The organism is Xenorhabdus ehlersii, from assembly GCF_003610465.1.
GTDB lineage: Bacteria > Pseudomonadota > Gammaproteobacteria > Enterobacterales > Enterobacteriaceae > Xenorhabdus > Xenorhabdus ehlersii.
Window position 1 is genome coordinate 976,803 of record NZ_RAQI01000001.1, and the last position, 230,686, is coordinate 1,207,488.

General features: G+C 43.8%; 193 protein-coding genes, 3 tRNA genes, 7 rRNA genes and 9 pseudogenes (1 of these 212 running past the window's edge). 109 read left to right on the forward strand and 103 right to left on the reverse strand.

Annotation, left to right across the window (positions count from 1 at the left end):
• Window positions 1–86: 86 nt before the first annotated feature.
• Together BDE27_RS04685 and tyrA are read left to right on the forward strand one after the other, a co-directional pair.
• On the forward strand, window positions 87–1,181 hold the full coding sequence (locus BDE27_RS04685) for a 3-deoxy-7-phosphoheptulonate synthase (protein ID WP_099131066.1): 1,095 nt from the start codon (window positions 87–89) through the stop codon (window positions 1,179–1,181).
• Window positions 1,182–1,186: 5 nt separating this feature from the next.
• Window positions 1,187–2,308: a bifunctional chorismate mutase/prephenate dehydrogenase gene (tyrA, locus tag BDE27_RS04690; protein WP_099131067.1), complete on the forward strand. Its 1,122-nt coding sequence runs from the start codon at window positions 1,187–1,189 to the stop codon at window positions 2,306–2,308.
• A 47-nt stretch (window positions 2,309–2,355) separates the two neighbouring features.
• Here tyrA and pheA read toward each other — a convergent pair whose 3' ends face one another.
• From pheA to bamD, 3 genes are all read right to left on the reverse strand, one after another.
• The gene (pheA, locus tag BDE27_RS04695; protein WP_099131068.1) at window positions 2,356–3,510 is read right to left on the reverse strand and encodes a bifunctional chorismate mutase/prephenate dehydratase; all 1,155 of its coding nucleotides are present in this window, start codon (window positions 3,508–3,510) and stop codon (window positions 2,356–2,358) included.
• A 314-nt stretch (window positions 3,511–3,824) separates the two neighbouring features.
• Window positions 3,825–4,157, reverse strand: a complete 333-nt coding sequence (gene raiA, locus BDE27_RS04700) for a ribosome-associated translation inhibitor RaiA (RefSeq protein WP_099131069.1) — start codon at window positions 4,155–4,157, stop codon at window positions 3,825–3,827.
• A 452-nt stretch (window positions 4,158–4,609) separates the two neighbouring features.
• A complete protein-coding gene (gene bamD / locus BDE27_RS04705) occupies window positions 4,610–5,332 on the reverse strand; it encodes an outer membrane protein assembly factor BamD (protein WP_187651095.1) in 723 nt (240 codons plus the stop codon).
• Between the two features lie 147 nt (window positions 5,333–5,479).
• On the opposite strand from bamD, the gene rluD reads away from it, so the two are divergent.
• From rluD to BDE27_RS04735, 6 genes are all read left to right on the forward strand, one after another.
• Window positions 5,480–6,457, forward strand: a complete 978-nt coding sequence (gene rluD, locus BDE27_RS04710; protein WP_099131071.1) for a 23S rRNA pseudouridine(1911/1915/1917) synthase RluD — start codon at window positions 5,480–5,482, stop codon at window positions 6,455–6,457.
• 4 nt (window positions 6,458–6,461) lie between these two features.
• Window positions 6,462–7,193, forward strand: coding sequence for a purine nucleoside phosphorylase YfiH (gene yfiH / locus BDE27_RS04715; RefSeq protein ID WP_099131072.1), 732 nt, complete (start codon window positions 6,462–6,464; stop codon window positions 7,191–7,193).
• A 129-nt stretch (window positions 7,194–7,322) separates the two neighbouring features.
• Window positions 7,323–9,896 (forward strand): ATP-dependent chaperone ClpB, encoded by a 2,574-nt coding sequence (gene clpB, locus BDE27_RS04720; RefSeq protein ID WP_099131073.1) that lies wholly within the window; start codon window positions 7,323–7,325, stop codon window positions 9,894–9,896.
• 448 nt (window positions 9,897–10,344) lie between these two features.
• Window positions 10,345–11,887, forward strand: a 16S ribosomal RNA gene (locus tag BDE27_RS04725).
• Window positions 11,888–11,969: 82 nt separating this feature from the next.
• Window positions 11,970–12,045 (forward strand) — tRNA-Glu (locus BDE27_RS04730).
• 189 nt (window positions 12,046–12,234) lie between these two features.
• A 23S ribosomal RNA gene (locus tag BDE27_RS04735) occupies window positions 12,235–15,119 on the forward strand.
• 154 nt (window positions 15,120–15,273) lie between these two features.
• On the opposite strand, the gene BDE27_RS04740 is transcribed toward BDE27_RS04735, so the two are convergent.
• From BDE27_RS04740 to btuB, 5 genes are all read right to left on the reverse strand, one after another.
• A 23S ribosomal RNA gene (locus tag BDE27_RS04740) occupies window positions 15,274–18,183 on the reverse strand.
• A gap of 189 nt (window positions 18,184–18,372) precedes the next feature.
• Window positions 18,373–18,448 (reverse strand) — tRNA-Glu (locus BDE27_RS04745).
• Window positions 18,449–18,530: 82 nt separating this feature from the next.
• Window positions 18,531–20,073: ribosomal RNA gene (locus BDE27_RS04750) — 16S ribosomal RNA — on the reverse strand.
• 369 nt (window positions 20,074–20,442) lie between these two features.
• Window positions 20,443–21,306: a glutamate racemase gene (murI, locus tag BDE27_RS04755; RefSeq protein WP_099131869.1), complete on the reverse strand. Its 864-nt coding sequence runs from the start codon at window positions 21,304–21,306 to the stop codon at window positions 20,443–20,445.
• Window positions 21,251–23,089 (reverse strand): TonB-dependent vitamin B12 receptor BtuB, encoded by a 1,839-nt coding sequence (btuB, locus tag BDE27_RS04760; RefSeq protein ID WP_099131870.1) that lies wholly within the window; start codon window positions 23,087–23,089, stop codon window positions 21,251–21,253. Before btuB ends, murI begins: the two co-directional genes overlap by 56 nt.
• 197 nt (window positions 23,090–23,286) lie before the next feature.
• Here btuB and trmA point away from each other — a divergent pair, with 197 nt between their 5' ends.
• Complete coding sequence (gene trmA, locus BDE27_RS04765; RefSeq protein WP_099131871.1) at window positions 23,287–24,387, forward strand: tRNA (uridine(54)-C5)-methyltransferase TrmA; 1,101 nt, start codon at window positions 23,287–23,289, stop codon at window positions 24,385–24,387.
• Window positions 24,388–24,461: 74 nt separating this feature from the next.
• On the opposite strand, the gene BDE27_RS04770 is transcribed toward trmA, so the two are convergent.
• On the reverse strand, window positions 24,462–24,839 hold the full coding sequence (locus BDE27_RS04770) for a YijD family membrane protein (protein WP_099131872.1): 378 nt from the start codon (window positions 24,837–24,839) through the stop codon (window positions 24,462–24,464).
• A 21-nt stretch (window positions 24,840–24,860) separates the two neighbouring features.
• Window positions 24,861–25,523 carry an HTH-type transcriptional repressor FabR gene (gene fabR, locus BDE27_RS04775; protein ID WP_099131873.1) on the reverse strand — a complete coding sequence of 221 codons (663 nt, stop codon included), beginning with the start codon at window positions 25,521–25,523 and terminating at the stop codon, window positions 24,861–24,863.
• A 205-nt stretch (window positions 25,524–25,728) separates the two neighbouring features.
• Here fabR and sthA point away from each other — a divergent pair, with 205 nt between their 5' ends.
• Window positions 25,729–27,126, forward strand: coding sequence for a Si-specific NAD(P)(+) transhydrogenase (gene sthA / locus BDE27_RS04780; RefSeq protein ID WP_099131874.1), 1,398 nt, complete (start codon window positions 25,729–25,731; stop codon window positions 27,124–27,126).
• Here the strand turns inward: sthA and oxyR are convergent.
• From oxyR to argC, 5 genes are all read right to left on the reverse strand, one after another.
• Window positions 27,118–28,035, reverse strand: a complete 918-nt coding sequence (gene oxyR / locus BDE27_RS04785; protein WP_099131875.1) for a DNA-binding transcriptional regulator OxyR — start codon at window positions 28,033–28,035, stop codon at window positions 27,118–27,120. The genes sthA and oxyR overlap by 9 nt on opposite strands.
• Before the next feature lie 99 nt (window positions 28,036–28,134).
• On the reverse strand, window positions 28,135–29,508 hold the full coding sequence (argH, locus tag BDE27_RS04790; RefSeq protein WP_099131876.1) for an argininosuccinate lyase: 1,374 nt from the start codon (window positions 29,506–29,508) through the stop codon (window positions 28,135–28,137).
• A 58-nt stretch (window positions 29,509–29,566) separates the two neighbouring features.
• Window positions 29,567–30,778, reverse strand: coding sequence for an argininosuccinate synthase (locus tag BDE27_RS04795; protein ID WP_099131877.1), 1,212 nt, complete (start codon window positions 30,776–30,778; stop codon window positions 29,567–29,569).
• Window positions 30,779–30,833: 55 nt separating this feature from the next.
• Window positions 30,834–31,607: an acetylglutamate kinase gene (gene argB, locus BDE27_RS04800; RefSeq protein WP_099131878.1), complete on the reverse strand. Its 774-nt coding sequence runs from the start codon at window positions 31,605–31,607 to the stop codon at window positions 30,834–30,836.
• Between the two features lie 42 nt (window positions 31,608–31,649).
• Window positions 31,650–32,654 carry an N-acetyl-gamma-glutamyl-phosphate reductase gene (gene argC / locus BDE27_RS04805; protein WP_099131879.1) on the reverse strand — a complete coding sequence of 335 codons (1,005 nt, stop codon included), beginning with the start codon at window positions 32,652–32,654 and terminating at the stop codon, window positions 31,650–31,652.
• A gap of 116 nt (window positions 32,655–32,770) precedes the next feature.
• On the opposite strand from argC, the gene argE reads away from it, so the two are divergent.
• Complete coding sequence (gene argE / locus BDE27_RS04810; RefSeq protein ID WP_099131880.1) at window positions 32,771–33,928, forward strand: acetylornithine deacetylase; 1,158 nt, start codon at window positions 32,771–32,773, stop codon at window positions 33,926–33,928.
• 315 nt (window positions 33,929–34,243) lie between these two features.
• Window positions 34,244–35,131: a methylenetetrahydrofolate reductase gene (gene metF, locus BDE27_RS04815; RefSeq protein ID WP_099131881.1), complete on the forward strand. Its 888-nt coding sequence runs from the start codon at window positions 34,244–34,246 to the stop codon at window positions 35,129–35,131.
• Window positions 35,132–35,203: 72 nt separating this feature from the next.
• Here the strand turns inward: metF and ppc are convergent, their stop codons facing one another.
• The 3 genes from ppc to metB all read right to left on the reverse strand — a co-directional run bounded on the left by ppc (window position 35,204) and on the right by metB (window position 41,736).
• The gene (gene ppc / locus BDE27_RS04820) at window positions 35,204–37,840 is read right to left on the reverse strand and encodes a phosphoenolpyruvate carboxylase (RefSeq protein ID WP_120211312.1); all 2,637 of its coding nucleotides are present in this window, start codon (window positions 37,838–37,840) and stop codon (window positions 35,204–35,206) included.
• A 297-nt stretch (window positions 37,841–38,137) separates the two neighbouring features.
• Entirely contained in the window at window positions 38,138–40,573 is a 2,436-nt protein-coding gene (locus tag BDE27_RS04825; RefSeq protein WP_099131883.1) for a bifunctional aspartate kinase/homoserine dehydrogenase II, read from the reverse strand.
• A 2-nt stretch (window positions 40,574–40,575) separates the two neighbouring features.
• Window positions 40,576–41,736, reverse strand: a complete 1,161-nt coding sequence (gene metB / locus BDE27_RS04830; protein WP_099131884.1) for a cystathionine gamma-synthase — start codon at window positions 41,734–41,736, stop codon at window positions 40,576–40,578.
• Between the two features lie 292 nt (window positions 41,737–42,028).
• Between metB and metJ the strand changes: the two genes are divergently transcribed.
• Complete coding sequence (gene metJ / locus BDE27_RS04835) at window positions 42,029–42,346, forward strand: met regulon transcriptional regulator MetJ (RefSeq protein ID WP_074019093.1); 318 nt, start codon at window positions 42,029–42,031, stop codon at window positions 42,344–42,346.
• 82 nt (window positions 42,347–42,428) lie between these two features.
• On the opposite strand, the gene rpmE is transcribed toward metJ, so the two are convergent.
• Window positions 42,429–42,644 carry a 50S ribosomal protein L31 gene (gene rpmE / locus BDE27_RS04840; RefSeq protein WP_099131885.1) on the reverse strand — a complete coding sequence of 72 codons (216 nt, stop codon included), beginning with the start codon at window positions 42,642–42,644 and terminating at the stop codon, window positions 42,429–42,431.
• A gap of 219 nt (window positions 42,645–42,863) precedes the next feature.
• Here rpmE and priA point away from each other — a divergent pair, with 219 nt between their 5' ends.
• From priA to rraA, 7 genes are all read left to right on the forward strand, one after another.
• Window positions 42,864–45,062 (forward strand): primosomal protein N', encoded by a 2,199-nt coding sequence (gene priA, locus BDE27_RS04845; protein ID WP_099131886.1) that lies wholly within the window; start codon window positions 42,864–42,866, stop codon window positions 45,060–45,062.
• Between the two features lie 221 nt (window positions 45,063–45,283).
• A complete protein-coding gene (gene cytR / locus BDE27_RS04850; RefSeq protein ID WP_099131887.1) occupies window positions 45,284–46,309 on the forward strand; it encodes a DNA-binding transcriptional regulator CytR in 1,026 nt (341 codons plus the stop codon).
• A 72-nt stretch (window positions 46,310–46,381) separates the two neighbouring features.
• A complete protein-coding gene (gene ftsN, locus BDE27_RS04855; RefSeq protein ID WP_099131888.1) occupies window positions 46,382–47,203 on the forward strand; it encodes a cell division protein FtsN in 822 nt (273 codons plus the stop codon).
• Window positions 47,204–47,340: 137 nt separating this feature from the next.
• Window positions 47,341–47,871, forward strand: coding sequence for an ATP-dependent protease subunit HslV (gene hslV, locus BDE27_RS04860; protein WP_074019088.1), 531 nt, complete (start codon window positions 47,341–47,343; stop codon window positions 47,869–47,871).
• Between the two features lie 11 nt (window positions 47,872–47,882).
• Complete coding sequence (hslU, locus tag BDE27_RS04865; RefSeq protein WP_099131889.1) at window positions 47,883–49,214, forward strand: HslU--HslV peptidase ATPase subunit; 1,332 nt, start codon at window positions 47,883–47,885, stop codon at window positions 49,212–49,214.
• 135 nt (window positions 49,215–49,349) lie between these two features.
• Window positions 49,350–50,267: a 1,4-dihydroxy-2-naphthoate polyprenyltransferase gene (locus BDE27_RS04870; RefSeq protein ID WP_099131890.1), complete on the forward strand. Its 918-nt coding sequence runs from the start codon at window positions 49,350–49,352 to the stop codon at window positions 50,265–50,267.
• A 108-nt stretch (window positions 50,268–50,375) separates the two neighbouring features.
• Window positions 50,376–50,873 (forward strand): ribonuclease E activity regulator RraA, encoded by a 498-nt coding sequence (rraA, locus tag BDE27_RS04875; protein ID WP_099131919.1) that lies wholly within the window; start codon window positions 50,376–50,378, stop codon window positions 50,871–50,873.
• Window positions 50,874–50,929: 56 nt separating this feature from the next.
• Here the strand turns inward: rraA and zapB are convergent, their stop codons facing one another.
• Window positions 50,930–51,172, reverse strand: a complete 243-nt coding sequence (zapB, locus tag BDE27_RS04880; protein ID WP_099131891.1) for a cell division protein ZapB — start codon at window positions 51,170–51,172, stop codon at window positions 50,930–50,932.
• A 316-nt stretch (window positions 51,173–51,488) separates the two neighbouring features.
• Here zapB and BDE27_RS04885 point away from each other — a divergent pair, with 316 nt between their 5' ends.
• Both BDE27_RS04885 and glpK read left to right on the forward strand, forming a co-directional pair.
• Entirely contained in the window at window positions 51,489–52,286 is a 798-nt protein-coding gene (locus tag BDE27_RS04885) for an MIP/aquaporin family protein (protein ID WP_099131892.1), read from the forward strand.
• A gap of 24 nt (window positions 52,287–52,310) precedes the next feature.
• The gene (glpK, locus tag BDE27_RS04890; protein ID WP_099131893.1) at window positions 52,311–53,834 is read left to right on the forward strand and encodes a glycerol kinase GlpK; all 1,524 of its coding nucleotides are present in this window, start codon (window positions 52,311–52,313) and stop codon (window positions 53,832–53,834) included.
• A gap of 89 nt (window positions 53,835–53,923) precedes the next feature.
• Here glpK and emrD read toward each other — a convergent pair whose 3' ends face one another.
• Window positions 53,924–55,111 carry a multidrug efflux MFS transporter EmrD gene (gene emrD / locus BDE27_RS04895; RefSeq protein WP_099131894.1) on the reverse strand — a complete coding sequence of 396 codons (1,188 nt, stop codon included), beginning with the start codon at window positions 55,109–55,111 and terminating at the stop codon, window positions 53,924–53,926.
• 349 nt (window positions 55,112–55,460) lie between these two features.
• Here emrD and fpr point away from each other — a divergent pair, with 349 nt between their 5' ends.
• Window positions 55,461–56,207, forward strand: a complete 747-nt coding sequence (gene fpr / locus BDE27_RS04900; protein WP_099131895.1) for a ferredoxin--NADP(+) reductase — start codon at window positions 55,461–55,463, stop codon at window positions 56,205–56,207.
• Here fpr and BDE27_RS04905 read toward each other — a convergent pair whose 3' ends face one another.
• Complete coding sequence (locus BDE27_RS04905; protein WP_099131920.1) at window positions 56,208–56,642, reverse strand: DUF805 domain-containing protein; 435 nt, start codon at window positions 56,640–56,642, stop codon at window positions 56,208–56,210.
• A 58-nt stretch (window positions 56,643–56,700) separates the two neighbouring features.
• On the opposite strand from BDE27_RS04905, the gene BDE27_RS04910 reads away from it, so the two are divergent.
• Together BDE27_RS04910 and tpiA are read left to right on the forward strand one after the other, a co-directional pair.
• Complete coding sequence (locus tag BDE27_RS04910) at window positions 56,701–57,321, forward strand: DUF1454 family protein (RefSeq protein ID WP_099131896.1); 621 nt, start codon at window positions 56,701–56,703, stop codon at window positions 57,319–57,321.
• A gap of 144 nt (window positions 57,322–57,465) precedes the next feature.
• Window positions 57,466–58,233 (forward strand): triose-phosphate isomerase, encoded by a 768-nt coding sequence (tpiA, locus tag BDE27_RS04915; RefSeq protein WP_099131897.1) that lies wholly within the window; start codon window positions 57,466–57,468, stop codon window positions 58,231–58,233.
• Window positions 58,234–58,304: 71 nt separating this feature from the next.
• Here tpiA and BDE27_RS04920 read toward each other — a convergent pair whose 3' ends face one another.
• The 4 genes and pseudogenes from BDE27_RS04920 to BDE27_RS04935 all read right to left on the reverse strand — a co-directional run.
• A complete protein-coding gene (locus BDE27_RS04920; RefSeq protein ID WP_370588207.1) occupies window positions 58,305–59,315 on the reverse strand; it encodes a sulfate ABC transporter substrate-binding protein in 1,011 nt (336 codons plus the stop codon).
• Window positions 59,316–59,527: 212 nt separating this feature from the next.
• Window positions 59,528–60,505, reverse strand: a complete 978-nt coding sequence (gene pfkA / locus BDE27_RS04925; RefSeq protein WP_099131899.1) for a 6-phosphofructokinase — start codon at window positions 60,503–60,505, stop codon at window positions 59,528–59,530.
• Between the two features lie 157 nt (window positions 60,506–60,662).
• A complete protein-coding gene (gene fieF / locus BDE27_RS04930; protein ID WP_099131900.1) occupies window positions 60,663–61,562 on the reverse strand; it encodes a CDF family cation-efflux transporter FieF in 900 nt (299 codons plus the stop codon).
• 31 nt (window positions 61,563–61,593) lie between these two features.
• Window positions 61,594–62,106: pseudogene (locus BDE27_RS04935) on the reverse strand (phosphatidate cytidylyltransferase); the annotation flags it as partial.
• 352 nt (window positions 62,107–62,458) lie between these two features.
• On the opposite strand from BDE27_RS04935, the gene rfaL reads away from it, so the two are divergent.
• Complete coding sequence (gene rfaL, locus BDE27_RS04940; RefSeq protein ID WP_169922791.1) at window positions 62,459–63,697, forward strand: O-antigen ligase RfaL; 1,239 nt, start codon at window positions 62,459–62,461, stop codon at window positions 63,695–63,697.
• Between the two features lie 55 nt (window positions 63,698–63,752).
• On the opposite strand, the gene BDE27_RS04945 is transcribed toward rfaL, so the two are convergent.
• From BDE27_RS04945 to BDE27_RS04960, 5 genes and pseudogenes are all read right to left on the reverse strand, one after another.
• On the reverse strand, window positions 63,753–64,892 hold the full coding sequence (locus tag BDE27_RS04945; protein WP_099131902.1) for a glycosyltransferase: 1,140 nt from the start codon (window positions 64,890–64,892) through the stop codon (window positions 63,753–63,755).
• A gap of 146 nt (window positions 64,893–65,038) precedes the next feature.
• Complete coding sequence (locus BDE27_RS04950) at window positions 65,039–65,338, reverse strand: helix-turn-helix domain-containing protein (RefSeq protein ID WP_099131903.1); 300 nt, start codon at window positions 65,336–65,338, stop codon at window positions 65,039–65,041.
• Between the two features lie 2 nt (window positions 65,339–65,340).
• Window positions 65,341–65,677, reverse strand: a pseudogene (locus tag BDE27_RS04955) (type II toxin-antitoxin system RelE/ParE family toxin).
• Window positions 65,678–65,857: 180 nt separating this feature from the next.
• Window positions 65,858–65,998 carry a hypothetical protein gene (locus tag BDE27_RS19375; RefSeq protein WP_167450546.1) on the reverse strand — a complete coding sequence of 47 codons (141 nt, stop codon included), beginning with the start codon at window positions 65,996–65,998 and terminating at the stop codon, window positions 65,858–65,860.
• Window positions 65,999–66,178: 180 nt separating this feature from the next.
• Window positions 66,179–66,679, reverse strand: a complete 501-nt coding sequence (locus BDE27_RS04960) for a Spy/CpxP family protein refolding chaperone (RefSeq protein ID WP_099131904.1) — start codon at window positions 66,677–66,679, stop codon at window positions 66,179–66,181.
• 152 nt (window positions 66,680–66,831) lie between these two features.
• Between BDE27_RS04960 and cpxR the strand changes: the two genes are divergently transcribed.
• From cpxR to rfbC, 6 genes are all read left to right on the forward strand, one after another.
• Window positions 66,832–67,524 (forward strand): envelope stress response regulator transcription factor CpxR, encoded by a 693-nt coding sequence (cpxR, locus tag BDE27_RS04965; RefSeq protein ID WP_099131905.1) that lies wholly within the window; start codon window positions 66,832–66,834, stop codon window positions 67,522–67,524.
• Window positions 67,521–68,897, forward strand: a complete 1,377-nt coding sequence (gene cpxA, locus BDE27_RS04970) for an envelope stress sensor histidine kinase CpxA (RefSeq protein WP_099131906.1) — start codon at window positions 67,521–67,523, stop codon at window positions 68,895–68,897. Before cpxR ends, cpxA begins: the two co-directional genes overlap by 4 nt.
• Before the next feature lie 307 nt (window positions 68,898–69,204).
• A complete protein-coding gene (gene rfbB / locus BDE27_RS04975; protein WP_099131907.1) occupies window positions 69,205–70,290 on the forward strand; it encodes a dTDP-glucose 4,6-dehydratase in 1,086 nt (361 codons plus the stop codon).
• Window positions 70,290–71,189 (forward strand): dTDP-4-dehydrorhamnose reductase, encoded by a 900-nt coding sequence (gene rfbD / locus BDE27_RS04980; protein WP_099131908.1) that lies wholly within the window; start codon window positions 70,290–70,292, stop codon window positions 71,187–71,189. The genes rfbB and rfbD overlap by 1 nt, the downstream gene beginning before the upstream one ends.
• A 51-nt stretch (window positions 71,190–71,240) precedes the next feature.
• Window positions 71,241–72,119 (forward strand): glucose-1-phosphate thymidylyltransferase RfbA, encoded by an 879-nt coding sequence (gene rfbA, locus BDE27_RS04985; protein ID WP_099131909.1) that lies wholly within the window; start codon window positions 71,241–71,243, stop codon window positions 72,117–72,119.
• Between the two features lies 1 nt (window position 72,120).
• On the forward strand, window positions 72,121–72,648 hold the full coding sequence (rfbC, locus tag BDE27_RS04990) for a dTDP-4-dehydrorhamnose 3,5-epimerase (protein ID WP_099131910.1): 528 nt from the start codon (window positions 72,121–72,123) through the stop codon (window positions 72,646–72,648).
• A 16-nt stretch (window positions 72,649–72,664) separates the two neighbouring features.
• Here the strand turns inward: rfbC and BDE27_RS04995 are convergent, their stop codons facing one another.
• Complete coding sequence (locus tag BDE27_RS04995; protein WP_120211313.1) at window positions 72,665–73,549, reverse strand: IS982 family transposase; 885 nt, start codon at window positions 73,547–73,549, stop codon at window positions 72,665–72,667.
• Between the two features lie 247 nt (window positions 73,550–73,796).
• Between BDE27_RS04995 and BDE27_RS05000 the strand changes: the two genes are divergently transcribed.
• From BDE27_RS05000 to BDE27_RS05045, 10 genes and pseudogenes are all read left to right on the forward strand, one after another.
• Window positions 73,797–74,510 (forward strand): CatB-related O-acetyltransferase, encoded by a 714-nt coding sequence (locus BDE27_RS05000; protein ID WP_167450547.1) that lies wholly within the window; start codon window positions 73,797–73,799, stop codon window positions 74,508–74,510.
• 1 nt (window position 74,511) lies between these two features.
• Window positions 74,512–75,996, forward strand: coding sequence for a lipopolysaccharide biosynthesis protein (locus BDE27_RS05005; protein ID WP_099134044.1), 1,485 nt, complete (start codon window positions 74,512–74,514; stop codon window positions 75,994–75,996).
• A 77-nt stretch (window positions 75,997–76,073) separates the two neighbouring features.
• Window positions 76,074–76,715, forward strand: a complete 642-nt coding sequence (locus BDE27_RS05010; protein ID WP_208638557.1) for a CatB-related O-acetyltransferase — start codon at window positions 76,074–76,076, stop codon at window positions 76,713–76,715.
• An 89-nt stretch (window positions 76,716–76,804) separates the two neighbouring features.
• Window positions 76,805–77,875, forward strand: coding sequence for a glycosyltransferase WbsX family protein (locus BDE27_RS05015; protein WP_099134045.1), 1,071 nt, complete (start codon window positions 76,805–76,807; stop codon window positions 77,873–77,875).
• A gap of 73 nt (window positions 77,876–77,948) precedes the next feature.
• Window positions 77,949–78,980: an EpsG family protein gene (locus BDE27_RS20365; protein ID WP_099134046.1), complete on the forward strand. Its 1,032-nt coding sequence runs from the start codon at window positions 77,949–77,951 to the stop codon at window positions 78,978–78,980.
• A gap of 72 nt (window positions 78,981–79,052) precedes the next feature.
• Window positions 79,053–80,090: a glycosyltransferase gene (locus tag BDE27_RS05025; RefSeq protein WP_099134047.1), complete on the forward strand. Its 1,038-nt coding sequence runs from the start codon at window positions 79,053–79,055 to the stop codon at window positions 80,088–80,090.
• A gap of 21 nt (window positions 80,091–80,111) precedes the next feature.
• Complete coding sequence (locus BDE27_RS05030; RefSeq protein ID WP_099134048.1) at window positions 80,112–80,933, forward strand: glycosyltransferase family 2 protein; 822 nt, start codon at window positions 80,112–80,114, stop codon at window positions 80,931–80,933.
• Window positions 80,923–81,813: a glycosyltransferase gene (locus tag BDE27_RS05035; protein ID WP_099134049.1), complete on the forward strand. Its 891-nt coding sequence runs from the start codon at window positions 80,923–80,925 to the stop codon at window positions 81,811–81,813. The genes BDE27_RS05030 and BDE27_RS05035 overlap by 11 nt, the downstream gene beginning before the upstream one ends.
• A 183-nt stretch (window positions 81,814–81,996) precedes the next feature.
• Window positions 81,997–82,898: pseudogene (locus BDE27_RS20370) on the forward strand (IS982 family transposase).
• A gap of 135 nt (window positions 82,899–83,033) precedes the next feature.
• Window positions 83,034–83,692: pseudogene (locus tag BDE27_RS05045) on the forward strand (helix-turn-helix domain-containing protein); the annotation flags it as partial.
• 14 nt (window positions 83,693–83,706) lie between these two features.
• Here the strand turns inward: BDE27_RS05045 and BDE27_RS05050 are convergent.
• On the reverse strand, window positions 83,707–85,029 hold the full coding sequence (locus tag BDE27_RS05050; protein WP_120211314.1) for an IS4 family transposase: 1,323 nt from the start codon (window positions 85,027–85,029) through the stop codon (window positions 83,707–83,709).
• 72 nt (window positions 85,030–85,101) lie between these two features.
• On the opposite strand from BDE27_RS05050, the pseudogene BDE27_RS05055 reads away from it, so the two are divergent.
• Window positions 85,102–85,497 (forward strand): annotated as a pseudogene (locus tag BDE27_RS05055) (integrase core domain-containing protein); the annotation flags it as partial.
• A gap of 340 nt (window positions 85,498–85,837) precedes the next feature.
• Here the strand turns inward: BDE27_RS05055 and BDE27_RS05060 are convergent.
• A pseudogene (locus tag BDE27_RS05060) lies at window positions 85,838–86,479 on the reverse strand (IS110 family RNA-guided transposase); the annotation flags it as partial.
• Between the two features lie 201 nt (window positions 86,480–86,680).
• Here BDE27_RS05060 and trmL point away from each other — a divergent pair.
• The gene (gene trmL, locus BDE27_RS05065; protein ID WP_099132972.1) at window positions 86,681–87,184 is read left to right on the forward strand and encodes a tRNA (uridine(34)/cytosine(34)/5-carboxymethylaminomethyluridine(34)-2'-O)-methyltransferase TrmL; all 504 of its coding nucleotides are present in this window, start codon (window positions 86,681–86,683) and stop codon (window positions 87,182–87,184) included.
• Between the two features lie 75 nt (window positions 87,185–87,259).
• Here trmL and cysE read toward each other — a convergent pair whose 3' ends face one another.
• The 4 genes from cysE to BDE27_RS05085 form a co-directional block, all read right to left on the reverse strand.
• Window positions 87,260–88,081 carry a serine O-acetyltransferase gene (gene cysE, locus BDE27_RS05070; RefSeq protein WP_074024722.1) on the reverse strand — a complete coding sequence of 274 codons (822 nt, stop codon included), beginning with the start codon at window positions 88,079–88,081 and terminating at the stop codon, window positions 87,260–87,262.
• A gap of 18 nt (window positions 88,082–88,099) precedes the next feature.
• Window positions 88,100–89,119 carry an NAD(P)H-dependent glycerol-3-phosphate dehydrogenase gene (gene gpsA, locus BDE27_RS05075; RefSeq protein WP_099132971.1) on the reverse strand — a complete coding sequence of 340 codons (1,020 nt, stop codon included), beginning with the start codon at window positions 89,117–89,119 and terminating at the stop codon, window positions 88,100–88,102.
• Window positions 89,119–89,589 (reverse strand): protein-export chaperone SecB, encoded by a 471-nt coding sequence (secB, locus tag BDE27_RS05080; RefSeq protein ID WP_099132970.1) that lies wholly within the window; start codon window positions 89,587–89,589, stop codon window positions 89,119–89,121. The genes gpsA and secB overlap by 1 nt, the downstream gene beginning before the upstream one ends.
• A gap of 75 nt (window positions 89,590–89,664) precedes the next feature.
• Window positions 89,665–90,102 (reverse strand): rhodanese-like domain-containing protein, encoded by a 438-nt coding sequence (locus BDE27_RS05085; RefSeq protein WP_099117376.1) that lies wholly within the window; start codon window positions 90,100–90,102, stop codon window positions 89,665–89,667.
• A gap of 329 nt (window positions 90,103–90,431) precedes the next feature.
• Here BDE27_RS05085 and envC point away from each other — a divergent pair, with 329 nt between their 5' ends.
• Together envC and BDE27_RS05095 are read left to right on the forward strand one after the other, a co-directional pair.
• On the forward strand, window positions 90,432–91,745 hold the full coding sequence (envC, locus tag BDE27_RS05090) for a murein hydrolase activator EnvC (protein WP_099132969.1): 1,314 nt from the start codon (window positions 90,432–90,434) through the stop codon (window positions 91,743–91,745).
• 15 nt (window positions 91,746–91,760) lie between these two features.
• Window positions 91,761–92,813, forward strand: a complete 1,053-nt coding sequence (locus BDE27_RS05095; RefSeq protein WP_099132968.1) for a divergent polysaccharide deacetylase family protein — start codon at window positions 91,761–91,763, stop codon at window positions 92,811–92,813.
• On the opposite strand, the gene tdh is transcribed toward BDE27_RS05095, so the two are convergent.
• A complete protein-coding gene (tdh, locus tag BDE27_RS05100) occupies window positions 92,810–93,835 on the reverse strand; it encodes an L-threonine 3-dehydrogenase (RefSeq protein ID WP_099132967.1) in 1,026 nt (341 codons plus the stop codon). The genes BDE27_RS05095 and tdh overlap by 4 nt on opposite strands.
• A 9-nt stretch (window positions 93,836–93,844) precedes the next feature.
• Entirely contained in the window at window positions 93,845–95,041 is a 1,197-nt protein-coding gene (gene kbl, locus BDE27_RS05105) for a glycine C-acetyltransferase (protein WP_099132966.1), read from the reverse strand.
• Between the two features lie 278 nt (window positions 95,042–95,319).
• Here kbl and rfaD point away from each other — a divergent pair, with 278 nt between their 5' ends.
• The 3 genes from rfaD to rfaC are packed head-to-tail and all read left to right on the forward strand — an operon-like array spanning window position 95,320 to window position 98,297.
• Entirely contained in the window at window positions 95,320–96,258 is a 939-nt protein-coding gene (gene rfaD, locus BDE27_RS05110) for an ADP-glyceromanno-heptose 6-epimerase (protein WP_099132965.1), read from the forward strand.
• A 9-nt stretch (window positions 96,259–96,267) separates the two neighbouring features.
• Window positions 96,268–97,320: an ADP-heptose--LPS heptosyltransferase RfaF gene (gene rfaF / locus BDE27_RS05115; protein WP_099132964.1), complete on the forward strand. Its 1,053-nt coding sequence runs from the start codon at window positions 96,268–96,270 to the stop codon at window positions 97,318–97,320.
• The gene (gene rfaC / locus BDE27_RS05120) at window positions 97,320–98,297 is read left to right on the forward strand and encodes a lipopolysaccharide heptosyltransferase RfaC (RefSeq protein ID WP_099132963.1); all 978 of its coding nucleotides are present in this window, start codon (window positions 97,320–97,322) and stop codon (window positions 98,295–98,297) included. The genes rfaF and rfaC overlap by 1 nt, the downstream gene beginning before the upstream one ends.
• Here the strand turns inward: rfaC and BDE27_RS05125 are convergent.
• The 3 genes from BDE27_RS05125 to BDE27_RS05135 form a co-directional block, all read right to left on the reverse strand.
• Complete coding sequence (locus BDE27_RS05125) at window positions 98,277–99,164, reverse strand: GNAT family N-acetyltransferase (RefSeq protein WP_099132962.1); 888 nt, start codon at window positions 99,162–99,164, stop codon at window positions 98,277–98,279. The two genes, rfaC and BDE27_RS05125, sit on opposite strands and share 21 nt — an antisense overlap.
• A 273-nt stretch (window positions 99,165–99,437) precedes the next feature.
• Window positions 99,438–100,565, reverse strand: coding sequence for a glycosyltransferase family 9 protein (locus BDE27_RS05130; protein WP_099132961.1), 1,128 nt, complete (start codon window positions 100,563–100,565; stop codon window positions 99,438–99,440).
• Between the two features lie 291 nt (window positions 100,566–100,856).
• Entirely contained in the window at window positions 100,857–101,816 is a 960-nt protein-coding gene (locus BDE27_RS05135) for a polysaccharide deacetylase family protein (RefSeq protein ID WP_099132960.1), read from the reverse strand.
• Window positions 101,817–102,036: 220 nt separating this feature from the next.
• Between BDE27_RS05135 and rfaQ the strand changes: the two are divergent.
• From rfaQ to coaD, 6 genes and pseudogenes are all read left to right on the forward strand, one after another.
• Window positions 102,037–103,105 (forward strand): annotated as a pseudogene (gene rfaQ / locus BDE27_RS05140) (putative lipopolysaccharide heptosyltransferase III).
• The gene (locus tag BDE27_RS05145) at window positions 103,105–104,232 is read left to right on the forward strand and encodes a glycosyltransferase family 4 protein (RefSeq protein ID WP_099132958.1); all 1,128 of its coding nucleotides are present in this window, start codon (window positions 103,105–103,107) and stop codon (window positions 104,230–104,232) included. The pseudogene rfaQ and the gene BDE27_RS05145 overlap by 1 nt, the downstream one beginning before the upstream one ends.
• Window positions 104,232–105,335 carry a glycosyltransferase gene (locus BDE27_RS05150; RefSeq protein WP_099132957.1) on the forward strand — a complete coding sequence of 368 codons (1,104 nt, stop codon included), beginning with the start codon at window positions 104,232–104,234 and terminating at the stop codon, window positions 105,333–105,335. Before BDE27_RS05145 ends, BDE27_RS05150 begins: the two co-directional genes overlap by 1 nt.
• A gap of 104 nt (window positions 105,336–105,439) precedes the next feature.
• Window positions 105,440–106,717: a lipid IV(A) 3-deoxy-D-manno-octulosonic acid transferase gene (waaA, locus tag BDE27_RS05155; RefSeq protein ID WP_099132956.1), complete on the forward strand. Its 1,278-nt coding sequence runs from the start codon at window positions 105,440–105,442 to the stop codon at window positions 106,715–106,717.
• Window positions 106,717–107,526, forward strand: a complete 810-nt coding sequence (locus tag BDE27_RS05160) for a glycosyltransferase family 2 protein (RefSeq protein ID WP_099132955.1) — start codon at window positions 106,717–106,719, stop codon at window positions 107,524–107,526. The genes waaA and BDE27_RS05160 overlap by 1 nt, the downstream gene beginning before the upstream one ends.
• Entirely contained in the window at window positions 107,492–107,974 is a 483-nt protein-coding gene (gene coaD / locus BDE27_RS05165; protein WP_099132954.1) for a pantetheine-phosphate adenylyltransferase, read from the forward strand. The genes BDE27_RS05160 and coaD overlap by 35 nt, the downstream gene beginning before the upstream one ends.
• A 39-nt stretch (window positions 107,975–108,013) precedes the next feature.
• Here coaD and mutM read toward each other — a convergent pair whose 3' ends face one another.
• The 8 genes from mutM to radC form a co-directional block, all read right to left on the reverse strand.
• Complete coding sequence (gene mutM / locus BDE27_RS05170; RefSeq protein WP_099132953.1) at window positions 108,014–108,823, reverse strand: bifunctional DNA-formamidopyrimidine glycosylase/DNA-(apurinic or apyrimidinic site) lyase; 810 nt, start codon at window positions 108,821–108,823, stop codon at window positions 108,014–108,016.
• A 123-nt stretch (window positions 108,824–108,946) separates the two neighbouring features.
• Window positions 108,947–110,125, reverse strand: a complete 1,179-nt coding sequence (locus BDE27_RS05175; RefSeq protein WP_099132952.1) for a glycosyltransferase family 4 protein — start codon at window positions 110,123–110,125, stop codon at window positions 108,947–108,949.
• Window positions 110,106–111,227: a glycosyltransferase family 4 protein gene (locus tag BDE27_RS05180; RefSeq protein WP_099132951.1), complete on the reverse strand. Its 1,122-nt coding sequence runs from the start codon at window positions 111,225–111,227 to the stop codon at window positions 110,106–110,108. The genes BDE27_RS05175 and BDE27_RS05180 overlap by 20 nt, the downstream gene beginning before the upstream one ends.
• Before the next feature lie 16 nt (window positions 111,228–111,243).
• Complete coding sequence (locus tag BDE27_RS05185) at window positions 111,244–112,233, reverse strand: glycosyltransferase family 9 protein (RefSeq protein ID WP_099132950.1); 990 nt, start codon at window positions 112,231–112,233, stop codon at window positions 111,244–111,246.
• A gap of 191 nt (window positions 112,234–112,424) precedes the next feature.
• Entirely contained in the window at window positions 112,425–113,543 is a 1,119-nt protein-coding gene (locus tag BDE27_RS05190) for a glycosyltransferase family 4 protein (RefSeq protein WP_099132949.1), read from the reverse strand.
• A 161-nt stretch (window positions 113,544–113,704) separates the two neighbouring features.
• Window positions 113,705–113,872, reverse strand: coding sequence for a 50S ribosomal protein L33 (rpmG, locus tag BDE27_RS05195; protein WP_010847629.1), 168 nt, complete (start codon window positions 113,870–113,872; stop codon window positions 113,705–113,707).
• Window positions 113,873–113,883: 11 nt separating this feature from the next.
• Window positions 113,884–114,120, reverse strand: a complete 237-nt coding sequence (rpmB, locus tag BDE27_RS05200; protein ID WP_038239873.1) for a 50S ribosomal protein L28 — start codon at window positions 114,118–114,120, stop codon at window positions 113,884–113,886.
• Between the two features lie 276 nt (window positions 114,121–114,396).
• A complete protein-coding gene (gene radC / locus BDE27_RS05210; protein WP_099132948.1) occupies window positions 114,397–115,089 on the reverse strand; it encodes a RadC family protein in 693 nt (230 codons plus the stop codon).
• Window positions 115,090–115,344: 255 nt separating this feature from the next.
• On the opposite strand from radC, the gene coaBC reads away from it, so the two are divergent.
• From coaBC to slmA, 3 genes are all read left to right on the forward strand, one after another.
• Window positions 115,345–116,604, forward strand: a complete 1,260-nt coding sequence (gene coaBC / locus BDE27_RS05215) for a bifunctional phosphopantothenoylcysteine decarboxylase/phosphopantothenate--cysteine ligase CoaBC (protein ID WP_099132947.1) — start codon at window positions 115,345–115,347, stop codon at window positions 116,602–116,604.
• Window positions 116,582–117,040, forward strand: a complete 459-nt coding sequence (dut, locus tag BDE27_RS05220) for a dUTP diphosphatase (RefSeq protein WP_099132946.1) — start codon at window positions 116,582–116,584, stop codon at window positions 117,038–117,040. The genes coaBC and dut overlap by 23 nt, the downstream gene beginning before the upstream one ends.
• A gap of 160 nt (window positions 117,041–117,200) precedes the next feature.
• Entirely contained in the window at window positions 117,201–117,800 is a 600-nt protein-coding gene (gene slmA, locus BDE27_RS05225; RefSeq protein WP_099132945.1) for a nucleoid occlusion factor SlmA, read from the forward strand.
• A gap of 243 nt (window positions 117,801–118,043) precedes the next feature.
• On the opposite strand, the gene pyrE is transcribed toward slmA, so the two are convergent.
• Both pyrE and rph read right to left on the reverse strand, forming a co-directional pair.
• A complete protein-coding gene (gene pyrE, locus BDE27_RS05230; protein ID WP_099132944.1) occupies window positions 118,044–118,685 on the reverse strand; it encodes an orotate phosphoribosyltransferase in 642 nt (213 codons plus the stop codon).
• Window positions 118,686–118,786: 101 nt separating this feature from the next.
• Window positions 118,787–119,530, reverse strand: a complete 744-nt coding sequence (gene rph, locus BDE27_RS05235) for a ribonuclease PH (protein ID WP_099132943.1) — start codon at window positions 119,528–119,530, stop codon at window positions 118,787–118,789.
• 124 nt (window positions 119,531–119,654) lie between these two features.
• Here rph and BDE27_RS05240 point away from each other — a divergent pair, with 124 nt between their 5' ends.
• From BDE27_RS05240 to BDE27_RS05315, 15 genes and pseudogenes are all read left to right on the forward strand, one after another.
• A complete protein-coding gene (locus BDE27_RS05240) occupies window positions 119,655–120,518 on the forward strand; it encodes a YicC/YloC family endoribonuclease (protein WP_099132942.1) in 864 nt (287 codons plus the stop codon).
• A 188-nt stretch (window positions 120,519–120,706) separates the two neighbouring features.
• Window positions 120,707–121,972 (forward strand): tyrosine-type recombinase/integrase, encoded by a 1,266-nt coding sequence (locus tag BDE27_RS05245; protein ID WP_099132941.1) that lies wholly within the window; start codon window positions 120,707–120,709, stop codon window positions 121,970–121,972.
• A gap of 93 nt (window positions 121,973–122,065) precedes the next feature.
• Complete coding sequence (locus tag BDE27_RS05250; RefSeq protein ID WP_099132940.1) at window positions 122,066–123,088, forward strand: hypothetical protein; 1,023 nt, start codon at window positions 122,066–122,068, stop codon at window positions 123,086–123,088.
• Between the two features lie 112 nt (window positions 123,089–123,200).
• Window positions 123,201–123,443 (forward strand): helix-turn-helix transcriptional regulator, encoded by a 243-nt coding sequence (locus BDE27_RS05255; RefSeq protein ID WP_099132939.1) that lies wholly within the window; start codon window positions 123,201–123,203, stop codon window positions 123,441–123,443.
• A complete protein-coding gene (locus tag BDE27_RS05260; protein WP_099132938.1) occupies window positions 123,443–123,847 on the forward strand; it encodes a hypothetical protein in 405 nt (134 codons plus the stop codon). Before BDE27_RS05255 ends, BDE27_RS05260 begins: the two co-directional genes overlap by 1 nt.
• Window positions 123,848–123,860: 13 nt before the next feature.
• A pseudogene (locus BDE27_RS05265) lies at window positions 123,861–124,441 on the forward strand (BRO-N domain-containing protein).
• Window positions 124,442–124,532: 91 nt separating this feature from the next.
• A complete protein-coding gene (locus tag BDE27_RS05270) occupies window positions 124,533–125,339 on the forward strand; it encodes an antA/AntB antirepressor family protein (protein ID WP_099132936.1) in 807 nt (268 codons plus the stop codon).
• The gene (locus BDE27_RS19840; RefSeq protein ID WP_244208692.1) at window positions 125,336–126,487 is read left to right on the forward strand and encodes a host cell division inhibitor Icd-like protein; all 1,152 of its coding nucleotides are present in this window, start codon (window positions 125,336–125,338) and stop codon (window positions 126,485–126,487) included. Before BDE27_RS05270 ends, BDE27_RS19840 begins: the two co-directional genes overlap by 4 nt.
• Complete coding sequence (locus BDE27_RS19845) at window positions 126,484–126,888, forward strand: hypothetical protein (RefSeq protein WP_244208693.1); 405 nt, start codon at window positions 126,484–126,486, stop codon at window positions 126,886–126,888. The genes BDE27_RS19840 and BDE27_RS19845 overlap by 4 nt, the downstream gene beginning before the upstream one ends.
• A complete protein-coding gene (locus tag BDE27_RS05290) occupies window positions 126,885–127,430 on the forward strand; it encodes a hypothetical protein (RefSeq protein WP_099132935.1) in 546 nt (181 codons plus the stop codon). Before BDE27_RS19845 ends, BDE27_RS05290 begins: the two co-directional genes overlap by 4 nt.
• Before the next feature lie 9 nt (window positions 127,431–127,439).
• Complete coding sequence (locus tag BDE27_RS05295; protein ID WP_244208694.1) at window positions 127,440–127,790, forward strand: hypothetical protein; 351 nt, start codon at window positions 127,440–127,442, stop codon at window positions 127,788–127,790.
• On the forward strand, window positions 127,787–130,075 hold the full coding sequence (locus tag BDE27_RS05300) for a DUF5906 domain-containing protein (protein WP_099132934.1): 2,289 nt from the start codon (window positions 127,787–127,789) through the stop codon (window positions 130,073–130,075). Before BDE27_RS05295 ends, BDE27_RS05300 begins: the two co-directional genes overlap by 4 nt.
• Window positions 130,076–130,180: 105 nt before the next feature.
• Window positions 130,181–130,402, forward strand: a complete 222-nt coding sequence (locus tag BDE27_RS05305) for a hypothetical protein (protein ID WP_099132933.1) — start codon at window positions 130,181–130,183, stop codon at window positions 130,400–130,402.
• Between the two features lie 244 nt (window positions 130,403–130,646).
• On the forward strand, window positions 130,647–131,429 hold the full coding sequence (locus tag BDE27_RS05310) for a hypothetical protein (protein ID WP_099132932.1): 783 nt from the start codon (window positions 130,647–130,649) through the stop codon (window positions 131,427–131,429).
• A 77-nt stretch (window positions 131,430–131,506) separates the two neighbouring features.
• Window positions 131,507–131,698 carry a toxin-antitoxin system protein gene (locus BDE27_RS05315; RefSeq protein ID WP_099132931.1) on the forward strand — a complete coding sequence of 64 codons (192 nt, stop codon included), beginning with the start codon at window positions 131,507–131,509 and terminating at the stop codon, window positions 131,696–131,698.
• A gap of 180 nt (window positions 131,699–131,878) precedes the next feature.
• Here BDE27_RS05315 and BDE27_RS05320 read toward each other — a convergent pair whose 3' ends face one another.
• Window positions 131,879–132,298, reverse strand: coding sequence for a hypothetical protein (locus tag BDE27_RS05320; protein WP_099132930.1), 420 nt, complete (start codon window positions 132,296–132,298; stop codon window positions 131,879–131,881).
• Window positions 132,299–132,760: 462 nt separating this feature from the next.
• Between BDE27_RS05320 and BDE27_RS05325 the strand changes: the two genes are divergently transcribed.
• Together BDE27_RS05325 and BDE27_RS20375 are read left to right on the forward strand one after the other, a co-directional pair.
• Window positions 132,761–132,949, forward strand: a complete 189-nt coding sequence (locus BDE27_RS05325; protein WP_099132929.1) for a hypothetical protein — start codon at window positions 132,761–132,763, stop codon at window positions 132,947–132,949.
• Between the two features lie 584 nt (window positions 132,950–133,533).
• Window positions 133,534–133,602: a DUF1240 domain-containing protein gene (locus tag BDE27_RS20375; RefSeq protein WP_422645821.1), complete on the forward strand. Its 69-nt coding sequence runs from the start codon at window positions 133,534–133,536 to the stop codon at window positions 133,600–133,602.
• A 189-nt stretch (window positions 133,603–133,791) separates the two neighbouring features.
• On the opposite strand, the gene BDE27_RS19385 is transcribed toward BDE27_RS20375, so the two are convergent.
• Window positions 133,792–134,643 (reverse strand): TPM domain-containing protein, encoded by an 852-nt coding sequence (locus BDE27_RS19385; protein WP_167450548.1) that lies wholly within the window; start codon window positions 134,641–134,643, stop codon window positions 133,792–133,794.
• Between the two features lie 299 nt (window positions 134,644–134,942).
• A complete protein-coding gene (locus BDE27_RS05340; protein ID WP_099132927.1) occupies window positions 134,943–136,355 on the reverse strand; it encodes an MFS transporter in 1,413 nt (470 codons plus the stop codon).
• 94 nt (window positions 136,356–136,449) lie between these two features.
• Here BDE27_RS05340 and BDE27_RS05345 point away from each other — a divergent pair, with 94 nt between their 5' ends.
• Window positions 136,450–137,145, forward strand: a complete 696-nt coding sequence (locus BDE27_RS05345) for a helix-turn-helix transcriptional regulator (RefSeq protein ID WP_099132926.1) — start codon at window positions 136,450–136,452, stop codon at window positions 137,143–137,145.
• A gap of 83 nt (window positions 137,146–137,228) precedes the next feature.
• Here the strand turns inward: BDE27_RS05345 and BDE27_RS05350 are convergent, their stop codons facing one another.
• Both BDE27_RS05350 and fdhE read right to left on the reverse strand, forming a co-directional pair.
• Window positions 137,229–138,878 carry an LTA synthase family protein gene (locus tag BDE27_RS05350; RefSeq protein WP_099132925.1) on the reverse strand — a complete coding sequence of 550 codons (1,650 nt, stop codon included), beginning with the start codon at window positions 138,876–138,878 and terminating at the stop codon, window positions 137,229–137,231.
• 115 nt (window positions 138,879–138,993) lie between these two features.
• Window positions 138,994–139,563: pseudogene (gene fdhE, locus BDE27_RS05355) on the reverse strand (formate dehydrogenase accessory protein FdhE); the annotation flags it as partial.
• Between the two features lie 299 nt (window positions 139,564–139,862).
• On the opposite strand from fdhE, the gene BDE27_RS05360 reads away from it, so the two are divergent.
• From BDE27_RS05360 to BDE27_RS05390, 7 genes are all read left to right on the forward strand, one after another.
• Entirely contained in the window at window positions 139,863–141,935 is a 2,073-nt protein-coding gene (locus BDE27_RS05360) for a plasmid pRiA4b ORF-3 family protein (RefSeq protein ID WP_099132923.1), read from the forward strand.
• Window positions 141,936–142,113: 178 nt separating this feature from the next.
• Window positions 142,114–142,959 (forward strand): formate dehydrogenase accessory sulfurtransferase FdhD, encoded by an 846-nt coding sequence (fdhD, locus tag BDE27_RS05365; RefSeq protein ID WP_099132922.1) that lies wholly within the window; start codon window positions 142,114–142,116, stop codon window positions 142,957–142,959.
• A 243-nt stretch (window positions 142,960–143,202) separates the two neighbouring features.
• A complete protein-coding gene (locus BDE27_RS05370; RefSeq protein ID WP_099132921.1) occupies window positions 143,203–143,919 on the forward strand; it encodes a Slam-dependent surface lipoprotein in 717 nt (238 codons plus the stop codon).
• Between the two features lie 290 nt (window positions 143,920–144,209).
• On the forward strand, window positions 144,210–144,584 hold the full coding sequence (locus BDE27_RS05375; protein WP_120211316.1) for a HupA family protein: 375 nt from the start codon (window positions 144,210–144,212) through the stop codon (window positions 144,582–144,584).
• A complete protein-coding gene (locus tag BDE27_RS05380; RefSeq protein WP_120211317.1) occupies window positions 144,553–144,783 on the forward strand; it encodes a hypothetical protein in 231 nt (76 codons plus the stop codon). The genes BDE27_RS05375 and BDE27_RS05380 overlap by 32 nt, the downstream gene beginning before the upstream one ends.
• Window positions 144,784–145,073: 290 nt before the next feature.
• A complete protein-coding gene (locus BDE27_RS05385; protein WP_099132919.1) occupies window positions 145,074–145,622 on the forward strand; it encodes a HupA family protein in 549 nt (182 codons plus the stop codon).
• Between the two features lie 121 nt (window positions 145,623–145,743).
• The gene (locus BDE27_RS05390; RefSeq protein ID WP_099132977.1) at window positions 145,744–147,231 is read left to right on the forward strand and encodes a surface lipoprotein assembly modifier; all 1,488 of its coding nucleotides are present in this window, start codon (window positions 145,744–145,746) and stop codon (window positions 147,229–147,231) included.
• Here BDE27_RS05390 and BDE27_RS05395 read toward each other — a convergent pair.
• Entirely contained in the window at window positions 147,228–147,992 is a 765-nt protein-coding gene (locus BDE27_RS05395) for a GNAT family N-acetyltransferase (RefSeq protein WP_099132918.1), read from the reverse strand. The genes BDE27_RS05390 and BDE27_RS05395 overlap by 4 nt on opposite strands.
• 561 nt (window positions 147,993–148,553) lie before the next feature.
• Here BDE27_RS05395 and BDE27_RS05400 point away from each other — a divergent pair.
• From BDE27_RS05400 to BDE27_RS05415, 4 genes are all read left to right on the forward strand, one after another.
• On the forward strand, window positions 148,554–149,297 hold the full coding sequence (locus BDE27_RS05400) for a Slam-dependent surface lipoprotein (protein ID WP_244208695.1): 744 nt from the start codon (window positions 148,554–148,556) through the stop codon (window positions 149,295–149,297).
• 107 nt (window positions 149,298–149,404) lie between these two features.
• Window positions 149,405–150,883, forward strand: coding sequence for a surface lipoprotein assembly modifier (locus tag BDE27_RS05405; protein WP_244208696.1), 1,479 nt, complete (start codon window positions 149,405–149,407; stop codon window positions 150,881–150,883).
• Window positions 150,884–150,944: 61 nt separating this feature from the next.
• Window positions 150,945–153,896, forward strand: a complete 2,952-nt coding sequence (locus tag BDE27_RS05410) for a TonB-dependent receptor domain-containing protein (RefSeq protein WP_099132915.1) — start codon at window positions 150,945–150,947, stop codon at window positions 153,894–153,896.
• Window positions 153,897–153,916: 20 nt separating this feature from the next.
• Window positions 153,917–154,738 carry an energy transducer TonB family protein gene (locus tag BDE27_RS05415; RefSeq protein WP_099132914.1) on the forward strand — a complete coding sequence of 274 codons (822 nt, stop codon included), beginning with the start codon at window positions 153,917–153,919 and terminating at the stop codon, window positions 154,736–154,738.
• Between the two features lie 63 nt (window positions 154,739–154,801).
• Here the strand turns inward: BDE27_RS05415 and mnmE are convergent, their stop codons facing one another.
• The 5 genes from mnmE to rpmH all read right to left on the reverse strand — a co-directional run bounded on the left by mnmE (window position 154,802) and on the right by rpmH (window position 158,632).
• A complete protein-coding gene (gene mnmE / locus BDE27_RS05420) occupies window positions 154,802–156,166 on the reverse strand; it encodes a tRNA uridine-5-carboxymethylaminomethyl(34) synthesis GTPase MnmE (protein ID WP_099132913.1) in 1,365 nt (454 codons plus the stop codon).
• A 105-nt stretch (window positions 156,167–156,271) separates the two neighbouring features.
• On the reverse strand, window positions 156,272–157,888 hold the full coding sequence (yidC, locus tag BDE27_RS05425; RefSeq protein WP_099132912.1) for a membrane protein insertase YidC: 1,617 nt from the start codon (window positions 157,886–157,888) through the stop codon (window positions 156,272–156,274).
• A 2-nt stretch (window positions 157,889–157,890) separates the two neighbouring features.
• Window positions 157,891–158,151, reverse strand: coding sequence for a membrane protein insertion efficiency factor YidD (yidD, locus tag BDE27_RS05430; RefSeq protein WP_047771132.1), 261 nt, complete (start codon window positions 158,149–158,151; stop codon window positions 157,891–157,893).
• Complete coding sequence (rnpA, locus tag BDE27_RS05435; RefSeq protein WP_074018982.1) at window positions 158,115–158,474, reverse strand: ribonuclease P protein component; 360 nt, start codon at window positions 158,472–158,474, stop codon at window positions 158,115–158,117. Before rnpA ends, yidD begins: the two co-directional genes overlap by 37 nt.
• Window positions 158,475–158,491: 17 nt before the next feature.
• A complete protein-coding gene (gene rpmH, locus BDE27_RS05440) occupies window positions 158,492–158,632 on the reverse strand; it encodes a 50S ribosomal protein L34 (RefSeq protein WP_000831330.1) in 141 nt (46 codons plus the stop codon).
• Window positions 158,633–159,371: 739 nt separating this feature from the next.
• On the opposite strand from rpmH, the gene dnaA reads away from it, so the two are divergent.
• The 4 genes from dnaA to gyrB are packed head-to-tail and all read left to right on the forward strand — an operon-like array spanning window position 159,372 to window position 165,407.
• Complete coding sequence (gene dnaA, locus BDE27_RS05445) at window positions 159,372–160,760, forward strand: chromosomal replication initiator protein DnaA (protein ID WP_099132911.1); 1,389 nt, start codon at window positions 159,372–159,374, stop codon at window positions 160,758–160,760.
• Between the two features lie 4 nt (window positions 160,761–160,764).
• Window positions 160,765–161,865, forward strand: coding sequence for a DNA polymerase III subunit beta (gene dnaN, locus BDE27_RS05450; protein ID WP_099132910.1), 1,101 nt, complete (start codon window positions 160,765–160,767; stop codon window positions 161,863–161,865).
• 17 nt (window positions 161,866–161,882) lie between these two features.
• Entirely contained in the window at window positions 161,883–162,968 is a 1,086-nt protein-coding gene (gene recF, locus BDE27_RS05455) for a DNA replication/repair protein RecF (protein WP_099132909.1), read from the forward strand.
• Window positions 162,969–162,992: 24 nt separating this feature from the next.
• On the forward strand, window positions 162,993–165,407 hold the full coding sequence (gene gyrB, locus BDE27_RS05460; protein WP_099132908.1) for a DNA topoisomerase (ATP-hydrolyzing) subunit B: 2,415 nt from the start codon (window positions 162,993–162,995) through the stop codon (window positions 165,405–165,407).
• A 75-nt stretch (window positions 165,408–165,482) separates the two neighbouring features.
• On the opposite strand, the gene asd is transcribed toward gyrB, so the two are convergent.
• From asd to asnC, 17 genes are all read right to left on the reverse strand, one after another.
• Entirely contained in the window at window positions 165,483–166,604 is a 1,122-nt protein-coding gene (asd, locus tag BDE27_RS05465; RefSeq protein ID WP_099132907.1) for an aspartate-semialdehyde dehydrogenase, read from the reverse strand.
• A gap of 255 nt (window positions 166,605–166,859) precedes the next feature.
• Window positions 166,860–168,308: a flavin-containing monooxygenase gene (locus BDE27_RS05470; RefSeq protein ID WP_099132906.1), complete on the reverse strand. Its 1,449-nt coding sequence runs from the start codon at window positions 168,306–168,308 to the stop codon at window positions 166,860–166,862.
• Between the two features lie 216 nt (window positions 168,309–168,524).
• Window positions 168,525–170,354, reverse strand: a complete 1,830-nt coding sequence (gene glmS / locus BDE27_RS05475; RefSeq protein ID WP_099132905.1) for a glutamine--fructose-6-phosphate transaminase (isomerizing) — start codon at window positions 170,352–170,354, stop codon at window positions 168,525–168,527.
• 121 nt (window positions 170,355–170,475) lie between these two features.
• The gene (glmU, locus tag BDE27_RS05480) at window positions 170,476–171,876 is read right to left on the reverse strand and encodes a bifunctional UDP-N-acetylglucosamine diphosphorylase/glucosamine-1-phosphate N-acetyltransferase GlmU (protein ID WP_099132976.1); all 1,401 of its coding nucleotides are present in this window, start codon (window positions 171,874–171,876) and stop codon (window positions 170,476–170,478) included.
• A 188-nt stretch (window positions 171,877–172,064) separates the two neighbouring features.
• The gene (locus tag BDE27_RS05485; RefSeq protein WP_045967700.1) at window positions 172,065–172,487 is read right to left on the reverse strand and encodes a F0F1 ATP synthase subunit epsilon; all 423 of its coding nucleotides are present in this window, start codon (window positions 172,485–172,487) and stop codon (window positions 172,065–172,067) included.
• 21 nt (window positions 172,488–172,508) lie between these two features.
• Window positions 172,509–173,891 (reverse strand): F0F1 ATP synthase subunit beta, encoded by a 1,383-nt coding sequence (gene atpD / locus BDE27_RS05490; protein WP_099132904.1) that lies wholly within the window; start codon window positions 173,889–173,891, stop codon window positions 172,509–172,511.
• A gap of 34 nt (window positions 173,892–173,925) precedes the next feature.
• A complete protein-coding gene (atpG, locus tag BDE27_RS05495; RefSeq protein ID WP_074019112.1) occupies window positions 173,926–174,789 on the reverse strand; it encodes a F0F1 ATP synthase subunit gamma in 864 nt (287 codons plus the stop codon).
• 72 nt (window positions 174,790–174,861) lie between these two features.
• Window positions 174,862–176,403 carry a F0F1 ATP synthase subunit alpha gene (atpA, locus tag BDE27_RS05500; RefSeq protein ID WP_099132903.1) on the reverse strand — a complete coding sequence of 514 codons (1,542 nt, stop codon included), beginning with the start codon at window positions 176,401–176,403 and terminating at the stop codon, window positions 174,862–174,864.
• Window positions 176,404–176,417: 14 nt separating this feature from the next.
• Window positions 176,418–176,951 carry a F0F1 ATP synthase subunit delta gene (gene atpH, locus BDE27_RS05505; RefSeq protein WP_099132902.1) on the reverse strand — a complete coding sequence of 178 codons (534 nt, stop codon included), beginning with the start codon at window positions 176,949–176,951 and terminating at the stop codon, window positions 176,418–176,420.
• A 12-nt stretch (window positions 176,952–176,963) separates the two neighbouring features.
• Entirely contained in the window at window positions 176,964–177,434 is a 471-nt protein-coding gene (gene atpF / locus BDE27_RS05510) for a F0F1 ATP synthase subunit B (RefSeq protein WP_047770880.1), read from the reverse strand.
• A 58-nt stretch (window positions 177,435–177,492) separates the two neighbouring features.
• On the reverse strand, window positions 177,493–177,732 hold the full coding sequence (gene atpE, locus BDE27_RS05515) for a F0F1 ATP synthase subunit C (protein WP_045967711.1): 240 nt from the start codon (window positions 177,730–177,732) through the stop codon (window positions 177,493–177,495).
• 51 nt (window positions 177,733–177,783) lie between these two features.
• Entirely contained in the window at window positions 177,784–178,608 is an 825-nt protein-coding gene (atpB, locus tag BDE27_RS05520; protein WP_047770879.1) for a F0F1 ATP synthase subunit A, read from the reverse strand.
• 31 nt (window positions 178,609–178,639) lie between these two features.
• Window positions 178,640–179,017, reverse strand: coding sequence for a F0F1 ATP synthase subunit I (gene atpI / locus BDE27_RS05525; RefSeq protein ID WP_099132975.1), 378 nt, complete (start codon window positions 179,015–179,017; stop codon window positions 178,640–178,642).
• Window positions 179,018–179,626: 609 nt separating this feature from the next.
• Complete coding sequence (gene rsmG, locus BDE27_RS05530; RefSeq protein ID WP_099132901.1) at window positions 179,627–180,247, reverse strand: 16S rRNA (guanine(527)-N(7))-methyltransferase RsmG; 621 nt, start codon at window positions 180,245–180,247, stop codon at window positions 179,627–179,629.
• Between the two features lie 11 nt (window positions 180,248–180,258).
• Complete coding sequence (mnmG, locus tag BDE27_RS05535; protein ID WP_099132900.1) at window positions 180,259–182,148, reverse strand: tRNA uridine-5-carboxymethylaminomethyl(34) synthesis enzyme MnmG; 1,890 nt, start codon at window positions 182,146–182,148, stop codon at window positions 180,259–180,261.
• A 375-nt stretch (window positions 182,149–182,523) separates the two neighbouring features.
• Window positions 182,524–182,964 carry an FMN-binding protein MioC gene (gene mioC / locus BDE27_RS05540; RefSeq protein ID WP_099132899.1) on the reverse strand — a complete coding sequence of 147 codons (441 nt, stop codon included), beginning with the start codon at window positions 182,962–182,964 and terminating at the stop codon, window positions 182,524–182,526.
• A gap of 91 nt (window positions 182,965–183,055) precedes the next feature.
• Entirely contained in the window at window positions 183,056–183,517 is a 462-nt protein-coding gene (gene asnC, locus BDE27_RS05545) for a transcriptional regulator AsnC (RefSeq protein ID WP_074018962.1), read from the reverse strand.
• 165 nt (window positions 183,518–183,682) lie between these two features.
• Here asnC and asnA point away from each other — a divergent pair, with 165 nt between their 5' ends.
• Window positions 183,683–184,675, forward strand: a complete 993-nt coding sequence (gene asnA / locus BDE27_RS05550) for an aspartate--ammonia ligase (protein WP_099132898.1) — start codon at window positions 183,683–183,685, stop codon at window positions 184,673–184,675.
• Between the two features lie 3 nt (window positions 184,676–184,678).
• Here asnA and viaA read toward each other — a convergent pair whose 3' ends face one another.
• Together viaA and ravA are read right to left on the reverse strand one after the other, a co-directional pair.
• Window positions 184,679–186,136: an ATPase RavA stimulator ViaA gene (gene viaA / locus BDE27_RS05555; RefSeq protein ID WP_099132897.1), complete on the reverse strand. Its 1,458-nt coding sequence runs from the start codon at window positions 186,134–186,136 to the stop codon at window positions 184,679–184,681.
• A 4-nt stretch (window positions 186,137–186,140) separates the two neighbouring features.
• Entirely contained in the window at window positions 186,141–187,628 is a 1,488-nt protein-coding gene (gene ravA, locus BDE27_RS05560) for an ATPase RavA (protein WP_099132896.1), read from the reverse strand.
• Between the two features lie 276 nt (window positions 187,629–187,904).
• Here ravA and BDE27_RS19855 point away from each other — a divergent pair, with 276 nt between their 5' ends.
• From BDE27_RS19855 to rbsR, 6 genes are all read left to right on the forward strand, one after another.
• Window positions 187,905–188,054 carry an RbsD/FucU domain-containing protein gene (locus BDE27_RS19855; RefSeq protein WP_244208697.1) on the forward strand — a complete coding sequence of 50 codons (150 nt, stop codon included), beginning with the start codon at window positions 187,905–187,907 and terminating at the stop codon, window positions 188,052–188,054.
• A gap of 121 nt (window positions 188,055–188,175) precedes the next feature.
• Window positions 188,176–189,696 (forward strand): ribose ABC transporter ATP-binding protein RbsA, encoded by a 1,521-nt coding sequence (rbsA, locus tag BDE27_RS05570; protein WP_099132895.1) that lies wholly within the window; start codon window positions 188,176–188,178, stop codon window positions 189,694–189,696.
• A 5-nt stretch (window positions 189,697–189,701) separates the two neighbouring features.
• Window positions 189,702–190,673, forward strand: a complete 972-nt coding sequence (gene rbsC / locus BDE27_RS05575; protein WP_099132974.1) for a ribose ABC transporter permease — start codon at window positions 189,702–189,704, stop codon at window positions 190,671–190,673.
• 24 nt (window positions 190,674–190,697) lie between these two features.
• A complete protein-coding gene (gene rbsB, locus BDE27_RS05580; protein ID WP_099132894.1) occupies window positions 190,698–191,588 on the forward strand; it encodes a ribose ABC transporter substrate-binding protein RbsB in 891 nt (296 codons plus the stop codon).
• A 64-nt stretch (window positions 191,589–191,652) separates the two neighbouring features.
• Window positions 191,653–192,582: a ribokinase gene (gene rbsK, locus BDE27_RS05585; RefSeq protein WP_099132893.1), complete on the forward strand. Its 930-nt coding sequence runs from the start codon at window positions 191,653–191,655 to the stop codon at window positions 192,580–192,582.
• Window positions 192,583–192,584: 2 nt separating this feature from the next.
• Window positions 192,585–193,586 carry a ribose operon transcriptional repressor RbsR gene (rbsR, locus tag BDE27_RS05590; RefSeq protein ID WP_167450549.1) on the forward strand — a complete coding sequence of 334 codons (1,002 nt, stop codon included), beginning with the start codon at window positions 192,585–192,587 and terminating at the stop codon, window positions 193,584–193,586.
• Window positions 193,587–193,591: 5 nt separating this feature from the next.
• Here rbsR and mdtD read toward each other — a convergent pair whose 3' ends face one another.
• Window positions 193,592–194,989, reverse strand: coding sequence for a multidrug transporter subunit MdtD (mdtD, locus tag BDE27_RS05595; protein ID WP_099132892.1), 1,398 nt, complete (start codon window positions 194,987–194,989; stop codon window positions 193,592–193,594).
• A 580-nt stretch (window positions 194,990–195,569) separates the two neighbouring features.
• Here mdtD and BDE27_RS05605 point away from each other — a divergent pair.
• The 4 genes from BDE27_RS05605 to rrf all read left to right on the forward strand — a co-directional run bounded on the left by BDE27_RS05605 (window position 195,570) and on the right by rrf (window position 200,566).
• Window positions 195,570–197,112: ribosomal RNA gene (locus BDE27_RS05605) — 16S ribosomal RNA — on the forward strand.
• An 82-nt stretch (window positions 197,113–197,194) separates the two neighbouring features.
• Window positions 197,195–197,270 (forward strand) — tRNA-Glu (locus BDE27_RS05610).
• 189 nt (window positions 197,271–197,459) lie between these two features.
• Window positions 197,460–200,369: ribosomal RNA gene (locus tag BDE27_RS05615) — 23S ribosomal RNA — on the forward strand.
• Between the two features lie 81 nt (window positions 200,370–200,450).
• Window positions 200,451–200,566, forward strand: a 5S ribosomal RNA gene (gene rrf, locus BDE27_RS05620).
• A gap of 78 nt (window positions 200,567–200,644) precedes the next feature.
• Here rrf and actP read toward each other — a convergent pair.
• From actP to acs, 3 genes are all read right to left on the reverse strand, one after another.
• Entirely contained in the window at window positions 200,645–202,294 is a 1,650-nt protein-coding gene (gene actP, locus BDE27_RS05625) for a cation/acetate symporter ActP (RefSeq protein WP_099131868.1), read from the reverse strand.
• The gene (locus BDE27_RS05630; RefSeq protein ID WP_099117453.1) at window positions 202,291–202,602 is read right to left on the reverse strand and encodes a DUF485 domain-containing protein; all 312 of its coding nucleotides are present in this window, start codon (window positions 202,600–202,602) and stop codon (window positions 202,291–202,293) included. The genes actP and BDE27_RS05630 overlap by 4 nt, the downstream gene beginning before the upstream one ends.
• A gap of 168 nt (window positions 202,603–202,770) precedes the next feature.
• Window positions 202,771–204,726, reverse strand: a complete 1,956-nt coding sequence (gene acs, locus BDE27_RS05635; RefSeq protein ID WP_099131867.1) for an acetate--CoA ligase — start codon at window positions 204,724–204,726, stop codon at window positions 202,771–202,773.
• Between the two features lie 380 nt (window positions 204,727–205,106).
• On the opposite strand from acs, the gene sodA reads away from it, so the two are divergent.
• Window positions 205,107–205,733, forward strand: a complete 627-nt coding sequence (sodA, locus tag BDE27_RS05640; RefSeq protein WP_099131866.1) for a superoxide dismutase [Mn] — start codon at window positions 205,107–205,109, stop codon at window positions 205,731–205,733.
• Window positions 205,734–205,863: 130 nt separating this feature from the next.
• Entirely contained in the window at window positions 205,864–206,535 is a 672-nt protein-coding gene (gene yiiM / locus BDE27_RS05645) for a 6-hydroxyaminopurine reductase (RefSeq protein WP_099131865.1), read from the forward strand.
• 60 nt (window positions 206,536–206,595) lie between these two features.
• On the opposite strand, the gene trpS is transcribed toward yiiM, so the two are convergent.
• The 11 genes from trpS to pilM all read right to left on the reverse strand — a co-directional run bounded on the left by trpS (window position 206,596) and on the right by pilM (window position 216,287).
• Window positions 206,596–207,630: a tryptophan--tRNA ligase gene (gene trpS, locus BDE27_RS05650; RefSeq protein WP_099131864.1), complete on the reverse strand. Its 1,035-nt coding sequence runs from the start codon at window positions 207,628–207,630 to the stop codon at window positions 206,596–206,598.
• A gap of 4 nt (window positions 207,631–207,634) precedes the next feature.
• The gene (locus tag BDE27_RS05655; protein ID WP_099131863.1) at window positions 207,635–208,357 is read right to left on the reverse strand and encodes a phosphoglycolate phosphatase; all 723 of its coding nucleotides are present in this window, start codon (window positions 208,355–208,357) and stop codon (window positions 207,635–207,637) included.
• Window positions 208,357–209,031 carry a ribulose-phosphate 3-epimerase gene (gene rpe, locus BDE27_RS05660; RefSeq protein WP_099131862.1) on the reverse strand — a complete coding sequence of 225 codons (675 nt, stop codon included), beginning with the start codon at window positions 209,029–209,031 and terminating at the stop codon, window positions 208,357–208,359. The genes BDE27_RS05655 and rpe overlap by 1 nt, the downstream gene beginning before the upstream one ends.
• A gap of 59 nt (window positions 209,032–209,090) precedes the next feature.
• Window positions 209,091–209,909, reverse strand: coding sequence for an adenine-specific DNA-methyltransferase (dam, locus tag BDE27_RS05665; RefSeq protein WP_099131861.1), 819 nt, complete (start codon window positions 209,907–209,909; stop codon window positions 209,091–209,093).
• Between the two features lie 85 nt (window positions 209,910–209,994).
• A complete protein-coding gene (locus BDE27_RS05670) occupies window positions 209,995–210,939 on the reverse strand; it encodes an SPOR domain-containing protein (RefSeq protein WP_099131860.1) in 945 nt (314 codons plus the stop codon).
• Window positions 210,940–211,198: 259 nt separating this feature from the next.
• On the reverse strand, window positions 211,199–212,296 hold the full coding sequence (gene aroB / locus BDE27_RS05675) for a 3-dehydroquinate synthase (RefSeq protein WP_099131859.1): 1,098 nt from the start codon (window positions 212,294–212,296) through the stop codon (window positions 211,199–211,201).
• 45 nt (window positions 212,297–212,341) lie between these two features.
• Window positions 212,342–212,863, reverse strand: coding sequence for a shikimate kinase AroK (gene aroK / locus BDE27_RS05680; protein ID WP_038237472.1), 522 nt, complete (start codon window positions 212,861–212,863; stop codon window positions 212,342–212,344).
• Window positions 212,864–213,306: 443 nt separating this feature from the next.
• Window positions 213,307–214,365, reverse strand: a complete 1,059-nt coding sequence (locus BDE27_RS05685; RefSeq protein ID WP_099131858.1) for a secretin N-terminal domain-containing protein — start codon at window positions 214,363–214,365, stop codon at window positions 213,307–213,309.
• Entirely contained in the window at window positions 214,362–214,901 is a 540-nt protein-coding gene (locus BDE27_RS05690) for a hypothetical protein (RefSeq protein ID WP_099131857.1), read from the reverse strand. Before BDE27_RS05690 ends, BDE27_RS05685 begins: the two co-directional genes overlap by 4 nt.
• Window positions 214,891–215,442 carry a PilN domain-containing protein gene (locus BDE27_RS05695; protein WP_099131856.1) on the reverse strand — a complete coding sequence of 184 codons (552 nt, stop codon included), beginning with the start codon at window positions 215,440–215,442 and terminating at the stop codon, window positions 214,891–214,893. Before BDE27_RS05695 ends, BDE27_RS05690 begins: the two co-directional genes overlap by 11 nt.
• Window positions 215,439–216,287, reverse strand: a complete 849-nt coding sequence (gene pilM, locus BDE27_RS05700; protein WP_099131855.1) for a pilus assembly protein PilM — start codon at window positions 216,285–216,287, stop codon at window positions 215,439–215,441. Before pilM ends, BDE27_RS05695 begins: the two co-directional genes overlap by 4 nt.
• A 222-nt stretch (window positions 216,288–216,509) precedes the next feature.
• On the opposite strand from pilM, the gene mrcA reads away from it, so the two are divergent.
• The gene (mrcA, locus tag BDE27_RS05705; RefSeq protein ID WP_099131854.1) at window positions 216,510–219,041 is read left to right on the forward strand and encodes a peptidoglycan glycosyltransferase/peptidoglycan DD-transpeptidase MrcA; all 2,532 of its coding nucleotides are present in this window, start codon (window positions 216,510–216,512) and stop codon (window positions 219,039–219,041) included.
• Window positions 219,042–219,364: 323 nt separating this feature from the next.
• Here mrcA and nudE read toward each other — a convergent pair whose 3' ends face one another.
• Window positions 219,365–219,916, reverse strand: a complete 552-nt coding sequence (gene nudE / locus BDE27_RS05710; protein WP_099131853.1) for an ADP compounds hydrolase NudE — start codon at window positions 219,914–219,916, stop codon at window positions 219,365–219,367.
• A gap of 411 nt (window positions 219,917–220,327) precedes the next feature.
• Here nudE and BDE27_RS05715 point away from each other — a divergent pair, with 411 nt between their 5' ends.
• The 4 genes from BDE27_RS05715 (at window position 220,328) to pckA (ending at window position 225,549) form a co-directional block, all read left to right on the forward strand.
• Window positions 220,328–222,382: an IgaA/UmoB family intracellular growth attenuator gene (locus tag BDE27_RS05715; RefSeq protein ID WP_244208712.1), complete on the forward strand. Its 2,055-nt coding sequence runs from the start codon at window positions 220,328–220,330 to the stop codon at window positions 222,380–222,382.
• The gene (gene hslR, locus BDE27_RS05720; RefSeq protein WP_099131851.1) at window positions 222,363–222,782 is read left to right on the forward strand and encodes a ribosome-associated heat shock protein Hsp15; all 420 of its coding nucleotides are present in this window, start codon (window positions 222,363–222,365) and stop codon (window positions 222,780–222,782) included. The genes BDE27_RS05715 and hslR overlap by 20 nt, the downstream gene beginning before the upstream one ends.
• Window positions 222,783–222,863: 81 nt before the next feature.
• Window positions 222,864–223,739, forward strand: coding sequence for an Hsp33 family molecular chaperone HslO (hslO, locus tag BDE27_RS05725; RefSeq protein WP_099131850.1), 876 nt, complete (start codon window positions 222,864–222,866; stop codon window positions 223,737–223,739).
• A gap of 190 nt (window positions 223,740–223,929) precedes the next feature.
• Window positions 223,930–225,549, forward strand: a complete 1,620-nt coding sequence (pckA, locus tag BDE27_RS05730) for a phosphoenolpyruvate carboxykinase (ATP) (protein WP_099131849.1) — start codon at window positions 223,930–223,932, stop codon at window positions 225,547–225,549.
• 66 nt (window positions 225,550–225,615) lie between these two features.
• On the opposite strand, the gene BDE27_RS05735 is transcribed toward pckA, so the two are convergent.
• The 4 genes from BDE27_RS05735 to BDE27_RS05750 form a co-directional block, all read right to left on the reverse strand.
• A complete protein-coding gene (locus tag BDE27_RS05735) occupies window positions 225,616–226,311 on the reverse strand; it encodes a pirin family protein (protein WP_099131848.1) in 696 nt (231 codons plus the stop codon).
• 315 nt (window positions 226,312–226,626) lie between these two features.
• Window positions 226,627–227,556 (reverse strand): GNAT family N-acetyltransferase, encoded by a 930-nt coding sequence (locus BDE27_RS05740; protein WP_099131847.1) that lies wholly within the window; start codon window positions 227,554–227,556, stop codon window positions 226,627–226,629.
• Window positions 227,557–227,566: 10 nt separating this feature from the next.
• Window positions 227,567–228,811: a phenylacetate--CoA ligase family protein gene (locus BDE27_RS05745; RefSeq protein WP_099131846.1), complete on the reverse strand. Its 1,245-nt coding sequence runs from the start codon at window positions 228,809–228,811 to the stop codon at window positions 227,567–227,569.
• Window positions 228,812–228,826: 15 nt separating this feature from the next.
• Window positions 228,827–230,686 carry the 3' portion of an acyl-CoA reductase gene (locus tag BDE27_RS05750; protein ID WP_099131845.1) on the reverse strand. 576 nt of this gene lie beyond the right edge of the window, so 1,860 of the gene's 2,436 nt are visible here — the last part of the coding sequence; its start codon lies beyond the right edge, outside the window; its stop codon occupies window positions 228,827–228,829.

The window sequence follows — 230,686 nt, forward strand, 5'->3', positions numbered from 1 at the left end:
ACGTTTTTGGATTGTATTCTTTACGGCTCATGGTATGTTATCCAGCAGACACTTAGACAAACATTAAACAGACAAGGCAGGTAGAAATGATCATGCAAAAAGACGCTCTGAATAACGTTCATATCCTTGATGAGCAAGTCCTCATCACACCGGAAGAGTTGAAACAGAAATATCCGTTGAATAGCCATGATCGACATGCCATCACAAACGCGCGTAATACTATCGCTGACATTATTCAGCATCGTGATCCTCGTTTATTAGTGGTATGTGGTCCATGTTCAATTCATGATGTGGATGCTGCCCTGGACTATGCCCGTCGTTTGAAAGCGCTTTCTTCTGAATTGAGTGATTGTCTGTATATTGTTATGCGTGTCTATTTTGAAAAGCCTCGTACAACCGTTGGTTGGAAAGGGCTAATTAGTGATCCCTATATGGATGGTTCATTTGATATGGATGCGGGGCTGCATATTGCCCGTCGCCTGCTGTTGAACCTAGTAGAAATGGGATTGCCTTTGGCTAATGAGGCACTTGATCCCAATAATCCACAATACTTAGGGGATCTATTTAGTTGGTCAGCAATTGGTGCTAGAACAACGGAATCTCAAACTCATCGTGAAATGGCATCAGGATTGTCTGTACCCGTCGGATTTAAAAATGGCACAGATGGTAGTTTGAATACCGCAATTAATGCCATGAAAGCAGCAGCAATGCCTCATCGCTTTATGGGGATAAATCAGTCAGGTCAAGTTTGTTTGCTGCAAACTCAGGGTAATCCGAATGGACATGTGATATTGCGGGGCGGCGTAGGGCCGAATTACAGTGCAGAACATGTTGCTGATTGTGAACGACAAATGATTAAAGCAGGGCTGATACCATCACTGATGATTGATTGCAGTCACGGTAATTCCAATAAAGATTTTCGTCGCCAGAGTATCGTTGTGGATTCTGTTGTTGAACAGATGATGTCCAAAAACCAATCCATCATTGGGATTATGTTGGAAAGCCATATTAATGAGGGCAACCAATCCTCCGAACAGCCTCGCTCTGAGATGAAATATGGTGTTTCGGTGACAGACGCCTGTATTAACTGGCAGACTACGGAGCAAATATTGAGAAAACTGCACCAACAAATCGCTCCATATTTGGTTAATCGAAACATAATGATGGAAAAAGCAGGATAACCAATATGACAACAGAATTGTCACAGTTGAGAGCTCAAATTGATGAGGTAGATAAAACCTTATTATCGTTGCTGGCAAGAAGAATGAATTTAGTAGCGCAAGTTGGTGAAGTTAAAAGTCAACTCGGCTTACCGATTTATGATCCTGATAGGGAGGCTACTATGTTGGCCTCCCGCCGTCAGGAGGCGGAAAATATGGGAATTCCACCTGATTTGATTGAAGATATATTACGCCGAATTATGCGAGAGTCTTATGTCAGTGAAAATAACAAGGGCTTTAAAAAACTCGGTACTCATTTGGGATCTGTGGTCATTGTAGGTGGTTCAGGCAAAATGGGCCGATTATTCAGTCGATTGTTGACGCTGTCTGGCTATGAAGTCAGGGTGCTCGAAGCTGACGATTGGGATAACGCCGAACATATATTAGCCGGAGTAGGGATGGTGATCGTCAGTGTTCCTATTCACTTGACAGACAAGATTATCCGTCGATTACCTCCTTTGCCAGAACAGTGCATTCTAGTTGATTTGGCTTCAATCAAGCAAAGACCGTTAAATGCGATGCTTGAAGTACATAAAGGGCCTGTTTTAGGGTTGCACCCTATGTTTGGGCCAGATGTAGGTAGCTTTGCTAAGCAAGTGGTTGTGTATTGCGATGGACGCTATCCAGAGTCGTATCAATGGTTTTTGGAACAGATATCAGTATGGGGAGCGAGGTTGCATCAAATCACCGCAGAGAAGCATGATAAAAATATGAGTTTCATTCAGGCGTTGCGTCATTTCACTACCTTCTCTTACGGACGACATCTTGCAAAGGAAAATATCGACTTACAGCAATTGCTTTCACTATCTTCACCGATATATCGATTGGAGCTAGCGATGGTAGGACGATTATTTGCACAGGATGCCCAATTGTATGCTGATATTATTATGTCTAGTCCTGAAAATATTGCACTTATACGTCGGTATTACCAAAGTTTCGGGCAGGTGCTGGAAATCTTGGAACATCAAGATAAGTCAGCTTTTATTGAGAGCTTTAACCAAGTGAGTGATTGGTTTGGCGATGAAGCAGCTCGATTTATGAAGGAAAGTCGAGTGCTCTTGCAGCAGGCAAGTGACAACCGAGTATAGGTTTTATTTTAAAACCGGATAGAAATATCCGGTTTTGTTTTTTTACTTTAGATAGGATCGATAGGAATGACATTTTCTGATGGGTAAGATCCTAACACTTTCAGAAAACGAGTAATTTCCGTCAATTCTTTCAATGCTTGTTGCATTTTCATGGAACGTAGATTGGCTTGTACATCAATATAAAACATCTCTTCCCACGGTTTGCCATTTATTGGGCGAGACTCCAATTTACTCATAGGGATATCATGTTTCTTTAGGATAATGAGAGCATCAACCAGTGCTCCTGCTTGCTGTCCGGTTGACATAATAAACGTGGTTTTGGCAGGAACTTGCTCGGATACGTCAATAGATTTGCGGGAAACAACAATAAAGCGAGTGCTATTCTCTTGCTGATTTGCTAGGTTGTTTTCTAAAACATGTAATCCATAAAGAGTGCCGCCAGCCTCACTGCCTAATGCTGCTATTTCTGGTGAGTTGAGTTCTGCCACTTTTTGCATAGCAGCAGCAGTGCTTTCACAGTAAACAATATTCCAGTCAGGATATTTATTGAGATATTGGCTACATTGTTGAAAAGGTTGGGAATGGCTATAAACGGTTTTTATCCTTGAGATATCAGTTTGCCCAGCAATCAATAGACAGTGGTTGATTGGCAGAGTTATCTCTCCAACAAGGGATAAGGGGGTATGTTGCAATAAATCATAAACCTCATTAATTGCCCCTGAGCTGGTATTTTCCAGTGGCAGGATGCCATAATCAGCCTGACCAATCTCAACCAGTGAGAAAATATCTGAGAATTTGTGACAACTGCATTCAACCAACTGATTAAAGTGACGAGCAGCAAATTGTCGAGCTGCAATATGAGAATATGAACCTTTTGGCCCTAAAAAAGTAATACGGGCAGAATCGTAAGGTGTCTGATTCAGATATTGTTGTAATAATGCCTGTTGGGTGAGAACAGAATCCTCAATGATCATCTGAAATAATCGTGTAATGTAAAATCCATCTAATCCACGTGATTTTCCTTTATCAATCAATACATTCAATAACTCTCGTTCACGATTTTTATCTCGGATAGGGCGATGATCGAGCAGTTTTGTCTGGGCGATGTCACTGGCTAATTGTCGGCGTTTAGCAAGTAGATCCAGCAATTCCGCATCAATATGACTAATTTCTTCTCGTAAACTCACTAAGTCTCGTTCCATAGTATGTTCCTGATATTCTTATTATGAGTGTAGCCTGTGTATCGTAGATATGTTTGTGATCAGTAAAACAAAAAACCTCCCTGTCGATGGGAGGCTTTTATTCGTCTTCTTAAAGTTTCTTTGAAACGAATCAACCTCCTTATGAGAAGGTGAAAAAAAAGAAAAATAACAAAGACGGTTTGATAATCATTTGACCTGTTAGCATGCTACTTTATGGTTTCAATAATGTATTTTAATTAACCTATTTAGCTTGGAGTGTCAACAGGCAGTAAAAACGCGCTCAATGAGCGCGTTAGGACAAGAATCAGGGGGGATTATACTTCTAAGTTGATATTGGACTCTTTAACACTATTGTCTGTGCGACGAGCTTCTGCTTTATGCTGCACTTTATTGAGCTGGCGCTCTAATTTTGTCAGTAGATCATTGATTGCTGCGTACATATCTTCATGTTTAGCGCTGGCCACTAACGTGCCATTTGGTGTGCCAATTGTGGCATCAACTAAGAATCCTTGCGGTTCTTTTGATAGTACGATATGTGGATTGATTAGATTAACTTGCCATTTGCTCAACTTACTTAGACGGTCTTCTACATGGCTACGAATTGCGGGGGTAATTTCCATTTGTTTGCTGGTAATGTTCACTAACATATAGTTACCTCTTTGATGTTACTCCGTCTCTGATGTATTCAGCATAGCGCCATTTGGCATAAAAAGAATGATCTAAATCACTTTTATTGAGTGATTTTGGCAGTAAGTGACGGAATTGTGATAGCTAAGGAAGATATGGAGAATATTTGTTGCGAAGGAAAGAGTTATGCGTCATTATTAGTCAGTTATGGGATTATTAAATCAAGTTATAATTACAGAGCTTGAGTTATTTTCAAGGTGAAAATAATGAAGATATAGCCAAACATGAACAAAATGTGCTGATGCGTTCGGTTTGTTGGCTAAACAAAACAAAAAGGCAAGTCTTACAAAATCACATCCCAGCAGTGATATTCCTGGCAACTTCATGATTAGATAAAAAACAATAGATAAAAAAACAGCAGCCATTTAGCTACTGTTTTTGATTACTTGTTCAAACCTGATGGAATGAGATTTTATACGGGGTTGGCAGCGATCAGTTGTGCCACTTTATTGGCTTCAGCCGTCAATCCTAATTCTTTATAAGCTAACTCCATATAAGGGAGTGCTTTCCGAGTTGCATTAGCATCAGGGTAGTCTCGTAGCATCTGTTCTACCCGATTGACAACAGCTACGTAAGCATTGCGTTTAGTGTAATATTGAACAACTTCAAGTTCATATTTGGCTAAACGTTCTTTGAGGAAGATTAACCGCTTGGTAGCATCAGTTGAATATTGACTGTTTGGGTAATAGCGTACCAGTTGGTTGAAATCACGGAATGCCGCACGGGCATGTTCAGGATCACGATTTGATCGATCAATGCCGAAAAGGCCTTGTAATAGACTGTCATCCAGAGCTTGCGAAACCAAACCACGCATATAGAGTACATAGTCGATATTAGGATGGGTTGGATTTAGGCGCATGAAACGGTCAATGGATGCGAGAGCCAATGGGTATTCCGCTGATTTGTAATAGGCGTAGATCAGATCAAGTTGAACTTGCTGGGAGTAAGGGCCAAAAGGATATCGGTTATCAAGGGATTCCAATTGCTTGATAGCCGCTTTATAGTTACCTTCTTGCAGCATTTCCTGTCCAATTGAATAAATTTGAGATGGCGGAATATCAGGAACAGCATCTTTATTGCTGGAGCATCCAGATAGAACCAAGCTCAATGTGGTCGCTGCCACCAGATATTTCATGCGAATCATCACGTGTTGATTATCCTCTGAGTGTTTTCTGGGAGACTGTCCGTGAAGCTCCCGGCAAAATATGGGGTTACAATAACACACTATTTTAAATGAAACGGCCTCGCCGTCAAAACTCAACGTAAAATATAGAAGTTATATATGGCACAACAAATCCGACTTAATGCAATAGTCGCTGAATCTCAGCTTGGTCAACGTTTAGATCAAGCTTTGGCTGAATTGTTCCCTGATTACTCCAGGTCACGTATAAAAGAGTGGATCTTGGATAATAAAGTTCAAGTTAATGGCAAATTAATTAGCAAACCAAAAGAAAAAGTCCTGGGCGGTGAAGAAATCTCCGTTGATGCTATCATTGAAGAAGATGCACGTTGGGAGCCTCAGGATATCGAACTGAATATTGTCTATGAAGATAACGATATTTTGGTAATCAATAAACCACGTGATTTGGTTGTTCATCCGGGAGCAGGTAATCCTGACGGTACAGTGTTGAATGCCTTATTATATCATTATCCTGAAATTGCAGATGTTCCCCGTGCAGGTATTGTTCATCGTCTTGACAAAGATACGACAGGGCTAATGGTTGTGGCAAAAAACGTTCCGGCACAAACTCGTTTGGTGGAATCTTTGCAATTACGTGAAATAACCCGTGAATATGAAGCGGTTGCTCTGGGATGTATGACGGCTGGAGGAACGGTAGAAGAACCTATCTCCCGCCATCCAACAAAACGGACACACATGGCAGTACACCCTATGGGTAAACCTGCTGTTACCCATTATCGTGTTATGGAACATTTCCGGGCGCATACTCGATTGCGTCTGCGTTTGGAGACAGGCAGAACACACCAAATTCGTGTGCACATGGCATATATAAAACACCCGTTGGTGGGTGATCCTCTGTACGGTGGGCGGCCTCGTCCCTTAAAAGGAGCTTCTGATGAATTTCGCGAAGCGATGCGCAATTTTGATCGTCAGGCATTGCATGCAACCATGTTACGTCTTTACCATCCGATCACTGGAATTGAGATGGAATGGCATGCTCCATTACCGGACGATATGGTTAAGTTGATTGAAGTGATGAAAGTGGATGCTGAGACTTTCAAAGACGAGATGGATTGGTAGGTAAATGACGCCACTGATTTTTCCTGATTGGCCACAGCCTGATAATGTTGGTGCTTGCAGTACTACCCGTTTAGGTGGAGTAAGCCAGCCCCCATATGACAGTTTAAACCTGGGTAATCATGTTGGGGACGTTCCAGAATACGTGGAACGGAATAGAACGCTATTGGTTGAATATGCCCAATTACCGCAGCAACCTACATGGTTGGAGCAAGTACACGGAACACGTGTGATCACACTTGATGGTCAGCCATTGGTGAATAATCAGGCCGATGCTGTTTACACGAATATACCTGATCAGGTTTGTGCTGTGATGACAGCAGATTGTTTGCCAGTTCTTTTTTGCAGTATTTCTGGTGATGAGGTTGCGGCGGCTCATGCCGGATGGCGCGGATTATGTGCCGGAGTGTTGGAGAATACTGTGTCTCGATTTAGTGCAAAACCTGACATGATCCGTGCGTGGTTGGGGCCTGCTATTGGCCCTGAAAAATTTGAGGTGGGGGCTGAGGTTAGGGAAGCTTTCATCGCAACCAATCCTGATCTGGAACAAGCTTTTACGCCTTATGGCGATAAGTTTCTGGCAAATATTTACTTACTGGCTAAATTAAAGTTACAGTCAGTAGGAATAACAGAAATTTTTGGTGGAGCCGCATGTACAGTCACGGAGGGGGAAAACTTTTTCTCCTATCGTCGTGATGGTAATACCGGGCGAATGGCAACTTTAATCTGGTTGCGATAACCTACTTTACAGGACGATCTTTGGCGTATAGCGGTAAGTTTCCAATTAACTTTTCAGAAGACCTTGAATATTTAAGGAATGACCTTATCTAGTCTCCAGTAGCAAATTCTGACCAGTATTGGAGGTGTTATGCGTCTGGATCGTCTTACCAATAAATTCCAGCTTGCTCTCGCTGACGCCCAATCCCTCGCATTAGGGCGTGATAATCAATTCATCGAACCTATCCACTTGATGAGTGCATTAATTAATCAAGAAGGCGGTTCAGTGCGTCCTTTATTGGCCTCGGCAGGGGTGGATACGGGAAGCTTCAATAATCAACTGAATCAAGCTCTGAACCGATTGCCGAAAGTAGAAGGCAATGGTGGAGATGTGCAGGTATCCAACGAGCTGGGACGTTATTTAAACCTGTGTGACAAACTTGCACAAAAATCAGGTGATAACTTCATTTCTTCTGAACTCTTTGTTCTGGCAGCGATAGAAGAACGTGGAACATTAAGTGACATGTTGAAAGCGGCGGGAGCAACCAAAGATAAAATCACTAAGGCAATAGAACAAATGCGCGGTGGTGAAAAAGTGAATGAGCAAGGCGCAGAAGATCAGCGCCAAGCGTTAAAGAAATATACCATTGATCTGACTGAGCGTGCTGAACAAGGAAAATTAGATCCTGTGATTGGGCGTGATGAAGAAATTCGTCGAACTATTCAGGTATTGCAGCGCAGAACCAAAAATAACCCAGTTCTCATTGGTGAGCCAGGAGTTGGGAAGACCGCGATTGTTGAAGGTTTGGCACAGCGTATTGTCAATGGTGAAGTTCCAGAGGGGCTGAAAAACAAACGTGTTCTGTCTCTTGACATGGGAGCGTTATTAGCTGGTGCTAAATACCGTGGTGAATTTGAAGAGCGTTTGAAAGGTGTTTTGAACGATCTTGCCAAACAGGAAGGTTCAGTCATTCTATTTATTGATGAATTGCATACCATGGTAGGAGCTGGCAAAGCCGAAGGCGCAATGGATGCAGGTAACATGTTAAAACCCGCTCTGGCTCGTGGAGAACTGCATTGCGTTGGGGCAACAACACTTGATGAGTATCGTCAGTATATAGAAAAAGATGCGGCCTTAGAGCGTCGTTTCCAGAAAGTTTATGTGGCAGAACCTACGGTTGAGGACACGATTGCTATTTTACGTGGACTGAAAGAGCGATATGAATTGCATCATCACGTCCAAATCACTGATCCGGCAATCGTGGCGGCTGCAACACTATCTCATCGCTATATTTCTGATCGTATGCTACCTGATAAAGCCATTGATCTGATTGATGAAGCAGGGGCAAGCTTGCGTATGCAGATGGATTCTAAACCAGAAGCATTGGATCGCCTTGAGCGCCGCGTTATTCAATTAAAGCTTGAGCAGCAGGCACTGAAAAAAGAGTCTGATAATGCCAGTAAAAAACGTTTAGAGATGCTGAACGAAGAATTAGCAGAAAAAGAACGTGAATATTCTGAATTGGAAGAAGAGTGGAAAGCGGAGAAAGCTGAACTTAGTGGCACCCAGAATATCAAGGCTGAATTAGAAAATACTCGTATTGAATTAGAGAAAGCTCGCCGTAGTGGTGACTTGGCCAAAATGTCTGAAATTCAGTACGGAAAAATTCCGGAATTGGAAAAACGTTTAGCGACAGCAACAACAGCAGAAAATCGTCATATGAAGCTGCTGCGTAACAAAGTCACAGATGCTGAAATCGCTGAAATACTCGCGCGCTGGACAGGGATCCCTGTATCCAGAATGCTGGAAAGTGAAAAAGATAAATTACTGCGCATGGAGCAAGAATTGCATAAGCGCGTAATAGGGCAGAATGAAGCGGTTGATGCTGTATCGAATGCAATTCGTCGTAGTAGAGCGGGATTATCTGATCCCAATCGTCCGATCGGTTCTTTCATGTTTTTGGGGCCGACTGGGGTGGGTAAAACAGAATTGTGTAAGGCGTTGGCTAATTTCTTATTCGACAGTGATGATGCTATGGTGCGCATTGATATGTCGGAGTTTATGGAAAAACACACCGTTTCAAGGTTGGTGGGAGCGCCTCCCGGATATGTTGGATATGAAGAAGGTGGGTATCTGACAGAAGCGGTGCGTCGTCGTCCTTATTCTGTCATTTTGCTGGATGAAGTAGAGAAAGCCCACCCAGATGTTTTCAATATCTTGTTGCAGGTATTGGATGATGGCCGTTTGACTGATGGTCAAGGAAGAACAGTTGATTTTCGTAACACCGTTGTAATTATGACCTCTAACTTAGGCTCCGATATGATTCAAGAACGCTTTAGTACATTGGATTATATAGGTATGAAAAATATGGTGATGGAAGTGGTTAGTCACCATTTCAGGCCTGAGTTTATTAACCGGGTTGATGAAGTTGTTGTGTTCCACCCATTAGGAAAAGAGCATCTGAAGTCTATTACGAATATTCAATTGCAGCGTTTATATCAGCGTTTGGAAGAGCACGGTTATCAGGTGGAGATAACACCTCCAGCGCTGGAAAAACTAAGCGAAGCTGGTTTCGATCCTGTATATGGAGCTCGTCCATTGAAACGAGCTATCCAGCAAGAGATTGAAAATCCACTGGCCCAGCAAATTCTTTCTGGCAAATTGATCCCAGGTAAATTAGTGACTTTAGGGTTAGAAGACAATCGTATTGTTGCAACACAATGATATTGATTACTTAGAAAGTTTTTAAGAGGTGTTTTTTGCACCTCTTTTTTCTTTTTCTAGATTGGAAAAACACCAAATCGGGTTGTTTTGGATGATAAATAAGCGGTTGAGGCTTTTTTTCAAAATAACTATTGCCAGTATCATAAAACTCCCTATAATGCGCTTCCGTTGTCACGACAAACACACAAGCCTGTCGGGATGACAACGTGAAAAGCCTTGGAAAATAAGGCTTGACACGATAAGAGGAAAGCGTAAGATACGCAGCCTCGCAACCCGGAAGGCACTTCCGGTTGCCAACGCTCTTTAACAAATTAATCAGACAATCTGTGTGGGCACTCGCAAGACACTATCGATATGCCGAAAGGCAAAAAAGATTAAAGTCTTAAAGAGTGACCTGACAGTTAATTCATGATGAACTAACAGTAAGATTCTTTGAGCATCAAACTTTTAATTGAAGAGTTTGATCATGGCTCAGATTGAACGCTGGCGGCAGGCCTAACACATGCAAGTCGAGCGGCAGCGGGGGGAAGCGTGCTTTCCTGCCGGCGAGCGGCGGACGGGTGAGTAATGTCTGGGGATCTGCCTGATGGAGGGGGATAACCACTGGAAACGGTGGCTAATACCGCATAACCTCTGAGGAGCAAAGTGGGGGACCTTCGGGCCTCACGCCATCGGATGAACCCAGATGGGATTAGCTAGTAGGTGGGGTAAAGGCTCACCTAGGCGACGATCCCTAGCTGGTCTGAGAGGATGACCAGCCACACTGGGACTGAGACACGGCCCAGACTCCTACGGGAGGCAGCAGTGGGGAATATTGCACAATGGGCGCAAGCCTGATGCAGCCATGCCGCGTGTATGAAGAAGGCCTTCGGGTTGTAAAGTACTTTCAGCGGGGAGGAAGGCATAGAGCCGAATACGCTTTATGATTGACGTTACCCGCAGAAGAAGCACCGGCTAACTCCGTGCCAGCAGCCGCGGTAATACGGAGGGTGCAAGCGTTAATCGGAATTACTGGGCGTAAAGCGCACGCAGGCGGTCAATTAAGTTAGATGTGAAATCCCCGGGCTTAACCTGGGAATGGCATCTAAGACTGGTTGACTAGAGTCTCGTAGAGGGGGGTAGAATTCCACGTGTAGCGGTGAAATGCGTAGAGATGTGGAGGAATACCGGTGGCGAAGGCGGCCCCCTGGACGAAGACTGACGCTCAGGTGCGAAAGCGTGGGGAGCAAACAGGATTAGATACCCTGGTAGTCCACGCTGTAAACGATGTCGATTTGGAGGTTGTGGCCTTGAGCTGTGGCTTCCGGAGCTAACGCGTTAAATCGACCGCCTGGGGAGTACGGTCGCAAGATTAAAACTCAAATGAATTGACGGGGGCCCGCACAAGCGGTGGAGCATGTGGTTTAATTCGATGCAACGCGAAGAACCTTACCTACTCTTGACATCCAGCGAAGCCTTTAGAGATAGAGGCGTGCCTTCGGGAACGCTGAGACAGGTGCTGCATGGCTGTCGTCAGCTCGTGTTGTGAAATGTTGGGTTAAGTCCCGCAACGAGCGCAACCCTTATCCTTTGTTGCCAGCACGTTATGGTGGGAACTCAAGGGAGACTGCCGGTGATAAACCGGAGGAAGGTGGGGATGACGTCAAGTCATCATGGCCCTTACGAGTAGGGCTACACACGTGCTACAATGGCGGATACAAAGAGAAGCGACCTCGCGAGAGCAAGCGGACCTCATAAAGTCTGTCGTAGTCCGGATTGGAGTCTGCAACTCGACTCCATGAAGTCGGAATCGCTAGTAATCGCAGATCAGAATGCTGCGGTGAATACGTTCCCGGGCCTTGTACACACCGCCCGTCACACCATGGGAGTGGGTTGCAAAAGAAGTCGGTAGCTTAACCTGTAGGAGGGCGCTGACCACTTTGTGATTCATGACTGGGGTGAAGTCGTAACAAGGTAACCGTAGGGGAACCTGCGGTTGGATCACCTCCTTAACCGAAGATGGTGAAATGTGAGTGTTCACACAGATTGTCTGATGAAAGAAAGCAGAGCAAGCGTCTGCGAAGAAGACTTAAAGTCCCCTTCGTCTAGAGGCCTAGGACACCGCCCTTTCACGGCGGTAACAGGGGTTCGAATCCCCTAGGGGACGCCATCTTGCTCAGGTATCGGGTGAAAGCCGGTGCCGATGAAATATTGTTAAGCGGACGTGCGCGTCGGTTTAGCAATATTAGCTCTTTAACAATCTGGAACAAGCTGAAAATTTGAAACAATCGATGTTGTTGAATGATAACATTGATGAGTCTCTCAAAAACTCCAGTCCGAAGACACCTTCGGGTTGTGAGGTTAAGCGACTAAGCGTACACGGTGGATGCCTAGGCAGTCAGAGGCGATGAAGGACGTGCTAATCTGCGAAAAGCGCCGGTGAGCTGATATGAAGCGCTATCAGCCGGCGATGTCCGAATGGGGAAACCCAGTGCAATCCGTTGCACTATCCTTACCTGAATCCATAGGGTAAGGAGGCGAACCGGGGGAACTGAAACATCTCAGTACCCCGAGGAAAAGAAATCAACCGAGATTCCCCCAGTAGCGGCGAGCGAACGGGGAGGAGCCCAGAGCCATCAGCGATATGAGTGTCAGGAGAACGGTCTGGAAAGGCCGGCAGTAAAGGGTGAGAGCCCCGTATCCGAAGACACTGGTATTGTGAGCTCAACGAGTAGGGCGGGACACGTGGTATCCTGTCTGAACATGGGGGGACCATCCTCCAAGGCTAAATACTCCTGACTGACCGATAGTGAACCAGTACCGTGAGGGAAAGGCGAAAAGAACCCCGGCGAGGGGAGTGAAAGAGAACCTGAAACCGTGTACGTACAAGCAGTGGGAGCCTTGATTTATCAGGGTGACTGCGTACCTTTTGTATAATGGGTCAGCGACTTATATTCTGTAGCAAGGTTAACCGCATAGGGGAGCCGCAGGGAAACCGAGTCTTAACTGGGCGTTAAGTTGCAGGGTATAGACCCGAAACCCGGTGATCTAGCCATGGGCAGGTTGAAGGTTGGGTAACACTAACTGGAGGACCGAACCGACTAATGTTGAAAAATTAGCGGATGACTTGTGGCTGGGGGTGAAAGGCCAATCAAACCGGGAGATAGCTGGTTCTCCCCGAAAGCTATTTAGGTAGCGCCTCGTGAAGTCATCTTCGGGGGTAGAGCACTGTTTCGGCTAGGGGGTCATCCCGACTTACCAACCCGATGCAAACTGCGAATACCGAAGAATGTTATCACGGGAGACACACGGCGGGTGCTAACGTCCGTCGTGAAGAGGGAAACAACCCAGACCGCCAGCTAAGGTCCCGAAGTCATGGTTAAGTGGGAAACGAAGTGGGAAGGCTCAGACAGCCAGGATGTTGGCTTAGAAGCAGCCATCATTTAAAGAAAGCGTAATAGCTCACTGGTCGAGTCGGCCTGCGCGGAAGATGTAACGGGGCTAAACCATGCACCGAAGCTGCGGCAGCGACACGAATGTGTTGTTGGGTAGGGGAGCGTTCTGTAAGCCGGTGAAGGTGAACTGTGAGGTTTGCTGGAGGTATCAGAAGTGCGAATGCTGACATAAGTAACGATAAAGCGGGTGAAAAAACCCGCTCGCCGGAAGACCAAGGGTTCCTGTCCAACGTTAATCGGGGCAGGGTGAGTCGACCCCTAAGGCGAGGCTGAAAAGCGTAGTCGATGGGAAACAGGTTAATATTCCTGTACTGGCCATAATTGCGATGGGGGGACGGAGAAGGCTAGGCAAGCCGGGCGACGGTCGTCCCGGTTTAAGTGTGTAGGTGGGATAACTTGGCAAATCCGGTTATCCAGGACACTGAGGCACGATGACGAGGCATTACGGTGCTGAAGTTGCTGATGCCCCGCTTCCAGGAAAAGCCCCTAAGCGTCAGATTATGGTCAATCGTACCCCAAACCGACACAGGTGGTCAGGTAGAGAATACTCAGGCGCTTGAGAGAACTCGGGTGAAGGAACTAGGCAAAATGGTGCCGTAACTTCGGGAGAAGGCACGCTGGCGTTAGGTGAAGAAACACGCTTTCGGAGCCGAGGCCAGTCGCAGATACCAGCTGGCTGCAACTGTTTAATAAAAACACAGCACTGTGCAAACACGAAAGTGGACGTATACGGTGTGACGCCTGCCCGGTGCTGGAAGGTTAATTGATGGGGTTAGCCGCAAGGCGACGCTCTTGATCGAAGCCCCAGTAAACGGCGGCCGTAACTATAACGGTCCTAAGGTAGCGAAATTCCTTGTCGGGTAAGTTCCGACCTGCACGAATGGCGTAATGATGGCCAGGCTGTCTCCACCCGAGACTCAGTGAAATTGAACTCGCTGTGAAGATGCAGTGTACCCGCGGCAAGACGGAAAGACCCCGTGAACCTTTACTATAGCTTGACACTGAACCTTGAGCCTTGATGTGTAGGATAGGTGGGAGGCTGTGAAATGTGGACGCCAGTCTGCATGGAGCCATCCTTGAAATACCACCCTTGAATGTTTGATGTTCTAACGTCGGCCCGTTATCCGGGTTGCGGACAGTGTCTGGTGGGTAGTTTGACTGGGGCGGTCTCCTCCCAAAGCGTAACGGAGGAGCACGAAGGTTAGCTAATCACGGTCGGACATCGTGAGGTTAGTGCAATGGCATAAGCTAGCTTGACTGCGAGAGTGACGGCTCGAGCAGGTGCGAAAGCAGGTCATAGTGATCCGGTGGTTCTGTATGGAAGGGCCATCGCTCAACGGATAAAAGGTACTCCGGGGATAACAGGCTGATACCGCCCAAGAGTTCATATCGACGGCGGTGTTTGGCACCTCGATGTCGGCTCATCACATCCTGGGGCTGAAGTAGGTCCCAAGGGTATGGCTGTTCGCCATTTAAAGTGGTACGCGAGCTGGGTTTAGAACGTCGTGAGACAGTTCGGTCCTATCTGCCGTGGGCGTTGGAGATTGCAGGGGCTGCTTAGACGAGAGGCCGGAGTGGACGCACCATGGTGTTCGGGTTGTCATGCCAATGGACTGCCGGTAGCAATGCGGAGAGATAACCGCTGAAGATCTAACGGGAAATTGCCTTAAGATGAGTCCCTTGTCCTAGAGGACACTGAGGAACGTTCGGACGAGGACGTAGATAGGCCGGGTGGTAAGCGTTGCGAGACGTTGAGCTAACCGGACTATGACCCGTGCGGCTTAACTGACAAACCGAGGTGTTTGGTTTGAGAGAGAAAGTTTCAAGAAAGCAGGCTTGTTCGGGATAAAAAAAGAATTTGTCTGGCGCAACAGCGCGGTGGTCCCAACCGACGCACCGAAAAGCTGTTCAAAATTAAAACCCCAAAACACCTTCGGTGTTGTCAGGTTAAGCCGCACGGGTCATTAGTACCGGTTAGCTCAACGTCTCGCAACGCTTACACACCCGGCCTATCTACGTCCTCGTCTCGAACGTTCCTTCAGTGTCCTCTAGGGACAAGGGAAGACTCATCTTAAGGCAAGTTTCCCGCTTAGATGCTTTCAGCGGTTATCTCTTCCGCACTTAGCTACCGGGCAGTGCCATTGGCATGACAACCCGAACACCAGTGGTGCGTCCACTCCGGTCCTCTCGTACTAGGAGCAGCCCCTTGCAATCTTCCAACGCCCACGGCAGATAGGGACCGAACTGTCTCACGACGTTCTAAACCCAGCTCGCGTACCACTTTAAATGGCGAACAGCCATACCCTTGGGACCTACTTCAGCCCCAGGATGTGATGAGCCGACATCGAGGTGCCAAACACCGCCGTCGATATGAACTCTTGGGCGGTATCAGCCTGTTATCCCCGGAGTACCTTTTATCCGTTGAGCGATGGCCCTTCCATACAGAACCACCGGATCACTATGACCTGCTTTCGCACCTGCTCGAGCCGTCACTCTCGCAGTCAAGCTAGCTTATGCCATTGCACTAACCTCACGATGTCCGACCGTGATTAGCTAACCTTCGTGCTCCTCCGTTACGCTTTGGGAGGAGACCGCCCCAGTCAAACTACCCACCAGACACTGTCCGCAACCCGGATAACGGGCCGACGTTAGAACATCAAACATTCAAGGGTGGTATTTCAAGGATGGCTCCATGCAGACTGGCGTCCACATTTCACAGCCTCCCACCTATCCTACACATCAAGGCTCAAGGTTCAGTGTCAAGCTATAGTAAAGGTTCACGGGGTCTTTCCGTCTTGCCGCGGGTACACTGCATCTTCACAGCGAGTTCAATTTCACTGAGTCTCGGGTGGAGACAGCCTGGCCATCATTACGCCATTCGTGCAGGTCGGAACTTACCCGACAAGGAATTTCGCTACCTTAGGACCGTTATAGTTACGGCCGCCGTTTACTGGGGCTTCGATCAAGAGCGTCGCCTTGCGGCTAACCCCATCAATTAACCTTCCAGCACCGGGCAGGCGTCACACCGTATACGTCCACTTTCGTGTTTGCACAGTGCTGTGTTTTTATTAAACAGTTGCAGCCAGCTGGTATCTGCGACTGGCCTCGGCTCCGAAAGCGTGTTTCTTCACCTAACGCCAGCGTGCCTTCTCCCGAAGTTACGGCACCATTTTGCCTAGTTCCTTCACCCGAGTTCTCTCAAGCGCCTGAGTATTCTCTACCTGACCACCTGTGTCGGTTTGGGGTACGATTGACCATAATCTGACGCTTAGGGGCTTTTCCTGGAAGCGGGGCATCAGCAACTTCAGCACCGTAATGCCTCGTCATCGTGCCTCAGTGTCCTGGATAACCGGATTTGCCAAGTTATCCCACCTACACACTTAAACCGGGACGACCGTCGCCCGGCTTGCCTAGCCTTCTCCGTCCCCCCATCGCAATTATGGCCAGTACAGGAATATTAACCTGTTTCCCATCGACTACGCTTTTCAGCCTCGCCTTAGGGGTCGACTCACCCTGCCCCGATTAACGTTGGACAGGAACCCTTGGTCTTCCGGCGAGCGGGTTTTTCACCCGCTTTATCGTTACTTATGTCAGCATTCGCACTTCTGATACCTCCAGCAAACCTCACAGTTCACCTTCACCGGCTTACAGAACGCTCCCCTACCCAACAACACATTCGTGTCGCTGCCGCAGCTTCGGTGCATGGTTTAGCCCCGTTACATCTTCCGCGCAGGCCGACTCGACCAGTGAGCTATTACGCTTTCTTTAAATGATGGCTGCTTCTAAGCCAACATCCTGGCTGTCTGAGCCTTCCCACTTCGTTTCCCACTTAACCATGACTTCGGGACCTTAGCTGGCGGTCTGGGTTGTTTCCCTCTTCACGACGGACGTTAGCACCCGCCGTGTGTCTCCCGTGATAACATTCTTCGGTATTCGCAGTTTGCATCGGGTTGGTAAGTCGGGATGACCCCCTAGCCGAAACAGTGCTCTACCCCCGAAGATGACTTCACGAGGCGCTACCTAAATAGCTTTCGGGGAGAACCAGCTATCTCCCGGTTTGATTGGCCTTTCACCCCCAGCCACAAGTCATCCGCTAATTTTTCAACATTAGTCGGTTCGGTCCTCCAGTTAGTGTTACCCAACCTTCAACCTGCCCATGGCTAGATCACCGGGTTTCGGGTCTATACCCTGCAACTTAACGCCCAGTTAAGACTCGGTTTCCCTGCGGCTCCCCTATGCGGTTAACCTTGCTACAGAATATAAGTCGCTGACCCATTATACAAAAGGTACGCAGTCACCCTGATAAATCAAGGCTCCCACTGCTTGTACGTACACGGTTTCAGGTTCTCTTTCACTCCCCTCGCCGGGGTTCTTTTCGCCTTTCCCTCACGGTACTGGTTCACTATCGGTCAGTCAGGAGTATTTAGCCTTGGAGGATGGTCCCCCCATGTTCAGACAGGATACCACGTGTCCCGCCCTACTCGTTGAGCTCACAATACCAGTGTCTTCGGATACGGGGCTCTCACCCTTTACTGCCGGCCTTTCCAGACCGTTCTCCTGACACTCATATCGCTGATGGCTCTGGGCTCCTCCCCGTTCGCTCGCCGCTACTGGGGGAATCTCGGTTGATTTCTTTTCCTCGGGGTACTGAGATGTTTCAGTTCCCCCGGTTCGCCTCCTTACCCTATGGATTCAGGTAAGGATAGTGCAACGGATTGCACTGGGTTTCCCCATTCGGACATCGCCGGCTGATAGCGCTTCATATCAGCTCACCGGCGCTTTTCGCAGATTAGCACGTCCTTCATCGCCTCTGACTGCCTAGGCATCCACCGTGTACGCTTAGTCGCTTAACCTCACAACCCGAAGGTGTCTTCGGACTGGAGTTTTTGAGAGACTCATCAATGTTATCATTCAACAACATCGATTGTTTCAAATTTTCAGCTTGTTCCAGATTGTTAAAGAGCTAATATTGCTAAACCGACGCGCACGTCCGCTTAACAATATTTCATCGGCACCGGCTTTCACCCGATACCTGAGCAAGATGGCGTCCCCTAGGGGATTCGAACCCCTGTTACCGCCGTGAAAGGGCGGTGTCCTAGGCCTCTAGACGAAGGGGACTTTAAGTCTTCTTCGCAGACGCTTGCTCTGCTTTCTTTCATCAGACAATCTGTGTGAACACTCACATTTCACCATCTTCGGTTAAGGAGGTGATCCAACCGCAGGTTCCCCTACGGTTACCTTGTTACGACTTCACCCCAGTCATGAATCACAAAGTGGTCAGCGCCCTCCTACAGGTTAAGCTACCGACTTCTTTTGCAACCCACTCCCATGGTGTGACGGGCGGTGTGTACAAGGCCCGGGAACGTATTCACCGCAGCATTCTGATCTGCGATTACTAGCGATTCCGACTTCATGGAGTCGAGTTGCAGACTCCAATCCGGACTACGACAGACTTTATGAGGTCCGCTTGCTCTCGCGAGGTCGCTTCTCTTTGTATCCGCCATTGTAGCACGTGTGTAGCCCTACTCGTAAGGGCCATGATGACTTGACGTCATCCCCACCTTCCTCCGGTTTATCACCGGCAGTCTCCCTTGAGTTCCCACCATAACGTGCTGGCAACAAAGGATAAGGGTTGCGCTCGTTGCGGGACTTAACCCAACATTTCACAACACGAGCTGACGACAGCCATGCAGCACCTGTCTCAGCGTTCCCGAAGGCACGCCTCTATCTCTAAAGGCTTCGCTGGATGTCAAGAGTAGGTAAGGTTCTTCGCGTTGCATCGAATTAAACCACATGCTCCACCGCTTGTGCGGGCCCCCGTCAATTCATTTGAGTTTTAATCTTGCGACCGTACTCCCCAGGCGGTCGATTTAACGCGTTAGCTCCGGAAGCCACAGCTCAAGGCCACAACCTCCAAATCGACATCGTTTACAGCGTGGACTACCAGGGTATCTAATCCTGTTTGCTCCCCACGCTTTCGCACCTGAGCGTCAGTCTTCGTCCAGGGGGCCGCCTTCGCCACCGGTATTCCTCCACATCTCTACGCATTTCACCGCTACACGTGGAATTCTACCCCCCTCTACGAGACTCTAGTCAACCAGTCTTAGATGCCATTCCCAGGTTAAGCCCGGGGATTTCACATCTAACTTAATTGACCGCCTGCGTGCGCTTTACGCCCAGTAATTCCGATTAACGCTTGCACCCTCCGTATTACCGCGGCTGCTGGCACGGAGTTAGCCGGTGCTTCTTCTGCGGGTAACGTCAATCATAAAGCGTATTCGGCTCTATGCCTTCCTCCCCGCTGAAAGTACTTTACAACCCGAAGGCCTTCTTCATACACGCGGCATGGCTGCATCAGGCTTGCGCCCATTGTGCAATATTCCCCACTGCTGCCTCCCGTAGGAGTCTGGGCCGTGTCTCAGTCCCAGTGTGGCTGGTCATCCTCTCAGACCAGCTAGGGATCGTCGCCTAGGTGAGCCTTTACCCCACCTACTAGCTAATCCCATCTGGGTTCATCCGATGGCGTGAGGCCCGAAGGTCCCCCACTTTGCTCCTCAGAGGTTATGCGGTATTAGCCACCGTTTCCAGTGGTTATCCCCCTCCATCAGGCAGATCCCCAGACATTACTCACCCGTCCGCCGCTCGCCGGCAGGAAAGCACGCTTTCCCCCGCTGCCGCTCGACTTGCATGTGTTAGGCCTGCCGCCAGCGTTCAATCTGAGCCATGATCAAACTCTTCAATTAAAAGTTTGATGCTCAAAGAATCTTACTGTTAGTTCATCATGAATTAACTGTCAGGTCACTCTTTAAGACTTTAATCTTTTTTGCCTTTCGGCATATCGATAGTGTCTTGCGAGTGCCCACACAGATTGTCTGATTAATTTGTTAAAGAGCATTGGCAACCGGAAGTGCCTTCCGGGTTGCGAGGCTGCGTATCTTACGCTTTTCGCCGCCAGAGTCAAGCGATTATTTTCGCTTTTCTCTCACCGTCCTGCGCGGCCTGTTTCAGCTCAGCGTCGGTCAGTGGTGGCGCATTATAGGGGGTTTTACGGCGCTGACAATAGTTTTTTTAAAAAAAAATCACCAACCGATGATTATTACGCCAAATTGCACTTAAGTTGATAGTTTTTCCAGCGTTAAGAAACCTAACTCGTGTAAAACGGGACGCAAATCTTCATTCGATGGTTCGATTTTTGTGCAATATGCTAAGTTATCGGCAGTTGTTGAAAACAAATCTTCCCGATTTTTGATCAACCATGCAGTTCTGCGAGCAATTGCCGCTCCCGAATCAATTAATCTTGTCCCATCTGGTAAAACTTGTGCAATTTCTTCTGCTATCAGAGGAAAGTGCGTACAACCCAAAATGACAGTATCCGGTGGCTCTTTCATTCTTAGCCACGGTTTCAGTATTTTCTCTAACTCTTTTAGTGGAACATCCTTGCCATGTAATTTTCGTTCAGCTAACTCGACCAATTCAGCAGAACCAATTGCATACATCTGGCAATCCGTAGCGAACCTTGCAATTAATTCTTTGGTATAGTCGCGATTCACTGTGGCGCGTGTCGCCAATAATCCCACAACGCGATTACAGGTTAGCTTCGCCGCAGGTTTGATCGCAGGTACAACCCCAACAACAGGAAAAGAAAAACGTCCACGCAGAGCGGGCAAGCTGACTGTACTCGCAGTGTTGCAAGCGATAACGACAACCGCTAAAGGATGTTTTTTCTGGATTGCATCAACAATCTGAACGACCCTTTCTACAATCACTTCCGCCGTTTTCTCTCCATAAGGAAATGCTTCATTATCGAAAGCATATATATAGTGGAGATCCGGCAAGAGCTGCCGAATTTCTTGATAAACAGATAAACCACCTACTCCAGAATCAAAAACCAGAATCGTTGGACGGATGGTCTTGTTTACATCAGAAGTTGTAGCTTCCAGTGAGGTAGTATTCTCTTCCTGGTGTACGGTAGCCATAGGCTGTCTCATAATGCTTATCAAACAGATTGGCTATTCTAGCACGGATTGTTAGGCGGTCGATGATCGGATATGAGGCGCTGATATCCCACAGACTTACACCTGCTAATTTTACTGTTTTCGCAGGGTATGTACTATAGTCTTGGTCATAACGCCGACCAATATATTGATAGGTTATTCCCCAATCGACATTAAAAGCTTCCCAATCCAATTGATATTTAACTTGCTGTTTAGCCCTGCGAGTTAATTGCTGACCACTGCCATCACGCGGGTCAATGAACTGTAATGTGAGTTGATGTTGGAGTAAGCCAGTCTCCATTGTTCCCGTCCACTCAATACCTTTTATTTTTGCCTTATCACCGTTCTCATAGCGGTTATTGGCAAAATCTATCAACTGCTCAATATCGTTATGATAAGCAGATAGACGCCAATTAAGTGGTCCGGTCAATCCTTCAATCCCGATATCCCATTGCTTACTTTTTTCTGGTTTAAGACTTTCATTTCCCCATTTGCTATAAAGCTGACTCAAAGTCGGTGCTTTGAATGCCATTCCATACGAAGTAACAAAACGATAACCATCAATAAACTCCCAGCCGATGCCAATTTGCCCCGTAGTATTCCAGTTATAATCAGAATGGTGATCTGAACGCACAGCACCTTCTAAAATGACATCCTGCACCTTTTGCTGCGCAGTTAAATATAGTCCCGTATTATCAACATGTTTTTGTACAGGGATGTTATTAGAGCCTGCGGCAATCCATTCTCTTTTCCAATCAATCCCACTACTGATTGCACCATGACCAACCTGCCACGTATTTCCCCATTGCACATTGTATTGTTTTGAATCACTCAGACTGGAGTTATTGCCATAACGCCCATGCTTAGGAACATAATCGTAATCTTTGACGTGGCTGTGACTGACAATGAACTGAGAAGAATAGATGCCTTGGTTAAATTGAATACCAACATCATAGGTACGACTGAACAGTTCGCGAGTGTCTGCTTCACCGATACTCCATGCATCATAAGCCGTCCGATTATTGAATCCATAGGCTCGGGCAAATCCGCTCATTTGCTCACTTATTTTATGATCTATTTCCAACCACAGCATTTTACTCATAAAGCCATCCCGGTCTGGCTGACGATATCCTCCGGTTTTACCATCAACTATCACATCAAACCCTTTGGTATAGGTATAGCCTGCGGCTGTAGTTAATAAAGTATTTTCACCAAGTTTTTGCTGTGTTGAACCATTATAGTTTTGATATCCATTCGAACCGATCCCTGCATTCAGTGTTGTCCCGCGTTGTTCCCGCTTAGTGATAATATTGATCACGCCACCAATGGCATCAGAACCATATACAGCAGAACGCGCCCCACGGATATATTCTATTCTTTGCACCATTGAGATTGGGATCTGGCTAAAATCGGCAGCTCCGGTAATGCCTGCCTGATTCAAACGGATTCCATCTACCAGCACCAATGTATGGTTTGAGTTTGTACCACGAACAAATAAAGAAGAGTGCTGCCCAATACCACCATTCTGCGCGATATCAATACTCGGCAAACGACGCAAGACATCAACTAAGCTACTGGATTGCCAACGATCTATATCTTCACGAGTCACTACCGTCGTTGGCGCTAACACTGAAGAAATCGGCTGCTTAAAACGATTAGCTGTAATCACCAATGTATCTTGATTATCTGCACCTGCCAAATGGCTCCAACTAGAAAATACCGCCACGGATGCAGCAGATAGAAGAATCTGTTTTTTATTTATCATAAGATTTGTGATGAGAATATGTGTGGTATCTGGCTATATATATTTAACTATAAAGAGTCATGCTACGATGAAGGCTTTAGCGTGTCCAGAATACCTCTCTATCAAAAAAAGAGCAGATAAACCAGAAAACTGGACATCCTTTGTACTTTCCCTACAATGCGCTCGGAAATTTTTCTTAACGCGACGAGAACCCGATAATGCAGAATGCCTTGCCAACGGAAAATTATGAAAATCAATTGATGGAGAAAGTCCATCGTCTAAAAGGAATGATGCTCCCCTTTAGCGCACCTGAGCCTGACGTTTTCCGTTCCCCGGCATCACATTACAGAATGCGCGCAGAATTCCGTATCTGGCATGAGGAAGATGACCTTTACCACATCATGTTTGATCAACAAACTAAACAGCGTATCCGTATTGATCAATTTCCAGTTGCCAATCACCTAATCAATAAAATGATGCAAGCCATCATTGCTGGCGTAAAAGACAATCCCGTATTACGCCATAAACTGTTTCAAGTGGATTACCTTTCTACCCGCAGTAACAAAATCATTGTCTCTCTGCTTTACCACAAAAAACTGGGGGATGAATGGCGTGAACATGCAACCGCTCTGCGTAACCAACTCACCGCAGCAGGGTTTGATGTACAACTTATTGGACGTGCAGCAAAAACCAAGATCATGCTTGACCATGACTATATTGATGAAGAGCTGTCTGTTGCAGGCAAGATCATGATTTATCGTCAGGTTGAAAATAGCTTCACACAGCCGAATGCCAGTATTAACGTTCATATGTTGGAATGGGCAATTGATATCACCAAAAGCTCGAAAGGTGACTTGCTTGAGCTGTATTGTGGTAATGGTAATTTTTCCCTGGCACTGGCGCAGAATTTTGAACGGGTATTAGCGACAGAAATTGCCAAGCCTTCAGTGGCTGCCGCACAATTTAATATCGCAGCGAACAAAATTGATAACGTACAGATTATCCGCATGTCAGCGGAAGAATTTACTCAAGCGATGAACGGAGAGCGTGAGTTTAACCGACTGCAAGGAATTGATTTAAGCAGTTATCAATGTGAAACCATTTTTGTTGATCCACCGCGCAGCGGACTGGATGAAGAAACGCTAAAAATGGTTCAAGCGTATCCACGTATTCTTTATATTTCCTGCAATCCAGAAACGCTCTGCCAAAATCTGGAGACGCTAACACAGACCCACAAAATCAGCCAACTGGCGCTCTTTGACCAGTTCCCTTATACCCATCATATGGAATGCGGTGTCCTGCTGGAAAAAAGAACTTAGCCGTCATTAAAAACACAAACGCCACAAGGTCAATTTCGTGGCGTTTTTTACCGAACCATTCTCGATAAAAGCGATTAACTTTGGCTTTCTGAAGTGAGCACTGCTTGCTGCTTGCGCTTTTTCATCTTTAGGTAGATCCAAAACACCAAGACAGTACCAATAACGACAGGCAAGAAATTAGAGCCAATTGCTGGATATTCCATCCGCATGAATGCGTTATACACAAACATGCCTAAGAAGAAGCATCCTACGGCCAGTTTTGGTAATCCTTCTGCCATTGGATAATTCAAATAACGTTGATGGAGACAATACAAAGAAAGTACCAGTGCAATAAGAGGGAAAATAGAAAAAGAGACAAATGAATTAAAAAATGTTGAGAAAGTTCCGTGTGTTGCCATTCCAACGATAAGAGCCAGCAACATTGTGCTTTTATCTTGTCGGTATTGTTCCATCGTATTATTCTCCTTTCATTATTATTCAGAGGTTTTAGGGATCGCTTTAGGGACAGTATTTTTTTCTTGCTCACGACGATACCAATAATAAGCGCCTTTGGAAATTATGCGGAGTTGCAAAACCAAACGCTCTTCGAGACGACGCCTTTTTTCTTCATCAATATCCAATGCTTCTGCGCCTGCGCTGAACACGATTGTCACCATCGCCTCAGCCTGTATCTCAGTAAAATGACGTGGCATATGGCTAGCTTGTTCAAGATAGTCTGCCAATTCGGCAATAAAATGCTGGATTTCTCGTGCTACAGCCGCACGAAATTCAGCCGATGTACCGGAGCGTTCACGCAGCAATAGACGGAACGCATTGGGATTGTTGCCGATAAACTCCATGAAGGTTGAAACTGAAGTACGGATGACACTGCCGCCTTTGGCGATACGCTGACGGGCCTGACGCATTAACTGACGCAACATCAAACCACTTTCATCCACCATCGTTAGCCCCAGTTCATCCACATCCCGAAAATGCCGATAAAAAGAAGTCGGTGCAATACCCGCCTCCCGAGCTACTTCCCGTAGGCTCAGGCTGGTAAAACTGCGTTCAGCACTGAGTTGGCTAAATGCCGCCTCAATCAGGGAGCGGCGGGTTTTTTCTTTCTGTTTTGCTCTAACGCCGGTTACGTTACTCACAACAATCCTGATCTATCTCGACTTTAATCGGGCAAATATAACAGATTCTGCTAAGTTTGCTGTGATTGTTCTCTTAAAGATATTATTCGATGTTTTCCTGATTTATTTCTAAGCAGTGAGATAAAAACCTTATGCTCATTGGGTTATTGCATCAAGTAATGTTAAGATAGCGTTGTTATTTTGTGTAAAAACAGGTCTTTCCTCTATGCAACATACTCATTTTGATGCCATTGTGATTGGCTCTGGTCCCGGTGGGGAAGGAGCAGCAATGGGGTTAGTAAAACAAGGCAAAAACGTTGCTGTTATAGAACGTTATAATAATGTCGGTGGTGGGTGTACTCATTGGGGCACAATCCCGTCGAAAGCTCTCCGCCATGCTGTTAGTCGTATTATCGAATTTAATCAGAATCCCCTCTACAGTGATAACTCCCGCATTCTTCGTTCCTCGTTTTCAGAAATTCTGCGCCATGCTGAAGTCGTTATTAACCAGCAAACTAAGATGCGCCAAGGGTTTTATGAACGTAACCGTTGTCGAATGTTTGCAGGAGAAGCCACTTTCATTGATGAACATCGGGTAAGTGTGCGTTATACCGATGATAGTGTTGATATCTTGAGTGCAGACAACATTATCATTGCCACCGGCTCCCGTCCTTACTGCCCTCCTGATGTTGATTTCACCCACTCCCGTATTTATAACAGCGATACCATATTGCAACTGGATCACGAACCTCGCCATGTCATTATTTATGGGGCCGGAGTGATTGGTTGTGAATATGCCTCCATTTTCCGCGGATTGGGTGTTAAGGTGGATTTGATCAACACTCGTGATCATCTTCTGTCCTTTCTTGATCAAGAAATGTCTGATGCCCTCTCCTACCATTTTTGGAATAGTGGCACGGTCATCCGCCACAACGAAGAATATGAAAAAATTGAAGGCGTTGATAATGGTGTCATCGTTCACCTGAAATCCGGCAAGAAAGTCAAAGCGGATTGCCTGTTGTATGCCAATGGCAGAACAGGTAATACAGACAAGCTAGGTTTAGAAAATGTCGGACTGGAAACAGACAGCCGAGGTTTACTGAAAGTCAATCGCGTCTATCAGACCAACAATGAAAACATCTATGCAGTTGGTGATGTTATTGGCTATCCAAGTTTGGCTTCTGCGGCCTATGATCAGGGACGCATCGCTGCAAAAGCGATGACCACAGGCAATGCTAATCTGCATCTGGTGGAAGATATCCCAACCGGGATTTATACCATTCCTGAAATTAGTTCGGTTGGTAAAACCGAGCAACAATTAACTGCAATGAAAATCCCTTATGAGGTAGGTCGCGCCCAATTCAAACATCTGGCAAGAGCACAAATTGCCGGTATGAATGTTGGCAGTATCAAGATCCTGTTCCACCGTGAGACAAAACAGATTTTAGGCATCCACTGTTTTGGCGAACGTGCCGCAGAGATCATTCATATTGGTCAGGCCATTATGGAACAAAAAGGTGAAGGCAATAATATCGAATATTTCGTTAATACTACCTTCAATTATCCAACAATGGCGGAAGCCTACCGTGTTGCGGCACTCAATGGGCTAAACCGATTATTTTGATGTTTTTCCGAGTATTGCGAAATAATTGCCCATTTTAGTACGAATCGCCTCTGCCAATTGCTCATAGCGACCACGCAGAGGTGAGCCGGGACGATAAACCAATATGACGGATCGCCTAGGTTCCGGTTCATCACACTCCAGATAGCAAACCCCATCCCGCCTTCTCTCATTCGGAACTGACAAATCAGGTAATAATGTAATACCGCTGCCCGCTGCAACCATATTGCGCAGAGTTTCCAGACTGGTTCCCCTAAAATGGGTATCTTCTTTGGCTCCCGCCTGGAAACAAAATCCCATCGCATGATCACGCAAACAGTGTCCATCTTCCAGCATCAATAACTTCTCGCCGGATAGCTCACCCATCTTAATTTTGTCCCGCCCAGCCCATTTATGCTCTTCAAATACCGCCAGTTTCATGGGTTCTTCAAACAACGGCACTTCGATAAATGCTTCGGTCTCTTTCACCAACGCCAAAATAGCGCAGTCAAGCTTTCCACTATCAAGTTGTGCCAACAAGTTTTGGGTTTGTGCCTCATGTAGGTACATTTCCAATTTGGGGAACAATTTATGCAGTTCAGGAATGATAAGTGGCAGGAGATAGGGGCCGATTGTTGGAATAAGACCAATATGCAACGGCCCAGACATACTTTCACCTTGAAGGGAGGCCATTTCCTGCAAAACTTTCACTTCCCTCAATACCGTTTTGGCCTGTTCCACTAGCAACATTCCCTGTTGGGTAAACAATACCTTGCGGCTAGTGCGTTCCAGCAGCATCACCCCAAGCTCATCTTCCAGTTTGCGGATTTGCCCGCTCAGGGTCGGTTGGCTGACATGACAAGCATCAGCGGCTCGGCGAAAGTGCCGGTATTCAGCAAGTGCTACAAGGTATTCCAGATCGCGGATATTCATTCCCAACCTCAGCATTTGATATCAATGATAGTATTGACCAATAAATCATTATATCCACGAGGGGAAAAAACTATCAACTGCGTGTGATTATTGATGTTTTTAGCTAAATCGCTGCTTGGCCTGAGCAATCGCTTGCTTCACTTGTTCTTGCGCTACACCACCTTTTGCCAGTCGTTTGTCCAAACACGATTGCAACGATAAAACGTCATAGACATCCACAGCAATGACGTTGCTGAATTTTTGCAATTCAAGCAGGGAAAGCTCTTCCAGCGCTTTACCTCTGTCAATTGCCGCAACAACAACTTCACCAACAATGTGATGTGCCTCGCGGAACGGGACACCTTTTGCGACCAGATAATCAGCCAGTTCAGTCGCGTTAGCATACCCTTGCTTTGCTGCTTCCTCACAACGGGAGCGTTTTACCTGAATGCCATCCAACACCAGTATCGCCATATGCACACAATCCAACCAGGTATCCAGTGCATCAAACAAGCCTTCCTTATCTTCCTGCATATCTTTATTGTAAGCGAGAGGAAGTCCTTTTAAAGTCATCATCATCCCCGTCAATGCCCCTTGCACCCGTCCACACTTACCACGGATAAGTTCCAATGCATCTGGGTTTTTCTTTTGCGGCATCAAGGAAGAGCCGGAAGTTACCCGATCCGACAATTCAACAAAGCCGGCCTCTCCACTATTAAAGAAAATCAAATCCTCAGCAAAACGCGAAAGATGAACCATACTAATGCTCGCATCTGACAGTAGCTCCAAGACATGATCACGATCCGAAACACTATCCAGGCTATTGCGTGTCGCTGAGGCGAAACCGAGCCATGACGCCAGTTGCTCACGATCAATATCATAAGCCGTTCCTGCCAGCGCCCCGCATCCCAACGGGCTGACATCCAACCGCTTTAATGCATCTTGCAATCGACTTTCATCACGACTAAGCATTTCCACATAGGCCAAACACCAGTGGGCAAAAGTGACAGGTTGCGCCCGCTGTAAATGGGTATAACCTGGCATTACCGCATCCTGATTGTTTTCAGCAGTGAATACCAACGCTTGTTGCAACTCAGCTAATGCTATCAGAATGTGGATGATCTGATCTTTACACCATAATTTCAGGTCAGTTGCGACCTGATCATTACGGCTGCGTCCCGTATGGAGTTTTTTACCCAAATCACCCACTTTCGTAATAAGTTGCCCTTCTACCCAACTGTGAATATCTTCCGCATCACTTTGCAAAATGGCCTTGGGGTTAATTCGCACTTCATCCAGTAATTCATTTAAAGCCAGTTCCAGCTTTTGTTGCTCTTCGGCAGTTAACACTCCTACCGTAACCAACGCTTTTGACCATGCAACAGAACCAACAATATCCTGCTCCGCCAAACGATAATCAAAACGCAGTGAATCATTAAATTGCTTGAACCGCTGATCGGCTTCCTGACTGAAACGCCCACCCCAAAGTGCCATAATATTGTTCCTGTTTTTTCTAATTGCTATCGATTACTAAAAGTTGATCGCCCCAAAATTACTTTTTACTGTTCAGTGCACGAATACGTGAAGAAAGCGAATAGAGGCGAATAAACCCTTCTGCATGGCTATGATCGTAAACTTCATCCTCGCCAAAAGTGGCGAACTCTTCAGAATAGAGGCTATTGGCTGACTTTTTCTGCACTGCCGTTACCTGCCCTTTATAAAGTTTCACAACCACTTCACCGCTGACACTGGCCGCTAAAATTTCTGCTGCTGCTTGGATTGATTGACGCAATGGCGCAAACCAACGGCCGTCATAAACAACATAAGACATCTCCAGCCCCAGTTGTTGACGCCATTTGAAACTATCGCGATCTAAAACCAGTTGTTCGATGCCGCGCAGTGCTTCCATCATGATGGTTCCCCCCGGAGTTTCATAACAACCGCGGGATTTCATGCCTACTAAACGGTTTTCTACGATATCGATCCGGCCAATGCCGTGCCTGGCTCCCCACTTATTTAACTCATCAAGGCATTGATAGGGGGAAAGCGCCTGACCATTCACGCTAACTACTTCACCTCTTTCAACCGTCACAGTGATATATTCCGGTTCATTGGGCGCCTCTTCTGGCTCTACTGTCCACACCCAGCAATCTTTATTGGCAGTATTCCACGTGCTTTCCAAAACCCCACCTTCGGTTGAAATGTGCCATGCATTTTCGTCACGGCTATAGATTTTCTCCAGTGTTGCGGTTGTCGGGATATCACGAACTTTTAAATAATCCAGCAGCGCTTCACGGGAACGCAGATCCCATTCCCGCCACGGAGCTACAACTTTCAGATGTGGTGCCAAAGCGGTATAAGTACTCTCAAACCGAACCTGATCATTCCCTTTACCTGTTGCACCGTGGGCGACGGCATCCGCTCCCACTTTCAGAGCCAGCTCAACCTGAGCTTTAGCAATAATTGGACGAGCCATTGATGTACCAAGCAGATAACTTCCCTCATACAGGGCGCCGGTTTTTAACACAGGATAAACATACTCTTTGATAAACTCTTCGCGCAGATCAACGACATGACATTCAGAAGCACCGGAACGTAATGCTTTCTGCTCCACCCCCTCCAGATCTTCACGACTTTGGCCGACATCAGCGACAAACGCAATCACTTCACAATTGCCATAATGTTCTTTTAGCCACGGAATAATGGCGGATGTATCCAAACCACCTGAATATGCCAGAACGATTTTCTTAATGCTTTTAGTCATAGAGATAACCTTTTTAATTTTAGTACAAACATAAGTTCGGGAATTACACGTCCAATTACGCCAAAATTCGTGTGCCAATAGGGATGCCATTAAATAACGCAATCAACTGATCTGCATGGCGCCAACTCGCGATATCCACTGGTTGTCCGAGTGTTTTTGCCGCTTCTAATGCTGCATTTACTTTCACTATCATGCCGTTAGTAATAATGCCTTGATCGATAAGCTGCGCGATCTGTTCTGTCGTGACTTCTGGGATCTTTTTCCCTTTCCCATCCAGAATACCGCTGACATCGGACAACAAGATCAAATCTGCATTCAGCACTTGTGCGATGGCCGTCGCCGCTTGATCGGCATTGACATTCATCAATTCACCTTGTTCAGTGATACCAATTGAACTGATAATCGGCATATAGCCCAAATCCAGCAAAATTTTCAGGAGATCAGGTATTCCTGATTGAGCCTTTCCAGTGTGACCAAGCTCTTCATCAAGTTGAGAAACGTTAACCATTCCCCCATCACCCAGACATAATCCGATGGCAGGCAAACGATACTTTGTTGCCCACGCCAGCAATTTCTTGTTGGCAGTTCCGGCTAACGTCCCCGTAATGATGTCAATCTGATCCTCAGGCGTAACCCGCAAGCCTTGTTTCTTCAAAATAGGCATCTGCAATCGTTGCATCAGCTCATCAACCAAGCAACCACCGCCGTGTACAATAACCAGCGGACGTTTATGTGTTTTTCGGTATAACTGTAATGTGGTAAATAACCGTTCCAGCGCTTCTTCACTATCTAACAACACACCACCCAACTTGATAACTAACGGCTCCATCAGATTTATCCTCTGTCGGTATTAATATCTGTAGGTTAGAAATTAAAGTAATGCCTGAGTTTCTTCATACCCAAAACGAATATTCATGCACTGTACTGCTTGTGCCGCTGCCCCCTTCAACAAATTATCCTCAGCCCCTACGATGATCAGGTATTGCCCCTGAACAGCAAAACCAATATCGCAGAATGGCAAACCAACAACGGCTTTCAACGCGGGAACCCCTTTGCTATATAACCGCACCAACGGCTTATCATGATATGCCTGTTGATAAGCCGCCCTAATTTGGGCTTCTGTCACACCAGATTTCAATTTACAGGTAATTGTGGCAAGAATACCGCGTGAGAAATTGCCTAAATGAGGGGTAAAAATCACCTCTGTACCTAAATGAGTAGTGATTTCAGGCTGATGACGATGGTTAAAAACACCATACGGTTGCAAACTAATTTCACAGAAGCTATTGGTGATCGACGCTTTTCGGCCAGCGCCACTGACACCACTGACAGCGTTGATAACAGGCCAATGTTCTGTATCTAATAAATTTTGTTCAAGCAACGGTTTCAAGGAAAGTTGGGAAACAGTGGGGTAACAGCCGGGAACAGCAATCAATTGAGCTTGCCTGATTTTCTCTGCTTGCCATTCTGCCAATCCATATACCGCTTGCTCCAACCACCGAGTATTTTTATGTTCAAACCCGTAGTATTTTTTATAGAACTGTGTATCTTTCACGCGATAGGCACCAGATAAATCAAACACGATACAACCTGCTGCCAGAAATATCGGGACAATATCATGGCTGACTTCATGGGCAGTGGCGAGAAAGACCACATCAATCCCTTTTGCCGCTTCACTCACATCGGCCAACGGCTGTAAGGGCAAATCAAGAATACCCTTATATTGTGGATGAAGTTCTGAAAAACATTTCCCTGCATCTAAACTTTGAGAAGAAACCATCAAGCCGGAGAGATGGACATAGGGATGACGTTGCAGATATGCTGCTAACTCAGCTCCGGTATAACCACTGGCACCAACTATCAGCGTATTCAACATGGGATTTATTCACCTTATAGTATTAACCCAATAGTATTAATTCAATGACTTTATTGCATTTATATGCAATTAATTTGCATGAATATTGATACTATTATGAGTAAGGGCTGTCAACAGTGAATATTAAATTACCGTCTTTTATTAAATTATATCATCAGCTCATTGCGGCTCCTTCTATCAGCGCAACTGATGCTGAACTTGATCAAAGTAATGAAGTTGTTATCAATCTGCTGGCAGAATGGCTAAAAGAGATCGGGTTTACCATTGAAATTCAACCCGTTCCTGAAACCAGAGGTAAATTCAATCTGCTGGCAACATTGGGCAGTGGTTCGGGGGGTTTACTGCTATGTGGTCATACAGATACCGTTCCTTTTGATGAGGGACGCTGGACACAAGATCCCTTCACATTGACCGAGCGCGATGGCAAATTATATGGACTTGGGACGGCTGATATGAAAGGCTTCTTTGCCTTTATCATTGATGCGTTGCGGGATATCGATGTCAGCAAACTATCTCACCCTCTTTATATTCTCGCTACCGCTGACGAAGAAACATCAATGGCAGGTGCACGCTACTTTGCTGCCAATGCTCATATTCGGCCTGATTTTGCCATCATTGGCGAACCGACATCATTACAGCCAATCCGCGCCCATAAAGGGCATATAGCCCAGGCTATCCGCATTGAAGGAAAATCAGGGCATTCCAGCGATCCAGCGCGGGGTGTCAATGCCATTGATCTGATGCACGAATCCATTACCCAGCTAATAAAACTACGCCACACCTTGCAAGAGCGCTATCACAATCCGGCGTTCGTCATCCCTTACCCAACCATGAATTTCGGCCATATTCATGGCGGTGATGCTGCAAATCGTATTTGTGCCTGCTGTGAACTGCATATGGATATCCGTCCGCTGCCCGGATTGACCTTGCAGGATTTGAATGGGTTGCTGAATGACGCACTGGAACCCGTAAAACAGCGCTGGCCTGGTCGCCTGAACGTGACAGAACTTCATCCCCCCATTCCGGGCTATGAATGTCCGACAAACCACAAACTGGTCGGCGTGATTGAAAAACTGTTGGGAACCAAAGCAGATACCGTCAATTACTGTACGGAAGCGCCTTTTATTCAGGAGTTGTGTCCAACATTGGTTTTAGGGCCTGGCTCGATTGAACAAGCGCACCAGCCCGATGAATTTTTGGATATGGCATTTATTGAGCCAACGAGAAGATTGCTTTCACAGCTTGTGGCGCATTTTTGTTTGAATGTGGGTTAAAGCTGTACTGTTTCCCAGCCGTCAAATGGCTAATCCTCTGCAAAAGTGTTCATAATTAGTACCATAAATGGACTGGGAGTACCCGGTCGGCGTTATAACCTCGGTGAATGCATCGGGGTTTTTCGCTAATTCTCCAACATGAATTTCTTTCCTGATCACTTTGAATATTCCTCACTGGGAATAAGGCATTTCTCGATTGACTAAAAACTCCGCTTCGCCCATTCTATTTGGACATCTAAATGGATAGACATATAAACACTTAAACATCTAAAAATAAGCGGGCAAAAGTTCCGTTTGTTCATGAGGGCACAGGGTATGAGTTTTTTTCACGCTAATCAGCGAGAAGCGCTGAACCAGAATCTGGCTGAACTTGAAGGGCAAATTCGTGTTTCCTTTGAATTCTTTCCACCCAGAACGGCTGAGATGGAACAAACCCTGTGGAAATCCATTGATCGCTTGAGCAAGCTGAAACCTAAGTTTGTTTCTGTTACCTATGGCGCCAACTCTGGCGAACGTGATCGCACGCATAGCATTATCAAGGATATTAAAGAAAAAACGGGTCTTGATGCAGCCCCACACCTGACTTGCATTGATGCCAGCCGTGCAGAGCTAAGCAACATTGCTCATGATTATTGGCAAAACGGCATTCGTCATATTGTGGCATTACGTGGTGATTTACCGGCTAACGGTTGTAAGCCAGAAATGTATGGTGCTGATTTAGTTGAACTATTAAAAAAAGAAGCAGATTTTGATATCTCCGTTGCAGCTTATCCAGAAGTGCATCCAGAAGCGAAAAGTGCACAGGCAGACTTGATCAATTTAAAACATAAAATTGATGCTGGAGCCAATCGCGCCATTACCCAATTCTTTTTTGATGTGGAAAGTTATCTGCGTTTTCGTGATCGCTGTGTCGCAACAGGGATTGACGTAGAAATTGTACCAGGGATCTTACCAGTCTCGAACTTCCGTCAATTGCAACGATTTGCTTCAATGACTAACGTTCGGATCCCAAGCTGGATGACCAGAATGTTTGAAGGATTAGATGATGATCCGGAAAGTCGCAACTTAGTCGGTGCATCTATTGCAATGGATATGGTGAAAATTCTCAGTCGTGAGGGCGTGAAAGATTTTCATTTTTATACCCTAAATCGGGCAGAATTGAGTTATGCCATCTGCCATACATTGGGAGTACGCCCTTGCTAATTAATTTACCCGCTACGTCTCAGAAGCCGAACTGTTTCCCCATTCGGCTTCTATGATTCAAAAATATTTAAACTATCCTGTATTGCGCATTCCTGCCGCGACGCCGGCAATTGTCACCATCAGCGCCTGCTCAAGATGCGGATCAGGATTTTCCTGCTGACGGGAACGCTGTAGTAATTCGGCCTGTAGTACGTTCAACGGATCGGTATACACATTACGCAAAGCGATGGACTCAGCGATCCACGGCAAATCCGCCATCAATTGCTCATCCTGCGCAATGGTCAGTACCGTTTTGATATCCTCCGCCAGTTGGTTACGCAATTTTACGCCTAACGGCCACAGTTTCGGTTCTACCAAACGCTGATCGTAATATTCTGCTAACCACAAATCTGCTTTGGCAAATACCATCTCCAACATGGCAATACGCGTGTTAAAGAATGGCCAGTCGCGACACATATCCGTTAAAACTGGCAAGTTACCGGCATCGATCACCCGTTGCAGCGCCGCACCTGCACCTAACCATGCCGGTAGCATCAAGCGGTTTTGCGTCCAGGCAAATATCCACGGGATCGCCCGCAAACTTTCAACGCCTCCTGTCGGGCGTCGTTTAGCCGGCCGCGAACCCAAAGGCAGTTTTGCCAACTCTTGTTCCGGTGTTGCTGCCCGAAAATAAGGCACAAATTCCGGTTGCTCACGAACATAATCACGATACATATCACAGGAAACATCGGAGAGTGTATCCATAATCTGGCGCCATTCCGGTTTCGGCTCCGGTGGCGGCAATAAGTTTGCTTCCAGAATCGCACTGGCATACAAGGCCAAACTGCTGATCGTTACCTGCGGCAAACCAAACTTAAAGCGGATCATTTCCCCCTGCTCTGTTACGCGAAACCCGCCTTTCAGACTACCCGGCGGTTGGGAGAGTAAAGCCGAATGGGCAGGAGCACCACCACGGCCAATCGTACCTCCACGCCCGTGGAACAGGGTAAGCGTCACGCCCTCTTTTTCACACACTTTAATTAATGCATCCTGTGCCCGATATTGTGCCCACGACGCCGCCATCACCCCTGCATCTTTAGCAGAATCGGAGTAACCAATCATCACCATCTGCTTATCCTTAATCAGATCGCGATACCACTCAATTCCCAATAGTTGTCGAATCACGCCTTCAGCATTGTTCAGGTCATCAAGGGTTTCGAATAACGGCGCGACAGGCAATGACAATGGGCATCCCGCCTCTTTCAGCAATAATTTTACCGCCAAGACATCAGAAGGCACTTTCGCCATGGAAATAACATAAGCCGCAATCGAATCTTGTGGTGATTCAGCAATAACCTTGCAGGTATCGAAAACTTCTTGTGTTTCTGCGCTTGGCTGCCAATCACGCGGGATTAGAGGACGTTTTGATTGCAACTCTCTCAACAGAAATGCCTGCTTTTCGGCTTCAGGCCAGCTCGCATAATCGCCCATTTCCAGATATTGCGTCAGTTCAGCAATCGCATCAGTATGGCGGGTACTTTCCTGACGGATATCAATACGCACCAAAGACAAACCAAAGCTACGAATGCGGCGCAAGGTATCCAGTAATTGCCCGTTCGCGATAATTTCCATACCACAATCTTTCAGGGATTGATAACAAGCATATAACGGTTGCCATAACTGTTCGTTATGCAGGAGTAGATCCGCTGGTGGTAAAGCTTGCTCGCCTTTAAGGTGTTTTTCCAGATAAGCCAGCGTGTTACTTAATTGCGTACGCAATTGTTTGGCAATCTCACGGTAAGGCTCTAAAACGTGCTCACCTCCCACCATTTGGCGAAGTTCAGGCGTACATTCCGACATGGAGAGTTCAGAAACTAAAACCTGAATGTCTTTCAGGAACAGATCTGCGGCCTTCCAACGACTCAGCAATAAAACATGACGGGTAATTTCGGCAGTAACGTTAGGATTACCATCACGATCTCCTCCCATCCAAGAGGTAAAACGTACTGGCACCGCTTCCACTGGCAAGCTATAACCAATGGATTCTTCCAGTTGTTCATTGAATTCACGCAGAAATGCCGGCACACCTTCCCACAAGCTGTTTTCGACCACAGCAAAACCCCATTTTGCTTCATCAATTGGGGTAGGACGAATCTTACGGATCTCATCAGTATGCCATGATTGGGCAATCAACTGACGCAACCGACGCATGATGTTATTACATTCATAATCGGCCAAATCGTCATGATCAAGCTGTGCCAGACAGCCATTCACTTCAACCAACTTATGAATCAGGGTACGGCGGGCAATTTCTGTCGGATGCGCAGTCAGAACCAATTCAATCGCCAGCTCATTGACCGCCTTGATCAAATCGTCATTGCTGAATTGTTTGTCTTTAAGTCGGTTGAACAGTGCTGCCAGCGCTACCGGATTACTTGCCGCTTCGCCATGCGGAGAAATGCTGTGATATTGTTCGGCAACATTAGTCAGATTTAAAAACTGGTTAAACGCACGGACAACAGGCAATAATTCATCATTGGATAAATTTTCCAGCGTTGATAAAAGCTGCTGGCGGTCAGCCTCGTTACCTGCACGGGATGATTTAGATAACTTCCTGATCGTTTCAACTTTATCAAGAATATCTTCTCCCAAAGCTTCTTTAATTGTCTCGCCCAGCAACTTACCGAGCATACTGACATTACTTCGCATTGCGGAATATTGTTGATTCATGTGGTTCCTGGCCTTGTGTTGCTGTATGTCACCTATTTCACCAATCGATTGGTGACCCTATTTTCTGTCTGAATGCTTCATGTTTTGCTGTAAAACGTGTTCTTCTGTTTATTTCTAACGTTCTATTCATATCAGAAAACAAACAATTTGGGCGAATTTTATGAAATTTTAAAAGAGAAAAAGGCGTGTTTGATTGATTGGATAGCGGTGTGAACATCAGCAGGGATAACCTGTTATATCCCTGCCAAAGCCTGATTGAACAATAGAAAGAAAATCCTCGCCTATAGAAATATTGGACTACAGAAGTTGCGACAGACGATTTAAATCCGATTGGATTGCCCCCGCGGTGACATCTCGTCCCGCTCCTGGCCCACGGATCACTAGCGGATTATCACGATACCAACGGCTCTCTATCGCAAAGACATTATCTGCCGGCAGCAGCGAAGCCAATGGATGATCGCTACGCACCGCTTCCACACCAACTTTCGCCTTGCCACTGGCATCAAAACGTGCGACATACCGTAGTACCATGCCCATTTCCTGTGCCGCTTCCAACCGTTGCATCATTTGCTCATTAATGGCAGCACTGTTTTCAAAAAACTCTTCAATGGAACCGCTCCGAGCCTCTGTCGGTACCAGAGACTCAACACGCACATGATCAGGCTCTATTTCATAACCCGCCTCGCGAGCCAGAATAACCAACTTACGCATCACATCCTGGCCAGACAGATCAATGCGCGGATCGGGTTCCGTCAACCCTTGCTGCCATGCTTGTTCAACTAAATCACTGAAAGGCACAGAACCATCAAATTGCAAGAACAGCCAGGATAATGTGCCGGAAAAAACACCACTGATGGACAGAATGGTATCACCGCTTTCCCGCAGATCCCTGACAGAGTGATTGATCGGTAGCCCTGCACCCACTGTGGCGTTGTATAACCAATGACGCCCGGTTTTTGCAAAGGCATCGCGGATCATACGGTATGTATTGCTGTCGGAAGAACCGGCGACTTTGTTGGCACTGATAACGTGGAATCCATAACTGGCAAAATAGATATACTCTTTGGCTAATTCTTCACTTGCCGTGACATCCAATACAACTAAATCATCATAAGGATGTGCCCGCATCCATAAAAACAGAGCATCTTCTTCATGTTCAGTCGCTTCATCATCAAAGAAGGCCAATGCCCGACTGGCATCAATACCCTGATAATTCAGCAAACTCCGGCGACTATCGACGACACCCGCCAGAATAAATTCAAAATCGCTGCGAGCGGAAATGTTCTTCTGTTCACGGGCGAATAACTCTAGCCATCGGGAACCAATATTTCCTTTGCCAAACAGCACCAAACCGATGCGTTTTTCTGCCCTAAACAGGCTTTGGTGCAATCCCTGAATCAAATGCGATGTCTGATTCGAACGCAGTACAGCAACCAGACTAATGTCATCTTCTGCGTGCCAGATAAACTCAACCGGCTGATCTTTTAATTGTTGATAAAAGCGATGGCTATGCAGCGGATTCTTGCATACACCTGCCCCCACTAACGCCACCAGCGCCAAACCTTCACGCAAAGAAAGTTTGCCGGATAAGGAAGCATCCTGCAAAACATCAAGGGCGCTATTCACAATCTCAGAGGTATAGCAAAGTTGGATCAAGTTGCAATCTGCATGTAACCCTGTTGCCAATGGCCGGATTTGGGCGCGCTTCAACAAAGAATCAATATCCTTATAGATTTGTTTGAAATCGTGAGCGGGAGAAACATGCAATTCAATCAGGCAGACATCATCATGGCTGGTCACAATTTTTGCTCCTGTCCCCGTTGCCAGCACCCGTTCAATACGAGTGGAGCCTTGTTCAGGCTGATAACTGCAACGCAATTGCAGATCAATATCGCTGAGAGAAACAGGCTGCAATGTACGGGTATGAAGAACAGGTGCTGCCAAACGTGCCAATTCACTGGCTTCGTCCAAACGCAGCAATGGCAGTAGGCAGGCATCTTTGACTTTACGCGGATCAGCACTGTAAACACCCGCCACATCACTCCAAATTGTGACTTTTTTGGCTCCCGCCAAAGCCCCAACTTGGGTCGCAGAATAGTCACTGCCATTGCGACCCAATAATACCGTTTCCCCCTTCTGGTTACTGGAGATAAAACCGGTAACTACTAAACGCTTATGGGGATTTTGGATCAATAATTGGCTAAGCAGGGGCTGAGATAAACTGATATCAACTTGCGGCTGCGCAATACGCTCTGCCCGCAGGAATTGACGCGCATCCAGCCATGCACTGGAGATACCCTTATTTTCCAGCACTGCCGCCATTAAACGGGCAGACCAGATTTCCCCATGACCGACAACTTCGGCATATGTGATATCGGTGACGGGCTTATCCAGCAATACACTCAATCTTTCCAGATCAGCGATAAACATTGCGTTTAGTTCTTCTGCAACTGCTTCGGGCAACAAACCACGGATCAATTCTTGCTGGTAACGCCGCAAAGACTGCTGTATTTGATGTGCTGATATCCGATCACTCTGACTCAACTTAAGCCAATCGATCAACTGGTTAGTCGTACTCCCCGCTGCCGATACCACCATCAAATCACCCGGCAAGCTGTAGTTCGCCATAATTTCAGCAACCCGCTGATAACATTTCACATCAGCCAGACTGCTGCCACCAAATTTATGTAACTGACGGCCAGATTCCGCCCCCGCTGTTGCCAGTATACTCATGATTACCTCGTTGCCGCTGCCTGAAACGCATTATCCAAATCAGCAATTAAATCCTGACTATCTTCAATTCCTACAGAGACACGAAGAAGCAAATCCGTAATCCCTGCCTGAGCCCTTGCTTCTGCCGACATTCCCGCGTGAGTCATGGTTGCAGTATGAGAAATCAACGATTCCACACCACCGAGAGATTCAGCCAAGGTAAATAATTTTAACGCAGATAAGAAACGACGCATGGCCTGTTCATCACCATCCAGTTCGAAACTGAGCATCGCCCCAAAACCTTGCTGTTGCTTAACAGCAATTTCATGCCCCGGATGGTTCTTCAGTGCAGGATAGAAGAGTCTTTTCACTTGGGGCTGCTGTTGCAGATAATCCACAATGGCAACAGCATTGCTTTGTTGGAGTAATACGCGGGCAGATAATGTACGGATGCCACGCAATAGCAGATAGCTATCAAAGGCCGCAGCCGTCACGCCAATATTGTTCGCCCACCAAGCCAGCTCTTCCGCGATAGCAGACTCTTTAGCGATAATTGCTCCCGCAATCAGATCAGAGTGCCCATTCAAATATTTCGTGCAGGAATGCACCACTAAATCGGCCCCCAACTCCAATGGCTTTTGCAATACAGGGCTTAAGAAAGTGTTATCAACGATAGCTAATGCCCCAATTTCATGAACCAATGCACAAATGTATTGAATATCAACAATCCGCAACAGAGGATTACTCGGTGTTTCAATCAATACCAGTTTGGGCTTTTTAGCCAATGCCTGTTGCAACGCCTGTTTATCTGACTGATCAACAAAAAGCACCTTGTATGCACCACGCTTGCTTAGACTGTCAAACAGACGGTAACTACCGCCATAACAATCATGAGGAGCTACCAATAAATCTCCTGGTTTCAGAAATACGGTACAGAGCAGATGAATCGCTGACATGCCACTGCTGGTCATGACTGCACCAGCTCCCCCTTCCAGCTCGGCCAAAACCTGTTGAACCACATCACGGCCAGGGTTGCCACGGCGCGAGTAATCATGAGCCCTGGGTTCATTAAAACCGGTAAAGTTGTATGTACTGGAAAGATAGATAGGCGGAACAACACAACCATATTGTTCATCAATATTTGAACCACTGTGAACCGCAATTGTCGCTTGCTTACATCCCATAACCTTTCCCCATCATCGTTATTATTAGCGTCACGCAAGAATAACGACTGGAAAGATAGACGTCAATACATCTAGACATCCAAATTATTTTGCGGTTTAATATCACAATTCCATGACTGTCATTACACTTCATATGTCTTCTGGTTATTTTTTATAAATTAGTACGGGTGGGGCGATATAGTCGACAAGCTAATTATGTTAGACTATTGCATTATCGATATGAAAACAGATCAGAAATTCCTTCCAATTTCTAATCTCAATTACTTGATTCAAAAATTATTTAAGGTATCTCATGGCTGAGTGGAATGGTGAGTATGTCAGCCCTTATGCTGAACATGGCAAAAAAAGTGAACAGGTCAAAAAAATTACAGTTTCAATCCCGCTAAAGGTATTGAAAATCCTGACTGATGAGCGCACCCGTCGTCAGGTGAATAATCTGCGTCATGCAACAAACAGCGAATTGCTGTGTGAAGCTTTTCTGCATGCGTTCACTGGACAGCCTCTGCCTAATGATAACGATTTGCGCAAAGAACGCCATGATGAAATCCCGGAAGCCGCGAAAATCATGATGCGTGAACGAGGTATTGATCCTGATACATGGGAATATTGATAACAAAAACGCCCGATGCGAAACATCGGGCGTTTTTGTTTTAACTATCCGGCCTGTATGGATGACAGACAGGAAAAAGTCATTACTTCTTAGTACCTGGAACGCTGAAACGTTTGTTAAAGCGATCAACACGACCACCAGTCGCAACATCACGCTGCTTACCGGTGTAGAACGGGTGGCATGCACCACAGACGTCCAGGTTCAGATCGTGACCTACAGTAGAGTTGATTTTGATTACATTACCGCAAGAGCAATTTGCAGTAATTGCTTCGTATTTAGGATGGATACCTTGTTTCATGGGAAACCTCTGTTCAGGCCGTGTCGCTATCCAGCCTTGTTTTGCTGCCAGACACCACACGTCGTGTTGATAAAAAATATGTATCGGTAATTTCTATACCAAAGGCGGCGGATCATACAGAATATCTGTTTATTGCGCAATGAAATCTGCGGATTTGCTATGATACTCTTATCGCTATACGTTCTTTCATCTGGTCATTAATCATCCGGAAATTGCCTTATGACAGTTGTTCAGGTTGCATTACCTGTCCCCCTAACCCGCACGTTTGATTATCTACTGCCTACAGGATTACCTTTGCCAGCTATCGGTGTTCGAGTATTCGTACCTTTTGGTAAGCGTAATGCGATAGGTATCGTCACTGGTATCACTGATAGCAGCGAATTTCCTCCTGAACAACTCAAGTCTATTTCCACTATTCTTGATGTCCAGTCCCTTTTTCCCAACGATCTCTGGCAATTGCTCCAGTGGGCAGTCAGCTATTATCACTATCCGCTGGGCGAAGTTTTGTTCCATGCCTTGCCAGTGTTGCTACGGCAGGGAAAACCGGCAGAATTTTCCCCACTCTGGCAATGGCAAGTCACTGAGGCAGGCCGTGAACTCCCGCTTACACAACTCAAGCGCTCCGCCAAACAACAAAAGGCGTTGGCCGCTTTGCGCCAACGCCCCGTTTATCGTCATCAAGTCTCTGAATTGGAGTTAAGCGAAAGCGCACTGCAATCACTGAAAAAGAAATCACTGATCGCTCTGCATCCCATCCAACCAGAAGCGGAAAATTGGCGTGCGCATTTTAAAACCATTGGCGAACGGTTAAAGCTCAATACAGAGCAAGCTACTGCGGTAGGCGCCATCCGGGCAGAAGATAAAACCTTTTCTCCGTGGCTACTGGCGGGAATCACAGGATCAGGTAAAACAGAAGTGTATCTCAGTATACTGGAGAACATTCTTGCACAAGGTAAACAGGCTCTCATTTTAGTGCCGGAAATTGGTTTGACACCACAGACTATTCGCCGATTCCGGGAACGTTTCAACGCCCCCATCGATGTTCTGCACTCAGCCTTGAATGACAGCGAACGGCTGGCAGTTTGGCTAAAGGCGAAAAGAGGGGAAAATGCCATCGTTATCGGTACACGATCTGCGCTGTTTACCCCCTTTGCTCATCTGGGTGTCATCATTATCGATGAAGAACATGACAGTTCTTACAAACAGCAAGAAGGCTGGCGCTATCATGCCCGCGATCTGGCCGTGTTCCGGGCGAAAAAAGAGGGCATTCCGATTATTATGGGTTCTGCCACCCCCGCACTGGAAACGCTATATAATGTGCAACAGGGGAAATATCGCCACCTCACCTTAACTCAACGGGCAGGCCACGCCCAACCAGCCACTCAGCATTTACTGGATCTGAAAGGCTTGCCATTGACAGTTGGATTATCCCAGCCGCTCATCAATCGCATGGGTGAACATCTCAAAGCTGACAATCAGGTTATCCTATTTCTGAACCGTCGTGGTTATTCTCCTGCCCTGCTCTGTCACGAATGCGGCTGGATAGCAGAATGCCAACGCTGTGATCACTATTACACCCTACACCAAAATCACCGCCACCTGCGTTGCCATCACTGTGACAGCCAGCGCCCAATCCCACGCCAATGCCCGCAATGTGGCTCTACTAACTTAATTCCCGTTGGCTTGGGCACTGAGCAACTTGAAGATGGCATTACAAAATTGTTTCCCAATACTCCGGTTACCCGCATCGACCGTGATACCACCAGCCGCAAAGGAGCACTGGAACAGCAACTGGCCGAAGTACATCAAGGTGGCGCCCGCATTTTGATTGGCACTCAAATGTTGGCAAAAGGCCACCATTTCCCCGATGTGACACTGGTCGCCTTACTGGATGTCGATGGCGCCTTGTTTTCTGCTGATTTCCGGGCTGCCGAACGTTTTGCCCAACTCTATACCCAAGTCTCCGGCCGGGCTGGACGAGCCGGAAAGCGGGGAGAAGTCGTCCTCCAAACCCACCACCCTGAACACCCACTTTTACAAATATTGTTGGAAAAAGGCTACGATGCCTTTGCCCAGCAAGCGATGGAAGAGCGCCAGCAAGTTCACCTACCTCCTTTTGTGAGCCATATCCTGCTCCGCGCAGAAGATCACGACAATCAGCAAGCTCCCGCATTTTTGCAACAAATGCGCCAACTGTTTGAACATCATGCACAGCCTGATAATCATTTATGGATCATGGGACCCGTACCCGCATTGCAGGCCAAACGTGGCGGTCGTTATCGTTGGCAGTTGATGATTCAGCACCCTTCCCGCATTTTTCTCCAGAAAATGATGGCCGGAATCTATCCCCAAATCACTACACTGCCACAAGCACGTAAAGTGAAATGGAACATTGATGTTGATCCCAGCGAAAGTTGATAATTATTTCTTTAATTTGCGAAGCACCTCTAAGAAATGATTCATATCACACTTTTTATGCAAACAAAGTAACAGATTGATCGGTTAATCAGCTTAAAATGAAATTATTAATATAACTGTAGAAAACAATCCGCCAGCACTTCCTTTTCAGGCAAGACTGGCGTTTTTTTAGCAGCCGGATAGCAATCGTTTCGCTGCCTGTGGAGAGTGAGGAGTGAACTATGGAAAAAAAGAAATGCGCGCGGGTAACCATGAAAGATGTTGCCAAAGTGGCTGGTGTTTCTACCGCAACTATATCAAGAACATTAATGAATCCTGACAAGGTTTCTGCCCGTACACGCCAGAAGGTCGAAAATGCGGTGTTGGAAGTAGGTTATTATCCCCACAATCAGGCCAAAAATTTACGGCATAATGTATCCAGAACCATCTTGGTTCTTGTGCCCAATATCAGTGATCCTTTTTTTACTGAGGTTATTCGGGGTATTGAAGAAACCGCTACTGAACATGGTTACCTGGTTCTGATTGGTGATTGCAAGCATCAACAGCAACAAGAACATGCGTTTATCAATCTTCTGATCACCAAACGCATTGATGGTATGGTGCTACTGGGTTCCAACATTCCTTTCGATGTTTCCAAAGAAGAACAGAAAAACCTGCCTCCCATGGTGATGGCCAATGAATTCACTCCGGAACTGGAACTCCCCACTGTCCATATTGACAACCTGACAGCCGCCTTCAATGCCACTCATCATTTGCAAAAACTGGGACACAAACGCATTGCCTGCATTACCGGGCCGGAAACCATGCCATTGTGCCACTATCGCTTGCAGGGTTACATCCAGGCATTGCGACGCACAGGGGAAGACATTCGCGAAGAATATATTCTCCGCGGTGATTTCACCTATGAAAGCGGAGCGACATTGGCGGCAACCCTGCTTACCCTGCCAGAGCCTCCAAGCGCTATTTTCTGCCATAGTGATGTCATGGCAATGGGCGCAATGTGGCAAGCTAAAAAAATGGGATTAAAATTACCAGAGGATCTCTCTGTTGTCGGTTTCGATAATTTAAACTTGGCCCAATACTGCGAACCGGCCCTAACCACAGTGGAACATCCCCGTTATGAGATTGGGTATCATTCCATTCTGTTATTGCTGGAACAGCTTCAAGGCCGTTTGGTTTCCAAAGATTCAAGATTATTGGAGGCAGAATTGATTATTCGTGCGAGTACTTGTTCGCCCAAAAGCTAGGCAAATAACGACAGCTTAAGTAACATTAGTTATCTATTCTTTAATTTTTTAAATAACTCAGCGAATTAAACAGTGGCACAACGAGATTATGTGAGTCGCGGGCGTAGCAATCCCCGTCGGAAAAGTACTGGTAAGAAAAAAAATCAGGCTCAAGGATTACCCAAAACTACATTAGCCGTTGCAGTGGCCTTGGTGGTCATGTTTATTGGTGGGCTTTATTTCATCGTACACAATAAACAGGCAGAAAATAAGCAGGGAGAAAGTGCACAAAATGCCTCACAGTCCCATCATCAAACCAAAGGACAAGGCCTGCCACCAAAACCAGAAGAACGCTGGAGTTATATCAAGGAATTGGAAAACCGTCCGGTGAATGAATCTTCCATACAGGAAGGCGATGCAACAGTAAATAAACCGCTAAACCATCCTCCTCAACTAACACCTGAGCAGAAACAGCTGCTCGAACAAATACAAGCAGATATGCGCCAGCCGCCTATTTCATTGAAAGAGGTGCCTTATAACAGTGAACCGGTTCCACGTTCGCGAGTGATCAATCCTCCTGCACAACAGCAATATACTGAACAGATTTTGCCAGAACAAAAGTCAGCAGCCGTGCCGGAAAAAAAGCCTTCAACGTCTTCCCAAACCAGTACAAAGTCTGAGGTAAATGAGACGAAATTGATGCTACAATGCGGTTCTTTCCGCACAATGGAACAGGCGGAATCCGTCCGTGCCAACCTTGCATTCGCAGGCATTGAGAGTCAGATTACCACGAAAGACAATTGGAACCGTGTTGTACTTGGCCCTTATAAAAATAAAGCCAGCGCTGAGAAAATGCGCGAACGTGTCGCAGGTGCCGGTGTACCTGGCTGTATTCTCCGCCCTACCGGGGGTTGAAAAAGCAGAAAGCTCCCCCATCTTAGTCTCTAATAATATACACATGGTGCTTTTATCAGCAGTACGCAATCAATTGTGAGATAACAAATTAATGCTCCGTGTGTACCATCTTCTATTTTGTAACCAGGGGCTAACTCGTGACTACAATCGTAAGTGTTCGCCGTAATGGCAAAGTTGTCATCGGTGGTGATGGACAAGCAACAATGGGTCATACCGTTATGAAAGGCAATGTCCGCAAAGTACGCCGCCTTTACCATGACAAAGTCATCGCGGGTTTTGCCGGCGGTACTGCCGATGCTTTCACGCTGTTCGAGCTGTTTGAACGGAAACTCGAAATGCATCAAGGGCACCTAACCAAAGCAGCCGTTGAACTAGCCAAAGATTGGCGAACGGATCGCATGCTGCGCAAACTGGAAGCCCTGCTTGCTGTCGCAGATGAAAATGCTTCTCTGATCATTACAGGCAATGGTGATGTTATTCAGCCAGAAAATGACCTTATCGCCATTGGTTCCGGTGGATCATACGCACAGGCTGCTGCCCGCGCTATGCTGGAAACAACCGAACTCAGCGCCAGAGAAATCGCAGAACGCGCTTTAACTATCGCTGGCGATATCTGCATCTACACCAACCATAATCACAACTTCGAAGAACTGCCTTCGAAAGCGTAAGGATAGATAGTATGTCTGAAATGACTCCTCGCGAAATTGTCAGCGAACTAAATAATCATATTATCGGCCAGGACAAAGCAAAACGTGCCGTTGCTATTGCCCTGCGTAACCGCTGGCGTCGCATGCAGTTAGATGAATCACTGCGTTATGAAGTCACTCCAAAAAATATTTTGATGATAGGCCCAACCGGTGTCGGTAAAACCGAGATTGCCCGTCGTCTGGCAAAACTGGCCAATGCTCCCTTTATCAAGGTTGAGGCAACTAAGTTCACCGAAGTGGGTTATGTTGGTAAAGAAGTCGATTCCATCATTCGTGATCTCACTGACGTAGCAGTAAAAATAGTCCGTCTGCAATCCATTGAGAAGAACCGCTATCGTGCAGAAGAGTTAGCAGAAGAACGTATTCTGGATGTCCTGCTGCCACCAGCAAAAAATAACTGGGGACAGACTGAAACTCAAGCTGAACCGTCTTCAACTCGTCAGGCATTCCGCAAGAAATTGCGTGAAGGCCAGTTAGACGATAAAGAAATTGAAATTGAAGTTTCAGCCGCTCCAGTTGGTGTTGAAATCATGGCACCTCCGGGCATGGAAGAGATGACGAATCAGTTACAATCCATGTTCCAAAACCTAGCAGGCCAGCGTCAAAAAAGCCGTAAGATGAAAATCAAAGACGCATTCAAATTGCTGGTCGAAGAAGAAGCGGCAAAATTGGTCAATCCTGAAGAACTGAAACAGCAGGCAATTGATGCAGTTGAACAACACGGCATCGTTTTTATTGATGAGATCGATAAGATTTGTAAACGCGGTCAAACTTCCGGTCCAGATGTTTCCCGTGAAGGTGTTCAGCGCGATCTGCTGCCACTTGTCGAAGGCTGTACCGTTTCCACTAAACACGGCATGGTCAAAACTGATCACATCCTGTTTATCGCCTCCGGTGCATTCCAGGTTGCCAGCCCTTCTGATCTGATCCCAGAACTTCAAGGCCGCTTGCCAATCCGTGTTGAATTGCAAGCCCTGACCACCGAAGACTTTGAACGTATCCTGACCGAACCAAATGCCTCACTGACTGAACAGTACAAAGCTCTGATGGCAACGGAAGGCATGAACATTGAATTCACGACTGACGGCATCCGTAAAATCGCGGAAGCAGCATGGCAAGTCAATGAAACCACTGAAAATATCGGTGCCCGTCGTTTGCACACTGTGCTTGAACGTATGATGGAAGACATCTCTTTTAACGCCAGCGAACGTCAAGGACAAACTGTCGAAATCAATGCCGATTACGTCAAAGAGCACTTGGACGAACTGGTTGCAGATGAAGATTTGAGTCGGTTTATTTTATAATCAGTCATATTATTGGTTTGATTAGCGCCAATAATTCGCCGGACTGATCAAAATGGGGGGCTTTTAGCCTCCCATTTTGCTATTTTCGATGGTATAAAATTTATTACATCAATCATAATGACAAACAGTGACAATATGAGCTCAACAACGTCTATCAGTCAGATGCAGGCATGGCTGGAAAGTTTACGCCCCAAAACGCTCCCACTGGCTGTTGCTGCCGTCATAACGGGTTCAGCCCTTGCGTCATGGACAGGTCATTTCAAATGGCCTGTCGCGTTACTGGCTTTATTAACTGCGGCCCTACTGCAAATTCTTTCTAACCTCGCCAACGATTATGGTGATGTCACCAAAGGCAGTGACACAGAAAAGCGCATTGGCCCAAATCGTGGTATGCAAAAAGGCCTGATTACTGCAAAGCAGATGAAAAATGCATTGAAGCTCACTGTGCTACTCTCCTGTTTATCAGGAAGTTCCCTGATTGCTGTAGCTTGCAATAATCCAAACGACATTATCGGATTCTTGATCTTGGGGTTACTGGCGATTGTCGCAGCTATCACTTATACAGTGGGTACTCGTCCTTATGGCTATCTGGGGTTGGGGGACATTTCTGTCCTGATTTTTTTTGGCTGGTTGAGCGTTCTTGGTACCTACTATCTGCAAGCCGGTACTTTTTCCATAAGCACCTTTTTGCCCGCAACTGCCAGTGGCTTACTTTCTGTGGCAGTCTTGAACATTAATAACCTACGCGATATCGAAAGTGACCGCCAAAACGGCAAAAATACGCTGGCTGTCCGGTTAGGAGGAAAAAAGGCTCGCTATTACCATGCAGCCGTTCTGCTAACTGCCATGCTCTGCCTTGTCACCTTCACGCTCCTATACCTGAATAATTTGTTTAGTTGGTTGTTCCTGCTCGCTTTTCCTCTGCTGTTAAAACATATGGTGCAAGTGCTGCGTGATCCAACCGCTGAAGGTATGCGTCCCAAATTGGTACAAATGGTCAAAGCAGCATTATTGACCAATATTCTGTTTTCCATTGGATTGGTACTTAATTAAGCAAATAGGCATCAATTTTACATATAGGTTTCAAGATTGATGGTTTTGCCAACACTGGCTTTAACAGGATATACTGTCCGTTCCTTGCATAAACCAGACGTAAATCCCATGAAATATGATACTTCCGAACTTTGTGATATCTATCAAGAAGATATAAATGTGGTAGAACCAATCTTCACCAACTTTGGTGGACGTACTTCATTTGGTGGTCAGATCATCACAGTGAAATGTTTTGAGGACAATGGCCTCCTTTATGATTTACTTGAAGAAAACGGACATGGTCGCATTTTGCTCGTTGATGGTGGTGGATCAGTACGCAAGGCACTCGTTGATGCAGAACTGGCTCAACTCGCCGTCAATAATGAGTGGGAAGGCATTGTTGTCTATGGTGCAGTGCGTCAAGTCGATTATCTCGCAGAGCTTGATATTGGAATTCAGGCAATGGCTGCTATCCCTGCTGGTTCCAATAGCGAAGGGGTGGGAGAAAGCGATATCAGGGTGAATTTTGGTGGCGTCACATTCTTCTCTGGTGACTATCTCTACGCAGATAATACCGGCATTGTCTTATCAGATTTCCCTCTGGAGATTGAGGAAGAGCTAAGTTAAAGTTATATAAAAAAGGGCGCAATTATCGCCCTTTTTCAGCTAAGCCATTGGATACCTTATTGTACATCTTCCATCTTACCCAACAGAGTGCGTAAGCGTTCTTGCCATGCCGATTGTTCTTGTTTGAGCTGCTCATTTTCACGTACCAGAGAATCACGGCTATCTGCCATATTCTGGACATCCTGAGATAAGACGGCATTCTTTTCTTTTAATTCTTCAATTTCCATTTGCAGCAAAGTGATGGTATCAATCGCCTGCTGAACTTTAGATTCTAGCTTCTCAAAAACTTCAAATGACATTCTGGGGCCCCTCTTATAAGCAATGTTATTGATTGTATTTAGCCTATTGACGTCTGTCTAGTTTCATCCTTGCAATGTGCGGCATAACGCGAAATATAGTGACCAAACCCAAATGTCTATAAGATCACATTTCCAAGCTCAATAAAACTGCAAATAAATGCGAATTCGCTCATTTTGTTGACGCAACACGCAGATTTTAATTTCGCTATTTCTCGTTTACGCGCATTAACGATAAATTCACAAGCACCTTTCTCTTAATACATAAGAAAGGACTAATAATTAATCGCTTCCTTGTACTTTTTCATAGGATATAGAAATGAGCCAGACCACAACTCCAACACTATCAGGTCAATGCATTTCCGAATTTCTAGGTACTGCATTGCTCGTTTTTTTTGGTTTAGGCTGCGTTGCTGCTGCCCGAATCGCCGGAGCACAACTGGGTTTATGGGAAATCAGCATTATCTGGGGTTTTGGCGTCGCCCTGGCAGTTTATCTCACTGCCGGAATTTCAGGTGCGCATCTTAACCCCGCAGTGACCATTGCGTTATGCCTGTTTGCCAACTTTGACAGAAAAAAAGTGCTGCCTTACATCATTGCCCAAATGTTCGGTGGCTTTGTCGCAGCACTCGTCATTTACATGATGTATTACAACCTGTTCCTCGATTATGAGCAAGTTCACAACATCGTTCGCGGCTCACAGGAAAGTCTCTTTACTGCGGGAATTTTCTCCACTTACCCTGCTGCCCAGATCTCCGTATTTCATGCGTTTATCGTTGAAGTTATTATTGCAGCCGTTCTGTTATGTCTAATCCTGTCCCTGACTGATGATGGCAATGGCATCCCACGAGGGCCTTTAGCACCACTGTTAATCGGAATTCTTATTGCAGTTATCGGTGGCTCGTTTGGCCCACTGACCGGATTTGCCCTGAACCCCGCTCGTGACTTCGGCCCCAAATTGGTTGCTTACTTGACCGGCTGGGGAGACATTGCCTTAACCGGAGGCCGAGACATTCCTTATTGCCTTGTTCCGTTGGTAGCTCCTATTGTTGGCGCAATTTTAGGTGCTTTTGGCTACCGCAAGCTGATTACTCGCCATTTACCGCGCGAGATTTAAAATACATAAAACCAGGTTATAGTTATGACAATAGAAAATACTACAGAAAAAAAATATATTGTTGCTCTGGATCAGGGCACGACCAGTTCACGCGCCGTTGTACTTGATCACGATGCCAATATTGTCTGCATTTCACAGCGTGAATTCCCGCAAATCTATCCCAAACCAGGCTGGGTAGAACACGATCCAATGGAAATCTGGGCAAGCCAAAGCTCTACCTTAGTTGAAGTGCTGGCAAAAGCTGATATTCGCTCTGATCAAATTGCCAGCATTGGTATTACAAACCAACGAGAAACAACCATTGTCTGGGAAAAAGAAACCGGTAAACCGATTTATAACGCAATTGTATGGCAATGCCGCCGGACAGCAGATATTTGCACCAAACTGAAACAGAAAGAGGGCCTGGAAGAATACATCCGCCACAATACAGGTTTGGTTCTTGATCCTTACTTCTCTGGTACGAAAATAAAATGGATTTTGGATAACGTCGAAGGTGCCCGTCTACGCGCTGAAAATGGTGAACTTTTATTCGGTACAGTCGATACATGGCTGGTCTGGAAAATGACTCAGGGACGCGTACATGTGACCGATTACACCAATGCCTCCCGTACCATGCTGTTTAATATCCATAATCTGGAATGGGATCAAAAAATCCTTGATGAATTGGGCATACCTCGCGTTATGTTACCTAAAGTGGCCGCGTCCTCAGAAATCTATGGCCAAACCAATATCGGCGGTAAAGGTGGCACTCGCATTCCTATTGCAGGTATCGCAGGCGACCAACAAGCGGCTTTATACGGACAACTGTGTGTACACCCCGGAATGGCAAAAAATACTTACGGCACCGGCTGCTTCTTGCTAATGAACACAGGCAAAGATGCTGTTCGTTCCAATCATGGCTTGTTGACAACTGTTTGTTGTGGCCCACGCGGTGAAGTTAATTATGCACTGGAAGGCGCGGTCTTTGTTGGAGGAGCATCCATTCAATGGTTGCGTGATGAATTGAAACTCATCGCGGATGCCACAGATTCAGAATACTTCGCGACCAAAGTCAAAGACAGCAATGGTGTTTATGTTGTTCCTGCCTTTACTGGCCTTGGCGCACCATATTGGGACCCTTACGCCCGTGGTGCTATTTTTGGCCTGACCCGCGGTGCCAATAGCAACCATATTATTCGTGCCACATTGGAATCCATTGCTTACCAAACCCGCGATGTATTGGACGCTATGCAAGCTGATGCGGGTACGCGCTTGCAAGCCCTGCGTGTAGATGGCGGCGCTGTTGCCAACAATTTCCTGATGCAGTTCCAGTCCGATATTCTTGGCACTCGTGTAGAGCGCCCTGAAGTACGTGAAAGTACAGCTTTAGGTGCGGCTTTCCTGGCAGGTCTGGCCGTCGGCTTCTGGCGAGATCTGGATGAAGTGAAAAGTAAGGCTGTAGTCGAAAAAGAATTCCGTCCAAGTATCGAAACGACTGAACGCAACCATAAATACAATGGCTGGAAAAAAGCCGTTGCCCGTGCCCAAGAGTGGGAAGATCGCGCCTAACCGCGAAATGTTGAGCAAGTGAGATAAAGGCTTTGGCATCTGAGATTGTTTATACACTCTGCCAGAGCCTTTTTTAAACACTATCGTTTCTACAAAGCCGTATGTTCCTGACGCTGGAACTGTTGGGAAATGGGCAACCAACAAAATAGAATCAGCAATGACGTGGAAAACATCAACATTCCAACACTAAATTGGCTATTTTGCGGTAACATTGCCGACAGCCATGTTGCTATACCTGAACCTACATTCTGCAATCCCCCGACCAAGGCACCTGCTGCTCCTGCCAGATAAGGGAAGGGTTCCATCGCTCCCGTCGTCGCCAATGGGAACAACATACCAGCGCCAAAAAAGAATAATACGGCCGGTATCAACAAAGTCCAGATATTCATGATGTCAAACCAACCGGGCAACCACATCAAGATACCCGCCAGCAAGCAACAGGTCACAGAGCACCACATGAGCCGATAAAATGTTTTCCCTTCACGCCCCGCATACCATGCCCCAAAAAACGCCGCTGGGATTGGCAGAATAAACAAGATACTGACGGTTAGGCTATCCAATCCCAAAACCGCCCCCATCAACACACCGCTACTGGCCTCAAAAACGGCAATTCCAGCCAAACCACCCACCAACATGGTCAGGTAAGAGACAAAAGCACCATGCGAGAGTAATTGGTGGAAAGAAACCAGCATCGTACTATGTGCAGTCTCTGTGGGACGAGTCTCCGGTAAATACCGGGCCAATAAGAAAGCAACGACAGCCCCTAGCATCAATAAAAACAAGTAGCAGGAGCGCCAACCAAAACAGTGGGCAACCACCCCACCAATCATGGGAGCAGCCAGAGGGCTAACCAATATAGCCATATTCAGCAAACTATTGGCATAACGCAACGTTGTGCCCGTATATAAATCCCGTGGCATGGTACGCACCATCACACCTGCAACCCCAGTACCCAATCCCTGTAATGCACTCGCAATCACCAGGATCAGCAAGTTTGGAGCAAACAGAGCACATATCGTCGCCACCAGATAAATCGACATTCCCACCAAAATCACAGGGCGACGTCCCACCTTGTCAGATAGCGGCCCATAAAAAAGTTGTGAAAACCCGTAAGAAAACAGATATGCCGCCATTACCCGCTGAACTTCCCCCGCAGGCTGATTAAGATCACTTGCCATATCAGCAATAACTGGCACATAGATTGTTTGCGTCATTTGCCCTACAGCGGCCAAGGCAATTAACATCAATAATAAATTAAAGTGTTCTATTTTTTTCATCGCACTTTATTCAATCACCAATTGAAAACAATAACCCATAGAGCAATCACCCATTGCAAACAGCCGTAGGGAAGCCTTCAAGCACTTAATAAAGAGCCTGATGAACTGACTTCAATAGATATGATCCACTTAGTAAATCTATATTTTTTCTTTGCAGTATACAATTTTACATGAAGAAAAAATTACAGATATATTACCCATATATGTCAATAAAAATGTACATATCAGACCATGATATTGGCAAAAATCCAGTTAATCGAACTGTAACACGTAATCGATAATGCTATCTCCAGTAATCACGTAGAATCGTTACAAAAAATCATCAATTTGTGTAGAGAGGTTAATCGTAATGGCAAATTGGGTTACAGGAAAAGTTACCGACATAACCAACTGGACTGATTCGCTTTTCAGCATCAAAGTTCATGCACCAATAGAAAAATTCACCGCCGGACAATTTGCAAAACTTGCACTGGAAATTGGGGAGGAACGCATCCAACGGGCTTATTCTTACGTCAACGCTCCCGATGACAATAATCTGGAATTTTATTTGGTGACCGTTCCTGAAGGGAAACTCAGCCCTCAATTGGCTGCACTAAAAATCGGTGATGAATTGCTGGTAACAGAGCAAGCGGCTGGTTTTTTCGTTCTTGATGAAATCCCTGACTGCCAAACACTCTGGATGCTTTCCACTGGCACCGCCATTGGTCCTTATCTTTCTATCCTCCAGCAAGGAACCGATCTGGAACGATTCGAAAATATCGTTTTGGTTCATGCCGCCAGATGGGGAACGGATTTAAGTTATTTATCTATGATGCAGGAATTAGAGAAAAAATTTCAGGGTAAACTGAGGATACAGACCATCGTCAGCCGAGAAAAATGGCCAAATTCACTCATGGGCAGAATTCCAGCATTAATTGAAAATGGTGAGCTGGAATCGGCTGTCGGCTTACCCATTCAGGCAGAAAACAGCCATGTCATGCTGTGCGGGAATCCCCAAATGGTCAGGGATACCCAGCAACTATTAAAAGAGCAACGCAATATGGCAAAACATCTGCGTCGTAAACCAGGTCATATCACCAGCGAACAATACTGGTAATCAGTTTTCCTTGGCAGAAATATAATCGACTGTTTCTGCCATCTCACCAAAACGATTGGCGCCTTCCGTACCACGGAATACACCACAATCTAATATCATCATGACAAAAATCAGTGTCGGGACAAAACGACCAATTCCCCACTGCCATATTGGCGCCATTGCGCTCCAATCAAGAGACAACAATATCCAGGCCAGTGCACATAGTAACATCCAGCCACCACGTTTATTCCGGTCATGCAAACGCTTCGAAAAAATTGCGGCTGTTGGATACAATAGCAAAGCAACCCCAACCGCCGCATAATTTATGGGGAGGAGATTCATTCCATGCAGTGTCAGGAGTATAAAGATCAAGGCGAAACAGATAGCTATGCCGAACCAAAACTCCCGCCTTCCAATTCGGCCTTTGAATGAAAATCCCCATTGTTGTAATGTCATGTACTCTTTTCCAATTGTGGATGCTGTTTTTCCAAGATTTAACTCAGTGAGTAATAAGATGAAAACAGGCATAAATAAACTTCTGATGACAATTTTAATCGCTTTTGGCATCGGTTTACCATTATCTGCCTCTGCCGATAAGCCTTCAGTCACATCAGAAATAAACTCACCGTTAATGTATCTGCTACCGGATTCCCCTACTTTCGAAGACACCATCCCTGTCTTTCGGGAGAAATACAACAAAAAACACCCGGACACTCCCCTGTACGAATACAGGGTGATTGCAAGCACAGATATTTCTCAACCTTTCATCCGTGCCGCCAGTAAAATCAATGACAAAATTTACTCTTCGGCGGTACTGGAACGAGGCAGCGAAAAAATTAAAAGCCTGCAAGTTACACTGTTGCCATCACAAAATGAACGAGAAGATGAACAAAACCGCATACTGGCAAAGCAATATATCACTGCCCTGATCAGCCAATTCGAACCTACTTTTTCCCCTGAACAAGCCAAAATTCAATTGGAAAGGCTTTTGCAGGCAGCAGAAAACCGCCCTGCTTTCAGCCAAAAAATGGGAGCAATGCGCTATGTCATCGTAAACAGCAGCGAAAATATAATGACCTTCGCAATTGAACCGATTAAGCTATCGTTATCTGACACAGCAGCAAATGAAAATTAGTGACACAACGCAGAGCTATTCGCGTTGATGATCTTTATACTGTCGGGATTCCGCTTACAGGGAATGACATCACTATAATGTCGTTCAAAGAAAGAATATTCATTCAGTTCGCAATTTGATTATTTTCTGGTTGGAGGGAAAAATATGCGACATCCATTAGTTATGGGTAACTGGAAATTAAATGGCAGTACCCACATGGTTAACGACCTGATTGCAGGCCTGCGTAAAGAACTGAGCAACATTGATGGCTGTGACGTCGCTATCGCACCACCAACAGTTTATGTTTCTCTGGCAAAAAATGCCCTGGCCGGTAGCCGTATCGCCCTGGGAGCGCAAGATGTTGGCGTCAATCTTTCCGGTGCCTTTACTGGCGAAACCTCCGCAGAAATGCTAAAAGACGTCGGTGCAAAATATATCATTATCGGTCACTCTGAACGCCGCACTTACCACAAAGAGAGCGACGAATTCATCGCGAAGAAATTCGCAATCCTGAAAGAGCAAGGCTTGATCCCTGTTCTGTGCATTGGCGAAACTGAGCAAGAAAATGAAGCCGGTCAAACTGAAGCCGTTTGCGCACGACAGATCGATGCCGTTCTGAACACACTGGGCGCCGAAGCATTCAAAGATACGGTTATTGCTTATGAGCCAGTTTGGGCAATCGGCACCGGCAAATCTGCCACACCTGCTCAAGCTCAGGCCGTTCATAAATTTATCCGTGACCATATCGCGAAGCAGAATGCAGCTATCGCTGAACAGGTCATTATTCAATATGGCGGCTCAGTTAACGCCAGCAATGCAGCAGAGCTGTTCACCCAGCCGGATATCGACGGTGCTCTGGTCGGTGGTGCATCACTGAAAGCTGATGCCTTTGCTGTTATCGTAAAAGCCGCAGCAGAAGCGAAAAAAGCGTAAGCTTTTAATCAAGACAGAACCGCCACGCAGTATCACTTGTGGCGGTTTCCTATCCCAAATTAGTTCAATGATTAACGCCGGATAATGTCATCAAATGTTCCGCCTGTGGCAAAATGTTCTTTCTGGGCGTTATCCCAGCCACCAAAGACCTCATCAATCGTAAAAAGCTTCAAATCAGGAAAAACCACGCGGTATTTTTCTGCGATTGCTTTATCACGAGGACGATAATAGTTCTTGGCGGCAATCTCCTGCCCAACCGGAGAATAAAGATATCTCAGATATTCTGTTGCCAGCTCGCGCGTTCCTCGTTTATCAACCACTTTGTCGACAACAGAAACCGTCGGCTCTGCCAGAATAGAAATGCTTGGCGTCACAATTTCAAACTTACCCTTGTCCAAAGCATTAATTGCCAGTAAGGCTTCGTTTTCCCAGGCAATCAATACATCACCAATTCCGCGTTCCACAAACGTATTCGTTGCACCACGTGCGCCGGAATCCAGTACTTCAACATTTTTATAAAGTGCTTTCACGAATTCTTTGGCTTTAGACTGATCTTGATTGTTATGCGCCAGGCCATATCCCCAGGCAGCCAGATAATTCCAACGTGCTCCACCGGAGGTTTTCGGATTCGGCGTAACCACTGCAACATCTGGACGAATTAAATCCGACCAATCCTTTATCTGTTTAGGGTTTCCTTTTCTCACCAAAAAGACAATGGTTGATGTATAAGGCGCTGAATTACCCGGCAGGCGCTGAATCCAATTCTTATCAATGCGTCCATGCTCTGCAATGGCATTCACATCATAAGCCAAGGCCAGCGTCACAATATCCGCCTGAAGACCATTAATAACGGAAGTTGCCTGTTTACCTGAACCGCCATGTGATTGACGGATTTTTACATCATCCCCCGTTTTGTTATGCCAGTATTCGCGGAATGCCTTATCATACTGCTGGTAAAATTCACGCGTCGGATCATAGGAGACGTTCAATAATTGCCGCTCTTTTGCCCATGCACTGTGAGTCATCAGTGTCATCATCAACGCCACCAAGAATAACCCCGATACAACATACTCTTTTGTCATTGCCCATCTTGAGCCTCTATTTATACCCCTTGCATGCATAACCACGATGACATTTCCCCTAAGCTATTATGATTTCTCCATAAAAACTGACAGAAAGCGTTATGACGCAGAAATAATTTTAAATTTCTGCTTATGCACAAGAAGAATATGAGGAATGAGACAGCCAGAGCATGTGGCTGTCTCCAAAAGAGGATCCTACAGGTAAGAAAGGATTAGTAGAGTTTCTTCGCGGTTTCCAGCCACTCTTTCTTAAAGACACGCTGCATATTTTGCACCGCATCAATGATATCGTGATGAACAAGTTTCTCGTTCTGGATACCAACGCAACGACCGCCGTGTCCTTCCAGCAGCAGTTGAACAGAATACGCCCCCATACGGGAAGCAAGAATGCGGTCATAAGCAACAGGTGCACCACCACGCTGGATATGTCCTAATACCGTCGCGCGGGTTTCATGGTGGGTTTCTGTCTCAATATATTTTGCCAGCTCAGCAACATCACAGACATGCTCAGTAATAGCAACAATCGCGTGACGCTTGCCTTTTTCAATCCCCACCTGAATTTCAGCCAGCAATTCCTCACGGTCGAATGGAACTTCACTTTCAGGCAGAACAATAAATTCACATCCACCCGCGATTGCCGCTGATAAGGTTAAATCACCACAATAACGTCCCATCACTTCAACAATCGAAATCCGCTTGTGGGAAGTTGATGTATCGCGCAAACGGTCAATCGCTTCAACCACCGTTTCCAGCGCCGTGAAATAACCAATGGTGTAATCTGTGCCCGCAACGTCGTTATCAATCGTTCCAGGCAAACCGATACAAGGGAAACCCGCTTCGGTCAGCTTTTTCGCACCCAAATAAGATCCATCCCCTCCAATTACCACCAACGCATCAATCCCATTTTTGCGCATGTTTTCAATAGCAATTTCCCGAACCTTATCATCCCTGAACTCGGGGAAGCGGGCTGACCCCAAGAACGTACCACCACGGTTAATCATGTCAGAAACACTAAAGCGATCAAGCTTCTTCATGCGGTTTTCATACAACCCCAGATAGCCATCATAAATGCCATAGACTTCCAACCCTTCGGTTAAAGCGGCACGAACAACACCACGAATAGCGGCGTTCATGCCAGGCGCATCACCGCCACTCGTTAAGACTCCGATTCTTTTAATCTTGTTGATCATGATGACCTCTGACTTGTAGATATAATATTTGAGAAACCTGATTGTTACTGCATTAGCTGAATTGATTCAACCCTAACTATAATACGGAAAAACACCCAGTCTGCATCAAGATTATGTCTGTTTTTTGATGTTCTTTTGATTATGAATAAATTCCCCTTCAATCCCAGCGGTTTTTGTGCTCTTCAGACACTACAGAGCAAGGATCTTGGTGAATAATAATATCGGCACCTGGAAATCGACTCCGCAATTTATTTTCAATCCCTTCGGCCAAAGCATGCGCTTGTACTAATGGCAAATTATCATCTATCTCCAGATGGAACTGGATAAAACGAGTCGGACCTGATTGACGAGTTCGCAGGTCATGCCCGCCTGCTATGCCTGGGTAATTTTGGATGATCTCAATAATCTCCTGCCGCTCTTCATCCGGCAAGGCACGATCAAGCAAAGATTGTACGGCATCATAGCCCATTCGTAACGCACTATAGAGAATATACCCCCCAATACCCAAGGCAAAGAGCGCATCCGCGCGTTTAAAATCATACAGACTCAAAAGCAATGCCACCAAAATCGCCCCATTCATCAATAGGTCGGACTTATAATGCAGCATATCCGCACGGATCGCCTGACTTTGAGTTTTACTGATCACCCATTTCTGGAACGTGACTAAACATAACGTAGAAACCAAAGCAATGACGATCACCCATACGCCTAGCGTCGCATGTTCCAGTGGCTGGGGGGAATACAGATGCTGGAAGCCGGTCAAAAACAGGAAAATTGCCGAACCGGAAATAAACATACTTTGCGCCAAAGCCGCCAGCGATTCAGCCTTACCGTGTCCAAAAGTGTGTTCATCATCAGCAGGTTGAAGTGAATAGCGCACAACAAAAAAATTCGTCAAGGAAGCCGCCAAATCGACCAATGAATCCACCAACGCCGCCAATAAACTCACCGATCCCGTCAACCACCAGGCAAAAATTTTCACGATCAACAGCACACTCGCCAATACCGTTGCCACCAACGCAGCGGAACTGACCCATCGCCCATAATTTATACTCATTGACTCCCTCCTTTCGGTTATTCAGTCACTCTCAGGTATAAAAATAGCGCGTTAGATGGAAAAATATAGGGGCAGCAAAGCAAAGTGAGTCGACTCTATCCAACATCCCCCCATGACCTTCAATTATTCCACCAAAGTCCTTCACTCCACTGTCTCGTTTAACCGCCGACATGCATAATCCACCAATAAACCCCATTAAGGTGATTGCTAACGACATCAGTCCCGCCTCCCACGGGGAGAAAGGCGTTACCCAAAATAACGACATTCCTAACAGTACAGAAACCAAAATCCCGCCAACAAATCCCTCGACCGTCTTATTGGGACTGAGCTTCGGCACAATTGGGCGTTTGCCCAATAATTTCCCGAATACGTACTGCAAAACATCGGACATTTGTACCACGATCATCAGGAACAACAATAATTTGATATTTTGATTCTCATATCCTGGGATATCCAGCATCAACAACGCTGGCGCATGGCTGATGGCAAATACCGTCACCAACATCCCCCACTGGATTTTGGCGGTTCGTTCCAGGAAATGATAGCATCAGATCATGATCGATATTTGTCATAGCACTAACTCCTCCAATATCCATGTTGGATATTTTGATCCCTTTTATGTGAAGTAACAGTGATAAGATCTTTTAATCAACAAAATAAATAGAACGTAAGATAATCAAGATTGGTCAATATAACAACAGGTTAGAAAGAAAAGGGGATCAGTTGATAAGCAATACTTTGATTGATTAAGAAATTGTTCTTAAAACTTCATAGGATAAAATTCAAAAACTGTCAGAACTTACACTACGTTATAACATCGTATTTTTATTCGTGCCTGTCTGGTAAAAATGGTACAAAATACCAGCCAGAAATCCATTTTCCATTCTGGTAAGGCCATGTTTAAAGAAACCGTTAAAACCCACTTATCTTGGGGTACTTTTTTCGTCGGTGGTTACATCGCGCTTGTCTATGTAACCGGCATCACGCGTTATAAAAACTTATTTTTTGCATTGATAGCGTTAACCGCACTCTACTTTCTTATTAAAAACCCCAAAGGATGCCTATCTGCGTTGAAGAACAACATCGTACTGGCTTTGGGAATATTAACTTTAGCCTATCTCTATTCGATTGTTATTTCACCTGATCCCAAACTCAGTTTCAGTGAAATAAAAACACCTTTTTTCAGGGATGTCGTTCTCTCTAGTATCATCATCACATTAGCATTAGGTCATACGGACACAGTTAAAATCCAGAAAATGATTATTGGTTCATTTCTGCTTGGATTGTTATTCATTACACTGAAAGAAATGTACCTGTTTTATCTGGATTATCAGAACAATATCATGCCATTCACTGACTATAACCACCGCAGTGTGTCAGATGGCATTGTTTTCTTCTTTCCAGCACTAGTGGCCCTTTGGCATTTTCAAAAACCCCAAAATTATGTTCGTTTGACACTGACAATTTTATTTATCTTATCCGTACTCTTTGTATTGCTGGGAACACTTTCCAGAGGAGCTTGGTTTGCCATTTTTGTGATGTTTTTCACGATGATAATCGTGAACAAAAACTGGAAAACTTTCATTGCCAGTGTTGTTTTCATCTGCGCCGCCATATTTGTTATCAAATCTGATTACCTTGGTAAGCAATCAGCTCTAACCTATAAATTGGAGCAAACAGATAGCAGTCACCGATATACCAATGGAACACAAGGTTCAGCATTTACATTAATTCTAGAACATCCTTTCAAAGGCTATGGTGCTGGCAATAAAATATATGACCAAATTTATAATGAGAACGCTAAAAATTACCCTGATTGGACATATCAAACTTCCCTAGGTCCTCATAATATTTTTCTAACCGTATGGTTTTCTTCTGGAATATTAGGAATAGGAACCTTTTTATTTTTAATCTTCTCTTATCTGAAACAATCAGCTCAGGAATGGAACACAAGCATTGGCTACAATAAGCAAGCTGGATTAATCTTACTTATCTCTTTCTTTGGATATTTTATTGTCAGAGGGAACTTTGAAAGTGTTCATTTGAACATTTTGGGTATCTACCTTGGCTTACTGACGGCATTATGTCAGCAAAGATGGAATGAAAGCAGACTGAAAGTCGGAAAAGAAGATTAACTACCCTGAGGGCTATTCAATCTTTTTGGATAGCCCAAGATGAGTCTAATAATAGTCAAAACCACTCAGCTAACGCTTTTGACAAAGACACACTGACATTACTCCAATCGTATTGGCTTATTGCCGTTTCTTTCGCATGTTCAGCAACAATGTTTAAATTATCGCGCAACAGAGTATCCGAAATATCTTTGGCAATGCTTTCTGGGGACAAGGGTTCTTGCAGTAAAAATCCCGTACTTTCAGGGATCACGAACTCTTTTATTCCTCCTCTGGGGCTGACCAAAACGGGTATACCACATGCCATTGATTCCAAGGCAACCATACAAAAGGCTTCTTCTCCTAATGAGGGAACAACCGTTAAATCAGCAAGTGGATATACTTGGTGCATATCTGCCGGAGGTATACTCCCTGCAAGAATGCAGCTATCAGCCATTTTTGCGGCTTTATCCAACACTTTTTTCCGATAAACTTCTCGTTCGCCTTTTTTAATCGTTGCATGATCGCCAATCAAAAGCAGCTTGATATTTTGATCTTTTTTGTGCAGCAAATTGACTGCATCCATGAGTTCAATAACACCTTTACCTTTATCTAATCGGCCAGCATACAAGATGACAGTTTCGTCATTTTTTAGGCCAAAACGTTCTCTTTTCCAGCTAGTTCTCTGTTGATATAGTTCCTTATCAATGCCATTCGGCACCACTTTGATATTCTCAATTTTTGCTTCAGCATGAAAAAAATCAGCTAAAAAATGGCTAGGAGTAATGAGTTTTGTTTCAGGCCTTAAGTCAACTACTTTATGTTTATTATGTAAATGAAGGACCATCAGTTTCTCTGGGTAAAACTGCTTCACAGAGTTATAAAGCGAAATAGAATTCTGAATGATCAGAATCGGCTTCTCACCATCCTGACTTTGATGACGCATAACAATATCTATCACCCTTTTGGCATAAGGGTAAGGATCTAAGCGAGACCATTTCCTAAAAAAACGTTTATATATTGCACTAATATGTATTCTATGAATGGTGGCATATTCACTGACTTTTTCTACAGTTTTCTCTGTTCTTTCCCCTTTACAAATAACCAAATTATTAGCCTGACTGATTTTGGCTACGTTATAGATCCACCACTCTACTGCGGCTGCATAGTTTGGAGGAATAGAATGAAATTCAGGAGCAACAAAAACAAATTTTTTCATGAGAAAACAAATCAGTAGAAATCATTCATCGGATTAGATAAAAAAAGGCCAGTTTATGCAAGTAAACTAATCGACAAAAAAAAGCCCTTAGCATAACGCGCGGGGCTTCTATAATTCACGCCACGTTCCCTTTTTGACCTACTGAATCATAGATGAAATGCCACGCGCTTACCGGTTGGAAGTGTCACATCAATACTTAACTCTCCCCCTAAAGCCGCTACATAGCGTTTGAGCGTTGAAAGGCGCGGATCATGGTCGATGTTTTCCATTCGAGCGATAGAAGGCTGCTGAACACCCATAGCGGCTGCAAGCTCCGCCTGTGACATATCTAACTCATCACGTAACTGGCTAAGAGCCAATTTAATGCTGACCTGCTCAACTCGCTTTTCAACGCGCGCCTGCATTTCCGGGCTTTCTTGCGCTAACAATTTTCTATAATTAGACATAATTATTTCTCCAGATTGTCCAAGTGACGGCGATATTCGAAATCAGCTTTTCGTATCATATCCTTGTAGAACTGCTTTTCATTTGTCCCGGTTTTATTGCCGGCACACAAAACGATTGCACATCGCTTAGGGTCAAAAGCAAAAAAAGCTCTAATCGGATCACCAGAGTGTTGAATACGCAATTCCTTCATGTTTGGAAAATCTGAGCCAGATAACGTATCAAAGATTCGGGCCAAATTTTTCCAGTACTCCCATTGCTTCATAAATTGACTCCCTGAGTTCATCACTCTGAGCCAAAAACCATTCGTCAAAGTACTCTGTCGTTATAACTTCCCACATACCGACTCCATAACTTATTCGTTATAATTGAAAGTATAACATATTTGTTATATTGCCAATATTAATATTGAAGACGAAGAGTATTCTTTTCGCTTTATTGTGGGCTATCAAAGCACATGACCGTCTGCTGCCCCTTTTCAGTGTGTGGTGGGGCAAACTCAACTAACGTTGGCTTAGGGCTTAGCTAACGCCAACGTCCGACTGTGCCTTATACCAGCCACTCTCTTCGTCGATTTTGGTGCGCAGACCAATCGTACGGGCGGTGGCATAAGTGGCATAAACAATGTCGATACGCTTAGTGACCGTAACCAAAGTGTCCACACTTGGAAAATTTCAGATCATCTACAGTTGCTTCATGAAAAACTATCCATCTAATTTTAAAGGAAATTAATGTTATTAGGCGGATAAAAAAAAGCCCCTCAAGGGGGCTGAAAGACAGGGATGGTGTCTATGGCAAGGAAAATCGTTGTCGATGCTACTGTGTTGCAAAAAAAAATCAGTTCACTTTTCGAGCTTTACGTTCATTTGTTTTAGACGATTCTTTAATAGCGCTTTCTGCTCTGGTGTTAACAGTTGATAAACCAGATTACTAATGCGCGCAATTTCTACCCCCAGCGCGACATTCTTTTCTGCTATTTTTTCAAGCTGCGAACGAACCTCAACTTCATCAAAACCCTCTGCTGCCAAAAGCGCATTCAACTTTCGATGTTCATCCCGCATATCAATCAGCGGCTGCTCATGCTGATGCTGCTTTTTGACTAAATTCCACATCTGTTCACGTTGCTGTTCAGTTAACGCTATTCCACCGAAGATATAACTATAGTTATATTGACTGTCTCGGTGATGATTAAAATTCCTCTTATACCCATATGGCATACAATATGGGTATGCAGCGGAAGAATTAATCCCAGGAATATGATCCGTATCAGCAGTTTTAGCTAAAGCCCCTGTTGTTCTGAGAACAACCATTGACGCTAAAGCCAATATTGCTATGTTACGCATTAAATTTCCTCGCTTTCTCGAACAGCAGCATTCGATTCAGTGTGGATAACTATAACCCTGCGGCTGCAAACTAGCGTCAGAGCATGTAAAAGAACGTAAAGTCATGGAATAGCGAAGTTTGTTATCGTATTTTGCTCTTGGAGGAAGAATTAATGCATAAAATCTTATTAGTTGATGATGACCGCGAGCTGACATCGCTATTAAAAGAATTGCTCGAGATGGAAGGATTCAATGTTGTCATCGCCTACGATGGTGAACAGGCTTTACAATATATCGATTCTTCAATTGACCTATTATTGCTGGACATCATGATGCCGCGTAAGAACGGCATTGAAACACTAAAAGAGCTACGGCAATACCATCAAACCCCTGTTATCATGTTAACGGCTCGTGGTAGCGATTTAGACCGTGTTTTGGGATTAGAGCTGGGAGCAGATGATTATCTTCCCAAACCGTTTAACGATCGCGAACTGGTCGCCCGCATACGTGCTATTTTGCGCCGTTCCAACTGGAGTGAACAACAAGCTGACATTGGGACACCTATACTGGAGATCGATAAACTGCAACTCAACCCAGGGCGCCAAGAAGCCAGTTTTGACGGTACGATTTTGGATCTCACTGGCACAGAGTTCACACTGCTTTATTTATTAGCGCAACATTTGGGGCAAGTCGTTTCCCGTGAACATTTAAGCCAAGAAGTATTGGGAAAACGATTAACGCCTTTTGATCGGGCTATTGATATGCATATTTCGAATCTACGCCGTAAATTACCCAACAGAACGGATGAACTACCATGGTTTAAGACATTACGCGGCCGTGGATACTTAATGGTCTCCGCAAAATGATCAACAGCTTGACAGCCCGTATATTTGCAATTTTTTGGTTCACGCTTGCACTTGTCCTGATGATAGCCTTAATGGCTCCCAAACTGGACTCACGGCAGTTAACACCTCTTTTAGATAGCGAATATCAATTGGGGGGAAAACTGGCAAAACAAGTAGAAGAAGAATTAATGCACGACTCTGGGAATGACCTATTCTGGTGGTTGCGTCTGGATCGTGCTATTGCTTTGTGGACTCCCCCTGGCCAACGCCTGATCCTCGTCTCCAGTGAAGGGCTGATTAGTGACATTAATACCCCGCCCCATCAACAACAAGTCATCCGCAACTTTATCGGCCAATCCGATAACGCCGATCACCCCAAAAAGAAAAAATATGGCCGTTCTGAAATACTCGGCCCCTTTTCTGTCCGCGATGGAGAAGATCATTACCATCTCTACATCATTAGACCAGCGGGCAGCCCACAATCAGATTTTATTAATTTGATGTTTGACCGGCCATTTTTACTGCCTGCGGCCACCATGTTAATCAGTGCCCCATTACTCTTGTGGCTGTCATGGAGCCTGGCAAAACCCGCTCGTAAACTCAAAAACGCAGCCGATGACGTCGCCAAAGGGAACTTACGACAACACCCTGAACTGGAATCCGGCCCACAAGAGTTTTTAGCGACCGGCAGTAGTTTCAACCAGATGATTAGTGCATTGGAGAGGATGGTCACCGCTCAACAACGACTGATTTCCGATATCTCCCATGAACTACGCACACCACTTACCCGTTTACAACTGGCGACCGCCTTACTACGCCGCCGTCACGGTGAAAGTAAAGAACTGGCGCGCATCGAAACAGAAACCCAACGTCTGGATGGCATGATTAATGACCTGCTAGTACTTTCCCGCAATCAACATAAGAACGAGTTACTGCGCGAGAATATCAAAGCCCACGATATATGGTCTGACATCCTGGAGAATGCAAAATTTGAAGCTGAGCAGATGAGCAAAACGCTGGATATCGTCTCACCTCCCGCAAACTGGGTGATTTACTGTAATCCGGCCGCACTTGGTAGTGCACTGGAAAATATCGTCCGCAATGCACTGCGTTACTCCAGCAACCATATCGCCGTTGCATTTAAGGCAGATAACCAAGGTGTGACGATTAGCGTTGACGATGACGGCCCAGGAGTCAGCCCAGAAGACCGAGAACATATCTTCCGACCGTTTTATCGGACGGATGAAGCAAGGGATAGAGAATCCGGCGGAACTGGATTGGGATTGGCAATAGTTGAAACGGCAGTGAGTCAGCATCGAGGTTGGGTAAAAGCTGAAGATAGCCCGCTAGGGGGATTACGGCTGGTAATTTGGCTGCCATTGCATGGAAGATAGGTGGCTTTCGTGTTGAAATTTAGCTAGTTACAAAATGTAACAATTAAAGAAAAAAAAGCTATTATACTTGACCTCAATGTGTCGAGGGACTAATCTCGTCGCTGCTTAACATATCAACGAGTTATGTTAATTTTTGTTAATATAAAAAATCTTTTTATATCAAATGGATAAGTAAAATTTACACACATAGCAGGCATTCTGGGAGCCACAACCTAGTGCGGTAGCTTTAATTACGTATAACAATTTATATTCCATAAACTTCCTTTCCAATTTCCATCAATCCTAAGATCAACTAAAAATCTCAAAAATGAAAATTCTGATTACTGGCGGAGCGGGTTTTATTGGTTCTGCATTAATTCGATATATTATCAACCACACTAATGATAGCGTTATCAACGTTGATAAGCTTACTTATGCAGGCAATTTGGAATCACTCAAAGAAATTGACTGTAATCCACGTTATTCCTTTGAAAAAGCAGATATTCGTGATCAAAATAGGTTAGATAATATATTAGAACAATACCAACCTGATGCAGTAATGCATTTAGCTGCAGAAAGTCACGTCGATCGCTCCATCACCGGACCTACTGCATTTATTGAAACTAACATCGTTGGCACTTATGTACTGCTAGAGGCCGCACGCAAATACTGGTCTTTACTTGATAGTGAGAAAAAAAGCGCTTTCCGCTTTCATCATATTTCTACTGATGAAGTCTATGGCGACTTACCGCACCCGGATGAAGCCATTAACAACACGGAACTTCCGCTGTTTACTGAAACGACTGCCTATGCTCCAAGTAGCCCTTACTCCGCATCAAAAGCATCTAGCGATCACTTAGTCCGTGCCTGGATGCGCACCTATGGTCTGCCAACAATTGTTACGAATTGTTCTAATAACTACGGGCCTTATCACTTCCCGGAAAAATTAATTCCGCTGGTGATTCTAAACGCGCTGGAAGGTAAATCGTTGCCAATTTATGGCGAAGGTAACCAGATTCGCGACTGGCTGTATGTGGAAGATCACGCTCGTGCGTTATATAGCATTGTGACCGAAAGTAAAGCAGGTGAAACATACAATATCGGCGGTCACAACGAGAAGAAGAACCTTGATGTGGTACATACGATTTGTGATTTACTGGATGAAATCGTGCCGAAAGTTTCGTCTTATCGCGAGCAAATCACCTATGTTGCAGACCGTCCGGGACATGACCGTCGTTATGCCATTGATGCAGATAAAATTAGTCGCGAGCTAGGCTGGAAACCGCAGGAGACATTTGAGAGCGGAATCCGTAAAACGGTGGAATGGTATCTGGCTAATGCTCAATGGGTAGAGAATGTAAAAAGTGGCGCCTACCAAACCTGGATTGAGCAGAATTATGAGGGATGTCAGTGATGAATATCCTTCTGTTTGGTAAGACGGGGCAAGTGGGTTGGGAGTTGCAACGAGCTCTAGCTCCTCTTGGCAATCTGATTGCACCTGATGTCCATTCAAAAGACTATTGTGGTGATTTCAGAAACCCAGAAGGTGTTGCTGAAAGTGTGCGAAAAATTCGGCCTGACGTTATTGTAAATGCAGCGGCTCATACTGCTGTTGATAAAGCTGAATTAGACCCCGAATTCGCACAATTACTCAACGCCTCCAGCGTCGCAGCAATTGCTAAAGTGGCAGCAGAAATTGGTGCCTGGGTTGTCCACTATTCTAGCGACTATGTATTTCCAGGTACTGGAGATACGCCATGGCGAGAAACTGACGCTACTGCCCCTCTAAATGTCTATGGGGAAACCAAGCTTGCTGGTGAGAAGGCACTGCAGGACAACTGTGAAAAACATCTGATCTTCCGTACCAGTTGGGTTTATGCCGGAAAAGGAAATAATTTCGCAAAAACTATGCTGCGTCTGGCAAAAGAGCGTACGGAACTGTCAGTAATTAACGATCAATATGGTGCACCGACGGGAGCTGAATTGCTGGCAGATTGCACGGCCCAAGCGATTCGTGTAGCACTGAAAAATCCAGGTGTGGCGGGCTTGTATCATCTGGTTGCAGGTGGCACTACCACCTGGCACGACTATGCGGCGTTGGTTTTTGATGAGGCGAGAAACGCCGGTATAGAGCTTGCGTTGAGCAAACTTAACGCTGTTCCAACCAGCGCCTATCCTACTCCGGCTCGCCGCCCGAATAACTCTCGTCTGAGCACAGAAAAATTCCAGCGTAACTTCGATCTAATCCTTCCTCATTGGGAGACTGGTGTTAAGCGTATGCTGAACGAATTGTTTACGACAACAGCGATCTGATAATGATATTAATGCCCAAAATTGGGCATTTTGTGCATAAAGAGATATGGCATGAAAACGCGTAAAGGTATTATTTTAGCTGGCGGATCCGGCACCCGTCTTTATCCAGTGACTATGGCGGTAAGTAAGCAATTGCTGCCAATATACGATAAACCGATGATTTACTATCCACTGTCCACACTCATGCTGGCAGGGATCCGAGACATTCTTATTATTAGTACACCGCAGGATACGCCGCGTTTTGAACAACTCCTGGGAAACGGTAGCCAGTGGGGACTCAATCTTCAGTATAAAGTACAGCCTAGCCCCGACGGTTTGGCGCAGGCATTTATCATCGGTGAAAAGTTTATTGGTAACGATGATTGTGCCCTAGTTCTGGGAGACAATATTTTCTATGGTCATGATCTACCAAAACTGATGGATGCAGCTGCTAGTCGGGAAAGTGGTGCTACTGTATTTGCATATCATGTCAACGATCCTGAGCGCTATGGTGTTGTTGAGTTTGATAAAACCGGTACGGCTATTAGCCTCGAAGAAAAACCGGTTGAACCAAAGAGTAACTTTGCGGTTACCGGGCTTTATTTCTATGACAATAATGTTGTGGAAATGGCTAAGAATCTGAAACCTTCTGTACGCGGCGAACTGGAAATAACGGATATTAACCGAATCTATATGGAGCAAGGGCATTTATCTGTAGCCATGATGGGACGAGGCTATGCCTGGCTGGATACGGGAACACATCAAAGCTTAATTGAAGCCAGTAACTTCATAGCAACGATTGAAGAACGCCAAGGTTTGAAGGTGTCTTGTCCGGAAGAGATTGCTTATCGAAAAAAGTTTATTGATGCCGAGCAAGTTAAGAAACTTGCCATACCGCTTTCCAAAAATACGTATGGACAATATTTGCTCAAGATGATCAAAGGTTATTAAGATGAATGTGATAAAAACTGAAATTGAAAATTTATTAATTTTTGAACCAAAGGTGTTCGGTGACGAACGTGGTTTTTTCATGGAAACTTTTAATCAAAAAATTTTTGAAGAAGAAATAGGCAAAAAAATAAATTTTGTTCAAGACAACCATTCAAAATCAAATAAGGGCGTATTACGCGGTTTACATTATCAATTAGAACCTCATGGGCAAGGTAAATTAGTTCGCTGCATAGTTGGTGAAGTATTTGATGTTGCGGTCGATATACGAAAAAACTCTAAAACTTACGGTAAGTGGGTAGGCGTCAACCTGTCTGCTGAAAATAAGCGTCAGTTTTGGATACCAGAAGGTTTTGCTCATGGATTTCTAGTTCTAAGTGACACTGCCGAATTCATTTATAAAACAACTAATTATTATGCACCGAACTACGAAAAATCGATAAAGTGGGATGATAAGAATATAGCTATCAATTGGCCTCTTGCCAATGACCCTATTCTTTCAGCGAAAGATCAGAATGGACATACACTCTAATTAACCCGAATTCTGTTTAAGCTGTCATTGAAAAATCGTTTTCCGAATAGAAAATGTTCAGTGATGGCTTTTTCCATTTAAGGCAGTAAGCAATCAGCCCACCTAAAACAGTCAGCAAAAATCCGTTTACACTTCGGTGGCGCGAGTGTTCTATTTGAGAAATTATTTTTAATTGTCCATTAATCGTTTCAATAATAAAACGCCTTGATAACATCATCTTATCCCATTCAGCTTGCAGACGGGCTTTCATGTTTCGGCGCTTTTGGGTGATGAAAGTCACACCGGTTTTGCCTAAATCGTCCACGAGCTCTTGACTGAGGTAACCTTTATCACCGTAAAGAGATCCCGTTAATTCTGTTGTTAATTCGCGAACGGGCTCCCGATCATCCACATTACCGGCAGTCACTTTAAGCGCCAGAATTTCCCCCTGATGATTGACGACCAAATGTAACTTAAAACCGTAAAACCAACCCATTGAAGTTTTTCCGCGTTGGGCTATCCCCTGAAAGACCTGATGGCGGGGAATGCGGATGTTATGGCAAACTTTCAAACTGGTGGAATCAATAAAAGCAATGCCTGTGGGTTTTCCTTTTAATTTAGTCAGATAACTGCACAGAGGAACCAAAACGGAAGGCGCGACACTGACGAAACGGGTATAACTGAGCAAGGTGGGGAAATCAGGGTGATGATATTTCCAGAGAAATTCCAAGTAGAAGGCTTTAAAGTTACGGTAATGCGACAGGTGAAAGAGGATCAAAATGGTCATGATTTCACTGGGATACATATGGCCTTTCCTACGGCGCAGGCGGTATCCATTATCAAGACAAAATTGTGTCCACTGTGGGATAAAAAAGTGGCAAAAATCATCGACATTACAGAAAACTTCAACTAAGTTATCCATGGCCTGTTCCTCCCCGGAGCTGTTTCGGCGCGCACCAAAACACAGCTCCTGGAACAGGCCCCTCGTCAATTCTTTATCCAGAATTCGGGTTAATTAGATTGTATCATTTTTATAAATTTACATACTTTGGCTTTTCTTATTAATAAAGCGAAGCCTTTTTTAATTTTCACGAATATAAATAATACTGTAATTTAAAAATGGAATAGGTTATGTTCATTTGTCTTTCCATATGAAAAGAGTTTATAAAATGATAAATATCATTAAAAAGATATTTAGGATATCTGAATTTAAAAACTTCATAAATAATGTCCTAGTAAATCATAACAACAAAAATAAAAAAATAAAAGTTTCTTTAAGTTGCAAAATATATAAATCTTCATTTGAAAGCAATATCAACATACTTGGTGATACTGAAATTATCTCATGTGAAGTTGGCAAAGGGACATATATTGGCGATGGCGGGCGTTTTACTAATACCCGAATTGGCCGATTTTGCTCTATTGCAAAAAATGTACAAGTTGTAATAGGTAATCATCCTACTCGAGATTTTATCTCGACTCATCCGATGTTTTATCTGAATGGTAATCAAGTAATACAAGAGATGGGGTTAGAATCTGTACCTTCAACAATCTATAAAGAAGTAACTTATGCACAAGGAAGTCAATATTTTGTAAATATAGGGAATGATGTATGGATAGGTCAAAATGTTCTTATCATGAATGGCATCACTATAGGAGATGGAGCTGTCATAGCATCAGGTGCTGTTGTAACACGTAATGTTGAACCATATTCAATTGTTGCAGGTGTTCCAGCCAAAGAAATTAGAAAAAGATTTGAAGATTGTATCATTAATGAAATAGTGGTAGCGGAGTGGTGGGATAAAGATATTTCCTTTATAAAAAATAATGCTGAATATTTTCAGAATTATGATAAATTTAAGCAATTAATTTCGAGAGAGTAAAATGATAAAACTTAATGCGCTCTCTAATTTTTTAGGTAGATTATGGGGGATATTTTCACTTTTTTCTTTTGTACCTTTTTATATACACTATTTAGGTAATGAGGGCTTTGGGTATATTGGTTTTTACAATACTTTAATAGCATTATTAGCTTTTGCTGATTTAGGATTTAGTGCTGCCACAACTCGCGAATTTGCACGTTTTTCAACCGGGTCAGTTGAGCACGAAAATAGCTGTGCTGATTTACTAAGAACCTACGAAATATTATATCTGGCGTTATGTGTTTTACTTTCGTTAGGTATATTGTTATCAGCGCATTGGATTGCAAATGACTGGCTAATACAAATCAAAAATGGTATTGATACTACTTTTTTAGTCTTTTTGATGGGTATTAGTATTGTTCTTCAACTACCAGCGAACCTTTATATTGGTGCATTAATGGGAGGGGAAAAGCAAGTCCTGGCTAATGGTTTACAAATTGGCTGGGGGATATTAAGAGTAGCTGCGGTGTTACCTGTCCTACATTATTCTGAAAATAAATTGAACGCGTTTTTTATATGGCAAATTATCTGTAACATGATTTTTTTTGCTGTATTATATTTGATGACATGGAGATCAATAAAATTTACAAAAAGAAAATTTAATTTACAAGTATTAAGAGATACATATAAATATGCATTAGGAATGGCGTTCATAGGTATTTTATCTACTATCGCAACACAGTCTGATAAGCTTATTATTTCGAAAAATTTTACTATAGATGTAGTAGGGCAATATAGCCTTGCGGCAACACTATCTCTGATTCCATTCATATTAATAACTACATTAGCAAAAGCTGTTTTCCCAAAACTTACAAGAATAAAAGAATCGGGGGATAGTCAAGAGTTAAATGTCTTTTACAGTCGTCTGTCAAAATTATCGTGCATAGCGATATTACCATTATCACTAGTATTAGCTGCCTATGCATTTGATATAGTTCGTATATGGACAAATTCTTCACAAATTGCGATACAAATGCAGACAGTCGTCTATTTTTTATTACTTGCTCAAGCGATACAGGCATTAACTGTTCTACCTTTTCATTTGACTCTCAGTTTTGCATATATAAAAATAAATTTGGTTTTTTGCATCGTTATAATGATCTTGATTCCATTGCTTTACTTTAGTTGGTTTCATATTTATCAAGTTAATGGCGTTGCATTATCCGTATTAGTAACTGTATTAATAATCTTTATCCCTTATATGTATCTTGTTCATAAACGTCTGGTTGCTGATATATTGTCTATGTGGCTTAAAGACAATATCTTGGCAATTATAGTGTCTGTTGTAGCCGTTGGTATTATGAAAAAATATTTCTATATTCCCAATGGGAACATTATATTTATAGCAATCCAGTCCATTTGGATGTGGCTGATAAATGTATTGTTAGTTAGCTATGCTGTAGGAATAAGAACAAAAGAACAATTAATTTCATTATTAAAACTGTAGGTGCATAGTATGGGTTGTCCGAAATATAGTGGAGCCGAAGCATAGCCTCAGTCCTTCAGATATAGTTAGGAGATTTTGTGATTTTAAGTTTTTTGACAAGAAATCTGTCATTATTACTTCATAAAAAAAAATGGCGGGCTCAAAACAAACATAATGACACTGGCGCGGTCAATATATTCGATCGTAATAAAGTTCAGGTTGGTAATTTTAGCTATGGCTCCTTAAATATCTATGGTTGGGGGCATCCAGATGAAAGATTATTCATTGGTAATTACGTGTCAATAGCCAATAATGTTAACTTTATTTTAGGCGGAAATCATAACACATCTGGTATTACCACTTATCCGATTAGTGCTAAAAATAGCTACAACAGAAATATAGATGCTATTTGTAAAGGGCCGATTATTATTCAAGACGATGTATGGATAGGTTCTAATGTCACAATCCTTTCAGGAGTGACTGTTTCACGTGGAGCAGTTATTGCCGCAGGTTCGGTGGTAGTTAGAGATGTTGAGGAATACGCTATAGTTGGTGGAAATCCAGCAAAGTTCATCAAATATCGACTTACTGACGAAGAGATGAAGAGTGCAAAATTAATAGATTTTTCATTATTAAATCTTGATTCAATAGTTGAAGAAGATATCAAATTGTTTTACACCTCTCCAACACAAGAAGTTATATCAAAAATTAAAAAATATGAAGAGAAATGTCAGAAATAGTTAGGCAGGAATGGCTTTAAGCAGAATTTAGTTTGATTCTATAAATTTTTATATTTATTGATACTATAAACATATAGCAAGGTTTAAAAATGAAAGTTGATGTTGAAGAAATTTTTGCATATTATTTACCGCAATTTCACACTATTAAAGAAAATAATGAATGGTGGGGAAAAGGTTTCACTGAATGGGTAAAATTACGTAACGCTCAAAAAATGTTTCCTGGTCATCAAATTCCCCATCCAGTCGAGCCTTTGGGCTATTATGATTTAACAGATGTAAAAAATATTGAAAAACAATATTATTTAGCAAAAGAAAATGGAATCTCTACCTTTTGCTTTTGGCACTATTGGTTTGATACGAATGATATGCTACTAGAAAAGCCAGCTGAGTTATTATTAAAAAGCGACATTGACGTAAGATTTTGTTTTGCATGGGCAAATCATACATGGTGGAATAAAACTGAAAATAAACTACTTAAACAGCAGAAGTATGATTTTTCTCTAGATACGTATTTTGATTATTTATTGCCATTCTTTAAAGATGCTCGTTATACCAAAATAAATAATAAACCTGTTCTTTTTATTTATGATCTTAAAAATGCTAAGAACGGAAAAGAACTTATCGAGTATTTTCAAAAAAGATCGATAAGTGAAGGTTTTGACGGCATTTATTTCATTGGCGAGAATCTTTTACCGCACGATCCGCAAACTAAAATGGTAGATCAATACTTAAACAGTTGTGATTTTATGAAACATCGCCCTATATGGAGAAAAATTGTGGATAAGTTTCTGATGAAATTACAGAAAGTTGATATAATTATCCCTAGGGTATATGATTATGACCGATCAATAAAAAAAATGAATACAGATATTCTTCCTGAAAGTAAACAAATCCCAATCATTTTCCCTGGTTGGGATTCAAGCTTCCGACATGGCAAAAAAGGTGTGATTTTGAAAAATACTAATTCTGTTGCTTTTGAAAAACATGTTAGTAAAATTGCTAATTTAATTGAAAAGAGGAAAAATGCCCCCAAAATTATAGTTGTTAAATCTTGGAACGAATGGGCAGAAGGAAATTATATAGAACCATGCAGTATTCATGGAGATGCTTATCTAAAAATTATTAAAAAACATTTTAACGTTACATCTTTTAAAAATTAAGTGCAAGCAACGATAAATGAAATTATCATTGAATTTTACTCATCGTCTTAAGCATTGAATATCTGGAGATGAGATGTATTTCATATTTTTTGGAATAATAGCATTGTTCGCTATCGGTGACATATTTTTTTACCAAAGAGCTTATAAAAAAATTTTGTTTATAATCCTGACTTTTTGGTTGATCATACTTGCTGCTACTCGATATCAGGTTGGTATTGATTGGTCAGCATATGAAAATATGTTTCACAACCAAAATGAATTGACTTCACAAAATATTGAAATTGGCTACTCTTTTATTTATAGAGTAATGGAGGGAATGAATTTTAATACAGTGTTGCTGGTTATAAGTGCATTATCATTTGTTTTTTTGACTTTATTCATAAATAAGTTTGCCTATTTCAAAATAGTTGCGCTATTAGTCTATTTCACAGATCTTTACTTTTATCTTAACTTAAGCGGAATGCGGCAAGGGATTGCACTATCGCTTACTCTATTTTCTGTAATTTTTATATATCAAAAAAGGTCTTGGCTATTTTTCCTTACTATATTTGTAGCATGTTTATTTCATAAGACGGCAATATTTTTTTGCTTAGCATATTTTTTTCAATATTTCAAATTATCATATAAAAACATTATCATTGCCATAGCTATTTCATTTCTAGTTTCGTTATTTTTCATTACATTAACGGAAATCATAGCCGAGTTAGGATATTTCCGCAACGTTGGTATGTATACTGATAGTACCTACAATGACACCTATTCATTAGGAAATTATATTGCAGGTGGCATAAAAAGGCTAATGCCTTTATTATTGCTTTTGTTTGTATGTAAAATAAAAGAATTCGAAAATAATTTATTTGTTAAGCTGTATTTTGTTGGTTTGCTGTGTTTTTTTACGTTGTATCCATCTTTTCCGGATATCGCAGTTAGATTAAGCTTGTACTATTTGGCCTTCGATATGATTATGTATAATTTAATATTTATACACTCAAAAAACATATCGATGAAAATATTTATTATGTTTATTCTTATATTAATGACTGGGTACAAGATATACGGATACACGAATATGGAGGGATATATATACCATAATATTATATGGTAAATACTAATTTTTTTAGACTTTGTCATCTCATGTTTTTTTGCTCGCATATGTTAATAATGGAAGCTAATTAGAATGAAAATTTCAGTTTTAGTTCTTAATGCCTGTGACTTAGGGGGGATTGAAAGAAGTTCGTTTACATTAGTCAAGACTCTTAAGCGTGCCGGACATACGGTTGAATTGGTTTCTGTTTATGAAAACGATGAAGTTGCTTTAAACCGATCTGAAAGTTACAGGCTTTTAAATGGAAAAAATGAGTTATTAAAAATAAAAAATTATATTAAAGGCCTTGATGACTCTACTATAATAATCTCAACTTATGACAGACTCTCATTTCTAATTAGCTTTGTGTCCTTTTTATTAAGGAAGAAGAATAAACTTATTGCACATCAGCATGCTGATTATTTTGCTCACAACTCACGAGTGCGTTTTCTTCGAAAAATAGGTTATCGGATTGGTTGTAAAGCAATAGTTTGTCTAACTCAAAAGGATTATAAGTATTACAGTCAGTGGCATTCCAATTGTTTCGTGATTCCAAATATTCTGGATCTTGAGGCTTCTCAGTTCGATGACAATGGCATTGATTTTTCTTCACGAAATACTGATTTTATGGCAGCAGGTAGACTAAATCCAATCAAGAGATACGAGGATTTTATTAAACTCTATGACGCTCTTATGAAGAAATACAATTTGAAGTTTAAATTATTTGGTCATGGGGAGGATGATGAACGTCTTTTGAGACTTTCATTATCCTCTAAAGATATCCTTCAAGGCTCAACCAAAAATATGTTAGATGAGATGAAGGATGCGAAGTTTTTTATTGTAACCTCCTATAGAGAGAGCTTCTCTATGGTCATAGTTGAGGCTATGGCTGCAGGTTGCGTTGTTATTAGCTATGACTGCCCTACAGGGCCAGGCGAAATTATCACTGATGGAGTTGATGGATTTCTTATCAGCAATGGCGACTTTTCTTCACTAGTGCAAAAATGTTTATGGTTACTTGAAAACAATGTTAACTTAGATACGATGCGACATAATGCTAGAATTTCTGCGCAAAAATATTACCCTGAAAATGTCGTTAAGAAATGGAATGATTTGTTCCAAAATATATGATTTGAATACTCGAGCGGCTCAATGGATAAAGTAAGTGTAATTATACCTGCATATAACGCACAGGAGACTATTTTAAATGCTCTTTCTTCGGTTTACATGCAGCAAGGTAAATATGATATTGAAATTATTGTCGTAGATGATGGATCGTTTGATAATACAGCTCAACTGGTTTCTAATTTTTCAAAAAAACACCCAGGTTATATCAAATTAATTACAAAAAAAAATCAAGGGGTAGCATCTGCTAGAAATGATGGTATCAACAATGCAACTGGGGAGTTTATAGCTTTTTTAGATTCTGATGACTGTTGGTATCCAGATAAACTTCGTAAGCAGATCCCCATTTTAAAAAAACACGGTATTTCTTTAGTTGGCGGTGGTTATCACGGTAATTTCCAGGACTTACCTACCGAAAGCGGTTATTTTGAAATATCTTATGATATGCAGTTGCGGAAACAATACTTTCAACCCTCTACCGTAATATTTAAAAGAGAAATCCTCACTCATGTTCCTGGTTTTACTGAAGGACGAAGATATTGTGAAGATGCTTTATTTTTTCATATGACATGCTATTACTATCGCTGCGCGATAATAACTGATGATGTCATAAAATATGGTGATGGTAAGCATCCTTATGCTTCAGACAACGGACTGGGTAGCCACATATGGGAAATGGAGAAAGGCGAATTGTTGAACTTCCGTATTCTATATACTGAAAAAAAATTAAGCCTGTGCAAATGCATTTTTCTTTCGTTATATTCATTCTTAAAGTTTGGTCGTCGTGTGATTATTAAGTATTTTATATATTATCCAAAAAAAGTACCTGGAGAAGCCAATGAAAAATAAGGTTCTGGTTTTGTTGGCTGCTTATAACGGAAAAAAATGGATTTTAGAGCAAATTCAATCTATTTTAGATCAGGATAACGTTGATGTTTCTATTCTTATTAGCGTGGATGAATCATCAGATGGTACTGAACAGCTTGTTCAGGAACTTGCATATAAAAACGAGAAAATTAAATTTCTACCTATGGGCGAAAAATTTGGTGGAGCTGCCAAAAATTTCTTTCGTTTAATGATAGAGGCAGATGCAGAGCAATATAATTATATTTCATTTGCTGATCAAGATGATATCTGGTATGTGGATAAATTGAACACTGCAATTAATCATCTTAACACCAATGACTTTTATTCAAGCGACGTCACGGCCTTTTGGGATGATGGGAGAACTTGTAATATTATAAAGTCACAACCATTTGTTAAGTATGACTTTATTTTTGAAGCTGCGGGTCCTGGTTGTACTTATGTTATGAAAAGAGATGCTTTTATAAAAGCACAAAGATTTATTATTGATAATAAATGTAGAGCTCTTGATTTTAGCCTTCATGATTGGTTTTTATATGCTTTTGCACGTGCTAATAATCTTAAATGGTTTATAGATAACAAACCGAGTATGTTATATCGGCAACATGCTAATAATCAGGTTGGTGCTAATAATAGCATTAAAGCCATAATAAAAAGATTAAAGCTAATAAAATTAAAGTGGTATCGAACAGAAGTTGAGAAATTAATTTCTTTATTATCATTGAATGATGAAAAGTTTGTGTGTAAAGCACTTCATAATGGTTATTCTGGTAATTTATACTTATTATTTAACATTCATAAAGTTCGTCGTCGAATGCGCGATAGAATTTTACTAGGATTTGTTCTTTTGATTAATGTTTTTTAAATATTAACCATCGAGAATATAATTTTAGATGAAAACTTTAATTTATATTTAAAATAGCAATGAGTGTTTTGTGAAATATATAAAATAACGCGATACTCAACTTTTATAGTGAGTTGAAATGACATAACCGCTCCTTTATAACTTTAAGTCGACAAACAAAGAGAAATAAAGGAACAAAAGGCTATGTCACAACAAGATTTTATCATTTGGGTGTTTTGTTGGGTAGAGGATAATTTAACGGAGTTACAGCAAGGCACACGATTGAGAAGCCGGGGGTGCCCATCCAAGTTGAGTGACGCGGAAGTCATCACGATGGAGGTTATTGGTGAATACTTAGGTTTTTCAACAGATAGAGGGATTTGGACGTATTTTTGTCACCACTGGCGTGAGTGGTTTCCAAGACTTGGTTCACGAGCCAATTTTGCCAAACAAGCCTCGCACCTTTGGGTTGTAAAACAAAAACGGCAAGAAAAGCTGGCGATATTATTAGGCGCCTTCGACAGGCCGGTACATATTATCGATGGATTTCCGCTGCCAGTCTGTGGGTTCAAAAGAGCTAAAGGGAGCACCAACTTTAAAGGGCAAGCCGATTATGGGTATTGTGTGGCGCCAAGAACGAAACTTACTACGGATTTAAAGGACATCTGATGATAGATGAAACCGGTGTGTTAACAGGGGTCACGTTGACTCCCGCCAATGTCAGTGAGCGTGAAGCCGCCTGGGATTTGACCGCCCCGATAAAAGGGTATCTGCTCGGCGATAAAGGCTATTTAGGCGTTAAATTTAAATTGGAAATGAAGGCAGAGGGGATTGAAATGATTACCCCGGTGCGTGCCAATATGGATGATCCCATCCCCAGAAAAACGAGAAGGATCATTAACGCCAAACGCCGTTTAATTTAAACCGTGATTGGCCAACTCGCCGGACAATTTGCTATCGAGAAGTGCTGGGCACGGGATTTGTGGCATTTGAGTAATCGAATTTCCAGAAAACTGCTTTCTCACACGTTGGGTATTTTTGCCAATTTTAAACAAGGTAAAAGTCAACGCGACTGGCTTCAACAAGCCAACGTTATAGGATGTTAAAGTCGAGCATCGCGTTAAAATAATAACATTATATGTAGTAGTTCAAACTTGATCTGACAATTCAACTTGAAAAGTTGAGAGTTACCGGTTTTGATAGAGATGTCCAAATCTTAAACAAAACACGAGGTAACTCTCATGCTATATACTAACAATCCTATTATTAAACACAAAGTCGGTTTACTTAATTTAGCGGAAGAGCTCGGCAACGTTTCTAAAGCTTGCAAAGTGATGGGCGTATCACGCGATACGTTTTATCGTTATCAAGAACTTGCCCAAGAAGGCAGTATTGATAATCTTATCAACCAAAGCCGTCGTGTTCCTAATTTTAAAAATAGAGCGGATGAGGCGACTGAGCGTGCCGTTGTTGAACATGCGGTAGAGTTCCCTGCTCACGGGCAACATCGAACCAGTAATGAGTTACGACAAAATGGCATTTTCATCTCAGGAAGTGGTGTACGCTCTATCTGGCTCAGGAACAACCTTGAGAACTTTGCAAAACAAAACGGCTCAAAACCCTTGAAGCTAAAGTTGCAGAAGAAGGTATTACGCTCAATGACGCTCAAATCGCCGCCCTTGAGAAGAAAGCCCATGATGACGAGGCTTGTGGTGAAATCGAAACAGCCCATCCTGGCTATTTAGGCTCACAAGATACTTTCTACGTTGGTAATCTGAAAGGGGTTGGGCGTATTTATCAGCAAACATTCATCGATACGTATTCGAAAGTTGCGCATGGTAAGCTGTACACGAGCAAAACACCGATTACGGCAGCAGACTTGTTAAATGACCGTGTATTACTAATACCGCTCGCTTAAGCGTGAGCGGTTCTCTTTTTATAAGGGTAACGTGATGTTTTGCAGAGTATTTGCCGTGGGACGGATGGGCGTTTTCGCTTCGGCGGTAAGATCAGTCTCTTGCCATTCTCCCTGAGCGCTTTTAATTTTTGTGGGATCGTACCGGGGCTACGTCCCGAACACCATAAAAACTCATCCTGTATCAGCCGTAACGCATTGATAAAGCTTATCCGAAGCGGTTCAACACGATAGACTTTTGCCATCCGGCTCATTTCCAGCCGAACCACGTTATAGGCAATCAAGATGCCCCATAATTCCTGATAAATACCGGCCCGTGTCTGGCTCCTCAGGATGGCGGTGTTATTGAGTAGCCTTTGTTTCAGTTCACCATAACCGGTTTCAATTTCCCAACGTTCCCAGTACACACCCAGGATAGCGTTGAGCGGATAGGTTACCGGGCATTCCATTGAAGTGATAAACCCTTTAATTTCACCTTTCGGATCCGGAATTAAGATAAGACGTGCCCGCCAGGTTTTTCCAAGGTGAGGATGGGCTTGTTGGGCCTGGGGAGAAACCGGCATCTCGATCAATTTATCATAAGGGCTGTATTCCTCAACAATGTCATAACGCATCTTGCTTTTTATTGGCGTCAGCCAATGGGTATTTTTGCCGGCTCCCCGCCACGATTGAAATAATTCCGCAGAGAGAAAACCCCGGTCAAACAACGTCAGCGTATTTTCGGGCGCAGAACCAACCAATTGTTGGGCGTAGCTCATTTCACTTTGGGTGATGGGGCCAAACGCCACATCAGAGATAAGGTGTGTTCGTGCGGACATCAGCGTCACCGCTAACACGGAAGGAAAGGTGGCTTTACCGGAGGCATAACCCAATTGTTGGTTATCGCCTGTTTCAGGCACCTTAAACTGGGTGCCATCCACACATAAAATTTTCAGGCCACACACAGAATACGTTGTGTCCTCTTTTTCCCATTCGGTGGCGGTGGTATGAAAAAGATGCCGCAAGGGTTCAACACCAATGCGGTGTCTGGCTTTTGAGATACGGCTTGACGCTAATGATGGCAGTTCCCCCTTGGCGTCAGGAAAAGCCAGGTCTAATTTGTCACACACATCATTGATAGAACGGTTTCTCATGAGCCCAATGCCCAGCACTAGCCACACGGCTTGTTCGGCGGGAAATCGACGTTTTCGCACCGTGGCTCGGCCGGTTTCTTTAACCGCTTTAGTCACCCATGCCATCGGAATGTTTTGGCTAAAGGCATCCAGAGATTCGGGGTAATTAAATTCCGCAGTAGCTTGGAGTTCACGAGAAAATTCAGACATAAAAATCGGCCTCAAACAATCAGTTGAGGACGATTATGACTTATCTTGATTTGCTTAAGCGAGCGGTATTACCGTGTATTACCGTTCTATCAATCTCACCAGCTGCCAATGCTAAGAATACTGACGGATAGAGGAACTGAGTTCTGTGGTCGAGTTGAACATCATGATTATCAACTTTATTTAGCGATTAATGATATCGACCATACCAAAACGAAGGCGATGTCTCCGCAAACTAATGGTATCTGTGAACGGTTCCATAAAACGATTTTACAAGAGTTTTACCAAATCACGTTCCGCAAAAAGCTGTATGGTGATCTGGAAAGTCTGCAATCGGATCTGGACAACTGGTTATGGCACTACAATAATGAAAGAACACATCAAGGTAAAATGTGTTGTGGTCGAACACCAATGGAAACATTACTAGATGGAAAACGACTCTGGGCAGAAAAAAATCTGAACCAGATTTAACCTGACAGACACCTGTATAAATAACCGGTAACTGTCAGGTCAAGTCTGAGCTAGTACATCAATACCGACTACGATGTTATCAGACATAAGGTTATCCTCTTTGTCAGAGACACAGGAGATATCGCCATGATTAGACTTATAAAATAGATGCTCGAGGCACAAGATACCGTTCAATCTTAAAGGCGATAAAGAAGAGGCTGTTGTGGTTTACTCTGAATTACGAACTCCATTGAATGACACATTTCAGGTTCAGGTTAATAATAACAAACTCACAACAGCATCCCTGATGATCAGTCAGGGGATTATCGCTCTGTAAAAGTGATAATCAAGATATAAGGTTAGTTAGCAGTCGCTGAGCACCCTCATCTTGTTTAATTGCAATATTAATTTCTTGTTCAATCTCGCTAATTTGTTCAACCAGATACAGGTAATGGGCGTGTAGGCGTTGGAGCAATTGCACCAGATAGGGGGGTAATTCATTTTCAGCGATGACCTCAGATAACCGTTTTATCACCGCGATCCCTTTGGGCATGCTGATCCCAAATTCCAGCAAGAAAGCGTGCATCTGGTGAGTGGTTTTCACTTTATCACCCACCAGAGATTCCCGGACACGATGTAATACCCGCATAATTTGCTGGTTTTCCGTACGAGGTTGGACAAAGCGCATGGAAGGCCGAGAGGCGGCTTCACAAATAGCCTCGGCATCAATGAAATCATTTTTGTTGCTTTTGACAAACGGCCGGACAAACTGCGGTGAAATCAATTTAGTCTCATGGCCTAATGCTGCAATTTTTCGCGCCATGAAATGTGCACCGGCACAAGCTTCCATGACGACGGTGGCGCAGGGAGTCACGTTCAGAAATTCAAGAAACTTGGTTCGGGTCATTTTCTTACGATAAAGTGCTTTTCCATTTTTATCCTGACAGTGCAGGTGGAAAGTATGGTTACCGAGATCAATACCAATAAGTGCTGTACTGTTCATGATGATGGCCTCTTCTAAAAGAAAAACATACTGTCAATTTACTGCTACAGGGCGGGGGAGGCCATCTCATTACATGCCCTAAATAATATCTTTAACTGATAAAATAGGAGTTGGTACTATACACTTAGTAGAAAAAACACACGCAGCAGAAATGGATACTGTAGAAAATTACAACTACATCCGTAACAATTTGATCAAAACATGCTAAACATCGTCCTATTCGAACCAGAAATCCCGCCTAATACAGGCAATATCATCCGCTTGTGTGCCAACACAGGCTGTCAGCTTCATCTCATTCAACCTTTGGGTTTCACATGGGATGACAAACGCCTGCGTCGTGCAGGGTTGGACTACCATGAATTTACTAATATCAAACAACACCACGATTACAACGCATTCCTGGAAAGTGAAGGGCTCAGTTCCGTCAATTCACAGTCTCCTTCTGGAGCCCGTCTGTTTGCCTTAACCACAAAAGGCACGCCGGCGCACAGTAATGTGAGTTATCGTGATGGTGACTACTTAATGTTTGGCCCAGAAACTCGTGGTTTGCCGTCTTATGTATTAGATAACATACCACCTGAACAGAAGATCAGAATTCCCATGCTGCCAGATAGCCGTAGCATGAATCTGTCCAATTCTGTCGCAGTGGTTGTGTTTGAAGCATGGCGGCAACTGGGTTATCCAGGTGCGTTATTGCGGGATTAAGATTAATAGGACATTCAGTGCATAATCCGCGCTGAATGTCCTATCTATTAGTGCTTATAAGAAAAGAACAGAATTTCAAATCCCATCCCCATTCTCAAATCCATTATTGATACCATTAAAATGCTGGTTCATATCCAGCGATGGCTTCTCACTTTCCGGTTTACCAACAATCCTCGCCGGTACACCTGCCACTGTGGTATGAGGTGGAACTGATCTTAATACAACCGACCCTGCCCCAATTTTCGCACCTCGACCAATCTCGATGTTGCCGAGTATTTTGGAACCCGCGCCAATCATCACCCCTTCACGTACTTTCGGATGACGATCTCCACTGGTTTTACCTGTTCCCCCAAGAGTCACAGATTGCAAAATAGAAACATCATTCTCAACAACCGCTGTCTCACCAATTACAATACCTGTCGCATGGTCAAGCATGATGCCACAACCAATTCTGGCAGCAGGATGAATATCGACGCCAAAAGAAACTGAAATCTGATTTTGCAAATAGATTGCCAATGCCTTGCGATCTTCTTTCCATAGCCAGTGAGCAATGCGGTAGGCTTGCAGAGCATGGAAGCCTTTAAGATAGAGTAATGGGGTCGAATATTTATCTACTGCCGGATCACGCAGTCGAACAGCTTTGATATCACGTGCTGCCGATTCAATCATCTTAGGATCACTGCGATACGCACTTTCAGCGACTTCTCTGACTTCAATGGGAGGCATAATCGGTGTTGCCAGCTTATTTGCCAGCATGTAACTCAGGGCACTACCAAGATTTTCATGCTTGAGTAGTGTCGCGTGAAAGAAACTGGCTAACATGGGTTCACAGTCTGCCAGCGCCCTCGCCTCGTTTTTTATATTTTTCCAGACTTCGTTCAGTTCTGCTCGCGACATATCAGTGTTCTCATTTATTTAAGAGTGAGAGCCATCTCCCTCATCTCTTGTCGCTCTTCCCAATAATGCTTGGGCAGCCTCAATCACATTTTTATTGCAGTATAGTATCTGGTAGATCTGCTCTGTGATAGGCATTTCAACGCCCGCTCGTTCTGCCAAAGCACGGACTTCTTTAGTATTGCGGTATCCTTCAACAACTTGCCCGATCTCACGCTGCGCTTCATCAACACCGATACCTTTTCCCAGCATCATACCAAAACGACGGTTACGGGATTGGTTATCGGTACAGGTCAAAACTAAATCACCCAATCCAGCCATTCCCATAAATGTAGAAGGATCAGCCCCCAACGCCACGCCAAGGCGACTCATCTCCGCCAATCCTCGAGTGATCAATGCAGTGCGGGCATTAGCCCCAAATCCCATACCATCAGAGATCCCTGCACCAATTGCAATAACATTTTTTATTGCCCCGCCGAGCTGTACCCCAATGAAATCCGAGTTTTTGTAGACTCGAAAGCTTTTGCCACAATGGAAAAGTTGTTGAAGTTCTTCACTAAACTCAGGTGTTGTGGCAGAAACAGCAATTGCTGTTGGTAAACCTGCTGCTAGCTCTTTTGCGAATGTCGGGCCAGAAACTACAGCCAAGGGGATTTCATCACCTAATATCTCACGGGCTACATCTTGTAATAAGCGTCCTGTTTCCGCTTCAAGTCCCTTGGTAGCCCAAACAATACGGCTATCCTGTTGTAAATGTGGCTTTATCTGATGTAAAACATCACCGAAAACATGGCTGGGAACCACTACCAAGATATTACAACTGGCTAAAACAGCACTTTTTAGGTCGGATTCAAGCAATAAGCTATCAGGAAAAGAAACATCCGGTAAAAATACCTGATTACAGCGCGCTTGTTGCAACGCATTGACGTGCGTAGGATTATGCCCCCAAAGCACAACATCGTGCCCATTGCGAGCCAACGTAATGGCTAAAGCGGTGCCGTATGAACCGGCACCGATCACTGTCATAGAAGCAGTATTCATTAGGCTTCCTGTGCAACCTCATTAGGCTGAGATTCAGCCTGCTGTTGCAGATAATTCATGAACAAGGCATCAAAGTTAACAGGAGCCAGGTTCAGTTGTGGGAAAGTACCACGACCTACCAAGCTGGTGATGCACTCACGAGCGTATGGAAACAGGATGTTCGGGCAATATGCACCTAAGCAATGTGCCAACTGGGTTCCTTCAATACCATCAATAGAGAAAATACCCGCCTGCTGAACTTCACACAAAAACGCAGTTTCTTCTTCCAGTACCGCCGTGACGGTAACACGCAGAACAACTTCATAAACTCCCTGAACCAATTCACTGGAAGCGGTGTCCAGATCCAATTTAACTTCCGGTTGCCACTCCTGCTGGAAAATCTGCGGGGCTTTTGGTGCTTCGAAAGAAATATCTTTCGTGTAAATACGCTGGATCTGGAAAGCCATTTCTGTGTTGTTTTGTTCTGACATAATAATGTTTACCTTTTTCAGATGTCCTTATTAAACTTTTCAAGAATGCAAGCATGCTACTTGCACCTAAATTCGTTATTTCTTGCCGCGAGCCAATGGCAGATTTTCACCCGCCCAACCAGCAATCCCCTCTTTCAGGGAATAAACCTGCTCAAAGCCTAAACGAACCAGATTTTCCGCTGGTGTTCTGGATTCTAGCCCATTCGCTGAAACTACGATAACAGGCTGTTTTTTATGTTTCTCCAACTCACCTAAATTACTGTCTTTAATTTCAGATGGCGTCAGGTTAACGGAACCAATAATATGCCCCCTGCGGAAATCGTCACGGGAGCGTAAATCCACGACGATAGCTTCTTCCTTGTTGATGAAATGGATAGCCTGAGCACGGGTGATCTCTTTACTCTTGGAGAACACGCTTTTTACCGTCATGACAATGACAGCCACCAGCAATGCAATCCAGACAAGGCTCAGGATCGTGTTCCGGCTAATAAATTGCATGATTTCTTGCAGCATGGAGGGCAACAACTCCCGTTAGTTAATAACAAATATCTAAGGTAGAAGAGTATACCTGTGTGTTGCATCAATTACAGCCAATTAGCATCAATCCAATGCAGATTTTGCGGAGAGTTTCGAGAAAAATTAAAAAACATACCGAGAACAACTTGATTGTCATGCATCAATAAAATATTTCATGTAACACTGGACCAAGGCAGGATCTTCGACAATAAATGGACTAAATTAACTAAAACTTATATTAATGATAAAAAACAATCTGTTCTCTGGTCAGGTGCAATTCCTCATGAAATAATCAGGCGCTATGTAGCAGCAGGGTACTCAATAAGATGGCTGAAAATAAGGATCTCAAGAGCCGTAAGAATCGGCAGAGGCAATACAAACGGCAAAATAAAATCAGAGTGTTACAGCTCTGTGCCTTGTTGTTCACCTTTCTCAGTTTCAGTACAAATACTTTCGCCAATCCAATTTCAGAGAATAAAAATCAGCTCAAAGATATTCAGCAGGATATTGCCGAGAAAGAGAAAAGCGTAAAACAGCAACAAAAGCAACGTACAGATCTGCTTAACCAATTAAAAGAACAAGAAAGTACTATCTCAGAAGTGGGACGTTCGCTGCACACAACACAAACTCGTCTGAATAAGCTGGAAAACGATATTTCATCACTAAATGCCAATATCAAGCACCTGCAAATGCAACAAAAGGAGCAACGACAATTACTTGCCAACCAATTGGATGCCGCATTTCGGCAAGGAAATCACCAAGGTTTAGAATTGTTGCTCAATGGGCAGGAAAATCAGCGCAAAGAACGTATTCTCGCCTATTACAGTTACTTGAATCAGGCACGTCAGGAAACTATCGCCAAACTGCAAAAAACAACTGAAGAACTCAACCAGCAAAAAAAACTGCAACTAGAAAAACAAAGTGAACAGAAAGCGATACTGGCCAGCCAAAAACAGCAAAAGCAAAAGATGGAAACTGCCCGCACTGCGCGGCATAAGACATTAACGGTTCTTGAATCTTCATTGAAAAAAGATCAACAAAGCTTGACTGAGCTTCGGCAGAATGAAACCAGATTGAGAAACAAAATTGCTAAAGCTGAGCGGGAAGCCAAAGCGCGCGCTGAACGTGAAGCTCGTGAAGCGGCTCGTGTTCGTGCCCAAGTTGCCGCCAAACAGAAACAAGCGCAACAAAAAGGTTCCAGTTATAAACCAACAGAAGAAGAACGTGCTCTCATGGCACGAACTGGCGGCCTTGGGCGTCCTGCCGGGCAAGCCATCTGGCCAGTACACGGTCGTGTCATCCATAGTTTTGGTGAAGCAATACAAGGTGAACTTCGTTGGAAAGGGGTTGTTATTTCAGCAGCGGAAGGGACAGAAGTCAGGGCAATCTCAGATGGACGTGTATTGCTGGCAGACTGGCTGCAAGGCTATGGACTGGTTGTCGTGATTGAACACGGTAAAGGCGATATGAGCATTTACGGTTACAATCAGAGCACATTGGTCAGTGTTGGGCAACAAGTTCGGGCAGGCCAGCCAATAGCATTGGTGGGCAGCAGCGGCGGACAACAACAACCTTCACTGTACTTTGAAATCCGCCGTCAAGGGCAGGCTGTTAACCCATTACCGTGGTTAGGGAAATAGGATAGGAACACAATAATGGTGAAGATACGGTATCGATTAATAAAGCGGGTTAATGCATTCACTCTTTTATCTTGGATACTGCTATTCTTCACATCATTGCTGTTTACGTTAAATGTACAAGCTGCGCGTTTAGCCATCGTCATTGATGATGTTGGCTATCGTGTTAGTGAAGAAAATGAGATCTTACAAATGCCCGTTGCGGTTTCTATCGCAATCCTACCCAACTCTCCGTATGGCAGGAAAATGGCGGAAAAGGCTTATCAGCAGGGACGGGAGATTTTAATCCACTTGCCAATGGCACCATTAAGCAAACAACCGCTGGAAAAAAATACACTCCATCCTGCCATGAGCAGAGACGAAATTGCCCGTATTATTCAAGATGCGATACAGAAAGTTCCCCATGCTGTTGGGATGAACAATCATATGGGCAGTGCAATGACATCTAATCTCAGTGGCATGGAAAAGATAATGCAAGCGTTATCCCATCATCACCTTTACTTTCTGGACAGTGTGACAATAGGCAATACACAAGTCACTAAAGCAGCGATGGGAACCTCTGTTTCTGTGATCCGAAGAAATGTGTTTTTGGATAATATTCAAACCGAAGCTGAAACACGGCATCAACTTAACCGTGCGATAGCCCTTGCCCGCAAGCGAGGGTCTGCCGTTGCAATTGGACACCCACATCCCACAACCATACACGCTTTACAGCAAGCACTTGCAACATTACCCAGTGATATTGAACTGGTAACACCCAGCCTGTTGTTAGATCATCAAACTACACGCAAGTGCATAAAAACCCATGAATCACAACCTGCACCAACCACTCAGTTGGAGTATCTCAAGATGGTCAAAAAGGAATTATCTAACAGTGTTATCTTTAATGCCTTAAATCGGTACATGCAAAAACTCTTAGGTAACCATCCAATACAAAAAATACCAAATGATTCAGGCAAACCAGAAGTAAAGCAAGCAACGGAAAACAAAGCGACAAATAAAACAGAAGCGCCACCAAAAGCCGATCAAACAGGCGTCTTAAAAGCCAAAGACGCCTGCACTAATTTTTAATTCCAATTTAAGATAACCTTGCCAGATTGCCCTGAGCGCATGACATCAAAGCCTTTCTGGTAATCATCAACCGAGAATTGGTGAGTGATAATCGGGGACAAATCTAAGCCCGATTGGATCAACGCTGCCATCTTGTACCAAGTTTCGAACATCTCACGCCCGTAGATTCCCTTGATAAATAATCCCTTAAAGATGACCTGGTTCCAATCTATCGCCATGTCCGAAGGTGGTATCCCCAACAACGCAATACGTCCACCGTGATTCATGGTATTAAGCAAAGTACCGAACGCTGGCGGAGCACCTGACATCTCTAAACCAACATCAAAACCTTCGGTCATTCCCAGTTCTGCCATGACATCAGTCAGATTTTCTTTGCTGACATTCACAGCGCGGGTAACACCCATTTTACGAGCTAACTCAAGGCGGTATTCATTGATATCCGTAATCACGACATGACGGGCACCAACATGCTTACATACCGCTGCTGCCATAATCCCGATAGGGCCAGCGCCTGATACCAGTACATCTTCCCCCACCAGATCAAAAGACAGTGCAGTGTGTACCGCATTGCCAAATGGATCAAAAATCGCAGCCAGCTCATCGGGTATATTGTCTGGGATCTTAAAAGCATTAAATGCGGGAATCACCAGATATTCAGCAAAAGCACCTTCACGGTTCACACCAACACCCGTGGTATTGCAGCATAAATGCGTACGTCCACCACGACAGTTACGACAGTAACCACAGGTGATATGGCCTTCACCGGATACACGATCACCAATCTTGAATCCTTTTACTTCTTGACCAATCGCAACGACTTCACCAACATATTCATGCCCTACTACCATCGGGATAGGAATAGTTTTTTGAGACCAATCATCCCAGTTATAGATGTGAACGTCCGTACCACAAATGGCAGTTTTACGGATTTTAATCATGACATCATTGTGCCCAAGCTCTGGCATGGGCACATCTGTCATCCAGATACCTCCTTGTGGCTTTAATTTGGACAATGCTTTCATAATGATACCTTAAGCAATGACATTCAATTGCTTGCCAATACGTATAAATGCAGCCACCACACGTTCAATTTGTTCTTCAGTATGGGCGGCTGAGATCTGGGTTCGAATACGCGCTTGACCTTTCGGCACAACCGGATAGAAAAACCCAATTACATAAATGCCTTCTTTCAGCAGTTCTGCGGCAAATTCCTGCGCCAGTTTTGCATCCCCTAACATAACAGGGATGATTGCATGGTCTGCCCCCGCCAGAGTGAAACCTGCCGCCGTCATTTTTTCACGGAACAAGTTCGCATTTTTCCAGAGACGCTCACGCAGATCATCGCCATTTTTCAGCATGTCCAGCACCTTGATTGACGCAGCGACAATGGCTGGAGCCAGTGAGTTAGAGAACAGATATGGGCGTGAACGCTGGCGCAACCATTCAACAACTTCTTTACGCGCGGCAGTATAACCACCAGATGCGCCACCCAGTGCCTTACCGAGCGTACCGGTGATGATGTCAACACGTCCCATAACATCACAATATTCATGTGTGCCACGACCATGCTTGCCAACAAAGCCAACCGCATGTGAATCATCCACCATAACCAACGCACCAAATTCATCAGCCAAATCACAGATAGATTTCAGGTCAGCAATGACACCATCCATTGAAAATACCCCGTCAGTTGCGATCAGGATATTTTGCACACCTTCTGCTTTTACCTTTTCCAACTGAGACCTTAATTCTTGCATGTCATTATTGGCATAGCGGTAACGTTTTGCTTTGCATAAACGAATGCCATCAATGATGGATGCATGGTTCAAGGCATCAGAGATAATGGCATCTTCTGGCCCAAACAGAGTTTCGAACAGACCGCCGTTTGCATCAAAACACGAAGAGTACAGAATAGCGTCTTCCATACCCAAAAATTCAGCAATCTTATTTTCTAATTCTTTATGGGAATCTTGCGTACCGCAGATAAAACGAACGGATGCCATACCAAAACCGTGGCTATCCATACCTGCTTTTGCAGCTGCGATTAGATCAGGGTGATTGGCCAAGCCTAAGTAGTTATTAGCACAAAAATTAATTACTTGGTTACCTTCAGCAACAGAAATATTGGCATCCTGCGCAGAAGTAATTATACGCTCACTTTTGAATAACCCTTCGGAGCGGGTTTGTTCCAACTGCTCATTAATTTTCTGGTAAAACGACGCTGACATTTTTCTCTCCTGAATCCCTAATTAAGTGAAAGGCGTGATGTATGTTACTGATAGATCCTGCCAGTGACGACACAACGAGAAAGAGAATATCAACTTTGTAAAGCTGATCACGACCCAGTGTCTGGCATACAGTAATATTTCAGGATATACCCCTGTTTAAGCTGCTGTCGTCAGTGGGGTTAAGTGCTATTATACGCAGCAAAGATATACCCAATAGACGTCAAGTTACAGTGATAAAGCTGGGTATAAAGTGAACTGACTATTTAGAGGTGAGCCAAATGATTATTGTCACTGGTGGCGCAGGGTTTATTGGCAGCAATATTGTCAAGGCACTGAATGATGAGGGCTATAAGGATATTCTGGTTGTTGATAACCTGAAAGATGGAACAAAATTCGTCAATTTGGTTGATTTGGATATCACCGACTATATAGATAAAGAAGACTTCATCGCCAGCATTGTGGCGGGTGATGATTTAGGTGACATTGATGCCATTTTCCATGAAGGGGCTTGCTCATCCACAACGGAATGGGATGGTAAGTATATGATGGACAATAATTACCAGTACTCCAAAGATGTGCTGCATTATTGCCTTGAGCGCCAAATCCCCTTCCTGTATGCCTCCTCTGCTGCTACTTATGGTGGTCGCAGTGATAATTTCATTGAAGAGCGCCAATATGAAAAACCGCTCAATATTTATGGCTACTCTAAATTCCTGTTCGATCAATATGTTCGTGATGTTTTGCCCCATGCAGATTCCCAAATTTGTGGCTTCCGTTATTTCAATGTTTACGGGCCGCGCGAAGGACATAAGGGCAGCATGGCGAGTGTCGCCTACCATTTAAGTAATCAGATTCACCAGGGACAGAATCCGAAGTTATTTGTTGGTAGTGAAAATTTCCGCCGCGATTTTATCTATGTCGGCGATGTTGCCGCCGTCAATCTGTGGTTCTGGAAAAATGGTGTTTCCGGCATTTTTAACTGTGGAACAGGCCGCGCTGAAACTTTCCAGGCTGTTGCAGATGCTGTGATTGAATTCCATAAAGAAAAATCCCCAGCCGTGGAATACATCGACTTTCCGGAAAAATTAAAAGGCCGTTATCAAAGTTTTACTCAAGCAGATCTGACAAAACTTCGTGCCGCTGGCTATCAAAAACCGTTCAAGGCGGTTGCCGAAGGCGTCGCTGAATATATGCAATGGCTCAATCAGGATAATTAATCGACCTCTATGAAGATATTGGTGATCGGCCCATCATGGGTGGGTGACATGATGATGTCACAAAGCCTCTACCGTACTTTGAAAGCTTTGTACCCCAATGCAGAAATTGATGTGATGGCACCAGCATGGTGCCGACCATTACTGGCAAAAATGCCTGAAGTACATCAGGCATTAGCCATGCCGCTTGGTCATGGTGCCCTTGCGTTGGGTGAGCGCCGACGTCTTGGTCTGGCATTGCGTGAAAATAGATACGATCGTGCTTATGTATTGCCCAACTCATTCAAATCTGCGCTGGTCCCTTTCTTCGCCAATATCCCGTTACGTACAGGCTGGCGCGGTGAGATGCGTTACGGACTGCTAAATGATATCCGAGTCCTGAATAAAAATGCTTTTCCACTCATGGTTCAACGCTATGCCGCTCTCGCGTATGAAGGGAAAAACATGCGTAGCGCCGATGATCTTCCACAACCTTTGTTATGGCCACGATTAAATGTCAATGACGAAGATATTGCAGAATCAACCTCAGCCTTCAATATTGCTGATCACCGCCCTATTATTGGCTTCTGTCCAGGTGCCGAATTCGGCCCAGCCAAACGCTGGCCACACTATCACTATGCCGCCCTCGCTGAACAGTTAATTACCCAAAAAGGCTATCAAGTTTTACTGTTTGGTTCTGACAAAGATTATCAAGCAGGTGAAGATATTCGAACTCTTTTAAGCGATGATGCCCGCGAAAATTGTCTCAATCTGGCAGGAAAAACCTCGCTTGAACAAGCGGTAAATGTCATCGCAGCTTGTGATGCTATCGTCACAAACGACTCAGGTTTGATGCATGTCGCAGCGGCCTTAAACCGTCCTCTGGTGGCATTATACGGGCCAAGTAGCCCAGATTTTACCCCACCACTATCGAATAAGGCCGAAGTGATCCGCCTGATGACGGGCTATCACAAAATCAGAAAAGGCGATAGCGACGGCGGCTATCACCAAAGTTTGATCGATATTCAACCTGAAATAGTTCTATCTTCATTAGAAAAACTGTTGCAGGCGGAGAGCCAAAATTAATGCGTGTTTTATTGGTAAAAACGTCTTCGATGGGGGATGTATTACATACTCTGCCAGCATTAACTGATGCAAAACAGCAGTTTCCTGACATTCAATTTGATTGGGTAGTGGAAGAAGGGTTTGCCCAAATTCCAACGTGGCACAATGCTGTCGGAAATGTGATCCCGGTGGCTATTCGCCGTTGGCGAAAAAATTGGTTCAGAAAAGATATTCGTGAAGAACGAGCACTGTTCCGGCAACAACTGCAACAATACCAATATGATGCTGTCATTGATGCACAAGGCCTGTTAAAAAGTGCTTTTTTGGTAACCCGATTAGCACATGGCCCAAAGCATGGTTACGACAGAAAAAGTATCCGTGAACCCATTGCCAGTTTTTTCTACGATCATTGTCATGCTGTCAGCAAGCAACAGCATGCGGTTGAACGCATTCGAGCTTTATTTGCTGATAGTTTGGGCTATAAAAAACCGTCAGGGCAAGGTGATTACGCCATCGCCCGCCATTTTTTGCACCAAAAAACTAGTAGCCAAAACCACTATCTCGTTTTCCTCCATGCAACAACACGTGATGAAAAACATTGGCCTGAAAATCATTGGCGGCAGCTTATCGCGGATATCCAGGCAACGGGTATGCGCATCAAATTGCCCTGGGGTATAGAGCACGAATATCAGCGGGCATTAAGGCTAGCAGAAGGGTTTTCCCATGTTGAGGTTCTGCCAAAACTGACTCTGGCTGAAGCTGCACACATTCTCACAGGGGCACAAGCTGTAGTTTCAGTTGACACGGGATTAAGCCATCTTACAGCGGCACTTGATCGACCCAATATCACGCTATTTGGGCCGACTGATCCTGGCTTAATCGGTGGGTATGGTAAAGAGCAACATCCCCTAAAATCGACGGATAATACGATGCAAGGTATTACTTCAGAGAAAGTTATGCTGCTCTTGCAGGATACGTTAAAAAAGCACCCGGCCTAACGGAAAAGTTTCACACCAACGATTTTTGTATTCAAGAGTAGGATTACCCAATGAGTAACGCATGATTTTGTCTTCCTGCTGGCACAGCGCTTTAGCTTCCTGAATATTTATCCACATCAAGATGCTGCCAATGCTAAGATGAGCATATTCAGAATCATAACCACCATTAATGGCATCAAAAGAAATCCATTTAGGGCTGTCCGCCTGCAGGACAAAATCATAAGCACAAGGTTTGCCGTTGATCAACAGCACATTGCCAAATATATGCTCACGAAGCTCAATGTACATCTCAAGGAGATGCTTTTTTTGCTCTTCAGAATGACTATAATTCCAACGCTTTTGGTATAGATCGATATAAATATCCACCAACCCTTCTGCACTGAATTCACTTGAAGGGAGGATTTCTCCCCCCGCACGCTTAAATTTGTTGATCTCATTACTGCGATTACGGCGGGTTTTGTAAGAAAAACTGTCTTTGATTAGGCAAATTTTTCGTTTACTCAATAGGGAGTTGAAGCTGGCATTAATAAAATTATTTTTGTGGATTACAGATAATTTTTTTGATTTTACAGGTAAAAACAGTTTTGCATCCGCTGCAATAGGAAAAATAATTTCATCATATGAAACGGGGTACTTGGCTTGCATTTTTTCAATCAATTTATTGTTTTTCAAAGAAAAATAAGCACCTTGAATTGCAGACTCTGTTTTCTTGATATAAAAGCAAAACTGCTCATCAAGATGTTTATCCAAAAATTTTATAATATCAGGATGTGCTAATGTACATCCACCAAAAAGAGCATGTGCTTCTTTATATTTTTCAAAATTGCATTCTTTCCATCCTGAAAAAAGCGCTTTTGCAGTTTCCATAGAAAGTATCTCCACTAAAAAATTCAAAATTTGTTAAATAACTCATTAAAAATAACGTGACAATATACTAGCAAACAATATATCAATAAAGTTAACCTATTTATATAATGACTAGGATGTTTATAATTATAAATCTAACAATAACTCAATATATCTTTATTATACCATAATATATTTTATGATAATAAAATTTAAACATAAATATATATAATACCCTGAGATTGAATTTTCATAGCCCCAGTAAGCCGAGAAAAAACATACTGGGGTAATTCATTAGGACTGAAATATTTTCTTTACAGATTCAATGATCAATTCATCAATATCTTTATTTTCTTGTAATCTTCCATTTTTAGCTAATATTTGAATTGCTTCATCATAACCAGGCCCCCATAATGTTTTATTTGATTCAATATCCTGATAGATTGCAACTAGTGGTTTTTTATATGCAGCGGATATATGAACAATAGACGTATCCGGTGATATTATAAGATCAGCCTGAGAAATCAGGGAAATAGTATGATATAATGACTCGGACTGGTATCTATACACCCCATCAAACTCAGACATATCAATGATGTTTTCATGATCTAAAAAAATCATCTTGATATTATCATAAATATCACTTAACTTTTCCGTTATTCTTTTTAATTGACAAATAGATAGACAACGGTCTATATTTCCTGCAAATGGATTTATGATAATAATTTTTTCCGAATTAACCTTTAAATCATCAATAAGCTTTTTAGTTTCAATATCTATTTCATATGGATAATATAAATCATAACTAAAATCAGTAATACTTATATTCAAACAATCCATTACTGATTCATATGAAAATTTTATATGGCTTTCATTATAATCAAAAAATATTTTTTGATTATAATGATTTATCCATTGTTTTTTATTAAATCCAATTATATTCTTAGCATTTATTTGTTTAAATAAACTTAGTCTGTGAATAGGAGTTTTAAATAAAGATGGATCAACTATAAGATCATAATGATTATTTTTTAGTTTATTTATAGTTTCAAATGGTATATTATGATAATAATCTTCCATGAAAGACGTCAAATCAATATCTTCAGCGAGGTAAATATTTCTAACATAAGGATTGTGTTTTAATATAGCGCAGTTACTTTTAGTTCCCACAACATCAACTTGGTAACCTGACCTATTCAACTCTCTTATCAAGATAGTATCAACTATTATATCACCTATTTTTCCCTCATTGCGTAATAGCAACACTGTTTTTATGGTATCAATATCAAAAATATTTTTTCCCCTTTTATCATAAATCAATTTGGCAATAAGTAATCTTGTATAATATCTTGCATCTTTCATTAAATAATTTCGTTTACGATTCCAAGATCTCAATGTTGCAAATTTTTTATTTTTCTTCACTAAGTATTTCCCAATTAACTATTCTTAATAAACAGCAACTCACAATAGTAGATCACCTTATAAAACCCTTGCACAAATTCCAATCAAAAGGTTCAGTTTTATCATTATTATTAATATTTATTAATTTAAGATAATATCTTAAATTATAAAAAATAATTTTCAATATGCTATGTTAAGTAATTTTAATAAAATATTCATTCTATTTTCCATAATCAATACACCATTCTACAGAGCATACTTATATTCTGAACAACGAGCGGCCCCTCCCCAATAGAGAAATACAGAATTGATTCATTGTTTACATTTCAATCTATAATACTCAGCCAATGTCATCCCCTGTACCAAAGGCTGCAAAAACACAAACAACCCTTCCAAGTCCTGATAAAGCTGCTCAATTTGTTCTTCATTCTGGAAAGTTGGACTCCCTCCCGGCATAAATTCAGAAGAATGCAGCATAAATTCAACATAATCATTGCCAGATGCCAACGTTTTTTGGACAACAGTTTTCATCTGCGCCAAATTCCCGCCTTTTGGTCTTAGCCAATTAACCGACGGAGAACGCTTTTTTCCTCTTAATCGATCATATTTCTGCTTAATGAAATTCATAACTACAGAGTGCTTATATTGAATACTCATCGGTACTTGTAATAACGAAGAATCTCCTTCTTTGGAAATATCCTGTAAATCCATAAAATAAGCATGATCAGGAAAACTGCTATAATCTGTTCCACCATTCCCATCAGGATCCCCCTTGGTAAAGTTCCAATTAACTTTTGGTGTAACAGAACAATCTACTTGATACCCATACTCCACTAATAATTGTGCATAATACTCATTAAATGCCCAACGACCAGCACGATGGCTCAGCATCTTAGTTTGAAGTTTATCTTCCAAAAGATTGGTCATTAAACCAACTTTTTCTTTAATTTGATCTTTAGGATACTCAATCAGATACGGCTTATAGTGCATATCATCGTCAGTAAGAGGAACAATAGGTGGGCTATTCCAGGCATGTAAATGCATACCGATTTCACCCGTATTTCTGGCTATCACATCCTTGGCAAATTCGATATAACCATCATCCATTACCATTTCATAGTTAGTTAACCAAACGGGTTTGAAGCCAAAACGCTCACAGAGATTCTGAAATCTTGGCAAATAACGCGTGTTTTTTGTTGAGATTTGGCCACTATTTTTCCATAGATCATCACCTTCGGTGTCGATCGTGATAATAAAAGCGGGTAATGTCATTGATATGCACCAAAATGTGACAATGATAATTGTCCTAATGGTACGCATAGCAAACAAAGAGCGCAATTAGAGAATACTAATTATCTGTCTGATCCTATTCTATCTGATTGAACATACACTCTATCCAGTGTCATTCTTGGTTGGTGTACTTAAAGATGCCACACTATAATTTTTACATTAAGATCACCATATGACCCTGATATGCTAAAGAACTCAACAAATGATCCCAAAAAAGAATAAAATCAAACGCATTCTGGTGATTAAATTGCAACATCATGGAGATATGTTACTGATAACTCCGGTGATCAGCTCACTAACTCGCCACTATCTAGATGCAAAAATTGATGTTCTCCTTTATCAAGAAACCTTACCGATGCTGGAAAATTCAGCAGAGATTTCCCGTATTTTTTCTATAGACCGCGCGTGGAAGCAACTAGGCACGAGGAAGAAATTATTATATGAGTGGAGCCTACTTAAGACATTGAAACAGCAGCATTACGATTTAGTAATCAACCTTGCCGACCAGTGGAGAAGCGCATTTATTTCCCGTTTTACTGGTGCACCAATTCGATTGGCTTTTAACTTTCCTAAACGACAAAATTGGAAATGGCGTTTTTGTCATACTGAGATTATACCAACAGATAACCATGATTTATTACATACAGTAGAACAAAATCTTTCTATCCTAAAGCCATTGCAGCTTAATTCAATTATCACAAAAGTGACAATGAGTTATAGTGAAGACGATTTAAAATGGATAAAGCAAACACTTTCTAAGTATGGATTTTCAGAAAGATATGTCGTTGTTCAACCTACATCTCGATGGTTTTTTTAAGTGTTGGGATGAAAAAAAAATGGCGCAAGTGATTACTGCGCTACAAAAAGATGGGCATAGTATTATCATTACTTCTGGACCAGACCAAAAGGAATTGGAAATGGTAACCACCATCTTGTCACACTGCCCTGACGATAAAAAGAACATTCTTTCTCTGGCAGGAAAGTTAACATTACCCAAACTTGCCGCTTTGATTGATCATGCTAAATTATTCATTGGTGTAGACTCAGTACCAATGCATATGGCTGCTGCCCTGAAAACGCCCTGCATTGCATTGTTCGGTCCATCCAAACTGACATTTTGGAAACCCTGGCAATCTGTTGGTGAGGTGATTTGGGCTGGCGATTATGGCAATATTCCACACCCAGATGATATAAAAACTTGTACAAACGAACGCTATTTAGATCTGATACCCACAGATGCCATCATTTCAGCAGCAAGGAAATATATTTAATGAAACCATTACGTTTAGCCATTGTCCGTCAAAAGTATCGTCCAGATGGAGGCGCTGAACGTTTTATTTCAAGAGCCCTGGAAGCACTAGAGCACCAGCAACTTGAGCTGAATGTCATTACACGTTCTTGGCAAGGTACAAGTAGCCCCAATTGGCATATCCACCTATGTGATCCCATTAAATATGGAAGAATTAGCCGCGAAAGAGGTTTTGCCAAATCAGCACGGAAATTATGGCAAAAAACACAATTTGATTTGGTTCAAAGCCATGAACGCATTGCTGGCTGTGATATTTATCGAGCCGGAGATGGCGTTCATAAGCGCTGGTTACATCAACGAACCCGTATCTTGCCAACATGGAAAGCACGCTGGTTGTTAAATGATCGGTATCACAGCTATGTTATAAATGCTGAGGCAGAAATGTATGCAGATCCAGCCTTAAAGAAAGTGATTTGTAATGCTGAAATGGTAAAAAGGGAAATTATCGAAGAATTTGGTGTAGCCGAAGATAAAATCGCTGTTATATATAATTCAATTGATAACACAAAGTTTTTTCCTGCTGATGAGCAAACCCGCCTACAACTTAGGCAACAATATCAAATTCCCGCGACAACAAGATGCTTAGTTTATGTTGGTTCTGGTTTTGAGCGAAAAGGATTATCTGCGGCAATCCAAGCCGTCGCAAAAACAGATAGCTATCTATTAGTTATTGGCAAAGACAAAGAGCAGAAAAAGTATCAGGCGCTTGCAAATACGTTAGGGTGTACTCATCGCATCCGTTTTATGGGATTACAAAAAAATACATTGCCCTTTTATCAATTGTCTGACGCTTTGCTACTGCCGACACTATATGATCCATTTCCTAATGTTATCCTCGAAGCTATGGCATGCGGTTTACCCGTTATTACTAGCACAACATGTGGGGGAGCTGAATTCATCATCGAAGGGAAGAATGGTTTTATCTGTGATGCATTAGATATTGAAAAATTAAGGGATTCTGTTTATGGCATCCCTGATAACATATTCGGAACAGATATATCTATTGCCGCCAGAAACCAGATAATCACTGCAACACCTGAAAATTTATCCAAACAATTAATTGATCTTTATCAAAGAGTTTTAATATAGTGAAAGAACATATCCTTTTTATTATCGATGGATTACCCGGAGGAGGAGCTGAAAATGTTACCCTTCGTCTTGCGGCTGGTTTGAGTAAATCAAACTACCAAATTTCCTTGCTTTCACTCAATGCTCAATTGGATTACACCATCCCAGAAGATATTCATTACATCGTCAGCCCTGATGACTATAGAGGGCTACTAAGAAAACTCAATGAGATAAACCGCAGAGCTAAAGCAATGGATAAAGTTTTATTTAAGCTTTTCCAACAAAAAGGTAAACCTGCACTTGTCATATCTAATCTACATAAAACCGACCGTATCGTAGTTAAATCCAAAGCCCTGAAAAACTGTAATGTATGGCATTGTATTCACGGCATTTTTTCTCAATCATACTTAAGCAATAAAAGTGGCTTTTCTTATTGGATAAAAAAGGAAAAGATAAAGAAAGTTTATGAAAATAAAAAAGTTATCTGCGTTTCCGAGGCTGTTAGCAACGATTTACTAAGCAATATTGGGATAAAGCCCAACCAGATAAAAACCATCTATAATCCCTTTGATTTTGAGAAAATAAAAGCGCAGGCATCAGAAATCAATCCTTATCATGGTTTGGATTACATTTTGCATGTCGGGCGCTTACATCAAGTAAAACGTCAAGACCGATTAATAGATGCCTTTGCAAAGGCAAATCTCCCATGCAAACTAATTATTGTAGGCCAAGGTTCCAAAGAAATAGAAGAACACCTTAAAGTAAAAATTGATAAGTACGGGTTAAATGATAAAGCCATTTTGGCTGGCTTCCACTCCAATCCACATCCCATTATCAATGGAGCAAGAGCGGTTGTTATAAGTTCAGACAGTGAAGGATTACCGACAGTATTAATCGAAGCATTAATTTGCCATATTCCTATCGTCAGTACAGATTGCCCTGGTGGCGTTAGGGAGATAATGACGGGCCAATTGAAAAACTATCTGTCTAAACTAGACGCAAATTCTTTGGCAGAAAAAATACAGCTTGCTTACAATATGCCCCCTCAAATTACAGATGAACTGTATGAAAAATTTGAGGCAAACAATATACAAAAGCAATATATTGAATTAATAGAAAAATAGCAGACAGAACACCAAACTATGGTTCAAGGGAAACTGCATTTTACACACTTTCTTCAAGCCAATGTGGTACTATAACCGCAGTCTATGTCAGTGAATTTGATAGAATGTTGCTTCGCTTATATCAGGTACTTCTCTACCTTATCCAACCAATTATCTGGTTACGTCTGCTGCTGCGCAGCCGCAAATCCCCTGCGTACCGCAAACGCTGGGGAGAACGCTATGGCTTCTGCGCTAAAAAGGTGGCCCCAGGTGGGATCTTACTGCATTCCGTTTCTGTTGGAGAGACATTAGCTGCCATTCCGCTCGTACGGATCTTACGGCACCATTACCCTTTTTTGCCCATTACTATAACAACCATGACACCGACAGGTTCTGAAAGGGTTCTGTCTGCTCTGGGCAATGATGTTAACCATGTATACCTTCCCTATGATCTGCCAGGATCAATGAGACGTTTTCTTGATCGCGTAAATCCCAAGCTAGTGATCATTATGGAAACTGAACTATGGCCAAACCTGATTACTCAGTTACACCAACGGGAAATCCCACTGGTTATCGCCAACGCGAGGCTATCAGCCCGATCAGCAGCGGGATACCAGAAAATTGGCAGCTTTATTAAAACCATTTTAAATAAAATCACGTTGATTGCCGCACAAAATCAGGAAGATGGTGAACGCTTTATCGAATTAGGATTAAGACGCTCTCAACTCTCTGTAACGGGTAGCCTTAAGTTCGATATTTCTGTTACACCAGAACTCGCGGCAAAAGCCGTCACATTGCGCCGCCAATGGGCACCGCACCGCCCTGTATGGATAGCAACCAGTACCCATGATGGAGAAGAGACGATTATCCTGGATGCTCATTGCAAACTGCTTAAACAATTTCCTGATTTGCTGTTAATTCTGGTGCCCCGCCATCCTGAACGTTTTGCTAAAGCCGCCGAGTTAACCCAAAAAGCGGGATTAAACGCGATTTTACGCAGTGCTAACACTATTCCTGACGCTAATGTGCAAGTGGTTATTGGCGATACGATGGGCGAATTGATGCTCCTGTATGGTATCGCTGATCTGGCTTTTGTCGGAGGGAGCCTGATAGAACGCGGAGGACATAACCCGCTGGAAGCGGCTGCCCATGCTATTCCTGTTATCATGGGTCCACACACATTCAACTTTAAAGATATTTGTGCCAAGCTGCATAAAGCGGATGGATTGATTACTGTTACGGATAGCCAATCATTAAGTTCAGCTATCAATAGCCTGCTGACAGACGAAGATTACCGACGCTATTACGGCCACCACGCCGCAGAAGTCCTGCATGAAAACCAAGGTGCTCTTCAACGCTTGCTAAAATTACTGGAACCTTACCTCCCTCCAAGGAGACATTGATGATTGCCAAAAAACGCCTGTCCGTTGTCATGATCACCAAAAATGCCGCTGATGTGATTGCAGATTGTCTGCTTTCTGTGAATTGGGCGGATGAAATCATCGTCCTGGATTCCGGCAGCACCGATACAACTTGCCAAATAGCCAGCGAAATGGGGGTAAAAGTCTACTCAAATACCCAATGGCCTGGCTTCGGGCGGCAACGGCAGCTCGCGCAATCCTATGCCAGCGGTGATTACATCTTTATGATTGATGCCGATGAACGCGTAACGCCAGAACTAAAAGCGTCCATTGAACAAGTCCTGGCAAATCCTGATGACAATAAAGTCTATAGCTGCGCACGCCTCAATCTGTTTATGGGGCGATTCATGAAACACAGTGGCTGGTATCCTGATAGGGTTATTCGCCTTTATTGCCGTGAACGTTACCAATACAACAACAATCAGGTTCACGAATCCCTTGATACTCAAGGCGTATCTATCGTGACACTAAGGGGGGATCTGCGTCACTTGACCTGCCGTAACCTGATGGAGTTCCAGCAAAAACAATTAAATTATGCAAGAGAGTGGGCGAAACATCACTACGAGCAAGGCAAAAAAATCCGTTATTTTTCTATAATCAGCCATACGCTGGGCGCATTTCTCAAAACCTGGCTATTAAGGGCAGGTTTTTTGGATGGTAAGCAAGGCCTGATATTGGCAATTGTAAACTCCCAGTATACATTCAACAAATACACTGCACTTTGGGAAATGATTCAAACAAAGGGTAAAAACAACGATGAAAAGAAAAGCGATTTATCCCGGCACCTTTGACCCTATCACTTACGGTCATCTTGATATTGTTACTCGCGCCGCAAACATGTTTGACCATGTTTTATTGGCTATTGCTAATAGTGATAGAAAAAGTCCCATGTTCAGTTTGGAAGAGCGTGTCACGTTGGCAAAAGAAGCCACCGCTCATCTGGAAAATGTCGATGTGGTTGGGTTTAGCGAACTGATGGTTAATTTTGCCAAAAAGCAGCAGGCTAACATCTTAATCCGCGGAGTTCGTTCTGTTTCTGATTTTGAATATGAATGGCAACTTGCCAATATGAATCGACATTTTATGCCTGAGCTGGAAAGTGTCTTTTTATTGCCTTCCCAAACCCTGTCGTTTGTCTCATCATCCTTAATCAAGGATGTTGCTCGCCATGATGGCGACGTTTCATCCTTCCTGTCAGAGCCAGTTGCACAGGCAATGCTAAAGAAATTGGCTAAATAATACCTTATGCGGGGCAATTATTCTCTGCCCCCAATCCGTTTAATGCTGGCACTGACGACAGAAAAATGTACTGCGTTGCCCCAATTTTACACACTCGATTTTCTCACCACATAGCGGACAAAGTTCGCCTTTCTTGCCGTAGACAAACAACTCCTGAGAAAAATATCCCGGTTTGCCATCAGATTGCAGAAAATCCTTCAGTGTCGTTCCGCCTTGCTCAATGGAACGACGTAAAATCTGTTTGATTATATCGGCCAATAGATAGGCTTCTTGCTGCGTTAATGAATTCACGGGACGTTCAGGCAAGATATGTGCAACGAACAACGCTTCGTTGGCATAGATATTCCCAACACCAACAACAACTTTGTTATCCATCAACCAAGATTTGATAGCCGCTTTTTTGTTGCGAGAAACAGTGTAAAGATACTCGCCATCAAACTGGTCAGAAAGAGGCTCAGGACCTAAATGAGCCAGTACGGAGCACTCTTCGAGATTGTCACTCCATAACCACGCACCAAAACGTCGGGGATCGGTATACCGGAGAATTTTGCCATCAGTCATAACCAAATCGACATGATCATGCTTTGCCGGCGGTTGTTCATCCAACAAGACACGCAAACTGCCAGACATTCCCAAGTGGATAATAATCCAGCCTTCCGGCAACTCAAGCAATAAGTATTTTGCCCGCCGTTGAACACTCAACACTGGCCGGTCTGAAAGCGTCATGATTTGCTCGGAAACAGGCCAGCGCAAACGTGAATTCCTGACCTCAGCATATTGAATCACATTACCAACCAAGTGAGGTTCAATCCCCCTTCGACTGGTTTCCACCTCTGGTAGCTCCGGCATACCTACTCCTTGAATAAGTTATCTACGATATTGTTTCTGAGAATATTGCATCTAAGCAGATTACAATACCGTTTTCATGTATCATTTGCAGTCAGATTTGATTGAGATAACAGGGAGAGACACTCACTGAGACAATATTTCCGCTATCACGCCCATAATTAACTTCGCACGCTGATCCCAATTAAAACGTTCTGCAACCAGCCGTTGAGAATAGTCAACTTTCGCCATCATTTCAGCGGGATGATTAATCAGCCATTGAATCTGTTCAGCAAAACTCGCTGGATTTTCACTATCAGCAAAATTTACCGCATTTTCATCAACAGCATCACGAATGGAAGGGAAATCAGAAATAACTACAGGCTTACCCATAGCCATATATTCAAACAGCTTGAGAGGAGAGGTATAGCGACTGCCAATATTGGTTTTCGTCAATGGCAGAACACAAATATCACTATCAGCAATAACCTGAAAGCGTTTTCTGGGTTGGACAAAACCAAGGAAATTAATTTTATCACTTACACCAATCTGTTCAGCAGTCTGTCGCAATCGCTCAATTTGTTCAGTGGTACCACCAGCAATGTTCAGTTCAACGTTATCCAGGTAAGACATGGCTTTCATTACCGTTGGGATACCTTTCCAACGATGTAAACTCCCCAAATAAAGTACTTTTTTAGGAAGCATACTGTTGTAATCGCTGCCGGCAAGCATCTGCTTAGCAGATTCAACCGCCAGCATATCAACCCCATCGGGGGCCACAACAATCGGTGTTTTGACACCGTATTGCTTATAAATATCTTCTCGTAATAGTGAAGTCAGGGCAAAAACAACCTTAGAGCTAGCATAAACCTGCTGTTCAAGTTTTCTCAGTTTATGATATTTACGTTGGTTGCTACGATTGAGCAAATCATGGGATTCTCTAAACGATTGAGAAAATACTTCATGGCTTTCAAAGAAATGAGGAATATCCGAATGATTACACAGCAGGTAATTCGCCATTTTAATATTGCGGGTAAAAAGGGCATCAACTTGATGCTCTTTAAGCCAGCGCGAAACCTGCAAATAAAACAGTTTCTGAGTATTTAGCGGGAAATACCATTTTCTGCGTATATCGTGCAGGGCGATTAACTCCACAGAAGGCGGCAATGACCTGCCAAGAATTTCCTCAACTTGGCTTTGGCCTTTTGGCGTAATCAGGAAAACACTATGCCCCTGACGAGCAAAAGCGTCTACATTCTGCAAAATTTGTAGTGACGCAACCCGATAATCAGGCACAGGATAAGGATCAATATACGCAATTTTCATTATTTTTTATGGCGTTCAATAAACGGCTAGCAGAATGTTGCCAGGTGTACATCGTTTCAATTCTCTGGCGGGCAGATTTCCCCATCTTTTCTCCTCTATCCGGCAAAGATAAAAGATGATTTACCGCCTCAGCAATGGCCATAGCATCACCCGGTGTCACCAAAATACCAGCACGGCCTTCATTACCAACCACTTCCGGTATTCCGCCAATATAGCTGGCAATCACAGGACGTCCACATGCCATCGCTTCAGCAATAGTAATACCAAATGCCTCATCACCAATACTGGGGAAAACACCGGCATCACCCGCCGCATAAAATTCAGGTAATTGATCATGACCAACTGGAGGATGAAAAATGACGGATTTTTCTAACTGCAAAGCAGAAACCCGCTTTTTAAGCGATTTCAAATCTTCACCTTCACCAATAATCAATAATTTTACATCCTTGTTCCGCAACAAAGCCATTGCATCAATGGCGACTTTCATGCCTTTCCAACCAACCAACCTGCCAGCAAACGTTAACAGAAACGTTTTCTCATTGATACCTAATCGAGTTCGGACATCCGAGCCAGATGGTTTGAATTTATCGATATCTACCCCATTATAGATGACGCTCGGAAATTGCTTGAAATGATGCTGAATCTGCCAGGCATTAAAATGGCTACATGCAACCCATGCAGATATTTTTTTACCCAATATCCGATCCCCTTTAAAAAAACTGGTTCCACCACTCATGTAGCAAAACTGGGTATGGGATGTTTCAGGCATCATTCTGGGCCAGAAAAAATCAAAAGGCTTGGTCAAAATCACCCAATCAAAATTTTCAGCAATAACTGTTGCACGGGCATGACGGGCAAAAGAATAACGTTCAACAATACGTTGGAAGCGGCGTCCAATGTTAAGCACGCGTTCTCTGGGAATAAATGGAAAAGTATGAATATGGATATTTCTTTCGCCTAATGCAGGCCGAATATCGCCAGTACCACCGAAAATATGGACTTCATGCCCCGCATCTGTCAGCGACTTGGCTAACGCCCAAACAGCGGTTTGAATGCCGCCGTACGACATGGTAACAGTAACATCGATAAATCCTATCTTCATTGGGTTAATTATCCTTTCATTCATTTTTCAGCAAGTACTGAACAGAATGCCAGACTTGATCTACCGATATTGCTGACATTGTATCTTGACGAGTTGCCTGTCGATAATCTACAGGATGTTCAATTACCACTAATTTTGGATGTTGTTGAGGTGCGAGAAAACGCCCTGGGTGAAAGCAGTGATACAGAGCAACCATTGGTATTCCCAAGGCCCCAGCCAGATGAGTTGTTCCAGTATCAACGCCCACATACAAATTAAGTTGACTCATGATTGCCGCATTTTGCCGCATCGTAGTCTTACCCGCCAATGATGAGCATCTGTTTGTGCCCAATTTCTCAGCCAGCATTCGCGCACTGTCTTCACCATCTTTACTGCCTAACAGCAAAATATGCGCCTGCGGATAATCACGATAAATATGTTGAGCTAATTCGTAAAAATGTTCTACAGGCCAATCACGATAGGCTTTTGCCGGAAAACTCTGTAACTGAAAACCGATTCTTAATTGTCGTTCTATCCCTTGCCGTTGAAGAAAATCTCTGGCGTACTCCGCTTCATACAGGCTTACATTATACTGCAAACGCCAATTACTCACTTCAACCCCAAGTGAATCGATTAACAGCGCCCTTTCCTGTTGGGCAGGCATAAGTTCTCTAGGCCTTGCTATAGCATACTCATTTGGTTTTTTACCAGAGATATCCGAAAAATAAACGGCCAAATTTGCTACACGTTTGGCATACTGCAATAGGGATTTATCCTGGCCATAGACTAATGCCAGATCATAGTGCCGACGAGAAAACCAGCCACACCATTTAGCCTTGCCTTTTGAAAAATCTTTCAATTGATTAATTAAATCGATATTTTCAAGGATTTCTTTTGTTTTTTTATGCACAAATATATCAATATTTGCCTCCGGCCATTTTTCTTTCAGGGCACGAATAACCGGAGTTATTAGCAAGGTGTCACCAAAACGGGCAATATTGATGATTAGAATATTTTGGGGTTGCATAATAATGAATATTAAATTATCAATCCAAAGATTGGAGCACTTAAGGTACTATACAGTAAAGTGAGTCACTGTTCTATTTACGGTTAATAAGCACAATAGGCATACAAAAATAAAGCTAATGATATTTCAAATAGTTAATAAAAAGCATAGATTACTCTGCCAATACAGATAAAAATAATATAAACAAAACATTACCGCTTGCTTTCTATACTGGAATAAAAAATAGACTCCATTTTTTCTAACATATTATCCATGCCAAATAAGTGAATTGCCCGTCGCAGTGAAGCCTCTCCCATTTGTAAACGTAGCCCTGCATCATGAATTAATAAATCTAATCTTTCTGTTAATTGTTCGACATTTTTAGGTTCGATAATATACCCTGTATCGCCATCAATTACAGCTTCTGTAATCGCGCCCACCGATGTAGAGACAACAGGCAATCCACACGCCATTGCCTGCATGATGCCTTGAGGTACACCTTCATTACCAAACGAAGGTAGAGCAAAAATATCCATTGCATTTAAGCAATCAGGAACATCCTGGCGATTACCAAGAAAGATGACACTCTCTGTCAGCCCTTCCTGCTGAACTCGCGGCTCTAAATTCTTTCTTTGGGGACCATCTCCCACAAACAGCAATTGCCAATCAGGATAACGTTGATGGAGAATTTTCCAACTATCAAGCAGGTAACGATGGCCTTTCCACGTTCTCATTGTGGCAACAATGCCCAGTGTTGGCTTGTCTTTGATGCCAATACGCTGACGACTTGAGGACTTACTTTCAGGATGAAAACGTGACAAATCGATCCCTGTCGGCACAGAGGTCATATGAGATAGAGGATAATCATTATGTACATGCAAATATTGGCGTAGTTTTTCTCCGGTTGTCACAATATGCTGACCAGCGTGTAAATACAGCCAACGAGTCGCAATGGATTTTGAAACATGAGTCGAAACATGGCGGGTTCGGACTATCGGAGGCATACCTTTTAATGTGGCACATGCCGCAGCCACCAGCCAAGAATCAGTAGAACTATGGGTATTGATTACATCGAACTGGCGACCTTCTGTTTTTAGCCAATGACGCATTGCCCGAAGACAAGAAAGACGTTTTTTTTCAATTGGGAGCGCCACAACAGACACACCATAATGATGAGCTTCACGGTAAAGGGTTGAAGTTGGACAACAAACGATAACCACATGGTGTCCGCGCTGTATCATGCCCTGAGACTCTGTCAGGATACGAATTTCCTGCCCTCCCCAACCACACGATGATTCTGTATGTAAGATATTCAAGGTCTTTCTAACCATTTTAGCGCTACACCTGACGGTTCATAATTAAAAAAACGGTAGTATAACTGAACAATGCATAGGTCTACACGCATAGCCCAATTTAAAATAAGCTACAGTGGCATTATCAACAGATATAAAAAAGCCCAGCATAATGCTGGGCTTTTTATAATCCACTAAAATTATTTAATTTTAGCTTCTTTGTACATAACATGCTGACGAACAACTGGATCGAATTTTTTCATTTCCAGTTTTTCAGGCATAGTACGCTTGTTCTTCGTAGTGGTATAGAAGTGACCTGTACCAGCGGAAGAAACTAGCTTGATTTTATCGCGAATACCTTTAGCCATTTTTCAGCTCCTTAGTACTTCTCACCACGGGCACGCAGTTCGGCCAGAACTGTGTCGATGCCTTTTTTGTCAATCACACGCATACCTTTAGCAGATACACGCAGAGTTACAAAACGTTTCTCAGACTCAACCCAGAAACGGTGAGAGTGCAGGTTAGGCAGAAAACGACGCTTAGTCGCATTTAATGCGTGGGAGCGGTTGTTACCACTCACCGGACGCTTGCCAGTAACTTGGCAGACTCGGGACATGTCTATTCTCCAAAAATCAAATCAGCTCGAGCTTTGTATTGGGTGTGACCGCCTCGTCAGGCTTAGGAGCCCATCTCAGCAAACTTTCTTTACTGAAAAGAGGTTACTGAAAAGAACGTCACTGAAAAGACTCACATTTTCCCAGTAAAAAAACTTACTGAGATAGGCTCTTCTCGTCAAACCCAAGATCCTCAAAGGTGGCGTAGTATACGCCCTCATTCGCTGATGCTCAAGTCCCGAACAACTAAGATCTGATCGTATCGCGAAAAAACAGTATCAAATCCAACCTCTTTCCATAAATGAGACACAAGATTGCTTGCCAATAACGATATGATCCAAAACTTTAACGCCAACCAAGTCACAAGCCTCAATAATTTTTTCTGTCACCAATTTATCTGCCAAGCTAGGTTCTGGATTGCCGGAAGGGTGATTGTGCGCAAGAATAATTGATACGGCATTCACTTTAACCGCCTGTTTCACAATTTCACGCGGGTGAACTTCAACTTTGTTTATCGTTCCTTTAAACATTTCATCATGGCAGATAACTTTATTCTGGTTAGTTAAAAACAGTACCACAAATATCTCCCGATCTTGCCAGGATAATAAATCCTGCAAATAATTCTGGGTTATCGTGGGGCTGTTCATGATATCTTCATGGATAAATTGACTGGAGAAAAATCGTTTTGCCAGTTCAGATATCGCCTGCAATTGGACATACTTGCATCGTCCCATGCCTTTATGTGCACAAAAGTCATCGTAATCCGCAGATAGAAGGTGATAAAGCGAACCAAATGATTTCAGCAGATATTCTGCCATTTGTACGACATGAACCCCCCTGGAACCTGTACGTAAAAAGATAGCCAATAATTCCGCATCTGTTAGGGAAACAGCCCCATAAGCCAATAATTTCTCCCGGGGAAGAAGATTTAAATGCAATTCATCGTTTCTTTCCATTACCGTTAAATCCATAATTTCCTCCCCCTTCAATATCCTTTGTTCCACTCCCTTGCCCTATAGTCCCCCATAACGATGGGTGCCATCACTCACCTACATTTCGCACCTACTATTCCATGATGAAAAAATTGCCGCCAGCTCGACTTGCAAGGCTTGCGCAGCGCTTCGCAAACTTGCCATTTTTGGCTGTCTAAATAGGGAAGGTTCTCAACGCAATATTTTCTTGTGATAGAATCTTAAGGAATTGCAACTGACATCTGGACAATCAAAATGACAGGATTTTCCGGCAAACCACTTTCTGATAATCCGCTTTCTGGTAAACAACTTTCTGGTAAACAAATAGTCCTTGGAATCAGCGGAGGGATCGCCGCTTACAAAACTGCCGAATTGGTGCGCCGTTTGCGTGATCGTGGTGCCCAGGTACGCGTTGTCATGACTCCCGCAGCAGAAGCTTTCATCACTCCACTGACCTTACAGGCAGTATCTGGTCATCCCGTCTCAGATGATCTTCTGGACCCCGCTGCCGAAGCCGCCATGGGGCATATCGAACTGGCAAAATGGGCTGATTTAATTATTCTCGCGCCCGCTACTGCTGATCTGCTGGCTCGTCTGGCCGCAGGCATGGCGAATGATTTAGTCACCACAATCTGCCTGGCTTCCGCTGCATCTATTGCTGTTGCCCCCGCAATGAACCAACAAATGTACCGTGCACAGGCCACCCAGCATAACCTGAACGTACTTAAAGAGCGTAATGTATTGATTTGGGGCCCCGCTGAAGGCAGCCAGGCATGTGGTGATGTAGGGCCAGGGAGAATGTTGGAACCGATGACTATCGTCGAACGGGCAATGCAACATTTCAACACCGAGCAAAATCTTTCTGGTCTACACATCGCTATTACCGCAGGACCAACCCGTGAAGCCTTGGACCCCGTCCGTTTCATCAGCAATCATAGCTCCGGTAAAATGGGTTTTTCCATTGCACAGGCCGCGGCAGAGCGTGGTGCTGAAGTGACATTAATTACCGGCCCCGTTAATTTACCCACACCACAAGGCGTTAAACGCATTGATGTCAGTAGTGCACTGGAAATGTATGAACAAGTTCAAGCTACCGTAACCTCACAGCATATCTTTATCGGTTGCGCTGCCGTGTCTGACTATCGTTTCAGGCAAATCTCAACAGAGAAAATCAAAAAGCAGGGTGATGAAATCACATTTACACTGGTGAAAAATCCTGACATTGTAGCGAGCGTTGCGGCCATGGAAAAAAATCGTCCATTTGTCGTTGGATTTGCAGCCGAAACCCAGAATGTGGAAGAATACGCCCGCGGAAAACTCAAGCAGAAGAATCTGGACTTGATTTGCGCAAATGACGTATCCCTGGCCGGACACGGTTTCAACAGTGATACTAACGCATTACATCTATTCTGGCATGATGGTAGTGTTCAGTTACCCCACAGTGGTAAATTACAACTCAGCCACCGCTTATTAGACGAGATACTCAAACGCTATGATGAAAAAAATCGACGTTAAAATCCTTGATCCCCGCATCGGGCAAGAATTTCCTTTACCGACTTATGCTACACCTGGCTCTGCGGGTTTAGATTTACGTGCTTGTCTGGATAATGCAGTGGAACTGGTTCCTGGCCAAACTGAACTTCTGCCAACTGGGATTGCTATCCATATTGCAGATGAACAATTGGCAGCAGTTATTCTCCCCCGCTCTGGTTTGGGTCACAAGCATGGCGTTGTTCTGGGTAATTTGGTGGGACTTATCGATTCGGATTATCAGGGACAATTGATGGTTTCAGTTTGGAACCGTGGTGATAAAACTTTCATCATCGAACCAGGCGAACGCATCGCCCAAATGGTTTTTGTGCCCGTTGTACAGGCTGAATTTAATTTGGTTGCAGATTTTGAGGCAAGCCAGCGCGGCATGGGTGGATTTGGCCATTCCGGTCGTCAATAATTTTCCATAAGGCCTGATACCGTCAACCGATTTTTATATTTTTTGCTCACAATGTTTTTGATAACAATGGCTTTTGACAACAATCGCTTTTGACAGCAATAACGTTGTGGCAAAAAATAGCTGGATTTGTTTTGCTGTTTTAGCAGGGGTCTTAGCAGACATGGCAGAAAAAGAACGTACAAAAAAGAAAAATAGACGTGAGGAAATCTTGCAGGCACTGGCACATATGCTGGAATCCAGTGATGGCAGCCAACGCATTACGACTGCAAAACTTGCCGCAAACGTTGGTGTTTCTGAAGCAGCCCTTTACCGTCATTTTCCGAGCAAAACCCGGATGTTTGACAGCTTGATTGAGTTTATTGAAGATTCCTTAATTTCACGTATCAATCTGATCCTGCAAGATGAAAAAGACACCATCACACGTATTCGGTTAATCCTCGTCCTGCTTTTGGGTTTTGCAGAAAGGAATCCGGGGCTGACCCGTATTATGACTGGCCATGCGCTAATGTTCGAACAAGACAGATTGCAAAATCGCATCAACCAGCTATTTGAGCGAATTGAAATGCAACTTCGCCAAATTTTAAAAGAGAGAAAAATCCGTGATGGGCGAGGATTCACTTATGACGAGTCTGTGTTGGCATCACAGTTACTGGCGTTTTGTGAAGGGATGCTCTCCCGTTTTGTTCGCTCTGAATTTCGCTATCGCCCGACAACTGAATTTGAAGTACGCTGGCCATTGATATTGACCCAACTGCAATAATCTAATCCACTACAATAGATTATCGCAGCATCGTAAGTTCATATCTTTATACAGTGAATGATAACGTGCGGATTTTTTATTGAGTTGTGTTAATATGTTCCGGCTCATTGAGTTCACTACTAAGTGACTTAATAATGGCATCATTGTCGCAATCCTTACCATATAGATAGATGCCATTTCTACTACTCACCCCGCCCATCTTGGGCGAGGGATTTTTTTTCACTCACCCCAGATTACTGACCATCAAATACCGTATTCTTTGCGATAAGCTTCTACCGCTTCCAGATGAGATTGCATCTCTGGATTTTCGCGCAAATAACTCACCAAATCATTCAAAGTAATGATGGAAAAAACCTGGCAATGGTAGTCACGTTCGACTTCTTGAATCGCTGAAAGCGTTTCACGCCCGCGTTCCTGACGATCCAGGCACAAAATCACACCGGATAGCATTGCTCCGTGCTGCTTAATGATTTCCATTGACTCACGAATCGCCGTACCTGCGGTAATGACATCATCCACAACCACAACATTACCTCGCAGAGGGCTACCAACCAGCGTTCCACCTTCACCATGATCTTTAGCTTCTTTGCGGTTAAAACAATAAGGCATATCGATATCATGATGTTCAGCCAATGCTACTGCGGTAGTTGTCGCAATCGGGATCCCCTTATAAGCCGGTCCAAACAGCAAATCGCACTTCATTCTGCTATCTAGCAATGCTGCTGCATAGAAACGACCAATCAACGCCAAGTCACGTCCGGTATTAAACAGGCCCGCATTGAAAAAGTACGGGCTTTTGCGACCAGATTTCAGCGTAAACTCGCCAAATTTCAGTACCTGTCTTTTCAGTGCCAGCTCAATAAATTCGCGCTGATAGGCTTTCATTGGGGTTACTCCTCTTTGATCTCTTGTCATTCATTACTATATTGCAGGTAAATTTATTGCAGGCATAAAAAAGGCGACTCTTCAGCCGCCTGATTTATTTATTATTTTAATGGATCTTGTTCTAACGCATCTCGCTGCGCTTTGAAAATCGTATCCAATCCCTCTTTTGCCAATGAGAGCAATGAGAGCAACTCATCATGGCTGAACGGTTCACCTTCTGCCGTACCCTGCACTTCAATCATTCTGCCATCTTCCATCATGACGATATTCATGTCAGTTTCAGCCGCAGAGTCTTCGATATATTCCAGATCACAACGTCCTTCACCCTCAACGATGCCAACAGACACTGCCGCAACCATTGCTTTTAGTGGGCTTTCTTTCAGTTTGCCTTCTGCAACTAGCTTATTTAGGGCATCGACCAGTGCCACACAAGCGCCAGAAATAGCCGCAGTACGAGTACCGCCATCCGCTTGAATCACATCACAATCCAGCGTAATAGTGAATTCACCCAGCTTTTTTAAGTCGATGGCAGCACGTAATGAACGTGCAATCAGGCGTTGGATTTCCATCGTACGGCCCGTTTGCTTGCCTTTAGCAGCTTCGCGCGCATTACGGCTATTGGTTGCTCGTGGCAACATGCCGTATTCGGCGGTGATCCAACCTTGTCCCTGGCCTTTCAAAAAACGGGGAATTCCTTCTTCAACGGAGGCATTACATAACACTTTGGTATCCCCAAATTCCACCAGAACAGAGCCTTCTGCATGTTTGGTGTAATGACGGGTCATTTTAATAGGACGCACCTGCCCTGCTGACCTTCCTGCTGGACGCTTTCCTACTAAGCTCATAGTGTGATCTCCGTTGTTCGTACATTTTAGGGGCGCATTATACGGCCTAAAGCGGCGAATGCCTATCCTGCATCTACACAGAGCGCTATAATCCGCACATCATTTTATAAATTGGGAACGAATTATGATCCGTAGTATGACTGCTTTTGCACGGAGAGATATCAGGGGAGATTGGGGAAATGCAGCGTGGGAACTGCGTTCTGTCAATCAGCGTTACCTGGAAACCTATATTCGCCTGCCAGAGCAATTCAGAAGCCTTGAACCTGTCATCCGTGAGCGCATTCGTTCCCGCCTGACGCGCGGCAAAGTGGAATGTAACCTGCGTTTTGAGTTAGATACTTTTGCTCAAAATTCCTTGATCCTGAATGAAAAACTGGCAAAACAACTGGTTGAAGCAGCAAGCTGGGTTAAACAGAAAAGTAATGAAGGTGAAATTAATCCGGTAGATATCTTACGCTGGCCGGGTGTGATGTCTGCCGAGGAGCAGGATTTAGATGCTATCAGTGCACAATTGTTAGCAGAATTAGATCTGACGCTGAATGCTTTTATCCAGAGTCGTGAAACCGAAGGACAAGCACTCAAGACACTGATTGAGCAGCGTTTGGATGCGGTAACTGTGGAAGTGACTAGAGTCCGAGAACAAATGCCGGCAATTCTACAATGGCAGCGCGAGCGCTTACAGACCAAGCTGGAAGAAGCACAAATTCAGTTAGATAATAACCGCCTTGAGCAAGAGCTAATTTTATTAGCCCAACGTATTGATGTGGCAGAAGAATTGGATCGTCTGGATGCCCATGTCAAAGAGACACGTAATATCCTGATGAAAAAAGAAGCCGTCGGCCGCCGACTGGATTTTATGATGCAGGAATTTAACCGCGAATCGAATACATTGGCTTCAAAATCAATTAATGCGGATGTGACAAATTCTGCAATTGAGCTGAAAGTACTGATTGAGCAAATGCGCGAGCAAATCCAAAATATTGAATAACGTTTCATAACATAGCAGAACATACCACAAAGCCAGAATACACCTTGTGTTTACTGGCTTTTTTACTATCAGAGCATTGCAGAGCGAATCACAATAGCGCATGATTATCGGGTACACCTAGGTGTACACCTAGCTATTACGAATGTGATTTAGGTGTACCCACCCATTTTTATATTGGAAATTGCACAATGCCAAAGCTCACAGATAAACAAATAAGAGCATGGATAAAGTCAGGTGAACGGTTCGAAGGGAAAGCGGACGGTAACGGCTTATATTTATGCTATAGAGAAAACTATCAGCACCCTGTTTGGCGATTTAGATATAAATTTGCCGGAAAGCGTCGTGCCGTCCTGATAGGTTCATACATTGATCTATCACTATCAAAAGCGCGAGAACTCACCAGAGAGCTATCAGCGCGTGTTTCTTTGGGTTATGACGTTGCTATGGAAAAGCAAGAACGTAAAGCCGAAGCACTGGCAAAGATTGAAGCTGAAAAGAACGCTATCAAAGTATCCGATCTCGCGGCTGAATATTTTGAACGTCAGATACTTCCACGTTGGAAACATCCCGACATACTCCGTAGACGAATAGACAAAGACATTAACCCTCGTATCGGCAATATGAAGATCGAGGATGTGAAACCCCGCCATATTGATGAAATGCTAAAAAGCATCGTTGATAGAGGTGCTCCAACCATAGCGACAGACGTTCTACGATGGGTTAGGCGCATATTTGATTATGGTATCAGGCGTCAGATCATTGATGTAAATCCCTGTTCAGCTTTCGAGGTTGCAGACGCTGGCGGGAAAGAGGTATCACGCGATAGATGGCTAACCAGAGAAGAATTAATCATTCTGTTGAGGACGTTTAGAACATCTACAATCAGCCGTCAGAATGAAATCAGCTTTAAGATACTACTTGCCCTATGTTTACGGAAAATGGAGCTATGCGGCGCACGATGGGAAGAATTCAACTTTAAAAAGGCTGTCTGGCACTTTCCGGCAGAACGCAGCAAGAACGGTGATGCGGTAGATATTCCACTGTGTCCACAAGTTATAGAGTGGTTCATGGAGTTAAAGGCTATGGCCTGTGGTAGTAAGTACGTTCTACCAGCAAGAAAAATGCAACATCGTATGATCCCACATATTCAGGAAACTACCCTGTCCGTTGCGCTTGCCAAAGTCAGACGAGCAATACCTATTGATATGCCTAACTTCACTATTCACGACTTTAGACGAACTGCCAGAACCCACTTAGCCGCATTAGGTGTTGATCCGTTTGTTGCTGAACGTTGTTTAAATCACCGCATAAGAGGCGTTGAGGGTATCTATAACAGGCATGATTACTTTGATGAGCGCAAGGCCGCATTAGCTCAATGGTGTGATTTGCTGGTGGCGCTGGAGAAAGGCGAAGATTACAACGTGATCCCACTGAGTATACGAAAAGCAAAATAGCCAAGTTAGCCGTATCTAGCTTGACGGGGCGAAAAGTGGGGAAGCCTTACCTACCTGATACGGCAATACTTAAGGCGCGTAAAAGGTAACTTGATGAGTAGTAAAAAAAATAAAATAGAAAACGTTTGGCACAAGAACAATCTACCTGAAATGGAGTACTGTGATTTAATAAGAGCCTCTGAGTTACTGGGCTGCAAAATAAATGACCTACTTCATTTTGCTGAGGAGTGGAAAATACAGCTATGTATAAAACTAAATCACTATGAAGCAGCTCTATTCACACCATTTAAGTATAGCAACATAAAAGATTGGGAGTCATTCTGTGTAGAAAGTTACCATATATTTACGACAAGAGCCCCTGAAACAAGAACAGGTAGCGTCAGCCGATTTATACCTAAATTTCGCATTACCACAGATCAAAATACAGGTGAGCCTATCAATGAGTCACATTATGAATACAAAGAATACGAAGAATTAAAACACCCTATTGTTTATCTATCCGGCTTATGGGTTATTTTTGGTTGTTTCTCTAAAGATATTTTTGGCGAGCTAAAGACAAAAGGATGTGTAGAGTTAAGCGCATTAGATTTTTTTCTTGCCGAGGCAGATTATGAATGCTTATCAGATAACGACGATACATATACAGTTGCCCCATTAACATCTCATTTATACGAAAATATGGGACTTATTGAAGACAGGGTAAAACCTATTGTCACTTTAACACCTGTCGACCTATATATAACAAAAACACAAATAAATAGACTGCATGAAAGCATCGGCGGTGAGATAACTCGATTAAAAGCACCTGAAAATGAACAACCTCAGAAGACTGATACACATCATACAAAAATAAAAGCCCGTGAAAACAGGCTAAAAATACATAAGGCCATTATTAGATTATTTGCCTTATACCCTCATAACCAACATGATGAGAATACAAGCTATAGATCAACAGACGGAAGATTAATAGTAGCTCGAATTGCAAAATGCCTAGACTATCACGCAGCCACTTTATTTGATGACAGTGAGTTGCCAATAAAAGATGACTTAACGCTTAGGACTATTATTAGTGACTATTTGAAAGATATGGGATGGATTGAAGGAAAAATAACCTGATTATTGATGTATGATATATCAAACATATGCTTGATACTTTATCCCTATTTTTTTATCCAGTTTATTACGCTTAAATATGCCTAGCCACGAACAGAACGGAGCTAGGCAAATCATGGAATACCAGCGCAAACGCAATCCACGCACCAAAAGTAATACCCCATACCCTATTAATGGCAATGCTCGTAAACGCCATACAGCCGACTTTTTAGGCATATCAGACGCAACACTTAACCGTTGGATTAAAGCCGGAAAGCTACCATTACCCTTTGAGCTTGAAGAGGGATTTTCTGTCTTTGACGCTGCGGAGATCCGCGCATGGGTAGAGTCTAAGAAAGCACAACGAGAAGCAGTGTAATGATGAAAAAAAACCGCCCTTGTAGCGGCGGCTTAAATATTTCAGACATTGAAAATTGCCCCGCCATTATAACCAAACGGACACCAAAGAAACAGCGCAGCTTTATTTATATTGCAGGTACTGGCGTTAATGGATTTACCGAAAATGACGGCCTGAAATATTGCCGGTTATCCTCGTTCCGTAACTACGCCTCTGAATTAGAGAGAACGTTAAAGATTGCCTTAGAGCGCATAGATGAACCGAACCCTGATGGCATTGGCAGCCATTACCGCTATCGCATTCGCAGCCAACAGGACGCACAGAAGGTTGTGAGCCTCATTAATAAACGTGCTAAAGCGGGTGGATATGAGGGCATGTCTGAATCACAAGCTGAATTAATTTTATCCCTGTACCCAATCGAATAATGGAGTAATCAACATGGAAAATTTAAAAAGTGGCTTAAGTGCCAACGGACAAATTCACTCTAAAAACAGCCAGAACAGTATATTAACTCAGAGGATATTTCTGTTATTCGCTTTGAGGGTGTACAGGTGCGGATAATTAAAATTAACAATGAACCGTGGTTTATTGCGAAAGATGTTTGTGACGCTTTGGGGATCACGAACCCAAGCAAAGCCCTAACAGCTTTAGATTTGGATGAAAAAAATACTGTAACTTTAAGTTATGGTATTCAGGGAAACCCCAAGCGAGCTGGCATTTCAGAGTCTGGTTTTTACAAGTTAATCACTCGTAGCCGCAAGGCCACCAAGCAAGGTACTTTCGCCCATCGTTTCACTAATTGGGTATTCCGTGATGTTATCCCGTCTATCCGTAAGACTGGCGCTTATGGTGTGCCATTTGCTGCGCTGAACGATTTCACCAAGCGTCAGCAGCAATATAATATTACAGCCTCACAACGTGGGCGTGACCTCCAAGCCTGCAAAAACAAGAAAGCCGATTTACAGCGTGAAGAGGGCGAAATGTGGAAGAAGCACCAACCTGATTTGTTGGATGGCTAGGTTCACTACTGAAAGAGAATTTACCGATTTGAAATCAGAAAAATCAAAACGTGGACGTTCACATTTTTACCTCTAATAAAGAGTAATTAACATGACAAAGAAAAATATGACCGTAATGGGTCAGGGATTCGCTCACGCTGAAAACAGCCGAAACGGTATTACTGAATTATCTTTTGCTGAAATGCTACCCGTTATTCAATGCAAGATTGGCGGGCAGGTCATTAACGGCGTGAGTGCAAAAGCATTACATGAGGCATTAGGCGTTAAACGTGCTTTTGCTGCATGGGTGGGTGAAAGAATTAATCAATACAGCTTTACGAAGGATCAAGATTATTCTGTTGTCGTAAATTTGAGCTATCCAAATTCGGACAGCGCAAAATCTAGGCAACAATTAACTAAAGACTATCACGTTACTATTAGCATGGCTAAAGAGCTGGCAATGGTTGAGCGAACCGAACAAGGGCGCTTAATCCGCCAGTACTTCATTAAGTGTGAGGAAGCATTACACAAAGTCGCTCCAGCAGTGACCAAACAGCTACGAAATGAGCTGAAATCACGCTTAAAAGTAGCGAATTACTTTAAGCCTATGTGTTCAGCGCTAGACATGGCGCGCATGGAGCAGGGAAAAATCACACTACCCCGCCACTACACCAATGAATCAAACATGCTGAACCGTATTGTTCTGGCAGGCATGACAGCGAAACAATGGGCGCAACACCACGGCATTATTGGCGATCCCCGTGATGCTATGAGCGAGTTACAGCTTGAACATCTCTCTTATTTGGAACAGACCAATACAACACTGATTGAATTAGGTATGGATTATTACGCCCGCAAGGACAAGCTAACCGGGTTGTCTCAAAAGTGGTTAGCGCAGCGCGTAGAGGCAAATCAATGAATGCCAACCAAGTGAATGATTTCCTACTGGCTGGCATTCAATCAGACAAACTTTCATCCGGTTACTCAGCCGAATTGATGAATGCTAGTGACATAAGTTCATTATATTCAGCCGGTCAAAAACACAAAATAACTGTACCATCTGTACCAATTGTAAATAAATTCATATTTATCAATGTATTAAGTTGGTACAGTTATTTAAATATCTGTGCCATATCTGTACCACAACTGTACCTATTAAAAAGAGAAAGCCAGCCAGAAAGAAACCTCTCACTCTCTGGCGGGTATATGGATATTTTCGGACACCTTAATAACCCATTGAGATCGAGTCACACTGCAAATATGCAGTCTGGTCATCGTTTAACTGCCTCGATTATTTCGGGCCAGTTGCCTGATGGCATGGGGAAGGAGAAGAAATCATTTGGGGACAGTTTGAGCACGGAAGATAGCGGTATGCGAAAAGAAAAGGATAGTAATTGCGTCAGTCTACCTATATGGGCTTTCAACGCCCATTTGAACGGTGGAGAGGTTGATGATTTTACTGGGGTCACAACACCTGTAAACGAAGATTTTTCTTATATCACTATGCGTAAAGATTTTTCGTACATCACTACGCGAGGAAATAGCCATTACAAAAATAGTCATTATTACTTCTTTACTTTGTCATCAAACATTGGCTATATTGATGACGCACCAGCAAAATCTGGTGTCAGGCGTGAGAACCTGAATACTCGAATGGCGACAGTAGACGCCGAATGCGTCTTTTTTTATGTCGTAGATAATGCCTACCTAATGGCGGCTTACGCCTATCCGAATTCAATGGTGGCGTTATCGGAGCACCCGAAAGGGTGGCTGGTATCCATTCGAGCCAGTATTCTCACCTCTGATAACGTCACCGCCCCTATTGAGCGTGAGAACTCTGGCGGTGATTGCTTTAATCATCGAATGGAGATCGTCGCTATGATGACTATCCCTACCCAAACTTATTTTAAATTTCTCTTTTTGAGTATCAAACGTTCAGATACCACAGCAAAACCTTTCCGTATCGCAGCCACCGCACCCGATGAGCACAGTGCAAGAATGATGCTTGTCGGTGACTATATTTTGTTATTTGCCGGGCGTATCCCCGTTCAGGTGGTCGCAGCATGAGCCAGCCTATCACTATTCATCAAGCCTCTGAAAAGGCGCAACAGCTCGAATTTATTAACCAGCTTATTGAGTCATATCCCCATCGAATAGAGAGTAGAGAACTATCGCTTATTTCGTCACTGATGGCGAAGTTATCCGGTGATGTTGCTGTATTTCTGATTGAAGCCATTGCGGGTGAGGAAGATGGGTGCATGAAAAAAATAAAAATTAATCCTGGCATCACGGCTTCTGTCAGCGATGTAAAGCATATCAATGAAGAAATTCAGGCTCAGATGATCCCATTGCTCACCGCCGTAGAAAATCAGGCCGACAGTGATACTTATCACATGCTGAGGGGAATAAAGCGTCTTATGACCGTTCAATTTAACGAAATTAACAAGCTGTCGGAGGTACTGGCATGAGTAAATATCACACTGAAATTATCGGAACAGACGTCAACGCCATGAAGCGCAACGAGAACGGGATATTTGAACATATTGGCCTGATACCGCTGGCAGACATTCCCACTCGTGCCAATGCGGGTGAATGGGATAACGAAAAAGTATTAGGAATGCGTTTAGTTGCAGAATATTTAGACCATGCACAAGGTGATAAGGAGAAAGATTTACTCGCTTTTCGCTGGCTGGTCGCCACGCTTTACATCATGGAAACCACCGATAAAAACAAGATGCCTTACTACCGCAATCACGGCGTGACATTGCCGTTACTGATGGACTGTGAACGCATCGCAATGGCGAACAACATTGAGGGCGCAATGATTGAGCGTTTCGGTAAGAAACAAGGCACAGAGAACGCCGTCTTAATGTACAGCGGTATGTTGGACGATAGCGGCATTTTAAAGCTGTCACCGATGGGCGTTGAGGTGATGGATGACATGCACGAAGCCTTTACACTCGATGTTGTGAATGGCGCACTGGATAAAGCCGCACCAGCGGTACACTGAGGGGATAGCATGGTACTGATAACAAAAAACTTTCGCCTCAATACGCTGGCTAACGATTTTTCGGCGGCTGTTTATCGGGAGGTCACACACCAGAACGGCGGCGATCACTTCACAATGCAAGTGGGTAAAACAGAAATCAATGTTGCTATTGTCGATGGGGTAAACGGTATTCGCCAATTGGTAGACAGCTACACACTGGAAGCGTTACAGCAGAATTACCCGGCATGGGAAGTAATAGCCATTAACCTGATGGAAAAATGCGTCATCAACGGCTATCTGACTGGTTACGGGCGTGAAATATGGCAAAGCATGATCAATGACATGGGCGAGGCGTTGGCAGCAAAGGGAGCATTTCAATGAAAGCTATTGACGTGATCCGTGAAGTGAAGCTAAAAGCCAACGGACAATGGCAAGGTATTTTATCCAATATCGGGGCAGAATTGCCCCTAAACCAGCATACTGCCTGCCCTGCGTGTGGTGGTAGAGACCGATTCCGCTTTGATGATAAGGACGGCAACGGCACATTCATTTGTAACCAGTGTGGCGCAGGTGATGGCCTTGATTTAGTTCAGCGAGTATTAAAGGTAAGTGTGACCGAAGCCGCTCAAGAGGTCGCCAATATTATTGGAATTGATACCCGTTCAGACTATCAGCCATCCAGAAATGAGGCTCAGATTCAGGCACAGCAGGCGCAGCACAAAAAGAAACAAGCAAATCAACAGGCAGAGAAGCAAAAACGCTTCACAGCGCGATACAACCACCTTTTATCTCAAGTTCAACAAGGCGAATCAGCTTACCTGAACAACAAGGGGCTATCAGGCTTCACGATGCCATTACTGGCGGACGGTTCGCTATTGATCCCGCTGGTTAATACAGGCGGCGCAGTAGCAGGCGCACAGGTCATCAAGCCAAACGGCGATAAGCGACATTTAACCGACAGCACCAAGAAAGGTAGTTACTACCCGATTAACACACCTGAGCACGTCTCAGAGGTGATTATTACTGAGGGACTGGCAACCGCTTTAACGTGCCATTTAATCCGCCCTGATGCGTTGACCGTGGCAGCGATGGATGCCGGAAACTTAGAACCGGTTGCTGTTCAGCTTCGCAACCAGTATGCGGACGTTACTATCATTATCGCAGCAGATAACGACATTAAACCCGATGAATGGAACACAGGCAAGATCTCAGCAGAGAAAGCCGCCAAAGCGGTTAAGGGTTCAGTGACTTTACCGCCGACAGAGTACAAGGCCGATTGGGACGATTATCGCCAGCATCACGGCATCGAGGCAGCAAAGCAAGCGTTCAGTGTAGGGTTGTATCAGTATTATGTAGGGGCAGAACTTGATATGTATGAGCTAGGCAGTGGTGAAGTTATTACAGGCACGGAATTAGCCCTACTGGAGAAAATGAACAAGACCTACACGCATATCACCATCGGGGGTAAGCATCGGGTTGTCAGCTTAAAGCCGTGTCAGGTAAATGGGGTAACACATGTTTTCGAGGAACTGCCCCAATTTAAGAATTACTTTCTGCATGAAGGGAGAATTGCTAAAAAACTGTCACTGGGGGATGCGTGGCTGAAATGGAAAGGGAAGAACTATAAACCTAATGGTGTGGGCTTTTACCCTGAGCCTAAAAAATGCCCGAACAGCGTATATAACCTGTTCATGGGACTGGCTGTTGAACCTGTTGAGGGTGATTGTAGTACCTACCTTAATCATATTAAACAAGTGATTTGTGCGGGTGATGAACGAGCTTACCAGTATGTGCTTTCATGGCTGGCACATTTGTTCCAAAAACCCGATGAAAAACCGTCTGTGGCTATTGCTATGAAGTCCGTTCCGGGTACGGGCAAAGGGACATTAGTCAGGCCGTTGCTTGAAATACTGGGGCAATATGGTGTGCAAGTGAACGGTGCTGAACAGATCACCAATAAGTTCAATTCAATGATGGCAAATAAGTTGTTAATTTTTGCTGATGAAGCCACTGTAGCAAAAGCCAGTGATGGAGAAAAGTTACGAGGAATCATTAGTGAACCCACACTTAACCTTGAGCGCAAAGGCATAGACGCTGAACCTATGGTGAATTTTTCGCGTCTGATTTTTGCCAGTAACAGCACTCAGGCATTGAAAGCCGGCATCAGAGAACGGCGTTATCTGGTACTTGAGCCAGACGGAACGAAGGCACAAGATAAAGCCTACTTCGATAATCTTTATCAATGGCTGAATGATAACGGAGCATCTAAATTGCTCCACTATCTACTCCATTACGATATCACTCACTTTGATCGCCACCGAGCACCACAGACCGACGCACTTAAGGAAGAAATTCTGTTCGGTCTGACCGGGTTATATGCGTACCTATATGCCGAGTTATCAAAAGATGAGCCGTTCCGAGGTATGGCACGAATTCCCGTCAGTGAGCTGATAGACAGCTATTTGCTGTGGTGCAAAGAAAATAACGAGGAAGAAACAGAGCCTGCGGCTCGTCGGCGTGTGGGTAGCACAATGGTTAAAATGGGGCTTGATAGTTCAGGCAGGCGAGGCCGAGGAATAGGCATTGTTTATGAGCTACCAAGCGTCAACGAATTGAGAGTGAGATTTGCTCAAATGATAGGTATGGGGGTGAGTGATGTTTTCTAAGACAAAACATAAAATAACGGTGTTATCTGTATCACAACTGTATCCATTCAAGAGAGGAAGCCAGCCAGAAAGCAACCTTTCATTCTCTGGCGAGAGGTGCTCATTATGATGTCTACCCCTTTCTATGTGGTTAAAGCTGTGTCTCCTACAACTGGAAAATGGCGCGTTTGGTTTGATGATGGCGATAGTGATCTGGTGGTTGCGTGGGCTGTTGTTGAAGTCCAGAACCACAAAGAAGATCCCTGTGAGTTGATATTGCCCTGTGTTGCCTGTAAGGGTTCGATTGAGCCGACAGACTTAGGCATAGAGTTAAAACAAGATCTTTAATGCCAGTGGTACAGATATGGCGCAGTTATTTACAGTTATTTTTCGCATCTGTACCACATTAATTAGTTGATATTAAAGTAAAATATTTCAAGTGGTACAGTTGGTACAGTTATTTTGCGTTTTTTCCGTCAGAGGCTAAAACGGCAGTAAAAAATCCATTTTCTCGTACACATAAAATTAACAATCAACGCTTGTCAGAAAGAAACCTCTCACTCTCTGGCGGGCAAAAAAGAGGCAGCTACACATGATAAAACTTATGGATACTCAGTTAACAGGCCAGAAAATGATGTCTCAAGAGCGTGAACGGTTAAAGAGTTTCGCCAGAGACTGCGAAAGTAACAATGATATTGAAACGCTCTCTAAAACGTTGATCATGATGGCACACTGGTTTCGGCAAGGCAGCACGATTGCTTTTACTGAGTATGCGTCACAATGGGCAGAAGCCCAGAAAAACAGAACAGACGGTAACGCCTCAACCGAAGCTATGCAGAACGAATGGCAATTAACGGGCAGGCGTTGTATTGAAGATGGTGGCTCAGACTACTGGCAGCAAGGGATCACCTCACACAAGTCCGAAGATTGGATAAATAAGCCGATAGAAGGGCAAATCATTCAGGCGCTGAATTGGCTGATTATCCAGTTCCCCCATTTCAGCACAGACGGGTTAGCTACACGAAGAGGCAAGGAATACGAACACCAACCGCAGCAACTGATCGGTAGTGCTATGTTTTATCGTGAAGTAGAAAGCTGCTTACGCTGGCTGGTACGCCATAACCTGATGAATGCCAAAACCAAACAGATCAGCAAAACAGGGTATACCACATCGTATAAGTTCAAGCATATCGTTGAGCGCGAGAACGCCAATAAATTCAGTCATACCGATGAGCCTTTCTATATCCGCAATGTGGCCTTTATCGTTGCAATGGTGATCGCAGGTTACAAAGTCTGCGCAGAGGAAACTGGTTCAATGAATGCCCTGTTTAATATCTCGAAGGCGGAAATTAAGAACTCTGGCATTCTGAACTAACCACACTACCGCCAACGCAGAAGCCAAGGCGGTAAACTATGATGATTTAGTCACCAGTACGCGCACGAGGGAAATATATGCAACAGAGCACGAAAAAACAGACCAACCGCTATTTCAATGACACACCGACAACACGCCTCATTGTAACCTGTGAGCAGTCCGTTATTGATGCCGTAGACAAGCATATCAAAGGTAGCAAAGTGACACGGGGCAACCGTGCGGAGTTTGTCAGACAGGCGATTATAGAGAAGCTACAGCGTGAACTTTGATGATTAAAGGACATGTTAGGGAATGATGATTTTTACAGTCCATAAAAAAGCAAAATCTTAACATTTCCTAACAGTTTTCTGATGGCTGAATCTTTAGATTTCTTAAGGTGGATGATAACAATCGATAACGTTCAGATGATAAATTTTGATAAAGTGCGATGTTAACAATTGTAAACATATTCAGCTAATAAGGTTACCGGCAATATCTTTGTGACGTTTCCATGCTGAGTAGATATCTTTATCCCATGCCTTACCCGCTTTAGTCTGATAACCCGCCTCATTAATCCGTTCAGCGATGATACGACCGTTATCAATACCCTCAGAAAGCACCTGATTCACCACAGCAATAATAGCCGGTTCATTATAGGCGTGAGGTGGAATATCAGCCTTACCCGCAATCAGTGAGGCCGCCGCCGACTCTAACCGTTCTACCAGCGATAGCATACGAACGTCAGGATTACTTTCTGGACGGTTTAACTTCTCTTTGATGGCTGAGATAATCCACGATGATTTATCACCGCCAGAAGCTGATACAGCTTCATTAAACAGGGCTTGAAGTTCAACAGGCAGGCGAAAGGCGATAAGGTTAGATTTACTCATGATAATAATCCGCTATTGATTCAATGAATGCTTATTATATCCGTGTATAACAGTGTTATACAGATGAGATTTTATGCTTCATGATCCTACAGACGCACATATTACCGCACATGATGAAGAGAGATATAGCCAGCCAGTAGAAGCTCATAGCACACACTAAGTCGCACATTAGCCAATGTAGCTAAACATTAGCCGAAACAGCTAAAGCAGAACACATTGACCACAACCAAAACCAATAACTGGATGTTGTCAAAACTTGATATTAGAACCTGTCAAAACCTGATATCTATCTGACCAGCTTTATTACCTTAATCTGATTCAGCACCGCGTTGTTACTGGCTTCTGATGTAACCCACTTTGTTACTTGATGGTGGTACGCAAGCAAGTACGCACCGGAACGGTTTATAATGCGTACTGTACAGGCAAGGTATAGCGATAATCACAACACCTTAAGGGGAAGCCATGTTAAACCGTGAGACGATAGAGGCCGCTATGATGGAATTAGCCCACCAGCAGGGGCAATCACTCACTGGACGGGATAGGCTGGCAATCAGAACCGGAGTAGCACAGACGTTGCAGGCTAAAGAGCGTCACCGCCGTAGAATGACCTCATCAACCTATCAATGGACGAAACCAGCACCGAAACGTTAAATAGTACCGTAAGGCCAAAGTGAGGACGTCGAAAGAATCAATAGGTTAACTATCAGATGAAAAATATTTTTCGGTTGCTCTCAGTCAATTTGACCGTTAGGGACAAGAGTATGGGTAGTTTACATTAGTGATTATTATTGTAGTAAATCCACCAGCGAACACATTTTTATCAATTCAGAGGTACACTCCGGTTTAGCGTGTACCCAAGGGTGTACCCCTAGAAAATATTGAATTACAACAATCCAGCATTCATGCGGGTTTAAGACCTATACTCAATGAATAGATCCAATCTGGCTTTTTTACTATCAGAGCATTGCAGAGTGAATCACAATAGCGCAGCGCATGATTAGCGTGTACCACCAGCGATCATAAAAGCTATTTAGTGGTACAAGGCCATTTTTTACGTTGGAGATTGCACAATGCCTAAAATCACCGATAAAGAAATCAGGACGTGGATAAAGTCAGGCAAAAGGTTCGAAGGGAAAGCAGACGGTAACGGGCTATATCTATGCTATCGAAAAACCTTTAAACATATATGGCGCTTTAGGTGGATGGCAACACATTTTTATCAATTCAGTGGTATAATTACATGTGATAAAATATCGTGGATGTCTCCAACAACTTACGTAAAAAATTTATCACTGTGTAAATGAAATTTTTTATAAATATCATGTTTTCCTCTGTTTAGCCTCTAAATCTCAGAGGCTTTTTAGCTATTTTTCATGATGTTAAATAATCCGAATTCCCCAGAGCTAAATACAGAGAAACAAAATATCCTGCAAATGCGGTGAATAACGGCAACAGATGGGGATAATCTCCCCACCCAATCAACCAAAAACAAATTACCAATCGCCTGAAGCACCACCACCATCATTGCTGCCACCGCCACCGGAAAAGCTATCATCCCCGCCACTTTCTGGACGCTCAGAGCCAGAACCACCAAATAAGCCGCCAAAGAGACCGCTGAATAGGTTTTTCAATAATGACCATACCGTAGAAATAACCAAAAACACCAGAATCACTGGTAGCAGAAGGATTAATAGATAAAACTCTGCCGGAATGGAAGAAAACAATCCCACCAGGGTCAGTAGATAGGTTCCTGCCGCTATCGTCAGGGCACACTTAAGGAAACGCTTAAACCAGTGTCCCTCGCGAAAGACTTTCATTGGCAAAAGGAACAGACTGATTAGCCAAAAAAACAATAGTGCGGCAATGTCTTTGCCAGATATCTTGCTGAATGTGCCGCCACCCTCTTCTGAGAAAGCCGATGTCACTTTCGTTATTTCTTCATCGATCCCTGTTTGTTTAGACAGTTTCAGCAATGTATCAACTGAATTAATCGCATTACTGATACCCTCAAAATAAGCATTTTCTTTGAAAGCCGGCTTCACCTCTTCACGTAGAATACGTGCGATCTTGCCATCGGTTAATTTCCGCTCTAAACCGGAACCAACTGCGATACGCATTTTGTGGTCATCAGAAGCGATCAAAAACAAGATGCCATCATTGCTTTCTTTATTACCCAACTTCCATTTATCAAATACACGGGAAGAAAATTTCTCAATCGTATCACTGCCAATAGTCGGGATAATCAGGACTGCCATCTGTACTTTTTCTTCAGATTGCAGTTTTTTTAATTGGCGGGTCAGGCGTTGGTTCTCTTCTTTCGTCAGAACTTTAGAGATATCTGCCACACGCTTGCTTAACGCTGGAACATCAACAGTTATTGTCTCTTGTTTTATCTCTCCAGCCGATACATTGCTTATCCCGATAAGCAATAAAAATAGTATAAAAAAATGTTTTATTATAGAAATACAGCTTATTTTCGGTTGTATTATTCTGGCGTTACAACCATCCTTTGGTATATGGGAAATTATTAACATCAAATATCCTTAGTTCTGATATCAAGCACCACTATTATACGGATATCTCCCATCACACGTAATCAAGAAAACGGCATTACTTTTTTATGAAAATGCCGTTGATAATAAATTTATTCTTCTGCCTTAATTTTCGCTGATTGAAATGCTGTTAATAATGCCAATATTGGTGCAATGGAGAAGAGTAAAAATAGCCAATAAGCAGAAGAAGCAGCCCCTTCAACGCCTCCTGGCTGATAAAATCCAAATAAATTGACGGTCATCCCCCCCAACGCAGAACCAAATGCAGAGGCAAATAACTGTATGGTGGTAATGGATGAACCAGCGATGCTTTTATCCGCATCACGGGAAACCTGCAAAATGAGGGTCAAAAGATGAGGCCAACCGAATCCAACCCCAAAACCAAACACGCCTAATCCCAGGATTATCGGTAGTATAATCTGCCACTCCCCTACTGACTGGTATGGCAGCAACACAAGCAACAGCAACATGCCAACCAACATGAAGACAGGACCACTGACAATTGCAAACCGCATCTTTGTCCCTTGCCAGCTAGCACTGAGTACTTCTCCTATAGTCCAACCCATTGCCACGGAAGCAACCATGTAACCAGAAGCCAAAGGGGATTGTCCATGCAGAATTTGCAAAAAATAGGGAATAAAAACATCCCCCGATAAACCCACTACCAATAGAAATATGGTAGTGAATAAAACCAAATGAGGAGAACGTAAACTTAGGGAATTTTCAGGCAATAACCTTACTGAAGCTCTACGCTCATAACTGATCAATAAAAAGATTAATATTACAGCCGCAACAATGCCGAGAATGTTGAATCGAACATCTGGTGACAAACTGCCAGAAGAAACCGCCAGTACTGCTGCTGACAATAGGATCAATTGCACAATAGGCAATGCTGTTTTGGTTTTATTCTGCGCCTCTGTTTTAGGTAAAATCAGGTAGGTAAATACGACATAACACAGAATAACGGGAAGCATAATGCCAAAAGCGTAACGCCATGCATTCATTTCAGCAAAAACACCACCAATAGCTGGCCCTATTAAAGTCGCAACTCCCCACATCCCTGAAACCAACGCTATAGCTCGAGGCCAAAGTGATTGAGCAAATACAAGATTAATCATCAAATAGGAAAGGGCAAACAGAAATCCACCGCCAAGGCCCTGAATGGTTCTGCCAACCAGCATCACTTCCATTGTCGGTGCAAGAGTACAGAGTAAGCTACCGATAAAAAAGATCAATGATGCAATCAGATAAGCATTTCTTGCGCCCAGAGCACTCAACAACCTCGCAGAAAGAATGGAACCAATAATCGATGCCACGACAAACAATGTCGTATTCCAGGCATAGAGGTTCAATCCTCCAATATCATTGACGACAGAAGGCAGAATAGTAATCGCAATTAAGGTATTAATTGCCATCAATACCACGCCCAGTGAAAGTGCTATCGCACTCGGTGCATTTTTGCTGGAAAACAGATCCCTCCAGCGGCTTTCCTCAGTCATTATCATAATTTTTGCCCTGAACACAGGTTGAGTTGTGAAAAGTCTTACGCTAAATTAAACAAGATAAATCTTGGAATAAATTAATGTCGGGATCAACAATATGTCAAGCGATGACTTGGAAAATAGTATAATCGTAGGGCAAACAGTGAGTGAAAAGCTACTAATTTTGCTAAAAACTCAAGGTGCCTTACAAGCCTCTGATGCCGGCAAATTATTGGGAACAACTGGAGAAGCAGCCCGTCAGCAATTTGTGAAAATGGCTAAGGAGGGATTAGTTGAAGCAAAAGCAGAAACAAGGGGAGTTGGGCGTCCAGTACAGCTTTGGCATATCACAGAGAAAGGCCATGCCAAATTTCCTGATGCCCATGCAGAGTTAACAACGCAATTGATCTCGATTATTCGTAATCAGTTGGGTGAAGATACTATGGATTTGATTATCAGCGCTCGTGAAAAAGAGGCTTTTTCCAACTATAAAAAGGCGATGGAAGGTGCTACAGGGTTACAGGAGAAGGTTGAGCGTCTGGTTTCGATCCGCTGCCGAGAAGGCTACATGGCTTATTATTCTGTTGAAGAAAATGGCGATATTCTGTTTTTTGAAAACCATTGTCCAATTTGTGCCGCCGCCAAATTGTGCCAAGGCTTCTGTCGGACAGAGCTGAAACTGTTTCGGGAGATCCTGCAAGCCAATGTGGAAAGAACCGAATATATCCTTAGTGGTCACCGCCGCTGCACTTATCGCATCACCGCCGCTGCACTTATCGCATCACCGCCGCACATCCTTAATATAACTGAATAGTTTCACGAATAGCTCCCATATCGTAGCGATATATCTATAACACATCCCTTCTGTCAGCAGCATCACCGACAGAAGGGATAACATTATTCCTTGCCTGCCGCTTCCAACTGCTGGTAAATATAATGCTTATAACTCTCTACCAGTGCACTATCCTGACAATCATTTAAGGCACCATCACACAAATGGCGCATGATCATATTTGTTTGGTAAAACACCGGGGCCGACAAGCGGGCACGTTCCAGAATCATTCCGCCGAGGAAGGAGATATCGGTCAGTTTGCCTGTTGTTATTGATGCTCCCTGTTTCAGGTTATCCCGCAAAGTAAACTGAGTCACATGTGCTGGATCAGGTAACAAAGAGTTATAGTGACCAAAATTGATGTTTGGTTGATGATCACCAAAATAGAGGAAAACAGTAGGCTTGTTGCGATTGGCAACGAATTCACTGAAATCTCTGATGGCAGGATCAGATGCCACGATTTTTTCCATGTAATGGCTAAATTTACCTGCCGCCGTTGCAGAATTAATTTTCCCAGTCAAACCATAATCATCATGATGGCTCTCTTCATAAGGCCCATGTTCATACATGGTCAGAGAGAAAATAAAAATCGGCTTGTCTGTCTCCTTAGCTAAGATAGTTTTCACATAAGACAACATGTCTTGTGTCGGGATTTTCCACAAATTTTCATCCATGTCTGCGGGGTAACCTAACTCCTGCGGTTGGATAATTCGATCAACACCCAGTGTCTTGTAAGCATGTCCCGCATGGTAAGCGGACTTATTAAATGGTGTCAGAACAACCGTGTAATAACCGTTGTCTTTCATTGCCCGGAACAGGCTGTTTTTCAGGTGATCAACGACAAAATAAAATACCGCATTTTTACGTGAACCAAAATCATCCGTATTCAATCCGGTTAAAACGGAGAATTCAGATAACCAGGTTCCGCCACCAAAGGTTTGTACCCTGAGTGGACTTTGGGCACTGACACCCGCATCACGCCGGAACATATAAAGATCTGGCAACTGCACATTGGCAGGTAATTGGTAAATATGGGGATTGACAGTGGACTCTTGCAGCAATACAACTACATCGGGTTTAACCTCTGACTGAGGTTCAGGCAACGTCACTTGTTTCGCCCGCTGCAAGAAATAATCAGCAGATGATCCGAATTTTGGTGGCTGATATTGTGCATCCGAGGCAGACATCACCATATTGGTCACCGTTCCCCGTCCCTTCGGTAATTCCCCTTGCCATTGAGCATGATAGGCACTAACCGTTAGATTGACACCCCAGGCACTCACAACCATCAAAACGATACTGGTGAAGCGCCATTTGATCCCACGCGCAGAAGGTACTACTTTCCAGCTCAATATTATGTTGAATATCAACCAGATAAGCATCACCACTACAGCAATACCTGCCAGCCAATAATGGCGTAAAGTCTCTTGATTTGAAGGATCTAACATAACATTCAAATCAGAAAACATCAGTTGTTCTTTGTAGTAATGGATTTTTATCTGGTTGAGGAATTTGAGGATGATAAATAAGGTGCCAGTTAACACTGCCGAAAATAACCAGCGTGCTGAAACTAAAAAAGCCAGGCCAAAGATGATGCCGAATACGCCGACAGACACCAGTGCAGGATAAATATCTCCACTTTTTTCGAACACTAATATCAAGGAAGCAATCAACAACAATCCAAGATAAATCCTCGAGATTATCTTCTTTTTCATACTCTATTGAATTCCATACATGAGTTCCGTTTGCCAACCCGATGGAAAATAGCACAGATTGTCACAGATACTGTAAATAAAATGCTAAAAAATTCCCTCATCCCGCAGAACGTGCAAATTCGCTTTCACACAGGTTACAATGCAAGTAACGCAATCCCTGGTGAGTACCGATTTGCACCACACTGGCAACCGGCATACTGCCACAGACCGGACAAAACTGGCGATGTTCTCCATATTCCGCCCGTGCCTTGCCTGGGATCAAACTGGCCATTTGTGTCCAATAGACAGATAACGCTACCCAAACAAACAACGCCTGATCAGCACTGACCTTGCTAAACTCATTATTAAGCAGTGCGTTCGCCATCTCTTCTAACTCTTGCGCTGAATTTTTTGCCAGATTTTCGAGGGTGGGTTTCACATGTTCAGGTACAGTAGGCAGTAACTCTGCAATCAAAGAGCGCAGGATATTTTGCCAATGCTGAGTACGACGTAACGTTTTACAATCCAGTGGGACACGATTTTCTTGCGGAGAATGACCAAGAAGCTCCTCCAATTCCATCTCCAGCGGATTGTCATACAATGCTTTTTGCTGTGCTTGTGCTATCTCTGCCGCAAAATTCAGGTAACTTGAAAATGGATTGCTTTCTGTCGCTAATGTTTTCAGGTTGACAAACAATATAATGGGGGAATAGGAGCAATGCGATTACTCATTATCTTACCTTCTCGTTATGTTGATTGTACGTCCCAAGTCATCTTACCCTGCCAAACAACGGAATAGCATTGCCAGATCCTGTCGATTTCAAATTACAGACCACAAAGCAGTAAGTTGGAAAATAACCCGGATAAATTTCAACACAAACTTACTGGCCTTACAAAAATTCAGGTTAGACTATTGGTAATTGCAAAGGGGGAAAGGTGGATTTGACGGCATAGATCACCAGCCCTCTTCTTGGTTGAAATATCGATATATTGAAGAGGTTGATAATGAAATTAACACCTGAAAAATTGCTATCTGCAATAGAAAAATACGCCCATACTCCTGAGAAACAGCGTTCTTTAACCCAAACACAGATACAATGGTTTTCCGAGCCAGAAAACGTCTTCTTGTTGATTAGCCTGGTGTTAACGCTACCTAAAGAAGCGATGACGGAGATAGGGGACAGCATTAATAATTGGCTTGAAGTTGCTATAGCAGAATTTGCATTAACAACAAACAAATTGTCTGCTGAGACCAAACAACTGTTTGAAGAGATCATTGAGCAAATTTTGGTGAATACCAAAGAAGAGTTCGAGATCAATAGCGAATGCGTATTGTTATGTGTATCGATCCTGAAAAGAAATCAGTTTCATATCAGAACTGACATCACCCAACTCCTGGATATCCTCCAATATGCTGATAACACCAACATAGCGACTTTTCCGGCAAAATCCCCAAACTTAAGCCAACTATTTAAACAGTTTGAAATTCATTTAGGCATTGAATTCGTCGACTTTTTTGAGAGTGGTCTTTCCGTCGTTCCTCATGAAACCTTACCTCATCTATTGACAGAAGTCGCCAAGCATTCATGGGGTATGGATGCCCTGCTATTACTCACTCAATACTTTGAAGAACCCATTGCCCTTGCCTGTGCGCAAGCATTGGACGATTGCCCTTCCTCTGCATGGGCAAATTTATCCTACCTGCAACTTGTTAATCTGTGTGCACGGTTTAACCGCCATCCTGCCATTCATTCCTGTTTTAAGCGCTGGAAAAAAAAGGCGATGTCGCACCACAATAAGGTACGGGAAACAGCGAAGATACACGAATTATATGTCACTCATGTTGATGGAAATGACTGTGCCAGCATGATGATGACAATCACGCTGGATGGTCAAGAATATCAAATGAATATGATGCTGGATTTCAAATCTGGTATCCGCGAGAGCTTACTGAATATTGCTCCTGAGAGAACCATCCCCGAACTGATTGAAGAGTTAAGCAATAATGAGTCTTATGTTGACTTTACTCCGGTCTCCCCTGACTGGCTGCAACAAATTTTACCGTGGATACTTTCAGTTCAGCAAAATAAAAACACTCCGCTCGATCTCGACTCACTGTATTGGTTGTCACAACTTCCCGTCGAATGGACTCAGCCAGAAGCATTTGAACTTGAACACTGGAGCCAGAAGTTCGGATATCAAGCTGATCCGAAGCGACAGGATCAGAATCGCCTTGGCATGACGATGGGTTCATCATTAATACTGTCTTGGCTGGCACCGGAAGAATGCTTGTTGAAAGCGAAAAAACCCAGGGATTTATTGAAGCTCTATTATTATGCAAACCGCGAGCTATTTACTGAACGTCTGACTTATTCCGCTTCAATCGAACAATACAGATTGCCATCACAAGCCCCATATTGGGTAGAACAATATTTAGATTTAGCCTATGCCCTCAGAGACCCTGCATTAAACCGCAAAAAGTTTGCTTTATTTGATACTTTGTCTGAACTCAGCTTTGAATATTTCTACATGGAACAAGAGGAAGAGATTGAACCGCAGGGTTTGGTTCTCAAAGTGAGTTTACTTGATGCTACTCCAGCCGTATGGCGTCGGCTCCGTGTCAGCAATCAACTAACACTAAATGAATTTCATGAAGTGATACAAAATGCCATGGGCTGGGAAAACGCTCATCTATTCCGTTTTAATATTGCAGGAATCGACATTCCAGAAGAACATTATGATCAAATGTGCATCGGTGCATTTCTGTTTGAAGCTGGAGATGAACTCAACTACCAATATGATTTTGGTGATGATTGGTTCCATCAAATAACAGTAGAGAAAGTCCAGCAAAAAGATATTATCCAGCCTGAAGTCACCGCAGGTAATGGCATATGTCCGGCTGAAGATTCTGGTGGCATTTGGAATTGGAACTATTTGCTCAAGTTGAGAAGAAAAAAACTCCTGACTGAAGATGAAGCAGAGCAATTAGAATTTGTGGGATTATCCCCAACCGAGTCACTGGAACCTTTTGATAAACAGCAGGTTAATAAGAGGCTCAAGGCATTCATCAATCACTAAAAGTCAATAAACCGGAGGAGAAAACGGCCTCCGGTTTCCTTCACTTTTCTGAGAACGACGATATCTATTTTCGACTGCTAATCGCTACCTGAATAAATCAGCATGTGGTAATAAATTAATGAATCGTTATATATCCACACGAACAGTATTATGAATCAAACTACAGGGAAATTCATGAATGGAAAATGAAAGGTCAGAAAATAAGTTAATCATGGAAGGAATCAACGGTGCTTCTCGCATTAATGTACAACAAAAAAACGCCAAACAGAGTGACCGATTGGGCAGTCCAACGCCGGATTGGGTGGCCGAGGAAGTGCCTGTCGCATTAGTCTATAACGGTATTTCCCATGTCGTGATGATGGCGAGTCCAAAAGATCTTGATCATTTCGCTATCGGGTTTTCCTTGTCGGAAGGGATTATTACATCTGCGCAGGAAATTCGGGGGATTGATTCAATAGTTAGCTGCCACGGTGGTATTGAACTGCACATTGAGCTTTCCAGCCGTCGTTTTGCGGGATTAAAAGAGCGACGACGCAATATGGCTGGGAGAACGGGTTGCGGTATTTGCGGCACAGAACAACTCGCAGAGATCTTTCGCCCAATTACGCCCCTGCCTTTCACCCAAACGTTTTCGCTCTCCTACCTTGATACTGCGCTTGCCCAATTACCACATGTTCAGGAAATTGGCGCGTTCACTGGCTGTACCCATGCGGCGGGTTGGATTGACCCAGAGAGCAAATTGCTTGGTGGTTGTGAAGATGTTGGCCGCCATGTTGCACTGGATAAGTTACTGGGAATGCGAGCTAAAACAGGCTGGCAACAAGGCGCTGTGTTGGTTTCCAGCCGTGCCAGTTATGAGATGGTGCAAAAATCAGCTAATTGTGGGGTAGAAATTTTATTTGCCGTTTCTGCTGCAACCTCACTCGCCATTGAAGTCGCACAGAAATGTAATCTAACGTTGATCGGATTTTGCAAGCCAGGACGGGCAACAGTATATACCCATCCTCAACGATTAGTGGATTAATTGAAATCCACAAATCCATTCCATCCTCAAAAAATAACTTAATTTCAATCAACTCACCGCTAATTTGCACAAGCAATGAGATTAAACAAACAAGAAACATCATTATAACTTATGGTTTACAGCGCTATTTAGCCAACATACATTTTATTTGCTGTGCATTTTTTGCGCACACCTTTCACACAAAAAGCTCAGGACGCTCTTATGACAGGATAACAAGACATTCAATACTCTGTGAGGCTGCTTATGAAAAAGCTCAATATATTAATCGCCATGTTAGGCATTGTTGGATTTACTACACAAGTTCAGGCAAAAATCGAGTATGGTATAAGCCAACAAGAAACCGATCCACATCTTATAATCGGAGAGGTAAACGGTGAACCCGCTCTGGGTATCACTTTACCCATAGTAAAAGATCGATTACTTCCTGCCTCCCAACTGAAAGGTTTCGCTACACTCGACAAGAATGGCATCTATCATACCGAATTGGATGGTGCAAAATTCGGTATCGAGAACCAGTATATCGATATCGGTCAGGTTCCCAATACAGAAGTTTACTTCGGGGAATGGGCACAAAAAACGCCCGATAAATCGGATGTTACCCATACTGTTTTTTATGCAGGTAAAGATGCTACAACCAATCTACCCACTGGCGGCACTGCGACCTATACAGTAAAAGGTCTGAGCCAATATAGCGGCAGTAATCTCCTCTCCGGCAAACTCGTCGCAAACTTTGGTACCAAAAAATTGGATGGCTCACTGAGTAATGGTTCACTAAATATTGGTATTAATGCCAATATAAATGACAATGCCGGATTTTCAGGTAAGGCCACAGCCAACGAGAGTATTAATGGGGTTACCGATGGGAAATTCTACGGTAATTCCGCCTCAGCACTAGCAGGGTATGCCAAATTTGATGGCGACAGAAACAAAGATACTGCTTTCGGTGGTGCTAAAGAATAATTATTCATTTACCAGAAAACAGTGTCAAAATGACACTGTTTTCCCTTTCATCTCACTTACAACAATAACATTACATTTCAATATATTAATTCTAATTCAGGTAAACTCCAATTGCGAAAACAATGAAACTCAACAGACATAAAACATAATAATAACTTATTATTTACACCGCTATTTGTCCAGTATACATTTTATCTTCAGTGCGTTTTTTGTGCAAAACTTTCACCCGAAAAATTCAGGACGCTCTTATAACAGGATAACAAGACATTCAATACTCTGTGAGGTTGCTTATGAAAAAGCTCAATATATTAATCGCTATGTTAGGCATTATTGGATTTATCACACAAGCTCAGGCAAAAATTGTGGATGGTATAAGCCAGCAAGAGACCAATCCCCATTTTCTGTTCGAGAAGGAAAAGGGGGAAATTTACTTTGGGGAATGGGCACAAAAAACGCCCGATACTTCGGAGATCACCCATACTGTTTTTAATACAGACAAGGAGGTAACAACCAAGCTGCCTGATAATGGCACTGCGGTCTATACAGTAAAAGGCACTCCAGACTTTACTGGCCGTCATTTTCTCTACGGCAAATTAACCGCAAATTTTGATAGCAAAAAAACTGGTTGGCTCAATGAGCAACAGTTCACTAACGATAGGTATTGATGCCAATATAAAGGACAATGGCGAATTTTTAGGTAAGGCCACAGGCAGCGGTACTATTGATAGGGTGTACCATGAGAAAATGGATGGAGTTTCCCTTGGGAAATTCGTTGAATTACCTCATATCACCCCCTTTCTATCAGGGTGGGCCATATTTGATAAAGAGGGACAAGGAATTATATTCAGAGGAACTAAACAGTAATAATTTAATCCCTTCCGAAAACAGTGTCATTTGAGGCACTGTTACCCTTCTTCATTAATATTATTTTTATTTATTTCAAATAATTAAATTCTAATTTACGTAAACGCTAATTTGTGCAAACAATGACATTCAACGAACACAAAACATAATAATAACTTATTATTTACACCACCATTTGTCCAGTATACATTTTATTTTCTGTGCGTTTTTTGTGCAAAACTTTCACCCGAAAAATTCAGGACGTTCTTATAACAGGATAACAAGACATTCAATACTCTGTGAGGCTGCTTATGAAAAAGCTCAATATATTATTAATCTCCATGTTAGGTGTTGTTGGATTTATCGCACAAGCTCAAGCAAAAATTGCGGATAGTATAAACCAGCAAGAAACCAATCCCCATTTTCTGTTCGAGAAGGAAAAGGGGGAAATTTACTTTGGGGAATGGGCACAAAAAACGCCCGATACTTCGGAGATCACCCATACTGTTTTTAATACAGGCAAGGAGGTGACAACCAAACTGCCAGACAGAGGTACTGTAATCTATAACGTAAAAGGCGTTAGCCAAGATAACCGCAAAAACCCCCTCTCCGGTCATTTTGTCGCAGATTTTGATTATTACGTATTGAGTGGCTCAATGAGCAATAGTTCACAAACTGTAGGTATTGAGGCCAAGATAAATGATAACGGCAAGTTTTTAGGTAGCGCCAGAGCCAACGGCATGATTGGGCACACTTTTGGAGAATTATCTGGTGCCAACATTAACTCTTTGGAAGGCCACATTTTATATTATAGCGACAGAACAAAAGACACTGATTTCTTTGGTACTAGAATTAAATAATTAATTCCTCAGAAAACAGTGTCATTTTGGGCACTGTTTTCCTCTTCATCTTCTTTAACTCTATTTATTTCCAAATTGTTTATTTCAAATAAATAGGGGCCTTATGAATCGGGTTTTTGCTATGTCTGATCAAAAAAAAGTGACTGAAAAGGAAATATTTCCAATATTACTTATAGTACTGTTGATCTCATTCCTGTCCCCAGCAGTTTGTGCCAATGAAGATATTAACCACAAGATTTGGCAAGGAGCACGATATAATCAACAACACAATAAACAGAAAAAGAAAGTTCTAAATTCCGTTTCTATAAAAGATCGCTTCTCATTAACCATGACTCATGGACAAGAACTTAAAGTTGAAAACAATCTTAAGGACATCAGTCAAGCACTGTACTTTGCCATTAACCATCAGCAGTGGCAAGACGTCAGACGCCTTCTGCCGATTTATCAAAAAATTCCTGGGTATGATCCGTTACTTAGCGATTTTGCTCAAGGCGGGCTAGCACATCTTAAAGGGAATTTAACGCTTGCTACCTCTTATTATCAAAAGATCCTACGTCAAAAACCGAATTTTACCCGCATTAAACTGGAACTGGCTCGTATTTATTTTGAAGATCACAAAAACCAAGAATCCGCTCAGTTATTTAAAGAAATCAGTAAACAATATCAGTTACCAGACATGGTCTTGAAGAATATTGACCGTTATCTGGCTGCAATAACCTCAAGAAATGATTGGAGCGGTTCATTCTCATTTGGCTATGCCTATGACGATAATATCAATATGTCTCCAAATCAGAAACCCATCTGCCTACGTTCCATAAAGGGAAAGTGCATAATTGAACGTGGCGTGCCAAAATCTATCAAAGCATGGGGTGGGACTTACAGCGCTACCTTAAGCCGACGTTACCAGCTTGTCGGCCATCACGGCATTTTTGGCCGAGGTCTGATTTATGGTGAAAATTATCCCAATTATCACGACGAAAACGAAAATATGTTCCTGCTGATCAGTGGCTACAACTATAAAAACAGGAGCCATGATTTCTCCTTTGGCCCCTTATTTGAATATCAACAGCGTGCAGGGAATACCGAATACCATGCCATCGGTGCCAAAATAGAATGGCAGTGGGCTATCACCGAACAAACCGCCCTTAATGTTGAATTTGGACATAAAAAATTGAGTTATCAGCCGCTTTACCGCAGGAAAGACGGCGAACTTTCCTCATCCTATTTCAGCCTATCTCATGCCATCAATGATAAATTAGTTCTGTTTGGTGGTGGCAATTGGAGCTATCGAAATAATCAACAACCAATGGCTCGCTATCAACAATGGGGAGTAAGTGCGGGAATAGCTGGGCAACTCTATTCCCGCATTAATGGCTCGCTGCTTGTCACACTGAGAAAACAACGCTTCGGCGCTTACAGCCCATTATTGGGTGCCAGACGCCAGGATAATGAACAAATCTATACTGCCGCCATTAAATTTCCTGCCACTAAGATATTGGGCATGACACCATCTTTAACTTTCCACCATCGACACAATCACAGTAATGTGAACTGGTTATACAGTTACGATAAAAACGAAGTACAGATACAGTTAGAGAAATATTTTTAATCAAGACTGTGGTACATCCACAAATTAGGCTCAATGTAATAAGCCATCTGTTTTTCAACATCTACCACCAATGGCACCAGACCACCCGGAATGACGTATTCCCCGCTTTGCGGAAACTTCATGCCTGTCCATTCCTGCCACTGTTCCAAAGTGCCATAAATATCCATGGAACGCAGGGCAGGCTTAATGATTTTGGCACCTAATCGACAATGGGTGCGGATCCACGGATCAAACGATTCGCCTTTATCATTTTTCCATCCGCAATATTCGATGAAGTCTTGCAGGGGATATTGGCTTTTCAAACTCGGCCTGACAGGAACAACCAGACCCTGTAAGCCTTCATCTCTGGCAGTCTGTTTCAAACTATTAATCAATAAAGCAGGAATATTTTTCCCGCGGAACGCAGGATCAACCGTCACACTCAGGGCAGACACCAGATTGGCTTGCATCTTTCCTCTCGCCGTCACACCAGCGTCAAATACAGCATCCCATCCTTCATCAGGCAATTGATCTAATGAGCGATTTTCCCAAGGAAAAGGAATTGAGTTCAGTAAACCAATAAGACGCTCTTCGTTCCCCTGTTGCAGAATGGCAAGTTTTTGAAAGTGATTAAAACCCGGTTCATATAATTTGTGCCAATGTTGCTCAGCAACTGCATCATAATTCATAAATAGAGGCCAATTGTTATCAATAAGCTCCTCTACCTTATCACCAAGATCGGTCCTTTCTTCAGCAGACTGAATAACAATTTTTGCTTCCATAATGCATCTCCAATTAGGCTTTCTCTGCCAGATAAATATATGAAAACTGATATACCCTTTATTCTTTTAAATGGCGGTTTTCTACAACGCAGAAAATAAAGATATGGGTAAACATTTATTTGATTGGTTCTTTGCGCTCAAATTTCACCATAACTCATTATTTTCCACAATAAAGGATGAATATTTCCCCATATAAAATATATGTATTAACTTTATTTAATTATATGAGTCGTTATATAACACTATTAATTTAATTACATTAGAAACTTTTTTAGTGCTAATTAACTTGTTAATAACAAAATAACCTCAGTAAATAAAATCTACCAACCTCACATTTTAAAAAAAAATCAGATAGATTAAACCTTACCCAAAATGCAAAAAATAAAATAAAAATCAATAAAATAAAAAAAGATATTGACTAATAAACCCTATTATTAGTGAAACAAATAATAATAATTATCATTTACATTATCATTTGAACGGTGTACTTTTTTCTCGCGCGATAGATCAGGCCGTTTTTAAGATTGGGTAACGAGGGATCCCCCATTCCAAACGAGGATAATGATGAAAAAGTTCAACGTATTAATCGCCGCTTTAGGCACATTGGGATTTATGGCACAGGCTCAGGCAGAAGTCGGTTTTGGGCAGAATCAAATAAGCACGCCATCATATGTTAAGGTTGGTGCAACCGAAACGGGTTCAAATTCACATGGTGGTGCGAGTGGTGCCCCTGGCATTGGGGTCAGTTCAATCGGTGGAGGAAAACTCATCGGTTTTTCTGGCTTGACTCGCATGGCACCAGAGGACAGTAATGGGATTCATAACATCTCAAGAGCAGGTGCACCAGGCTCTCATGGCGGTATGGGTGTATTCCATTTCAGCAAAGTTGCCAATGCTGACGTTTACTTCGGTGAATGGTCTCAGACCGGTCAAGCTGGTGATAACACCCATACGGTTTACTATGCAGGCAAGGATATCACCACCAATATGCCAACCGATGGTACAGCAACCTATGTGGTGCAAGGTATTAACCAATACAGTGGTGACAATGCACTCTCTGGTACATTGACCGCAAACTTTGGTGAGCAAACGCTGGTTGGCTCTATGTCAAATACTGCGATGACATTAAATATCGATGCCGATATCTATGATGATGCCAGGTTTGAGGGTGATGCCAAGATTGGTGCTCTTGATGGGACAACTCAAGGTCACTTCTTTGGTGACAGTGCTTCCAGTCTGGCCGGATATGCCAGATTTGAAGGTGACAGTTCCAAAGATACCGCTTTTGGTGGTTCTAAACAGTAGTCATTAATTTTTCAGAGAACAATGCCAAAATGGCATTGTTCTCTGTTTTATTTAACGGATTTATTTATTGCCATTTATTTTTAACGTGGGCTTTGTGATCTGGTTTTATGATGTCTGATAATAGAACAACCCCTATATTATTAACGGCACTTATGGCTTTATGCCTGTCCCTGCCAACATATGCCGATGAAGATACCAGCCACAAAATCTGGCAGGAAACACAGCACAATCAACGAAAAAATGAAGCCAATCTGATTACACCCGACCCCGTTTTTACTAAAAATGGTTCATCGTTAATTGTTATTAATGGACAAACATTTCAGGTAGAAAACAACCTGAATGATATCAGCCAAGCTCTCTACCTTGCCATCAACCACCAACAGTGGTCAGATGTCAAACGTTTTCTGACTACTTACCAAAAAATGCCAGGGCATGATGTTATGTTGGTCTCCTTTGCTCAGGGTAGCCTGGCTCGCTTTGAAGGAAACTTGGACCTCGCTGCCTATCATTATCAACAAATTCTGAACCAACAATCGGACTTCACTCGTATTAAATTGGAACTGGCCCGCGTCTATTTTGAAGATCATAAAAATCGGGAATCTGAACAACTGTTTACCGGATTAAGCAAACAGCACGAATTACCAGAAACGGTTGTGAAAAATATCGACAGCTATCTAAAAGCAATAGCACTGAGAAATGGCTGGCGCGGCTCTTTCTCCGTCGGTTATGCCTATAACGATAATGTGAATATGTCTTCCCAGTCTCCCCCCACTTGTCTAATCCCTAATCCTAACGGTGGCTGCCATAAAGAACGCCATATACCAAAAGCCATCAAAGCGTGGGGCATGTCTTATGATGCGACATTAAGCCGACGTTACCAACTTTCCGGTCATCATGGCATTTTTGGCCGCGGCTTGATTTATGGTGAAAACTATCGTGATTACCATGATGAAAACGAGAATACATTTCTGCTGGTCGGGGGATACAACTATAAAAGCAGTAACCACGATGTCTCCTTCGGCCCTCTGTATGAATATAAACAACGTGCTGGTTATCCCTTCTCTCACTCCATAGGTGCCAAAACAGAATGGAGATGGGTATTAACCAAGCAAACAGCCCTTAATGTTGAACTTGAGCATAAGCAACTGCGACATAAACAAACTTACCGTTGGAAAAATGGTGAACTTACCTCTTCCTACCTCACCCTATCCCATGCTATCAGCAAAGAATTTGTTCTGTTTGGCGGTGGTGACTGGGTATATCGGAATAACGACCAGCATCCTACTGATAGTTATCAACAATGGGGCTTTCGGGCAGGGATAGCCGGGCAGATTTATACTGGTATTAATGGCTCACTGTTTGCCACGCTAAGAGTCCGCCACTTTGATGCTTATAACCCGATATTTGAAGTTAAACGGCAAGAAAATGAGCAAATATATACCGCTGTTATTAAAGTCCCTGCCGCTGAAATATGGGGTATGACACCTTCTTTCACTTTCCGCCATCGACGTAATCACAGCAATGTGGATTGGCTGTACAGCTATAACAAAAACGAAGTGCTAATCAGACTGGAAAAGTATTTTTAATCAAAGTGTTATGTTTTTTATTTATGTGATGATAATCGACAAAGCGAGGCAAGAGACATCAATGGTATATCGAGTTAAAACACAGTTTACCCCTATAACAATTGCATTGTCACTGGCCTTTTCACTGACAGCCTCCCCCCTATTTGCTGAATCCGAACCTACGGTCACAACCGCAAACAGCAAAACTGATCTGGGCAAGATTCGTGTCACAGATAACAGCGCTAAAGATGAAGAGGGTTATAACGCAGTCTATGACAAAGATATCTCCAATATCTACATCGGCAAAAAACAAATAGAACGTTACAAAGGGGCCTCTCCTGCCGATTTACTGAAAGATGCGGTTGGCGTATATAGCGGTGACGCCCGCAATAGTAGTGCTCTGGATGTCAATATCCGTGGCATTCAGGGACAGGGGCGAATTCCCGTCACCATTGATGGCACAGAACAAGCTATTACCGTAGGGCGTGGTTATAATGGAGCCAATAACCGTAACTACATCGATCCAAATTTAATCAGTAGCATTGAAATCGAAAAGGGTCCTTCACTAAGCCGTGGAATTAAAAGTTCTGTCGGCGGCGCTGTATCCATCAAAACATTAAGTATTGATGATGTGGTGCCGAAAGGGGAAACTTTTGGCATCAATGCTAAACTGGAAACCAGTAGCAACTCAGTGAGAGAGCGCACACCGTCCCTATCATTGGGACAAGACTACCGCGATATTCCTAACTTTATCCAAAATAAGGTTGAAACCGATCCGGAGTTGCAAGTTACGCCTCATTCATCGAAAGACAATAAACTGTTTGGCTTCAAAGATAATGCCTTCCGTTTCGCATTAGGAACACGGCAGGAATATTTTGACCTAATGCTGGCCTATGCATACCGTCGTCAGGGTAACTATTTTGCCGGAAAAGGTGGTGCCCATCGCTATGATGAACCCATTACGGAAAATGACAGGGAACTCATGAAGAATGTCCAGACAACACTGGACCCATATCTGCCTTTTGCGGCTCGTATCTATCGCCCCGGCAATGAAGTTCCCAATACTTCCAGTGAAATGCGTTCTGTATTAATTAAAAATACTTGGCGTTTCACCGAAGATCAGACTCTACAGTTGGGGTTTCGTCATACCCATATGGAATTTGGTGATATCATGCCTTCGCGCTTGGGCTGGGTTACACCCGAAAAAAATAAAGTTCCTCAATGGCCATTAGCGAAAGTTCACCAGAAAGCTGCTAACCTGACCTATAAATGGCAGCCTGAGAATAACCCCTATGTCGACTTCGACATGAACTTATGGACAACTCGCACCACCAGCAATACCAACACCGCCGGAGGATATCCTCGCACTCCCACCGATAGAGACTGGCGTTGGGAAGATGGCCTTGAGGGCAGAAACGCCAATATTGATGGCACATTGATCAATACCGCCATCACCCATTCTCAAAACAATCGTTGGGGTGTCGATCTTTCCAATAAATTTACCCTACACCCTAGTTTAGAGCTGACCTTAATGGGGAATTTCAAACGGGAACGCCTCGATTCCAATGATGATTATAATTCAACCAATCTATATTTCTTCCAGTCACCGGCGCGGAAAGGACAACGTCAGGAAATCAATCTCGCCTTTAACTTTAACTGGCGGCCAGCTTCATGGCTGGAGCTGAATGCTGGAGCCAAGCGCGTTTCTTATTGGTCTCAAGATGATTTACTTAATGAACGACGTGCCGCAAGAGATGACCGTTACCAGAAACAACGGGAAACCATTGGCCATGCAATGAGTTATTACCAAACGCCGACAGCAAAAGAATCTGATTATCTCAAGAAAAGATTGCATGGAAAATTGAGCCGAAAAGAACGCAAGGAATTGTCTAATAAATTAAAAGAAATAGGTTTATCAACCAACTCTATTCTTGATCGTGATGGGCAAAAACGCTATATGGTTCTAAAAGAATTCACTTGGAATTACGATCCTAACAATGGCAAACTGAGTAAAAACAGTAACCCCTATTTCAATGATCAACTGGATATGAATGAAAAGGTTATCGATCCAATCAGTGGCAAAGAAGCTTATAAATATGAGTACGGCGAAAAAGTGGATGCCAATGGCGTACCAGGCCCTGCTGTTGACGATCCTTGGGAACCTGCGCCAAAACGTAAGGATCACGCTTGGGCACCTACTTTCTCCGCGACGGCCTATGTCACCGACAATTTCCGTATCTACGCCCGCTATGCCGAAGCAGTAAGAATGCCCAGCATTTTTGAAGATACCGTCGGTTTTTCAGGCTCTACAACCAACCAAATAGGCCATAAATTCAAACCTGAACGTGCCAAAACCGCGGAAGTCGGCTTAGTCTACGATTTCAGCCAATTAGTCGAAGCTGAACGCCATGCCGATATCAAACTCTCCTATTACAACACCATCATTGAAAATGTGTTCGACAGGGACAATACCTATAAATTCTCCCAATTGGATAAACAGAAATTGGCTGGTTTGGAACTACAGGCACGTTATGACAACGGCAGTTTCTTTGCCGATATGGGGTTGGTCTATAACATGAAAAACAAGGTATGTGATAGTAATTCTGTCATGAGACTGGATTCCCAGAATCGTTATGGCATACCTGAATGTATTGATGGCGGTTTCCCTGGCGGTTATTTGCGCACCTCTATCCAGCCAGAATACTCAGCTAACCTGACCGTCGGCGGCCGCCTGTTTGATGAAAAACTGGAACTAGGCAGCCGAATGCTCTACCACAGCAAGGCAGAAAACAAAGATGAAAAATGGCTGATGAATGCCTTACCAGACATTTATAAGGGGCAATCCAATAACCCAATGCGCTGGAATCCGGTGTTTACGGTTGATGCCTATATCAGCTACCAAATCACTCCCTCTATATCAATGGAGTTAACTGGCACAAACCTAACTAACCGCTACTATCTCGATCCGCTGACACGTTCGATGATTCCAGCGCCGGGCAGAACTTTTAAACTCAGTTTGACCAGCCAGTTTTAAGGACTTGATTAGAGGATAGTATGACCAACACAGCCATATTAGATAATCCAGCCGCTTGTTTTCCATTGATTCCCAGAAGAAGATTGCTGGTTGGTATCCTAATCGCCATTTTATTCCATACCAGTCTAATATGGTTGTTTAACCGACATACTCCATATGATGATGACACTGCACATCATATCAACAGTGACGCTTCTACTCTGGGGTTATCTATTACGATGGTTGCTGCCCCATCGTGGGAAAATAAGCCGGAGCCTGTTTCTCCTCCAGCCCCACTTTTGACTGCACCGGAATCACCAATAAAACCGGAACTCGCGCTGGATAAAGCCATTCACCCTGAAAATAAGGTAGCCAAACCGCCAGCAGCCGATAAACCCAAGAAACGTCAAAAGCAACAGAAAGAAAAACCGCAAGAAATGGCAGAAAAGAAAACCACCCAATCACCGCAGGTACAGAAAGACAATCAGACAGAGCAGGAAACGCACGGTAGCGATCAGGCTAATTCAGAAGGCAGTATGAGCCGCGCGGCAACGTCACAACCCTTGGTGGGGCAAGGAAATAGCGAAGTGGACAATTACTATGCAAGACTGAGGCAAGAAATTGAACGCCATAAACGCTATCCCCGCAAGGCAAAGAGGATGAAGCAACAAGGTATAGTCACAGTTAATTTTACCCTGCTAGACGACGGCACATTAGCTGCTGCCAAGGTAGTTAATTCCTCTGGCAATAGCACACTGGATAATGCCGCACTTGATGCTATCAATAATGCCAATTCAGTTGGCCCCATACCAGCAGGCACAGGGTCTAACGTTACACTGACCCTCGATTTTACATTGAGGTAAATCCCACCTCGCTTTCAAGCGGAGCGAGGATTGAGTATCATTGTGGCTAATCAGCTAATGATATTATTTCCCAATACAGAAACTGGAAAAAATCCGCCCAAGTAAATCATCGGAAGTGAATTCACCGGTGATTTCACTCAATGCTTGCTGTGCCAAACGCAGTTCTTCTGCCAGCAGTTCCCCTGAACGGGCAAAAACGAGCTGTTGATGGCCTTCCTGTAAATGTTCCGCTGCTGTGTTTAATGCCTGCAAGTGACGACGACGGGCAAGGAAACCACCTTCTGTATTGCTGTTAAAACCCATAGTTTCTTTTAGGTGATCACGCAGAAAATCGATACCTTCCCCATCACGGGCAGAGAGACGAATTAATGTATAGCCACTGACTTCCGTAACGCCCGTTTCTTCCTCAGTCATATCTGTCTTATTGCGAATGACGGTAACAGGCAGCGATTCTGACAGCTTAGCCATAAATTCCGGCCAGATTTGCGCAGGTTCAATGGCATCCGTTGTCGTACTGTCCACCATAAACAGCACGCGATCCGCTTGCTCAATTTCCTGCCATGCCCGCTCAATACCAATACGTTCCACCTCATCACTGGCTTCGCGCAAGCCGGCCGTATCAATCACATGTAGCGGCATTCCATCAATATGGATATGTTCACGCAAAACATCGCGCGTTGTACCCGCAATATCAGTCACAATCGCGGCTTCACGGCCTGCCAATGCATTGAGCAAACTGGATTTACCTGCATTTGGGCGCCCTGCAATCACAACTTTCATGCCTTCACGTAACAAACTGCCCTGACGCGCCTGTGAACAAACGTGCTCCAGTTCTGCGATCACTTCATCTAACTTAGCTTCTATCTTGCCATCGGAAAGGAAATCAATCTCTTCATCAGGAAAATCAATCGCGGCTTCAACGTAGATCCGCAAGTTAGTCAGCGCTTCTACCATTTGATGTACTTGGTTAGAGAACGTGCCTTGCAAAGAATTCATCGCGGAACGTGCTGCCTGTTCAGAACTGGCGTCGATCAAATCTGCAATGGCTTCTGCCTGTGCCAAGTCAAGTTTATCATTGAGGAAAGCACGTTCAGAGAATTCGCCTGGATTGGCAATGCGTACACCGGAAATAGTCAGAATACGCTTTAATAGCAAATCCAGAATAACCGGCCCACCGTGCCCTTGAAGCTCCAGAATATCTTCCCCCGTAAATGAATTAGGGCCAGGGAAATAAAGTGCAATGCCTTGATCAAGTACAGAACCATCTGCATCACAGAAGGGAAGGTAATCGGCATAACGAGGTTTTGGGAGTTTGCCCAATACCACCTCAGCAACTTCCGCAGCTTTAGAGCCAGAAATACGCAGAATGCCTACACCGCCTCGTCCCGGAGGAGTGGCCTGAGCGACTATCGTATCGGTGGTATTCATGAAATTCTCTCTTTTGACCTATATTCGTTATCTTTCAAAACTAAAATAATAAAGGCGGCCAATGACCGCCTTCCACTTATATTTGTTTTAATTTAAAAAAACCAGCTACTTTTTCTCGCGGGTATGTAAGCCACGTTTTTCCAGACTGCGGAAAATAACTTGCTGCTGGATAATGGTAACCAGGTTACTAACGATGTAGTACAACACCAGACCAGATGGGAACCACAGGAAGAAGACAGTGAACACGACAGGCATGTAGGTCATGATCTTCTGCTGCATTGGGTCAGTCACGGTAGTCGGCGACAGTTTCTGGATAACAAACATGGTCACACCCATCAGCAATGGCAAGATATAGTAAGGATCTTGGGCAGACAAATCCTTAATCCAACCAATGAATGGTGCATGGCGCAACTCAACAGAACCCATCAACATGTAATACAACGCCAGGAAGATTGGCATCTGAATCACCAGAGGCAAACAGCCACCCAGCGGATTCACTTTCTCTGTTTTATATAGCGCCATCATTTCCTGGCTCATGCGCTGGCGATCATCACCAAAACGCTCACGCATCGCCGTGATTTTTGGTTGCAGCAGGCGCATTTTCGCCATTGAAGTGTATTGCGCCTTGGTCAACGGATACATGATACCGCGCACGATAAAGGTAATCGCAATAATGGAGAAGCCCCAGTTACCGATGAACTCATGCAGGAATTTCAGCAACTTGAATAATGGCTGAGAAATAAACCACAACCAACCGTAATCCACGGTCAGATCCAGATGTGGTGCAACCGCTGCCATTTTGTCCTGAATTTCAGGGCCAACCCACAGGGTAGAAGAGATATTCTGCTGGCTGTTTGGCGCAATATTGATGTCTTCACCTTTGTACCCGATGATCGCCATTTTTTGGTTTTTCAGGTCTTTGGTATAGAAAGTACTGGTTTTGCCTTCTCCCGGAACCCACGCAGTGGCGAAATATTGCTGGAGCATCGCTACCCAGCCACCTTTTGTGGTCACGGAAAGCGCTTTACTTTCAATATCATCAAATTTGTATTTTTCGTATTTTTCTTCATCAGAAGAGTAAGCAGCACCACGATAAGTATGCAGGGCAAAGTTGCTGCTGCCAGTATCACGATGTTTTGGCAGCTCAACGCTCTGCTTCAACTGACCGAAAAACGCCATCTGTAATGGTTTATCGGTGACGTTATTGACGTTGTAATCAACAGAAACTGCATAGTCGCCACGTTTTAAAACGAAAGTCTTGACATAAACAACGCCGTCCGGCGCAGTATAAGTCATTGGAATACGCAATTCATTCTGACCATCAGCCAAAACAAAGCTATCCTGAGTGGCATGATAAAGTGGGCGTTCAGCTTGATTATCTGGACCATTGATACCCGTTAATCCACTTTGAGCCTGATAAGTGAATTCAGGGGTTGTTTCCAGCAATTTGAACGGAGTTTTGGAACCGAGAGTATCAGGATAGGCCAGCAGATCAGCCTCCTCGATATCACCGCCACGAGTATTAATGTGCAATGAAAGCACATCCGTTTTCACGGTGATCAGTTTACCTTGCCCACTGCTTGCTTCGCTACTCAGCGTAGTATTTGCTTGCTGCGTGATCTGGGCCGTTGGTTGTGGGTTTTTATCATTTTCCCACGCCTGCCAGACCAAGAACGAAACAAACAGCAGAGCGATGAGAAGAAGATTGCGTTGCGAATCCATCGTTAATGTTCTCTGTTATCGTCGTTTTTTTTAGGTGGGACAGGATCATCACCACCTTCGTGTAAAGGGTGGCATTTTAATACGCGTTTCACTGTTAACCAACTGCCTTTTATCATCCCAAACCTGCGCAATGCCTCTATACCATAGTGGGAACAGGTAGGATTGAAACGACAACGAGGCCCCAGCAGTGGACTAATCACTAACTGGTAGCCTCTGATCAAAGCAATCAGGAGGCGCGAGCCAAGCGACAGTGACGACGCCATAATTTGCCCAAAGCTTCCGTTAGCTCACGGTTATCGAGCTCAGCGACCCCTTTCCTCACCAAAACCACAAAATCCATTGGAGGCAATTTATGCTGGTTTAAACGAAAACTTTCACGAGCTAGTCGCTTGATACGATTACGCTCATGGGCGCGTTTAACATTTTTTTTGGCGACGGTTAGACCGATGCGGGGATGCCCCAGCTCATTCAAGCGCCCAAGAATAGTTATCTCTGCGGAGCTTGCCCGTTGCGGCTGCTGGAAAACATAAGTGAAATGCTCGGGAGTTAACAAACGTAACTCCCTCGGAAAAGCGAGCTTAACCACTTGGTTGGTTAGCTTTATTACTTAGAAACAGTCAGACGAGCACGGCCTTTCGCACGACGGCGAGCCAGAACCTGACGACCATTTTTAGTGGCCATACGAGCGCGGAAGCCGTGAGAACGGTTACGCTTCAGTACGGATGGTTGAAAAGTGCGTTTCATAGCGATTTCTACCTAGCTTAAAATTTGTTACTGATTCAGCAAATGCGTTGGCGACCAGTGAGAATAAAGTAGACACCGATGCCTCAGTCGCAACATCAATATATAGAAAGAGGCAGGATTGTAATAAAATGTACTACCCCTCGTCAATCTAAGATAATGCGAGCCTGACCGCCTCCCTGTCGGATTTTTTTATTTCAATCAATCACAGACAGGTCAGACTTTTTGCTACCCGAAGTGCTAACCCCAAATTCTCACCAGACCTAACCGGAAAAAATCGTTGGCATAACACGCAGGGTGCAAGATTATACGGACTGTGTAATAAAGCGCAAGGATCATACACAGATCGTTGCATTCTTAATGTGTGAACATAACATCATTTGCATATTGAATTTCAAACGATAATTAAATGAAGTTTGCTATATACCATGATTCCACTACAGTATCTCTTATGGGCCTTTATATTCTGCAAGTGCCAAAGCATGGTGATCTCCCTGTGGATAAAAAGCGTCAAAGCTGTGTAAAAGAATGAGGATTTGTGTCGTCTTTTGCGTTATGATCGTTGATCCCGATCCCAGTCTCTCTATATACAGATTATGTGGATTTCTGGGGAGCGATGATGTTAAAAATCGCCACAAGGTACATGCTATCTTCCTCGCCACGAGGAATAACGCCTTGTGCCCAATATAACGTATCTTTTATTCCGGTTTCTTTTATTGGTCTTGTTTTAGGGGAGTTCGCCGTGTCACTTTCGCTTTGGCAGCAATGTCTTGCCCGATTGCAGGATGAGTTACCTGCCACAGAATTCAGTATGTGGATACGACCCCTTCAGGCAGAACTGAGTGATAACACTTTGGCTCTCTATGCCCCCAACCGTTTTGTGTTGGATTGGGTAAGGGAGAAATATATTAATAATATCAATTTGTTATTAAATGATTTCTGTGGTCCTGAAGTACCGTTACTGCGTTTTGAAGTAGGGAATAAGCCTGTTTCGCCAAACCAGTCTAAATCTCAGAAAATCATTGCCGATATGCCGGTGGCTGCTGCGCCGTCCAGTTCATCAGTGCGCCCAAGCTGGGATAACGTAAAAGCTCAGCCAGAGTTATCCTATCGTTCCAATGTTAATCCTAAGCATACATTCGATAACTTTGTTGAAGGTAAATCCAACCAACTCGCCAGAGCTGCCGCCAGACAAGTGGCTGATAACCCTGGAGGAGCATACAATCCTCTGTTCCTTTATGGCGGAACCGGACTGGGCAAAACCCACCTTTTGCATGCTGTCGGCAATAGCATTATGGCACGCAAGGCCAATGCAAAAGTGGTTTACATGCACTCTGAACGTTTCGTTCAGGATATGGTAAAAGCATTGCAAAACAATGCCATAGAAGAATTTAAACGTTATTATCGCTCAGTGGATGCTCTATTGATCGATGATATTCAGTTTTTTGCCAATAAAGAGCGATCCCAGGAAGAATTCTTTCACACGTTCAATGCCCTGCTAGAAGGTAATCAACAGATTATTCTGACATCAGATCGCTATCCGAAAGAGATAAATGGCGTCGAAGATCGGTTAAAATCCCGTTTTGGCTGGGGATTGACCGTTGCTATTGAACCACCGGAACTGGAGACTCGCGTTGCCATTCTGATGAAGAAAGCTGATGAGAATCAAATCCAGTTGCCAGGGGAAGTGGCTTTCTTTATTGCTAAACGCCTGCGATCTAACGTTCGTGAACTCGAAGGTGCTTTGAATCGAGTTATTGCCAATGCCAATTTTACAGGCCGTGCGATTACTATTGATTTTGTACGTGAAGCATTACGTGACTTATTGGCTCTACAGGAAAAGCTGGTAACCATCGATAATATTCAGAAAACGGTGGCTGAATATTACAAAATCAAAGTCGCGGATCTACTTTCCAAACGCCGTTCGCGCTCCGTTGCCCGTCCGAGACAAATGGCAATGGCGTTGGCAAAAGAGCTGACCAATCACAGCTTGCCTGAAATCGGGGATGCCTTTGGTGGACGTGACCATACAACCGTACTTCATGCTTGTCGGAAAATCGAACAACTGCGTGAGGAGAGTCACGACATCAAAGAGGATTTTTCTAACTTAATCAGAACACTGTCTTCCTAGCGCTATGAAATTTATCATTGAACGTGAGCAATTATTAAAACCTTTGCAACAGGTTAGCAGCCCCTTAGGCGGTCGCCCTACTCTGCCTATTTTAGGCAACTTATTATTGCAGGTAACAGAAGGCGCCCTGCTGCTGACAGGCACCGATTTGGAAATGGAAATGAAAGCTCGGGTTACACTGACCCAGCCACATGAACAAGGTGCAACAACTGTCCCCGCACGTAAATTTTTCGATATCTGGCGTGGGTTGCCTGACGGCGCAGAAATCAGTGTAGAACTGGATAGCGATCGCATTCTCGTTCGTTCTGGTCGCAGCCGTTTTTCACTCTCTACTCTACCCGCTTCAGATTTTCCCAATCTTGATGACTGGCAGAGCGAAGTCGAATTTTCCTTGCCTCAGGCCACACTGAAACGCCTGATCGAATCCACCCAATTTTCTATGGCGCATCAGGATGTGCGCTATTACTTGAATGGTATGTTGTTTGAAACTGAAGGCGAAGAACTGCGTACCATTTCCACAGATGGCCACCGTCTGGCAGTTTGTTCCATGAGCATCGGGCAAGATCTGCCGTCCCATTCAGTGATCGTACCTCGCAAGGGCGTCATTGAATTAATGCGTCTGCTGGACGGCGGTGACAATCCGCTGCAATTGCAGATTGGCAGCAATAACATTCGTGCTCATGTTGGTGATTTTATCTTCACTTCAAAGTTGGTTGATGGTCGTTTTCCTGATTATCGTCGCGTATTGCCCAAAAATCCCGATAAAACATTGGAAGCCAATTGCGACATGCTTAAGCAGGCATTTTCACGGGCAGCGATTTTGTCCAATGAAAAATTCCGGGGCGTCCGCATCTACTTAAGTGAAAACCAGCTTAGAATTACCGCCAATAATCCAGAGCAGGAAGAGGCAGAAGAGATTGTTGATGTCAGTTACCAGGGTACTGAAATGGAAATTGGCTTCAATGTCAGCTACATATTGGATGTTCTGAACGCATTGAAATGCGAACAAGTGAGTCTCCTGCTAACAGATGCCACATCCAGCGTAAAAATTGAGAATTCAGCCAGTCAGGCTGCGACTTATGTCGTGATGCCAATGCGCCTGTAACAAAATTAACCCATTATATGATTCTCTCGCGTTTGTTGATCCGCGATTTCCGTAATATCGCGGATGCTGACCTGCCACTGGCAACCGGTTTTAATTTTCTGGTTGGGCCAAACGGTAGCGGCAAAACAAGTATATTGGAAGCCATTTATACATTAGGACATGGCCGTGCTTTTCGCAGTATTCAGGCCGGGAGGGTAATTCGTCATGATTGCGAAGAGTTCATTCTTCATGGACGACTTGCTCAGCAATCCTATGAACGTATTTTGTCAGTGGGATTAAGCAAAAACCGCCAAGGCGACAGCAAAGTCAGGATAGATGGCAGTGATGGACATAAAATTGCTGAATTAGCGAAAATACTGCCGATACAACTCATCACGCCAGAAGGTTTTACGTTGCTAAATGGTGGCCCGAAATATCGTCGGGCTTTTATTGACTGGGGATGCTTTCACAATGAGCCACGCTTTTTTGCTGCCTGGGCCAACCTGAAAAGGCTGCTTAAGCAACGGAATGCTGCACTGCGACAAGTCACCCGCTACAGCCAAATCCAGCATTGGGATCGAGAACTTGCCCCATTGGCAACCGAAATTAGTCAATGGCGGGCTGAATATATTGCAGGAATTTCCGAGGATATAGAAAAAACCTGCAAACAATTTTTACCTGAATTCACACTCAGTATCAGCTTCCAGCAGGGTTGGGATAAAGAGAGTGAATATGTGGAACTGCTCGCGCGGCAGTTTGAGCGCGACAGATCGCTAACCTACACCGCTTCCGGCCCGCATAAAGCCGATCTGCGGATCAGGGCGGACAGTACACCAGTAGAAGATATGCTGTCCCGTGGTCAGTTGAAGTTACTGATGTGCGCATTGAGGTTAGCACAGGGTGAATATTTCACCCGACAGAGCGGGCAAAAATGCCTGTATCTGCTTGATGATTTTGCCTCAGAACTGGATGCCGGCCGTCGTCAGCTATTAGCCGAGCGTCTGAAATCTACGCAAGCCCAGGTGTTTGTCAGTGCAATCACATCCGGGCAAGTTACAGACATGATTGATGTAAATAGCAGGATGTTTCGCGTAGAACATGGCAAAATAGAGGTTCAACCATAGGATTAAGATGAGCGAGAAACGTTGATGTCGAATACATATGACTCCTCAAGTATCAAGGTATTAAAAGGGCTGGATGCCGTCCGTAAACGTCCAGGCATGTATATCGGTGATACCGATGATGGTACCGGCCTGCACCACATGGTCTTCGAGGTTGTTGATAACGCTATCGACGAAGCCCTCGCAGGTCATTGTGACAAAATAACTGTCACTATCCACGCAGATAATTCAGTTTCTGTGCAGGATGATGGCCGCGGTATTCCGACCGACATACACGAAGAAGAAGGTGTTTCAGCAGCAGAAGTCATCATGACCGTGCTGCATGCGGGGGGTAAATTCGATGATAACTCCTATAAAGTTTCCGGTGGTCTGCATGGCGTGGGAGTTTCTGTTGTTAACGCCTTATCGGAAAAACTGGAACTGACTATCCGCCGTGACGGTAAGGTTCACGAACAAACCTATTGTCTGGGCGTGCCACAGTCACCATTGAAAGTCGTCGGTGATACTGAGCAGACAGGAACGACTGTCCGTTTCTGGCCAAGTATGGATACGTTTAAGATTAACACTGAGTTCGAATTCGATATTCTGGCCAAACGCCTGCGTGAATTATCATTCCTCAACTCCGGTGTTGCCATTCGTTTAATCGACAAACGTACAAATACCGAAGATCTCTTCCACTATGAAGGGGGAATCAAAGCGTTTGTTGAATTCCTGAGCCGCAATAAAAACCCAATTCACCCAAATGTCTTCTATTTCTGTACCGAAAAAGACGGTATTGGTGTTGAAATTTCCATGCAATGGAATGACGGTTTCCAGGAAAACATTTACTGCTTCACCAACAACATTCCTCAGCGCGACGGGGGAACTCATTTAGTTGGCTTCCGTACTGCGATGACCCGTACCCTCAATAGCTACATGGACAAAGAGGGTTACAACAAAAAAACCAAAGTCAGTGCTACCGGTGATGATGCCCGTGAAGGCCTGATTGCGGTGATTTCCGTTAAAGTGCCTGATCCTAAATTCTCTTCCCAAACCAAAGACAAGCTGGTTTCTTCCGAAGTGAAAACCGTGGTCGAAACCCTGATGAATGAGAAGCTGGTGGAATACCTGCTGGAAAACCCAAACGATGCTAAAACCGTCGTCGGCAAAATCATTGACGCAGCCCGTGCCCGTGAAGCGGCACGTAAAGCCCGTGAGATGACCCGCCGCAAAGGTGCACTGGATCTGGCCGGATTGCCGGGCAAACTGGCTGACTGCCAGCAGCGCGATCCAGCCCTGTCCGAACTCTACCTGGTGGAGGGTGATTCTGCGGGCGGTTCGGCAAAACAAGGACGCAACCGTAAGAATCAAGCTATCCTGCCATTGAAAGGTAAAATCCTGAACGTTGAGAAAGCACGTTTTGACAAGATGCTCTCCTCACAGGAAGTCGCCACTTTGATCACTGCCTTGGGTTGCGGAATTGGCCGTGATGAATACAACCCAGACAAGCTGCGTTATCACAGCATTATCATCATGACCGACGCCGATGTTGATGGATCGCACATCCGTACTCTGTTGCTGACATTCTTCTATCGCCAGATGCCGGAAATCATTGAGCGCGGTTATGTCTACATCGCCCAGCCACCATTGTATAAAGTGAAGAAAGGCAAACAAGAACAATACATTAAAGATGACGATGCAATGGAAGCCTATCTGATGTCCATCGCATTGGATGGCGCAGCGTTGTATACCAATCCACATGCACCTGCCCTGAAAGGAGAAGCATTGGAAAAATTGGTGACTGAATTCAATGCCGCTCATAAAATCATCCGTCGCATGGAACGTCTATATCCGCTGGCCCTGCTGAATAACCTGATTTACCATCCAACACTGACTGAAGATGCCTTGAACGATCAGGCAAAAGTGGAAGAGTGGGTAGGTGGACTGGCTATTCGCCTGAATGACAACGAGCAGCATGGTAGCACTTACAGCTATCAAATCCATGAGAACCGTGAACGTCAGGTTTTCGACCCCGTTCTGTGCATTCGTACACATGGCGTTGACACCAACTACAATCTGGATTTTGATTTCATCCATGGTGGCGAATATCGCCGTATTACCAAACTGGGTGAATTGATCGGGAATTTGATTGAGGAAGGTGCATACATCGAACGTGGCGAACGTCGTCAGGCAGTAAGCAGCTTTGAACAGGCTCTGGAATGGCTGACTAAAGAGTCACGCCGTGGTCTTGCTGTCCAGCGCTATAAAGGCCTGGGAGAGATGAACCCGGATCAGTTGTGGGAAACGACCATGAACCCAGAAACACGTCGTATGATGCGTGTAACGGTGAAAGATGCGATTGCCACTGATCAACTGTTCACAACCCTGATGGGGGATGCGGTTGAACCTCGCCGAGCATTTATTGAAGAGAATGCCCTGAAAGCGGCAAATATTGATATCTAATATTACTGCTAAAATCCTATTATCCCAGATAACCCTGTGTATCTGGGATAAAATATTATCCCTCTATATGAATTCTTACAGCAAAATACGTAACATACGGCGCAAAGGCTCTGCTGCTCCCCATAGCAACTGATCACCCACCGTAAAGGCAGATAAATATTCCGGCCCCATATTCAGCTTACGCAAACGACCCACTGGTGTATTCAACGTACCAGTCACCGCAGCCGGCGTTAACTCACGCATTGTCAGTTCACGATCATTCGGGATCACGCGCACCCAATCGTTATGGGAAGCCAACAATGTTTCAATTTCATGGATCGGGATATCTTTTTTCAATTTCAGGGTAAACGCTTGACTATGGCAGCGCAATGCCCCAATACGGACACACAAACCATCAATCGGGATCACATTCTTGCCCGTGTTCAAGATCTTGTTGGTTTCCGCCTGACCTTTCCATTCTTCGCGGCTCTGTCCATTTTCCAGTTGCTTATCAATCCACGGAATCAAACTTCCCGCCAAAGGAACACCAAATTGGTCTGTTGGCAATGAACCGTTGCGGGTAAAATCCGTTACACGTTTCTCAATATCCAAAATTGCGGAAGCGGAGTTCTGTAGCTCTTCAGCAACCTGATTATGCAGCATCCCCATTTGCACCAGCAGTTCACGCATATGACGAGCGCCACCACCAGAAGCCGCCTGATAACTTGATACCGCTGCCCACTCAATCAAATCATTGGCAAACAACCCTCCCAATGACATCAGCATCAAGCTAACGGTACAATTACCGCCAACAAAGGTTTTGATGCCTTTATTCAGGCTATTTTGAATATGTTGATGGTTAACAGGATCAAGAATAATGACGGCATCATCATTCATACGCAGTGCAGAAGCAGCATCGATCCAATATCCCTGCCAGTCGGTTGCCCTCAGCTTGGGATAAATTTCATTGGTATAATCCCCACCCTGACAGCTAATGATAATATCCAGCGCACCCAGCGCCTCAATATCAAAAGCATCCTGTAAGACTCCTGATTTTCCTGCGCGATTTATTGTAAACTGCGGCGCAGGAAGCCCATGTTGGGAAGTAGTAAAGAAAACCGGATTTATTTCGTCAAAATCCCGCTCTTCTACCATCCGTTGCATCAATACTGAGCCGACCATACCGCGCCAGCCGATAAAACCTACACTCTTACTCATGCTTACCCTGCCTTGAAAGATATTCATCAGATACCACTAATCTCATTAAAACTGACAAAATATAACGAAAGGTGCAAGTATATTTATGAGCTATAGCACTGGAAATTTTAAAGCGATATGTCTGCTATTTTGAAGCCATGAGATTTGCCTTCGGTTTGTTACTTTCAACCGAAAGACATATTTTTGGCGCTATCTCAGGGGGAATTTTCTCTTGGATGACCAAGAAGTGGCTCATCACAAATCGTGAGTTAAAATTTACTTCCACCGTAATGCCGTATCATCAATAGATTGCCTAAATATCTCTTTATCCTTTTTATAATCATGTGAAATACGCCAATTTTGGCTACGCCCTTGACGAGGAAGACCAGATTCACCACGTCTCACATAACCTGAACGCAAATTACCAAAAATATGCTCATTAATTACTATTTCATCCGGTTGAGCATGCGGTGTGACTACCTTGGCATGGCGACGATCCATCTCATTTAACAAACGACAAATATATTCTGCCGAGAGATCAATTTTTAATGTCCAGGCATTATTGATATAGCCAACCAGATAAGCAAAATTAGGAACATTCTGCACCAACGTTCCCTTATATAACAATTGGTTATAACTTTGTGGCTTTTGCCCATCAATAAAAAATTCAATTCCCCCCATAAGGTGTAATTGCAGCCCTGTCGCTGTCACTATGATATCCGTGGGTAATTCCTTACCTGACTTCAACAAAATGCCATTTGCAGTAATACGCTCAATCTGGTCGGTAACGATAGAAGCTTTGCCTTCTTTCAGTACCCTAAACAGGTTATTGTCGGGAACAAAACACAATCGTTCATCCCATGGCATGTACTTTGGTGTAAGGTGTTTCATGTCAAAACCAGGCCCCACTTTTCTGCGAACCAATCCCAGTAAAAACGATCTGACCAGGTTAGGAAAATATCGGCTTATCTTATACATAGAACTAAAAAATAAGATATTGCGATTTTTACTTAACGTATAAATCCAACGTTGGGGAATAATGCCTTTTAACAGTTCTGCAATCTTATCTCTTCCCGGTATTGATAAAATATAACTGGGGGAACGCTGTAACATGGTGATATGTTCAGTATCATTGGCCATTGCAGGCAGTAAAGTGACTGCGGTTGCACCACTTCCAATCACAACGACTCGCTTTCCTTTGTAATCCAATTCTTCAGGCCAATATTGAGGATGAATGATTAGACCTTTGAAATTTTCAACACCGGGGAATTTGGGTAAATGAGGTTCATCATAGTTGTAGTAACCTGTCGCCATGATAAGAAAATGACAGGTAAATTGCCGAGTTTCTCCACTGGATTCATCAATTGCAGTAGCAGTCCATTGGCAAGTTTCATTTGACCAGTCAGTTTGAATAATCTTTAACCCGAACTGTATTTTCTTATCAACTTCATACTCTGTTGCCACTGAATGGAGATAGCGTCTAATTGAAGGTCCATCAGCAAAAATACTGGTATCTGTCCAAGGACGGAATTTATAGCCATAGCTCATCATATCCGAATCTGTACGAATACCTGGATAGCGAAATAAATCCCAAGTTCCCCCTATATTACGGCGACGTTCTAAGATCCCCACTTTTTTATCAGGACATTCCCTTGCCAAATGACACGCCATACCAATACCAGAAACTCCAGCGCCTATGATCAAAACATCATAATGGTTACTCATACTACTTCTCCTGCAAAAAGATTCTCTTAACCAAATAAGTGGCTTGTTCAATATGTCATGTTATTTTTTATTTGCAGGAGCAACCATTTGCATTTATGTAGGGGGAGTATCAAGATGTTAACTTTCACCATAAAAAAATCCGGTTAGCTTTTAACGACTAAGCCGGATTTAGAAATTAAAACTTTTTTATTCTTCTACACTAAAACAGATTGGCTCTTACTCCACCGTCACCGACTTCGCCAAATTCCTCGGCTGATCCACATCCGTACCTTTGATCAATGCAACATGGTAAGACAGTAATTGCAGTGGTACGGTATAGAAGATCGGTGCGATCAGCTCTTCTACGTGAGGCAGGGAGATGATCTTCATGTTTTCGCTGTTAGTGAAACCTGCATCCTGATCGGCGAAGACATACAACAAACCGCCACGGGCACGGACTTCTTCGATGTTAGATTTCAATTTTTCCAGTAATTCGTTGTTCGGTGCAACGATAATAACCGGCATATCCGCATCGATCAGTGCTAACGGGCCATGTTTCAATTCACCAGCAGCATAGGCTTCTGCGTGAATATAGGAGATCTCTTTCAGTTTCAGTGCACCTTCAACCGCTATCGGGTATTGATCGCCACGGCCAAGGAACAGTGCATGATGTTTTTCAGAGAAATCTTCTGCCAATGCTTCAATCAGCTTGTCTTTAGATAACATGCTTTCAATGCGGCTTGGCAGGGCATGTAGGGCATGGACAATATCTTGTTCCAGTGCTGCATCTGCATCTTTCAGGCGTCCTATGTAAGCCACCAGCATCAGCAACACAGTTAGCTGGGTGGTAAAGGCTTTAGTGGATGCCACGCCGATTTCAGCCCCTGCTTTGGTCATCAGGGCAAATTCAGATTCACGTACCAAAGAGGAACCGGCAACGTTACAGATGGTCAACGAAGTCAGATAACCCAGTTCTTTGGATAACCGCAGGGCAGCCAAGGTATCAGCCGTTTCACCAGATTGGGACAGGGTGATCAGCAGGCTTCCTTTACGGCGCGCTGGCTTGCGGTAACGAAATTCAGAAGCGATTTCAACATCACATGGAATACCTGCCAGTGATTCGAACCAGTAGCGCGAAACCATTCCCGCATTGTAGGAAGTACCGCAGGCAACGATTTGGATATGCTCAACTTGAGACAGCAATTCCGCAGCATTAGCGCCCAGTTCTGACAGATTTACCTGACCATTGCTTAAACGGCCTTCCAATGTGCTTTTGATCGCCATCGGTTGTTCGTAAATCTCTTTCTGCATGTAATGGCGGTATACACCTTTATCACCTGCATCGTACTGAACGTTAGATTCAATTTGTTCGCGCTCAACCACTTCGCCCTGTACATCAAAGATTCGAACGGTACGGCGAGTGATTTCTGCGATATCCCCCTCTTCCAGATAGATAAAGCGACGAGTCACCGGTAGTAACGCTAATTGGTCAGATGCAAGGAAGTTTTCCCCTACACCTAAACCAATAACCAATGGGCTGCCAGAACGCGCAGCGATCAGCACATCAGGATGACGGCTATCCATAATTACGGTGCCATAAGCGCCACGCAATTTTGGAATCACACGCTGAACCACTTCGAGCAGTGAACCGCCTTGTTGCTGTTCCCAGTGAACAAGATGAGCGATAGTTTCTGTGTCTGTATCAGAAGAGAAGGTGTAACCACGCGCTTTTAATTCTTCGCGCAGTTCTTCGTGGTTTTCAATAATGCCATTATGCACAACAGCAATATGTTCAGAAACATGGGGATGGGCATTGCGCTCGCTTGGTTCACCGTGAGTCGCCCAACGAGTATGGGCAATCCCCGTACCACCAATAACCGGCTGTTTGTCCGCTTCATCAGCCAGCATCTGCACTTTACCTACTTCACGCAGACGGGTCATGCGGTTTTCACTGTCAACGACAGCCATACCCGCAGAGTCATAACCACGGTACTCAAGGCGACGAAGACCTTCGATCAATATTTCTGCAATATCCCGTTGTGCTACTGCACCAACAATTCCACACATTTTATTTTATTCCTAAAAACAGGGCGATGAAGCCCTTTTATGTCGCCAACCTGATTGTGTTCCGGCTTTGCCGTCCCCGAGCTTTGTAGAGATGGGGATTTTTATTATGGATATATCTTAATTATTTTTTCTTCACTGGACGCTGCCAGTTTTTAATATGGGTTTGCTTTACACGGCTGATAACCAATTCGTTCTCAGCAATGTCTTTTGTTACTGTGGTTCCGGCGCCAATAGTCGCACCTTTTGCTACCGTAACTGGCGCAACAAGTTGGGTGTCAGAACCAACAAAAACATCATCACCAATGATGGTCTTAAATTTATTGGCGCCATCATAGTTACAAGTAATGGTTCCCGCACCAATATTTACATTATTGCCAATTTCAGAATCACCAAGATAAGTCAGGTGACCAGCCTTGGAACCTTTGCCAAGTGAGGATTTTTTCATTTCAACGAAATTGCCAACGTGAGCTTTTTCCGCCAATTTGGAGCCAGGGCGTAAACGGGCAAAAGGCCCAATAGTGCATTCGGCCGCAATTTCAGAATCTTCGATGATAGTGTAAGGGTCAATGACTGCCCCATCACCAATAACGCAATCTTTCAGGATACAACCAGAGCCAATCTGAACATTATTTCCCAATGTGACATGACCTTTAATAATCACACTGGTATCAATCACCACATCTCGACCATGTTCTAATGTTCCGCGCAAATCAAAACGAGCAGGATCTAACAACATGACGCCCGCCAGCAGTAATTTTTCTGCTTGCTCAGATTGGTAAATACGCTCTAAGGCAGAAAGTTGCAGACGATTGTTGACCCCTTCCATCTCACTTAAACGACTTGGGTGTACCGCCTTGATTTGACGACCTTCTTTGTGTGCCAGTGCAATAACATCCGTCAGGTAATATTCTCCTTGTGCGTTATTGTTTTCCAACCTGGATAACCAACGTTTCAAATCACCGCCATTCGCTACCAAAATACCAGTGTTAATCTCGTTGATTTTACGCTGTTCTTCCGTTGCATCTTTCTGTTCGATAATGCCCGTCACTTCACCATCTTCACGAATGATACGACCATAGCCCGTTGGATTATCCAGTATGGCAGTTAATAAACCAATTCCACCCTCTGGCTTAGCTTTAATCAAACGCGCCAAAGTATCTTTGCCAATCAAGGGTACATCACCGTAAAGGATCAGAATATCTTCATTATCCGAAAAATGCGGAGCCGCTTGCTGCATGGCATGACCAGTACCAAGCTGTTCAGCTTGTAGTACCCAGTTCAGATCTTGGCCAGAAAGTGCTTGTTTCATCAAATCACCACCATGACCATAAACCAGATGAACATTTTGGGCGCCCAACTCCATTGCGGTATCAATAACATGCTGAACCATCGGCTTACCAGCCAATAAGTGCAGAACTTTAGGAAGCACGGAATACATGCGAGTTCCCTTGCCTGCGGCAAGGATCACGACACTTTTTGTACCGACACTATTTGCGTTATCATTATTTGCAATCACAGACATAAGAAACCTGACAATCCCAATTTTTAAGTATGAAAGTAAACCTGTTTGCGAAATAAATTGCCACATATTTCGCAATGCAAAAAAGCCAGTTAGTTTTCACCAACTGGCTTTTTATCTAACTGCCTATACCCTTCATCTTTCAAGTTGCAGCCTAATTTGGATGCAATTCGAAATCTATTGGGTATTTATTACATCATTTTTTTTGTCAGCTCGATAACGCGAAGTTTCGCGATCGCTTTCGACAATTCAGCAGATGCCTGAGCATAATCAACATCGCCGTGAGAATTACGGATGTGTTCTTCTGCCTTGCGCTTGGCTTCAAGCACTTTAGCTTCGTCCAAATCCTTACCACGGATCGCTGTATCGGCCAGTACGATAACGCCGTTTGGCTGAACTTCAAGAATACCACCTGACAGGTAGATAAATTCTTCTTCACCAAACTGCTTAACAATACGTATCATGCCCGGTTTTATGGCAGTAAGCAGTGGTGTGTGTTGAGGATAGATCCCCAGCTCACCTTCACTACCTGTCACCTGAATTTTCTGTACCAGCCCTTCAAACATCTGTTTTTCAGCACTGACTACGTTCAGGGAGAACGTCATTGCAGCCATATCAACCTCCCGTCAGCCGTATTAAAGCGTTTTCGCTTTTTCCACAGCTTCTTCGATGGCACCAACCATGTAGAACGCCTGCTCTGGCAGGTGGTCATAATCACCGTTCAGGATGCCTTTGAAGCCACGGATAGTGTCTTTCAGAGAAACGAATTTACCTGGTGAGCCGGTGAAAACTTCTGCAACGAAGAATGGCTGAGACAGGAAGCGCTGGATCTTACGGGCACGTGCCACAACCAGCTTGTCGTCTTCAGACAGTTCGTCCATACCCAGAATGGCGATGATGTCTTTCAGTTCCTGATAACGTTGCAGAATAGACTGTACACCACGAGCCACGTCATAATGCTCCTGACCAACAACCAGTGGGTCAAGCTGACGGCTGGTTGAATCCAGTGGATCAACCGCAGGGTAAATACCCAAAGATGCGATCTGACGGCTCAATACGACAGTTGCATCCAAGTGAGCAAAGGTTGTCGCAGGTGATGGGTCAGTCAAGTCATCCGCAGGAACGTAAACTGCCTGTACGGAGGTGATGGAGCCCGTTTTAGTTGAGGTGATACGCTCTTGCAGAGCACCCATCTCTTCTGCCAACGTTGGCTGATAACCTACCGCAGATGGCATACGGCCCAACAGTGCAGATACTTCTGTCCCTGCCAGGGTATAACGGTAAATGTTATCAACGAACAACAGAACGTCACGGCCTTCATCGCGGAATTTTTCCGCCATCGTCAAACCGGTCAATGCAACACGCAGACGGTTTCCTGGTGGCTCATTCATCTGACCGTATACCAGAGATACTTTGTCCAGTACGTTTGAATCGGTCATTTCATGATAGAAGTCGTTACCTTCACGGGTACGCTCACCAACACCGGCAAATACGGAGTAACCTGAGTGCTCAATCGCGATGTTACGGATCAGCTCCATCATGTTAACGGTTTTACCTACACCGGCACCACCAAACAGACCAACTTTACCACCCTTAGCGAATGGGCAGATCAAGTCCATAACTTTGATACCGGTTTCCAGCAATTCCTGAGAGTTAGATAACTCTTCATAGGATGGTGCTGTACGGTGAATTGACCAGCGCTCTTCTTCGCCGATCTCACCTTTCATGTCAATTGGATCACCCAATACGTTCATGATACGGCCCAGTGTCGCTTTACCCACTGGTACTTCGATTGGGTGTCCTAAATCAGTCACGTCCAAATTACGGCGCAGGCCATCGGAGGTACCCATTGCGATACAACGAACAATACCACCACCTAACTGCTGCTGAACTTCCAGCACCAGTTTTTCTTCACCATTTTTAACCTCAAGGGCATCGTATACTTTTGGTACGCTGTCCTGAGGGAATTCGACGTCCACCACGGCGCCGATTACCTGGATAATCTTTCCAGTAGCCATCTTGAATCCTCTACGTAATTCGTAAACCTAGCTGTTAAACCGCAGAAGCACCCGAAACGATTTCGGTGAGTTCCTGAGTGATGCTGGCCTGACGAGCTTTGTTGTAAACCAACTGCAACTCTTTGATCAGGTTGCCACCGTTATCAGTCGCGGCTTTCATCGCTACCATTCGTGCGGCCTGTTCACTAGCCAGGTTTTCAACGACGCCCTGATAAACTTGCGCTTCTATATAGCGGCGCAACAGGGTATCCAACAGCGCCTTAGGATCAGGTTCATACAAATAGTCCCAAGACTTCTTCTTCAGTGTTTCATCGTCTCCGGCTGGCAGAGGCAATAACTGAGTGATCGTCGGAACCTGAGACATTGTATTCATGAACTTATTTGTCACTATATACAGTTTATCCAGACGCCCTTCGTCATATGCTTGCATCATGACGTGGACTGGCCCGATTAGTTCGGATAATGACGGGTTATCTCCCATCCCTGTTACTTGAGCAACAATGTTGCCACCAACAGAAGAAAAGAAGGAAACCGCTTTTGATCCAATAAGCGCCAAATCAACTTGGACGTTTTTATCAGACCAGTCTTTCATTTCTATCAGCAATTTTTTGAACACGTTAATGTTCAAACCGCCACATAAACCACGATCAGTCGAAACAACCACGTACCCAACACGCTTGACTTCGCGCTCTTCAAGGTATGGATGTTTGTATTCCAGATTACCTAACGCAAGGTGTCCAATTACATTGCGAATGGTTTCTGCATAAGGACGACTGGCCGCCATGCGATCCTGCGTTTTACGCATTTTGGACGCGGCGACCATCTCCATCGCTTTAGTGATTTTTTGCGTGTTCTGCACACTGGCGATCTTGGTACGTATCTCTTTTGCGCCGGCCATTTCTGCTTCTCCGAATTCAACCAGACGGCCCAAGTTTTTTCATTAAATAGAATCAAACAGGGCCGAATAGTGTTACCAGGACTGAGTCGCCTTGAAGGATTCCAACAGAGCTTTCAGCTTAGCTTCGATCTCTCCATTGTAATCACCAGACTGGTCAATCTCTTTCAGAAGATCAGCATGTTCACGGTTAGCATACGCCAACAGCGCAGCTTCGAAACTGACCACTTTTGCGATTTCGATATCTTCCAGATAACCACGCTCAGCAGCAAACAGAGACAGAGCCTGCTGTGCAATGGACATCGGCTGATATTGTTTCTGTTTCAGCAATTCAGTGACTTTCTGACCATGATCCAACTGCTTACGCGTTGCATCATCCAGATCAGAAGCAAACTGGGAGAATGCTGCCAGTTCACGGTACTGAGCCAGAGCGGTACGAATACCACCAGACAGTTTCTTGATGATCTTAGTCTGAGCAGCACCACCTACACGGGATACGGAAATCCCTGGGTTAACCGCTGGACGGATACCTGAGTTGAACAGAGACGATTCAAGGAAGATCTGACCATCAGTGATGGAGATAACGTTTGTTGGTACGAATGCAGAAACGTCACCCGCCTGAGTTTCAATGATTGGCAGTGCGGTCAGAGAACCGGTTTTACCCTTCACTTCACCATTAGTGAACTTTTCAACGTATTCAGCGTTAACACGCGCTGCACGCTCCAGCAAACGGGAGTGCAGGTAGAAAACGTCACCAGGGTATGCTTCACGTCCAGGTGGACGACGCAGCAACAGGGAAATCTGACGGTATGCTACAGCCTGTTTAGACAGATCATCGTAAACAATCAGTGCATCTTCACCGCGATCACGGAAGTATTCACCCATCGCACAACCAGAGTAAGGTGCCAGATATTGCAGGGCCGCAGATTCAGAAGCGGATGCAACAACAACGATAGTGTTTTCCAGTGCGTTGTGTTCTTCCAGTTTACGAACTACGTTAGCAATGGTAGAGGCTTTCTGACCAATCGCAACGTAGACACATTTGATACCAGAATTACGCTGGTTGATGATCGCATCAATAGCCAGAGCAGTTTTACCGGTCTGACGGTCGCCGATTACCAGTTCACGCTGGCCACGGCCGATTGGGATCATGGCATCAACGGATTTGTAACCTGTCTGGACAGGCTGGTCAACGGATTGGCGATCGATAACACCTGGTGCGATAACTTCTACCGGTGAGAAGCCATCGTTCTCAATAGCGCCCTTACCATCAATTGGCTCACCCAGGGTGTTAACAACACGACCCAGCAGGCCACGACCAACAGGCACTTCCAAAATACGGCCAGTACATTTGACTTTCATGCCTTCGGCCAAGTCAGCATACGGACCCATCACAACCGCACCTACAGAGTCGCGCTCCAGGTTCAGTGCAATTGCGTAACGGTTGCCAGGCAGGGAAAGCATTTCACCCTGCATGACATCGGCTAAACCGTGGATACGAATGATACCGTCGTTAACGGAAACAATCGTACCTTCATTGTGAGCTTCGCTCACGACATTGAACTGAGCAATACGCTGTTTGATCAGTTCGCTGATTTCGGTGGAATTCAGTTGCATATGCTCCAGTCCCCTTAAGACTGCAAGACGTCTGTTAAACGATCCAGACGGCCACGAATACTGCCATCTATTACCATGTCACCTGCACGGATAATGACACCGGCAATAACAGACTTGTCAATTTTGCAATTCAGCTTCACTTTGCGTGACAGACGTTTTTCCATCGCCGCAGAAATTTTAGCCTGCTGCTGCTCATTCAGTTCGGACGCAGAAGCCACTTCAACATTGATAGTCGATTCAAGTGACGCACGCAATTGGATAAATTGCTGGAAGACTTCTGGCAATACCAGCAAGCGACCATTTTCTGCCATTACACGAATAAAGTTCTGAGCATGCTCATCAACCTGCTCACCACAAAGGGTGATGAAGGTTTTGGCTAACGTTTCCGGTGCTAATGAACCAGAAAGCAGCTCACCAACCTGCTCATTGCGAGTAACCTCAGCAATGAACGCCAGCATGTTCTGCCAGTGTTCAAGCGACTGGTGTTCTACAGCAAAGTCAAAAGCTGCTTTGGCGTAGGGGCGAGCTACCGTAGCGAATTCAGACATGCCCCTCCCTCCTTACAGTTCAGCGACCAGTTTATCAACGATGTCGCTGTTAGCAGCTTCATCCACGGAACGTTCGATGATTTTCTCGGCACCTGCGATCGCCAGCATCGCAACCTGTTTACGTAACTCTTCACGAGCGCGCTTGCGTTCAGCTTCAATTTCAGCATGGGCTTGCGCTACAATTCTGTTACGTTCCAGCTCTGCTTCTGCTTTAGCATCATCGATAATTTGGGCTTTTTGTTTATTAGCCTGCTCAATGATAACTTGTGCATCAGCTTTCGCTTTTTTCAGTTGGTCGGTCGCATTGGCTTGCGCTAAGTCCAGGTTCTTTTTGGCACGCTCTGCTGAAGCCAAACCGTCAGCAATCTCTTTCTGACGTTTTTCAATGGCCGCCATAATTGGTGGCCATACATACTTCATGCAGAACAAAACAAACAGGACAAACGCTAAGGCCTGGCCGAGGATTGTTGCGTTAATATTCACGACACAATACCTCTATTTCAATTAATGAATTGGCGTAATTTTAAGTTCTGCTATCTTATTAACCGCCAACAGCGAACATCATAAACAAGCCCAGGCCCACAGCAATCATCGGGATGGCGTCAACCAGGCCCATGACGATAAAGAACTGCGTACGCAGCAGAGGAATCAGATCAGGTTGGCGAGCAGCGCCTTCCAGGAATTTACCCCCGAGGATGCCGATACCGATCGCAGCACCGATAGCCGCCAAACCCATCAGAATAGCGGCAGCTATGTACAGCAGATCCATGTTTATATCCATGACAGTCTCCAGTTTGTTTCAAGTTAAAACACAATTATTGATTGATAAAAATTAATGCTCTTCAGATGCCATCGACAGATAAACAATCGTCAGAACCATGAAAATAAAGGCTTGTAACGTAATAATTAGTATGTGGAAAATCGCCCAAGGCAGGCTGAGTAACCACTGTGCTCCCCACGGTAGAAGGGCCGCAATAAGAATAAAGATCAATTCGCCAGCATACATATTACCAAACAGTCGCAGACCGAGTGATATAGGTTTAGACAGCAAGCTGACCCCTTCCAAGATTAAGTTAATTGGAATAAAGAGTGGATGATTGAAAGGCTGCAATGTCAGCTCCTTCGCAAAACCACGAATTCCTTTCATCTTAATGCTGTAGAACAGAATGAGGACAAAAACACCGAGGGCCATCGACAAAGTGACACTGACGTCTGCGGTTGGAACAATACGCAGAGCAGGCAAGCCGAAGAAGTGTTCTCCGATTAAAGGAATAAAATCGATTGGCAGCAAATCCAATGCGTTCATGAGTAACACCCAGACGAACACAGTCAAAGCCAGAGGAGCTATCACTTTGCTCTTGCCGTGATACATATCACGCACGGTGTTATCAACGAAGCCGATTACCATTTCTATTGCAGTCTGAAATTTGCCCGGAACGCCGTCAGTGGCGCGAACCGCGACTCTTCTGAATACAAATAGAAACAACATCCCTAATACGATGGAGAAAAAAAGCGAGTCGATATTCAACGTCCAAAACGTCGCCTCATAACCACTAGCGTGGGGATTGACCAACTCAAAGGTACGCAAGTCCAACTGAAGGTGCTTCAGGTGATGACTTATGTACTCCGAAGTTGAAACTTCTCCTGATGCAGACATGATGCTTTTTACCCTTTTGTTGTTAAAAACGCTAACCGTTCATTACGGCAGGTGCGATGATCTGCACAATCAGCACCGCTAAATAGGCCACACCAAGTGGTGCAAATGCCGCCTTGAACACCCCTAAAGCGACTATCAGCACGATTATCGTAATGATAACCTTCACCCCTTCGCTAATCGCGAAAAACCATGCAATCCGTACTGGAACCCCTTCTTCTTTTACCTTTTGGAAGCGGCTAAGTAGCATAAAAATGGCATTCGGTAGCCAACATGCTAGCCCACCAACAAAAGCGGAAGCGCCCCACTCTGTACTTTTGGTACAAAAAGCTACACTGAGAATAACAAAAGTCATTAACTGCAAAAATAACAGTTTCAGTGCCATTCTACCGCTGTAAAGGGATACAGACATGACTTTTGTTTTCTCCCTGTGGTACACCATTACATATCAGGCTTTGCTGAATGTTGTATAAAACTGGCTTTGCTTAAGAGTGTCAAGTGACAAAAACGTGCAAATTATACGGGCCGACAAAATGAATTCAATCCATAAGTAGCGAAAAAGTGAATAATTATTTAAATTTCTAACTTTGGTGCTAGATCGCTCACAAATACCATTTAATATTCTGCAATGACTAATGGTATGACCTCAAAATTAAACGTGATATACATCACATTAAACAAAAATCATTAATTATATTTATCATTAAATATGTGATAAAAATCTTTTATTTTTTTATCGAAAATCAAACTATTAATATTATACCTATGCAGTTTTATCTGATATATCGATAAAAAAGGTTAAATGATTATTTTCTCACTTTCTCTAAAATTTATTTATAAAGAAAATCGATAACAATCTTTGAAAAGAGAAATTCTACCAATATAAAAATAACGTTGGTTTTCTGTGAATCATCAGTAAATAAAGTTGAATCCATGGAAGAGAATAATGAGTAACGCCAGTTACATTTTAAATGTAGTTGACGTCACTCATTATTTAGATTTTTATTGACAAATAGCAAAGTTAGTTTGACTTAAGTATTACCAAATGACGCTGTTCATCTAACTCTGTGACTTGGAGAGGAACGACGGTGTCGAGCACAATCCCCGTTGGCAATTCAGCCAATTCATCTTCCGGCAGTACACCTTTCAAAGCATAAAAACGCCCTTCAAGTGGCTTAGGAAGATGGTTGCACCATGACAGCATGTCTTGCAGTGAAGCAAATGCACGACTAATCACCCCATCAAAAAGAGGTTCAGGAATAAATTCTTCGACCCGGCTCTGTACAGGCTCAATATTGTTCAAACCTAATTCATGTTGAACCTGACGCAAAAAGCGAACGCGTTTTCCCAAACTATCCAATAAAGTGAAATGAGAATCTGGGCGTACAATTGCCAGTGGGATTCCTGGCAAGCCAGGGCCTGTTCCAACATCAATAAAACGCGTTCCATGCAGGAATGAATTAACAACGATGCTATCCATAATATGCCGAACCAGCATCTGTTCCGGATTACGGACGGATGTCAGGTTATAAGCCTTATTCCATTTATTCAGCATGTCAACATAGGCAACGAGTTGCTGTTTTTGTGGCAGTGATAACTTAATGTCAGTTTTCGCCAGCAGTGATTCCAATTTGTTAAGCAAAATCTGTCTCCTTAGGCGCTACGGCGCAATAGACCTTGTTTTTTCAGCCATACCAGCAAAATAGAAATTGCTGCCGGAGTGATGCCTGAAATCCGTGAAGCCTGGCCAATTGAACTTGGTTTATGGTCATTCAGTTTTGCAATAACTTCGTTGGAAAGCCCGCTCACTTGTTGATAATCCAAATCAACAGGCAATGCGGTATTTTCATTACGTAACTGTTTTTCGATCTCTTCTTGCTGACGGGCGATATAGCCTTCATATTTCACTTGAATTTCAACTTGATCCGCAGCTTGAGGCTCAGTCAGCCCAGGAGAGAAACGTGGTAACGATGTCAACAATTCATAATTCATCTCAGGGCGACGCAGCAAATCTTCACCGTTGGCTTCTTTTGACAGCGATGTTTTCAACATCTGGTTGATATCCTCTAAGTTATCAGAGTGAGGATGAACCCAGATATTGCGCAAGCGCTGGCGTTCCTGTTCGATCATTTCAAATTTGCGGCAGTAATGTTCCCAACGAAGATCATCAACCAAGCCAAGTTTGCGACCTTGTTCAGTCAATCGAAGATCCGCATTGTCTTCACGTAGCATCAAACGATATTCAGCACGGGAGGTGAACATGCGGTAAGGCTCTTTAGTGCCGAGTGTGCATAGATCATCGACCAAGACGCCAATATAAGCCTGATCACGACGTGGGAACCAACCTTCTTCACCATTGGCATAACGTGCAGCATTGAGACCAGCCAGTAATCCTTGTGCAGCCGCTTCTTCATACCCAGTGGTACCATTGATCTGACCAGCAAAGAACAGACCGTGAATAAATTTACTTTCCAGTGTTTGTTTTAAATCACGTGGATCGAAGAAGTCATATTCGATCGCATAGCCAGGGCGAATAATACGGGCATTCTCCATGCCTTTCATGGAGTGAACAATTTGCATCTGAACATCAAATGGCAGACTGGTCGAAATACCGTTTGGATAGATTTCGTTACTGGTCAATCCTTCTGGTTCCAGGAAGATCTGGTGAGCGTTACGATCCGCAAAACGCATAACTTTGTCTTCGATGGAAGGACAGTAACGAGGGCCGATCCCTTCGATGATCCCTGCATACATTGGACTGCGATCCAAGTTATTGCGGATCACTTCATGGGTTTTTTCATTGGTATGTGTGATGTAGCACGGGATCTGCCGTGGGTGTTGATCGACATTACCCATGAATGAAAATACAGGTGTTGGGTTATCGCCCAGTTGTTGTTCAAGCTGGCTAAAATCAATGGTTCGTGCATCAATGCGAGGTGGTGTGCCTGTTTTCAGGCGAGCTACGCGCAGAGGCAGTTCACGTAAACGATGAGACAATGAGATCGCAGGAGGATCACCTGCCCGTCCTCCACTGTAATTTTCCAATCCGATGTGAATTTTTCCATCAAGGAAAGTCCCTACAGTCAGAACTACAGATTTAGCTTTGAATTTCAATCCCATACGAGTAACAACACCTGTAACAGTGTCGTTTTCAACCATGAGATCTTCAACGGGTTGCTGGAAGATCATTAAGTTAGGTTGATTTTCCAGTGCTGTTCTTACAGCTTGTCGGTAAAGTACTCGATCCGCTTGTGCTCGTGTTGCCCGAACAGCCGGGCCTTTACTGGCATTGAGTGTTCTAAACTGAATACCGGCCTGATCCGTGGCTTTTGCCATTAGGCCACCAAGTGCATCGATCTCTTTTACCAGATGCCCTTTACCGATCCCACCAATGGCTGGATTACATGACATCTGGCCCAAAGTATCAATATTGTGAGTCAGTAGTAAGGTTTGACGCCCCATACGTGCGGAGGCCATCGCCGCTTCAGTACCGGCATGACCCCCGCCGATAATGATGACGTCAAAGTGCTCTGGATAAAACATGTGCGAACCTTCAATAGTGAGAATGCTTCATATGCATTAGGGAGAGAATTCTACTCAAGTTTGGACCTCAGACCAAGAGGCAAGAGATCATCGTTATTTAAAAGAAGATCTTTTTATTTAAAGATCTCTTTATTGGATCTTTTATTAGGATCACGATCATCTGTGGATAAGTGGATTTTCCATATAAAGATCATGACGCTGTAAAGGATCATTTGCTGTGAATGATCCGTGATCCAACTCAGTATAAGCTGGGATCTAAAAGCTAAGTTATTCACAGCCACTCGATTTGAACTCAGTTGTTAAATGGATAACTACGGGTTAACCCCTGCTTTTCAGATAAGTTATCCACAGATGATCGTTATATTTTTAATCGGATCAGAGTAACTTTGCCCATTCTTTAACCCATTCTTCGGCCGGATCTTCAGGGATTTCATATTGCAGGATGTCGATTTCCAATCGATCGCCGATCCGTTTTGCTCCGTGATCTTCCAATAAGCGTTCCAGTGATCTTATCGCGCCACAGAAGGTGTCATATTCGGAACTGCCGATACCGACTGCACCAAATGTGATATTACTGAGATCCGGTTGCTGTTGTGTGATCTCATCTGCCAGCGGCTGGAGATTATCAGGTAAGTCCCCAGCGCCATGCGTTGACGTAACCACAAGCCATAATCCTTCAAGTGGAAGATCTTCCAATGAGGGACCATGCAGCATCTCTGTTGAAAAGCCGTTATTTTCTAAGATCTCAGCTATATGTTCTGCGACATATTCGGCGCTACCCATTGTGCTGCCGCTGATTAAGGTTACTGTACTCATCATGATCCTTGCTAAATTAAAGAACAACTATTGTACGCAGTGAATCTATTGGGATCTACCTGTGGATAATGTGGTTAACTGGTTTTTCGTTTTAAGGTTTTATTGTCCTCATTATCGGGTTTTGCAGGGAGATCAATGTTTCTGTTGACTGGATTTCGTCAATCGTCTGGATCTTGTTGATAAGTACGTCCTGAAGAGCTTCGATGGATCGGCACATGACTTTAATGAAAATGCTGTAGTGCCCTGTGGTATAATAAACCTCAACGACCTCATCAAGCATATCGAGTTTCTTCAATGCTGCCGGATAATCTTTGGCGCTTTTCAATATGATGCCAATAAAGCAGCACACATCAAACCCCAGTTGTTTGGCGCTGATATCTACCCGAGTTCCCGTAATAATCCCTGATTGCTTCATTTTTTCTACGCGGACATGAATGGTTCCCGGGCTTACTGCGAATTTTTTGGCTAATTCTGCGTAAGGTGTACGTGCGTTCTCCATTAAAGCGTGAAGTATGTCACGGTCTAAATTATCGATCTGATAAATTTCTGCCATTTTTAACCCCTGTTTTTAAATAATATTCATTTTTATAGTGTATAAATTATCATTTATAAACCTTATGCAATATTTTTATTATCAGATATTGAATTTGTACCTCATTTTGTTGCTTAATCTATATCAACAGGACACAGGGCCACTAAAAATTTTGAGAGCTGCATCATGAAAACATCCTTTATTGAAAAACAACAGCAGATTAGTTTTGTGAAATCATACTTTTCCCGTCTGTTAGAGAAAAAACTTGGTTTAATCGAAGTTCAAGGACCGATCTTGAGTCGTCTTGGTGATGGTACTCAGGACAACTTATCTGGCCATGAAAAAGCGGTTCAGGTGAAAGTGAAAACTTTGCCGGGCGACACCTTTGAAGTGGTTCATTCTCTGGCGAAATGGAAACGTAAAACATTAGGTCGCTTTGGTTTTCAATCTGAACAAGGATTGTATACTCACATGAAAGCTCTGCGTCCTGATGAAGATCGCTTGACTCCTATCCATTCTGTCTTTGTTGATCAGTGGGATTGGGAGAAAGTGATGGGTGAAGGTCAGCGTTCACTCGACTATTTAAAACAGACAGTAGGTAAAATCTACGAAGCAATAAAAGAAACACAACAAGCGGTAAGTAAGGAATTTGGTCTGGCACCGTTCCTGCCAGATCAAATTCACTTTATCCACAGTGAAGAGCTTCTGAAACGTTACCCTGATCTGGATGCTAAAGGTCGTGAGCGTGAGGCTGCTAAAGAGTTTGGTGCCATTTTCCTGATGGGCATTGGTGGTAAGTTGTCTGATGATCAGGCTCATGATGTACGCGCGCCGGATTATGACGATTGGACTACACCAAACTGTGATGGTTTCTCTGGCCTGAACGGTGACATTATTGTCTGGAACCCTGTTTTACAGGATGCTTTTGAAATTTCTTCAATGGGTATCCGTGTTGATGCAGAGGCTCTGAAACGTCAGCTTGCACTGACTGGTGATGAAGATCGCCTGCAATATGATTGGCATCAAGCGTTGCTCAAAGGTGATATGCCACAATCTATCGGTGGTGGTATTGGTCAATCCCGTTTGGTGATGTTACTGCTGCAAATGGCTCATATCGGTCAGGTTCAGTGCGGTGTCTGGTCTCCTGAGATTATTGAATCAGTTGAAGGTGTACTCTAAGTTTTAATTTCGCCACTTTCTTTGTAAACGGCTTGTAAGCCCGGTATCAAAACGCCAGATATGGTCGAATATCTGCATAATACCGGGTTTTCCATAGTGGGAAAGGGAGACCGCATGGAAGCGGTGTTGTTGATGCTGTTGCCGATTTTTTATCTGATGGATTAGGGAGTCTGGCAATCGTTGGGCAATGAAATCTGAAATAACAACAGCATCAGCATCTTCCCAAGTATTTTCTTTCATTTTTTTAACGGTTGCATCTAAACAAGATGCCAGATCGGTTCCTCCCCTAAAGGTTTGCCCTAGAAAATGCATTGCTTGAGTGAGTCCATCCGGTGATGTCAAGTCATAATGGACGAGTTGTGTCGAGAACAACATAATATGGCAGTGACGATTATCCGCTAGTGCGATACGCATCAAAGCCAGACAGAATGCTTTTGCACATCGCTCATTAACCCCCCCCATTGAGCCTGAAGTATCAACACAAACAATAAATGGCCCCCGAGGCTGTTTTTCATTGTGGTAGTGTGTAATGGGTTTGAGCGTGGTTTTTGCTTGCCAATCGTCTCCTTGTAAGCGATAGGACAGTAATTTTTTCTCCGCCAGCCGCCGATAAAATTCGTATTCCAACTCTTCAATACCTAGCATAGCCAGCTCGGCGGGTAATAATCTTAAGATGTCGTCGCTTTGTCTAACCCCGCTAATTTGCTCAGGTATAGTATCTGGCACTCTTTCGAATCGGGTGAATGGTTCCAGAATTGGGATTTCTTTAGGAATTGATTTCGCTGTTTGACTGCGGCCGAGTAATTGTGCCAGTTTCTCCAGCTCAGGTTGCTGTTTGAGAAAGTCAGCATAGAGAGTAAATAGTTGTATATTTTTCGTGGTCAGGTGAAGTTGTCCTTTACTCATATCCCATAATTGGCCTGCCGCGTGATCATTGTGATCAAATATGGGATCAAGGGCGCCACTGAGTGTTAATCGCTTCTGGATCTCTGCAAGGAGTTGCTCTTTTTCTTGTTCTAATAGTGTCTTGTTAAATGTCGTCGCTTGCAGGATCAAGCTGAGTCGCCAGTGTTGGATAAACAACATTTGTCCTGAAGAGGTGTATTCAGAGAATGCTTTGGAGAGTATACCGGCTTCTTTGGCAAAGGGAGATTCGAGTTGTTGAAGTTTCTCTACGATATTAGGTAACTGTTGATAGAAACTAGCCGTGTCAATTGATTGTATGTACTGGTATAACTGAAACTCTTCGACTAATGGAGCAGGAATAAGCGTCTCTTTTATTTTCTGCTGTAATGTTTGTTGCCATGAGGGGAGATCTTTCAGCAATGCGTTCTTAAGCCTTGGGAACTTTCCAAAGGAAATAACTAACTGAGGGGTATCTAACAGTACCAAAATGATCTCTTCGATCAGCTCGCTTTCGTTGATAGAAAGTAAGAGATCGAGTGTGGCTAGTGTTAACATGTCGCTATCCCATTTTTGATCTCAATTGTTTCTGTTTTTCGGTTAATAGCAGGAAACTCTGTTCAATGCTGGTAAGCCAATGTTCTTCAATAAATAAACAGGGTTGATGTTGATTAAACAGATAGCGTTGTTGTTGAATTTCATCGCTGATGGATATCAGCTTTTCACGCCATTCCGTATTAGTGTTTTTTGCGGGACCAGATAGGCAGAGGACAGCGCTATTACGGCTAATATCCAGCACTGTAAGCTGGTTCTTTTCATTGATTTCTGTCGTGATAGTTTGAGGAAAACCAATGCTATTTAAACAGGCAGAGAGTTCTCCTGTATTATTTTTTAAGGCATTTTCCAGTGATTTTTTATCTAGTTCGATGAAATTGACTTCAATATTATGCATGTGTAATGAAGGATATAAAAATAGGATCAGTTTTTCATCTGCAATATTTTCAGGCAGTGAATAGAAAGCCTTGCGACCAAACAGAGAGGATCTGGCGACTAATTGCAGGGGATGGTCAATTTCGTCTTGGTTGGATTGTATCCATTGCTGGTATAACTTCTCTATTTTTTGCATGAGGGAATGTTGTAGATAAGCCTGTTCTGTCAATAAGACATGCAAAAATTGGGACAGGAGTTTTAAGCTATTCAAGTCGTGCCATAGGCAATCTTTTAATAGCACCATATCTAACGGAGAGATCTCACTTCTGCCACTGAAAAAGGCGCTGGCTTGTAGTAAGCGAATAGATTTTTTCCAACGGCGATCTGAGACATCAGCCGTACTCCCAGTAGCATTTATTTGTTGGCGTAATTGATAAATCAGTTCGAAGATATGAGCTGGCAGGAATACATGGTTGATCTTGTCTTGCCATTGCTGAAATTCATCATCGGTGATTTGAATATGGGCAGGCACGGGATTGCTATTTTCATTGTTTCGGTCAGTCAGTAAGGCTCGAAAATTTTTCTTTTCCTGAATCTTGTCTAGCCAGAGTCGGATCAACATACGATCGTAAAGTGCTTCCAGACTGCTATCACTATCAGGGAGTTCATTGGATGCTGTAACCAGTAAACGCATCGGTAGCTGTTCTTCTTGGTTGCCATTTCTGAATTTCTTTTCATTGATCGCGGTGAGTAACGTATTCAAAATGGCGGGCCCTGCTTTCCAAATTTCATCCAAGAAAACGATTTCTGCTTCGGGTAAATAACCTTCGGTAAGGCGCTGGTAACGCCCTTCATCTTTGAGTGCATGGATGGAAAGGGGGCCGAAGATCTCTTCTGGGGTGGAAAAACGGGTCATCAGGTACTCAAAAGCATGTGCGTTTTGAAATACAAACTTGAGCCGACGCGCGATAAGGCTTTTGGCTATTCCTGGTGGTCCAAGAAGAAAAACACTCTCTCCACATAAAGCGGCCAGCAGGCACAGGCGAATGGCTTGCCGTCTTTCATATAGACCGCTTTCTAGATACTGACCTAACAGGGATATTTTCTCGACCAATCGCATAAAATTTACACCAGGGCTTGAATAGTTACCTTCCTTTATTTATAGATAAAATTCATCCTATGCAAAGGTTTTGGTGATAATTTATTAAGTTTCAATGTCGTGTTTTAAAAAATCGATTCAGCTTAACTTATTCAATAAGTTAGTTTTTATCTTCTAATTATCATCTTCTTAAACGTTTCAGTGATGATCACATTTTCGTATCAATCATGTTGTCTTTGATAGTTAGCTTTATATGATAGCCTCTTAGCGAAACGTTTCGCTAAGAGGCTTATAAAAATGAAAACTATCCCATTATCTACCCAAAGAATTGATTTAGCGCTAACCCAGGGAACATCCGATCTGTTATCTGTCTTTGATGTTGTTGTTCAGGAAGTACAAGTTGAAGCGGTCATTTTGGCCGCTGAAATTATTGAACACAATCCGTAAATACATAAGCAAATCATCAAGCGTATTGCTGCTCTCGAAATACAACAGGGAAATGCAATTGCGATAAAGTATGTCAGTCATAGCATTCTGAAAGAGAAAAGTGTAACTGTCTGAGGTTATTATGGGGCCATTACTGGAGTTAAAGGGAATTGATAAGGTTTTTCCTGGGGTAAAAGCATTGTCAGGAGCTGCATTGCGTGTTTATCCCGGGAAAGTGATGGCGTTAGTCGGCGAAAACGGTGCTGGCAAGTCCACAATGATGAAAGTCTTGACCGGCATTTATACAAAAGATGCTGGCACGATCCGTTATCTTGGGCAGGATGTGGCTTTCTCAGGGACTAAATCCTCTCAGGAATCAGGTATTGGTATTATTCATCAAGAGCTAAATCTTATCCCTCAATTGACGATTGCCGAAAACATTTTCTTGGGACGTGAATTCGTTAATAAATTGGGTGTCATTAACTGGAAAAAAATGTATGAAGAAGCCGATAACTTACTGAGGCGTTTAAATATCCATTACAGCAGCCGTCGGCTTGTTTCTGAATTGTCTATTGGTGAGCAGCAAATGGTAGAAATTGCCAAGGTGCTGAGTTTCCAATCCAAAGTTATCATTATGGATGAACCCACAGATGCCTTGACGGATACCGAAACTGAATCCTTGTTTCATGTCATACGGGAACTGAAAGCGCAAGGGTGTGGCATTGTCTATATTTCCCATCGTTTGAAAGAGCTTTTTAAAATTTGTGATGATGTGACGGTATTGCGTGATGGGCAATTTATTGGTGAACAGCCTGTCAATGCTCTGAATGAAGAGCGATTGATCGAAATGATGGTGGGGCGCAAGTTGGAGGAGCAATACCCGCGTTTGAATCTACCGAGAGGTGAAAAACGATTGGAAGTGGAAAACCTCTCTGGATCGGGAATCAATAATGTCAGTTTTTCCCTGTTTAGTGGAGAAATTCTGGGGATCTCCGGTTTGATGGGCGCTGGCCGTACTAAATTAATGAAGGTGATTTACGGGGCTTTGCCAAAAACTGAAGGCAAGATCTTGCTTGATGGGAAACCGCTGACGATCCATAGTCCGCAGGAAGGGCTGACCAATGGTATTGTCTATATTTCGGAAGACCGCAAGCGTGATGGGTTAGTTTTGGGAATGTCGGTCAAAGAGAATATGTCCCTCACTGCATTACGTTATTTCAGCCGAAATTTTTGTTTCTTGAATCACTCCGCAGAACAAAAATCCGTTGCCGACTTCATTAAGTTGTTCAATATCAAAACCCCCTCAATGGAACAGACGATGAGACTGCTTTCCGGGGGTAATCAGCAGAAAGTTGCGATTGCCCGTGGATTGATGACTCGTCCAAAGGTGTTGATCCTTGATGAGCCAACCCGAGGCGTAGATGTTGGGGCGAAAAAGGAAATCTATCAGCTTATCAATCAGTTTAAAAAAGAAGGCTTGAGCATTATTTTGGTTTCTTCTGAAATGCCTGAAGTGATGGGAATGAGTGATCGTATTCTGGTTATGTATGAAGGTCGTATCAGTGGGGAATTCAATGTGAATGGTATTTCTCAGGAAGTGTTGATGGCCGCTGCTGTTGGTAAACAAAATACGATGCAATTAAAAGAGAATGGTCAAGGATAATGGATATGAATTCTAGTATAGCGCCAGCCTCCCGACGTTGGTTTACGAAAACATGGTTGATGGAGCAGAAGTCACTTATTGCGCTCTTATTTTTGATTGCCGTCGTTTCTTCCCTTAGCCCCAATTTTTTCACATTGAATAACCTGTTTAACATCCTTCAGCAAACTTCTGTCAACGCTATCATGGCGGTAGGCATGACGTTGGTTATTCTGACATCAGGAATTGATCTATCAGTTGGCTCTTTGTTGGCTCTGACTGGTGCTGTAGCGGCATCAATGGTTGGAGCAGATATCAATGCTTTGGTCGCGGTTGCTGGGGCTTTGGTATTGGGGGCTGCAATTGGGGCCTGCACTGGTGTGATTGTTGCAAAAGGCCAGGTTCAGGCATTTATTGCAACATTGGTGATGATGTTATTGCTACGCGGAGTGACTCGGGTTTATACCGATGGGAGTCCGATTAATACCGGTTTCAGTGACAATGCTGATCTGTTTGGTTGGTTTGGTATTGGGCGTCCATTAGGAGTACCTGCGCCTATGTGGATTATGTTGCTGGTGTTTGTCGCGGCTTGGTTCATTCTTCACCACACTCGTCTTGGTCGTTACATCTACGCATTAGGCGGAAATGAATCTGCAACACGTTTATCAGGTATTGGTGTTGATAAAATAAAAATAATCGTTTATTCCCTATGTGGCCTGTTGGCTGCATTGGCCAGTATTATCGAAGTTGCCCGATTATCTTCTGCTCAACCGATGGCCGGAAGTGGTTATGAACTGGATGCTATTGCAGCAGTCGTACTGGGTGGAACCAGTTTGGCAGGAGGTAAGGGGCGAATTGTTGGTACGTTGATTGGTGCGTTGATTTTAGGCTTTTTGAATAATGGTTTGAACTTATTAGGTATTTCTTCCAACTACCAGATGATCGTCAAGGCAGTTGTTATTTTATTGGCGGTCTTGGTTGATAACAAAAGCAGTAAATAACCTCACCCTACAGGAAAAAACAACATGAAAATGAAGAAGCTGGCAACTATTCTCTCCGCCATGGTATTGAGTACCACTATAAGTGCTAATGCACTGGCGAAAGATAGCATTGCATTGGTTATTTCAACCTTGAATAACCCTTTTTTTGTCACAATGAAAGATAGTGCACAAAAAGAGGCTGATAAGCTGGGATATAACTTGATTGTACTTGATTCTCAGGATAATCCGGCAAAAGAGTTGGCCAATGTACAAGATTTGACAGTTCGTGGCATAAAATTGTTGTTAATTAACCCAACCGACTCGGATGCTGTTGGTAATGCAGTGATCGTGGCAAATAAGGCGAATATTCCGGTTATTACTCTTGACCGTTCAGCGTATAAGGGCAACGTTATCAGCTATATTGCCTCCGACAGCCGTTTAGGTGCCAAAATGGCAGCTGATTTTATCGCTGGGAAATTAGGTAATGATGTCAAAGTCATTCAATTGGAAGGTATTCCAGGAGCTTCAGGTGCGCGTGAACGTGGTGAAGGTTTTGGTCAGGCAGCCCAAAAGTACAAATTCAATATGTTGGCTAGTCAGCCCGCTGATTATGATCGCACAAAGGGAATGAATGTCATGCAAAACCTGCTGACAGCTCATCCGTCAGTACAAGCTGTTTTCGCTCAAAATGATGAAATGGCTCTTGGTGCATTGCGAGCATTGCAGGCAGTCGGTAAAGAAAATGTGTTGGTTGTCGGATTTGATGGCACTGACGATGCTCTTAAGGCTGTACAGAGCGGTAAATTGGGAGCAACGATCGCACAGCGTCCGGATCAAATAGGTATCATCGGCGTTCAGGCCGCGGACAAAGTACTGAAAGGTGAAAAAGTTGATGCCATTATTCCGGTTGAACTGGAATTAGTTGTGAAGAAATAATCAACATTATTCATGCAGCCATTAAAACTAATGGCTGCATTATTTTTACACAGGAATAAATGTAATGAGTATGGCAAAACTGGTTGTGATGGGTAGCATCAATGTAGATCACATATTGAATCTTAACTCTTTTCCCCAACCAGGGGAAACAGTGAGGGGAAAACAGTATAAGGTTGCCTTTGGAGGAAAAGGAGCAAATCAGGCAGTTGCTGCTGGTCGTTGTGGTGCTGACATTACATTTATTGCTTGCGTTGGCCAAGATGACGTTGGTACACGTGTTTGCCAACAGTTGGTGAAAGATAATATCAATATCTCCTCAATTGAAGTGATTGAAGGGGAAACAACGGGTGTTGCTCTGATTTTTGTCAATCGGCAGGGTGAAAATGTTATTGGCATTAATGCAGGGGCGAATGGGAGGTTAACTCCTGATTATTTCCTTCGTTATGACCAAGTAGTCAAAGATGCTGATGCATTATTATTGCAACTTGAAACTCCATTGGAAACAGTACAACTTGCTGCTGAAACGGCTAAGAAACATCATACCAAAGTGATCTTGAATCCAGCACCCGCACAGAAAATCTCGGATCGATTACTTTCGTTGGTAGATATTATCACGCCGAATGAAACCGAAGCAGAGTACTTGACTGGCATTGCCGTAAAAGATGATGTTGGGGCGGACAAAGCCTCTCAGGCTTTACATGATAAGGGTATAGAAACGGTCATTATTACATTGGGTAGTCGAGGTGTATGGCTGAGTGAAAAAGATAAGGAAGGGAAAATTGTTCCCGGGTTTAAAGTAAAAACGATCGACACAATTGCTGCTGGAGATACATTTAATGGCGCCTTGGTAACGGGATTGCTGGAAGGAAAAGAGATATTGTCGGCGATCCGCTTTGCACATGCTGCGGCTGCGATTGCAGTTACGCGTCAGGGAGCGCAGCCTGCAGTTCCGTGGCGGAATGAAATTGACGCATTTCTATCTGAACAGGATTAAACGTGGCTACCATGAAGGACGTTGCTCGTCTGGCGGGCGTATCAACATCAACAGTTTCTCATGTGATTAATGGCAATCGTTATGTCAGTGAAAACGTGAAAAAGAAAGTCAATGCAGCGATTGAGGAATTGAATTATGCGCCGTCTGCTTTGGCAAGGAGCTTGAAAGTCAAGCAAACCAAAACTATTGGTATGTTGGTTACTACCAGTGATAACTCTTTTTATTCTGAAGTCGTTAGAAGTGTAGAAAAGAATTGTTACGAACGGGGATACAGTTTAATTCTGTGTAATACCGAAGGTAGTGTTACCCGTATGATTCGCAGTATGGAAACACTATTGCAAAAACGTGTTGATGGTCTTTTAATTATGAGTTCCGAACATAAATTGTTATCCAAAGACTTTCTATTGCGATATCCGCTAGTGCCAATAGTGACATTGGATTGGTCTCCTTTTGACGCTTTTAGTGATGTTATTAAAGATAATTCTCTGTTCGGAGGGGAATTAGCCACATCTTATCTGATTAATCGAGGGTTTCGCAAAATTGCCTGTATCGCAGGCTCACAGAATATACCTCTTTCCCTTCAGCGTCTGGCTGGATATCGAAAAGCAATGAGAGATGCTCGGCTTGAGATCCCAGATGGTTATGAAATCCACAGTGATTATGAATTTACGGGGGGATTGTTATCAATGAAAAAACTTCTCCAATTACCTGAAATTCCCGAAGCAGTTTTTGCGGGAAATGATGCTATGGCGATTGGTGTTTATCAGGCTTTATATCAGGTGGGGCTTGCTATTCCTAGAGACATTTCTGTCATTGGGTATGATGATATTGCTATAGCTTCCTATTTGACCCCTCCTTTGACGACAATTCATCAACCAAAAGATGAGTTAGGTAAGTTAGCTATAGATATGTTGCTCTATCGAATAGATAATCCAGATAGTGAACCGAAACAATTAGTATTGACTCCGAAACTTATTGAGCGAGATTCTGTAGGTCAGCGTTGATAACATCATTTTTTAGGTTGCTTTTTCTTCACCAAATTGCTGCCATCCTCTTTATTTAAAAGTAAAAAAATAAAAGCAGAAGCCAAAGTAATCGTACCTATTGTGATAAATGTATAGTGAAAGTGTTCTACCGTAGAACCATCGCTCATTGACTCATAAAATCTCAGGACTGCCGCACTGACAGTCACCCCAAAACTGATGGATAACTGCTGAGTGACTGCCAGCAAGCTGTTACCGGCACTTGCATTGTTATCATTCAGATCACCTAAGGTGATTGTATTCATTGCTGTGAATTGTGTGGACATTACCATTCCCAATATAAAAAGAGGGAATATCAAAAATACGATGGGGAGTTCCGGTGTCTGTAGCGAAAATTGTGAAATCATTACGCCAATAATGATCGTGACCCAAATGAGGGTGTTTCGATATCCAAAGCGGGTCAATATATTGGTCACAAAAGATTTAGCTAAAATTGAGCCAATAGCATTCGGTGCCATCATTATGCCAGCAATGACTGCTGAAAATCCAAACCCCACTTGTAGCATCAAAGGAATAATAAATGAAAGCGAGCCAGTACTTAGCCGAGTAGCAATATTACTGGCAATACCGATTGAAAATGTGCGTGTTTGGAACAACTGGAGGTTAATGAGGGGATTTGAGTGTCTTTTAGCATGGAAAGTATACCCCAATAGCATAATGATACCGCCAGAAAATAAAGCGGGAGGAATATAGCCAGAGAATGAGTGATCCCCAAATAAATCAAAGCTGACCGAAATCGTTACCAAGCCCATACTAAACAGCATGAATCCCAGAAAATCGAAAGGGCATTTGGGCATAGTTAAATTAGGCATATTCTTTCTGGCGTAAATGATACCTAATAAGCCAATGGGAATATTGATGATGAAGATCCAATGCCATGTTGCATAGGTCACTAACAATCCACCGAGCATGGGACCCAAAATCGGGCCGAGTAACCCTGGCATGGTGACAAAATTCAAAATAGGTAGTAATTCACTACGTGGATATGTTCTTAGTAAAGTCAGGCGGGCAACAGGCATCATCATCGCCCCACCTATACCTTGAATAACGCGGGATACAACTAAGAAAGAGAGATTGTGTGACAGTGCACAAGCAAGTGAACCTAAAGAAAAGAAGGAAACAGCATAAATGAATACCGTACGAGTGCCAAACCTATCAGCGAGCCAACCGCTTACGGGAATTAGCATCGCTACAGTTAAGGTATAACTGACAATGGCGGGTTGCATTGCTAGTGGAGAGTGATTAAGACTTTTTGCAATCGCCGGTAGTGCAGTGTTAAGAATTGTGGCATCTAAAGACTGCATAAAAAAAGCTATCGCCGCAATCCAAGGTAACCCCGACATACTGCGTGCGGATTTGACCATTAGATATCCCGTTTATTTTTTAATGATAGTGAATACATAATATCTTACTATATCAAACTCAAACCATTTATTGGTTATTAATCAATCAATAACTTGCTCTAAGGCCAATTAACAGTTGCCGTAGGCAATTGCACAACAATCATTGCATAAGAACTTTGCCTTTATGATTGTTGTTTAAGTCATCAATTTTAGGGTGTAAAACACGCATAATTACCATTTTTGTTGAAAAAAACCACGAACAGAAAAAAAATTAAAAAAAACTATTGTCAGCGCCGTAAAACCCCCTATAATGCGCCACCACTGACCGACGCTGAGCTGAAACAGGCCGCGCAGGACGGTGAGAGAAAAGCGAAAATAATCGCTTGACTCTGGCGGCGAAAAGCGTAAGATACGCAGCCTCGCAACCCGGAAGGCACTTCCGGTTGCCAATGCTCTTTAACAAATTAATCAGACAATCTGTGTGGGCACTCGCAAGACACTATCGATATGCCGAAAGGCAAAAAAGATTAAAGTCTTAAAGAGTGACCTGACAGTTAATTCATGATGAACTAACAGTAAGATTCTTTGAGCATCAAACTTTTAATTGAAGAGTTTGATCATGGCTCAGATTGAACGCTGGCGGCAGGCCTAACACATGCAAGTCGAGCGGCAGCGGGGGGAAGCGTGCTTTCCTGCCGGCGAGCGGCGGACGGGTGAGTAATGTCTGGGGATCTGCCTGATGGAGGGGGATAACCACTGGAAACGGTGGCTAATACCGCATAACCTCTGAGGAGCAAAGTGGGGGACCTTCGGGCCTCACGCCATCGGATGAACCCAGATGGGATTAGCTAGTAGGTGGGGTAAAGGCTCACCTAGGCGACGATCCCTAGCTGGTCTGAGAGGATGACCAGCCACACTGGGACTGAGACACGGCCCAGACTCCTACGGGAGGCAGCAGTGGGGAATATTGCACAATGGGCGCAAGCCTGATGCAGCCATGCCGCGTGTATGAAGAAGGCCTTCGGGTTGTAAAGTACTTTCAGCGGGGAGGAAGGCATAGAGCCGAATACGCTTTATGATTGACGTTACCCGCAGAAGAAGCACCGGCTAACTCCGTGCCAGCAGCCGCGGTAATACGGAGGGTGCAAGCGTTAATCGGAATTACTGGGCGTAAAGCGCACGCAGGCGGTCAATTAAGTTAGATGTGAAATCCCCGGGCTTAACCTGGGAATGGCATCTAAGACTGGTTGACTAGAGTCTCGTAGAGGGGGGTAGAATTCCACGTGTAGCGGTGAAATGCGTAGAGATGTGGAGGAATACCGGTGGCGAAGGCGGCCCCCTGGACGAAGACTGACGCTCAGGTGCGAAAGCGTGGGGAGCAAACAGGATTAGATACCCTGGTAGTCCACGCTGTAAACGATGTCGATTTGGAGGTTGTGGCCTTGAGCTGTGGCTTCCGGAGCTAACGCGTTAAATCGACCGCCTGGGGAGTACGGTCGCAAGATTAAAACTCAAATGAATTGACGGGGGCCCGCACAAGCGGTGGAGCATGTGGTTTAATTCGATGCAACGCGAAGAACCTTACCTACTCTTGACATCCAGCGAAGCCTTTAGAGATAGAGGCGTGCCTTCGGGAACGCTGAGACAGGTGCTGCATGGCTGTCGTCAGCTCGTGTTGTGAAATGTTGGGTTAAGTCCCGCAACGAGCGCAACCCTTATCCTTTGTTGCCAGCACGTTATGGTGGGAACTCAAGGGAGACTGCCGGTGATAAACCGGAGGAAGGTGGGGATGACGTCAAGTCATCATGGCCCTTACGAGTAGGGCTACACACGTGCTACAATGGCGGATACAAAGAGAAGCGACCTCGCGAGAGCAAGCGGACCTCATAAAGTCTGTCGTAGTCCGGATTGGAGTCTGCAACTCGACTCCATGAAGTCGGAATCGCTAGTAATCGCAGATCAGAATGCTGCGGTGAATACGTTCCCGGGCCTTGTACACACCGCCCGTCACACCATGGGAGTGGGTTGCAAAAGAAGTCGGTAGCTTAACCTGTAGGAGGGCGCTGACCACTTTGTGATTCATGACTGGGGTGAAGTCGTAACAAGGTAACCGTAGGGGAACCTGCGGTTGGATCACCTCCTTAACCGAAGATGGTGAAATGTGAGTGTTCACACAGATTGTCTGATGAAAGAAAGCAGAGCAAGCGTCTGCGAAGAAGACTTAAAGTCCCCTTCGTCTAGAGGCCTAGGACACCGCCCTTTCACGGCGGTAACAGGGGTTCGAATCCCCTAGGGGACGCCATCTTGCTCAGGTATCGGGTGAAAGCCGGTGCCGATGAAATATTGTTAAGCGGACGTGCGCGTCGGTTTAGCAATATTAGCTCTTTAACAATCTGGAACAAGCTGAAAATTTGAAACAATCGATGTTGTTGAATGATAACATTGATGAGTCTCTCAAAAACTCCAGTCCGAAGACACCTTCGGGTTGTGAGGTTAAGCGACTAAGCGTACACGGTGGATGCCTAGGCAGTCAGAGGCGATGAAGGACGTGCTAATCTGCGAAAAGCGCCGGTGAGCTGATATGAAGCGCTATCAGCCGGCGATGTCCGAATGGGGAAACCCAGTGCAATCCGTTGCACTATCCTTACCTGAATCCATAGGGTAAGGAGGCGAACCGGGGGAACTGAAACATCTCAGTACCCCGAGGAAAAGAAATCAACCGAGATTCCCCCAGTAGCGGCGAGCGAACGGGGAGGAGCCCAGAGCCATCAGCGATATGAGTGTCAGGAGAACGGTCTGGAAAGGCCGGCAGTAAAGGGTGAGAGCCCCGTATCCGAAGACGCTGGTATTGTGAGCTCAACGAGTAGGGCGGGACACGTGGTATCCTGTCTGAACATGGGGGGACCATCCTCCAAGGCTAAATACTCCTGACTGACCGATAGTGAACCAGTACCGTGAGGGAAAGGCGAAAAGAACCCCGGCGAGGGGAGTGAAAGAGAACCTGAAACCGTGTACGTACAAGCAGTGGGAGCCTTGATTTATCAGGGTGACTGCGTACCTTTTGTATAATGGGTCAGCGACTTATATTCTGTAGCAAGGTTAACCGCATAGGGGAGCCGCAGGGAAACCGAGTCTTAACTGGGCGTTAAGTTGCAGGGTATAGACCCGAAACCCGGTGATCTAGCCATGGGCAGGTTGAAGGTTGGGTAACACTAACTGGAGGACCGAACCGACTAATGTTGAAAAATTAGCGGATGACTTGTGGCTGGGGGTGAAAGGCCAATCAAACCGGGAGATAGCTGGTTCTCCCCGAAAGCTATTTAGGTAGCGCCTCGTGAAGTCATCTTCGGGGGTAGAGCACTGTTTCGGCTAGGGGGTCATCCCGACTTACCAACCCGATGCAAACTGCGAATACCGAAGAATGTTATCACGGGAGACACACGGCGGGTGCTAACGTCCGTCGTGAAGAGGGAAACAACCCAGACCGCCAGCTAAGGTCCCGAAGTCATGGTTAAGTGGGAAACGAAGTGGGAAGGCTCAGACAGCCAGGATGTTGGCTTAGAAGCAGCCATCATTTAAAGAAAGCGTAATAGCTCACTGGTCGAGTCGGCCTGCGCGGAAGATGTAACGGGGCTAAACCATGCACCGAAGCTGCGGCAGCGACACGAATGTGTTGTTGGGTAGGGGAGCGTTCTGTAAGCCGGTGAAGGTGAACTGTGAGGTTTGCTGGAGGTATCAGAAGTGCGAATGCTGACATAAGTAACGATAAAGCGGGTGAAAAACCCGCTCGCCGGAAGACCAAGGGTTCCTGTCCAACGTTAATCGGGGCAGGGTGAGTCGACCCCTAAGGCGAGGCTGAAAAGCGTAGTCGATGGGAAACAGGTTAATATTCCTGTACTGGCCATAATTGCGATGGGGGGACGGAGAAGGCTAGGCAAGCCGGGCGACGGTCGTCCCGGTTTAAGTGTGTAGGTGGGATAACTTGGCAAATCCGGTTATCCAGGACACTGAGGCACGATGACGAGGCATTACGGTGCTGAAGTTGCTGATGCCCCGCTTCCAGGAAAAGCCCCTAAGCGTCAGATTATGGTCAATCGTACCCCAAACCGACACAGGTGGTCAGGTAGAGAATACTCAGGCGCTTGAGAGAACTCGGGTGAAGGAACTAGGCAAAATGGTGCCGTAACTTCGGGAGAAGGCACGCTGGCGTTAGGTGAAGAAACACGCTTTCGGAGCCGAGGCCAGTCGCAGATACCAGCTGGCTGCAACTGTTTAATAAAAACACAGCACTGTGCAAACACGAAAGTGGACGTATACGGTGTGACGCCTGCCCGGTGCTGGAAGGTTAATTGATGGGGTTAGCCGCAAGGCGACGCTCTTGATCGAAGCCCCAGTAAACGGCGGCCGTAACTATAACGGTCCTAAGGTAGCGAAATTCCTTGTCGGGTAAGTTCCGACCTGCACGAATGGCGTAATGATGGCCAGGCTGTCTCCACCCGAGACTCAGTGAAATTGAACTCGCTGTGAAGATGCAGTGTACCCGCGGCAAGACGGAAAGACCCCGTGAACCTTTACTATAGCTTGACACTGAACCTTGAGCCTTGATGTGTAGGATAGGTGGGAGGCTGTGAAATGTGGACGCCAGTCTGCATGGAGCCATCCTTGAAATACCACCCTTGAATGTTTGATGTTCTAACGTCGGCCCGTTATCCGGGTTGCGGACAGTGTCTGGTGGGTAGTTTGACTGGGGCGGTCTCCTCCCAAAGCGTAACGGAGGAGCACGAAGGTTAGCTAATCACGGTCGGACATCGTGAGGTTAGTGCAATGGCATAAGCTAGCTTGACTGCGAGAGTGACGGCTCGAGCAGGTGCGAAAGCAGGTCATAGTGATCCGGTGGTTCTGTATGGAAGGGCCATCGCTCAACGGATAAAAGGTACTCCGGGGATAACAGGCTGATACCGCCCAAGAGTTCATATCGACGGCGGTGTTTGGCACCTCGATGTCGGCTCATCACATCCTGGGGCTGAAGTAGGTCCCAAGGGTATGGCTGTTCGCCATTTAAAGTGGTACGCGAGCTGGGTTTAGAACGTCGTGAGACAGTTCGGTCCCTATCTGCCGTGGGCGTTGGAAGATTGCAAGGGGCTGCTCCTAGTACGAGAGGACCGGAGTGGACGCACCACTGGTGTTCGGGTTGTCATGCCAATGGCACTGCCCGGTAGCTAAGTGCGGAAGAGATAACCGCTGAAAGCATCTAAGCGGGAAACTTGCCTTAAGATGAGTCTTCCCTTGTCCCTAGAGGACACTGAAGGAACGTTCGAGACGAGGACGTAGATAGGCCGGGTGTGTAAGCGTTGCGAGACGTTGAGCTAACCGGTACTAATGACCCGTGCGGCTTAACCTGACAACACCGAAGGTGTTTTGGGGTTTGAGAGAGAGAAGTTTCAGAGAAAGCGGGCTTGTTCGGGATTGAAAACAGAATTTGTCTGGCGGCAACAGCGCGGTGGTCCCACCTGATCCCATGCCGAACTCAGCAGTGAAACGCCGTAGCGCCGATGGTAGTGTGGGGTCTCCCCATGTGAGAGTAGGACACTGCCAGACATTCAATCAGTCAGAGAAGCCATCCTTAATCGGATGGCTTTTTTGCGTTTGAGAAAAATCGAAATAATTAACCAAAAGCTAATGTGCTTTCCCTTGTTCGATACCAATACCTGTTTGCGAACGAATAAACTGACTGCGAAACATTTCCTTTTCCTGCATTCCTTGTGCGGAAGTATCGGTAATTGAAGATAACCAAGTTCCGATAAATGCTATAAACATGGAAAACAGAGCTGGATATTCATAAGGATAAATGGGTTTCTCATGACCAAGAATACTAACCCAGATCGTAGGGCCTAGGATCATTAATACAACTGCTGTCAGTAATCCCAACCATCCACCAACTAATGCTCCACGTGTAGTCAGCTTGCTCCAGTACATTGACAATAAAATGATAGGGAAATTACAACTTGCAGCAATGGAGAAAGCCAAACCAACCATAAAAGCAATGTTTTGTTTTTCGAACAAAATACCCAAGCCAATAGCAACTAACCCCAGAATAACGACAGTAATTTTTGAAACTTTTAGCTCATCTCGTTCATTAGCTTGTCCCCGTTTAATCACATTGGCATAGAGGTCATGAGATACTGCGGAAGCGCCTGCCAATGTTAGCCCTGCTACTACAGCTAAAATAGTGGCAAAAGCAACAGCAGAGATAAAACCAAGGAAAAAATCACCGCCAACGGCATTTGCCAGATGGACAGCTGCCATATTTGTACCACCAATTAATGCGCCAGTTGCATCTTTGAATGAAGGATTGGCGCTGACTAGTAGAATTGCACCAAATCCGATAATAAACGTCAGGATATAAAAATAGCCAATAAAGCCGGTTGCATAGAAAACACTTTTACGGGCTTCTTTAGCATCACTGACGGTAAAAAACCGCATGACAATATGGGGTAATCCCGCAGTACCGAACATTAATGCCAATCCTAGAGAGAGGGCAGAGATAGGATCAGATACCAATCCTCCAGGGCTCATAATGGCAGGCCCAAGAGAATGTACCGCAATGGCCTCTTTAAATAGGGTATGAAAATTGAAATTAACCGTTTTCATGACCATCAGGGCCATGAATGTTGCTCCTGCCAGCAACAAAACTGCTTTAATAATCTGGACCCATGTTGTCGCCAGCATTCCGCCAAATAATACATAAAGCACCATCAAAATGCCGACCAAAACAACAGCGACGTAATAATTCAATCCGAATAGTAACTCGATCAGTTTTCCAGCTCCGACCATCTGAGCTATTAGATATAACGCAACAACAACTAACGAACCCATTGCGGATAAGGTACGGATAGGTCGCTGCTTCAGCCGATAAGAAGCGACATCAGCAAAGGTGTAACGCCCCAAATTTCTTAATCTTTCGGCGATGAGGAATAGAATAATTGGCCAGCCAACGAGAAAGCCAATGGAATAGATCAACCCATCATAGCCAGAGGTATAAACTAACGCTGAAATTCCCAGAAATGAGGCGGCTGACATATAGTCACCTGCTATTGCCATACCATTCTGGAATCCAGTAATACGTCCGCCAGCGGTATAGTAATCTGAGCGTGAAATAGTCCGCTTTGAAGCCCAGTAAGTAATGCCAAGCGTTAACCCGACGAATAACAGAAACATGATAATTGCCTGAATATTCAGAGGTTGTTTCTCTACATTACCTGAAATGGCATTTGCTTGGGCTAGGATAGGAAAGAGGGAAGAAAGTAGTAATACGATTTTTTTCATTTTCTTACCTCGTTGAGAATAGTTGACGTCAGACGATCAAATTCACCATTCGCCCTGACTACATAAACTCCGGTTAGTATAAAAGAGATGAAGATGATCCCAACTCCTACAGGGATCCCCCGCGTCATACTGGTATTTTCATGAAGTTGTGTTCCAAGCCATTCAGGAGCAAAAGCAATAAGGAAAATAAAACCAACATAAAGCACTAACATAATGATGGATAACAGCCAGGCAAAACGCCCTCGCTTCTTAACTAACTCCTTAAAGCGGGGATTATTTTCAATCTCTTGATAAATGTCGTCACTCATTGGAGTATCTCCTTGCTGATTTTAAACGTTACACCTTAAGCCACCTCATGAGATACCAGATATTGGATAGCCATACCCAAGGAATTCCTGATGATTAGCCACGTCCCTGTACGGCTCCGTACTTTTGGTGATGCGTTATTCAAGCCGCCTTGCGGCGGCGCATATGTTTTACGACATGTTGATGGATTGTTTTTCTTCCAGCAGTTTTTCAACAACTCCCGGATCGGCCAGCGTGGAGGTATCTCCTAAGTTGCTGGTATCACCAGAAGCAATCTTGCGCAAAATACGCCGCATAATCTTTCCGGAACGCGTTTTGGGCAGAGAGTCTGTCCAATGAAGGATATCGGGTGTTGCAATTGGGCCGATTTCTTTACGAACCCAATCCCTGACCTCGGTATACAGTTCAGGGGAAGGCTCTTCACCATGAACTAGTGTGACGTAGGCGTAAATTGCTTGTCCTTTTATATGATGAGGGATGCCAACAACGGCAGCTTCAGCAATTTTAGGGTATGCAACCAGAGCTGATTCAATTTCTGCGGTTCCCAAACGATGGCCTGAAATATTCAGAACATCATCAACCCGGCCGGTGATCCAGTAATAGCCATCTTCGTCACGCCGAGCACCATCACCACTGAAATACATTCCCTTGAAAGTGGAAAAATAGGTTTGTTCAAAACGCTCATGATCACCATATAAAGTTCGTGCCTGTGCTGGCCAAGAATCCGTGATAACAAGATTGCCTTCACTCATACCCTCTAAAATTTCTCCAGAATTATCAACCAACGCTGGATTAACACCAAAAAATGGCAGAGTGGCAGAGCCTGCCTTGAGATCGGTCGCTCCCGGTAGCGGTGTGATCATGAATCCGCCAGTTTCGGTTTGCCACCATGTATCTACAATAGGGCATTTACTGTTGCCTATTTTTTTGTAGTACCATTCCCATGCTTCTGGGTTAATAGGTTCACCCACAGAGCCCATAATACGTAATGACGTACGTTTAGTACCTTCTATGGCTTTATCACCTTCGGCCATTAATGCCCTAATGGCGGTTGGCGCAGTATAAAGAATATTAACTTTATGCTTATCAACTACCTGACAGAGACGGTTAACTTCGGGATAGTTGGGGACACCTTCAAACATTAAAGTCGTGGCACCACAAGACAGAGGCCCATATAACAGGTAGCTATGTCCTGTTACCCAGCCTATGTCGGCTGTACACCAGTAAATTTCTCCAGGGCGATAATCAAACGTGTATTTAAACGTTAAAGATGCGTAGACTAAATAACCGCCAGTCGTATGCAGGACGCCTTTAGGTTTACCTGTAGAGCCTGAGGTATAAAGAATGAATAATGGATCTTCGGCACCTATCTCTTCGGCGGGACACTCAGCACTAACACTCTCGGTCAGTTCATGCCACCATAAATCACGACCGTTATTCCAGTTTTTAATATTTCCGGTACGTCTGAAAACAACCACATTAGTCACACCAGTAACGTCAGAATGGTTCAGTGCCTCATCAACATTTTTTTTCAATGGGATTGTGCGGCCAGCTCGCAAGCCCTCATCTGCGGTAACCACGAGCTTAGCGTTGGAATCGATAACTCGACCAGCGATGGCGTCAGGAGAGAAACCACCAAAAATTACGGAATGGATCGCGCCGATACGGGCACAGGCTAACATTGCAACGGCGGCTTCTGGCACCATTGGCATATAGATAGCAACAACATCGCCTTTTTTGATCCCCAATTTTTTCAATACATTAGCAAATTGGCAGACGTCATGATGTAATTCTCGATACGTAACATGGCGGGATTCTGCAGGATTATCTCCTTCCCATATAATGGCTGTTTGATCACCACGCTCTTGCAAATGGCGATCAAGACAGTTGGCACTTAGGTTCAGGGTGCCATCTTCAAACCAGCGGATGCTGATATGCCCGGGATCGAAAGAGGTATTTTTGACCTTGGTGTAGGGCCTAATCCAGTCAACTACTTTACCTTTTTCACCCCAGAAGCCCTCTGGGTCTTGCAATGACCTTTGATAGTCATGTAGGTACTGTTGCTTGCTTATCAGGGCCGTATCTGCAATATCAGCAGGAATAAGATGCTTGATTATTTGAGTCATATTTTTATCTCCTTGCAATTGTTAATACTATGTCAAAACAAGGTTAACTAAACTGTGAGAAGAATTTTTGTTTCTTTTTTGCGCGGAAGATCACGCAATAAAGAGAATGAATTTTATGGAATGATCATTTAATGCTGTAGGTTTAAGCAAGACTAAGTAATGAGTTTATTATTTTAATTGGATTTATATTCTGTTATTTAAGTTTATTATTGATATTTTTATCTATGAGAAGGCATGAAACGTGAATGTATAAAGGAAACCATAGAGATAACATGGAATTGATAATCATTTTCATTATTGTTCAATTCACTATAATAATCATGTTGTTCACAAGGTGTGAGCTTTATATATTCTAAATTCTAAACAACTGGAGATATGATATGAGCCATTCATTGCCTTCTCTACCTTACTCTTATGATGCGCTAGAGCCTCATTTCGATAAACAAACGATGGAAATTCACCATACTAAACACCATCAGACGTATGTCACTAACACGAATACTGCTCTGGAAGCCTTTCCAGAATTAAGCAAACTTGATATCGATGATCTCATTCAGCAGCTTGATAAAATTCCAGCCGATAAACGCACTTTTATTCGCAACAATGCGGGTGGTCACTCAAACCATAGCCTGTTTTGGAAAGGCTTAAAATTAGGCACAGTATTGGATGGTGCTTTGAAAATCGCGATTGAGCGTGATTTTGGCAGTATTGACAGCTTCAAGGAAAAATTTGAACAAGCAGCAGCAACTCGCTTTGGCTCTGGCTGGGCATGGTTGGTACTGAAAGAAGATGGCAAACTTGCTGTTGTTTCAACAGCCAATCAGGATAGCCCGTTAATGGGTGAAGAAATAGCGGGTGCTTCTGGTTACCCGATTGTGGGTCTGGATGTATGGGAGCATGCCTATTACCTGAAATATCAGAACCGCCGTCCTGATTACATCAAAGCATTTTGGCATGTAGTAAACTGGGATGAAGCGGCAAAACGTTACGAAGAAAAAACTAAATAATCCATCCTATTATTTTTTCATAAGAATGCAGGTCATGGCTGTGATCTGCATTCTTATTGTCTGCAATCTTGGTTATTATGCCTGGATAATACGTGTTCATCTTCACTAGCTCACTGAGAGGGAATAAAGAATGTATTATCCACAAATATATAGAGGCAAAATATCATCGTCAGAAACACTGGGGTTCAGTGCGATCAATAAACTGGTGGTGAATGGTCGTTTACAGCTAACCTCTCTTGGGCTAGAAGGCGATGAACAAGCGGAAACTCGTTTTCATGGTGGAGCTGATCGTGCGCTTTGCCATTATCCGACAGAGCATTACCTATTTTGGAAAAGACAATTTCCTGAATTGATGGAATTATTTGTCTCTCCCTTGTTTGGTGAGAATATATCCACTGAAGGAATGACGGAAGATGATGTCTATATTGGTGATATTTTCCAATGGGATGAAGCTCTGATTCAAGTAACTCAACCACGTTCTCCTTGTTATAAACTCAACTTTATTACAAACATCAGTGAGTTTGCTGCGATGATGCAAAATAATGGGCGTTGTGGTTGGTTATATCGTGTTATCTCTCCTGGATTGGTGAGTGCCGGTGAACCGATAAAACTGTTAAGTCGTAATAGCGATGTTTCTGTTAAGGAAGCAATTTCCATTGCTTTTCATAACCCATTTGATGAAGAGCTGTATCGTCGTTTAATGGGGGCTGCTGGATTGTCTGCCAGTTGGAATCTGACGATGCAAAAACGCATATTGCATGGAAGAATTGAGGATTTTAATCGTCGTTTATTCGGTAAGTAACGGAATCTATATGCCAAAGGGGGAAATGGATACCCTTTGGCATTCACATAAGGTTGGCTGTTACGGATGAGCGATCAAACCTACCGCTTCATAGACTTTATCCAAGGTTACCTGGGCACGAGCCTGAGCCTTGGCCGCACCTTCTGCCATGATTTGGTTAAGTAAGGCTTTATCGTTACGGAAATGATGGAAACGTTCTTGTAAGCCTGTCAGCATTTCGCTTACGGCATCTGCGACAGCTCCTTTCAAATGACCATACATTTTACCTTCAAACTCGGCTTCTAATTCAGGAATAGTTTTACCTGTTACACCAGCGAGAATATCCAGTAAGTTGGAAACGCCTGGTTTATTTTCCTGATCGTAACGTACGCAAGGTGGTTCATCAGAATCGGTAACTGCACGTTTAATTTTCTTAGTGACGGATTTAGGGTCTTCCAACAGGGCAATGACGTTATTGCGGTTATCATCCGACTTCGACATTTTCTTGCTCGGATCTTGCAATGACATGACACGTGCGCCACCTGTTGGAATGAATGGCTCTGGAACAGTGAAAATATCGCCGTATAAAGCGTTAAACCGTAGCGCTAAATCACGGGTTAATTCAAGGTGCTGCTTCTGGTCGATGCCTACAGGGATCTGATTGGCCTGATAAAGCAAAATATCAGCAGCCATGAGAACCGGATAATCAAACAAGCCAGCATTGATATTTTCTGCATGACGGGCTGATTTATCCTTGAACTGGGTCATGCGGCTAAGTTCACCGAAATAAGTGTAGCAATTCAGCACCCAGCTTAACTGGGAATGTTGTGGAACATGTGACTGAACGAAGATGGTACTTTTCTTTGGATCAATACCACAGGCAAGGTAAAGTGCCAGCGTATCCAGCGTGCGTTTTTTCAGTTCATTGGGATCTTGACGCACGGTAATGGCATGTTGGTTAACGATGCAATAGATGCAATCGTATTCATCTTGCATTTTAACCCACTGACGTAACGCTCCCATATAGTTACCGATGGTTAATTCACCGGAGGGTTGTGCGCCGCTGAATACAATAGGTTTTTGGGAGTTTGGTTTCATTGCAGTGGGTTCATTCATTTTATTAAGCTTCCTGTATTTTCAAACTGGATAATGGGTTCAAAGTGGATAGTCCAATAGTTGGGAGTAAATCCGAAAAATGGTCCAATACATAATTTGGGTGGCTTGATACTATCGACTCTCCGTAGTTATAGCCATAGGTTAAGCCAATACACGGGCAACCAGCGGCTTGTGCCGCCAAAATATCATTACGGGAATCGCCAACAAAAAGCAATTCTTCTTTATGCAAACCAAACATACCCATTGTTAGATAGAGTGGTGCGGGATGAGGCTTTTTCTCTTTAACATCGTCACCGCCTAGCACCAATGAAAAGTATTCACTGATACCTAATGATTCCAGCAATGGAGCAATAAAAGGGGTGGGTTTATTCGTAACAATCGCCATCGGCAAATGGTGTTTTGCCAGTTCTGCCAACGTCTCTTTTACCTGGGGAAATAGTTGGCTGCCTGTGGCTACGCTAGTTTCATAAAATTTATCAAACAGTTTGCGTGTTTCGCTATGCAATTCGGCAGACGGTTCTGCTCCAGCCCACTTTAATGCGCGTTCAACCATGACATCAGCACCATTGCCTATCCAGACGGCGACGTGTTCTTTGCCCGCAACAGGTAAGCCTTTGGCCATCAGAGCCTGATCCAAGGCATCAGCCAGACCGCCAGCACTGTCCACCAGTGTACCATCCAAATCAAATGCAATGGCACGAATTCCTTTTATGACGTCATTTTTCATTATGCTACCTTCGATAATTCGCGGCGCATCTCATCAATAACCGCTTTATAATCTGGCTGGCTGAAAATAGCAGAGCCGGCAACGAACATATCTGCGCCAGCTTGAGCCGCCTCAGCAATATTATTGGGTTTGATACCGCCATCAACTTCGAGACGGATATCATATCCGCTGTCATCAATGATTTTACGTACCTGACGCAGTTTTTTCAGTGTTTCTGGAATGAAAGACTGACCACCGAAACCTGGATTAACAGACATCAACAGAATCACATCCAACTTATCTAATACATAATCAAGATAGTTAAGCGGGGTTGCTGGATTGAAGACCAAGCCCGCTTTACAGCCATGTTCCTTGATAAGTTGCAGTGTGCGATCGACATGCTCACTCGCTTCAGGATGGAAAGTGATATAAGTTGCACCAGCCTTGGCAAAATCAGGAATAATGCGATCAACAGGTTTTACCATCAGGTGAACATCAATTGGCGCAGTAATGCCATAGTCGCGCAGTGCCTGGCAGACCATTGGACCAATCGTCAAATTTGGCACGTAATGGTTATCCATGACATCAAAGTGCACAACATCAGCGCCTGCTGCCAAAACCTGAGCGGTATCTTCACCTAATCGGGCAAAATCTGCGGATAGAATGGATGGGGCAATCAGAAAGTCTTTCTTCATTGTTATCTTCTCCAATTCATTGTTTTATCCCCCATTATTTCAGGGGCTGGAAACCTCAATCACTCCTGGCAGTATAACGCCAAAAGTTCATCAACTTTACTGCGGGCAAGAATATTTCTGCTTATTGTCCGGCGGGCTTTAACAATGTAAAGGGAAGCCTGATGATACCATTCCCGTGTCATCGGTGTGTCATGGTTAGATATGAGTACCGGAATGCCTTTTTGAGACGAGATATGATAGGCGATATTCGCCAGATTTTCCTGATCGAGAAGGTTAAAACTATTTGTATGATAGGCGGTAAAATTAGCCGTAGCCGAAAGTGGGGCATACGGGGGATCACAATAAATCACCGAACCCTTTGAGGCATTGTTTAATGCTATTTCGTAATGTTGGCAGATGAACGTTGCTTTCTGGGATTTTTCTGCAAACCAGTAAAGCTCATTTTCAGGAAAATAAGGCTTTTTATAGCGGCCAAAAGGCACGTTAAATTCACCTCGTGAATTATAGCGACAAAGCCCGTTATAGCAGTGGCGGTTCAGGTAAAGAAACAGCATACTGCGGCGAAAGGGATCTTTGCTTTTGTTGAACTCTTCTCTCAGGCGATAGAAGTTTTCGGCAGTGTTGAACTCCGATGAAAATAATGGACGGACATGATTAATAAATTCATCCGCACGAGATTTTACGGCATTATACAGGTTGATCAGATCGCTATTGATATCTGACAAAATGTAAGAATCATAATCGGTATTGAGGAATACCGAGCCTGCGCCAACAAATGGCTCAATCAAGCAATCTCCCTCTGGCAGATGACGTTTAATATCATCTACCAAGGGGTATTTTCCACCGGCCCATTTTAAGAAAGCGCGTTTTTTTTTCATGCCGTCAAATTAGTTATTCAATAATTTCAGAGCCGCAGATTGTACTCTGTTTAGGACAGCATATCAGCGCCTAATCAAAATAGTTTTATTTTTTCAGATCTTGCTGAACTTGTTGTAGTTTTCTGACCCAAGGCTTTTTGGCCTGAACTTCAGCAGGCAGTGAGGAAATAGCCCTTTTAGCATCAGAAACAGAACTGTAATCACCGTGGATCAAGATAAACCATGTCTTGCCATCGCGTTTAGTTTCATAAACCTTGTAATTGATAAGGTTATTTTTTTTCGCGAAGGCGCTTAAGGTATCAGAACGGCCGGCACTACTCAATTGTAGTGTGAATCGATTTGCTGGTGCTTTCAGCAGATCACCACCAGCATCGGCGACGCTCTTTTTATTGGCTTGATATTGACTAGCTGCTTTGGCGTGATTGTCTTCTCTGGCCTTATTCTCTCTTTTGGGTGGCGTAACCTTCTCTGGTTTGCTTGGCTCAACAGGTGGTGTTACCGTTGGTTTAGTGGGTTTGGCTTGCGGTTGTGTCAGATTGTTTTGTATAGAATTATTAATGGTGCTTTGTTGTTGATTCAAAGCATCAGAAATATCACCGGGTAACTCTATACGCTGGTTGTAGCCACCAGTTCCAGTTTTGGGAGGAAGATCTTTGCTTGGTGTACTATTAATTGGTGGCGGACTGATTTCACGTGCGCCATGAATTGCTGGTTCTGACGGATTTTCTTGCTCGCTGCCGGGGGAATTGGTAGAAAGTGAAGAAGAACCAGAAAGGTTAATACTCTTTTCTGCTGCATTTTGCTGTGATTGCTGTTTTTCATGCTCAGTGGGTGATTTCAATGCAGAGCTGATGGCAATAATCAGAAGCAAAAGTACCAGAATGCCAACACCGATCATTATTTGTTGGCGGGATATTGCGAGCTTAGGTTGATTGAATTGTCTTCTGGAGCGCTGAGGATTGCGATCAGAAGTATCAGGCTTTAATTCACTTTCTGTTTTTTGTTTGTTTTCTGATTTTAATTCGTCCACATGCCCTCCTAACAGAGATAATTCTGCCAATTGTTATTGAAGAGGTTTGGCAGTCTGACCTAACTAAAACTGATGATGCTTTATTTGATAATCTAGCTATTGTATAGCATAACAGCTAGAGGATAATTCATCATTCAGCTTTTATTATCAGCGCAAATTTTGCCATATCCAGAAATTCCCTTCATCCTCCGAATTGCAGCCTGGCAGTAAAATTCACTGCCAGAGCAATAAGTTGGAATTAATTAGAGAGTAAGTATATCTAGCGGAGGGAGAACTGAGATAGACGAACGGCATCCAATATAACTTTTTTCCCAATATCAGAACGAAGTTTTGCTTTCCCAATGGCTGTTGGTAGTACCAGATGCAGTTTCCCGGCAGAAACTTTTTTGTCACGCATCATATGAGGTAAATAGGCATCAGGGGACATTGCTTCAGGACCATTGATAGGTAATCTTGCTCGTTCCAGCAGGCGGATGATACGTTGGGTATCCTGTTTTGAGAATGTGCCGACAAGTTCAGATGCTCTGGCCGCCATCACCATACCCGCAGCAACAGCATGACCATGCAGCCAGACACCATAACCCATTTCAGCCTCAATCGCATGTCCAAAAGTATGACCGAGGTTTAACAGTGCCCGCATTCCACTGCGTTCTTGTTCATCAGCTGCAACAACCAACGCCTTGAGTTCGCAGCAACGACGGATGCAATAAGCCATTGCCTGACTGTCGAGAGCCAGTAATTTCTCAATATTCTCTTCAAGCCAGCTAAAGAATTCGCCATCCAGAATAATGCCGTATTTAATCACTTCAGCCAGACCTGAATATAATTCTTGAGCAGGTAATGTTTTCAGGCAATTGAGATCGACAACAACCGAAGCTGGCTGGTAGAAAGCGCCTATCATATTTTTGCCGAGAGGGTGGTTGACTCCTGTTTTTCCACCGACGGAAGAGTCAACCTGAGAGAGCAGCGTGGTGGGTACTTGGATGAAACGAACACCGCGTTGATAGCTAGCCGCGGCAAACCCCGTCATATCACCGATTACACCACCACCAAGGGCGATAAGCGTTGTGTCACGACCATGATTATTTTCCAGCAAGGCGGAAAAAATGTCATTGAGCACAAAAAGTGATTTGTGCTGTTCACCGTCAGGCAAGATAACTTCATTTACCCGAAGATCCATTCTCTGCAATGTGGATTTCACCTGTTCGAGATACAGGGGAGCAAGCGTCTCATTGGTCACTATCATGACCTGTTGACCCGCTTGCAGGGGCTTGAATGCCTCACTGTCAGAAAATAGCCCTTCGGCTATGGTAATTGGATAGCTTCTTTCACCTAACGTAACAGTCACTTGTTCCATATCAGCTTTCGCCTTATCGTTTGCCGCTGTGCGGACGCGCTATAATCAGTTTTTTTCCAGTAGTTCAATGATTTGGTTAGCGACGACTTTGGCGCTTTGCTCATCTGTGCGAATAGTCACGTCAGCAATTTCCTCATAAAGAGGATTGCGCTCATCAGCCAAATTCTCTAAAACTTCTCGTGCTGGTGCATCAACTTGAAGTAAAGGGCGTTTTTTATCGCGCTGGGTACGAGCCAACTGTTTTTCGATGGTTGTTTCTAAATAGACGACCACACCACGGGCAGACAGGCGATTGCGGGTTTCTTTTGATTTAACAGAACCCCCTCCAGTAGCCAATACGATGCCTTGTTTTTCAGTCAGTTCGTTAATTATTTTTTCTTCGCGATCGCGGAAGCCTTCTTCGCCTTCCACATCAAATACCCAGCCCACGTCAGCTCCGGTACGTCGCTCAATTTCTTGATCAGAGTCGTAAAACTCCATATTGAGTTGCTGAGCTAACTGACGACCAATAGTGCTTTTGCCGGCACCCATAGGCCCAACCAGAAAGATATTGCGTTTCTCTGCCATGTTTTTGGTATTACTAAGACTGTTTGTTAATGATAACCCGCCCCGCCAATCAGATTAGCCACGGGACCTAAACTGAAACCTCATGAGTGATAATGTGAGATCAGATAGGAAAATTATCTCAGCACATCAGCCTGTATTGCAACTATATAAATTTCGCACGAGCTGAATCATCGGGTTCATGCTTTTGCTGGCCGATTGAGAGCCTATTGTATCTACCTTCCATCCTACAACTTGCTGTTTTGCTGCAATTTGCCATCTATTGGGTATAAGCTCTTGCTTGCGATATTAGATCTGCTCACTCAATTAGTTAATCCTTGTATGCTAAATTACTCTCAGCGTCAAATCCATAAACAGGCCAGACCAAGAAAAACGGTAGGTGTTTTGACAGAAAAAACATAATTACGTTATTAATGGATTGATTTTTATATTATATTTTTCATTGATTAAATATCGGTCAGTTGAGGTGTAATAAAAATTACGAGTTCCCGGCGGCTATGTTGCTCTCCTTTTTGGTTAAATAATGCCCCCAATAGGGGCAGATCTGACAAATAAGGAACTTTTTGTAAACTTGCGGTTTTTTTCTGTTGGAAGATCCCTCCGAGAATCAAGGTCTCCCCATTTCTAATTGTAACTTGGGTTATTATCTCTTGTTTATCGATGGACAAATTTTCATTTCCTCCCTGGTTGATGGGAAAACCGGGCGCATTCTGACTAATTTTCAGTGCGAGCCGGATTTTCCCCTGCCTTAAAATATGGGGAGTAACTTCCATGCCCAATACCGCCTCTTTAAATTGAACGGTAGTTTTGTCCTTGTCCTGAACAATATAGGGAATATCAGAACCTTGCTTGATACTGGCTGTTTGCTGATGTGAAGCTGTTAGTCGTGGGCTGGCAATGATATCAAGCTGGTTTTCCTGCTCTAGTGCACTGAGTTCCAGCTCTAGTAAGTTTGCATGAATGCGGGCGGTATTCAGTACCAACCTATGGCGCTGATTGCCAGCGGGTTGATGTAGATTTAAGCGGTTTAGACCTATTGATTGATTATGTGGATCGGCGTTTACTCCCCAATGAATCCCCAATTCATGCAGGGCTTCCTGACTGCTGGTAACAATATGGGCAGTGATCTGTACTTGTTGCTGTGGGGTATCGACTTCTTTCAGCCAGTTTTTAATACGGGTAATGGCATCAAATTTATCTTCCAGGATCAGGCTGTTGGTTAAGGGATCGTGTTCAACCTTTCCCCATTTTGTCAGTAGTGCAGGATGATTTTTCTGTAATTGTTCTGCCACTTGCCCTGCGTCGGCGTATTGCAAAGTAATTGCCTGATATTCGATCTCTTGTTCTTGCTCATTTTGTTCTGCCGGAGAAAAGTCAGTTGCATTCTCTATTATCGGAGGCTGGAACGGATCTCTTATTGGCATTTCAAAATTTGGCTCTTCTCCGGTAAAACCAAATAGGGGGAATAAGAGACAGATTAGGAGAAGCAAAGGATGGCGGTTCATGATTTCTCCTCATCTGAAAAAACCATGTGAACCGTTAGGTTATCATCGGCAGGTGTAATTGTGATGTGCTTAATTAATAACGGTGGTTGCAATTTTTGAATTTCATTCAAGAAATGGAGAAATTGGCCGTAATTTAGCGACAGCATGATATGCCAGAAAACGTGTTCGTTTTCTTTGTGGATTTTCCATTCCATTAGCTGACTACCGGAATGGGTTAGTGGTGTATGCAGTCGTTTGAGTATGGTCGTATTATTTTTTGAGGATGAAAGATGGCCGTTTTGAGCAAGGCTTGTAGTCATATGCTGGATCTGCTGTTGAGTTTCAGGCAGAGATGGCAGTTCAGCAAGTTTTTGCCGGGATAGAACCGCATTGTGTTGCTGCTGCTTAATATTGCTCTGGAGAGCGTGAATCTCATACCGATTTTTCTGCCAGACTAAAAAATAGAACCCCAACAGTAGTGAGATGATGAGCAATTGTTGCAAGACAAGCTGTTGCCAGACGGGCCGATAAAACCATTCAAGATAATTATTTCTCATCGGATTCTCCCATCAACCAATTTGCATCAATGGTAAAAACCTTGAAATGATCTTCTGTCGTGGTCATTTTTCTTAGCTGTACATTGTTAAGCGAAGTATCGTCAGTCAGGTTATCCAACAAATTGGAGATATCTGTATAGTTTTGACTGCGGGCGGTAAAAATTAATTGTCCACTGTCGTCACTAAATGCAGTCAGCCAACTATTCTCTGGTAATAAATGAGGAAGTTGACGAAATAGTTGTAAATAACGTTGATTCTGTTCCATGAATATGCGTTTTTTCCGTAATTGTTGTGACAATTGTTGGTGCTGTTGCACGGCTTGGTCTGTTGCACTGATAGTTTGTTGTAATTGAGCCAATTGGTGAGTCATTTCCGTTAATTGTTCGCGATATTGTCTAATCTGGTTTGTTTGTAGCGTAGAAATAAACACCAATATTGCTGTCCACAACGTAAGTTGTAAGCAAAGTAGTGCTCCCCATGTTTGGCACTGGCGTTTGAGCCTTTTCTGCCGCCAGGGTAAAAAATTGACTTGATGCATCATTGATCACTCGGCCTGAGCGCTAAACCTGCGGCAATAATGAACGCATTCGTTTTATCTGGCAGTGGGGGATGATAATGACGGAACGCCATTAAGAGTTGCCAAATATTGGCCGATTTTGTTGATACTGATATCGCTTTTACTGATGTCGATTGCTCTTCATCGCTGTAATAAATTGCATAATTTTCTGTTCCTGGAGTCATGGGGAGCTGGTTGATGACCTGGACCAGATGGGAATCCGGTTGTGAAGTTATCAGGCCATAACCGAAAGGTCGGTTAGCAGGGGCTACCCATAGCCAGTCTGTCATACGTTTGTGAACTAACCAACTGTCGTCAGGCACTCCCGCAAGTTTGGCGACATAACGCAATGCACAGGGTGCAATATCAATGGCATCGAGAGACAAATTGATCTCAGCGAACAGATTCAGCCAGAGGTTGAGATCTTTTTGACGGGTTGCACTAATGCAAATCTGCTGACCATGAACACGATAATCCAACGCCAGATCACTGGCAGGAAATTGTTTTTCAGCATTGGCGTGCACAAACCAGCCAAGTTCCGGCTCCTGTAAAGCAGTATGGTCAGGTAAGGCGATCTGGCGCTGTAAGGTTTGCTGAACAGGGAGGGCTAATCTTAAGCTAAGATTCTTAGGTAATATTTTTCGCCATTGCATTAAAATGTGGAATAATTTTTCAGGATCTTGTAACCGCCCTCCTGAAATAATCTCGCTGGATAAGTGATATTGCCAGCAATGTCGAAGTTGCCAACCGTCACGGCGTTTAATGGCGGCAAGAGCGCGAATGTAATGATCTTGGACATCCAGTCCGATATACCATTTAGGTGGATACATATAGAGATCTCCTTATCTACTATCAACGAAAACATCAAATTAATGAAAACCTAATGAGACATGAAAGCGGGACTGGTAAAGGTGATATCTATTATTTGTACATATGGTTATTGTACATATAGTGTTGTACAACCCTTATACTAATCCCTTTATACTAAGCCTTTTATACTACGTACTGATCGTTTATAAACTGCCCGATTAACATGGCGTGAGAAATTTCAGGTGAAGTTCATAAAGTATTTTTTGATCCTTATTGTTGTTTGCATTTTATTGGGAGTTGCCTCGATTTTTGGTTTGTACAAATATATCGAGCCACAGCTTCCTGATGTTGCGACGCTAAAGGATGTCCGGTTACAAACACCTATGCAGGTGTTCAGTGCTGATGGCGAATTAATAGCCCAATATGGTGAAAAACGCCGTTTACCCCTTACCTTGTCAGAAATACCTCCCCTAATGGAGAAAGCTTTTATTGCCACGGAAGATAGCCGTTTTTATGAACACCACGGTGTTGATCCCATCGGGGTGATCCGCGCTGTTTCTGTGGTAATGACTTCCGGTCATGCTTCCCAAGGGGCGAGTACCATCACTCAGCAGCTTGCGAGAAACTTTTTTCTTAGCCGAGAGAAAACTTTGATACGTAAAGCGAAAGAGGCATTTCTGGCGATTAAGATCGAACAATTATTAACTAAGGATGAAATCCTGGAGTTGTATCTCAACAAGATCTATCTTGGCTATCGCGCTTATGGTGTTGGCGCTGCGGCTCATGTCTATTTTGGCAAGAGCGTCAACGAGTTGACATTGGGTGAAATGGCGATGATTGCCGGTTTGCCGAAAGCGCCTTCAACGTTTAACCCACTTTATTCTTATGATCGGGCGATCAGCCGCCGCAATGTGGTACTGGGAAGAATGCTGGAAGAGGGATATATCACTCGGCGTCAGTATGATGAAGCCAGAGAAGAAAAATTGGTTGCCCGTTATCACGCTCCACAAATTATTTTTTCTGCGCCTTATCTGACTGAAATGGCTCGCCAGGAAATGATCAATCGTTATGGTGAAAATGCCTATACAGATGGTTATAAGGTCTATACCACTATCACGCGCAAATCTCAGTTAGCGGCTGTAAACGCGGTGCGTTCCAATGTGATTGATTATGATGTCCGTCACGGTTACCGCGGCCCCCAGGAAGTGTTATGGAAAGCCAATCAGCCGGTATGGAGTCAAACGCAGATTATCGATAAGCTGAAAACCTTGCCCAAATATGGCCCTCTGGTGCCGGCCATTGTGACGAGCTCCAGCACTCACCAGGCACAAGTTATGCTGGTGGATGGCAACAAAGTTGAGTTGACAATGGCAGGCGTGCGCTGGGCACGTCCATTTAAAACTGACAGCTTACAAGGCGCTGTACCACATAGTGTCAATGAAGTCATTCGAGCAGGCGAACAAATTTGGATCAGAAAAGTCAATGATATGTGGTGGTTGGCTCAACTTCCCGACGTTAATGCGGCGTTGGTCTCCATCAATCCGATGAATGGTGCGATAGAAGCGTTGGTCGGTGGGTTTGATTTTGAATTGAGTAAATTTAACCGTGTGACACAATCGTTGCGTCAGGTCGGTTCCAATATCAAGCCATTCCTGTATACCGCTGCAATGGACAAAGGGCTGACGTTGGCTTCATTGCTGAATGATGCGCCAATCAGCCGTTGGGATGCCGGAGCCGGGACGGATTGGCGTCCGAAAAACTCACCACCGACTTACGATGGGCCAATTCGCTTGCGTCAGGGGTTAGGGCAATCCAAGAACGTAGTGATGGTTCGTGCCATGCGTGCAATGGGGGTTGATTACGCTGCTGATTACCTGAAGCGTTTCGGTTTACCGGGTGAAAATGTTGTACGTACAGAATCTTTAGCACTGGGTTCCCCTTCATTTACCCCGCTACAGTTAGTACGCGGTTATGCCGTGATGGCAAATGGTGGTTACCTGGTTGATCCTTACTTCATCAGCAAAATTGAAAATGATGAGGGGAAGGTACTGTTTGAAGCGAAACCTAAAATTGCTTGTCCACAATGTGAAAACATTCCGGTGATTTATGGTGAAACAGCTCGTTCCATTGAATTGTCTGAAGACTCCATTGAGAACGTGGCTCATTCTGATGTTCCGCAAAATCCAGCTTTACCGCCTCAACCGGAGTTAGAGAGCGTATCGGGAAATGTTAATGTGGATGATCAACAGTATGCTCCTCACGTTATTAGTACACCGTTGGCGTTCCTTATTCATGATGCCTTGAATACCAATATCTTTGGTGAGCCGGGTTGGATGGGAACGGGCTGGCGGGCTGCCCGTGATTTGAAGCGCCGTGATATTGGTGGCAAAACTGGGACGACCAACAGCTCAAAAGATGCGTGGTTCTCCGGTTATGGCCCAGATATGGTGGCAACAGCTTGGATTGGTTTCGATGAACATAGCAGAAGTTTGGGGCGTACTCCGGCATTAAAAGGGGAAGGTGGCGCGAAAACAGCTCAACCAATTTGGGATGATTTTATGAAAACTGCGTTGGCAGGTGTTCCTGAGAAAGTTATGGAACCCCCTGCCGGCATTGTTTCTGTCACGATTGATCGGGCTACAGGTAAGTTATCTAATGGTGGTAGCAATACCCGTAAAGAGTATTTCATTGATGGCACTCAGCCGACGGAATATGCCGTACCAGATGTGGGTACAACAGTCACTGAGAATGGTGAAAGTCGTGAACTATTCTGATTGATCTTCCTGCAATCAAAATAACGGAAATAAAAAGGCTTTGTCAGGGAACTGGCGGGGCCTTTTGTTATTTACTGGGGAAGATGATTATGATGATGCGAATTAATTTTGAAGGTGTAGTTAATTTGTGTATTTATTATTTTTAATAAACTGAGTTATTTTTCATAAATATCATTAAAATTATTACATGTATCAAATTAAACCTTACTCTATTTAGGTGTTTATTTTTTATCTCCGTATTTCACCTAAAACGAGTATAAAATTGGTATTGGGATATCAATTGCATACCCGTTTTTAAGGAATGCATTAATTAATGTTTCCCATTATTTTTTTGCTTGCAGGTATCGTTGAGCAAAAAATAGGGCGCTGACATTTCTGGCTTCGTTGAAATCGGGATGCTCCAATAGTGACATCATGTCAGAGATTGGCCAGCGTTTCTGCACTAGTGGTTCGGGTTCATCTCCTTTCAGACATTCTGGATAAAGATCATGAGCAATCATGATATTCATCTTGCTGGAAAAATAGGACGGTGCCATCGTCAATTTCGTCAACAGTTCCAATTTTCCTGCGCCGAAACCAATTTCTTCCTTCAATTCACGATTGGCAGCTTCAAAAATACTCTCGCCAGCATCAATGGCACCTTTTGGAAAACCTAATTCATATTGTTCGATACCAACGGCATATTCGTGAATCAGAACTAATTCATCCCCGATAACTGGAATAATTAGAACTGCTTCACGATTTGCCGGTTTCATTCGTTCATAAACTCGTTTTACACCATTACTGAATTCAAGATCAACAGATTGAATATTGAATAAGCGTGAGTGGGCAACGTCATTTATATTCAGTATCTTAGGTTTTTTTAGATCAATCATGCTTGCCCCTGATGGTTGTCATATACCGGATAATTGAAAATAATAATGCGCCAAATAACTTAAATATTACTGTATTTTTTAAGTGTTGTGATGAAATGGTTACGCATTCAAGCTTTGCTTTAATATGGCGGATTATGTTAGTAAATGATAGCGATTATCGCTTGAATGTATTTTTGTTGCTATCTTACTCACTCTTGCAAAAAAGACGTTAATTTATGGAAAGGTATGAGAAAAATTATATAACCTTTTGTAAATAAAATTAAAAATAGAAGACAAGAATAGGAATAGCCTGATTTTGGGTGTTTCATGAGATTGTTATTCTGCTGATCTCTGTACTGCTGTTATGAGCATGGGGAAAAAATGAACTCATTGGTCATTATATTGGCTATTTTTATCATTAGCCTGATTATAATGGCTTCCTTTCTGATTTTCAGATGGAGGCGGCTTGGTAACGCGTGTTATCTACAGTCAATGGCTAAGACTGCCAGCCGTAAACTGGATACTGATGAATACCAAGCCATAGAATCTTACTTGCGAAACGCCCGTCTTCTGATGAAACCGAATAGTAGACACAGGGCTGATTATCCGGTACTCCCTGTTAAACATGATGATGTTTATACCATCACGCATCCTATTAGCCGTTTTTCTGCTGCAACGGATGGGGAGCACCATTGGCGCTACTATCTTGGTGAAACAGAAATACATTTGCCTGTGTTGTTTGAGCCATTTATCAAACAGCGGAATACGATTGAGATTGTTCGAACCTCATCAATACCGCTTGTCATCGCGGTTAATGGTCACTTTTTGCAAGATTATCAGCAAGATCTGTTCATCACGAGAGTAACGGTAAAAACCGAACATGCCTCCATTCAAAAAAATGGTAATTCGAGTGCTAAATTACTGCATATCCGCAAGGAGACATTAGAAGAATATCGTTTGCGGAAATCAACGGGCATTCAGGGAAGCGTCCTGATGTGTGTTGGTTTATCACTGTGGTTTGTGGCTCTTTTTGTGCCCATTCCGATGTTGCCGTGGTTAATGCTGGTGGCGTTTTTGTTTATTCTAGGCGGTTTTTGGTCACATTTTCGATTGCCCTCTAGTCGAAAATTAGCCAATATCCATTGTTTCAATGGCATTCCGAAACGATGGGGAATATTTAGCGAGTTTGAGCCGGAGCAAAGAAAGAATATCTCTCTGGGCGGTATTGATCTGGTTTATCCCGTACATTGGGAGCCTTATATTTCCCATGATCTTGATCAGAATACCGATATTGATATTTACACCAACTGCGATGTTGTGCGGCAGGGGTGCTATCTCTCTTTGCATGAAGAAGAGAAGCACTATCCTTATCAGCGTAGTAGAAAGAATGTGATGTTGGTGGCTTTCTCTGTATTTGTCATGCTGTTGCTTTACTTTTATCAACCGGTGAACTTATCCATGCGGCTTAGTTTTGCCTGGTTATATGGCAGTAATACCAAGGTCATTACCAGCTTCTATGAGCTACAAAATATGCCGTTGAAGGAAGGGGATGTATTAAAGGTCAAAGGTGTTGGGATGTGCTATGTTCCCCCCAATATCATGCCCAAAGCGAATATTACAATATTCGCACCATTTGATTGTGTGGGTATCTATTGGAATAGTGAAATTCCATTACCTATGCTGGAATCTGAAGTTGTCGAAAGTGCTTCAGCACTGATTACAGCGGTTGGTGAGCAATTACATCCAGTTGAACGTAAAAGTAATCCTAGCCTGAACGCAGCCATTGCCAAATCGGGCATGACCATGCTGGACAATTTTTCACAAATCATTTTGAAAACACAAAAGTTGTGCCAGAACGATGCTGATTGTGGCCGTTTGAAAAATGCATTGGTCAATTTGGGAAATGCCAAAAGTTGGGACAAACTGTTAAAAGCCGCTGAAAGCGGCAAGCTGGACGGAACTAAGGTATTGTTGCGTTCTATCAGTGCCGATGCGTTGGAAAAACTGGTTGATTCCACTACCGCATCATTTATCTATCGGGAGATCGATAAAATGGTCATTCTTATAAACAGTCCATCTCCGGGAGGCGTTTTATTGCTGAGTGATGAGGGGAAAACCTTAGTTGAATACCCGATGCGGACACAATACATATACGAACACTCAGCTTTAGATCGATGGCGGGAATTACAGGGGCTTTTAGAGCTGTTGATGAAGACACCATTTGAAACGGAGGGAATTGTGACAAAATTGTCAGAAGATCCCAACGGGACTCGTCATATCGTGTTGCACCGTGAACCGGATTCCACGTCGATTATTCGTTATCTGGGAGGTTGTTTGCTACTGATGATCTTGTTGGTAACGTTGATCATCAACGTCATATTGATTATCAAGAAAAAGCAGAAAAACCGGCGGCGTCTCCAACATATCACCCAGTACTACGATAGCTGTTTTAATAAGAGAAATATCCATGCAGAATTCAGACACTGATCAGGCTGTTCGCCTTGATAAATGGCTGTGGGCTGGTCGTTTTTATAAAACCCGTTCCATTGCGCGTGAAATGATTGAAGGGGGAAAAGTTCATTATAATGGGCAACGGAGTAAGCCGAGTAAGTTGGTTGAATTGAATGCAGAGATTAAACTGCGTCAGGGAAATGATGAAAAAACGGTGATCGTCTTGGCATTGTGCAGTCACAGACGGAGTGCTACCGAAGCCCAGCAGCTTTATCAGGAAACGGCAGAAAGTATTATCAATAGGGAAAAAATGGCATTGGCTCGTAAAATGAATGCACTCACGATGCCACATCCCGATCGCCGTCCAGACAAAAAAGAACGGCGTACACTGATAAAATTCAAGAACGCAAAATTAAATGAGTCGGGAGATACTTAATCGATTTTAAGCTGTATCCAATAAAAATAGGCAACTTGAAAGACGAAGAGTACAACCGTCTCAGTGAAATGAGAGAGATTTATGACCAAGTATGACCAATTACACCGCTTTTTATTTGAAAGCCATTCTGTCAGAGGGGAACTTGTTTCCGTTAGTGAAACTTACCAACGGATGCTTGAGAATCATCATTTCCCCCAACCGGTACAGCAGCTATTGGGTGAATTGTTGGTCGCAACCAGCCTGTTGACAGCCACCTTAAAATTCAATGGTGATATCACGGTACAGATACAGGGGGATGGGCCGGTCAAACTGGCGGTAATTAATGGTAACAACCTGCAACAGATGCGTGGTACGGCCCGTATTGATGGTGAAGTGAATGCCGCAAGTAGCCTGCGTGATATGGTCGGTAATGGTTATATGGTCATCACTGTGACACCAACAGAAGGTGAGCGTTATCAAGGCGTTGTGGCACTGGAAGGCAATACATTGGCAGAGTGTCTGGATGCGTACTTCAAACAGTCAGAGCAGTTGCCAACTCGCCTGTTTATCCGTACTGGTATGCAGGATGGAAAAATAGCAGCAGGTGGCATGTTATTGCAAATCTTGCCTGGGGCACAAGAAGGCAGCGAAGATATGCTTGACCATTTGGTGCAACTGACTGCAACCATTAAGGGAGAAGAGCTGTTTACGCTGGATGCGAAAGAGATTTTGCATCGCCTTTATCATGAAGAAGATGTCACGCTATATGAACCTCAGCAAGTGGAATTCCGTTGCACCTGCTCCCAGCAACGTTGTGCTGATACGCTGGTGACGTTATCAGAAGCTGATCTTCAGGAAATTTTGCACAACGATGGCAAAATCGACATGCAATGTGAATTTTGTGGCATGCACTATGTTTTCGACGAGAAAGATATCAACGAAATAAAGGCTGCAAAAAAGAGCGGTTGCACTGATTAGCAATGAACTCTTATAGGGCGTTATACACGCCCTTTTTTATACGAATAATTCTGCCATTCCGTGCCCTGTGTCTCATATAAACTTAAAAAAAGTAATGTGATTTCAATTTTTTGATAACAATCGCTGTTAATTAGTCATAATTATTTATTATCCCCTACAGAGATAAAGTATAACCGACCAGGAGCAACAAATGAGCGTTACAGGCATTACTGAGCAGGAACTTGCGGTTTATGGTATTCACGGTGTTAGTGAAATTGTTTATAACCCAAGTTATGAACTGTTATTCTCTGAAGAAACTCAACCCTCATTACAAGGGTATGAGCGTGGTACATTGACTAACCTTGGTGCTGTCGCGGTAGATACAGGTATTTTCACGGGGCGCTCTCCGAAAGATAAATATATTGTCCGCGATGATATTACCCGCGACACCGTATGGTGGGCTGATCAGGGCAAAGGAAAGAACGATAATAAACCGCTCAGTCAGGAAACCTGGTCTCATCTAAAAGGTTTGGTTACTCAGCAGCTTTCAGGCAAACGTTTGTTTGTGGTTGATGCTTTTTGCGGAGCCAATGCGGATACGCGTTTGAAAGTGCGTTTTATTACTGAAGTGGCGTGGCAGGCACATTTTGTGAAAAATATGTTTATCCGCCCGTCAGACGAAGAATTAGTTGGCTTCACACCTGATTTTATTGTGATGAACGGAGCTAAATGCACCAACCCTCAATGGAAAGAGCAGGGGCTGAATTCTGAAAACTTTGTTGCTTTTAACCTGACAGAGCGTATGCAGTTAATCGGTGGTACTTGGTACGGTGGTGAAATGAAAAAAGGGATGTTCTCGATGATGAACTACCTGTTACCACTAAAAGGTATTGCCTCTATGCACTGTTCCGCCAACGTGGGTGAAGCGGGAGATGTCGCTATTTTCTTCGGTCTTTCTGGAACAGGGAAAACCACACTTTCCACTGATCCGAAACGTAAGTTAATCGGTGATGATGAACATGGCTGGGACGATGATGGCGTGTTTAACTTTGAAGGTGGTTGCTACGCGAAAACTATCAATTTGTCCAAAGAGGCTGAGCCGGATATCTATCACGCCATTCGCCGTGATGCCCTGTTGGAAAACGTCACTGTACTGGCGGATGGTACGGTTGATTTCAATGATGGCTCTAAAACAGAAAATACCCGTGTTTCTTATCCGATTTACCATATTGAAAATATCGTTAAACCGATCTCAAAAGCAGGGCATGCGACCAAGGTTATTTTCCTGACCGCAGATGCTTTCGGTGTACTGCCTCCGGTTTCCCGCTTAACTCCAGAACAAACCCAATATCATTTCCTGTCTGGCTTCACGGCAAAATTGGCAGGAACTGAACGTGGTGTGACGGAACCTACACCAACTTTCTCTGCTTGCTTTGGGGCGGCATTCCTGTCACTGCATCCGACGCAATATGCGGAAGTCCTGGTTAAACGTATGCAATTATCGGGGGCGAAAGCCTATCTGGTCAATACAGGTTGGAATGGCACGGGTAAACGTATTTCCATCAAAGATACCCGTGCGATTATTGATGCGATTCTTAATGGTGACATTGAAGAGGCGGATACCATTCAACTGCCGATTTTTGATCTGGCCGTACCAACGACATTGCCGGGCGTAGATACCAACATTTTGGACCCACGCAATACCTATGCCGATAAATCTGAATGGGATGTGAAGGCAAAAGATCTGGCCCAACGTTTTATCAATAACTTTGATAAATATACTGACACCGCTGCGGGTGCTGCATTGGTGAAAGTTGGCCCTAAGCTGTAATGTAATTTAAGTTTTCAATGAAAGAACTCTATTCGGTTGGGTAGAGTTCTTTTTCGGTACTCAACATCAGTTGGATGGTAAATCAAACAGTAGGATTTCACTTTCTTGATTTGCAGTTAGCCGAAGTTGGGACTCATCCCAAATAGCAACACCATCGCTGGTGGTAGCCCGAATTCCATTGATCATTACTTCACCACGAACAACCTGAATCCAGATGTTGCGTGCTTTTTCCATGTCATATTCACCATTTTCACCATTTCTTAATGCCCAACGCCATAATGTCATATCCTGAAAAACTTTTAGGGAACCAGCACGGGCATCAGGAGAAAGAATTAATTGGCGACTTTCGGTCGTATCAAAGTGGTGTTGTTCATAACGAGGAGTGAGTCCTGTTTTTTCCGGTATGATCCAGATCTGGTAAAGATGCAGTTGGCTATCATGCTGTGGGTTATATTCTGAGTGACGGATACCCGTTCCTGCACTCATAATCTGGAATTCTCCCGCAGACACTCTCCCTTTGTTCTCCATATTGTCTTGATGCTCCACCGTTCCAGACAGCACATAAGTCAATATTTCCATATCATTGTGAGGATGCATGCCGAATCCCTGTCCAGCATCAATCACATCCTCGTTAATAACCCTGAGAGCAGAAAATCCCATGAAATTTGCATCATAATAGTTGGCGAATGAAAAAGTATGCCAACTGTCCAGCCAGCCGTGATTGGCATGACCCCGTTCTGAAGCTTGGCGTAAGTAGATCATTGCAAAATCCCTCAAATTTTTTTTGTAGTCTAGTTGAAGGAGTGAAATAGAAAAGACGGGAAATTTAATCTAAATATTCAAAATTTTTGAATAAAAATAAGACAATATCAGGGTAAAAAAAAAGCCAACATAAAGTTGGCCTATAAAGTAAACACTGGAAGCAATGTGAGCAATGTCGTACTTTCACATGGACCCTGAAGGTGGTGCACTGAAAGTGCTAAGAATGATAATCGTTCTCAATATCATTTGTAAAGTGTTTTTTTAAGCAAATTTGAGGTATTGCTTAAGATTCGTGTTGTGATGTTAGTTGTGATGTCAGCTCACCCCCAATTCCATCTGATAGAGATGTTGAGTGCCCATATCATGAAATTGATAGGGTGTTAATTGGTAGCCTCGTAGCCACAGTAAAAACCACCCATCATGCGTGTCCGGGCAAAGCCCGGCGAATCGAAATCCGCCTTTTTTCAGCAATGAGCATAACCCCAGAGCTTCTTCACATGCAGGCAGTTTCAAATAGATTAACTGTCCAGAAGGAAGATCGATGATCTCCGATAAAAAGTCAGCATGAACCTCGTATAGTGTGATTTCCAAACGTCGACCGGATTTTTTAATGCTAAATGGCTCAGAGATCATGGAACGCCGATACATTAATGGTGCATTTAGGGGTGATTCACCAACATATTGACTGACTTGGGCGACCCAGCCTTGCCAAGGTTGGGGCCAGTTCAGTTTAGGTAATGGCAATGATTTAAATGGCAAAATGCCCTGCACAATACTTTCGGGTTCTGGCAAACCAAATGGCGAATCAACATAATCCAGCATCAGCGCCGTAGAATAGAAACCCAAATTTTGGGCGATGTACTGGCTTTTAGGGTGTGAGCATACCTGTTTCATCGTCAATAAATTATAACCTTGCTCTTTCGCATAGCCGCATAAATAACTGCCCAGAGACTTAGCCACACCATAACCTTGAAAATCAGGATACACAGCAATCAGCGCCAACTCTGCCTGACTTTTCTGTACCGTATCTTTAACCAGAGAAGCATGACCAATAAGCAAACCTTGGTGGAATGCCAAGGCGGAGTACCATTGCCCTGTAGTTTGGTGCTCATTGATAAGCTTTGGTAGATAGATATCAGGATAGACATATGAATCACCGTAAACCTCACGGAATAGTTGGCTGATCTTTTTATCATCCCCTGGCTGATAGCTGCGGATCTGAATGGCGGATTGGAAGATAGTCATCGATTCAACCTTAGTTATAACGACGTAGATCCACAACTCGCTGCAATTTTCCTGATCGTGGGTGCGTAGACATGCTATCGATATTAGTTTGCACGATCTCCAGTATATTTTGATGTATGCAAGCCTCTTCCAGACCTGGAAAGGCGGCCATAACCCGATGGCGTATTCTGTCGATATCTACAGGTTGCAGGCTTGCTACCAACAATCGGAGCTGATCTTGCCCTGCCTTCTGACTTAGCTCCAATTGCCAGGCCAAAAGCTCTGTTTGTTGTGATAGTTGTGTCGCTAAATCGTCAGGGAATAATGACAGAGTGCCAAATCGTACACGATAACCTTGATTAGCACGTCCTTGCAGAGCGAATTTACGGCCTGGTTGTTCTGGCTCGCACCAGCAAGCCATATCACCAGTAGGATAGCGGATCACAGGCATAAGTTGTCGTTGCAGGTTAGTGACAACTAATAAACCACGTTTCCCTGGCACAGTAATGGGCCGATGAGTTATTTCATCGACGATTTCGATAATCGTGTCGTCAGAAAATACGCGATGCTCTCCCTGTTTGCAGTCGGGATCAGCAAAGCCAATCAAACCGGCATCAACACTGGCACAACCGATTGAACCTAAACGGGCGTGAGGAAAAACTTGTTGTATGATAGCGACCTGTGGATCAAACAAACTTTCTCCACCATAGAGAATGGTCTCCACCATCGGTAATGTTTGCCCCATTTCTTTCAAATAGTGAGCCAGGCGGATTAACTGCACAGGTACACCTGCCAGAACATTGATATTGTGAAGGCGGATATTGTTAATCAGCAATTCATCTTCCACCTTACAGGTGAAAGGAAATTCCAATATAGGGATTGGTGCATTCGATAATGCGCCGTGGATAAATATAAAGCTGGTATAAAGATCGCCAGCAAAAAACAGGTTAGCCACCCGATCCCCGGTTTTTAATTGGCGGGCAATGCCTTGGCCAAAGGAATTAATAAATGCTTTCCACTCTTGCTGACTGAAAACCGACAACCGTCCATCGCTGGTTGAGCCACCTGTTTTAAACACATGACCGCCTTCCAGTGGTGCAGTCAGCACCGGCCATGTTGGTAAATTAGTTGAATGTGCCCAGTAATGACTGGGTTCCACGAGTGGTAAATCTTCCAAAACCCAATTATTGGGAATGGATTTATAGAGTTCTCGGTAATAAGCTGAATGCTCGCGTGCATGATGGAGCAAATCAGTCAATGTCGTTTTGGTCATCATCTTAATTTTACTCAATTAATATTTACGCAAGTCGATGAATAATGGTGTTTTTCCACTATGTTCATTGCGGTGAAACTCTGCACTTGAAGTGGAAATAACGTCTAAGTTCAGCAGGTTTCCTTCAACAACTTCGGCAATTTTGGGGTCTTTCAATAAGTTTTGGCGCACAGTGAGGGGATCGGCATGATCAACCAATAGCTGAATGCTATCGATACCATCACTGTTATGGTCGATTACCCATTGCACGGGTAATGCCAATTGTTCAGACAAATTAGCAAGATTGAAAAAAATAGTGCCTACCCGTAACAGGGAACCATGGCGCTCTTTAAGTCGGAAACGTGGTGAAGTCAGACCACAAGAACAAGGTTGATTAATCCAGCAACCGAGATCCCCTAAATCGTAGCGTTGGACGGGTTGTGCCTCACGGTGGCGGGAAGTGAATACCAGACGACCCGTTTCACCCTCTGCCACGGGTTGATCATTCTCTATATTGAGAATTTCCAGCCATTGAGTATCAGCCATTAAATGGAAAATACCATCCTCGCCGGCTGCGCACGCATGACCCATTGGCCCAGCGTCGACTGAACCGTAAATTGTTGAACGTATCAGGGTAACGCCAAAATTGGTCAGGAAATTTCGCTGGTTTATATTGAGGTGTTCGCCACCCAGTAATAGCTTACGAATGCCGCCATATTGACGTAGTTTGGTTTCTTCATTTAGAAATAGCCGATGTATCGTGCTTGGCATACCTACCAGCGTATTAATGCGTTGATGTACGATAAAATCAGCGATTTCCCTAAAGTCATTATCAGTAGGGCCACCCATTGGATATTGTGTCACTCCCAATTTATCCAGAATGGTGAAGAAGCTCATCATGCCACCGTACAACTTCCCGCCATACAACAGGTTCATGACGCGATCGGTTGCAGGTTCAAGCCCTGAGGCGAATACGCCATCGGCTGCGGCCAGCATCTGCCTGTGGTAATCATGGTAGCTATAAGCCGCCAGCTTAGGCGTACCACTACTACCGCCACTTCGGAAAAACAGACGAGCCTTATCATTAGGAACCAGCGCCTGAAAATCTGCCTTATTCATGACTGGCAGATTTTCTAATCCGCTTGGACGTGGTGGAGGTACATCAAGATGGGCGCAACCTGCCATTAAATCAGGCGCAAGGCTGACAGATACTCGCTTGGTAAGGCGTGATAGTGCGTAGACTCCATCGTGTGGTTCACCATGATAGCCGTCATGCATCTGTCCCGCCGGCGTGATACGGTTGACACCTGCAGCAAACAGGGCATGACTTATTTCGGTAATATGCTCTTGGTGGGTAATCAACGCACAGCTTTGCAGATAGTTACGCCAGGGCAGCAAAATAGCGCACAGATGCTGACGTGGAGCAGGGCGTATCTGCAATGTACGGAACAAAGGAGACGCTGCTAATTCTTCTTCGTGTCGCCATATCACTCGCCAGTCGTCGGCTTGCCATATTTCACCGCGTACCTGTGTAAACGCAAAATCGAGTTGTTGGAAAGCCGTTTGAGTCGTAATTTCAGCGGATTCCTGAATATCAGGGGTCAGGGCTGGATGTAGTCCGGTACGGCGTTGCAGCGCGGCTGCCATGCGTTGTCCAATATGTTGTAAAACTTCAGGATCATCGCTATCGACCAGCAAACATTGTGGGCTGGAACAGGCTTGTTGGTCATAACGACAGATGTCATCAGCTAATGCATCCAATTGGGTATCATCGGCGGCATCAGGGCTTAACCAGGCAATACTGATACGGTGCCCCCAATCTATCCAGCGGCAACCTGCGGGGAGTTGAGCACGAATGGATGTCAGGGAAGAATCGTTTCCCCAAGCAGAAACCGCATC

What these genes read in the sequence shown, in the direction of transcription:
- BDE27_RS04685 (WP_099131066.1), top strand. Translation starts at nt 87, where the DNA reads ATGATCATGCAAAAAGACGCTCTGAATAACGTTCATATCCTTGATGAG.
- tyrA (WP_099131067.1), top strand. Translation starts at nt 1,187, where the DNA reads ATGACAACAGAATTGTCACAGTTGAGAGCTCAAATTGATGAGGTAGAT.
- pheA (WP_099131068.1), bottom strand. Translation starts at nt 3,510, where the DNA reads ATGGAACGAGACTTAGTGAGTTTACGAGAAGAAATTAGTCATATTGAT.
- raiA (WP_099131069.1), bottom strand. Translation starts at nt 4,157, where the DNA reads ATGTTAGTGAACATTACCAGCAAACAAATGGAAATTACCCCCGCAATT.
- bamD (WP_187651095.1), bottom strand. Translation starts at nt 5,332, where the DNA reads ATGAAATATCTGGTGGCAGCGACCACATTGAGCTTGGTTCTATCTGGA.
- rluD (WP_099131071.1), top strand. Translation starts at nt 5,480, where the DNA reads ATGGCACAACAAATCCGACTTAATGCAATAGTCGCTGAATCTCAGCTT.
- yfiH (WP_099131072.1), top strand. Translation starts at nt 6,462, where the DNA reads ATGACGCCACTGATTTTTCCTGATTGGCCACAGCCTGATAATGTTGGT.
- clpB (WP_099131073.1), top strand. Translation starts at nt 7,323, where the DNA reads ATGCGTCTGGATCGTCTTACCAATAAATTCCAGCTTGCTCTCGCTGAC.
- murI (WP_099131869.1), bottom strand. Translation starts at nt 21,306, where the DNA reads ATGGCTACCGTACACCAGGAAGAGAATACTACCTCACTGGAAGCTACA.
- btuB (WP_099131870.1), bottom strand. Translation starts at nt 23,089, where the DNA reads ATGATAAATAAAAAACAGATTCTTCTATCTGCTGCATCCGTGGCGGTA.
- trmA (WP_099131871.1), top strand. Translation starts at nt 23,287, where the DNA reads ATGCAGAATGCCTTGCCAACGGAAAATTATGAAAATCAATTGATGGAG.
- BDE27_RS04770 (WP_099131872.1), bottom strand. Translation starts at nt 24,839, where the DNA reads ATGGAACAATACCGACAAGATAAAAGCACAATGTTGCTGGCTCTTATC.
- sthA (WP_099131874.1), top strand. Translation starts at nt 25,729, where the DNA reads ATGCAACATACTCATTTTGATGCCATTGTGATTGGCTCTGGTCCCGGT.
- oxyR (WP_099131875.1), bottom strand. Translation starts at nt 28,035, where the DNA reads ATGAATATCCGCGATCTGGAATACCTTGTAGCACTTGCTGAATACCGG.
- argH (WP_099131876.1), bottom strand. Translation starts at nt 29,508, where the DNA reads ATGGCACTTTGGGGTGGGCGTTTCAGTCAGGAAGCCGATCAGCGGTTC.
- BDE27_RS04795 (WP_099131877.1), bottom strand. Translation starts at nt 30,778, where the DNA reads ATGACTAAAAGCATTAAGAAAATCGTTCTGGCATATTCAGGTGGTTTG.
- argB (WP_099131878.1), bottom strand. Translation starts at nt 31,607, where the DNA reads ATGGAGCCGTTAGTTATCAAGTTGGGTGGTGTGTTGTTAGATAGTGAA.
- argC (WP_099131879.1), bottom strand. Translation starts at nt 32,654, where the DNA reads ATGTTGAATACGCTGATAGTTGGTGCCAGTGGTTATACCGGAGCTGAG.
- metF (WP_099131881.1), top strand. Translation starts at nt 34,244, where the DNA reads ATGAGTTTTTTTCACGCTAATCAGCGAGAAGCGCTGAACCAGAATCTG.
- ppc (WP_120211312.1), bottom strand. Translation starts at nt 37,840, where the DNA reads ATGAATCAACAATATTCCGCAATGCGAAGTAATGTCAGTATGCTCGGT.
- BDE27_RS04825 (WP_099131883.1), bottom strand. Translation starts at nt 40,573, where the DNA reads ATGAGTATACTGGCAACAGCGGGGGCGGAATCTGGCCGTCAGTTACAT.
- metB (WP_099131884.1), bottom strand. Translation starts at nt 41,736, where the DNA reads ATGGGATGTAAGCAAGCGACAATTGCGGTTCACAGTGGTTCAAATATT.
- metJ (WP_074019093.1), top strand. Translation starts at nt 42,029, where the DNA reads ATGGCTGAGTGGAATGGTGAGTATGTCAGCCCTTATGCTGAACATGGC.
- rpmE (WP_099131885.1), bottom strand. Translation starts at nt 42,644, where the DNA reads ATGAAACAAGGTATCCATCCTAAATACGAAGCAATTACTGCAAATTGC.
- priA (WP_099131886.1), top strand. Translation starts at nt 42,864, where the DNA reads ATGACAGTTGTTCAGGTTGCATTACCTGTCCCCCTAACCCGCACGTTT.
- cytR (WP_099131887.1), top strand. Translation starts at nt 45,284, where the DNA reads ATGGAAAAAAAGAAATGCGCGCGGGTAACCATGAAAGATGTTGCCAAA.
- hslU (WP_099131889.1), top strand. Translation starts at nt 47,883, where the DNA reads ATGTCTGAAATGACTCCTCGCGAAATTGTCAGCGAACTAAATAATCAT.
- BDE27_RS04870 (WP_099131890.1), top strand. Translation starts at nt 49,350, where the DNA reads ATGAGCTCAACAACGTCTATCAGTCAGATGCAGGCATGGCTGGAAAGT.
- rraA (WP_099131919.1), top strand. Translation starts at nt 50,376, where the DNA reads ATGAAATATGATACTTCCGAACTTTGTGATATCTATCAAGAAGATATA.
- zapB (WP_099131891.1), bottom strand. Translation starts at nt 51,172, where the DNA reads ATGTCATTTGAAGTTTTTGAGAAGCTAGAATCTAAAGTTCAGCAGGCG.
- BDE27_RS04885 (WP_099131892.1), top strand. Translation starts at nt 51,489, where the DNA reads ATGAGCCAGACCACAACTCCAACACTATCAGGTCAATGCATTTCCGAA.
- glpK (WP_099131893.1), top strand. Translation starts at nt 52,311, where the DNA reads ATGACAATAGAAAATACTACAGAAAAAAAATATATTGTTGCTCTGGAT.
- emrD (WP_099131894.1), bottom strand. Translation starts at nt 55,111, where the DNA reads ATGAAAAAAATAGAACACTTTAATTTATTATTGATGTTAATTGCCTTG.
- fpr (WP_099131895.1), top strand. Translation starts at nt 55,461, where the DNA reads ATGGCAAATTGGGTTACAGGAAAAGTTACCGACATAACCAACTGGACT.
- BDE27_RS04905 (WP_099131920.1), bottom strand. Translation starts at nt 56,642, where the DNA reads ATGACATTACAACAATGGGGATTTTCATTCAAAGGCCGAATTGGAAGG.
- BDE27_RS04910 (WP_099131896.1), top strand. Translation starts at nt 56,701, where the DNA reads ATGAAAACAGGCATAAATAAACTTCTGATGACAATTTTAATCGCTTTT.
- tpiA (WP_099131897.1), top strand. Translation starts at nt 57,466, where the DNA reads ATGCGACATCCATTAGTTATGGGTAACTGGAAATTAAATGGCAGTACC.
- BDE27_RS04920 (WP_370588207.1), bottom strand. Translation starts at nt 59,315, where the DNA reads ATGACAAAAGAGTATGTTGTATCGGGGTTATTCTTGGTGGCGTTGATG.
- pfkA (WP_099131899.1), bottom strand. Translation starts at nt 60,505, where the DNA reads ATGATCAACAAGATTAAAAGAATCGGAGTCTTAACGAGTGGCGGTGAT.
- fieF (WP_099131900.1), bottom strand. Translation starts at nt 61,562, where the DNA reads ATGAGTATAAATTATGGGCGATGGGTCAGTTCCGCTGCGTTGGTGGCA.
- rfaL (WP_169922791.1), top strand. Translation starts at nt 62,459, where the DNA reads ATGTTTAAAGAAACCGTTAAAACCCACTTATCTTGGGGTACTTTTTTC.
- BDE27_RS04945 (WP_099131902.1), bottom strand. Translation starts at nt 64,892, where the DNA reads ATGAAAAAATTTGTTTTTGTTGCTCCTGAATTTCATTCTATTCCTCCA.
- BDE27_RS04950 (WP_099131903.1), bottom strand. Translation starts at nt 65,338, where the DNA reads ATGTCTAATTATAGAAAATTGTTAGCGCAAGAAAGCCCGGAAATGCAG.
- BDE27_RS04960 (WP_099131904.1), bottom strand. Translation starts at nt 66,679, where the DNA reads ATGCGTAACATAGCAATATTGGCTTTAGCGTCAATGGTTGTTCTCAGA.
- cpxR (WP_099131905.1), top strand. Translation starts at nt 66,832, where the DNA reads ATGCATAAAATCTTATTAGTTGATGATGACCGCGAGCTGACATCGCTA.
- cpxA (WP_099131906.1), top strand. Translation starts at nt 67,521, where the DNA reads ATGATCAACAGCTTGACAGCCCGTATATTTGCAATTTTTTGGTTCACG.
- rfbB (WP_099131907.1), top strand. Translation starts at nt 69,205, where the DNA reads ATGAAAATTCTGATTACTGGCGGAGCGGGTTTTATTGGTTCTGCATTA.
- rfbD (WP_099131908.1), top strand. Translation starts at nt 70,290, where the DNA reads ATGAATATCCTTCTGTTTGGTAAGACGGGGCAAGTGGGTTGGGAGTTG.
- rfbA (WP_099131909.1), top strand. Translation starts at nt 71,241, where the DNA reads ATGAAAACGCGTAAAGGTATTATTTTAGCTGGCGGATCCGGCACCCGT.
- rfbC (WP_099131910.1), top strand. Translation starts at nt 72,121, where the DNA reads ATGAATGTGATAAAAACTGAAATTGAAAATTTATTAATTTTTGAACCA.
- BDE27_RS04995 (WP_120211313.1), bottom strand. Translation starts at nt 73,549, where the DNA reads ATGGATAACTTAGTTGAAGTTTTCTGTAATGTCGATGATTTTTGCCAC.
- BDE27_RS05000 (WP_167450547.1), top strand. Translation starts at nt 73,797, where the DNA reads ATGATAAATATCATTAAAAAGATATTTAGGATATCTGAATTTAAAAAC.
- BDE27_RS05005 (WP_099134044.1), top strand. Translation starts at nt 74,512, where the DNA reads ATGATAAAACTTAATGCGCTCTCTAATTTTTTAGGTAGATTATGGGGG.
- BDE27_RS05015 (WP_099134045.1), top strand. Translation starts at nt 76,805, where the DNA reads ATGAAAGTTGATGTTGAAGAAATTTTTGCATATTATTTACCGCAATTT.
- BDE27_RS20365 (WP_099134046.1), top strand. Translation starts at nt 77,949, where the DNA reads ATGTATTTCATATTTTTTGGAATAATAGCATTGTTCGCTATCGGTGAC.
- BDE27_RS05025 (WP_099134047.1), top strand. Translation starts at nt 79,053, where the DNA reads ATGAAAATTTCAGTTTTAGTTCTTAATGCCTGTGACTTAGGGGGGATT.
- BDE27_RS05030 (WP_099134048.1), top strand. Translation starts at nt 80,112, where the DNA reads ATGGATAAAGTAAGTGTAATTATACCTGCATATAACGCACAGGAGACT.
- BDE27_RS05035 (WP_099134049.1), top strand. Translation starts at nt 80,923, where the DNA reads ATGAAAAATAAGGTTCTGGTTTTGTTGGCTGCTTATAACGGAAAAAAA.
- BDE27_RS05050 (WP_120211314.1), bottom strand. Translation starts at nt 85,029, where the DNA reads ATGTCTGAATTTTCTCGTGAACTCCAAGCTACTGCGGAATTTAATTAC.
- trmL (WP_099132972.1), top strand. Translation starts at nt 86,681, where the DNA reads ATGCTAAACATCGTCCTATTCGAACCAGAAATCCCGCCTAATACAGGC.
- cysE (WP_074024722.1), bottom strand. Translation starts at nt 88,081, where the DNA reads ATGTCGCGAGCAGAACTGAACGAAGTCTGGAAAAATATAAAAAACGAG.
- gpsA (WP_099132971.1), bottom strand. Translation starts at nt 89,119, where the DNA reads ATGAATACTGCTTCTATGACAGTGATCGGTGCCGGTTCATACGGCACC.
- secB (WP_099132970.1), bottom strand. Translation starts at nt 89,589, where the DNA reads ATGTCAGAACAAAACAACACAGAAATGGCTTTCCAGATCCAGCGTATT.
- BDE27_RS05085 (WP_099117376.1), bottom strand. Translation starts at nt 90,102, where the DNA reads ATGCTGCAAGAAATCATGCAATTTATTAGCCGGAACACGATCCTGAGC.
- envC (WP_099132969.1), top strand. Translation starts at nt 90,432, where the DNA reads ATGGCTGAAAATAAGGATCTCAAGAGCCGTAAGAATCGGCAGAGGCAA.
- BDE27_RS05095 (WP_099132968.1), top strand. Translation starts at nt 91,761, where the DNA reads ATGGTGAAGATACGGTATCGATTAATAAAGCGGGTTAATGCATTCACT.
- tdh (WP_099132967.1), bottom strand. Translation starts at nt 93,835, where the DNA reads ATGAAAGCATTGTCCAAATTAAAGCCACAAGGAGGTATCTGGATGACA.
- kbl (WP_099132966.1), bottom strand. Translation starts at nt 95,041, where the DNA reads ATGTCAGCGTCGTTTTACCAGAAAATTAATGAGCAGTTGGAACAAACC.
- rfaD (WP_099132965.1), top strand. Translation starts at nt 95,320, where the DNA reads ATGATTATTGTCACTGGTGGCGCAGGGTTTATTGGCAGCAATATTGTC.
- rfaF (WP_099132964.1), top strand. Translation starts at nt 96,268, where the DNA reads ATGAAGATATTGGTGATCGGCCCATCATGGGTGGGTGACATGATGATG.
- rfaC (WP_099132963.1), top strand. Translation starts at nt 97,320, where the DNA reads ATGCGTGTTTTATTGGTAAAAACGTCTTCGATGGGGGATGTATTACAT.
- BDE27_RS05125 (WP_099132962.1), bottom strand. Translation starts at nt 99,164, where the DNA reads ATGGAAACTGCAAAAGCGCTTTTTTCAGGATGGAAAGAATGCAATTTT.
- BDE27_RS05135 (WP_099132960.1), bottom strand. Translation starts at nt 101,816, where the DNA reads ATGACATTACCCGCTTTTATTATCACGATCGACACCGAAGGTGATGAT.
- BDE27_RS05145 (WP_099132958.1), top strand. Translation starts at nt 103,105, where the DNA reads ATGAAACCATTACGTTTAGCCATTGTCCGTCAAAAGTATCGTCCAGAT.
- waaA (WP_099132956.1), top strand. Translation starts at nt 105,440, where the DNA reads ATGTTGCTTCGCTTATATCAGGTACTTCTCTACCTTATCCAACCAATT.
- BDE27_RS05160 (WP_099132955.1), top strand. Translation starts at nt 106,717, where the DNA reads ATGATTGCCAAAAAACGCCTGTCCGTTGTCATGATCACCAAAAATGCC.
- coaD (WP_099132954.1), top strand. Translation starts at nt 107,492, where the DNA reads ATGAAAAGAAAAGCGATTTATCCCGGCACCTTTGACCCTATCACTTAC.
- mutM (WP_099132953.1), bottom strand. Translation starts at nt 108,823, where the DNA reads ATGCCGGAGCTACCAGAGGTGGAAACCAGTCGAAGGGGGATTGAACCT.
- BDE27_RS05175 (WP_099132952.1), bottom strand. Translation starts at nt 110,125, where the DNA reads ATGAAAATTGCGTATATTGATCCTTATCCTGTGCCTGATTATCGGGTT.
- BDE27_RS05180 (WP_099132951.1), bottom strand. Translation starts at nt 111,227, where the DNA reads ATGAAGATAGGATTTATCGATGTTACTGTTACCATGTCGTACGGCGGC.
- BDE27_RS05185 (WP_099132950.1), bottom strand. Translation starts at nt 112,233, where the DNA reads ATGCAACCCCAAAATATTCTAATCATCAATATTGCCCGTTTTGGTGAC.
- BDE27_RS05190 (WP_099132949.1), bottom strand. Translation starts at nt 113,543, where the DNA reads ATGGTTAGAAAGACCTTGAATATCTTACATACAGAATCATCGTGTGGT.
- rpmG (WP_010847629.1), bottom strand. Translation starts at nt 113,872, where the DNA reads ATGGCTAAAGGTATTCGCGATAAAATCAAGCTAGTTTCTTCCGCTGGT.
- rpmB (WP_038239873.1), bottom strand. Translation starts at nt 114,120, where the DNA reads ATGTCCCGAGTCTGCCAAGTTACTGGCAAGCGTCCGGTGAGTGGTAAC.
- radC (WP_099132948.1), bottom strand. Translation starts at nt 115,089, where the DNA reads ATGGATTTAACGGTAATGGAAAGAAACGATGAATTGCATTTAAATCTT.
- coaBC (WP_099132947.1), top strand. Translation starts at nt 115,345, where the DNA reads ATGACAGGATTTTCCGGCAAACCACTTTCTGATAATCCGCTTTCTGGT.
- dut (WP_099132946.1), top strand. Translation starts at nt 116,582, where the DNA reads ATGATGAAAAAAATCGACGTTAAAATCCTTGATCCCCGCATCGGGCAA.
- slmA (WP_099132945.1), top strand. Translation starts at nt 117,201, where the DNA reads ATGGCAGAAAAAGAACGTACAAAAAAGAAAAATAGACGTGAGGAAATC.
- pyrE (WP_099132944.1), bottom strand. Translation starts at nt 118,685, where the DNA reads ATGAAAGCCTATCAGCGCGAATTTATTGAGCTGGCACTGAAAAGACAG.
- rph (WP_099132943.1), bottom strand. Translation starts at nt 119,530, where the DNA reads ATGAGCTTAGTAGGAAAGCGTCCAGCAGGAAGGTCAGCAGGGCAGGTG.
- BDE27_RS05240 (WP_099132942.1), top strand. Translation starts at nt 119,655, where the DNA reads ATGATCCGTAGTATGACTGCTTTTGCACGGAGAGATATCAGGGGAGAT.
- BDE27_RS05245 (WP_099132941.1), top strand. Translation starts at nt 120,707, where the DNA reads ATGCCAAAGCTCACAGATAAACAAATAAGAGCATGGATAAAGTCAGGT.
- BDE27_RS05250 (WP_099132940.1), top strand. Translation starts at nt 122,066, where the DNA reads ATGAGTAGTAAAAAAAATAAAATAGAAAACGTTTGGCACAAGAACAAT.
- BDE27_RS05255 (WP_099132939.1), top strand. Translation starts at nt 123,201, where the DNA reads ATGGAATACCAGCGCAAACGCAATCCACGCACCAAAAGTAATACCCCA.
- BDE27_RS05260 (WP_099132938.1), top strand. Translation starts at nt 123,443, where the DNA reads ATGATGAAAAAAAACCGCCCTTGTAGCGGCGGCTTAAATATTTCAGAC.
- BDE27_RS05270 (WP_099132936.1), top strand. Translation starts at nt 124,533, where the DNA reads ATGACAAAGAAAAATATGACCGTAATGGGTCAGGGATTCGCTCACGCT.
- BDE27_RS19840 (WP_244208692.1), top strand. Translation starts at nt 125,336, where the DNA reads ATGAATGCCAACCAAGTGAATGATTTCCTACTGGCTGGCATTCAATCA.
- BDE27_RS19845 (WP_244208693.1), top strand. Translation starts at nt 126,484, where the DNA reads ATGAGCCAGCCTATCACTATTCATCAAGCCTCTGAAAAGGCGCAACAG.
- BDE27_RS05290 (WP_099132935.1), top strand. Translation starts at nt 126,885, where the DNA reads ATGAGTAAATATCACACTGAAATTATCGGAACAGACGTCAACGCCATG.
- BDE27_RS05295 (WP_244208694.1), top strand. Translation starts at nt 127,440, where the DNA reads ATGGTACTGATAACAAAAAACTTTCGCCTCAATACGCTGGCTAACGAT.
- BDE27_RS05300 (WP_099132934.1), top strand. Translation starts at nt 127,787, where the DNA reads ATGAAAGCTATTGACGTGATCCGTGAAGTGAAGCTAAAAGCCAACGGA.
- BDE27_RS05305 (WP_099132933.1), top strand. Translation starts at nt 130,181, where the DNA reads ATGATGTCTACCCCTTTCTATGTGGTTAAAGCTGTGTCTCCTACAACT.
- BDE27_RS05310 (WP_099132932.1), top strand. Translation starts at nt 130,647, where the DNA reads ATGATAAAACTTATGGATACTCAGTTAACAGGCCAGAAAATGATGTCT.
- BDE27_RS05315 (WP_099132931.1), top strand. Translation starts at nt 131,507, where the DNA reads ATGCAACAGAGCACGAAAAAACAGACCAACCGCTATTTCAATGACACA.
- BDE27_RS05320 (WP_099132930.1), bottom strand. Translation starts at nt 132,298, where the DNA reads ATGAGTAAATCTAACCTTATCGCCTTTCGCCTGCCTGTTGAACTTCAA.
- BDE27_RS05325 (WP_099132929.1), top strand. Translation starts at nt 132,761, where the DNA reads ATGTTAAACCGTGAGACGATAGAGGCCGCTATGATGGAATTAGCCCAC.
- BDE27_RS05340 (WP_099132927.1), bottom strand. Translation starts at nt 136,355, where the DNA reads ATGATAATGACTGAGGAAAGCCGCTGGAGGGATCTGTTTTCCAGCAAA.
- BDE27_RS05345 (WP_099132926.1), top strand. Translation starts at nt 136,450, where the DNA reads ATGTCAAGCGATGACTTGGAAAATAGTATAATCGTAGGGCAAACAGTG.
- BDE27_RS05350 (WP_099132925.1), bottom strand. Translation starts at nt 138,878, where the DNA reads ATGAAAAAGAAGATAATCTCGAGGATTTATCTTGGATTGTTGTTGATT.
- BDE27_RS05360 (WP_099132923.1), top strand. Translation starts at nt 139,863, where the DNA reads ATGAAATTAACACCTGAAAAATTGCTATCTGCAATAGAAAAATACGCC.
- fdhD (WP_099132922.1), top strand. Translation starts at nt 142,114, where the DNA reads ATGGAAAATGAAAGGTCAGAAAATAAGTTAATCATGGAAGGAATCAAC.
- BDE27_RS05370 (WP_099132921.1), top strand. Translation starts at nt 143,203, where the DNA reads ATGAAAAAGCTCAATATATTAATCGCCATGTTAGGCATTGTTGGATTT.
- BDE27_RS05375 (WP_120211316.1), top strand. Translation starts at nt 144,210, where the DNA reads ATGAAAAAGCTCAATATATTAATCGCTATGTTAGGCATTATTGGATTT.
- BDE27_RS05380 (WP_120211317.1), top strand. Translation starts at nt 144,553, where the DNA reads ATGAGCAACAGTTCACTAACGATAGGTATTGATGCCAATATAAAGGAC.
- BDE27_RS05385 (WP_099132919.1), top strand. Translation starts at nt 145,074, where the DNA reads ATGAAAAAGCTCAATATATTATTAATCTCCATGTTAGGTGTTGTTGGA.
- BDE27_RS05390 (WP_099132977.1), top strand. Translation starts at nt 145,744, where the DNA reads ATGTCTGATCAAAAAAAAGTGACTGAAAAGGAAATATTTCCAATATTA.
- BDE27_RS05395 (WP_099132918.1), bottom strand. Translation starts at nt 147,992, where the DNA reads ATGGAAGCAAAAATTGTTATTCAGTCTGCTGAAGAAAGGACCGATCTT.
- BDE27_RS05400 (WP_244208695.1), top strand. Translation starts at nt 148,554, where the DNA reads ATGATGAAAAAGTTCAACGTATTAATCGCCGCTTTAGGCACATTGGGA.
- BDE27_RS05405 (WP_244208696.1), top strand. Translation starts at nt 149,405, where the DNA reads ATGATGTCTGATAATAGAACAACCCCTATATTATTAACGGCACTTATG.
- BDE27_RS05410 (WP_099132915.1), top strand. Translation starts at nt 150,945, where the DNA reads ATGGTATATCGAGTTAAAACACAGTTTACCCCTATAACAATTGCATTG.
- BDE27_RS05415 (WP_099132914.1), top strand. Translation starts at nt 153,917, where the DNA reads ATGACCAACACAGCCATATTAGATAATCCAGCCGCTTGTTTTCCATTG.
- mnmE (WP_099132913.1), bottom strand. Translation starts at nt 156,166, where the DNA reads ATGAATACCACCGATACGATAGTCGCTCAGGCCACTCCTCCGGGACGA.
- yidC (WP_099132912.1), bottom strand. Translation starts at nt 157,888, where the DNA reads ATGGATTCGCAACGCAATCTTCTTCTCATCGCTCTGCTGTTTGTTTCG.
- yidD (WP_047771132.1), bottom strand. Translation starts at nt 158,151, where the DNA reads ATGGCGTCGTCACTGTCGCTTGGCTCGCGCCTCCTGATTGCTTTGATC.
- rpmH (WP_000831330.1), bottom strand. Translation starts at nt 158,632, where the DNA reads ATGAAACGCACTTTTCAACCATCCGTACTGAAGCGTAACCGTTCTCAC.
- dnaN (WP_099132910.1), top strand. Translation starts at nt 160,765, where the DNA reads ATGAAATTTATCATTGAACGTGAGCAATTATTAAAACCTTTGCAACAG.
- recF (WP_099132909.1), top strand. Translation starts at nt 161,883, where the DNA reads ATGATTCTCTCGCGTTTGTTGATCCGCGATTTCCGTAATATCGCGGAT.
- gyrB (WP_099132908.1), top strand. Translation starts at nt 162,993, where the DNA reads ATGTCGAATACATATGACTCCTCAAGTATCAAGGTATTAAAAGGGCTG.
- asd (WP_099132907.1), bottom strand. Translation starts at nt 166,604, where the DNA reads ATGAGTAAGAGTGTAGGTTTTATCGGCTGGCGCGGTATGGTCGGCTCA.
- BDE27_RS05470 (WP_099132906.1), bottom strand. Translation starts at nt 168,308, where the DNA reads ATGAGTAACCATTATGATGTTTTGATCATAGGCGCTGGAGTTTCTGGT.
- glmS (WP_099132905.1), bottom strand. Translation starts at nt 170,354, where the DNA reads ATGTGTGGAATTGTTGGTGCAGTAGCACAACGGGATATTGCAGAAATA.
- glmU (WP_099132976.1), bottom strand. Translation starts at nt 171,876, where the DNA reads ATGTCTGTGATTGCAAATAATGATAACGCAAATAGTGTCGGTACAAAA.
- BDE27_RS05485 (WP_045967700.1), bottom strand. Translation starts at nt 172,487, where the DNA reads ATGGCTGCAATGACGTTCTCCCTGAACGTAGTCAGTGCTGAAAAACAG.
- atpD (WP_099132904.1), bottom strand. Translation starts at nt 173,891, where the DNA reads ATGGCTACTGGAAAGATTATCCAGGTAATCGGCGCCGTGGTGGACGTC.
- atpG (WP_074019112.1), bottom strand. Translation starts at nt 174,789, where the DNA reads ATGGCCGGCGCAAAAGAGATACGTACCAAGATCGCCAGTGTGCAGAAC.
- atpA (WP_099132903.1), bottom strand. Translation starts at nt 176,403, where the DNA reads ATGCAACTGAATTCCACCGAAATCAGCGAACTGATCAAACAGCGTATT.
- atpH (WP_099132902.1), bottom strand. Translation starts at nt 176,951, where the DNA reads ATGTCTGAATTCGCTACGGTAGCTCGCCCCTACGCCAAAGCAGCTTTT.
- atpE (WP_045967711.1), bottom strand. Translation starts at nt 177,732, where the DNA reads ATGGATATAAACATGGATCTGCTGTACATAGCTGCCGCTATTCTGATG.
- atpB (WP_047770879.1), bottom strand. Translation starts at nt 178,608, where the DNA reads ATGTCTGCATCAGGAGAAGTTTCAACTTCGGAGTACATAAGTCATCAC.
- atpI (WP_099132975.1), bottom strand. Translation starts at nt 179,017, where the DNA reads ATGTCTGTATCCCTTTACAGCGGTAGAATGGCACTGAAACTGTTATTT.
- mnmG (WP_099132900.1), bottom strand. Translation starts at nt 182,148, where the DNA reads ATGTTTTATCCAGAGCACTTTGACGTCATCATTATCGGCGGGGGTCAT.
- mioC (WP_099132899.1), bottom strand. Translation starts at nt 182,964, where the DNA reads ATGAGTACAGTAACCTTAATCAGCGGCAGCACAATGGGTAGCGCCGAA.
- asnC (WP_074018962.1), bottom strand. Translation starts at nt 183,517, where the DNA reads ATGGCAGAAATTTATCAGATCGATAATTTAGACCGTGACATACTTCAC.
- asnA (WP_099132898.1), top strand. Translation starts at nt 183,683, where the DNA reads ATGAAAACATCCTTTATTGAAAAACAACAGCAGATTAGTTTTGTGAAA.
- viaA (WP_099132897.1), bottom strand. Translation starts at nt 186,136, where the DNA reads ATGTTAACACTAGCCACACTCGATCTCTTACTTTCTATCAACGAAAGC.
- ravA (WP_099132896.1), bottom strand. Translation starts at nt 187,628, where the DNA reads ATGCGATTGGTCGAGAAAATATCCCTGTTAGGTCAGTATCTAGAAAGC.
- BDE27_RS19855 (WP_244208697.1), top strand. Translation starts at nt 187,905, where the DNA reads ATGAAAACTATCCCATTATCTACCCAAAGAATTGATTTAGCGCTAACC.
- rbsA (WP_099132895.1), top strand. Translation starts at nt 188,176, where the DNA reads ATGGGGCCATTACTGGAGTTAAAGGGAATTGATAAGGTTTTTCCTGGG.
- rbsC (WP_099132974.1), top strand. Translation starts at nt 189,702, where the DNA reads ATGAATTCTAGTATAGCGCCAGCCTCCCGACGTTGGTTTACGAAAACA.
- rbsB (WP_099132894.1), top strand. Translation starts at nt 190,698, where the DNA reads ATGAAAATGAAGAAGCTGGCAACTATTCTCTCCGCCATGGTATTGAGT.
- rbsK (WP_099132893.1), top strand. Translation starts at nt 191,653, where the DNA reads ATGAGTATGGCAAAACTGGTTGTGATGGGTAGCATCAATGTAGATCAC.
- mdtD (WP_099132892.1), bottom strand. Translation starts at nt 194,989, where the DNA reads ATGGTCAAATCCGCACGCAGTATGTCGGGGTTACCTTGGATTGCGGCG.
- actP (WP_099131868.1), bottom strand. Translation starts at nt 202,294, where the DNA reads ATGAAAAAAATCGTATTACTACTTTCTTCCCTCTTTCCTATCCTAGCC.
- BDE27_RS05630 (WP_099117453.1), bottom strand. Translation starts at nt 202,602, where the DNA reads ATGAGTGACGACATTTATCAAGAGATTGAAAATAATCCCCGCTTTAAG.
- acs (WP_099131867.1), bottom strand. Translation starts at nt 204,726, where the DNA reads ATGACTCAAATAATCAAGCATCTTATTCCTGCTGATATTGCAGATACG.
- sodA (WP_099131866.1), top strand. Translation starts at nt 205,107, where the DNA reads ATGAGCCATTCATTGCCTTCTCTACCTTACTCTTATGATGCGCTAGAG.
- yiiM (WP_099131865.1), top strand. Translation starts at nt 205,864, where the DNA reads ATGTATTATCCACAAATATATAGAGGCAAAATATCATCGTCAGAAACA.
- trpS (WP_099131864.1), bottom strand. Translation starts at nt 207,630, where the DNA reads ATGAATGAACCCACTGCAATGAAACCAAACTCCCAAAAACCTATTGTA.
- BDE27_RS05655 (WP_099131863.1), bottom strand. Translation starts at nt 208,357, where the DNA reads ATGAAAAATGACGTCATAAAAGGAATTCGTGCCATTGCATTTGATTTG.
- rpe (WP_099131862.1), bottom strand. Translation starts at nt 209,031, where the DNA reads ATGAAGAAAGACTTTCTGATTGCCCCATCCATTCTATCCGCAGATTTT.
- dam (WP_099131861.1), bottom strand. Translation starts at nt 209,909, where the DNA reads ATGAAAAAAAAACGCGCTTTCTTAAAATGGGCCGGTGGAAAATACCCC.
- aroB (WP_099131859.1), bottom strand. Translation starts at nt 212,296, where the DNA reads ATGGAACAAGTGACTGTTACGTTAGGTGAAAGAAGCTATCCAATTACC.
- aroK (WP_038237472.1), bottom strand. Translation starts at nt 212,863, where the DNA reads ATGGCAGAGAAACGCAATATCTTTCTGGTTGGGCCTATGGGTGCCGGC.
- BDE27_RS05685 (WP_099131858.1), bottom strand. Translation starts at nt 214,365, where the DNA reads ATGAACCGCCATCCTTTGCTTCTCCTAATCTGTCTCTTATTCCCCCTA.
- BDE27_RS05690 (WP_099131857.1), bottom strand. Translation starts at nt 214,901, where the DNA reads ATGAGAAATAATTATCTTGAATGGTTTTATCGGCCCGTCTGGCAACAG.
- BDE27_RS05695 (WP_099131856.1), bottom strand. Translation starts at nt 215,442, where the DNA reads ATGATGCATCAAGTCAATTTTTTACCCTGGCGGCAGAAAAGGCTCAAA.
- pilM (WP_099131855.1), bottom strand. Translation starts at nt 216,287, where the DNA reads ATGTATCCACCTAAATGGTATATCGGACTGGATGTCCAAGATCATTAC.
- nudE (WP_099131853.1), bottom strand. Translation starts at nt 219,916, where the DNA reads ATGATTGATCTAAAAAAACCTAAGATACTGAATATAAATGACGTTGCC.
- BDE27_RS05715 (WP_244208712.1), top strand. Translation starts at nt 220,328, where the DNA reads ATGGCTTCCTTTCTGATTTTCAGATGGAGGCGGCTTGGTAACGCGTGT.
- hslR (WP_099131851.1), top strand. Translation starts at nt 222,363, where the DNA reads ATGCAGAATTCAGACACTGATCAGGCTGTTCGCCTTGATAAATGGCTG.
- hslO (WP_099131850.1), top strand. Translation starts at nt 222,864, where the DNA reads ATGACCAAGTATGACCAATTACACCGCTTTTTATTTGAAAGCCATTCT.
- pckA (WP_099131849.1), top strand. Translation starts at nt 223,930, where the DNA reads ATGAGCGTTACAGGCATTACTGAGCAGGAACTTGCGGTTTATGGTATT.
- BDE27_RS05735 (WP_099131848.1), bottom strand. Translation starts at nt 226,311, where the DNA reads ATGATCTACTTACGCCAAGCTTCAGAACGGGGTCATGCCAATCACGGC.
- BDE27_RS05740 (WP_099131847.1), bottom strand. Translation starts at nt 227,556, where the DNA reads ATGACTATCTTCCAATCCGCCATTCAGATCCGCAGCTATCAGCCAGGG.
- BDE27_RS05745 (WP_099131846.1), bottom strand. Translation starts at nt 228,811, where the DNA reads ATGATGACCAAAACGACATTGACTGATTTGCTCCATCATGCACGCGAG.